This is a genomic window from Providencia sp. PROV201 (assembly GCF_028479545.1).
Lineage (GTDB): Bacteria > Pseudomonadota > Gammaproteobacteria > Enterobacterales > Enterobacteriaceae > Providencia > Providencia huaxiensis.
Genome location: NZ_JAMPNW010000002.1, coordinates 115,344 through 293,151 on the forward strand (window position 1 = coordinate 115,344; position 177,808 = coordinate 293,151).

The 177,808-nt window shown below is 38.8% G+C and carries 156 protein-coding genes and 3 pseudogenes (1 of these 159 running past the window's edge); 86 read left to right on the forward strand and 73 right to left on the reverse strand.

Translation table 11 applies throughout. The features are described 5' to 3' along the window. Positions 1 to 80 carry the 3' portion of a YnbE family lipoprotein gene (locus tag PR809_RS02495; RefSeq protein ID WP_102140371.1) on the forward strand. Its footprint begins 133 nt before the window's first position, so the window shows 80 of its 213 coding nt (coding positions 134-213); its start codon lies off the left edge, out of view; its stop codon occupies positions 78 to 80. Next, the gene (locus PR809_RS02500) at positions 77 to 406 is read left to right on the forward strand and encodes a YdbL family protein (protein ID WP_125894796.1); all 330 of its coding nucleotides are present in this window, start codon (positions 77 to 79) and stop codon (positions 404 to 406) included. Before PR809_RS02495 ends, PR809_RS02500 begins: the two co-directional genes overlap by 4 nt. A gap of 80 nt (positions 407 to 486) precedes the next feature. Here PR809_RS02500 and PR809_RS02505 read toward each other — a convergent pair whose 3' ends face one another. After that, positions 487 to 1,086 carry an FMN-dependent NADH-azoreductase gene (locus tag PR809_RS02505; protein ID WP_166267493.1) on the reverse strand — a complete coding sequence of 200 codons (600 nt, stop codon included), beginning with the start codon at positions 1,084 to 1,086 and terminating at the stop codon, positions 487 to 489. A gap of 214 nt (positions 1,087 to 1,300) precedes the next feature. On the opposite strand from PR809_RS02505, the gene hrpA reads away from it, so the two are divergent. Further along, positions 1,301 to 5,200: an ATP-dependent RNA helicase HrpA gene (gene hrpA / locus PR809_RS02510; protein WP_206276830.1), complete on the forward strand. Its 3,900-nt coding sequence runs from the start codon at positions 1,301 to 1,303 to the stop codon at positions 5,198 to 5,200. A 295-nt stretch (positions 5,201 to 5,495) separates the two neighbouring features. Here the strand turns inward: hrpA and PR809_RS02515 are convergent, their stop codons facing one another. Beyond that, entirely contained in the window at positions 5,496 to 6,836 is a 1,341-nt protein-coding gene (locus tag PR809_RS02515) for a basic amino acid/polyamine antiporter (RefSeq protein ID WP_395349643.1), read from the reverse strand. 352 nt (positions 6,837 to 7,188) lie between these two features. Then, entirely contained in the window at positions 7,189 to 8,139 is a 951-nt protein-coding gene (gene ydgH, locus PR809_RS02520) for a DUF1471 family protein YdgH (RefSeq protein ID WP_102140376.1), read from the reverse strand. 385 nt (positions 8,140 to 8,524) lie between these two features. Here ydgH and pntA point away from each other — a divergent pair, with 385 nt between their 5' ends. Beyond that, entirely contained in the window at positions 8,525 to 10,054 is a 1,530-nt protein-coding gene (gene pntA, locus PR809_RS02525) for a Re/Si-specific NAD(P)(+) transhydrogenase subunit alpha (RefSeq protein ID WP_102140377.1), read from the forward strand. Positions 10,055 to 10,067: 13 nt separating this feature from the next. Next, positions 10,068 to 11,456 (forward strand): Re/Si-specific NAD(P)(+) transhydrogenase subunit beta, encoded by a 1,389-nt coding sequence (pntB, locus tag PR809_RS02530; protein WP_102140391.1) that lies wholly within the window; start codon positions 10,068 to 10,070, stop codon positions 11,454 to 11,456. A 93-nt stretch (positions 11,457 to 11,549) separates the two neighbouring features. Here pntB and uspE read toward each other — a convergent pair whose 3' ends face one another. Beyond that, complete coding sequence (gene uspE / locus PR809_RS02535) at positions 11,550 to 12,497, reverse strand: universal stress protein UspE (protein ID WP_102140378.1); 948 nt, start codon at positions 12,495 to 12,497, stop codon at positions 11,550 to 11,552. A gap of 125 nt (positions 12,498 to 12,622) precedes the next feature. Then, positions 12,623 to 13,378, reverse strand: coding sequence for an FNR family transcription factor (locus PR809_RS02540; protein WP_068443675.1), 756 nt, complete (start codon positions 13,376 to 13,378; stop codon positions 12,623 to 12,625). A 364-nt stretch (positions 13,379 to 13,742) separates the two neighbouring features. On the opposite strand from PR809_RS02540, the gene PR809_RS02545 reads away from it, so the two are divergent. From PR809_RS02545 to PR809_RS02565, 5 genes are all read left to right on the forward strand, one after another. Further along, a complete protein-coding gene (locus tag PR809_RS02545) occupies positions 13,743 to 14,753 on the forward strand; it encodes an NAD(P)H-quinone oxidoreductase (protein WP_239979185.1) in 1,011 nt (336 codons plus the stop codon). 404 nt (positions 14,754 to 15,157) lie between these two features. Beyond that, entirely contained in the window at positions 15,158 to 17,098 is a 1,941-nt protein-coding gene (locus PR809_RS02550) for a pyridoxal phosphate-dependent decarboxylase family protein (RefSeq protein ID WP_166267508.1), read from the forward strand. Between the two features lie 20 nt (positions 17,099 to 17,118). Beyond that, positions 17,119 to 18,327, forward strand: a complete 1,209-nt coding sequence (gene tyrP, locus PR809_RS02555) for a tyrosine transporter TyrP (protein ID WP_102140380.1) — start codon at positions 17,119 to 17,121, stop codon at positions 18,325 to 18,327. A gap of 275 nt (positions 18,328 to 18,602) precedes the next feature. Continuing rightward, complete coding sequence (locus PR809_RS02560) at positions 18,603 to 19,145, forward strand: PadR family transcriptional regulator (protein WP_206276739.1); 543 nt, start codon at positions 18,603 to 18,605, stop codon at positions 19,143 to 19,145. 1 nt (position 19,146) lies between these two features. Beyond that, on the forward strand, positions 19,147 to 19,350 hold the full coding sequence (locus PR809_RS02565) for a DEAD/DEAH box helicase (protein ID WP_102140382.1): 204 nt from the start codon (positions 19,147 to 19,149) through the stop codon (positions 19,348 to 19,350). A gap of 223 nt (positions 19,351 to 19,573) precedes the next feature. Here the strand turns inward: PR809_RS02565 and PR809_RS02570 are convergent, their stop codons facing one another. After that, positions 19,574 to 21,319 carry an ABC-F family ATP-binding cassette domain-containing protein gene (locus PR809_RS02570; RefSeq protein ID WP_272524437.1) on the reverse strand — a complete coding sequence of 582 codons (1,746 nt, stop codon included), beginning with the start codon at positions 21,317 to 21,319 and terminating at the stop codon, positions 19,574 to 19,576. 413 nt (positions 21,320 to 21,732) lie between these two features. On the opposite strand from PR809_RS02570, the gene PR809_RS02575 reads away from it, so the two are divergent. The 6 genes from PR809_RS02575 (at position 21,733) to ahpF (ending at position 29,973) form a co-directional block, all read left to right on the forward strand. Next, the gene (locus PR809_RS02575) at positions 21,733 to 22,209 is read left to right on the forward strand and encodes a GNAT family N-acetyltransferase (protein WP_102140384.1); all 477 of its coding nucleotides are present in this window, start codon (positions 21,733 to 21,735) and stop codon (positions 22,207 to 22,209) included. A 366-nt stretch (positions 22,210 to 22,575) separates the two neighbouring features. After that, a complete protein-coding gene (locus PR809_RS02580) occupies positions 22,576 to 23,646 on the forward strand; it encodes an HlyD family secretion protein (protein WP_166267483.1) in 1,071 nt (356 codons plus the stop codon). Next, positions 23,643 to 26,399 carry a ribosome-associated ATPase/putative transporter RbbA gene (gene rbbA, locus PR809_RS02585; RefSeq protein WP_102140386.1) on the forward strand — a complete coding sequence of 919 codons (2,757 nt, stop codon included), beginning with the start codon at positions 23,643 to 23,645 and terminating at the stop codon, positions 26,397 to 26,399. Before PR809_RS02580 ends, rbbA begins: the two co-directional genes overlap by 4 nt. A gap of 5 nt (positions 26,400 to 26,404) precedes the next feature. Continuing rightward, positions 26,405 to 27,529: an ABC transporter permease gene (locus PR809_RS02590; protein WP_168222884.1), complete on the forward strand. Its 1,125-nt coding sequence runs from the start codon at positions 26,405 to 26,407 to the stop codon at positions 27,527 to 27,529. Between the two features lie 188 nt (positions 27,530 to 27,717). Then, positions 27,718 to 28,281: an alkyl hydroperoxide reductase subunit C gene (ahpC, locus tag PR809_RS02595; RefSeq protein ID WP_166267479.1), complete on the forward strand. Its 564-nt coding sequence runs from the start codon at positions 27,718 to 27,720 to the stop codon at positions 28,279 to 28,281. Positions 28,282 to 28,398: 117 nt separating this feature from the next. Further along, positions 28,399 to 29,973, forward strand: coding sequence for an alkyl hydroperoxide reductase subunit F (gene ahpF, locus PR809_RS02600; RefSeq protein ID WP_166267477.1), 1,575 nt, complete (start codon positions 28,399 to 28,401; stop codon positions 29,971 to 29,973). A 261-nt stretch (positions 29,974 to 30,234) separates the two neighbouring features. Here ahpF and PR809_RS02605 read toward each other — a convergent pair. Next, a pseudogene (locus PR809_RS02605) lies at positions 30,235 to 30,870 on the reverse strand (tyrosine-type recombinase/integrase); the annotation flags it as partial. A gap of 9 nt (positions 30,871 to 30,879) precedes the next feature. On the opposite strand from PR809_RS02605, the gene PR809_RS02610 reads away from it, so the two are divergent. Continuing rightward, positions 30,880 to 33,228 (forward strand): toprim domain-containing protein, encoded by a 2,349-nt coding sequence (locus tag PR809_RS02610; RefSeq protein WP_241098743.1) that lies wholly within the window; start codon positions 30,880 to 30,882, stop codon positions 33,226 to 33,228. Positions 33,229 to 33,767: 539 nt separating this feature from the next. Here the strand turns inward: PR809_RS02610 and PR809_RS02615 are convergent. The 4 genes and pseudogenes from PR809_RS02615 to PR809_RS02630 form a co-directional block, all read right to left on the reverse strand. Next, entirely contained in the window at positions 33,768 to 34,439 is a 672-nt protein-coding gene (locus PR809_RS02615; protein ID WP_206276741.1) for a hypothetical protein, read from the reverse strand. Then, entirely contained in the window at positions 34,426 to 35,511 is a 1,086-nt protein-coding gene (locus PR809_RS02620; protein WP_206276742.1) for a hypothetical protein, read from the reverse strand. The genes PR809_RS02615 and PR809_RS02620 overlap by 14 nt, the downstream gene beginning before the upstream one ends. Continuing rightward, positions 35,511 to 36,512: a hypothetical protein gene (locus PR809_RS02625; RefSeq protein ID WP_206276743.1), complete on the reverse strand. Its 1,002-nt coding sequence runs from the start codon at positions 36,510 to 36,512 to the stop codon at positions 35,511 to 35,513. The genes PR809_RS02620 and PR809_RS02625 overlap by 1 nt, the downstream gene beginning before the upstream one ends. Positions 36,513 to 37,076: 564 nt before the next feature. Then, positions 37,077 to 38,048: pseudogene (locus PR809_RS02630) on the reverse strand (phage portal protein); the annotation flags it as partial. Between the two features lie 93 nt (positions 38,049 to 38,141). Here PR809_RS02630 and PR809_RS02635 point away from each other — a divergent pair. After that, positions 38,142 to 39,150, forward strand: a pseudogene (locus PR809_RS02635) (phage late control D family protein). Positions 39,151 to 39,195: 45 nt separating this feature from the next. Then, positions 39,196 to 39,444: an ogr/Delta-like zinc finger family protein gene (locus PR809_RS02640; RefSeq protein WP_102140671.1), complete on the forward strand. Its 249-nt coding sequence runs from the start codon at positions 39,196 to 39,198 to the stop codon at positions 39,442 to 39,444. A gap of 4 nt (positions 39,445 to 39,448) precedes the next feature. Here the strand turns inward: PR809_RS02640 and PR809_RS02645 are convergent, their stop codons facing one another. Further along, the gene (locus tag PR809_RS02645; protein WP_102140672.1) at positions 39,449 to 40,732 is read right to left on the reverse strand and encodes a DUF6602 domain-containing protein; all 1,284 of its coding nucleotides are present in this window, start codon (positions 40,730 to 40,732) and stop codon (positions 39,449 to 39,451) included. 310 nt (positions 40,733 to 41,042) lie between these two features. On the opposite strand from PR809_RS02645, the gene PR809_RS02650 reads away from it, so the two are divergent. After that, on the forward strand, positions 41,043 to 42,503 hold the full coding sequence (locus tag PR809_RS02650; RefSeq protein WP_102140673.1) for an ATP-dependent nuclease: 1,461 nt from the start codon (positions 41,043 to 41,045) through the stop codon (positions 42,501 to 42,503). 331 nt (positions 42,504 to 42,834) lie between these two features. On the opposite strand, the gene PR809_RS02655 is transcribed toward PR809_RS02650, so the two are convergent. After that, positions 42,835 to 43,380: a TetR/AcrR family transcriptional regulator gene (locus tag PR809_RS02655; RefSeq protein WP_102140674.1), complete on the reverse strand. Its 546-nt coding sequence runs from the start codon at positions 43,378 to 43,380 to the stop codon at positions 42,835 to 42,837. A gap of 85 nt (positions 43,381 to 43,465) precedes the next feature. Between PR809_RS02655 and PR809_RS02660 the strand changes: the two genes are divergently transcribed. From PR809_RS02660 to yajD, 4 genes are all read left to right on the forward strand, one after another. Further along, positions 43,466 to 44,071, forward strand: a complete 606-nt coding sequence (locus PR809_RS02660; protein ID WP_102140675.1) for a DJ-1/PfpI family protein — start codon at positions 43,466 to 43,468, stop codon at positions 44,069 to 44,071. A 441-nt stretch (positions 44,072 to 44,512) separates the two neighbouring features. Beyond that, the gene (locus PR809_RS02665; protein WP_102140676.1) at positions 44,513 to 45,490 is read left to right on the forward strand and encodes a DUF1852 domain-containing protein; all 978 of its coding nucleotides are present in this window, start codon (positions 44,513 to 44,515) and stop codon (positions 45,488 to 45,490) included. 29 nt (positions 45,491 to 45,519) lie between these two features. Beyond that, complete coding sequence (locus PR809_RS02670; protein ID WP_206276375.1) at positions 45,520 to 46,551, forward strand: methionine synthase; 1,032 nt, start codon at positions 45,520 to 45,522, stop codon at positions 46,549 to 46,551. Between the two features lie 172 nt (positions 46,552 to 46,723). Next, positions 46,724 to 47,071 (forward strand): HNH nuclease YajD, encoded by a 348-nt coding sequence (gene yajD / locus PR809_RS02675; protein WP_102140678.1) that lies wholly within the window; start codon positions 46,724 to 46,726, stop codon positions 47,069 to 47,071. Between the two features lie 81 nt (positions 47,072 to 47,152). Here yajD and PR809_RS02680 read toward each other — a convergent pair whose 3' ends face one another. Together PR809_RS02680 and pdxR are read right to left on the reverse strand one after the other, a co-directional pair. Continuing rightward, positions 47,153 to 47,734, reverse strand: coding sequence for a YebB family permuted papain-like enzyme (locus PR809_RS02680; RefSeq protein ID WP_272524438.1), 582 nt, complete (start codon positions 47,732 to 47,734; stop codon positions 47,153 to 47,155). Between the two features lie 93 nt (positions 47,735 to 47,827). Continuing rightward, positions 47,828 to 49,315: a MocR-like pyridoxine biosynthesis transcription factor PdxR gene (pdxR, locus tag PR809_RS02685; protein WP_206276377.1), complete on the reverse strand. Its 1,488-nt coding sequence runs from the start codon at positions 49,313 to 49,315 to the stop codon at positions 47,828 to 47,830. A 103-nt stretch (positions 49,316 to 49,418) separates the two neighbouring features. Between pdxR and PR809_RS02690 the strand changes: the two genes are divergently transcribed. Next, positions 49,419 to 49,877 carry a GNAT family N-acetyltransferase gene (locus PR809_RS02690; protein WP_102140357.1) on the forward strand — a complete coding sequence of 153 codons (459 nt, stop codon included), beginning with the start codon at positions 49,419 to 49,421 and terminating at the stop codon, positions 49,875 to 49,877. 98 nt (positions 49,878 to 49,975) lie between these two features. Here PR809_RS02690 and PR809_RS02695 read toward each other — a convergent pair whose 3' ends face one another. The 4 genes from PR809_RS02695 to PR809_RS02710 form a co-directional block, all read right to left on the reverse strand. Continuing rightward, positions 49,976 to 50,524 carry an NADAR family protein gene (locus tag PR809_RS02695; protein WP_102140356.1) on the reverse strand — a complete coding sequence of 183 codons (549 nt, stop codon included), beginning with the start codon at positions 50,522 to 50,524 and terminating at the stop codon, positions 49,976 to 49,978. Between the two features lie 99 nt (positions 50,525 to 50,623). Continuing rightward, positions 50,624 to 51,346, reverse strand: a complete 723-nt coding sequence (locus PR809_RS02700; RefSeq protein WP_102140355.1) for an amino acid ABC transporter ATP-binding protein — start codon at positions 51,344 to 51,346, stop codon at positions 50,624 to 50,626. Further along, entirely contained in the window at positions 51,333 to 52,097 is a 765-nt protein-coding gene (locus PR809_RS02705; protein ID WP_102140354.1) for an amino acid ABC transporter permease, read from the reverse strand. The genes PR809_RS02700 and PR809_RS02705 overlap by 14 nt, the downstream gene beginning before the upstream one ends. 65 nt (positions 52,098 to 52,162) lie before the next feature. Then, positions 52,163 to 52,930, reverse strand: coding sequence for a basic amino acid ABC transporter substrate-binding protein (locus tag PR809_RS02710; protein WP_102140353.1), 768 nt, complete (start codon positions 52,928 to 52,930; stop codon positions 52,163 to 52,165). A 286-nt stretch (positions 52,931 to 53,216) separates the two neighbouring features. Here PR809_RS02710 and PR809_RS02715 point away from each other — a divergent pair, with 286 nt between their 5' ends. The 6 genes from PR809_RS02715 (at position 53,217) to PR809_RS02740 (ending at position 58,704) form a co-directional block, all read left to right on the forward strand. After that, on the forward strand, positions 53,217 to 54,125 hold the full coding sequence (locus tag PR809_RS02715; protein WP_166267467.1) for an AEC family transporter: 909 nt from the start codon (positions 53,217 to 53,219) through the stop codon (positions 54,123 to 54,125). A 125-nt stretch (positions 54,126 to 54,250) separates the two neighbouring features. After that, complete coding sequence (locus PR809_RS02720; protein ID WP_375373122.1) at positions 54,251 to 55,711, forward strand: AMP nucleosidase; 1,461 nt, start codon at positions 54,251 to 54,253, stop codon at positions 55,709 to 55,711. After that, entirely contained in the window at positions 55,692 to 56,255 is a 564-nt protein-coding gene (locus PR809_RS02725) for a GNAT family N-acetyltransferase (protein WP_102140350.1), read from the forward strand. The genes PR809_RS02720 and PR809_RS02725 overlap by 20 nt, the downstream gene beginning before the upstream one ends. 30 nt (positions 56,256 to 56,285) lie before the next feature. Further along, complete coding sequence (locus tag PR809_RS02730) at positions 56,286 to 56,708, forward strand: helix-turn-helix domain-containing protein (protein ID WP_102140349.1); 423 nt, start codon at positions 56,286 to 56,288, stop codon at positions 56,706 to 56,708. A 104-nt stretch (positions 56,709 to 56,812) separates the two neighbouring features. After that, positions 56,813 to 57,772 carry an acetyl-CoA carboxylase carboxyl transferase subunit alpha gene (gene accA, locus PR809_RS02735; protein WP_166267463.1) on the forward strand — a complete coding sequence of 320 codons (960 nt, stop codon included), beginning with the start codon at positions 56,813 to 56,815 and terminating at the stop codon, positions 57,770 to 57,772. Between the two features lie 41 nt (positions 57,773 to 57,813). Beyond that, a complete protein-coding gene (locus tag PR809_RS02740; RefSeq protein ID WP_206276378.1) occupies positions 57,814 to 58,704 on the forward strand; it encodes a LysR family transcriptional regulator in 891 nt (296 codons plus the stop codon). Here the strand turns inward: PR809_RS02740 and PR809_RS02745 are convergent, their stop codons facing one another. The 5 genes from PR809_RS02745 to PR809_RS02765 all read right to left on the reverse strand — a co-directional run bounded on the left by PR809_RS02745 (position 58,705) and on the right by PR809_RS02765 (position 61,375). Beyond that, positions 58,705 to 59,163 carry an RES family NAD+ phosphorylase gene (locus PR809_RS02745; RefSeq protein WP_206276379.1) on the reverse strand — a complete coding sequence of 153 codons (459 nt, stop codon included), beginning with the start codon at positions 59,161 to 59,163 and terminating at the stop codon, positions 58,705 to 58,707. After that, positions 59,160 to 59,621: a type II RES/Xre toxin-antitoxin system antitoxin gene (parS, locus tag PR809_RS02750; protein ID WP_206276380.1), complete on the reverse strand. Its 462-nt coding sequence runs from the start codon at positions 59,619 to 59,621 to the stop codon at positions 59,160 to 59,162. Before parS ends, PR809_RS02745 begins: the two co-directional genes overlap by 4 nt. Positions 59,622 to 59,707: 86 nt before the next feature. Next, positions 59,708 to 60,175, reverse strand: a complete 468-nt coding sequence (locus tag PR809_RS02755) for a DUF1456 family protein (RefSeq protein ID WP_102140344.1) — start codon at positions 60,173 to 60,175, stop codon at positions 59,708 to 59,710. Between the two features lie 187 nt (positions 60,176 to 60,362). Beyond that, positions 60,363 to 60,677 (reverse strand): AzlD domain-containing protein, encoded by a 315-nt coding sequence (locus PR809_RS02760; RefSeq protein WP_102140343.1) that lies wholly within the window; start codon positions 60,675 to 60,677, stop codon positions 60,363 to 60,365. After that, on the reverse strand, positions 60,674 to 61,375 hold the full coding sequence (locus tag PR809_RS02765) for an AzlC family ABC transporter permease (protein ID WP_102140342.1): 702 nt from the start codon (positions 61,373 to 61,375) through the stop codon (positions 60,674 to 60,676). The genes PR809_RS02760 and PR809_RS02765 overlap by 4 nt, the downstream gene beginning before the upstream one ends. Positions 61,376 to 61,849: 474 nt before the next feature. On the opposite strand from PR809_RS02765, the gene leuE reads away from it, so the two are divergent. From leuE to PR809_RS02785, 4 genes are all read left to right on the forward strand, one after another. Further along, entirely contained in the window at positions 61,850 to 62,491 is a 642-nt protein-coding gene (leuE, locus tag PR809_RS02770; RefSeq protein ID WP_102140341.1) for a leucine efflux protein LeuE, read from the forward strand. A 260-nt stretch (positions 62,492 to 62,751) separates the two neighbouring features. Continuing rightward, positions 62,752 to 63,018, forward strand: coding sequence for a GntR family transcriptional regulator (locus tag PR809_RS02775; protein WP_166267457.1), 267 nt, complete (start codon positions 62,752 to 62,754; stop codon positions 63,016 to 63,018). A gap of 35 nt (positions 63,019 to 63,053) precedes the next feature. After that, positions 63,054 to 63,440: a cytidine deaminase family protein gene (locus PR809_RS02780; RefSeq protein WP_202981455.1), complete on the forward strand. Its 387-nt coding sequence runs from the start codon at positions 63,054 to 63,056 to the stop codon at positions 63,438 to 63,440. Continuing rightward, the gene (locus PR809_RS02785) at positions 63,434 to 63,970 is read left to right on the forward strand and encodes an NUDIX hydrolase (protein WP_239978950.1); all 537 of its coding nucleotides are present in this window, start codon (positions 63,434 to 63,436) and stop codon (positions 63,968 to 63,970) included. The genes PR809_RS02780 and PR809_RS02785 overlap by 7 nt, the downstream gene beginning before the upstream one ends. Positions 63,971 to 63,993: 23 nt before the next feature. Here the strand turns inward: PR809_RS02785 and PR809_RS02790 are convergent, their stop codons facing one another. Then, on the reverse strand, positions 63,994 to 64,608 hold the full coding sequence (locus PR809_RS02790; RefSeq protein WP_206276381.1) for a LysE family translocator: 615 nt from the start codon (positions 64,606 to 64,608) through the stop codon (positions 63,994 to 63,996). Positions 64,609 to 64,757: 149 nt separating this feature from the next. Between PR809_RS02790 and PR809_RS02795 the strand changes: the two genes are divergently transcribed. Together PR809_RS02795 and ddlA are read left to right on the forward strand one after the other, a co-directional pair. Then, complete coding sequence (locus PR809_RS02795) at positions 64,758 to 65,642, forward strand: LysR substrate-binding domain-containing protein (RefSeq protein ID WP_102140336.1); 885 nt, start codon at positions 64,758 to 64,760, stop codon at positions 65,640 to 65,642. A 133-nt stretch (positions 65,643 to 65,775) separates the two neighbouring features. Next, the gene (gene ddlA / locus PR809_RS02800) at positions 65,776 to 66,879 is read left to right on the forward strand and encodes a D-alanine--D-alanine ligase (protein WP_206276382.1); all 1,104 of its coding nucleotides are present in this window, start codon (positions 65,776 to 65,778) and stop codon (positions 66,877 to 66,879) included. A 55-nt stretch (positions 66,880 to 66,934) separates the two neighbouring features. Here ddlA and PR809_RS02805 read toward each other — a convergent pair whose 3' ends face one another. The 5 genes from PR809_RS02805 to hisN all read right to left on the reverse strand — a co-directional run bounded on the left by PR809_RS02805 (position 66,935) and on the right by hisN (position 71,656). After that, complete coding sequence (locus PR809_RS02805; protein WP_206276383.1) at positions 66,935 to 67,483, reverse strand: adenylate kinase; 549 nt, start codon at positions 67,481 to 67,483, stop codon at positions 66,935 to 66,937. Between the two features lie 118 nt (positions 67,484 to 67,601). Continuing rightward, positions 67,602 to 68,375 carry a GNAT family N-acetyltransferase gene (locus PR809_RS02810; protein ID WP_206276384.1) on the reverse strand — a complete coding sequence of 258 codons (774 nt, stop codon included), beginning with the start codon at positions 68,373 to 68,375 and terminating at the stop codon, positions 67,602 to 67,604. A 3-nt stretch (positions 68,376 to 68,378) separates the two neighbouring features. Beyond that, positions 68,379 to 69,479 carry an NAD(P)/FAD-dependent oxidoreductase gene (locus PR809_RS02815; protein ID WP_166267447.1) on the reverse strand — a complete coding sequence of 367 codons (1,101 nt, stop codon included), beginning with the start codon at positions 69,477 to 69,479 and terminating at the stop codon, positions 68,379 to 68,381. Positions 69,480 to 69,668: 189 nt separating this feature from the next. Beyond that, positions 69,669 to 70,829, reverse strand: coding sequence for an MFS transporter (locus PR809_RS02820; RefSeq protein ID WP_206276385.1), 1,161 nt, complete (start codon positions 70,827 to 70,829; stop codon positions 69,669 to 69,671). Between the two features lie 26 nt (positions 70,830 to 70,855). Continuing rightward, on the reverse strand, positions 70,856 to 71,656 hold the full coding sequence (hisN, locus tag PR809_RS02825) for a histidinol-phosphatase (protein WP_206276386.1): 801 nt from the start codon (positions 71,654 to 71,656) through the stop codon (positions 70,856 to 70,858). A gap of 89 nt (positions 71,657 to 71,745) precedes the next feature. Here hisN and PR809_RS02830 point away from each other — a divergent pair, with 89 nt between their 5' ends. Both PR809_RS02830 and PR809_RS02835 read left to right on the forward strand, forming a co-directional pair. After that, entirely contained in the window at positions 71,746 to 72,516 is a 771-nt protein-coding gene (locus tag PR809_RS02830; RefSeq protein WP_206276387.1) for a DeoR/GlpR family DNA-binding transcription regulator, read from the forward strand. 110 nt (positions 72,517 to 72,626) lie between these two features. Next, a complete protein-coding gene (locus PR809_RS02835; RefSeq protein ID WP_241098689.1) occupies positions 72,627 to 73,550 on the forward strand; it encodes an alpha/beta hydrolase family protein in 924 nt (307 codons plus the stop codon). 86 nt (positions 73,551 to 73,636) lie between these two features. On the opposite strand, the gene PR809_RS02840 is transcribed toward PR809_RS02835, so the two are convergent. Further along, positions 73,637 to 74,419, reverse strand: coding sequence for a GNAT family N-acetyltransferase (locus tag PR809_RS02840; protein ID WP_166267437.1), 783 nt, complete (start codon positions 74,417 to 74,419; stop codon positions 73,637 to 73,639). A gap of 185 nt (positions 74,420 to 74,604) precedes the next feature. Here PR809_RS02840 and yqfB point away from each other — a divergent pair, with 185 nt between their 5' ends. Next, positions 74,605 to 74,934, forward strand: a complete 330-nt coding sequence (gene yqfB, locus PR809_RS02845; protein ID WP_102140326.1) for a N(4)-acetylcytidine aminohydrolase — start codon at positions 74,605 to 74,607, stop codon at positions 74,932 to 74,934. Here the strand turns inward: yqfB and PR809_RS02850 are convergent, their stop codons facing one another. Further along, on the reverse strand, positions 74,935 to 75,801 hold the full coding sequence (locus PR809_RS02850; RefSeq protein WP_102140325.1) for a LysR family transcriptional regulator: 867 nt from the start codon (positions 75,799 to 75,801) through the stop codon (positions 74,935 to 74,937). Between the two features lie 96 nt (positions 75,802 to 75,897). Here PR809_RS02850 and PR809_RS02855 point away from each other — a divergent pair, with 96 nt between their 5' ends. Beyond that, on the forward strand, positions 75,898 to 76,803 hold the full coding sequence (locus PR809_RS02855) for a DMT family transporter (protein ID WP_232368176.1): 906 nt from the start codon (positions 75,898 to 75,900) through the stop codon (positions 76,801 to 76,803). Positions 76,804 to 76,838: 35 nt separating this feature from the next. Here PR809_RS02855 and PR809_RS02860 read toward each other — a convergent pair whose 3' ends face one another. The 5 genes from PR809_RS02860 to PR809_RS02880 form a co-directional block, all read right to left on the reverse strand. After that, the gene (locus PR809_RS02860; protein WP_206276388.1) at positions 76,839 to 77,705 is read right to left on the reverse strand and encodes an SDR family oxidoreductase; all 867 of its coding nucleotides are present in this window, start codon (positions 77,703 to 77,705) and stop codon (positions 76,839 to 76,841) included. Between the two features lie 28 nt (positions 77,706 to 77,733). Next, positions 77,734 to 78,255: a GNAT family N-acetyltransferase gene (locus tag PR809_RS02865; protein ID WP_102140323.1), complete on the reverse strand. Its 522-nt coding sequence runs from the start codon at positions 78,253 to 78,255 to the stop codon at positions 77,734 to 77,736. A gap of 128 nt (positions 78,256 to 78,383) precedes the next feature. Continuing rightward, positions 78,384 to 79,373, reverse strand: a complete 990-nt coding sequence (locus PR809_RS02870) for a D-cysteine desulfhydrase (protein WP_102140322.1) — start codon at positions 79,371 to 79,373, stop codon at positions 78,384 to 78,386. Positions 79,374 to 79,388: 15 nt separating this feature from the next. Further along, on the reverse strand, positions 79,389 to 80,816 hold the full coding sequence (locus PR809_RS02875) for a Na+/H+ antiporter NhaC family protein (RefSeq protein WP_102140321.1): 1,428 nt from the start codon (positions 80,814 to 80,816) through the stop codon (positions 79,389 to 79,391). Between the two features lie 175 nt (positions 80,817 to 80,991). Continuing rightward, the gene (locus PR809_RS02880; RefSeq protein WP_166267431.1) at positions 80,992 to 81,534 is read right to left on the reverse strand and encodes a GNAT family N-acetyltransferase; all 543 of its coding nucleotides are present in this window, start codon (positions 81,532 to 81,534) and stop codon (positions 80,992 to 80,994) included. Between the two features lie 152 nt (positions 81,535 to 81,686). Here PR809_RS02880 and PR809_RS02885 point away from each other — a divergent pair, with 152 nt between their 5' ends. Next, entirely contained in the window at positions 81,687 to 82,541 is an 855-nt protein-coding gene (locus PR809_RS02885) for a helix-turn-helix domain-containing protein (protein WP_102140319.1), read from the forward strand. Between the two features lie 2 nt (positions 82,542 to 82,543). Here the strand turns inward: PR809_RS02885 and PR809_RS02890 are convergent, their stop codons facing one another. Continuing rightward, positions 82,544 to 83,443 carry a LysR family transcriptional regulator gene (locus PR809_RS02890; RefSeq protein WP_195698693.1) on the reverse strand — a complete coding sequence of 300 codons (900 nt, stop codon included), beginning with the start codon at positions 83,441 to 83,443 and terminating at the stop codon, positions 82,544 to 82,546. Positions 83,444 to 83,560: 117 nt separating this feature from the next. Between PR809_RS02890 and PR809_RS02895 the strand changes: the two genes are divergently transcribed. Further along, on the forward strand, positions 83,561 to 84,739 hold the full coding sequence (locus tag PR809_RS02895) for an MFS transporter (RefSeq protein ID WP_102140318.1): 1,179 nt from the start codon (positions 83,561 to 83,563) through the stop codon (positions 84,737 to 84,739). A 163-nt stretch (positions 84,740 to 84,902) separates the two neighbouring features. Then, complete coding sequence (ada, locus tag PR809_RS02900) at positions 84,903 to 85,982, forward strand: bifunctional DNA-binding transcriptional regulator/O6-methylguanine-DNA methyltransferase Ada (RefSeq protein ID WP_375373111.1); 1,080 nt, start codon at positions 84,903 to 84,905, stop codon at positions 85,980 to 85,982. Positions 85,983 to 86,241: 259 nt separating this feature from the next. Here the strand turns inward: ada and PR809_RS02905 are convergent, their stop codons facing one another. After that, positions 86,242 to 86,379 (reverse strand): hypothetical protein, encoded by a 138-nt coding sequence (locus PR809_RS02905; protein ID WP_168222838.1) that lies wholly within the window; start codon positions 86,377 to 86,379, stop codon positions 86,242 to 86,244. A gap of 152 nt (positions 86,380 to 86,531) precedes the next feature. Here PR809_RS02905 and PR809_RS02910 point away from each other — a divergent pair, with 152 nt between their 5' ends. Further along, positions 86,532 to 87,941 (forward strand): aminotransferase-like domain-containing protein, encoded by a 1,410-nt coding sequence (locus PR809_RS02910; protein ID WP_231068302.1) that lies wholly within the window; start codon positions 86,532 to 86,534, stop codon positions 87,939 to 87,941. A gap of 54 nt (positions 87,942 to 87,995) precedes the next feature. Here the strand turns inward: PR809_RS02910 and PR809_RS02915 are convergent, their stop codons facing one another. After that, entirely contained in the window at positions 87,996 to 89,240 is a 1,245-nt protein-coding gene (locus tag PR809_RS02915) for an MFS transporter (RefSeq protein ID WP_166267425.1), read from the reverse strand. A gap of 530 nt (positions 89,241 to 89,770) precedes the next feature. Between PR809_RS02915 and PR809_RS02920 the strand changes: the two genes are divergently transcribed. Beyond that, positions 89,771 to 90,922: an MFS transporter gene (locus PR809_RS02920; RefSeq protein WP_206277063.1), complete on the forward strand. Its 1,152-nt coding sequence runs from the start codon at positions 89,771 to 89,773 to the stop codon at positions 90,920 to 90,922. A gap of 53 nt (positions 90,923 to 90,975) precedes the next feature. Here the strand turns inward: PR809_RS02920 and ydeE are convergent, their stop codons facing one another. Both ydeE and PR809_RS02930 read right to left on the reverse strand, forming a co-directional pair. Continuing rightward, positions 90,976 to 92,163: an efflux MFS transporter YdeE gene (ydeE, locus tag PR809_RS02925; RefSeq protein WP_206277064.1), complete on the reverse strand. Its 1,188-nt coding sequence runs from the start codon at positions 92,161 to 92,163 to the stop codon at positions 90,976 to 90,978. Positions 92,164 to 92,444: 281 nt separating this feature from the next. After that, positions 92,445 to 93,242: a helix-turn-helix transcriptional regulator gene (locus PR809_RS02930; RefSeq protein ID WP_206277065.1), complete on the reverse strand. Its 798-nt coding sequence runs from the start codon at positions 93,240 to 93,242 to the stop codon at positions 92,445 to 92,447. Between the two features lie 98 nt (positions 93,243 to 93,340). Between PR809_RS02930 and PR809_RS02935 the strand changes: the two genes are divergently transcribed. Next, positions 93,341 to 94,750, forward strand: a complete 1,410-nt coding sequence (locus tag PR809_RS02935) for an MFS transporter (RefSeq protein WP_206277066.1) — start codon at positions 93,341 to 93,343, stop codon at positions 94,748 to 94,750. A 38-nt stretch (positions 94,751 to 94,788) separates the two neighbouring features. On the opposite strand, the gene PR809_RS02940 is transcribed toward PR809_RS02935, so the two are convergent. Continuing rightward, on the reverse strand, positions 94,789 to 95,946 hold the full coding sequence (locus tag PR809_RS02940) for an iron-containing alcohol dehydrogenase (protein ID WP_206277067.1): 1,158 nt from the start codon (positions 95,944 to 95,946) through the stop codon (positions 94,789 to 94,791). Positions 95,947 to 96,189: 243 nt separating this feature from the next. Between PR809_RS02940 and PR809_RS02945 the strand changes: the two genes are divergently transcribed. Both PR809_RS02945 and PR809_RS02950 read left to right on the forward strand, forming a co-directional pair. Next, positions 96,190 to 103,503 (forward strand): C80 family cysteine peptidase, encoded by a 7,314-nt coding sequence (locus PR809_RS02945; RefSeq protein ID WP_206276290.1) that lies wholly within the window; start codon positions 96,190 to 96,192, stop codon positions 103,501 to 103,503. Between the two features lie 195 nt (positions 103,504 to 103,698). Further along, the gene (locus PR809_RS02950) at positions 103,699 to 104,583 is read left to right on the forward strand and encodes a DUF362 domain-containing protein (protein WP_102138542.1); all 885 of its coding nucleotides are present in this window, start codon (positions 103,699 to 103,701) and stop codon (positions 104,581 to 104,583) included. Positions 104,584 to 104,626: 43 nt separating this feature from the next. On the opposite strand, the gene PR809_RS02955 is transcribed toward PR809_RS02950, so the two are convergent. Continuing rightward, the gene (locus PR809_RS02955; RefSeq protein WP_206276291.1) at positions 104,627 to 105,505 is read right to left on the reverse strand and encodes an alpha/beta fold hydrolase; all 879 of its coding nucleotides are present in this window, start codon (positions 105,503 to 105,505) and stop codon (positions 104,627 to 104,629) included. 242 nt (positions 105,506 to 105,747) lie between these two features. Between PR809_RS02955 and PR809_RS02960 the strand changes: the two genes are divergently transcribed. Further along, positions 105,748 to 106,284, forward strand: a complete 537-nt coding sequence (locus tag PR809_RS02960; protein WP_102138544.1) for a metallophosphoesterase family protein — start codon at positions 105,748 to 105,750, stop codon at positions 106,282 to 106,284. On the opposite strand, the gene PR809_RS02965 is transcribed toward PR809_RS02960, so the two are convergent. The 3 genes from PR809_RS02965 to PR809_RS02975 all read right to left on the reverse strand — a co-directional run bounded on the left by PR809_RS02965 (position 106,281) and on the right by PR809_RS02975 (position 108,406). Beyond that, positions 106,281 to 106,910, reverse strand: coding sequence for a helix-turn-helix transcriptional regulator (locus PR809_RS02965; protein ID WP_102138545.1), 630 nt, complete (start codon positions 106,908 to 106,910; stop codon positions 106,281 to 106,283). The two genes, PR809_RS02960 and PR809_RS02965, sit on opposite strands and share 4 nt — an antisense overlap. A 98-nt stretch (positions 106,911 to 107,008) precedes the next feature. Then, positions 107,009 to 107,974 (reverse strand): threo-3-hydroxy-L-aspartate ammonia-lyase, encoded by a 966-nt coding sequence (locus PR809_RS02970; RefSeq protein ID WP_102138546.1) that lies wholly within the window; start codon positions 107,972 to 107,974, stop codon positions 107,009 to 107,011. A gap of 27 nt (positions 107,975 to 108,001) precedes the next feature. Then, positions 108,002 to 108,406, reverse strand: a complete 405-nt coding sequence (locus PR809_RS02975; RefSeq protein ID WP_206276292.1) for a RidA family protein — start codon at positions 108,404 to 108,406, stop codon at positions 108,002 to 108,004. Positions 108,407 to 108,762: 356 nt separating this feature from the next. On the opposite strand from PR809_RS02975, the gene PR809_RS02980 reads away from it, so the two are divergent. The 5 genes from PR809_RS02980 (at position 108,763) to PR809_RS03000 (ending at position 119,477) form a co-directional block, all read left to right on the forward strand. Then, positions 108,763 to 112,497 carry a DUF4132 domain-containing protein gene (locus PR809_RS02980; RefSeq protein WP_206276293.1) on the forward strand — a complete coding sequence of 1,245 codons (3,735 nt, stop codon included), beginning with the start codon at positions 108,763 to 108,765 and terminating at the stop codon, positions 112,495 to 112,497. A gap of 24 nt (positions 112,498 to 112,521) precedes the next feature. Then, positions 112,522 to 113,625: an ATP-binding protein gene (locus PR809_RS02985; protein ID WP_206276294.1), complete on the forward strand. Its 1,104-nt coding sequence runs from the start codon at positions 112,522 to 112,524 to the stop codon at positions 113,623 to 113,625. Between the two features lie 112 nt (positions 113,626 to 113,737). Continuing rightward, positions 113,738 to 116,284 (forward strand): DUF5682 family protein, encoded by a 2,547-nt coding sequence (locus tag PR809_RS02990; RefSeq protein WP_206276295.1) that lies wholly within the window; start codon positions 113,738 to 113,740, stop codon positions 116,282 to 116,284. Continuing rightward, positions 116,284 to 117,438: a VWA domain-containing protein gene (locus PR809_RS02995; RefSeq protein WP_102138550.1), complete on the forward strand. Its 1,155-nt coding sequence runs from the start codon at positions 116,284 to 116,286 to the stop codon at positions 117,436 to 117,438. Before PR809_RS02990 ends, PR809_RS02995 begins: the two co-directional genes overlap by 1 nt. Further along, positions 117,435 to 119,477, forward strand: a complete 2,043-nt coding sequence (locus tag PR809_RS03000; RefSeq protein ID WP_206276296.1) for an SWIM zinc finger family protein — start codon at positions 117,435 to 117,437, stop codon at positions 119,475 to 119,477. The genes PR809_RS02995 and PR809_RS03000 overlap by 4 nt, the downstream gene beginning before the upstream one ends. Positions 119,478 to 119,523: 46 nt before the next feature. Here PR809_RS03000 and PR809_RS03005 read toward each other — a convergent pair whose 3' ends face one another. Further along, positions 119,524 to 120,018, reverse strand: coding sequence for a MarR family winged helix-turn-helix transcriptional regulator (locus PR809_RS03005; RefSeq protein WP_206276297.1), 495 nt, complete (start codon positions 120,016 to 120,018; stop codon positions 119,524 to 119,526). 84 nt (positions 120,019 to 120,102) lie between these two features. Between PR809_RS03005 and PR809_RS03010 the strand changes: the two genes are divergently transcribed. The 4 genes from PR809_RS03010 to PR809_RS03025 all read left to right on the forward strand — a co-directional run bounded on the left by PR809_RS03010 (position 120,103) and on the right by PR809_RS03025 (position 123,823). Continuing rightward, positions 120,103 to 120,975: an EamA family transporter gene (locus tag PR809_RS03010; protein WP_206276298.1), complete on the forward strand. Its 873-nt coding sequence runs from the start codon at positions 120,103 to 120,105 to the stop codon at positions 120,973 to 120,975. A gap of 134 nt (positions 120,976 to 121,109) precedes the next feature. Further along, positions 121,110 to 121,745, forward strand: coding sequence for a DNA oxidative demethylase AlkB (alkB, locus tag PR809_RS03015; RefSeq protein ID WP_206276299.1), 636 nt, complete (start codon positions 121,110 to 121,112; stop codon positions 121,743 to 121,745). Between the two features lie 194 nt (positions 121,746 to 121,939). Further along, positions 121,940 to 122,965, forward strand: a complete 1,026-nt coding sequence (locus PR809_RS03020; protein ID WP_195698709.1) for a threonine aldolase family protein — start codon at positions 121,940 to 121,942, stop codon at positions 122,963 to 122,965. 102 nt (positions 122,966 to 123,067) lie between these two features. After that, complete coding sequence (locus PR809_RS03025) at positions 123,068 to 123,823, forward strand: DUF4184 family protein (protein ID WP_102138556.1); 756 nt, start codon at positions 123,068 to 123,070, stop codon at positions 123,821 to 123,823. On the opposite strand, the gene PR809_RS03030 is transcribed toward PR809_RS03025, so the two are convergent. Further along, positions 123,820 to 124,407 carry a TetR/AcrR family transcriptional regulator gene (locus PR809_RS03030; protein ID WP_195698711.1) on the reverse strand — a complete coding sequence of 196 codons (588 nt, stop codon included), beginning with the start codon at positions 124,405 to 124,407 and terminating at the stop codon, positions 123,820 to 123,822. The genes PR809_RS03025 and PR809_RS03030 overlap by 4 nt on opposite strands. Positions 124,408 to 124,518: 111 nt before the next feature. Between PR809_RS03030 and PR809_RS03035 the strand changes: the two genes are divergently transcribed. The 4 genes from PR809_RS03035 to PR809_RS03050 all read left to right on the forward strand — a co-directional run bounded on the left by PR809_RS03035 (position 124,519) and on the right by PR809_RS03050 (position 127,595). Next, positions 124,519 to 125,736: an MFS transporter gene (locus PR809_RS03035; protein WP_206276300.1), complete on the forward strand. Its 1,218-nt coding sequence runs from the start codon at positions 124,519 to 124,521 to the stop codon at positions 125,734 to 125,736. Between the two features lie 64 nt (positions 125,737 to 125,800). Next, entirely contained in the window at positions 125,801 to 126,292 is a 492-nt protein-coding gene (locus tag PR809_RS03040) for a GNAT family N-acetyltransferase (protein ID WP_206276301.1), read from the forward strand. 78 nt (positions 126,293 to 126,370) lie between these two features. Further along, on the forward strand, positions 126,371 to 126,835 hold the full coding sequence (locus PR809_RS03045) for a YaiI/YqxD family protein (protein WP_102138560.1): 465 nt from the start codon (positions 126,371 to 126,373) through the stop codon (positions 126,833 to 126,835). 106 nt (positions 126,836 to 126,941) lie between these two features. Beyond that, positions 126,942 to 127,595: a LysE family transporter gene (locus tag PR809_RS03050; RefSeq protein WP_102138561.1), complete on the forward strand. Its 654-nt coding sequence runs from the start codon at positions 126,942 to 126,944 to the stop codon at positions 127,593 to 127,595. 83 nt (positions 127,596 to 127,678) lie between these two features. Here the strand turns inward: PR809_RS03050 and mnmH are convergent, their stop codons facing one another. Further along, complete coding sequence (gene mnmH / locus PR809_RS03055) at positions 127,679 to 128,767, reverse strand: tRNA 2-selenouridine(34) synthase MnmH (RefSeq protein WP_206276302.1); 1,089 nt, start codon at positions 128,765 to 128,767, stop codon at positions 127,679 to 127,681. Between the two features lie 156 nt (positions 128,768 to 128,923). On the opposite strand from mnmH, the gene PR809_RS03060 reads away from it, so the two are divergent. Both PR809_RS03060 and PR809_RS03065 read left to right on the forward strand, forming a co-directional pair. After that, a complete protein-coding gene (locus tag PR809_RS03060) occupies positions 128,924 to 129,187 on the forward strand; it encodes a DUF3811 domain-containing protein (protein WP_102138563.1) in 264 nt (87 codons plus the stop codon). Positions 129,188 to 129,269: 82 nt separating this feature from the next. Continuing rightward, positions 129,270 to 129,803 (forward strand): beta/gamma crystallin-related protein, encoded by a 534-nt coding sequence (locus PR809_RS03065; RefSeq protein WP_102138564.1) that lies wholly within the window; start codon positions 129,270 to 129,272, stop codon positions 129,801 to 129,803. A gap of 24 nt (positions 129,804 to 129,827) precedes the next feature. On the opposite strand, the gene PR809_RS03070 is transcribed toward PR809_RS03065, so the two are convergent. After that, the gene (locus PR809_RS03070; protein WP_102138565.1) at positions 129,828 to 130,556 is read right to left on the reverse strand and encodes a GntR family transcriptional regulator; all 729 of its coding nucleotides are present in this window, start codon (positions 130,554 to 130,556) and stop codon (positions 129,828 to 129,830) included. Between the two features lie 250 nt (positions 130,557 to 130,806). On the opposite strand from PR809_RS03070, the gene PR809_RS03075 reads away from it, so the two are divergent. From PR809_RS03075 to PR809_RS03085, 3 genes are all read left to right on the forward strand, one after another. Further along, a complete protein-coding gene (locus PR809_RS03075; RefSeq protein ID WP_102138566.1) occupies positions 130,807 to 131,967 on the forward strand; it encodes a mandelate racemase/muconate lactonizing enzyme family protein in 1,161 nt (386 codons plus the stop codon). A gap of 63 nt (positions 131,968 to 132,030) precedes the next feature. Then, positions 132,031 to 133,338 (forward strand): MFS transporter, encoded by a 1,308-nt coding sequence (locus PR809_RS03080; protein WP_102138567.1) that lies wholly within the window; start codon positions 132,031 to 132,033, stop codon positions 133,336 to 133,338. A gap of 34 nt (positions 133,339 to 133,372) precedes the next feature. Continuing rightward, complete coding sequence (locus PR809_RS03085) at positions 133,373 to 133,702, forward strand: cupin domain-containing protein (RefSeq protein WP_102138568.1); 330 nt, start codon at positions 133,373 to 133,375, stop codon at positions 133,700 to 133,702. Positions 133,703 to 133,762: 60 nt separating this feature from the next. Here PR809_RS03085 and PR809_RS03090 read toward each other — a convergent pair whose 3' ends face one another. From PR809_RS03090 to PR809_RS03125, 8 genes are all read right to left on the reverse strand, one after another. Continuing rightward, positions 133,763 to 134,617 carry an MrpH family fimbial adhesin gene (locus tag PR809_RS03090; protein ID WP_102138722.1) on the reverse strand — a complete coding sequence of 285 codons (855 nt, stop codon included), beginning with the start codon at positions 134,615 to 134,617 and terminating at the stop codon, positions 133,763 to 133,765. A gap of 19 nt (positions 134,618 to 134,636) precedes the next feature. Next, a complete protein-coding gene (locus tag PR809_RS03095) occupies positions 134,637 to 135,152 on the reverse strand; it encodes a fimbrial protein (RefSeq protein ID WP_166267390.1) in 516 nt (171 codons plus the stop codon). Further along, positions 135,149 to 135,652: a fimbrial protein gene (locus PR809_RS03100; protein WP_102138570.1), complete on the reverse strand. Its 504-nt coding sequence runs from the start codon at positions 135,650 to 135,652 to the stop codon at positions 135,149 to 135,151. The genes PR809_RS03095 and PR809_RS03100 overlap by 4 nt, the downstream gene beginning before the upstream one ends. 10 nt (positions 135,653 to 135,662) lie before the next feature. Beyond that, positions 135,663 to 136,145, reverse strand: coding sequence for a fimbrial protein (locus PR809_RS03105; protein ID WP_102138571.1), 483 nt, complete (start codon positions 136,143 to 136,145; stop codon positions 135,663 to 135,665). 27 nt (positions 136,146 to 136,172) lie between these two features. Further along, complete coding sequence (locus PR809_RS03110; RefSeq protein WP_336298711.1) at positions 136,173 to 136,907, reverse strand: fimbria/pilus periplasmic chaperone; 735 nt, start codon at positions 136,905 to 136,907, stop codon at positions 136,173 to 136,175. 26 nt (positions 136,908 to 136,933) lie between these two features. Continuing rightward, complete coding sequence (locus PR809_RS03115; RefSeq protein WP_232368171.1) at positions 136,934 to 139,408, reverse strand: fimbria/pilus outer membrane usher protein; 2,475 nt, start codon at positions 139,406 to 139,408, stop codon at positions 136,934 to 136,936. A gap of 130 nt (positions 139,409 to 139,538) precedes the next feature. After that, positions 139,539 to 140,105: a fimbrial protein gene (locus tag PR809_RS03120; protein ID WP_102138572.1), complete on the reverse strand. Its 567-nt coding sequence runs from the start codon at positions 140,103 to 140,105 to the stop codon at positions 139,539 to 139,541. 712 nt (positions 140,106 to 140,817) lie between these two features. Next, positions 140,818 to 141,096 (reverse strand): VF530 family DNA-binding protein, encoded by a 279-nt coding sequence (locus PR809_RS03125; protein ID WP_102138573.1) that lies wholly within the window; start codon positions 141,094 to 141,096, stop codon positions 140,818 to 140,820. A 409-nt stretch (positions 141,097 to 141,505) separates the two neighbouring features. Between PR809_RS03125 and PR809_RS03130 the strand changes: the two genes are divergently transcribed. From PR809_RS03130 to PR809_RS03150, 5 genes are all read left to right on the forward strand, one after another. Next, positions 141,506 to 142,627 (forward strand): ribosomal protein uL16 3-hydroxylase, encoded by a 1,122-nt coding sequence (locus PR809_RS03130; protein WP_102138585.1) that lies wholly within the window; start codon positions 141,506 to 141,508, stop codon positions 142,625 to 142,627. A gap of 248 nt (positions 142,628 to 142,875) precedes the next feature. Next, complete coding sequence (locus PR809_RS03135; RefSeq protein WP_206276059.1) at positions 142,876 to 144,501, forward strand: DUF4139 domain-containing protein; 1,626 nt, start codon at positions 142,876 to 142,878, stop codon at positions 144,499 to 144,501. 75 nt (positions 144,502 to 144,576) lie between these two features. Beyond that, positions 144,577 to 145,326: a bifunctional NADP-dependent 3-hydroxy acid dehydrogenase/3-hydroxypropionate dehydrogenase YdfG gene (ydfG, locus tag PR809_RS03140; RefSeq protein WP_166264987.1), complete on the forward strand. Its 750-nt coding sequence runs from the start codon at positions 144,577 to 144,579 to the stop codon at positions 145,324 to 145,326. An 82-nt stretch (positions 145,327 to 145,408) separates the two neighbouring features. Further along, on the forward strand, positions 145,409 to 145,780 hold the full coding sequence (locus PR809_RS03145; RefSeq protein WP_102138588.1) for a DUF1283 family protein: 372 nt from the start codon (positions 145,409 to 145,411) through the stop codon (positions 145,778 to 145,780). A gap of 42 nt (positions 145,781 to 145,822) precedes the next feature. Continuing rightward, positions 145,823 to 146,056 carry a DUF1161 domain-containing protein gene (locus PR809_RS03150; protein WP_102138589.1) on the forward strand — a complete coding sequence of 78 codons (234 nt, stop codon included), beginning with the start codon at positions 145,823 to 145,825 and terminating at the stop codon, positions 146,054 to 146,056. Between the two features lie 84 nt (positions 146,057 to 146,140). Here the strand turns inward: PR809_RS03150 and bioD are convergent, their stop codons facing one another. The 3 genes from bioD to PR809_RS03165 form a co-directional block, all read right to left on the reverse strand. After that, positions 146,141 to 146,815 carry a dethiobiotin synthase gene (bioD, locus tag PR809_RS03155; RefSeq protein WP_102138590.1) on the reverse strand — a complete coding sequence of 225 codons (675 nt, stop codon included), beginning with the start codon at positions 146,813 to 146,815 and terminating at the stop codon, positions 146,141 to 146,143. Between the two features lie 142 nt (positions 146,816 to 146,957). After that, a complete protein-coding gene (locus PR809_RS03160) occupies positions 146,958 to 148,169 on the reverse strand; it encodes an ROK family protein (RefSeq protein WP_206276060.1) in 1,212 nt (403 codons plus the stop codon). Between the two features lie 91 nt (positions 148,170 to 148,260). Beyond that, positions 148,261 to 149,172 carry a LysR family transcriptional regulator gene (locus tag PR809_RS03165; protein ID WP_102138592.1) on the reverse strand — a complete coding sequence of 304 codons (912 nt, stop codon included), beginning with the start codon at positions 149,170 to 149,172 and terminating at the stop codon, positions 148,261 to 148,263. Positions 149,173 to 149,296: 124 nt separating this feature from the next. Here PR809_RS03165 and PR809_RS03170 point away from each other — a divergent pair, with 124 nt between their 5' ends. Together PR809_RS03170 and PR809_RS03175 are read left to right on the forward strand one after the other, a co-directional pair. After that, the gene (locus PR809_RS03170; protein WP_195698718.1) at positions 149,297 to 150,568 is read left to right on the forward strand and encodes an MFS transporter; all 1,272 of its coding nucleotides are present in this window, start codon (positions 149,297 to 149,299) and stop codon (positions 150,566 to 150,568) included. Between the two features lie 84 nt (positions 150,569 to 150,652). After that, complete coding sequence (locus PR809_RS03175; protein WP_272524439.1) at positions 150,653 to 151,099, forward strand: lytic polysaccharide monooxygenase; 447 nt, start codon at positions 150,653 to 150,655, stop codon at positions 151,097 to 151,099. A gap of 44 nt (positions 151,100 to 151,143) precedes the next feature. On the opposite strand, the gene PR809_RS03180 is transcribed toward PR809_RS03175, so the two are convergent. Then, entirely contained in the window at positions 151,144 to 154,170 is a 3,027-nt protein-coding gene (locus PR809_RS03180) for a Tn3 family transposase (protein WP_042849110.1), read from the reverse strand. 176 nt (positions 154,171 to 154,346) lie between these two features. Between PR809_RS03180 and PR809_RS03185 the strand changes: the two genes are divergently transcribed. Continuing rightward, a complete protein-coding gene (locus PR809_RS03185) occupies positions 154,347 to 154,976 on the forward strand; it encodes a recombinase family protein (protein ID WP_172412315.1) in 630 nt (209 codons plus the stop codon). 183 nt (positions 154,977 to 155,159) lie between these two features. Next, on the forward strand, positions 155,160 to 157,154 hold the full coding sequence (locus PR809_RS03190) for a BCCT family transporter (RefSeq protein ID WP_042849111.1): 1,995 nt from the start codon (positions 155,160 to 155,162) through the stop codon (positions 157,152 to 157,154). Positions 157,155 to 157,225: 71 nt separating this feature from the next. Here PR809_RS03190 and PR809_RS03195 read toward each other — a convergent pair whose 3' ends face one another. The 7 genes from PR809_RS03195 to PR809_RS03225 all read right to left on the reverse strand — a co-directional run bounded on the left by PR809_RS03195 (position 157,226) and on the right by PR809_RS03225 (position 164,142). After that, positions 157,226 to 158,083 carry a universal stress protein gene (locus PR809_RS03195; protein WP_052219461.1) on the reverse strand — a complete coding sequence of 286 codons (858 nt, stop codon included), beginning with the start codon at positions 158,081 to 158,083 and terminating at the stop codon, positions 157,226 to 157,228. Between the two features lie 2 nt (positions 158,084 to 158,085). Then, positions 158,086 to 159,564 carry a SulP family inorganic anion transporter gene (locus PR809_RS03200; protein ID WP_042849112.1) on the reverse strand — a complete coding sequence of 493 codons (1,479 nt, stop codon included), beginning with the start codon at positions 159,562 to 159,564 and terminating at the stop codon, positions 158,086 to 158,088. Between the two features lie 283 nt (positions 159,565 to 159,847). Further along, a complete protein-coding gene (gene arsC / locus PR809_RS03205; protein ID WP_042849113.1) occupies positions 159,848 to 160,273 on the reverse strand; it encodes a glutaredoxin-dependent arsenate reductase in 426 nt (141 codons plus the stop codon). Positions 160,274 to 160,283: 10 nt separating this feature from the next. Then, entirely contained in the window at positions 160,284 to 161,573 is a 1,290-nt protein-coding gene (locus PR809_RS03210; RefSeq protein WP_042849114.1) for an arsenic transporter, read from the reverse strand. Between the two features lie 55 nt (positions 161,574 to 161,628). Continuing rightward, positions 161,629 to 163,380 (reverse strand): arsenical pump-driving ATPase, encoded by a 1,752-nt coding sequence (arsA, locus tag PR809_RS03215; RefSeq protein ID WP_102140129.1) that lies wholly within the window; start codon positions 163,378 to 163,380, stop codon positions 161,629 to 161,631. 13 nt (positions 163,381 to 163,393) lie between these two features. Further along, positions 163,394 to 163,759, reverse strand: coding sequence for an arsenite efflux transporter metallochaperone ArsD (arsD, locus tag PR809_RS03220; protein ID WP_042847034.1), 366 nt, complete (start codon positions 163,757 to 163,759; stop codon positions 163,394 to 163,396). A gap of 47 nt (positions 163,760 to 163,806) precedes the next feature. Beyond that, the gene (locus PR809_RS03225; protein WP_042847035.1) at positions 163,807 to 164,142 is read right to left on the reverse strand and encodes a metalloregulator ArsR/SmtB family transcription factor; all 336 of its coding nucleotides are present in this window, start codon (positions 164,140 to 164,142) and stop codon (positions 163,807 to 163,809) included. A 243-nt stretch (positions 164,143 to 164,385) separates the two neighbouring features. Here PR809_RS03225 and PR809_RS03230 point away from each other — a divergent pair, with 243 nt between their 5' ends. Then, the gene (locus PR809_RS03230; RefSeq protein ID WP_241098621.1) at positions 164,386 to 164,592 is read left to right on the forward strand and encodes a lytic polysaccharide monooxygenase; all 207 of its coding nucleotides are present in this window, start codon (positions 164,386 to 164,388) and stop codon (positions 164,590 to 164,592) included. Positions 164,593 to 164,728: 136 nt separating this feature from the next. After that, entirely contained in the window at positions 164,729 to 165,646 is a 918-nt protein-coding gene (tus, locus tag PR809_RS03235; protein WP_206276061.1) for a DNA replication terminus site-binding protein, read from the forward strand. A gap of 59 nt (positions 165,647 to 165,705) precedes the next feature. Here tus and fumC read toward each other — a convergent pair whose 3' ends face one another. Further along, on the reverse strand, positions 165,706 to 167,103 hold the full coding sequence (gene fumC / locus PR809_RS03240) for a class II fumarate hydratase (protein ID WP_102138595.1): 1,398 nt from the start codon (positions 167,101 to 167,103) through the stop codon (positions 165,706 to 165,708). A gap of 179 nt (positions 167,104 to 167,282) precedes the next feature. Here fumC and manA point away from each other — a divergent pair, with 179 nt between their 5' ends. The 3 genes from manA to add all read left to right on the forward strand — a co-directional run bounded on the left by manA (position 167,283) and on the right by add (position 171,404). Next, positions 167,283 to 168,458 (forward strand): mannose-6-phosphate isomerase, encoded by a 1,176-nt coding sequence (gene manA, locus PR809_RS03245; RefSeq protein ID WP_195698720.1) that lies wholly within the window; start codon positions 167,283 to 167,285, stop codon positions 168,456 to 168,458. A 106-nt stretch (positions 168,459 to 168,564) separates the two neighbouring features. Beyond that, a complete protein-coding gene (locus tag PR809_RS03250) occupies positions 168,565 to 170,208 on the forward strand; it encodes a YdgA family protein (RefSeq protein WP_195698721.1) in 1,644 nt (547 codons plus the stop codon). Between the two features lie 194 nt (positions 170,209 to 170,402). After that, positions 170,403 to 171,404: an adenosine deaminase gene (gene add, locus PR809_RS03255; RefSeq protein ID WP_206276062.1), complete on the forward strand. Its 1,002-nt coding sequence runs from the start codon at positions 170,403 to 170,405 to the stop codon at positions 171,402 to 171,404. A gap of 256 nt (positions 171,405 to 171,660) precedes the next feature. Here add and PR809_RS03260 read toward each other — a convergent pair whose 3' ends face one another. Together PR809_RS03260 and PR809_RS03265 are read right to left on the reverse strand one after the other, a co-directional pair. Next, entirely contained in the window at positions 171,661 to 172,638 is a 978-nt protein-coding gene (locus tag PR809_RS03260) for a bile acid:sodium symporter family protein (protein WP_102138598.1), read from the reverse strand. 60 nt (positions 172,639 to 172,698) lie between these two features. After that, positions 172,699 to 173,742 carry an oxidoreductase gene (locus PR809_RS03265; RefSeq protein WP_206276063.1) on the reverse strand — a complete coding sequence of 348 codons (1,044 nt, stop codon included), beginning with the start codon at positions 173,740 to 173,742 and terminating at the stop codon, positions 172,699 to 172,701. Between the two features lie 128 nt (positions 173,743 to 173,870). On the opposite strand from PR809_RS03265, the gene PR809_RS03270 reads away from it, so the two are divergent. From PR809_RS03270 to rsxC, 4 genes are all read left to right on the forward strand, one after another. Then, positions 173,871 to 174,311, forward strand: a complete 441-nt coding sequence (locus PR809_RS03270) for a DUF2569 domain-containing protein (RefSeq protein WP_102138600.1) — start codon at positions 173,871 to 173,873, stop codon at positions 174,309 to 174,311. A gap of 84 nt (positions 174,312 to 174,395) precedes the next feature. Continuing rightward, on the forward strand, positions 174,396 to 174,977 hold the full coding sequence (rsxA, locus tag PR809_RS03275) for an electron transport complex subunit RsxA (protein WP_004910983.1): 582 nt from the start codon (positions 174,396 to 174,398) through the stop codon (positions 174,975 to 174,977). Further along, on the forward strand, positions 174,977 to 175,591 hold the full coding sequence (gene rsxB, locus PR809_RS03280) for an electron transport complex subunit RsxB (RefSeq protein WP_102138601.1): 615 nt from the start codon (positions 174,977 to 174,979) through the stop codon (positions 175,589 to 175,591). The genes rsxA and rsxB overlap by 1 nt, the downstream gene beginning before the upstream one ends. Beyond that, positions 175,584 to 177,808 (forward strand): electron transport complex subunit RsxC (gene rsxC, locus PR809_RS03285; RefSeq protein WP_272524440.1); only part of this gene is annotated, 2,225 nt, incomplete at its 3' end. The genes rsxB and rsxC, both read left to right, overlap by 8 nt.

Consider the following 177,808-nt stretch of genomic DNA (forward strand, 5'->3'; position numbering starts at 1 on the left):
TCCAAATAAAAGCGGATAGGCAAGTAGAAGAATTATTAAAAGAAAATAGTGATTTGTTCGGAGAGGTAAATCCCAAATGAGTCGAATTATCAAAGTACTAGCGCTATGTTCATTATTGACTACTTTTCAGGCTGTAGCAATTACAGTGGATGAAGCCAAAGAAACAGGCCTATTGGGGGAAACATTGTCAGGGTATTTAGCTCCAATTAATACAAATAATCAGGAGGCCACCAAGCTAGCAGCGCAAATAAACCAAGAACGGGAAAAAAGATATAGCGAAATTGCTGCAAAAAATAACCTAAAAACTAATGACGTTGCAAGGATAGCAGGACAGAAGCTCGTAGAAAGGGCGAACTCTGGGGAATTTGTACGTGGAATTAATGGTCAATGGCTACAAAAGAAATAAAAAGCGCACTCAGAAAGTGCGCAAAATATAACAATGGTAGTTTTGGGTCTTAATAATATATTACTTAGAAAGTCTAGATCTTAAGCGATAATCGTATTGATATGGCTTTGTGCTTGTTGATGCGCTCGTTCGACTGACTCTTGGCCTAACGACGTGCCTTCAGCAAAAATAAACTCAACGTCGGTAATACCAATGAAATTTAGAAATAGTGTTAAATAAGGCACCATGGTGTCTGTTGGTGTGTCTTTGTAGATACCGCCTCGGCTCGTTAATATATAGGCACGTTTGTCTTTTAATAAGCCGACAGAACCTTGTTCTGTATATTTAAACGTGTGGCCTGAGCGAGCGATAAAGTCGAAGTAATGTTTTAAGTGGGAAGAAATCGTAAAGTTATACATTGGGGCTGCAATAACAATTATATCGTGAGCTTTAATTTCCTCAATTAACGTATTTGACAGGTCCAAATGTGCTTGTTGTTGTTCTGTTTTCGTGTCACTTGGGCCAAAAGCTGCTAAAATTTCACCGTCAATCGCTGGAATTGGTTCTTTGACTAAATCTCGTACAGTTACTGTATCTGCTGAGTGTTTTTCCTGCCATTGTTGAATAAAGTAATCTGCCATTTTATTGCTTTGTGAATAGTCAGCCAGAATACTTGATTTCAATAGTAATACTTTACTCATGTGTTCCTCTATGTTTAGGTGAAATTTTATTGGTAATGATACGTGAGGTGTAACTGATTGATAGGAAAAAAATTAGATAGCCTTCTTCAAAAAAATTGATGGTATTTTCATGTGATAACAACAATTAAAAATAAAAACAAAATTTAGCCCTCACAAATTGCGAAGTGGATTGGCTAGCGTGCATTGAAACTTATTAAAGATAAGGATTTAACAGGTGAAATCCATACTGACAGCATTAACCGCTGATATTGGACAAACTTCATTACGTGACCAATGGTTACTGAAAAAAAGAGTGCAAGGTATTGCAAAGATCCAGAACGAAAAATCGCGCTCTGCGGTACTTGACGCTATTAAAATAGATATTGAGAAAGCCAAACAAAGAGTTGAACTTAAACGATTAAACTCACCTAAAATTGTGTATCCAGATAATTTACCGGTTAGCCAGAAAAAAGACGTTATTTTAGATGCCATTAAAAAGCATCAAGTTGTTATTATTGCAGGTGAAACTGGGTCAGGTAAAACAACGCAGATCCCAAAAATTTGCCTGGAACTTGGCAGAGGGGTTCTAGGGTTTATTGGGCATACACAACCAAGACGGTTAGCTGCACGCTCAGTCGCAACACGTCTTGCTCAAGAGCTTGAATGTGAATTAGGTTCAAATGTTGGTTATAAAGTCCGTTTTAGTGACCAAGTGAGTGAAACGACTCAAGTCAAATTGATGACTGATGGTATCTTGCTTGCAGAATTACAAAATGACAAATTGCTGTTGCAATATGACACTATTATTATCGATGAGGCTCACGAAAGAAGCCTTAATATCGACTTTATTTTAGGTTACTTACGTCAATTATTACCGAGACGTCCTGATTTAAAAGTGATTATTACATCGGCAACCATTGACCCTGAGCGTTTTTCGAAGCACTTTAGTCACGCTCCGATTGTTGAAGTATCTGGGCGAACTTATCCCGTTGAAGTTCGTTATCGCCCTATTATTGGAGAGCAAAACGATAGTGACCGCGACCAAATTGATGGGATCATAGATGCGGTAAATGAACTGTCGGTTGAAGGTAATGGCGATATATTGATTTTTATGAGTGGTGAGCGGGAGATCCGTGATACTGCTGATGCGTTATCAAAACTTTCTTTACGTCACACTGAAATTTTACCTCTTTTCGCAAGGCTCTCTAATAGTGAGCAAAATCGCATCTTCCATCCTCATGGGGGGCGGCGGATCATTCTTGCAACAAACGTAGCAGAAACATCATTAACTGTACCGGGTATCAAATATGTCATTGATACCGGTTATGCGCGAATTAGTCGTTATAGTTACCGAACAAAAGTGCAACGCCTTCCTGTTGAAGCTATTTCTCAGGCTTCAGCTAACCAACGTAAAGGGCGCTGTGGCCGTGTTTCTGATGGGATTTGTATTCGTTTATACTCAGAAGATGACTTTCTATCACGTCCAGAATTCACGGATCCTGAAATTTTACGGACGAATTTGGCATCAGTTATATTACAAATGACTTCTATTGGTCTTGGTGATATCTCTGCATTTCCATTTGTGGAGGCTCCAGATAAACGTAACATCCAAGATGGTGTGAAATTACTGGAAGAGCTAGGTGCAATTAAGTCCCACAAACAAGCGGATAAAGGCTATCAATTAACGGATACAGGTAGGCAACTAGCCCAGCTTCCTGTTGACCCAAGGCTCGCTCGGATGGTGATTGAAGCTCGTAAACATGGTGCAGTACGTGAAACAATGGTGATTGTTTCTGCATTATCAATTCAAGACCCGAGAGAGAGACCGTTAGAAAAACAGCAAGCTGCTGATGAAAAACATCGGCGTTTCCATGATAAACAATCAGACTTCTTAGCCTTTTTAAACCTTTGGGATTATTTAAAAGAACAACAAACGCAGCTTTCTAACGCCCAATTTAGAAAAATGTGTCGCCAAGATTTTCTAAATTACTTACGTATTCGAGAATGGCAAGATTTGTATACCCAATTGAGGCAAGTGGTGAAAGAACAAGGTTTTGCCATTAATAGCTCTGAGGCTGATTTTCGGAGTATTCATGTTTCGCTATTGGCTGGTTTGCTTTCACATATTGGCCAAAAAGACGCGGATAAACACGAGTTCACTGGGGCTAGGAATGCACGTTTTACTATTTTTCCAGGGTCGGGTCTATTTAAAAAACCACCCAAATGGGCAATGGTAGCGGAACTTGTTGAGACATCGAAATTATGGGGAAGAATTGCCGCATCCATCGATGTTGAGTGGGTTGAACCCTTAGCTGAACATTTAACTAAACATAGTTATAGTGAACCTCATTGGTCAAAATCTGAAGGTGCGGTAATGGCATCAGAAAAAGTGACGCTATATGGGCTACCTATTGTTGCATCAAGGCAGGTTAATTATGGGAATATTGACCCATTACTGTGCCGTGAATTGTTTATTCGTCATGCATTAGTTGAAGGGGATTGGGCTACTCGTCACGCATTCTTTAAAGAAAATCTGAAGTTATTATCTGAAGTTGAAGATTTGGAGCATAAATCACGTCGGCGTGACATTTTAGTTGATGATGAAACATTATTTGCATTTTATGACCAACGGATCCCGAATGATGTGATTTCCTCCCGTCATTTTGATAATTGGTGGAAAACGGCATCTAAGCAACAATCTGACTTGTTAAGCTTTGAAAAGAGCATGCTGATTAAGGAGGACGCCAGTAATGTTTCGGCACTTGATTATCCTAACTATTGGCATCAAGGGGATTTAAAATTTCGGTTGAGTTACCAATTTGAACCTGGAACTGATGCTGATGGTGTGACGGTACATATACCTCTTGCTGTATTAAATCAGGTTCAGAATATTGGCTTTGATTGGCAAGTTCCTGGGCTGCGTCATGAGCTAATCGTTGCTTTAATTAAATCACTACCTAAACCTATTAGACGAAATTTTGTCCCTGCACCTAATTATGCTTCTGCATTTTTAGAACGAGTACCAGAGCCTGAAGGCAGTGTATTGGATAAACTTGAACGTGAATTACGCCGTATGACGGGTGTCACTGTTGAACGCGAATCATGGCAATTAGCGCAGCTTCCGGCCCATTTAAAAATGACGTATCGTGTTGTAGGTGACAAAAATGAAACTGTTGCAGAAGGGCAAAATCTTGATGAGCTAAAAAATAGCTTAAAAGAAAAAGTGCAAGAAACATTATCTGAAGTTGTGGATGACGGCATTGAGCAACACGGGTTACATATTTGGAGTTTTGGCGAGTTGCCTCAACGTTATGAGCAAAAAAGAGGCGGATATTCCGTTAAAGCTTATCCTGCGTTAGTCGATGAGAAAAATAGCGTTGGTATCAAGGTATTTGAAACCGAATTGGAGCAACAGCAAGCTATGTGGGCCGGAGTACGTCGGTTATTGCTGTTAAACATTCCATCGCCAATTAAATATCTACATGAAAAACTACCAAATAAATCAAAATTAGGTCTGTATTTTAACCCTTATGGTAAGGTATTAGAGTTAATTGATGACTGTATTGCTTGTGGCGTCGACCAAATAATTGCTGATTTTGGTGGCGCGGTATGGGATGAAGTGCAGTTTGAAAAACTGAAAGAGTTTGCACGTGCAGAATTAAATGATGTGGTTGTTAATATTGCTAAGCAAGTTGAACAAATATTAACAGCGGTGTTTGCTATCAATAAACGTCTAAAAGGGCGGGTTGATTTTTCGATGGCGATAGCGTTATCGGATATAAAAACACAAATGTCGAATTTGGTATTTAAAGGTTTTGTGACCACTCATGGTTGGAAGCGCTTACCTGATATTCTTCGTTATTTAAATGGGATAGAGCGGCGATTAGAAAAATTAGCGATTGACCCTAACCGAGATCGTGCTCAAATGAGTAAGGTAGAGCATGTTCAGAATATGTGGCAACAATGGCTAGTTAAATTATCTCCAATTCAGAAAAATATGCCAGAAGTTCAAGAAATTCGTTGGATGATTGAAGAACTGCGAGTTAGCTTGTTTGCCCAACAATTGGGAACTCCGTACCCAATATCGGATAAGCGGATTATACAGACGATGGAGCACTTGTCCCAACAACTGTAAGAATGATTATTTTACTCGTTGACGCTTCACATATTATTTATGTGAAGCGCTTTTCCTTTTTTAGTCAGCTTGGATTTTTAGTTACAACATACAAATAGATTGTAAAAATATAAGCATCTGAGATCGTACAACAGTAATTTTCACCAGTATAAGGGAAGTGAAATGGTAATAGAGGATTAATGCTAGAAGATTATTGAAGTATTGAGATCTTGAGGTTTTGAGTGTGTGGAAAATAGGAAATTACAGTAAATAGGGCTTAAATTTACGCATCAAAATTAAGCCCTTTGGTACAAAGCTAAACAACCAAATAATAGAGTGCTGGAATAGCAGCGATAGCAATTGCATAAGCCATGATTTTTTCAATCATCTTTAATGGTACTTGGTTGGTTTGTTGCTGACGAGCATAGAAAAATACCAAAATACCAGGGGCATACAAAACAACGGATAATAGTAAATTAATTAACCCTGAAGCATAAATCAGCCATAAACCATAAAGGCTAGCAATAGCTCCAACCGCAAATAATGCTTTATTATGACGCTCAAAAGCCACTTTGACTAAAAATGCACCGACAAGGAAATAGGGGACTAAAATCATTTCGGAAGCTATAGTAAGTAATGTATTGTAATTACTTCCACTAAGCCAAATAAGAACCAAAGAGAGTTGCACAGCACCATTAGTGAGCCATAAAGAAGAGGATGGTGCATCATTTTTATTTAGCTTGTTGAATATTTTAGGAAATGATTGATACTGCGCGGCGATATAAGGCACTTCAGCGGCCATAATGGTCCAACTTAGATAAGCTCCACAAACAGAGATAATGAGGCCAGCCGCAATAATAATATCACCACTCGAACCAATTAAATCTATCATGAGAGGAGCCATGGATGGATTTTTTATTTCTGCAAGTTCTGCTCTAGGCATGATACCAAGAGAAAGTAAGGTAACGAGTATATAGATAATTAAGGCGGAACTGACAGCAAAAATTGTTGCTAAGCCAACATCACGGCGGTTTTTAGCTCTAGCTGAAACGACAACAGCCCCTTCAATACCAATAAATACCCACAGGGTAATCAACATAGTATCTTTGACTTGCTCCCAAACAGGAACGCCAAATTCGATACCACTGAAATCTGCATTGAAAATATCAAGTCTAAATGCCAAAAAAGCTAATACAATAAATAAGCCAAGGGGAACTAATTTTGCCATTGTAGCGAGTTTATTAATTCCAGCGGCTGTTTGTACTCCACGAAGCACTAAATAGTGAACAAACCAGAGAAGTATTGATTCTCCGATTAGGGCTTGCCATGTGTTCCCATCACCAAAAATGATGTTATCAGGGGTATCAGTAAAAAAACTGATTGCTGCGAATACGATAACAAGATAAGACACATTGGCAACTACCGCACATAGCCAATAACCCCACGCAGAGCAAAAACCAATTAATTCCCCAAAGCCGACTTTGGCGTAAGTAAATATCCCACCATCAAGGTCAGGTCGTATACGAGAAAGCAACAATAAGGCAAATGCTAAAAAAAGGATGCCCACACCAGTAATTGACCAGCCGATTATTAATGCGAGAGGGCTAGCCACTTCAGCCATATTTTGAGGGAGACTAAAAACACCGGCACCAACCATCGAGCTAAGAACTAGCGCCGTTAGAGCGGTAAGACTCAAAGTATTTTTCAAAGTAAATCCTGAACGTTCAGAAATCAAAAGTTAAAATGACGTTAAAATGCCATTACAATAATTAGTTTAACTAGAAGCCATAAAAAAAGTAGACAGAATGACTGCATGTTTTCAGTGTGTGGATTCTACGAACGAAATGAGAGATATGCAATGGTAATGTATGCATTTTTTAAGGTGTTTTATGCACTTTCTTAAAAGAATGAAGATGGATAGTGTGTGAGATGTGATTTAACGTAAACGAAGTGAATAAAAACAAAAAAACCAGCCGAGAAGGCTGGTTTTAGTATCACAGAATATTGAACTATTTAAACAAGTCAGCACTGATGGTGACACTTCCACCATTAGATTGCCATTCTCTTGTAATATGGAAATATTTAGCCCCTTTTGCTTCCGCACGTTTTGCTATTTGGTAACGTACTTCAGGCGTATTGGTGTAATATCCAGAGAATGTTATAGAGTCAAATGGAACCATTTGAGCCGCGGCTGTTTTGTTGACTTCTTCGATAACATAACCACTTGGCAGGGTCACACTAGTACGACCCGGTTGACTGCTAGAGGTTTCAAAGAAGCGTCCGACTGCGGTTGTTGGTTCTTCAGAAGATGCAACACCAGGAATGCGAACTTTTTTAGCAGCTTCACCACCTTCAGCTAATAGAGCACGGCCAGCGTCTGAATCAGCAGGAACCACTGCGTCTTCATTCAGTACTTGTCGCTTCGGCGCATCTTTCTTATAGATATAAGCTGTCGCTAATGTGTTTCCACCATCATTCATTGCGATATTACGAACCACATAGAACGAAGCTGCATTTTTCTCAAGGGCTTTTTTTGCAATAGCCTCATACAGGTCTGGTTGAGAAGGGTAAAAACCACTTACCGTAACAGTATCAAAAGGTTCATATTCGGTTGCATCCGCTTTTGACATTTCCTCAACACCACCGAATACACGACGCTTCGGTGAATCAACTTCTGGTGCATCTTTTGCGTAGACGTCTGCAACAACACGCATGTTGCCACTATCACCTACATCATCAAGGCTTTGAATGTAAAAGGCATACGCCCCCATTTTATCAGCCCTACGGGAAACTGCATCAGATGCTTCATAAATAGCATTAAAGCGCCCGGTAACTGTTATACGCTCATAAGGTTTTAATTCAGTAGCCTGTTTTGGCGTCAATTCAACAGCCGCCTGAGTAGCAGTTATACTAGTTAATGACAGCACCGCGGCTGCGATGACCGTAGTTTTCAGCTTCATACAAAATCCTTCCGCCTTGCGCAATTTATTATAAACATGCTGAATCTTAGTTGTATCACATGTACGTGATTATTACACGTAACAGAACCTGTTGTCTCATGATTTTATTTTTATGAGAAATAAATAATTATTGACTAGTTAAATTTACCAGATTTTTTAAAGTATCCAGTATTTTATTGACCTAAAACTAAGATTTTCACTGCGAATTCCATTTACTGTCTAAGAATCGAGATCAATTATGGATCAAGACGCTTATTTTCAGTAGGTTATTAGAACATTAAAAATCTGTTTATGCACAAAATAAGACTTTTCTCTGTGATGATGGTCATTATTTTAGCAAACACCCTATTAACAACATTACTTCAGGCATTAAAAAGGGAACATTATGCGTATTGGTATACCAAGAGAACGACTTGCCAATGAAGCGCGTGTTGCAGCTACGCCATCAACAGTGACTCAACTACTTAAATTGGGTTTTTCTGTGTGTGTAGAGCAAAATGCGGGTCATTTAGCCAGTTTTGATGATGTAGCATATGAGCAAGTGGGTGCCGAAATCGTTGATCGTGATACTGCATTTGCTGCGGATATTGTTTTTAAAGTCAACGCACCTCTGGATGATGAAATTCCTTTGTTAAAAGAAGGAGCAACATTGGTGAGTTTCATTTGGCCAGCACAGAATGCTGAGCTAATGGAAGCTTTAAAGGCTAGAAATATTAACGTGATGGCGATGGATGCAGTACCACGTATTTCACGTGCTCAGTCACTTGATGCGCTTAGCTCAATGGCAAATATTGCAGGTTACCGTGCAATTGTTGAAGCTGCTCATGAATTTGGCCGTTTCTTTACGGGGCAAATCACCGCGGCAGGTAAGGTGCCACCAGCGAAAGTCATGATCATTGGTGCTGGGGTTGCTGGCCTTGCTGCAATTGGTGCTGCGGGTAGCTTGGGTGCCATTGTACGTGCCTTTGACACTCGCCCTGAGGTAAAAGAGCAAGTTCAGAGTATGGGTGCTGAATTCCTTGAGCTAGATTTCAAAGAAGAGGCTGGCAGTGGCGATGGTTACGCCAAAGTGATGTCAGAAGCATTTATAAAAGCGGAGATGGAACTGTTCGCTGCACAGGCGAAAGAAGTCGACATTATAGTGACCACGGCACTTATTCCAGGCAAACCAGCGCCTAAATTGATTACCAAGGAAATGGTTGAATCAATGAAGCCGGGAAGTGTGGTTGTCGACTTAGCGGCTCAAACGGGTGGTAACTGCGAATTAACCCAAGCTGACAAATTAGTCGTGACCGACAATGGTGTGAAAATTATTGGTTACACAGATTTGCCAAGCCGTTTGCCAACACAATCATCCCAGTTATACGGCACCAACCTTGTTAACTTGATGAAACTACTGTGTAAAGAAAAAGATGGCGAAATTAATATTGATTTCGACGATTTGGTTATTCGCGGTGTAACGGTGATTAAACAAGGTGAAATCACGTGGCCAGCGCCCCCAATTCAGGTATCTGCTCAGCCGCAGGCGAAACCGCAAGCGGTGGAAAAAGTTAAAGCACCTGAGAAAAAGATGTCACCAACGGTAAAATATGGCTTGATGGCATTAGCTATCATCTTGTTTGGTTGGTTCGCTAATTCAGCGCCAAAAGAGTTTTTATCGCACTTTACTGTATTTGCATTAGCTTGTGTGGTTGGTTATTACGTGGTGTGGAATGTGACTCATGCATTGCATACACCGCTAATGTCAGTCACTAATGCTATTTCAGGGATCATCGTCGTGGGCGCCTTGCTTCAGATTGGAAGCGGTGGCTGGGTAAGCTTCTTATCCTTTATCGCCATATTGATCGCGAGTATCAATATTTTCGGTGGGTTTACTGTAACTCAACGCATGTTAAAAATGTTTCGTAAAGGATAAGGGGTAACTTATGTTGTCGAGTGGAATTGTGACAGCAGCTTACATAGTTGCTGCTATCCTGTTTATTTTCAGCCTTGCGGGGCTATCACGTCATGAAAGCTCTCAACGAGGGAATACTTACGGCATCATCGGGATGGCTATTGCATTGATAGCCACCATTTTAGGTCCTCACAGTGCAAATGTGGGCTGGATGATCGTTGCGATGGTCATTGGTGCTGTCATTGGTATTCGCTTAGCGAAAAAAGTTGAAATGACAGAAATGCCTGAGCTGGTGGCTATTTTACATAGCTTTGTCGGTTTAGCTGCAGTTCTGGTTGGTTTTAACAGCTTTATTGCAAGTGAAGGGCACGCTGATGTTGTGATGGAAAACATTCATTTAACTGAAGTTTTCTTAGGTATTTTCATTGGTGCGGTGACCTTCACCGGTTCAGTAGTCGCTTATGGTAAATTATCAGGGAAAATGTCATCAAAACCGATGATGTTACCTAATCGCCATAAACTGAATTTAGCAGCGTTAGTTGTTTCATTTATTCTGTTAGTCATTTTCGTTAAAACAGAAAGTGTCGGCTTACAAGTCTTCTTGATGCTAGTCATGACCGCGATAGCTTTAGCTTTTGGCTGGCATTTAGTGGCATCAATTGGTGGAGCGGACATGCCAGTGGTTGTTTCAATGCTGAACTCGTATTCAGGTTGGGCTGCTGCAGCGGCAGGTTTCATGTTAAGTAATGACTTGCTGATCGTTACAGGGGCATTGGTCGGTTCTTCAGGTGCGATTCTGTCTTATATTATGTGTAAGGCGATGAACCGTTCATTCATCAGTGTTATTGCAGGAGGCTTCGGTACAGATGGCTCTTCAACAGGCACAGAAGAAGAAATGGGCGAATACCGTGAAAGCACTGCAGAAGAAGTCGCTGAAATGTTGAGAAATTCAACATCAGTGATTATCACTCCAGGCTATGGTATGGCAGTGGCACAAGCACAATACCCTGTTGCAGATATCACGACTAAATTACGTGAACGTGGCGTCAAAGTGCGTTTTGGTATTCACCCTGTCGCTGGTCGTTTGCCAGGGCATATGAACGTATTACTCGCAGAAGCTAAAGTGCCTTACGATGTCGTATTGGAAATGGATGAAATTAACGATGATTTCTCTGATACCGATACCGTTCTTGTCATTGGTGCTAACGATACGGTTAACCCAGCAGCTCAAGAAGATCCAAACAGCCCAATAGCGGGGATGCCAGTTCTTGAAGTTTGGAAAGCAAGCAATGTCATTGTATTTAAACGTTCAATGAATACAGGCTATGCAGGGGTGCAAAACCCGTTATTCTTCAAAGAGAATACACAGATGTTGTTTGGTGATGCGAAAGATAGCGTTGATGCGATCTTACGTGCATTGTAATTTAATGAATCACTAATTCATGTCAAAATGATATAAATAAGAATGGGTTACTGGTTAATATCAGTAACCCATTCTTGATTTTTAAGTCACTAGTTAATCATCATCAGCAGGAGTGATAGGGCAGACAAAACCGTCAGGTTTAATTGCTAATAAATCACATTTTAGTTTATCGATGACATGTTCCGCAGTATTCCCTAAAAAGGCGGCTGAAATGCCTGTACGGCCTAAAATACCGAGTACGACAACCCCCGCATGTAACTCTTCACACATATCAGGAATAATTTTCTCAGGTAGGCCCTCTCGGACATGGGTGTACTTTTCATCAATACTAAACTTTTGCCGTAACTCTTTCATGGCAATTAAATGTTGGCCGCGTAGTGCGTTGTTATATAGGCTCGGGTCGAAATCAGGTAACTCTATGGCAATATTCATAGGGGCAACAGGATACGCACTTACTAAATGGATTTCCTGCTCTTTAATAATACGTGTTGCTAAATCTTTTGTTTTTTCAACCAATTTGATATTGAGGTCATCATGATAAGATTCCTCATTCGATAGGTTAACAGCAACAACAACTGAACCATGGTCAGGCCATACTTTATCTTTTACCATCCAAACGGGAGCGGGGCATTTTCGGAGTAAGTGCCAGTCAAGTGGGGTAAAAATAATAGATTCAAAATTATCTGTTTGATGTGCCATTTTGAGTAATAAGTCATGTTCACCACTTATCACTTCTTGAATAATGGCTTCATATGGCTTGTTATGCCAAATAACTTTAATTTCAATATCAATGCCCGCTTCAAGATAGAAATGAGCTTGTTGTTTGATCCAAGCCGCTTTTTGGCTTATTACACCTTTGCGCATGGCATTACGTTCTTCAGGCGAAAGTAATGTTGTCATGTCATAGGAAAGGTCGTAAATAGGTAAAAACGCTTTTATCCGTCCACCATTACGCTGCACGATGTAGACAGCACGTCTTAATGCAGGTTGATCATCCTGATTTGGGTCAATTGCAACTAGCAGGTTTTTATAGTTTGCCATATTGAAATCCTCTTGATACACGGATGTTTCCATATAGATAAACTATGATATTGGGATTAAATAGGCAAGAAATCTGGGAAAAAAAATGAAAACGGATCACCGATAACGTGATCCGTTTAGGGATATTAACATGTAATAGCTGAAACTTTACCTGCAATATCAGTCAGTTTTGTCATATCTTCGATAGTGATATACTTACCTTTAACACTCAGCATGCCACTTTTCTGGAAACGGCCTAAAAGGCGGCTAATGGTTTCAACGGTTAATCCAAGATAGTTACCGATATCTCCACGCGTCATTGTTAATCTAAATTCTCTTGGTGAAAAACCACGCTCTGCAAAGCGATGAGATAGGTTAAGAATAAATGCAGCTAAACGTTCTTCAGCGTTTTTCTTGGATAATAAAAGGATCATTTCTTGATCGCCTTTAATTTCACCGCTCATTAAACGCATAATTTGCTGACGTAAATTAGGCATTTTGCCTGACAAATCATCTAAGGTCTCAAATGGTATTTCACAAACCATTGATGTTTCAAGGGCTTGTGCAAAACTCGGGTGCTGTGTATGAATGATAGCGTCAAAACCAACAAGGTCTCCGGCTAAGTGAAAACCGGTAATTTGCTCATCGCCTTCTTCGGTTATTGTATAGCTTTTTATTGTACCTGAGCGGATGGCATACAATGAACGCAATTCATCACCAGCTTTAAATAAAGCTTGGCCTTTTTGAATGGGTTTTTTGCGCTCGATGATATTATCAAGTTGATCCAGTTCATGTTCATTCAGCGTAAAAGGAATGCAAAGTTGGCTAATACTGCAGTCCTGGCAATGAATAGCACAACCACCAGACTGGATGCGACGAACAACTCTTTTTTCTGGGATCATATTTAAGGCTCAATCAAGTTAAAATTATTGATATGAGTCAATTTTAACATAAGATAATGCAACTGGTAAGTAGTAAAGTATGACAGAATCGACTTAATAAACAAAAAAGCCAATCAGAGAAACTGCAAGAGATTAGTGAATTTAGATGTTCATGCTAATTTAAAGAACATTACTAAATATAAAATTTGATATAGGTTAAATTTTGGTCTTTAAACGATAAAAAGCGATATGTACGACCCATTGTAATTAATACTTAAAATTATGCTAATTAAGCACGAAACATTAAACTAATTAGCATTAATTTAACACGAAAATAAATTTATGAATATCAATTTTTCAAATTAACCTCAAAAAGGAGAATATAATGACACTTACTCAACAGTCTTTACCCACTTCGATGACGGTTGTTGACATTATAGAACCTGGTGGACCAGAAAAACTGCGATTAATTGATAAACCGCTACCTAGAGTTTCTGCAGGATATTTGCTTGTTAAAGTGGAAGCCGCTGGAGTTAATCGTCCTGATATTTTTCAACGTAAGGGGTCTTACCCTCCACCGGCAGATGCATCACCGATTATGGGACTTGAAATCGCAGGAACGATTGTTGCCAAAGCGGATGATGTAGATGAATGGCAGATAGGCGACAAAATTTGTGGGCTGGTGGCTGGGGGAGGTTATGCAGAATATTGTTTAGTACATAAAAATATCGCATTACCATTAGGGAGCCTTTCTTTTATCGAAGGGGCTGCGATACCTGAAAACCTTTTTACTGTTTGGGCAAATGTTTTTCAAATAGGTAAGCTTAAGAAAGATGAAACGGTACTTATTCATGGTGGGACATCGGGTATTGGCAGTGTGGCGATTATGTTAGCGAAAGCCTTTGGTGCAAAAGTATTAACAACCGTTGGTTCTGAAGAAAAAGTGGATGCAGCAAAACGACTCGGTGCGGATTGTATTATTAACTATAAAAAAGATGATTTTGTTGAGGCGACGCTCAACTACACCTCTTCACTAGGTGTTGATATGGTTGTCGATATTATTGGTGGAGATTATGTCGCGAAAAATTATCAAGTTGCCGCTAAATTTGGGCGGATCATCCAAATTGGGATGATGAAAGGTAACCCTAAAGAGTTAAATATGATGCCTTTAATGGTAAAGAGATTGACTCATACAGGCTCAACCATGCGCTCTCGTACTATTGAAGAAAAAGCATTGATCGCTCAAGAACTGAAAGAACAAGTCTGGGATTTGTTACTAAACGGTAAAATGAAACCTATTATTAACAAAGTGTATCGTTTATCACAGGTAAAAGAAGCTCATGAGCATATGGAGTCTGGAGATCTTATCGGCAAAATTGTTTTGCTAAACAATTGATTAACTGTTATTTCTGTGGTTTTTACTATTCTGCTTTAGTCATTTTTGAATAGTAAAAATCGCATTCAATATAACAATTTTTTCACATATTCAAGCTTTTTTAGCGTAAAAATCTCTTTACAGTTGACTAAATTTTGATTTTTTGTGTTTGTCCACAAATCAGAACGAAATTAGACGGAGTTTGTTAATAATTTAATAGAGATCGATTATACCTATGAATAAGTTGGCCATTAACGGTTTGTTTATCAATAAATAATGTTTAAATGATATTTTTAAATGCATATCATTAATATATTGATATCTCTTATATAAACATAGCCCGTTATGCACTTTCCAATGATATTAAGTTAAGTGACTTAAGTGCAATTAGCACGCGTTAATTGTAGTTTGAAGGTGTAGTAATGATAAATAATTTTAAAAATTCAAAAATAAATGTTGATGCATTATTTTTAGGCCCTAAATCTGAAAATGCTGTCTTTTTCAAAGAAATGATGGAGTATTCAGTTAGTGAACATATGCATTGGCGCTCTAGCTACCATCCTGAAGATCCTGATCTTATCTCTACTGTTGACCGTTATGCTCCCGAGTACCGAGATACGCTTTATCGTACTGAAGGCATTCTTAATCAACTCTCTTCAAAATTAAAAACAACGTCGGTCCCCTGGTTCTCTCCCCGTTATATGGGGCATATGAATGCAGATACACTGATGATTTCTAATTTGGCTTATGTCATGGCAATGATGTACAACCCCAATAATTGTGCACAAGAATCTTCACCAACGACAACCGTTTTAGAAATAGAGGCTGGGTTAGATTTATGTGCCATGTTTGGTTATGACGTACAACATGCATGGGGGCATATTACATCTGGTGGAACAGTAGCTAACTACGAAGGATTATGGGTAGCTAGAAATATTAAAACACTACCGTTGGCGATTATGCAGCATCCACAATCCAAATATCTACTGCAGGGCAAAACCGAAAAAGAGTTACTCAATCTCTCTGTTTCTAAGGTGTTAGATTTAATTGATGAATTAAAGAAAATGCATATTTTCGAAGAAATTCGTGATTTGACCTGCCGTGGTGTTGGAATAAAGCAAGGAAAACTCGGTAAGTTATTGGTACCGCAGTCTAAACACTATTCATGGATGAAAGCGATGGATATTCTTGGTTTAGGCCAACAGAATATTGTGCAACTCCCCGTTGATGCAAGTTATCGAACGGATGTGCATAAAATGCGGGAAACTGTATTTGCATTAATTGAGCAAGGGGAGCCAATTTTAGCCGTAGTTGCTGTTGTTGGAACTACAGAAACTGGCGCGATAGACAATGTAAAAGAAGTCATTGAGCTACGACGTGAATGTGAGCAGCGTTTTGGGGTTTCCTTCTATGTGCATATTGATGCCGCTTATGCGGGATACGCTTGCGCGATGTTTCGTGATGAAGAAAATCAATTTATGGAGTATGAGAATTTACTCCAACGTTATCATAGTGAAGGCATTTTTCCTGAAAATATGGTGTGGCCAAAGCGCGATGTTTATGAAAGCTTTAAAGCATTAAGCCAAGCTGACTCTATTACTGTTGATCCTCATAAAGTGGGGTTTATTCCGTATGCCGCAGGTGCAATCTGTATGAAGGATAAGCGGATTGTGGATTTAGTTTCTTATCATGCCGCATATGTATTTGAAGAAGTACAAGAAAAACAGCGTACAACAGAAAAAGCGCAGAATGTGTTACTTGGCTCTTCTATTATGGAAGGATCAAAAGCAGGGGCAACTGCAGCAGCGGTATGGGCTGCACATCGTTTAGTCCCGTTAAATATTTTAGGGTATGGAAAAGTGATTGCGGCAGGGGTCACCACAGCGAATTGGATGATCGACAAGATAAATCAATGTGAGCCCTTTATTATTGAAGATCGCCAGTTTTCAATTATTGCGATGCCTACACCGGACTTTCACATGATTAATTTTATGTTTCGTGAAATCGGTAACACATCTTTAGAAAAACAAAATCAATTAAATAAACGGTTATATGAATTATGTTCTTATGCCGCAGGGCGAAGTTATTCTAATGATTTTCTCACCTCATCAACCTCACTAACACATGAAGAGTATGGCGATAACCCATTGAGCTTATGTCGAGATGCACAATTTTCTGATAATGAATGGCATAAAGTACGGTCAATTTATGTGCTACGGGCAGCGATAATGACGCATTGCTTGCGTGATAGGGCTCATTTTGAAACCTATTGGATGGAATTAAAAAATATCTTTGAAGACAAACTGCAACATCTCATTAATGAAGAAAATAAGTTAAATCATTCCAATTATAAAATTAAAATTTAATTACTTGTTAGGATCTCAATATGAAAAATCGCACACTTGGTAGTGTATTTATTGTTGCAGGTACTACGATTGGCGCAGGTATGTTAGCTATGCCTATCGCTGCCGCTGGTAATGGCTTTTTAGTTAGTTTGGCTATGTTATTAGTATTGTGGGCATTGATGTGTTACACAGCATTGCTTTTGGTTGAAGTTTATCAACATGAATCTCACGAAACTGGGATCGGTAGTGTTGCTCAACGGTATTTAGGGCCTAGCGGTAAATTTATTACGGGCTTTAGCATGATGTTCCTTATGTATGCATTGACAGCGGCTTATGTGAGTGGCGCAGGGGAAATTATTACTTCAAATTTAAAAAGTAGTTTTGCCATTGATATGGCTGATTGGATGGGAATTGTTGTATTTACCATCATTGGTGGGGGAGTTGTATGTTTTGGGACTTCATCAGTAGATTTCATCAACCGTATTTTATTTGCTGCAAAAATTGTTTTCTTAGTCATTATATTGGCGTTAATGATACCTCATGTTGAGCAACAGAATTTATTAGCAGCACCAACTGAAAAAGTCCTCATTTTATCGGCTATTCCCGTATTTTTTACCTCCTTTGGTTTTCATGGCAGCGTCCCTAGTATCGTCAAATACATGGGGGGAGATGTCAAAAAACTTCGTGTTATCTTTATCATCGGTAGTGCTATCCCGTTAGTTGCTTATATTTTATGGCAAATTGCAACATTAGGGAGTATTGGCACAACAACATTTGTTGGTATTCTGGCTGAAAACGCAGGGCTTAACGGGTTGCTCGATGCAATTAAGGATGTAGCTCAATCAGGAAAAACAGAGTTAATAGCACAGATGTTCATGAGTTTGGCTTTAGCAACCTCTTTCCTTGGGGTCGCTTTGGGGTTATTTGATTTTTTAGCCGATTTATTTAAACGCCAAGATAATGCTTCAGGGCGCATACAAACGGGTTTACTTACCTTTGGACCACCACTAGTTTTTGCTTTATTTTATCCTAAAGGGTTTGTAATGGCGTTAGGGTATGCCGCGATTGCACTTTCAATACTCGCCTTATTATTACCTAGCGCAATGGCATTCAAATCAAGAACATTGAATCAACGGAAATATCAAGTCCTAGGTGGTGGGTTAGGCCTATCATTGGTATTTATTTGTGGAATTATTGTTATTGGTGTTCAGTTAGGGATTGTCTTCAATATATTACCTAATATTGGTTAATAAAATACGTGTATACAAGCCAGCCGTATCTTGATGGCTGGCTTGCTCAATTCCTAAAAGCCTTTCCTAAATTTACTGCATAATTTACTCAGCTAGACAATTCACCGCACATTTTTACTGTTGTATCGACAGTTAGTCGGTATAATCCATATAAGAATGATTATCATTAGCACGTTATGCACAAAAACAGATATATCTAAAGCTAGCATTTTCTGTAAAAGTAACTATTATATTAGATATATCGGTTTTAGTACGAATAACCACTGAGAATTTTAATGGCAAGTGAACAACAACTAGACCCGTGTTTGTGTAACGGTAAAAGTGTTAGCCGTATGTTTAACCCTAAACAGTTAAGGATTTATATCCTGCATTTACTGACAGGGGGAATTAATTACGGTTATGAGCTAATAAAAAAAATTGCAGAAGAGACAGCGGGTTTTTATTGCCCGAGCCCTGGGGTGATATATCCGACTCTAACGTTGTTAGAGGAGCTAGGGTTTATTTCAGCGGGCAAAGATAATGGAAAAGGGCGAAAGTGTTATGTCATTACCCCCGAAGGTCGCTGTTTTTTATTACTAAAAGCTGAAATATTGGTAGAAGTTCAACTAAAATTAAAATATGCACAGGAATTAAAAGCAGGTAATCAATTTGCTAATGAAATTGAATGTGCTGTAGACAAATTTAAGTCATTGTTGAGACACCAAATAGTGATACAACAGTTGACGAAAGAAGAGACAACAAGAGTCGTTGAGATCATTAACCGAGCAGTAGAACGAATTGAGCAAGTCAATGCCGTGTTAGTGGCAGAGGAAAAATAAAATGGCTAAAACGAATGATATTATACAAGCAAAAGAGCGTTTATATATGAAAGAAACAAGCAAAATACCACAAACCGACGCCCCGGTTTCATCTGAAAATGAACCGCCTATAAATACGAATAAAGAGGTTAAGTTTAAAGAAGTTGTATGCCCAAGTGTCCCAACTTCATATTTTAAGCGGGCTAAGAAACAGAAAATAAAATAACAATTTGGATAGTTTACAAAATCTTTATTCACATAAAATGCATAAAGAATAAACTTTATTTATTTTCATTATTGATGAACAACGGTACTCATTTCTATTATGTCGTCAATAAGGTAAATTTTAGGGTGCATATAATTATTTTGTAAACTGTAACTATCATCCTATATTAATATACAGCTTCTTAAGAAAATCCCCTGATCACTAACGTTACCAGGGGTATCGGTTACAAGCCCAATTTAGCGTGTATTTGGGCTATTTCGTTGCTCCACTGTTGTTGTAACTGTGGTTTTTGGTGGCTTAGTTTGCGTTTTTGGTCCGCAAGTAATTTTTGCTCCAATATAAGCAATGTTTCTAACAACTCATCTTCATGGGTAGTTTCCTTACTGGGAATTTCAACCATCGATTTAACAGGGGCATTTCCCCCAATTGTAGACGCTAATAATGGTTGTGTTTGCTGTTCAATTTTATGATAGATATCATCAAGATTAAGGTATTCCTCTAACCGATTATCATCGATAAACCAGAATCGTTGGCAACTATTTTCAATGAGCCACCTATCATGGCTGACGACCAACAATGCTCCAGAAAATAAGCTAATTTGCTCGCAAAGTGCTTCCTTACCTTCTAGATCAAGGTGATTGGTTGGTTCATCCAACAAAATCAACTCGTACTGGGCCAAACCTAAACCAATAAACAATAATCTAGCGCGTTCGCCACCGCTCAGCGTAGCGACTTTTTGTTGATGACGAGTGTAGGTAAAACCCGCACCAATCAATGCCATTTTTCGTTGTTCATCGGTTAAAGGTGCAAAATGACGTAGTGCATCCAATAGACTATCATTATCATTTAGCTGCTCTAATTGTTGGTCATAATATCCAACACTAATTGCAGGATGAAACTTCAACTGTGCGCTATAGCGTAAGTCTTGCTGATAATGTTGCCAAAGTAGGCGCAGAAGTGTTGATTTACCACAGCCATTGGCCCCCATGATAGCGATACGCTCACCACTTTTGACTTGATGAAATGCCGTTTTAAATAACGAATTTCCATTCGGAGTTGAGACAACGGCGCCTTCCAATTCCAAAACTCTATCTGCAGGAATGGCTTTACCATTTAAGGCAAGCCGCCATTGATAGCCTTCAGTTAACTCTGTTTGGGCATCTTTAAGGCGGTCAATCTGTTTTTCCATTTGCTTAGCTTTGCGTGATAAGGCTTCATTGTCATACACATGCCCCCAAATGGCTAAGCGTTTGGCACTTGATGCAATACGGTCAATTTCTTTTTGCTCTGCTTGGTTACGGCGTGCGTCGGTGACGTCTTTTTCACTCAATGCTTGTCGTGCTGCACTGCAAGGTAACCGATAAAAATGCAGTGATTTATCTCGTAAGATCCAAGTGCAGTTACTGACTTTATCTAATAACGATTGGTCATGAGAAACTAGCACAAAACTGCCTTTCCATGATTGTAAGAAGTTACCTAACCAAATAAGTGTGGGTAAATCTAAATGATTACTAGGTTCATCGAGTAACAGTAAATCGGGTTGTTCAATTAAAGCACGGCCCAGAAGCAAACGTGTATGTTGTCCGCCACTGATTGCATTCGCTTTTTGTTCCCATTGTTCAGGTGTAAAACCTAATTCTGATAATATAACCTCAGCTCGCCAACGTTCAGTGACTTTATCTTGTTCAGGTAATTTTTGAACAAGTGCATCAAGCAGTGTCAAACTGGCAACATCATCGGGTAAGTGTTGTTCAATATAAGCAGTTACACAATGATTCGAATAAGTGATACTGCCACTATTGGGGGAGAGTTGTTGGGTTATTAGCTTCAACAATGTACTTTTGCCACTTCCGTTATGGCCAATTAAACCAATACGGTCACCTTGTTGAACAGTAAAAGAGATGTCATTCAATAAGGTAGAGGTTGAAGTATCGTAGTTTAATGATTTTACAGTTAATAAAGTGCTCATAGCTTACTCAAATTTTAGGCATAAAAATGCCAGGGCATAGTCGTAACGACAACCCAGTAAGCTGAGGGAAGGTTTTCTTTAGTAGCTTCGCTCAGGCAGGGTTATCGCAGTATAAAACTGTGAAAGCCTGAGCTTTGGCGATTACCAAAGAAGTGTGAATATTCAATAAGATCACACAACAACATAAATTAGCCTCCTTAATATTCATCTAGTTAATCGATGAGACAATTATAGCTAATATGTTATTTAACCAACAAGGTCCGAAAATGCGCTCTCTGATTATTATGGGAAAAAGCATATAAAGGTATAAATAATACTTATATCATGCACGAATAGATGAATAATATTGCTGCGAATTGGGTTCTTGTTATGTAACGTTTAAAATCATGATTCAAATAACAAGAGAGCCCCAAATGAATGTAGAAATAAAACCCGCAACCCGTGATGACGCTGCTTTGATATTAGATATGATCATTGAATTAGCAGATTATGAAAAAGCACGTCACGAAGTTAAAGCCTCGGTGGCTGATATAGAAAATTCCCTATTTGGAGCGAACTCAAGCACAGAAGCTTTAATCTGTTATGTGGATGGGAAGCCAGCAGGATATGCCGTATTCTTTACTAGCTATTCAACATGGTTAGGCAACAATGGTATTTATTTAGAAGATTTATATGTTTCCCCTGATTTTCGTGGCGCGGGAGCAGGAAAAAAATTATTAAAGCATATTGCCGTGTTAGCCGTAGAACGAAAATGCCAACGGTTGGAATGGAGCGTTTTAGATTGGAATCAGCCTGCAATTGATTTTTATAAAAGTATTGGTGCAGAGCCTCAGGATGAATGGGTTCGCTATCGAATGGATGAAAAAATAATTGCCGAATTCGCAAGCTAATATTTAGTCACTGTTCAAATATTGCTGAATAAAGCCAGTAAGTTAATTTGCTGGCTTTATTTTTTGAATTAAATATATACAAATGATGCCTTATCCTGATTTTTGTAAGTTTATTCTGTTTTTTTGTGACATAAGGCAACTAAACTTAAGCCAAACGTTGATAAACTATCATTAAATTAAATAGATAGCCAATTTAATGATAGTGGTAACACTTACTTGGCCGAGTTTATAATAAATAATATTATTTTTAGTTTTAATGGTATTTATTTCGTATAGAGACAGTTATGTCATTTTATTAATAATCACCAGGTTAATAATCAAAATAATTGTTGTTCCTTGTTTTCTCATTTAATGGAAAGGGATGGTATGAAAATAAATAAGCAAAAAATATCTTTTTACATCATTTTAATATTAATTATTGTTGCGGGTGGTCTTTATTACTGGAATGTTAATTCAGGTGGGCTACCTGCTGGGTTCGCGCAAAGTAATGGTCGTATAGAAGCAACAGAAATTGATATTGCCACTAAGACGGCAGGGCGTATTGAAACGATTAATGTAAAAGAAGGCGATTTTGTTAAAGAAGGGCAAGAACTTGCTCGTATGGATACGCGAGCACTCCAAGAGCAGCTACATGAAGTACAGGCTCAATTACGCCAAGCTATTAGTGCAGTGACGACGGCTGAATCAGCTTTAGCACAGCGTAAAAGCGAAAAAGTTGCAGCTCAAGCTGTCGTTCGTCAACGTGAAGCTGAGTTAGATGCTGCACAAAAACGACTAAATCGCTCTAGAGCTTTGGTAAGAACAAACGCCGTTTCTCAACAACAAGTGGATGACGATACCGCCCAGATGCAAGGTTCTCGCGCAGCCCTGGAAGCGTCGAAAGCCCAAGTGGCTGCAGCGACATCAGCGATTGATTCTGCCAGCGCTGGTATTGTTCAAGCTAAAAACCGTGTTGACGCAGCGACAGCAACGGAACGTCGTATTATAGCGGACTTAGATGACAGTATTCTAAAAGCGCCAAGAAATGGGCGTATTCAATATCGTGTAGCTGAGCCCGGTGAGGTACTTGGGGCAGGTGGACGGGTTTTGAATATGGTCGATTTAAGTGATGTATATATGACCTTTTTCTTACCAACTGAAGACGCAGGTAAAGTTGCCTTAGGTAGTGATGTTCACATTATACTCGATGCTGCACCAAACATCGTGATCCCAGCGAAAGCCACTTTTGTAGCAAGTGTCGCACAATTCACACCGAAAACCGTAGAAACACAAAATGAACGCTTAAAATTAATGTTCAGAGTACGTGCGCGTATTTCTCCAGAATTATTAGAGCAACACCTTGAATATGTGAAAACAGGGTTACCTGGAAAAGCATATGTACGTTTAGACCCTAACGGATCTTGGCCTGCAGAACTTGAGGTGAGATTACCACAATGACCAATAAACTGATGGATGATGTGATTATTGATATACAGCATGTCAGCCAGCATTATGGTGATAATTGTGCGTTGGATGACATTGTGCTTTCCATCCCAGCGAGAAAAATGGTTGGGTTGATTGGCCCCGATGGCGTAGGGAAATCAAGCCTGATCTCCCTGATTGCAGGAGCAAGAGTGATTCAACAAGGCCAAATAACGGTACTTGATGGTGACATGAATGATATTGAACACCGTAGAGCAGTTTGTCCTCGCATCGCTTACATGCCTCAAGGGTTAGGAAAGAACCTTTACCATACGTTATCTGTTTATGAAAACGTTGATTTTTTTGGTCGGTTATTTGGCCAATCAAAAGCTGAGCGTGAATATCGCATTCAAGATTTGCTTGAAAGTACCGGGCTTGCGCCATTTAAAGACCGTCCGGCTGGCAAATTATCAGGCGGTATGAAACAAAAACTTGGGTTATGTTGTGCGCTAATTCATGACCCTGACTTATTGATTTTAGATGAACCTACCACTGGGGTTGACCCGTTATCTCGCGCACAGTTTTGGGATTTGATTGATCGCATTCGTTTGCGACAAACCAATATGAGTGTTTTGGTCGCAACTGCGTATATGGAAGAGGCGGAGCGCTTTGATTGGCTAGTGGCAATGGATGATGGCAAGGTGCTCGCTACAGGCCATGCATCTGAATTAAAAGCCCAAACGCAATGTGATGACCTTGAAGCTGCATTTATTGAATTACTACCTGAAGAAAAACGCAGTGGGCACAAAAAAGTCGTGATCCCTCCGCGTGATACCTCGAAAGACAATATTATTGCCATTGAAGCCCAAGACCTCACCATGCGTTTCGGTAACTTTGTAGCAGTTGACCATGTGAATTTTAAGATCCCAAAAGGGGAGATTTTTGGTTTCTTAGGCTCCAATGGTTGTGGCAAGTCAACCACGATGAAAATGTTGACGGGTTTGTTACAAGCCAGTGAAGGGCAGGCATGGCTATTTGGCCAAGAAATAGACCCGAAGGATATTGAAACACGTAAGCGTGTCGGTTATATGTCACAAGCATTCTCATTATATAGTGAATTGAGTGTTGAGCAGAACCTTGTGCTTCATGCCAAGCTTTTTCATATATCTGAGGATAAAATCCCTCAGCGAGTTGACGAAATGTGCCAGCGTTTTGAACTTGATGATGTGCGAGACGTCATGCCAGACGACTTGCCTTTGGGGATCCGTCAAAGGCTATCTTTAGCTGTCGCGGTTATTCATGAACCTGAAATGTTAATCCTTGATGAACCCACTTCAGGTGTAGACCCCGTTGCCAGAGATATGTTTTGGAATTTAATGGTCGACTTATCAAGACGTGACGGTGTCACTATTTTTATTTCTACCCACTTTATGAATGAAGCAGAGCGCTGTGACCGCATTTCACTCATGCATGCAGGTAAAGTCTTAGATTGTGATACCCCTGTTAACTTGACCAAGAAAAGAGGGCTTGGCACGCTTGAAGAAACCTTTATCGCCTATTTACAGGATGCCGTGGGGGATGCAGGACAAGGACAAGAGACCGCGCCAGAGTTCCACGTTGACCCTGAACTAAAAGAACAAGCGACTGAAGCATTGAAAAAACGTTTTAGTTTGCGTCGGCTATTTAGCTATTCCATACGGGAAGGCATGGAGTTACGTCGTGACCCTGTACGTTCAACACTGGCATTATTAGGAACGGTAATTCTTATGTTTATCATGGGTTACGGCATTAGCATGGATGTGGAAAATTTACGTTTTTCAGTGCTAGATCGCGACCAAACAGGGCTAAGTCAAGGATATACACTGAACTTAGCTGGTTCACGTTACTTTATCGAACAACCTCCAATCAAAGATTATGATGATTTAGAGGCTGGTATGCGTAGCGGAAATATTACCGTTGCGATTGAGATCCCACCTAACTTTGCAAGAGATGTTGCTCGAGGGAGTAACGTTAAAATTGGTGTGTGGATTGATGGTGCGATGCCAAACCGCGCTGAAACTGTGCGTGGTTATGTACAAGCGATGCATTTAGCATGGCTGAGCACGATGGCTGCGCGCCAACCGGCTGGCGTTGCAGGGATACCGGCTATCGACATTGAGACTCGATATCGTTATAACCCAGATGTTCGTAGCTTACCGGCAATTGTTCCCGCGGTTATTCCATTATTATTAATGATGATCCCAGCCATGCTGAGCGCGTTGAGTGTTGTTCGGGAAAAAGAGCTCGGTTCGATTATCAATCTTTATGTTACTCCGATCACCAAATTAGAGTTTTTGCTTGGAAAACAGCTCCCTTATATTCTATTGGGTATGTTTAACTTTGTGCTACTTTGTATATTATCGGTATATATATTTGGTGTTGAATTTAAAGGCAGTTTTCTGACGTTAACGTTGGCTGCATTTTTGTATATCAGTATTGCAACAGGCATGGGGTTATTAATTTCATGCTTTATGAAAAGCCAAATTGCGGCAATTTTTGGTACTTCTATCATTACGTTGATACCCGCAACTCAATTTTCAGGAATGATTGACCCTGTCTCATCATTGGAAGGTATTGGCCGCTGGGTTGGGATGGTCTATCCAACATCACATTTTTTGACTATCACACGAGGAACTTTCTCTAAGGGATTAAATTTATTCGATTTACAGTCATCATTTATCCCATTACTGATCACCATACCTTTGGTTATTGGGCTAAGTGTTCTATTCCTGAAAAAGCAGGAGGCATAGCGATGATCCGTAAAATTCAGAATATTTTTAACCTAGGAGTCAAAGAATTACGCAGTTTAGGCCGCGATAAAGCGATGTTAGCTTTGATTGTTTTTGCTTTTACCGTGTCGATTTATTCGTCAGCAACGGTGACACCCGGATCTTTACATAATGCGCCTATTGCGATTGCGGACCAAGATAAATCACAGTTATCAAACCGAATAATCAATAGCTTTTATGCACCTTATTTCTTATCCCCTGTAGATATTACGCCAGACCAAATTGATGGTTTGTTAAACCGTGGTTCATATACGTTTGCATTAGATATTCCACCTAATTTTCAACGTGATGTGCTTGCAGGGCGGCACCCAGAAATTCAAGTCAATATTGATGCAACAAGGATGAGCCAAGCCTTCTTAGGAAATAGTTATATTCAAAATATTACCTTAGGGGAAGTGAATGAATTTTTAGCAAAATACCGTAGTAATGCGAGTTTGCCTGTCGACTTGGAAGTACGCATGCGCTTTAACCCCAATTTGACACAGTCATGGTTCGGTTCTGTCATGGCAATCATTAATAATATTACGATGTTATCGATTGTTTTAACGGGGGCGGCGCTGATCCGCGAGCGTGAACACGGTACAGTCGAGCATTTGATGGTTATGCCTTTAACACCATTTGAAATTATGATGTCGAAAATATGGTCAATGGGGCTGGTGGTACTGATCGCATCCGGTGTTTCCTTAATTTTGGTCGTAAAAACATTGCTACAAGTACCAATCGAAGGGTCTATCTTATTGTTTATGTGTGGGGTGGCCTTGAGTTTATTTGCGACAACGTCGATTGGTATTTTTATGGGGACGATTGCACGCTCCATGCCCCAGTTTGGTTTGTTGATGATCTTAGTGCTATTGCCATTAAATATGCTTTCTGGCGGGATGACTGCGCGAGAAAGTATGCCTCAGCTTGTTCAAGATATTATGTTAACCATGCCGACAACACACTTTGTTAGCCTTGCTCAAGCGATTTTATATCGCGGTGCTGGCTTCCAAATTGTTTGGCCTCAATTTGCAGTTCTTGTTGTGATTGGTGCTGTGTTCTTTTCTCTCGCACTCATTCGTTTTCGTAAAACGATTGCCACCATGGCATAACCTACTGTACATAAAACATCCATTAAAAATAAAACGCTTGCTGAATTGTTCAGTAAGCGTTCTAATGCTTTGCCTATTAATTATATGAACATGATTAGGTTGTGCCTATCAAATCGATAGTAGGTAATGATTGGATTAAGCTGCTGTAAAACAGTAACTTAATAGGCAACCAAACAGGAGAACATCATATGTCATTAATTAATACTCAAATCAAACCATTTACTAACCAAGCATTTAAAGATGGCCAATTCATCGAAGTTTCTGAAAAAGATGTTGCAGGTAAATGGAGCGTTTTCTTCTTCTATCCAGCTGACTTTACCTTTGTTTGCCCAACTGAACTGGGTGACATTGCTGACCATTATGAAGAATTCCAAAAATTAGGTGTTGAAATTTTCTCTGTTTCTACTGACACACATTTCACCCATAAAGCATGGCATGCAAGCTCAGACACTATCGGTAAAATCAAATATGCCATGATCGGTGACCCAACTGGTGCATTAACACGTAACTTTGAAAACATGCGTGAAAACGAAGGCTTAGCAGACCGCGGTACTTTCGTTGTTGACCCACAAGGTATCATTCAGGCAATCGAAATTACTGCTGAAGGTATTGGTCGTGATGCAGCTGACCTGTTACGTAAAGTTAAAGCAGCACAATATGTTGCTAGCCACCCAGGTGAAGTTTGCCCAGCTAAATGGAAAGAAGGTGATGCAACGCTGTCTCCATCTTTGGACTTAGTCGGCAAAATCTAATTAATCTATCTTAATTGATTAATACTGAATAATTCAGGTTGCAGGTGTTTAGGCCTGCAACTTGGATCATGACGGGTATATGTACCCGATTTTATGATAAAAATTAAAGGGGATTACATGCTCGACAATAATTTACAGGCACAGTTGAAAGCCTACTTAGAACGTTTAACTAAACCCGTTGAATTAGTTGCTAATATAGATGACAGCCAAAAATCAAATGAAATCAAACAGCTGTTAGAACAAATTGCATCACTGTCAGATAAAGTCACTGTACGTGAAGAGCGCAATAGCGCACTAAGAACACCGTCTTTTTTAATTACTAACCCAGGTACAGATAGTGGTTTGCGTTTTGCAGGTTCACCTCTGGGACATGAATTTACCTCTCTTGTGCTAGCATTATTGCAAATCGGTGGTCATCCATCGAAAGAAGCGCAAGAGTTATTAGAGCAAGTTAAAGGCCTTGAAGGCGAATTCCACTTTGAAACTTATTACTCTTTATCTTGCCATAACTGCCCAGATGTTGTTCAAGCTCTGAACTTAATGGCAGTTTTAAATCCAAATGTTAGTCATACCGCCATTGATGGCGCGCTTTTCCAAAACGAGATTGATGAACGTAATGTCATGGGCGTTCCAGCGGTTTACCTGAATGGAAAAGAGTTTGGTCAAGGGCGTATGACACTCAGTGAGATTGTGAGCAAAGTTGACACGAATGCCGATGCGCGTGCAGCGAAATCACTGACAGAGCGCGAGCCTTTTGAAGTCCTCGTGATTGGTAGTGGCCCAGCAGGGGCTTCAGCAGCAATCTATACTGCACGTAAAGGGATCCGCACAGGCGTGATAGGCGAGCGTTTTGGTGGCCAAGTCATGGATACGGTTGATATTGAAAACTATATTTCCGTTATCAAAACGGAAGGCGCTATTTTTGCAGGTGCGTTGAAGAACCATGTGGACAGCTATGATGTTGATGTTATTGATGGGCAGTCAGTGACAAAATTGATCCCAGCTGCGCAAGAAGGTGGTTTACACCAAATCGAAACAGCATCAGGCGGGATCTTAAAATCACGCAGTATTATTATTTCAACGGGTGCTCGCTGGAGAAATATGGGCGTTCCAGGGGAACAAGAATACCGGACGAAAGGTGTTACATTCTGCCCACACTGCGATGGCCCATTATTTAAAGGCAAGCGTGTTGCCGTGATTGGCGGTGGTAACTCAGGTATTGAAGCGGCTATTGACCTAGCGGGTGTCGTTGACCATGTGACTGTACTGGAGTTTGCACCAGAACTGAAAGCGGACTCAGTATTACAGCAAAAAGCACGTAGCATGAAAAATGTGGATATTATCGTTAATGCGCAAACCTTAGAAGTAAAAGGTGATGGCAGTAAAATGACCGGCCTTGAGTATAAAGACCGCACTGATGATAGCGTACATTTATTGGAAGTGGCGGGGGCATTCGTACAAATCGGTTTATTGCCTAATACCAATTGGTTAGGCGACACCGTTGCCAGAAACCGTATGGGCGAAATTGAAATTGACGCTCGTAACGAAACCAGTATTAAGGGTATTTTTGCTGCTGGTGACTGTACTACAGTACCTTATAAGCAAATTATTATTTCAGCCGGGGAAGGGGCCAAAGCCGCACTTAGCGCATTTGACTACCTCATCCGCACAAGTACCAGAACCGCTGAATAGGTATAATTTACTTTATATTCAGTGAGTTGTAGTCAAAAGGCACTCGGGGGCGAGTGCCTTTTTTTTGTACGTTATCTGTGCAAAAAAGGCTCAAAAGTGCCTAAAAGTGTTCAAGTGTGGACAACTTGTGGACGATCTAAACGCTGATTTAGTGGTACTTACAGCGGAGAAATACATCCCAGTGTGGACAATTTGTGGACATGCAAAAGTTAAATTTGCTTCGTTTTTCGTCGTCAAAATCATCCTAAAACGAACAATCTATTAAGCTAACTCTGTTCCTCCCTTTAATGGGTTGTACGTAATCGCATCTTGAAGAAAGTCCGGTGCAAAGTGTGCGTAGGTCAGGGTTTGCTGTAATGTCGAGTGACCTAGGATTCTCTGCAAAGTAATAATACTGCCGCCATTCATCATAAAATGGGTTGCGAAAGTATGCCGTAATGCGTGCGTGGCTTGGCCCTGCGGCATATCAGGCTTAATGGTCTTTATGTGCTTTCTAAACATATCGTAAGAGGTGTTTGGAAAAAGCAGACCGGATTTTCGCGTACACACAGCATCTGCGACTTCTTGGGAAATCGGCACAATGCGTGCTTTGCCCGTTTTGGTAAACGTGAAACGGATTTTATTTTGGATCACGTGCTCGCGTTTTAATTTAACCGCTTCCCCCCAACGCGCGCCGGTACTTAAACATAAAATCGCCACTTTTTTATTATCACCTTTTAATATATTCAGCAGCAGCCCAATTTCTTCATGCGTTAAATAGGACATCTCAGTCGCTTTTTGCTTTAACCGTGATAGCCCTCGTATTGGGTGTTTACCCATAAATAAATCCGTGCGCTTTAAGGCGGTAAATATGCCGCTTATCGCTGAAAAATCACGGTTTATCGTGGAGGGCTTGATATCGCCCCGTTGAAAGGGTTGTATTCCGAGTCTAGCTATCATGCCAATGGGTTAGGTGCTGCAACGGTTAAATTTGCTTTACCCGAGGGGGCATATTGGGAGCGCATTATTGATAGGCCCTCACGGTTTGATCGCAAAGCTAACTTTTTTGGTTCTTATAAAGGGCATTGGTGGACATTGCCACAACAGGATTTAACCCAAGCCAAAGAGATTTGGCTAACGGAAGGCATTTTTGATGCCCTTAGCTTGATTCAAAACGGTATTGCGGCTGTATCGTTAATGACTTGCCATAATTACCCTGAGGTCGCGTTGAATGCGTTGAGAGCTGCGCTAGGGAACAATAAAAAGCCGTTGTTGGTTTGGGCGCTAGATAACGGTTCAGCCGGCGAACGCGCAATGAAAAAGTTTGTTGCACGCAGTATCGATGATGGCTGGAAAGCCACAGCCGCGAGACCCGCTGAAAAAGAGTGTGGCAACGATTGGAATGACTTGCATATGAAAGGCAAGCTAATGGAGCGCGATATCGCCCGTTATCGCTATTACGGCAAGTTGTTGTTAGCCTCAACCGCGTTTGAAAAGGCGCGTTTAATGTTTAACTGGACGGAACGTTCAGAGTTCGATTTTCAGCACGATAACCGCTTGTATTGGTTTAAGTTGGATCTCGATAAAATGATGAAAACCATTGAACGTATTCATGATGCCGAACCCGATTTAGATGAAGATGAAGCCAGACAAAAAGCGGTAAAAGAGTCCGGTACGGTAGTCGAAATTGCCAATTGTTATCCCACACCATTATATTTCCAAAAGTCCGTTGAAACCGATGAATCATGGTATTACATGCGCGTCGATTTTCCTCGCCAACCGCAAGTTAAAGCCACGTTTACCGCCTCACAATTAACCAGTGCCAGTGAATTCAAAAAGCGTTTATTGCATGTGGCCAAAGGGGCGGTTTATACCGGCACAACTTTGCAATTAGACCGCATTTGCAAGCAAGCCTTGCCAGATATTAAAGAGGTGATCACGCAAAATTATGTGGGTTATAACAAAGAGTATGGTGTGTATGTGTTTAATGATGTTGCGGTGCAGGATGGTAAGTGTTTTACGTTAAATGAGGAGGACTATTTTTCCCTCAATAAGTTGGATATCAAGACGTTAAGTCTTAGCCCATCATTGGTCATTAATACCGATTTTAGCGAATTTGATACCAGTTGGTTAAGTTCCCTTTGGGATGCTTTTGGCGCAAAAGGTTATGTGGTGTTGGCGTTCTGGTTGGGTTCGTTCTTTGCGGAACAGATACGCAAGACCCATAAAAGCTACCCATTTTTAGAAATATGCGGTGAGCCTGGTTCAGGTAAAAGTACGTTGATTGAGTTTTTATGGCGCTTATGCGGTCGCGCAGATTATGAGGGGTTCGATGCATCAAAATCGAGTGTTGCCGCTCGAGGACGAAACTTTTCACAGATTAGTAATTTGCCGGTGTGTTTAATTGAAAGTGATCGCGTGCAAGATAATGCAAAGCTGAAAGCGTTTGATTGGGAAGAACTTAAGTCACTGTATAACGGCCGTGCCACACGTTCGTTAGGGGTGAAAAATAGCGGCAATGAGACCTATGAGCCATTATTTAAAGGCAGTATTGTGATTGCACAGAATGCAGAGATAAACGCCTCTCGTGCTGTTCTAGAACGGATTATTCATCTTTATACCGATAAAGCGGAGCAAAGTGTTGAAACCCGTTATGCCGCCATTGCCCTTGAACGTTATCCTATTGAAAAGTTATCTGGTTTTTTACCAACTGTATTGATGAAAGAAGCGGCAATATTAAAGCAATACAATGAGCGCGTAGACGGATTACAGGCGCAGCTATTTGCGGATAAGGCGATTAACCATGAGCGGATCGCTAAGAATCACGCACAGCTAATTGCATTGCTAGAAACGTTAGTGTTAGTTCTTCCTGTAAAAGCGGCTCATATTCGCCAAACCCGTGACTTTATTATTGAGTTGGCCAAACAACGTGTTCAAGCGATCCAACTCGACCAACCGCAAGTGATGGAGTTTTGGGAGCTGTTTGATTATTTACACGATAACGAGGCCTTTGGTGTGAATCACAGTAGTGAAAAGGGCGTTTATGCAGTGAATTTTAACCATATTGCACAGGTGGCTAGTGAGTACCGTCAGTCTATGCAATTGAATACTGATATTAAGAATTTATTGAAAGCGGGGCGTATGCGTAAGTTTGTAGGCGTTAAGACGGTGAGGAGTGTTGTGAACAGCCAGTTTAATAGCACGCTTGCGGTGGGGAGTACGCTTAAAAGACCTGAAGTGATTAAGTGCTGGGTGTTTCAGGAAAACAGTGAGTGATAGTTGATATTCATCCTCCTTTATTGGCTGCCATTGTGCAGCCTTTCTTTTATCTGTAGAAAGCCATCAAGTAAGTGCTATAAATACTCAGAATGACAAACAAGTGAAAGTATAATGGATTGTACAATAAATAAGCATTACTAAGGATCTTTTATATAAATAGAGAATTTGTGGGAGGGGTTCGGAAAGCGGTTACAATGGTTACAAAATTAAAATAGTCTTATATCTTATTGATAATATATAGAAATGTAGAAATGGCAAAAGGTTACAAATGGGTTACTTTGCGGTTACGTGTAACCATTTTTAGAGGTTACAAATTAAAAATATAACTTATTGTTTTATAAGGATGTAACTTTTTAACCCCTGTTTTGTAACCCGTTGTAACCAGTAAAAAGTTACAACGGAGTTGTTTATAATCAGTGGGTTAGAGGTGGTTTTGGTGGGGTGTAACCGTTGTAACCGGTTTCCGGAGGGGGGGGATTTGAATATGATATATGAACTCGAAAGTAAAACATTTGAGTTTGTAAACAATCGAGTAATCATAATTTCATCATCGCATCAAATAATATTTTAGATACCTCATTTTCATGTTTTGTTTCTACATGTGACATACCACTTCTAAAAAGTTTAATTTTTCCATTAAATGTTGGAGACAGAACAGAGCATATGATTCTATCAATGCGTGAGTGTTTAAATTCATTGTTTGCTTTAAAGTATTCATTTAAATCATGAGTACTATTAATTTGCATTTTAGCTAGAGCATACTCAGATACTTTAATTTGTGATAAATCGACTTGTATAATTTTTATATCAACAAATTTACTTATCTCTAAAGCCCAATAATATGGGTTAATTTCTATATCTTCAATACTAACACCTAAACCTAGATTTTTAGAAAAAGCTATAGAAAAAGGTTTAAGAGTTCTAGGCGGGTTTATTAACGAAACAATTGGTAAGTGTTCTTTATTAATCTCAAATTCAGTTACTCTATATTCAGTTCTCTCAATAATTTCTTCCTCACCAAAGAGTGATGGTAACTTATCTTGTATTATTAATTTTTCTACAAATTTTCCATGAGAGTATTCTTTCCTTATTTTATTAAAAATGAAGCCTTTTCCTTTGTCTTCAGTAAAGGGGTCTAGAGAAAGTTTCTCTATCAGCTGTTCTAGGGAGTAGTCTGTTTTTATAGAGATCCATTTATACTTTTTCATTTTGATTGTCTCCAGTGGATTTAATTATATTATAAGCATTCTCAGCTGCATCTTCAATTATTTTACTTATTTCTTTTCTTTCAATGTCAGTTGGTTTTCTTCCTGTTATATTATAATTCCCATCACCTTTTTTATTATTTATGCTTTTTATTTGATATGAGAAATCATTGCAATTATCTGCATTGTTAAAAAATACTTCTATATTTATTCTGTCTCCAATTCTGTTTATTGGAGTAGCTGACCATGCAACTCTGCTTATATAATAACCTTTGCTGTGTAAATCTGAAAAAATACTTGATGTGTTTACGCCTTCACCATTTAATACAGCCTTTTTAACAAACCCCGTTTCTATCTTTTCTTCTTCATCTTCTTCTGATTTTAAATTTTCACGGTTTAAAACTATATTAGTGACATCATCTATTTCATAGCCTTTAAGTCCATGCATTAAATCTTGAAAAAACTTACTTCTATATTTAGGTTCTGGAATAGCTTCTAAAGAAATTTCAAATCTAGACACATCTTTATCTTGTTGTTTTGACAGTCTTTGTTGGATTAGATCAATTGCGGCTTTTGCTTTTGCATTCTGAGGCATTCTTACATCAATAGCATCAGATTTGATTTCAAAATCAATATCGATACTTTTGTTCTCAATCTGTCTTAATTCTGTTTTGGATAGATCTATGTCTTGATAGTTTAATTCTAATGATAATTTGCCATCTTTGTTTGTTTTTATATTTATTGTACCATTTTTTTCTTTTGAGTAAATTTTCTTGACATCATCTATAACCTTTTTTAACTCAGTTTGGTCTGTTTCTGTTTTTAATGTTACTTTTGTAGTACTTTCTCTATTACTATCGTAAGATTGTACTTTTTCTTTTATTTCTTGAAGATCAAGATAACAATGAGGCAAACGACATACCTCACTTATCATTTCCTCTTTAGTTAGTTCCGAAGATACGATAATCCCTTTTCTTAATAAAATTTCATTTAGCATAGCAGTCGTTATTCTTTTATGATGTAGTGCATCATATATATTTTTATCTGTTGCAAAAAATAAGCTGTTGTTTCTCATTATCGTTGTTCCATTCCAATAGATTCTAAATTGAAATTCATAATTGTTTTGTTAATAAACTCGATCTTAACATTAGAAAAAATCCTTTCCTCTTCACCAGACAGCCAGTTATAACTATATTTCTTTTTAGCTTTTTCAAAGTGGTGTAGAGCATTTTCGCAAGCATTCATATGAGCTATTCTAATGTTTATTAATTTGTTCTCAGTTAGTATTTGATACTTTGATAGCATATCAAAGAAATAAACGAATTCGTCTTGACTATCACCAGGCTGATTATAGTAAATGGTATATCCAGATTCCTTTCTAGTATTTATCCATGTGAAACTTTCATGTTTTATTATTATATAAGGCGATGTTAATAGCTCTATTGTTGCTACTGTATTTTTATTAATAGGGTGTTTTATCCTAGTTAAGTCCATATCTGGATAATAGAAGGAAAATAAATCAGGTGGAGGGAGTTGCCCTGAGCCTATTAGTGTTTTCAAATCACTAGAAATATTAATGATGTCAGATATTTTATACGGATCTAAAAAATGGATTTTAGTATTTTTAGAACTTTTTATTTTATTTAAATCTAATTTGCTTGTTACGGCAGAATAAAAGTCTTTATCATAAAGATTGTCGTGGTTATATAAAAATAAAAGGCCTCTTACATTATAACCGTATGATTCATCAACAACATATTTAGTTCGCCATTCATCACTTGAGTTAGCACATTCGACTGCCAGAGCTAGTGACGTTAGTGCTACTTCAACAGTGGCTTTATCAATAGTACCTTTAGCATAGCTTTTTAAATCAGTATTTAAATAAACAGCTTCTTCTTCATATGGGTCAATATAATGAAAGACAACATCACTTGGATGTGTTTTTTTTGCATGAGCATCTAAACAACAAGTCCAATTCATATCCTCTCTAAGAGAACGTTTCCATTTAAATACATCAAAAATTTCATCAGAAACTTTATTAGCTACCCTTTGAATTGCTGAAGTTTCACCACCCATTATTTCCCTCTACTATTAAATTAGTTATATTAATACATTAATATAACTAATTTATGAAGGAACAGCTATAGGCAGAAATGTTTGCGTCCTCTCAAAAATGAATATTATTGAATTAGCTTTAAGATTTGAAGGCAACTTACTCTATAGAGTAATTCATGACTATTCTTTAGCTTATTTATATTCGATTGTGTGAAGTTGGGGCGTGTTTGAATTACATACAAACTAAGGGTTTTATAATTTGAATAAATTCGCACAATTTACAATCACTTTTATTTTTCACACAATCCAACACCTATCTTGTTTTCAACCCTCGCACAATAGCACAAAAACGCCCCCCTTTTGTGTGCGGGCGAGGCGGGGAAGCAAGCGCGCGCAAAGGGGTAAAGATGGGCCGCGCTGGCTATGGTGTGATTAGCTCGTTAATGGTGTTATTTGCAATTATTCAGGCTGTACAGCCTAGATGAGATATAAAATAGTTTCGGGTATGTGAAATAGGTAGAACGGCGCTAAGGCCGTTCTATTACGTTTGAAAGGGGGAATATCGGTTAATGTGAATTGAATGGTTTATTTATAATTCGGTTCTTTGTTCTTCGCCTGCGTCAAAAAATCCAGCAATGCATATTGTTTAAAGCGGATCACTTCAACACCTAGCATGTCGTTAATTGATTTCATGCTTTCCATCAGCGGTAGTAATTCATTGAACCAAAAAACCATTGCGGCTTTTTCGATATCGCCAAGGCTACCGGAGCCTTGCGGGATGATCCCCATCAGTTGTGGTGGTATCCGGTGCATAGCCAACAAATCATCGCGGGTGGTGTCCTTGATACCGACAAACTCGTCTTTCGCACTGATTTGTGAGAATGGCAGTATTTGAATTCCATCCTTGCCACCATTGGCGGCATACACAAAGATATTCTTAAACGCCTTACCTTTACGGGCTTCTGTGAGTGATTTCTTTAATGACTCAACAGCCTTGTCGTCAGCCAAAGCCGCGGAAAGATACACCATCACACCGGCGTGACTGCCATTCTCATAATAGTTTGTCCGAAATAGGGTAGCGGAATGATTCAAGTTAGCGGAAATAAGCCCCGCCAAATAATCAGGAACGCCGTATATCTCTTGGTGAATACACGGATTTTTCAAATGAATCACGCTATTTTTGCGGAACTCGTAGGCATCTTGGTAATTCTTCACTTGCCAGTATTGCCCCTCATTCACACCGGCGCGGGTGTACTTAGCCAATGAGGGTTTTAATGTCAGCATATCGCCGAGCCGGTTAATGCGTTTTTCAAGGTAACCATTACCAAAAACCACAAAATCCTGCGCTAAAGTGGTGAAATCAGGGCGTGATAAATACGGCGTTGGTTCAAAACAACTGGTGATCACATTACGTTTAAACACTAACGGTGATTGATGGTAGGCAGCTGACGAGGTAAACGAACGCGCAATACCAGTAAAATCAATCGGGGTTTCATACCAGCGGCCATTGTGGTTGCACTCCATGCAGTCCAGCAAATCACCGATGCCAGAGACAATTTTACGGATTGGACAGAGGGGAATTTAGTCAAAGTTCCTGCCTTTGATTTAACGGTCGGTGGCGTGCAGCTCTTGAGCGTCAATGACCGGCTTATGTCATTAACATTAACGGATAATCGGGGGGTTGAGGCTGACACACTCGAACTTACTATCGATGATACCGACGGCAAAATTGCGTTACCGGCGCGTGGGGCTGAGATTTCCGTCTCCCTTGGCTGGCAGGGGGAAGCCTTAATACATAAAGGGGTGTATACCGTTGATGAAATTAGCCATTCAGGCCCACCCGACCAAATCACGGTAACTGCCCGTAGCGCGGACTTTCGGCAAGACTTTAACGTCAAACGGGAATACAGCTGGCACGATATCAAAGTCCCTGATGTGGTGAGTGCAATAGCGGGGCGTTATAACCTAAAACCCGCAGTGAGCAAACAATTGATGCACATTGAAATTGACCACGCTGACCAGACCAACGAAAGCGATATTAGCTTTTTAACGCGCATGGCTGAAATGCTCGGCGCGATAGCCACCATTAAAAATGGCAGTCTGTTATTTATCGTGCCTAATCAGGGAGTCACGCAAAGCGGCAAGCCATTGCCGGTGATAACCATTATGCGGGAAAGTGGGGATAGGCATTATTTCAGGTTAGCAGACCGTCAAGCGTACACCGGCGTACAAGCTTATTGGTTAGATTTGAACTACGGCAAACAAAAGAAAACCAGTCTAAAACGCAAGCAAAAGCCCAAAAAAGAGAAGTCGAGCAAAAAAGAGGGCGATTATATCGAGGGTGCCGAGGGTAACGTTTTTGTGATGCGACAAACTCTTTAAAAACGAGCAATCCGCTAAACGTGCCGCCGCGGCCAAGTGGTCAAAATTACAAAGGGGCGTAGCAGAATTTAATATTACGTTGGCCGAGGGGCGCGCAGACCTTTACCCTGAAATGCCCGTCACGGTAACAGGCTTTAAACCGACTATTGATAGTCACCAGTGGGTGATTAGCCGAGTGTCACACACCATTGATGGGAACGGGTTTATCACCCATTTGGAACTGGAAATAAAAATCAAAGATATTGATATGACGGATGACGAGCAAAACGAAACATAATTGATTATAATAACGTCAGGCATACCCATAACCCAAGGTTATAAAATGGCGTTCAATTGTCCAAAGTGTGGCGCTGTGACTTATACCAAAACCAGTAAATCCATGAGTAGTGAAACCCGTAGAAGTTACCACCAATGTCAAAATATTTTGTGTGGTTGCTCTTTTACGACAATAACCTCAGTGGAAATTTATCTAACAAAGACAATCCCACAAGAGTTGCCAGAATGCTTTGAAATCCCGATGGATGAGCTACCGAGATCACATAGGGGAGAGAAACAGGTGGAGATGTTTTGATATATTATATTGAATGATTAAAATTTCTTTCGAGCCAAAGGTCGAAGAGCCCTAAACTATTCTCTGCTATAACATATTTACCATTAGGTAATATCGCAGTAATTAATTTATCGGAATGCAACGACAAAACATGACCATCAAATGAAACGAAAGTAGTTGAAATAATTTCATCGATACACTTATCCATATCTCCAAAGTCTTGTTTGACGAATGTTATAAAGTTAGGTTCAGTGACAGATATATCGCTTTTAATTAGATGTTGAAATATGGAATATACTGAGGATGTCACTTCAACTGGTTCCCATTTTTTTGATACTAGTCTTGATTCCAGAGTATCTTTTGAGAGTGTAGAATAATTAAATATCCAGCCACCTTTACCTTCTTTTATTATTGGCTTCGCGCCCAAAAACTCATTTAAATTTTCTACATTCAAGTCATCCCCCCAAGGCATACCTATATCAAACTCTAGTGATAATTTTGTCCAAATAAATTCAAGCATAAGTAATACAGGATTTGCCTTGCTTGATGTCATGAAATCCCAGTACCCATCACGCATAGGAGATGAGTATGGTCTACCATTATTTTTAACTAAGGAGTATTCCCCACAGATAATTAGCTGTGGGAAAGATGGAACACCATATCCTTCGCATTGTTCTTTTTCTGATATAAAATTTACAAGTCCTTCTCGTAAAGAAAACTCTGAAGAAAAACCATCATACCCAAGAACAATTTTAACAGGCATTAATTGCTCCATAAAAATAGAGGTATAGATCATCTCATTCTCTGGAGTAAGAGTTTCTCTACAATGATAAGGCGGTGCTGTGATTCCCGTTATCTGAGAAAAAGTTTTATATGACGGGGATAAGTCTACTTTCCTGCTTTTATCCTCAGTTCCTTCAAAAAGATATTTAAAGTAACTGTCCGAAATTTGTTTTAATTTATAAAATGAGTTAATGAGATCTTTTGAATATAAATTTTTCTTTACTTCAAACACAACGAGCACATTTTTCACATGCCATTTGTAAGAGCTAGTATATGGGATTTTTTCACCTTCACCACGAACTAGCATACAATCTATTTGCCCAGATAGTAATTCCTCACCATCAGTTATAAATCCTTCTACGATTTGTAGCTGAAGTTGCTGTGGGATTGCTCGACTCAATATGTCTTTTGATAATCCTTCATACATATCACCAATCGTTGGCCCATGACTTAATTCATACGCATCTAATTTGGCTTTTTCTTCATTTTTGAAAGCTTGTAACAGCTCGGAAATATTTTTTATCATTTTTTCTATCTTAATTAAAGTATATGGATTCTATAGTTTAACAGGGAATAAATTTCATTAATATTGTTGATTCCATGTTTAAAGTTGAATAACCACTAATAGTAAATGTTTGTTATTATAACGATATGGTTTAATTTATAATGGTTAACTTTTTTGTTTTAGATATTAAGAATATATTCGAAAAAAATTAAAATGTGAACTGAGTTAATAAATATAAAAATAAAGGTAAAAATTAATGAAATTAAATTGATAAAAAAAACCTTAGAGTTATATTTATGGATCAATCAGGTACCTTAAATAAGGATTAAGCATGTTTATAGATTCAGTGACGATTAAAAATTTCAAAGGCTATCATGGAACTCATGATATTGAATTTAATACTCCCAATGGAGTGGAAGGTAGTGGGCTTAATATTTTTGTTGGCGAAAATAACTCAGGTAAGTCGACTATTTTTGAAATACTTGATCTGGTAAAAGAAAGTACTAAAAAAGATCCCTCCTTACTAATTAACAAATCAGATCCTGCAGTGATTTTTGATGATTTTTCTGTCGAAGTTACATTCACGGGTAATATTTCAGCTAGCATTAATGCACACGTACAACAAAATAAAATAACTTCATTTATGAATGCGATATATAGAGATAATAATGGACGGGAATATTTCAAAGTTAAAAGGTCTTGGGATAAAAATTCTCCTGATGACATAAAGAAAATAAATTTTTGGGGTGAAGTAGAACAAATCTACTCTAACCCTGCAGGAATAGATGCGCCATTCAAAAAGTTTTATGACAATAATTTTATATGGGCAGACACAAATCCTAGTGATGAATCTAAGTTTGGTGCATCGACAATCTGTGGTTCTCTCTTAAAAGAAATAGCTCTTGGGCATGTCAATACACCAGAATATCAGAGATTTCAAGCTAGTTACCAAAATCTTTTTAATAATCCAACATCTAACTTGAGAAATAAAATATCTCAGATAGAAACTAAAATTCAGGATGTTTTTTCATCTCAATTTGGTGCGGCAAATATTTCATTTTCATTCGAAGAATTACAAATAGAGAGTTTTTTTAAAACTGCAAGTATCATTATTGATGATGGCGTTTCTGTTCCTATGAGTGAGAAAGGTCATGGAATGCAAAGAGCTGTGGCTCTATCTTTATTACAAGTTTATGCTGATCTAACCTCTAACGTGGCAAATGCCCCAGTGTATAAACCCTTTTATTTGTTCATTGATGAACCTGAGATATGTTTACATCCAACAGGACAAAAAAAATTATTGGATGCGTTGATGACCATTTCAAAAACGAAACAAATATTTATTTCTACTCACTCTCCTTTTATGCTTTCTTCCCCGTATTTAAGGAATGCGGGTCTTTTTATTTTCAAGAAAACAGATAATAAGAATACAATCACTCCTGCTACAACATCACCAATGTTTCCATGGAGTCCATCTTGGGGTGAAATTAGTTATAGAGCGTATGACTTGCCTACTGTTGATTTGCATAATGAACTATATGGATATTTACAAGAAAAAAATACATTAAAAAGTATTTCTGAAGTTGAACAGTGGCTAAATACTAATCATATTGCATTTAGTAAGCTATGGACGAAGGAAAGAAATGGGAACCCACAATCACCACAACCCTCAACATTACAGTCATTTATTCGGAATCATATTCACCACCCTGAAAATGTTACGATGCAAGCCAATAGGTATACTGAGTCGGAATTGAAACAATCTATTGATGAAATGATCAATCTTCTTTGAGCAAGATATATTTTTCTCTGTTATCGTAACCTTGATTAAATAATCACTCCCACCCATTGAAAAATAAGCAAAAACAAAGCCTCTTATCAAAAGAGGCTTTATAAGTGTGGTCAATATGTGGACATTGACTATTGACTAAATTCATTTAAATCAATTGGTTAAATCACTTTCAGAACGCCGCACTTAGCGCATTTGACTACCTGATCCATACAAGTACCAGAACCGCTGAATAGGTATAATTTACTTTATATTCAGTGTGTTGTAGTCAAGAAGCACTCGGGGTGAGTGCCTTTTTTATATAACTATGGGTTATGACTAAAAATAAGCAGGTTTAAAAGCGAAATAAAAGTTTTTTTAAACTAAGTGTATTAAGAATAAGTTGGTTAAATTCTTGAGCGTTGTGTCTATCGCCTGACATTTGGCCGCCAATTAAACATAAGTGAACCAATTTCCCGATTTTTTCGGCATATTCACGGGGAATAGAAAGCTGATTTAGTTTATTAATAACGAAGGACAAACGTTTTTCATCAACACGGTGTTGGTACTCTGCGACTAAAGAGTCGTTAAGTGCCCAAGCACGGATAGCTATCTCTCTTAGTGGGTGTTTTTGAGAGGCAACATTAAGGTATCTTTTTAAAATATCATCAAGAGTATGCCCCATGTTAGCTTGTACTAACATCAGCTCTGTATATTCTAGCTCCCAACGATAAAGCAGTGTGCGTACAAAGTCTTCGCGATTCTTAAAATGATGGTAAAAAGACCCTCGAGTTACATTTAATAGCCTAGCAATATTTTCACTGGAAAAACGAGTATGTCCTTCAGTGTCTAATATTTTAAATCCCGCGTTGACCCAACATTCTCTAGTTAATTTTTTCATTGTTCAATACAGACTGTGTATGGTGAAAACATTATTGTTACTGTTCAGCTCTAACTTGTCTTAATAAGAGTGTAAGGGAATTAATATGAAAGAAATAGCTATTATTGCTTTCGATGATTTTACAGATATCGATTTATTTTTGATGTGGGATATTTTGGGGCGTAATCAACAGGATTGGCGTGTGCGTATTTTAGGTGTGACACCAACAATTCGTTCGACGCATGGATTAACAATTACGGTCAATGGTGCAGTGAAAGATGCTAATACGGCTGATGCAGTTTTATTTAGTAGTGGCAAGATAGGAGTCCCAAATATTTTAACTAATCCTAATTTTTTACCTGAATTACATTTGGACCCAAAGCATCAATATATTGGTTCTATTTGCGCAGGCGCATTTATTTTAGATGAGTTGGGGCTATTACCAGAACGCAAAGCAACGACACATCAAGATGCGCGTGAAGGCCTTATATCTCGAAAAATAACACCTATAGATCAACCGCTAGTGTGCCATGGAAAAATTGCAACCGCGGGAGGTTGTTTGTCTTCTGTATATCTTGTTGGCTGGCTGATAGAGTCTCTATTTGGCAAACAGAAGCGCAAAGAAACTTTGTACCATGTTTTACCTGCTGGACAGCAACTAGAATTTGAAGATTTAATCCAATCAACACTAAACCAAAGTGAAATGTCATAAACTTTTTGAAGGTGGTACTCAAATGATACGCCACCTTTTATTATTGTAGCGAATGATTCTTACTGTATAACCCAAGTGTTTTCTTTATGTATCAATTAAATTCATTTCATTAACCAATGTTCAAACCTGCGCAACGATGATTCACTCCGCTCATAATGTGGGTACGTAAATACCCTAATATCATGATTTTTCACAAAAAATAATATTTATTTGTTTTCTGTCACATAATTAAAATAAGTCAAATTTATGATCATGAAAATCATTCACGTTTGAAATGAAATTAAGTCGCTTTCACTCAGTCAACAGCTCTGGCATAAATTAGATAACGCGAGCAAGTTAACGTATTTACAACATAAATATTGATGAATGAAAAACGAAAACTTCTAGAAAATCAAGAAGTAAATTTAGTTTCTATCTTAGAATTTAGGGTGTGGCGAGACGATGAACAAAAATTTCACATTTACGATTAAAAGTAGTCTTTTTGATGAAAATTATAATCCTTCTGAAAATACACGTATAACAACTAACTTTGCTAATTTAGCCAGAGGGAAAAATCGCCAAGAAAATTTGCGTAATACGCTTGTCATGATGAACAACCGTTTCAATACATTGGCCTATTGGGATAACCCTAAAAGTGACCGTTATTCAGTCGAGTTGGAAATTATTTCTGTCGAGATGAGTGTTGAAGGGAATGGTCATACTTTCCCCGTGATTGAAATATTAAAAACCAATATTGTTGATCATAAATCGGGCGAGCGAACTGAGGGCATTGTTGGAAATAATTTTTCGTCTTATGTGCGTGATTATGATTTCAGTGTTTTATTACTAGATCACAATAAAGACCAAGCCAACTTTAGTATCCCAGAAAACTTTGGTGACTTGCATGGGAATATCTTTAAATATTTTGTGAATTCGGACGAATACAAAGCGCATTTTAGTAAGGCGCCAGTGATATGTTTAAGTGTATCAAATAAAGATATTTACCACCAAACTGGAAATACCCATCCTATATTGGGTATTGAATATCAGCAAAATGGAGCTTCATTAACGGATCAATATTTTAAAAAAATGGGGTTACAGGTTCGTTATTTCATGCCTAAAAATAGTGTTGCACCGTTGGCATTTTATTTTACGGGAGACTTGCTGAGCGATTACAGCAATATTGAATTGATTAGCACAATCAGCACGATGGAAACATTCCAGAAGATTTATCGGCCAGAGATTTATAATGCGAACTCTGTGGCGGGGCCATGTTACCAACCGAGTTTGACGAACCAAGACTATTCATTAACAAAAATTGTTTATGACCGCGAAGAACGTAGCCGATTGGCTATTGAGCAGGGGAAATATACAGAAGAACACTTTATTGAACCCTATAAGCATATTCTAGAGCAATGGTCTGCTAACTACGCGCTTTGATTAATTATAAAAATTTAAGGTCAATTATTATGAAAACATTATTACCAACATCTACCGCTGGCAGCTTACCCAAACCTTCTTGGCTTGCTCAGCCTGAGACGCTTTGGTCTCCTTGGAAGTTGGAAAACGAAGAACTTGTAGAGGGAAAACAAGACGCACTGCGTTTATCCTTAGAAGATCAACTGCGCGCAGGAATTGATATTGTTAGTGATGGCGAACAAACGCGTCAGCACTTTGTGACGACATTTATTGAGCATCTCAGTGGCGTTGATTTTGAAAAGCGAGAAGTGGTTAAAATTCGCGATCGCTATGATGCGAGCGTGCCGACAGTGGTTGGAGCGGTTGAACGTCAAAAACCTGTTTTTGTGGAAGATGCTAAATTTTTACGTAAGTTAACGAACCAGCCGATAAAATGGGCGCTTCCTGGCCCGATGACAATGATTGATACACTGTATGATAACCATTACAAAAGTCGTGAAAAACTGGCATGGGAATTTGCTAAGATTTTGAACCAAGAGGCAAAAGAGCTTGAAGCAGCGGGGGTTGATATCATTCAATTTGACGAGCCTGCTTTTAATGTGTTTTTTGATGAAGTGAATGATTGGGGTGTAGCTGCATTAGAAAGAGCCATTGAAGGGCTAAAATGTGAAACCGCAGTTCATATTTGTTATGGATACGGCATCAAAGCCAATACTGATTGGAAGAAGACACTGGGTTCTGAGTGGCGGCAATATGAAGAGGCTTTCCCAAAACTACAAACCTCAAATATTGATATTATCTCTTTAGAATGTCATAACTCTCATGTTCCTATGGACTTAATTGAACTTATTCGTGGTAAAAAAGTGATGGTGGGGGCGATTGACGTAGCGAGCAATATCATCGAAACACCAGAGGAAGTCGCTAATACATTACGTAAAGCGCTCCAATTTGTCGACGCCGACAATCTTTATCCATCCACTAACTGTGGTATGGCACCGTTATCTCGTCGTGTTGCAACTGGTAAGCTTAATGCATTAAGTGCCGGTGCTGAGATTATCCGCAGAGAATTGTTGAATAAGTAATTTAAGTATAAATTAACGAATACAAGGACCCAGAGTTGATGGAGTGCCCTATAAAGTTGGGACTTCATGGTATCTGGGTTTTTTTGTTGTTTTGAGTTTCTTTTTTTGCTCTAAACTGAGGTATATTAGGCGTATTATCTCAAAATTACTATTTTCAACAGGAATATCGGCAATGGCTTTGATCCCTAAAAACTATGCGCGATTAGAAAGTGGCTATCGTGAAAAAGCACTTAAAATTTACCCATGGGTTTGTGGACGCTGTACCCGCGAGTTTGTGTATTCAAATTTGCGTGAATTAACCGTGCATCATATCGACCATGATCATACCAATAACCCAGAAGATGGCAGCAATTGGGAGCTGTTATGTCTATTTTGTCATGATCATGAACATTCTAAGTACACCGAAGCTGAAATGTATGGCACGAATGTCGTGGCAGGGGAAGATGCGCAAAATGACGTTGAGGCAGCAACTTATAACCCGTTTGCTGACTTGAAATCGATGTTAAATAAGAAAAAATAAGTCTCATTGTAAATTCAGTCGATTATATCAGAAAGCACTCTATTGAGTGCTTTCTTGTGCGAGTTTAAATCCGTATTGTTGTTAATGTATATCCTCATGACTGCGGTATATGAGCGATAATTCAGGGTGATGCCATAGACTTGCAGGAGTCACTGTTTTACGTTCCCACGGAATTTGTCCAATAAACCATAATTTCCAAAAATTTAATTTTGCATTCGGGTTTTTAGTTAATAATTCTTTGAAGGTTTCTAATTCCCCTATTTGAACTGATAACGCAGATTGATAAATATCGAAAACAAACTTTGAACAAAACTGCCTAGAAGACTCATAATTAAAGCCAGTGTGATAAAACTTATTTAAACGAGCAGGAACTTCGGAAACTAATGCAGATTTTTGTTCATTGGTTAATGTATGTGTAAATCGATGTACGCTGTAACGTTTATCAGATGAACGGGCAATAAAGCGAGATAAGGTCGTGGTTGTTGAAAGCGGAACGCGACTTTCTGCAATCAAGTAGTCTTCGCCATTATGGCCGACAATCATACCAACATGGTTACTCCAACATAAAGAAGCCGAGGCTATTTGCCTAAACAGCTCGGTTCCAATACTGGTAAAGACAACATCGCCAACTTCGTACTCATGGGGATAATTTATTTTTGTCATAAAAGTACCTCAATATAAACAATGCTATTAAGGTACAGTTATAAAGACTAGAAGAATTCTCGCTATCGGATAAACGCTGAAAATCATTCTTGTTTAACTAGGGTATATATTAGTCAATTGTTCACTAAGTAATTTTATATTGCTAATTATCTCGTCTTCGCAATGAGCAGCATAGCCAAATAGAATTGCATTTTGGTGAGAACTTTGAATACAGTAGCGCGATAACGGTTGTGCTCCAAAGCCTAACAGACGGCATTGGTTAAGGATCACGTTAGTATCATAACCGTCTTTAACCCAACAGACAGTATGAATGCCTGAATCCGTCATTTGTACATTAAATAGGTGAGGGAGATAGTGATTAATGGCATTGATAAACGTATTTTGCCTATCGTAGCATATCTTCCGTATTTTTCTGACATGGCGTGCATAGTGGCCTTCTTGGATAAACTGGGCTAAAGCGGCCTGTTCTAAATAACCACAATGGCTATCGCTATAATATTTCATCATGGTGAATGCTTCACTCAGAATTTCTGGCACAATTAAGAAACCTAAACGAAAGCCAGGATACATCATTTTAGAAAACGTCCCTGCATAAATAACACGTTGATGATTATCTAAGCCTTGTAGCGCTTGAATTGGCTTTGATAAAAAGCGAAATTCACTGTTGTAGTCATCTTCAAAAATCCATGCGTTGTTTTGTTGTGCCCAATCCAATAATGCTAAACGCCGCGGTAAGCTGAGGGTTGTGCCTAGCGGAAACTGGTGAGAAGGCGTGGTATAAATTAATTTTGCTGTTTCATGGTGTTTTGCACCGTAGGCAATATCCATTCCTTCTCTGTCAGATGAAATAGCAGCAATATCAGCACCTGCAGCGGTGAAAATAGCTCTGGCGCTATCATAACCAGGGTCATCTAACCATACTTTGTCCCCTTGCTGTAATAAGATTTTTGCTACTAAATTAATGGCTTGTTGCGTCCCATTAACAATAATAATTTGTTGTGGTTTGCAGTGAACCCCGCGAGTCGAACGGACGTAATCTACCAATAAGTTTTTTAGCGGTGTATATCCATCAGGATGATTAAAATGTGCAATAGTCTGTTTGGATTTACGCCAAACACGGCCTAGTAGTCTTCCCCATAATTCATGTGGAAATTGGTCAACACAGCCAATACCAATATTAAACATTTGGTACTTGTTGGTGTCCGGGCGCGATTTTTCCCATAAGTTCGTTAAAGTAGAAACTTTAGGATTCAGATTTAATGCAGGATATCTAGATTGGTCATTCTGCTTAGTACTATCTATGGTACCAACTAATTCATCAGGAATGTGGGGAGAAACATAAGTTCCCGAGCCTTTTTTTGAATAAATATATCCTTCATCAATTAATCGTTCAAACCCAGCAATGACCGAGTTTCGTGAGATCGACATCATTTCGGCTAATGCTCTAGAGGAGGGGAGTTTAATGCCGACAGCAATACGACCATCTAAAATAGCGTTACGTATTGTGTGATAAACATTTTCCTTAATATAGCCTTCTTCAAGTAAAAGTAATGGAAACTGTGCATGCTGTTGGCGTCGCATAAAGTGGATCCTAAATAAATAACAAAAGTGTCTCTTATACAGAGCCAGATTGCTATGTACTATAGCGCCATTATGTAATATGTCTATAAATGGAAGGGTTATTATGAATAAAATGGCATTACCAGTGACAGTCGAATTTGTTACTCCTGATCATTACTCAGCATGGTTAGTATATTGGTTGGAATACCAAAAATTTTATAAAGTCGATTTAAGTGAAGAAATTACCTTAAAAGCATGGGCGCGTTTTTTTGATGAGAATGAACCGATGTATTGTGCTGTTGCACTTGAAAATGGCAAAGTTGTTGGCTTTGTGAATTATTTATTTCACCGGTCAACATGGGCTGAAAATGATTTTTGCTACCTTGAAGATTTATATGTGACGCCAGAAATGAGAGGGCGGCATGTCGGGAAGCAATTAATTGAATTTGTGCATGCACAAGCACAAGAAAAACAATGTGGCCGCTTATATTGGCATACACAAGAAACCAATCTACGTGGGCAAAAACTGTATAACTGGGTGGCAGAAAAACCTGGTGTGATTGAATATAGGATGCCTTTGTAATAGAGCTCAGTAGTATATTCTATATTTTGATAAAATATTGGCAGGCCCGCGGTTTAACAACAACGGGCTTTTCTGTTTTATCAGAAAATAAGCAAAAATTAGAGTGTTAAATTGGCTAGTTGGCTTCTAACGTCCATTAATGCGAAACCGAGCAGATTTAACCCTTTCCATGTTAATGGGTTTTCAATATTTTCAGCATCCTCAGCAAGGCCTATTCCCCATATTTTATCGACAGGGCTAGCTTCAACGAGCACGCGCTCATTTGTGGAGAGTAAAAATTGTCCCAATTCTTTATTCTGAGAAAATTTTGCCATATTAGCCGCAACGACAATAGCAAAACGATTTTCATCCCAAACATCTTGCTTAAACCCACGAACTTCACGGCCAAATGCTTTAGCCGCTCCAGGATTTGGTGCATAAATAATTTTATCCAGCGTTTCTAAATCGCCAAATAAGCGTGCTTTCTCGGCCATCATAAAATGTTCTGCACTGGCAAAGCGGTGGTTATTGACAATAAATGGGGAAGGGTACCATTGGCTGAAACAGCTTTTTGTTATTTGATTTTGTTTGGCTTGGTGGCCCCAGAAGAAAACATATTTAAATTTTTTCCCTGAGCGATATTGTTTGCAGAGGCTTGTGATATCCATAAATTAAACTTTATTAAGTAATAATATTCTTAGCTTATCGATAATAAAAAGATTTGGATATCAGAAAAACCTGCTTAGCATGCTAAGCAGGTAATAAAACTAAAGTACTTTACTTAAAAATTCCGCAGTTCGTGGGTTTTTAGGTGCAGTAAAGAGTTGTTCTGGTGTGCCTTCTTCTTGAATAATACCTTGGTCAATGAACATGACTCGGTCAGCAACTTCACGCGCAAATCCCATTTCATGGGTGACGATGACCATCGTCATACCTTCATTTGCAAGAGTTTTCATCACGGAAAGTACTTCACCAACTAATTCGGGGTCAAGTGCAGATGTCGGCTCATCAAATAACAGAATAGATGGCTGCATGGCTAACGCTCGGGCAATCGCAACTCGTTGCTGCTGCCCTCCAGATAAACTGGCTGGCCATGCATCAATTTTATCTAACAGTCCTACTTTGATCAGGAGTTGCTCAGCTTGCTTAAGCGCCACTTCCTTTTTTATACCTTTCACTAAGGTAGGGGCCATCATCAAGTTTTCTAACACAGTCATATGAGGGAATAGGTTAAAACGCTGAAATACCATCCCCACATTTTCCCTCATCTTATTTAAATCAGTTTTAGGATCATGAACGTCAAAGCCATTGACTTTAATCTCACCGCCATCTGGACGTTCTAGTGCATTTAAACAGCGTAGAAAGGTGCTTTTTCCTGAACCGGAAGGGCCAATGACACAAATCACTTCTTGAGGTTTAACTTCGCAAGAAATGCCTCTGAGTACATGGGCATCACCAAATTTCTTTTGTAAATTATTAACGTAAATCACTTCTGCCCAACCTTCTTTCCATATATTGCACCAACTGAGCAAGTATAAATGTCAGCATCCAATAAATCACAGATATCGTTAAGTAGGGTTCCCAGTAAGTTGCATAAGCACCGGATACAGTTCTCGCTGCATAGGCGAGATCTGCCAAGCCGATAGCGGAAGCGAGGGAGGAATCTTTAACAATCGCGATGGCATTATTTCCCAGTGGGGGAAGAATGCGCCGGAAAGCTTGCGGAAGAATAACCTTACGCATTGTTTTTGCCCAACTCATGCCAAGAGCACGAGAAGCCTCCATTTGTCCTTTATCAATGGACTGAATACCCGCACGGAAAATTTCAGAGACATAAGCTCCTGAGTTTAAAGTAATTGCAATGACACAAGATAGAAATGCACCGTAATCTGAGCGGAGCATTTTAGCGGTGTCAACGGACATTATCCCAGATGTAACAAATAACCCATCACGAGGGTTAATAAACAGTGGCACTAAGGCAAAGTGAACAACCATTATTTGGACGAATAATGGAGTACCACGGAAGGCACTGACATAGAAGCGAACCGGCCACTGTACAAAATAATGTAAAATAGGTTTCCAAATTCCTTGTTCAGCTTTGGCCGTTCTTCCTAAGCCGAGGGTTAACCCCCATAGTGAGCCTAAAATAACGCAGATGATGGTCGCTTTTATCGTCATCATTGCGCCTTCAGCAAATAATGGAGCGTATTCTTCAATTATTTCCCAACGAAACGCAGACATCTTAATTTTCACCCTGATTTATAACGTGAAAAAGCCATCCAAGGATGGCCTTAAGTTAGATTAAATTATTGTTTTGGTAATTGAGGAACGTTTTCATCAAACCATTTTTGGTAAATTTTATTGTATGTACCGTCTTCGATGATCTTATTTAAGCCGTTATTTATCTTTTGCTGTAATTCACTATTTCCTTTAGCGACAGCAATACCAAAATATTGTTTTTCGAAATGGTTATCGTAGATCAGTTTAAATTTTTTCTCAGGGTGGGTTTTTATGTAGTATTTAATGACACCGACATCACCAACCGCAGCGTCAATGCCATCTTCGAACAGTTCTTGTAATAAAAGCGGAGTATTGTCAAAACGTTTGATTGCTGTGCTGTTTTTACCTATTACATCAGAAACAACAATATCACCAGTGCTGGAGTTCACGACGCCCACATTCAGGTCTTTTAAGCTATTTAAGTCTTTTACATCAGAGGTTTCGCTGATGACGATCGCTTGCTCAGCAGGGAAATAAGGGTTAGAGAAATCAACCATGTTTTTGCGTTTATCTGTAATCGTGATCCCTGAAATTAAGATGTCTCGATCACCAGACGACAAGGTCGCAAAAATCCCTTCCCAAGGTGTATTGACAAGCTTAACGTCAAAACCTTCTGCTTCTGCAACCGCTTTAATGATGTCAATATCAAAGCCTTCAAGCTGTTTCTGGCTATTTTCATATTCGAATGGACGGTAAGTCCCACCAGCACCAACGGTATAGCTTTCTTTTGCGTAAACATTCCCGGCGAAGGCTGCTAATGACATACAGCCAGCAAAAACTAATTTCTTAAACATACCAACCTCTTTAATTATGCATTTATAGTGAATAAAAATACATAATATTTCCGTTGCAGGCAAATGATTTTTATATAGCGAAGTGAGATAATTTTAGGGTTTAATTTTTTATGGGTGGAAAAATATTCATTTAAAGATAAATAAGTGAAAGTTGATTAAATCGAAAATAAATTGAGAAAAGTAAAATATAGGAATAGCGCTTTTTTTACCTATCAGTTACAAAAATTTAACGATAGACTGATTAACAAACTTACTCAATACTCGAATAAAAACAGATTACGCTCTCATGGATAAGATTCTATTAGTTTTGTGGCCATTATTTGCTCTCATTGCAATGGGATTTGTATTACGACGTTCGACAATATTCGCGACTGATTTTTGGCCGAGTGCGGAAAAATTAAACTACTTTATTTTGTTTCCCGCACTGTTAATTAACAGTTTAGCCACCGCGCCTTTGGATAATCCTAAATTACCCTATCTAGCGAGTGCTATCCTTTGTGTTCTAGCGATTAGCTCTGCGCTAACTCTAGGTTGTAAATATTTATTCAAAATACCTATCCCGAGGTTTGGTGCGTATATCCAAGGAATTACGCGGTTTAATACTTATTTAGGGTTGGCTATTGTTGCTGATTTATTTGGCAAAGAAGGGATCGCTATTGCTGCGGTAATTATGGCTGTTTTGGTGCCAAGCTGTAATGTCATTGCGGTACTTTCGTTATCTTCGGGACAAAAGGTTTCAGTTAAGCAAATTTTATTACCGATCATAAAAAATCCATTAATCATTTCCTGTGTCGTTGGTGTGTTATTAAATATATCACCTATCGGATTGCCATTTGGCTCTGACCAATTTTTAAAATTACTTGCAGCCGCCAGCTTGCCACTGGGGTTAATATGTATTGGGGCCGCATTACAAACAGCAACGCTAAGAAATGAATTTAAACCTATTATGGCATCGACATTGCTACGTTTATTTCTTATGCCTATTTTAGCGGTAACAGTGGCGGGGCTATTTTCGTTGCCAAATCTTGAAACCATCCTATTAGTACTATTTTTTGCTATCCCTACGGCGCCAACAGCCTATATTTTAACGCGTCAGTTAAATGGGGACAGCCAACTAATGGCAGGTATAATTACATTACAAACCGTGGCAGCGGTGTTCACATTACCAATTATTCTATCCTTTGTAGTGCATTGATCATGATAATAAATGCATTGCTGAAGATATAAGTACATTAATCGCAATATATTTTGCAACTGTCACATTGATACTCTATGTTATCGGAGATGATTTTATCTGATGATGAGGAGTTGTGTGTGTCTTTGGAAAAATGCCAGAAATATGAAAACTTATCTATTGACGATGTTTTAGATAAACTTTCGTTGTTATATAGCAATGCAATTGATTCATTAAGAGATGCTATCGCTATTTATGTAGAAGAAGGCCGCATACCAGATATTACTGAAAGGGATAATGGGTTATTTGCTTACCCTGAGCTGTGTGTTACATGGGAAGGGAAAGTCGACCACTGCGAAAAAACACGTGCTTATGCACGCTTTGTTAAACGCGGTAATTACACCATTACGGTGACTCAGCCAGAGCTATTTCGTGCTTATTTAGCTGAGCAACTGTCTATTTTGCAGCAAGATTATGATGTCACTTTTGCTGTTCGCCCTTCAAAAATTGAAATTCCTTATCCTTTTGTCATTGATGGTTCAGATTTAGTGTTGGATAGGAGTATAAGCAGTCATTTAGCTGCACATTTTCCGATAACCGATTTATCTCATATCAGCGATGATATTACAGATGGTTTGTACTCTGCTACGGATGAAATGCCACTGTCTCATTTTGATGCATTGCGTGTGGATTTTTCATTAGCGCGTTTGAAACACTATACAGGAACCCCTCCTGAACATGTCCAACCGTACATTTTATTCACCAATTATAATCGCTATGTCGATGAATTTGTGAATTGGGCATGTGAGCAGGTCCGTGATCCTGAAAGTCGTTATATTGCATTATCTTGTGTAGGACATAATTATTTAACTGCTGAGAATGCAGACCCACAAATTGCCACTTCTGATTTAACCTGGAAAAAATTTCAAATGCCTGCATATCATCTAATCGCTAGAGATGGTGCAGGAATTACTTTAGTGAATATTGGTGTTGGGCCTTCAAATGCAAAGAATATTTGTGATCATTTAGCCGTTTTACGACCACATGCTTGGTTGATGATTGGCCATTGTGGCGGGTTAAGAGAAAGCCAAAAAATTGGCGATTATGTTTTGGCCCATGCTTATTTGCGTGATGACCATATTCTTGATGATGTATTACCGCCAGATATTCCTATTCCAAGTATAGCGGAAGTCCAGCGCGCCTTATATGACGCAACAAAACAAGTTAGTAATATGCCTGGGGAATTGGTAAAACAACGTCTCAGAACAGGAACCGTTGTTACAACCGATGACAGAAATTGGGAATTACGTTTTTTTGCAACAGCTCGCCGTTTTAACTTAAGCCGCGCGGTCGCAGTGGATATGGAAAGTGCCACAATTGCAGCTCAGGGTTATCGTTTCAGGGTTCCCTATGGCACGCTGTTATGTGTTTCTGATAAACCATTGCATGGCGAGATTAAATTACCCGGTCAAGCCAACAGTTTTTATGAAGGTGCAATCTCAGAACACTTGCAAATAGGTATTCGTGCTATTGATTTATTAAGGCAAGAAGGGGATAAATTACACTCAAGGAAATTGAGAACATTTGATGAACCCCCATTTAGATAGCAAGGAGATGCAATCAATGGCTGTAATACCTGTGCTTGAAACAGAAAGACTGATATTAAATAAACACCAAGTGAGTGATTTTCCTGCACTTGCGAAATTATGGGCAACTGAGTCGATGGTTCGCTACATTGGTGGTATGCCATCTAGCGACCGCGAATCATGGATGCGCATGCTAGCTTATGGTGGTTTATGGCCGTTATTAGGATTTGGTTATTGGGCTGTCCGTGAAAAAGCAAGTGGCCAGTATATTGGTGATTTAGGGTTTGCTGATTTCCATCGCATGGTTGAACCCCAAGTTAAAGGTATTCCAGAAGCGGGTTGGGTCATTGCACCTGAATTTCAAGGAAAAGGTTACGCAACAGAAGCAATGCAGGCCGCATTGTCTTGGCTAGTAAAAGAAAATAAGTTCCGGCAATCTATTTGTTTTATTGAGCCGAGGAACTTAGCCTCTTTACGGGTGGCTGAAAAGTTGGGTTACGTAGTTGACCGTGAAATTTTTATGAATGGCGCAATCACGGTATTATTACGGCAACAATTAGCTTAAGTTGTGAATGTTAGAGCGGGTTATAATTTCATGCATGATGAACTGGATATTTCTCAAGTTAGCCAATTATCAGGTCTAGCGGCATCAACCTTACGTTATTATGAAGAAAAAGGGTTGATTAAACCGATTGGGCGCAAGGGGTTAAAACGGGTTTATCACGGGAAAGATGTTATCACCCGCTTATCTTTAATTGCATTAGGGCAAGAAGCTAAATTTACACTCGACGAAATTGCTATCATGCTCAATCATAAGGATGGCCCTAATATTGAACGTGCGAGCTTACTTGAAAAAGCTGAAGAAATTGAGCAAACCATACAGGGGTTATTAGCCTTAAAAAAGGGTATTTTGCATATTGCGAACTGCCCTGAAGAAAATCACTTTTTATGCCCTAATTTTCAAAAAATTATGGAAAACAGCTTAAAATTAAACTCACTAAAGAAAAGTCAGCGTTAAACATTATCCCACCATTGATAATAATCAATCCTATTTTAAAGCATAGAATGGGATTTATTCTCTGATTACACTCCTAAGATTACCGTCACCATTTTAGGAAAGTTATGACTAACCATTTTCTTGCATTTGAGAAACCCATCGTTGAACTCAATGACAAAATTGAAGCGCTTATTGCTTTCAAACAAAAAGGGCATCCTTCAGAAATAAAGTTAGAAGAAGAGATCATGCTCTTGAAAAAAAAGAGTCATTCGCTGACGAAAACGATATTTGCATCTCTTGGGGCATGGGAAATTGTCCAGTTAGCTAGACATCCACTAAGGCCTTATCCCCTTGATTATATTTCATTGATATTTACTGAATTTCAAGAGCTAGCAGGTGACCGCGCTTTTGCTGATGATAAGGCGCTGGTGGGAGGGCTTGCTCGTTTGGATGGTAGGTCTGTTATGGTGCTGGGGCAACAAAAAGGGCGTACAACAAAAGAGAAAGTTATGCGTAATTTTGGTATGCCGTCGCCAGAAGGCTACCGTAAAGCACTCCGTTTAATGAAAATGGCAGAACGTTTCCATTTACCTGTTTTGGTATTTATTGATTCTGCTGGGGCTTACCCCGGTGTTGGCGCTGAGGAGCGAGGGCAAGCAGAAGCAATTGCACGCAATATCATGGAAATGTCACATTTAAAAACCCCCATTATTTGTGTTATTACAGGTGAAGGTTGTTCTGGCGGTGCATTAGGAATTGGTGTTGGCGATCGTATTAATATGTTGGAATACAGCACGTATGCAGCGATATCCCCGGAAGGTTGCGCTTCTATTTTGTGGAAAGATCCCCAAAAGGCACAAATTGCAGCGGAAGCAATGGGTATGACCGCGCCACGGTTAAAAGAGCTTGGTATTATCGATACTATTATTTCTGAGCCCTTGGGGGGAGCACACCGCGACTATCAATTAGCTGCACAACAATTAAAACAACAGTTACTGACTGATTTAAATGAACTAACTCAATTAGATATGGAAGTATTGTTGGCGGAACGGTATCAAAAAATAATGGATTTTGGTTACTGCTAATGCTATTAGTTCAGGTTAATAGAAAACTGTAGGGGTTAAATATGGCTGTTGACCTGAATTTATTGAAAGTGTTTATTGCTGTTGCGACACAAGGGAGTTTTGCCAATGCAGCAAAGTTACTTTCAATGCCGACATCGAATGTGAGTCGTTATATTAAACAGCTGGAGCAACAACTTAATAGCCAATTAATTGAACGCACAACCCGGCAAATGCGGTTGACCGAGACGGGAAACATTTTATTTGAGCAAAGTCAAAAGCTAGTCAGTGAATTAGAACAGGTTGTGGTGCAAATTTGTTATCCACAGCAAATTACGGGAACGTTACGGCTAACTATTCCGAGTGAATCTGGTAGTTTATTGTTAGCTGATTTATTAGCAAAATTTGCATTGTCCCACCCACAATTGAATATTCATTGTGATACTCAATTAATCCCCCAAGATGTCATTAGTGATGATATAGATCTATTACTCACTTTTCATCGTGGTCATCTTGAAGACAGTAGTTATCATTCACGCCTGGTTAAATCATGGCAAAGCGTTGTGGTAGCAGCGCCTCAGTTAATTGAAAAAGTGGGAAAACCACGTTCATATACTGATTTAGCCAGTATGCCGTGCATTTCGAGTTTGAGTGCGTTACAGGGGCAACCGTGGATATTTATTGATTCATCTGGCTTGCAGAAAAAAGTGATAATTAACAGTAACTACCGAGTGAATAGTGGCGCACTGGCTTATGCTGCTGCAATGAATGGGATCGGTTATGCCATTCTGGCATTAGAAGCATGCGCAGAGCAGATTAAACAGAAGAAATTAGTGCGCATAGAATTCGATGAAGTATCGCCAGCGCCAATAGAACTTCGTGCAGTTTATGCGAGTCGTAGTGCATTATCGCCGAAGATAGACGCTTTTTTACAGTATTTGTTAGCAAATATTTAGTTATGCTAAGCGTGGATCAACGCTAAAATCCAGTGGTTTAACCGTCCGTATGGCTTTTTGAAATTGCGGATGCAACGGGTTGATTATTGCGTTGTATTCATAGGGAATAATACAAGAGGGAATTAACAATACTAAGCTATCTTGGTTATTAAGCCATGTAGTGCCAATATCCATTGTAGAGGTTGGCGCTGGGTCTTGCTGCCAATCCGTTGGAAGGTGGTCTAACGACAATTTCATTACGTACTTATCATTGATATCTATGGATAGTAAACTGAACTGGTTTAATAGTATGTCTTGATTGATGTGTACGAGTATTTCAAGGGTTGCTAATGAAATACTCGTCGATGTATAAACAGCGGGAGTCCCTTTATGATTCCAACGCCCACCATAGAGCATAGCCCCTTGGCCCGACCATGCATCGTGAGCAAAACTGGATTTAACCAACCGATATAGGATCATGAAAATACACCATGTTCAATACGGCCAATTAAATCAATCACTTCAATGGCTCCGCTTTCTGTTGCGATAAGCTCAATAGGGCGTAAATGACTCAAGCCTTTCACTGGGTGATTGAGCCAATCACTTGCTGCGTGTTTATCACCATTAAATAAACGCACTGCGGCATCAAATACCCTTACTAGACGTGCAATTCGTTCACTTTCATCAGCATTTAGGGGCTGGCCAGCATTTTTGCGACGAGCGATATTGCGTTCATTGATACCAGATATCCGCAATAGTTCTGCTTTGCTCACCCCTGACCACTCTTGGATATTGTCTAAGACAGAGACAGATAGGCCTTGACGTAAATAATGGGTTAATTCAATACCCCTTTCAGCGGGTAACCCGACATGGCGCCATAGTGGCTTAAAAGCAGAAACTGCGGGTTGAAGTGGCGTTGTGGGGATATAGTTTCTCATTTGAACCTCCTGACATTTGTCATCTTCATTATAGACAAATGTCAGGGCGATGTAAAATAAACGAATAAAAAATGAGCAGGATACGGTTACTTATCACCACGTAGGCGAATTGTCAGGCCTTTTAGGAAGTAACGCAGTAATTGGTCTCCACATTCGCGGTAGTTTTTATGACCTGGTTTGCGAAATACAGCGTTAAGTTCAGGCTTAGATACGCGAAAGTCAACAAGCTGATAAATTTCAATCATATCTGTATCTTTTAATTCAAAAGCCACGCGTAATTTTTTGAGCATAATATTGTTATTAAGGCGGCTATCAACTTCAGGTGCGGGATGATTTTCATCTTTTCCACGACGGTGATAAATTAAACCGTTTAGAAAATGCCCCATGACATTGTCGTTACATTCAACATATTCAGGCTCATTATCTTTTTTTAACCAAGCCACCATTTCTTCTTTTGTAACATCCAAATCTGCAAGTTTTACGATTTTAACCATTTGGGCGTCGCTTAAGTCCAACATATAGCGAACGCTGCGTAAAACATAATTATTAAGCATGGTATTGTATTATCCATTATCTATAAAAGTTAATTGGCTATTTATTGAGTAATGCCAATAAAGTATTCACTATGACAATCAATGACAGGGTGAAATTGAAAAGGAATGTATTTTGAGAGGGGTATATTATGAGGGATTAACCAAGATAAAGCAAAGTGCTAAACGATGCTTTATCCTGAATAATAAGTTAACCGATGAAATAAATAAGGGAATAGAAAAATATTAAGGTAAGACCGACAGTTAACAGCATATTTTTCAATACTGAGGCAACAACGACACAGAATAACGCCCCCCATAAATAAGGATTATCTGGGAAGGAACGTAGCTCATGGTTTTCCAATAAGATAACAGGAGCACAAATTGCGGTTAATAAGCAAGGTGCTGAGTACCCTAACGCTTGACGAACCACAAGTGGGAGGCGTATTGGCAACTGTGGTATTAGAAAAATATAACGTAGAGTAAAAACAACCGCTGTTAAGGTAATAATTAAAAGCCAAATCATTTTTCTTCCTTCAATATACGTGAAACAGCCACTGATACAAACATCCCACCCACACCTGCGATAACAATAGCACTGCTAAAGGAGTACATTGAAAGTACGATAGCGACAACGAGCGAAAAGATAACGCCACAAAGTGTGCTTATTTTTCTGGTTAATGGAACGACGATTGCGAGCAAAGTTGCAACCACAGAAAAGTCGAGATGTAAGCGGCTCAAATCGCCCACAATATTGGCCATGGCAATCCCACAAAGGCTAGTAATTAACCAAACAAGATAAAAACTAAACCCAGCACCAAAGAGATAGGGAAAACTTAAACTCTGGCGTTTAGCAGCGCTAATCGCAAATAGTTCATCAGTCAGCAAAAAGCCGATGCTAAGGCGCTGAGGTGTTGTAAAGTCTTTAACTTGGGGCCGCAAAGTCAGCCCATAGAGTAAGTGCTGGGAAGTAATAAAAAAAACAGAAATGACAATTGTGATATAGCCTGCACCCGAGTTAAGCAACCCAAGAGTGACTAACTGTGCTGCGCCTGCAAATACCATTGCAGACATCGCTACGCTTTGCCAGAAATCGAGACCAGTTTCGACTGCCATTGAACCCGCTAAAACTCCCCAAGGAATAACAGCGAGATTGAGAGGCGCGGTATGAACCGCGCCTGCCATCATCGCTTTTTGCCATTGATTATTTTGTTGTGACGCCATTTAAGCTAACCTTATTGTAGTTATGAGTACTTATATAATTTGATTGATTTTAAAGAGATAAAATATTAGTGGTGGGATATTTTAGTTTCATACAGGCTTTATCCGACTTTACTTCTAAATAGCACCGACTTTTATGTTATAACGCGAAACCTTAATCAAATCACTACTGCTATTTTTATTTATTCCATGGTATTAAATACCGTTTAAGATTTAAATTTTGGTGCTTATCTCTATTTGACTAGCTGTTTATAGCTAGCTTCTGATTAAGAGGTTTGTTTTGGCTTATTATTTCAATTTAATCCTCCGGTTCAATGTTGTTTGTCTAGTATTTTGCATTTAATTGGTTTTATATATCGTAATGCAATTATCAGGCAGTGATATCTTTTATAAGTCATATAAAGCCTGTATCATAATAACCATAAAGAAACAATGTGAATTTTTTGTTATAACTTTTATTGAGTTAGCGGGTTTCCTATGCTTGAAAATCTCGGTATTACAAATTTATGGACTTATCTTATCGGTGTTATTTTTATTACACTGGTACCAGGCCCTAATTCTTTATTTGTTTTAACTAGTAGTGCAAAATATGGCGTGAAAAATGGTTATAAAGCCGCATTAGGTGTCTTTACAGGAGATGCTATCCTCATTTTTCTCTCATTTTTAGGCGTTGCATCTTTAGTAAAAACATCACCTATCTTTTTTAGTGTTATAAAATACGCAGGGGCAGCTTATTTATTTTATTTAGGGATGAAAACCCTGTATAGCGTATTATATAAAAAAGAAAATACAGGTGATGTTGATTCAATTATCTTAGAAACCAAGGGTACCTATAAAAAAGCTGTTTTTTTAAGTTTACTAAATCCTAAGATGATCATTTTTTATGTTTCATTTTTTATCCAATTTATTGACCCAGCTTACCCAAGTGCAGGTGTGCCATTTTTCATTCTTGGCCTAATTTTAGAAACCTGCAGCATGATTTACTTATCACTGCTGATCTTTGGTGCGGTTGCTGTAACGAATATGGTCAAACATAATAAAAAACTGTCTAAGTTCTCTAATAGCTGTATTGGTGCCGTATTCTTGATGTTTGGAGCAAAACTTGCACTAACCGCATAATGGTTTTATCAGAAATTGAATATCCTTTGGCGTAGGTTTTCCGTTAACCCATGGGGTTTCATTTGGAGCCCCGTCCTCAGAATACATAACTTGTTGCTTATAATAATCAAATGAGTTTTCCAATTTAGTCCCCTAAAAGTTTACAGCTAGCCGTATCAACTAAGCATACGACAATTTATTTTGAAAGACCGCGCTTTGAATGCCCCATATTTTCAATAATTAACTCATCCTGCAAATCTTTTGGGCGCAGCAACAATCACATGGCTCAGGCTCGTTACCAAAAAAACGTTGATAAAATAGCAGAGCAGATTTCTCGTGGAGAATTGAAGCCCAGAGCTCGATTTACGATCCATAGAGCTTTTGCTAAGCAAGAGGGTATTTCATTAGTGACAGTGTCACAGGTGTATCGTGAGCTTACTGAAAAAGGCTTAGTGAGTGGTGAGAACAATAAAATCAGTCATTCTCTATATGGTGGACTTAGAATAAAGCACAAAAAATTTGATGTTTTTTATCGGATTAACGTCTAATAAGATGTATCAATAGAATAGTTAATGGAAAAATGATGTTAAAACACTTAATTGAAGTAGCAAAGCAATATGCTAAACCCGCCACCTTTAATGGTTATATAGAAACTGGCTATGTGGCTTCGGCATTAGAAACAGAAGATGGTGAGATCTATAGTGGTATCAGTATTGATTCTGCATGTTCACTTGGTTTTTGTGCGGAACATGCCGCTATTGCAGATATGCTTAAAAATGGCAAATCAGTCATTAAAGCCATTGTTGCCGTTGATGCTTCAGGTTGTATCGTGCCGCCTTGTGGGCGCTGCAGGGAGTTGCTAAGTCAGTTGTCGGATAAAAACCAGTCAACAGTCGTTGCTGTCAATGAAAACACGCAAGTGACATTAGCAGAGCTAATGCCATATGACTGGAAGGCAACAAGGTGTTAGGCTCGACACCAGAAATACAAGGTAAGAATGGCACAATAAAAAAGAGAAGTGGTGAGATGAGAGAGGAAATTAAACATTTTACGGCAACAGCAATGATCCGTAATGAGCATGGTGAGTTTTTATTACACGAACATCAAAAACTTGGTTTTTGGTTACCCCCAGGTGGCCACATTGAAGAGAATGAAGAACCACAACATGCTGTTTTTCGAGAAGTTCTTGAGGAAACAGGGCTAGAGTGCCGAGTGATTAGTTGCGGTTTGCCATTTGCCTCACAAGTGCATGATTCATCTCATACACAAGTACTACCGTTGCCCATTGCTATTTTGAAAGAATTTATTGCGGATAAAAAGAGAGGAAACCATTGGCATATTGATATGATTTACTTATGTGAGCTATTACCCTCATCACAACCGCCTTTTGCTCCATTTGAATGGGTGCCATTTGAGAAACTCACCAAACTCAATATTCCTGAAGATGTTATTGAGTTGGCGAAAGTGGTTAATGAATACTATCGGTTGCAGGGCAAATAGCGATCATTTGTGTGAATATAAGATTAATTTACATTAAAGAATAATAAAGATAATCCCAATAGAATGAGTAGAGTACCAATTGTTCTATCCATAACGAATTGGTAGTTAAGAATTTTGTTTCGTACTACAGGTGTTGCAAAGAAAATAGCAATTAGACTAAACCAAAGCCAATGAGTGAAAGAAATAAATAGGCCATAACTCAAATTTAACCAAATTGAGTTCTGTGTACTGATAACTTGGCTATACACAGAGACCACAAAAAACATGGTTTTTGGGTTTAACGCATTCGTTAAAAAACCATTTTTAAATGCATTTAAGGCCGATAATGGCTTTGAGGTGGTCTTGTCTGAGGATATTTTGACTTTATTAGTCAATGATTTAAACCCGATGTACACCAAATAAAATACACCAATAAGTTTAACGATTAAGAATAATGTTGGTGAACTCAAAATGACTAAAGTGATGCCGAAAACGGTATAAAACACATGAACTTGCACACCTATAGCGATACCTAGCGCACACAGTAAGCCTGTTTTAATTCCATAGGTATAACTATTACGAGTTACCATAGCAAAGTCCGGTCCCGGACTAATAACAGCTAAAATGGTTATAGTCGCTACTGCAATAATTTCATTCATATTAATTTCCTAAAAGGTAATAAAAACAGACCAAAAATGTATTTTTTTTGAAATCGCTTGTTTATTTATTGTTTTTATTATCAATAGATTGAATAAAACTAAAAAGCGATTTATCCTGACGCAAATCTGTCAGTTTTAGTTACCTATATATGAAACTACCACCATTAACGTCATTACGTTTTTTTGATACTGCTGCAAAAGCAGGCAGTTTTGTGCAAGCGGCACATGAGTTGAATGTGACTCATAGTGCGATTAGCCGACAAATTCGTTTATTAGAAGAATACCTTGGTGTTGAGTTATTCGAACGAAGGAACCGTGCTGTTTTTTTAACAGCGAACGGCCAAATATTGTTACAAACCACTAGTTCGATATTTGAACAGCTCAAAGATGGTATTGAAAAGATAAAAAACAGCACATTTCCTGATGTTGTTAGCTTGTCTTGTGAACCAACAATTGCAATGAAATGGTTAATACCTCGACTTACGCATTTTTATCAGCAATATCCTCATATTACAGTACATTTAGTCGCAGCTGGTGGTGTAATTGATTTCACAAAAACGAACGTTGATTTAGCATTGAGGCGTAATGATTTTAAATGGAATGACAATCTTTGCGCGGTAAAAGTGTGTTCAGAACGAATGGGAGTCGTGGTTCGGCCTGAACTTGATTTTAAAAAAAACGCTAGTCATATAGCACTGCTATCAACCACATCTAGACCCAATGCATGGGAAACTTGGCAAAATATAAAAGAAATAGCGCTTCAAAATAGTAAAACTATTACATACGAGCACTTTTACTTGTGTATTCAAGCGGCCTTAGCTGGGCAAGGGGCGGCTCTCGCGTCATTTTTGATGGTTGCCGACGAAATACAATCGAAACAATTAGCCGCGCCATATGGTTTTATTGAAGATAATTCAGCGTACTATTTATTGTCATCGAAACCTGTTGAGCAAGGTAGTGCAGCGGCTATTTTTACGCAGTGGCTAATTGAACAGGTGAATATCAGTATTGAAACTCTGATAGATAAAAGATAATTAGCTATCAAAAAAAGAAGGTTTGGTTATAAAGCCAGCGAGTCTTAATGAAAAATAAATAATTTATGCCATAACCTTTTCTTTGCATGCTATATTTCTCGGCTAGGTCTAGTGTTTTATGTCGGAGCAAATAATGAGCAAAATACGAGTCGGTGTTATTTTTGGTGGTCGATCAACAGAACATGAAGTTTCACTACAGTCCGCTAAAAATATTATCAATGGGTTAGATCGCAATAAATTTGATGTATGCCTTTTGGGGATTAATAAAGAAGGGCAATGGCATGAATATAACGAATCTGATTATTTATTGCATGGTGATGATCCCTCTCGTATTGCGTTAAATACGCCTAAGCGAGCCATCGCACTTGTTCCAGGTAAAACGAGCGAGCAATTTATTTCGTTAGAAGATGCCAAGCCATTGCCACAAATCGATGTTATTTTTCCTATTGTTCACGGTAACTTAGGCGAAGACGGCTCGTTGCAAGGGTTATTGCGCATGGCGAATTTGCCGTTTGTAGGCCCAGGTGTTTTAGGCTCCTCTGCCTGCATGGATAAAGACGTTACCAAAAGATTACTTAGAGACGCAGGCTTAAATATTGCTCCATTTATAACAGTGCTCAAAAATGAACGTGCAACAACTGAATATGAAGCGACCGTGGCGCAATTAGGCTTACCACTTTTTATTAAACCAGCAAATCAAGGTTCATCTGTCGGGATCAGTAAAGTCAGCACTGAATCGGAATTTAACGCGGCGCTGGATTTTGCCTTCTTATTTGATATGAAAGTCCTTATTGAAAGCGCAGTAAAAGGGCGTGAAATTGAGTGCGCCGTATTGGGTAATGAAGAACCTCTTGCCAGCCCTTGTGGTGAAATCGTATTACACGACAGTTTCTATGCGTACCACACTAAATATATTGATGAAAATGGTGCTTCTGTCGTGGCTCCTGCACAATTAGATGATGCAGTGAGTGATAAAATACGTGAGATTGCCTTATCTGCGTACCGCGCACTAAATTGCAGTGGAATGTCCCGTGTGGATGTTTTCTTAACGGAAAACAATGATGTAGTCATCAATGAAATCAACACATTGCCTGGCTTTACAAATATCAGTATGTATCCAAAATTGTGGCTGCAAGGTGGTATGACATACCCACAATTAATCAGCCGACTGATTGAGTTAGGAATTGAAAAATTCCAACAAACTGCGATGTTAAAAACGGCATGTGATGAGCTTTAATCGCTGAGTAAAATACTAACTATCTCGGTGGTTTTTATGACTACCGAGATGTTTCTTAACCCTGAACTTGAGCTTTCATCTGCTGTAAAAATAAATTTGTTTCTTTTGGAGAAGTGAGCCGAACAAACTGAATATGGCGTAAATTGAGATTTGCCATATGACTTAGGTTTCTTTTCTTATTTGGATAGTAGGTCTTTAGCAGCCACAAAATTATCGAATCGCGGCTGAAAAATGCATTTTTCCAACGTTCTTTATTGCCTGTATCTTCCCACAGCTCTTGCCCAGAACAAATGCGCGCTAATGTACGCGTAATAGACTGATAAAGGGTTCGAGGCAAGGAGTAATCCAACCAAACCACCATATCAACCTCTTTCCATTTAATGGGTTGAGTCCGTGTATAGTTTCCATCAAGGACCCATCCAGATCCCGCGTTATCTAATGCAGCGGTGAGTTTCTGGCTAAGCTCATCATCCGAAGAACCTTGCCAATTTGCTAGCCAATATAAGCTATCTAACTCAATAGAAGGGACATTTAACAACAAAGAAAGTTGCTGGCAAAGGGTACTTTTACCGCTGCCACTCGAGCCAATAATATTAATTTTCATATGTAAACATCAGACGGATTTTGTTATTAGGATTGATTTGGAATGGCTGAATCTGGAACCATTGCCTGAGCAATGATCCCAGATTAGATGCCTCTACAAGTAACTCAATTGTTGTAAATTATTTGCACCAGACATAATTGATATAGCGGAATAGTGGCTCAAAACCGAATTTTTTATATAGGTCAAAACCTGCTTCGGACGCATCTAGGAAGCAGTGCTCTACGCCTTGCTGGCGGCAAAATGCAAGTGCGTAATCAATGAGTTGTGAAGCGTAGCCATTACCTTGGTAGCTTGGCTCAGTACCAATATCATCAAAACGGGCTAACGTTCCTTCAATCGTCACAGTCATTGAGGTCGCAGGCTCGCCATTGACGAGTAACACAAGGTGAAACTGTGGAGCGCCTTGCTTTAGTGCATCTTCATGATAACGCACATATTCCTGAATAACCTGGTCGTGCTCTTCTGACAGATAAAATGCAGAAACCAGAGGCTTTGCCCACAAGGACAGATCGTGATTCGCTAAGACGATATCGACTTGGTTATCAGGCAGTTCAACTTCATTTTGCTTCGCTAAGGTTAATGCCATCGCAGTAGTGACGCTGTCACGTTTATACCCTAAAGATTCGGCTTCATTAACCACCTGCGGGAGCATCTCTTCGGGGATCACTAAGGTATGGTTTTTCTTCTGTGAAACAAACAGGTTGTGAGCCTGCATAAAGGCGTGACTGGTCGAGTCAGGCTGCAAATAAATGAAGTTAAACGCCGGCGAATTAAGGGGCGTTAAATAGCAAATTGTGTGTTGTGCAATCTGGATACTATGTTCACAAATAGATGTCCAAAACGTTTTTTCAATCGATTGATAATGTCTTAAATAGTACAACGGAATATTCATTTGTCAGTTACCTGATACAAAACGAGTTAATCGATATGGGCCAAGGGCAGCTTGTTCTATTCCATGCAAGATTTCATCTTGAGCCAATTGGCATATCAAAGGCGCTAGCGTGATCGCAGCGTGCATACTGATAATATATAAACCTTCGAAATCAGCAACTTTTCCGACAATTGGCATCTCATCTTTAGGCATAGGTCGCATTCCTATGAAAGCGTTTTCAAGATTTAACGTATGACTACCTATAAATGAATTTTTAATCGTTGTAAGGGCGTTTTGTGCGATAGCCACCGCATTGTGCTCAGGTTTTTCACTAATATAGTCTTCAGCACAGAGTATTTTACCTGAACCTGCTGGCCGTAGCTCCATTTGTGGTGTCGAAATGATATGTTGAACCAATGTTTGCTCGGTGGAGCCATTGATATGCACAATGATAGAGGGCGAGGCTATAACAGGTAATTCAACATGTAGCGATTGCATAAGTGCAGTCGCGTCTGTACCCGCAGTCACGATAACCTGTTCAGCCAAAAAAGTATCTGTTTGAGTCTTTACGCCAATGATGCGTCCACCTTCCTGCAAGATAGCTTGAACTTCCTGCTCAGGTAAGTAAATAACGCCTTGTTCAATAGCAAAGGATAATAGCGTTTTTGTTGCATGAATGGGGTCAACACTACCTTCATCTGGGCAAAATGCAGCGAGTTCAGGTAAAACAGATAAGCAAGGTTCCATCTTGTGAACGGTTGACTTGTCCAATAATTCGACATTAAATCCACTCTGTTGGTGGTGGTAGACATATTCTGCAGTTGCTGAATCTGTTTCTTGCCAGCTGAGAGCACCTGTCCACTGGATATTTAACTTTCCATCAGTGTGTTCATCGAGTTCATGCCATGCAACAAGCGCCTGTTGGCGCAGTTGACTATAGGCATCAGGCCTTCCATATGACACATTCAACCAAGCGAAAGCGTGCTGTGTGACACCTTGGCCTGCGTGTGCTTTATCAAGCAAAATGACCTGCTTATCAGATTGTTTTGATAAATACCAAGCTAATGTTGTACCAACAAAACCAGCTCCAATAATAATAATATTTTTTTTATGAGTCGGGTCCATTAAGCCTCAGTGTTTACAACGAAATCGATAGCAGGAAAATTAGAAAGGATTTTAATAGTTTAATGAATAATTATATAGATGAAACCTATAAATAAAGCACGATTACACCCATTTTTATCAGATACGAACAATTGATGACAGAAAACGGAGAATAGGGCTACAACCTAGTAGCCCAATGAGACTAAAAAATTAAACACGGATAAAACGAGTCACAAAAGCAATAATAACTAATAGTCCAGAGATTAATAATAATGCAGTCGCCAACGATAGTTGGAAGGCAACAAAACCAATAGCAGCTGGTCCCGCCAAAATACCTAAATAGCCTAAAGTAGAAATTGCGGGTACGGCAAGAGCCTCTGGCATCGTTTTTTGCTTCCCTACAGCAGAAAACATCACTGGTACTATATTAGATGAACCCGCACCGACTAATGCAAAACCCATGATGGCCAATATGAGATGAGGAGATAAAACAGCAATAACAAAACCGAGGCAAGCAAGTAAAGCACCTAAAAATACGACACGTGCGGAACCGACTCGCATAACAATTTTGTCGCCCAGTAATCGGCCAATAGTCATGGTTGTAGCAAAAGCAGCAAACCCTAAACCGCCTAAAGTCTCTTTTAATCCATGGTGTTCAATTAAGAATACAGCGCCCCAGTCAAGTACTGCGCCTTCAGCAAGAAAAACGGCAAAACAGACGATGCCAATCACCAAAACAACGCCTTTTGGGATAGCGATAAGCGGGCCAGTTGGGGCATTAGCGTAAGGGATTAAACCGTTATAGCAAATAGCTAACAAAACCACTGCAATAACTGAAATGATGATTGATGACATTGTTGCGGAAGCACCAAGTAGCAAAACTAAACTCATGGTACCTGCACCCGCGATGCCACCGACACTATAAAAACCATGAAAACCAGACATGATTGGTTTATCAGATGATTTTTCAACAATCACTGCTTGAATATTCATCGCGCAATCCGTTAAACCAATGAAAATCCCAAATAATAATAAGGCAATAATGATAAAGTTAACTTGCGATAAAGAGGATAAAACGGGGAATAACAAACTAAAGGCGATGGTGGAAAAAACCATTAAGCGGCGGCAGCCAAACTTGGCAGCTAATGCTCCAGTCACTGGCATCGCAATAAGTGCTCCTCCACCAAAACATAATAGCAGCATGCCAAGGGTAGCATCATTTGCTCCTGTGTTAAGTTTGACATAAGGAACAATGGCTGCCCAAGCCGCGGTAACAAAACCAGCAATAAAAAAAATAATTCGAGTAGAAATTTGCTCCCTTTTAGCGGGTATTAAAGATATATGGCTATTAACTTGTTGAGTAGATTGCATTTTATAGTACTTCTTAAAAAATAAAATTAACTACCTGTATTTAAGATAGTCAGAATTTGTTCATGAAGATATGGGCAGCCCGTTGCAACAACGGCACCGCCAGCTTCGGCTCGGTTGCCATCCAATGTAGTCACTATGCCACCCGCACGTTCTATAATAGGGATTAATGGAACAATATCATAAGGTTCCAGTGCGAATTCGACACAAATATCGATTCTACCCGCTGCTAACATTGCCATTGCATAGCATTCTCCTCCATAGCGAGTCATAAGTACCTGTTTCTCCAGCGCCATAAAATGAATGTCTGGGCGTGTGGCAATAGGTTCTGGTGATGTGGTATGCAAAATGGCTTGCTCGAGTTTGACTTGCTTGCGAGTAGATAAGCGATATTGCCCGTGAGAGCTACTGGTCCAGCTTCCGTGTTGGTCTGCCCAAAAGCGTTCGCCAATATAGGGTTGGCTCATCATCCCCATAACCGCTTTGCCATGCTCAGTTAGACCTATCAGGTTTGCCCATAAAGGAAGACCACAAAGGAAAGGGCGGGTTCCATCAATGGGGTCAAGCACCCATTGAATGGGACCAGTTCCCGTTATTCCATACTCTTCACCCATGATAGAATGCGTTGGGTAATGTTTGGATATCAGTTCTCGCATGGCTTTTTCTGCTAGCTTATCTGCTTGAGTGACCGGGTCGAAGCGATAGTTCTCTTTGGGTTTGTTTGCAATAACGCTGAGTTCATGTGTTCGATAGTATTCAAGGGAAATTTTACCGGCAGTATTTGCAAGCTCATGCAAGAAAAAGCTATCTGGTAACGGAGAGTGCGCCATTTAGTTGTCCTCGAGTGCTTGAACAAGATAGTGTTTGACATCTTTTCTTGCTCGATTATGATTGATAAAAATAGTTAATGAGGAATTCCATGCTCGATTATGTCGCTTTTCCAGAACAAAGGCAAAATAAAATTCGCCAGCTACTACAAGATGAAGGGCGAGTGGTTTGCACGACATTAGCCCGTAAAATGCAAGTTTCAGAGCATACCATTCGTAGGGATTTAAATGAACTAGCACAAGAAGGCGTTTGCCGCCGAGTCCATGGTGGAGCGGTTAGTATGCTTGAAGAAAAGGGCACATTCGAGCAGAGAACGGCACAAAACCAAGATGAAAAGATCAAAATAGCGAAGGCTTGCAACAAACTAGTCAAACAAAACACCTGTATTTTTATTGATTCAGGTTCAACTAACTTAGAAATCGCTCGTTATTTACCTTCAGAACTATCGTTGACGGTTGTGACTCACTCTCCATCAATAGCATTGGAATTAATGAAAAAACCACTATATGAAGTGATTTTAATTGGTGGGAAATTAAACCGCCAAGTTGGCGCGAGTATTGATATTTCTGCAGTAAATCAAATAAACCAAATTCATTTTGACCAATGCTTTATTGGTGGCTGTGCTTTAGATCCGCAAATGGGGGTCTCGATATTCGATTATGAAGAATCTAAATTTAAGAAAATCCTTTTTGAGCGCAGTAATCAAGTTATTATGGGAGTGACCGCGGACAAGTTACCCGGGGTCGCGAGGTATAAGATTGCCAATTGCGATCAAATTTCAATCTTAGTTATGACAACAGAATTGAATAAACAAACGGCTGACTTGTTTACTAATATGGCAATAAAGATCGCACAAGCATAGGCCATTATATCTAACGTTTATCTTATATCGTGAGGGCATTTTAGGTGCTATTTGTTATAAAAAACTCAATATAATATCTTCGAAAGATCCTTACAAAACATGATGAGTGTATGATGAAATTAAAAATTGCTGTTTTGTTATTTTCAACTTATTCGTTAAGTGTATTTGCTCAGGATTTACCTGTGAATATGCAAACTCTTCACCTAGCGGGCAAAGAAATAAACTATTACTTAATCCAAAAGCAAGCAGAAAAATCAAAGGATTTATTAGTTTTATTACAGGGTTCTGATTGTAAAAGTGTTATTAATAACCCAAATATGTTGAAAAACTTCGGTGTTGTATTTCCTGATAATGATATTTTATTAGTTGAAAAAACAGGGCTAAACAGTCATGTGGGGACTAAAGATGAAGAAGCTTCAGAAGAAGAATGCCCTGTTGACTATATGTCGAAAGACTCGCCATTAGAACGCGCCAATAATTATATAGTGGTATTAAAACAATTGAAAGATGATTACCAACACATCGTGCTATTAGGCGGAAGTGAAGGTGCGTTGGTGACTAATTTAATTGTTGCTCAAGAAAACTTTATTACCGCATCCGTTGCATTGAATGTTGGTGGTCAATATTTTATCAATGACGTATTGTACAGTATTGAAAATAATACACCTAAAGAAGAGGTTGCAAACTCAAAAGAAGGTTTTAAACAATTTGCAGAAGCAGTAAAACAAAAGCAATTAAATAACGACCAATTTGTCAGTGGACATGGTTCAAAATGGTGGTATGAGATGCTTACCATTGATAATTTAAAACTTATCCAGTCAGTTAAAACTCCACATTTAGTGATACAAACAATGGCGGATACCAATGTGGATGCTCATGGTACAGATAATATGATGCAACAAATCCGTAATCCCCATGTTAGTTATCGAGCATATCAAGATTTAGACCATTTTTTCAAAGATAAAAATGGGCAATTGCAGACAGAACAAATTGTGACAGATATTCAACATTGGTACCAAACGGTGACAAAATAAAGTGGATATATTAGTGGAATTACTCCCATTATTATGTCACCCCCGAACAATTAGGCACCTCGGTTATTAAGATGCATTTAATAAAATCACTCTGCAATATAGCTGTAGTAATTAAATATAGGTTCAAACCCCAGTCTTTTGTAGATAGATAACCCTTCACTGGATGACTCCAATACACACTGTTTAACCCCTTGCTGATGGCAAAGATATAGCGCATGTTTAATAAGTAAAGTCGCTAGCCCTTTACCTTGGTATTGAATATCAGTACCAATATCATCAAGTCGAGCTGTTTGATTATTAAATGTCATAGTTAAGGTTGAGACTGGTTGCTGATCTGCAAATAAGACTAAATGCACCATATTAGTTTGTTTATCAAGCGCTCTCTGGTGATAACGAATATACTCGTCGGTAACAGTTGAGTCACTTTCATCTGTATCAGAATCGACAGGGAATGCTGTAATTAAAGGCTGAGCCCAATCTTTCAGTTGATCATTGCTCAGTGCTACCTGAAAACCAGAATTAAGCTGTGGTGGTGAATTGTATTGTGATAAAGCCTCTTGCGGCAAAATCATTGCGGTTGATTCACCATCTGCGATTAATCCACGTGTCGCTATTTCCGTCTCAAATGCTGAAAGTACCTGTTCATGAACAACCAATACATAAGGTTTAGCTTGCTGTTTGAATAACGCTTCGGCCTTTTCGTAATCTGAAATGAGAGCGCCTTGGTGGAGATAAATATAATTAAATATAGGTAATGGCAGCTCAGAAAAATAAGCACTAGTTTGGTTGCTGATTTTCACCGCATTTGCACATATTGCAGCCCAAAAATAGTGTTCTTGTTGATAGAACAAATTTTCATTGTTATTCATTATGTGTACTCAATTTATTGTAGTAGATAATATTTTTATAGTTTGATTGTATATAAAACTGAATGATCACTATAGTGTTCGTAAAATTGGAAGCACAAAAAGAACCATTTTATTGCAATTTATTGGGTTTATAAGAAAATAGGGTCTCCTAACAAAGGCATTGCATAAGAAATAAGAGAAATATTATGAATAACGCCCCAGACACGATAACCTTTTTTGAGCGTTTACTTCCATTGGTGGTTTCCGGTAAAAAAATTATCACTATCCGTGATAAAAGCGAGAGCCATTATATCCCTGGGACTATTGTGAAGGTATACGCGTTGGAAACAGGCGAATATTATACTGATATTAAAATACTGTCGGTAGAGCCAATTTTTTATGATGACATTTCTGAATACCATGCTAAGCAAGAAGCCATGAGTCTAGAGACGTTGAAAGCGCTTATCAAAGAGATTTACCCAAACGAGCCATATTTATACGTAATTACTTACCAGTTGCGAAATAGCACTGACTGATCACGAATATAGTTTTTTTGCAATTTGTAAAAATGCCTTCGTTGCAGGTGATGCTTGGTTTTCGTTATTAACAGCAAAAGCAATACTACGCTTAACCGGTGGGTTAAGGGGTTTAATCACGATGTCTTGAAGATGAGCAGGAATTGCTAATTGTGCAACAATAGAAATTGCTTCTCCCCGAGCTACGAGTGTAAAAGTGCTTAGCAATTGCTTTGTCTTAAATTGAATTTTTGGCGTTAATTTCTGTGAATGAAATAAATCTAGAACGATTTTTCCAGAACCCGCTTGGGTTAAATTAAATGGGTAATCACAAAGCTGCTTCAAAGAAATAGAAGGTTCATTTGCCAGAGGATGGCCTAATGGCAGTATAGCAACCATTTGGTCATCTTTGACTTTAAACGTATCAAAGCGTTCATCGGGTAGAACGACAACACCAACGTCAATTCGCTTTTCTTGTAACCACTGTGTAACGGTTTCATCATCGCCTTCATCAACCATAATATTTATCAATGGATATTTTTGGCGAAACTTATCGAGTAATGGCGGTAGGAGCCCTAAAGATGACCCCGGACCAAAAGAACCAATTCGCAAAATACCCGCCTTCAGACCATTTGCAGCAAATGCTTCTTGCTTCATCGCCTCTTGAATATTGAGCATATTATGAGCTCTTAATAAGAGTTTTTTTCCTATCTCAGTTAACGTGGTTTGATTTTGCTCTCGAGTAAATAACACGACACCAAGATCTTTTTCAAGGGATTTTACCGCGTGTGAAATGGCCGATTGAGAGATGTTTAATTTCATTGCAGCAAGCGTAAAACTTTTGAGTTCGGCTACTATTGTGAATATTTCAAGTTGGCTTAATGTCATGAGTAAATGCTCATTAGGATATGACTCAGCATTAAGGTTAGCTTATCCATCATGTAAAGAGAAGCGAAATATGAGTTGATAACAGGGAATACGCGGATGAGCAATATAACAGAAATGAAAAGACGACCAAGTAATTTTATATTTTTCCAAATGGTATGTGTATCTGTCATTTGGGGAGGAACATTCATTGCAGGTAGGGTTATTCAACCTGAAATTCCACCGTTATTATCCGCGACGGTGCGTTTTCTTTTTGCCAGTATTTCGTTGGTTCTTGTCATTATACTCGGTCGATTAGGTTGGAAACGAATAAATAAAAGGCAGCTATGGCAGATTATGTTATTAGGGGCCAGTGGCGTGTTTATTTATCAAATTTTATTTTTTTATGGTTTACAAATTATTCCTGCGTCAAGAGCCGCATTATTAGTCGCCATTAACCCTGCCATGATAGCGTTCATTTCTTTTCTTCTTTGGCAAGAAAAGGTTTCATTGAAAAAAGGTGCTGGGATTACGTTATGTGTTGTTGGGGCAATAATCTTGTTATCAGATAAAGCGCCGAGCAGTGATGTTTTTATGGTTAGTAAAGGAGATCTAGCTATTCTAGGATGTGTAGTTAGTTGGGGGATTTATACTGTAACAGGTAAAAACGTTATTAAAGAAATAGGAGCATTACATACGGTAACTTACGCTGTGTTATTTGGGACTTTGTTATTGATAGTAACGTCGTTGTGTCTCGATATCACATTAGATACGGTATCATTATTTTCTCTAAAAGATTTAGTGAGTTTGGGCTATTTGGGTATTTTGGGATCAGCAATAGCTTACGTCTGGTATTATCAGGGGGTCTCACAATTAGGGGCTGCGGGTGCAGGGGCATTTATTGCACTAAATCCGCTGAGTGCGGTTATTGTGGGAACTCTATTTCTTAATGAGCAAATCAGCACAGTGATTTTTATTGGCGGAATATTAATTGTTTTCGGAATACTTATTGCGAATAAAAAATAATATAAAAATAGGCCAAGTAGAGGCCTATTTTACGTTTATTTAAATTGTTCTTGGTGCTTTAAAATAAATTCTTTAAGTGATGTCGGTGCTTTGCCTGTTATTGTTTGAAAATTATCGAAAACCATTCCTGAGCGGTCTAATTTTCCATTAGTAAAATCTACATAATGGTCATAGATACTTTTCATATAGGCGAGCTCTAAATTATTTTTAAGGGCATGTTGCCAAAATTCATCGGGATTTTCTGCCTGATAGCTGAAAGGGATCCCCAACTCTTCTGTTAATAACTCAGCTATTTGTGTGTAATTTCTATTTTCATAACCAAGGCGATAAATTTGGCCTGCGTGCTGTTGCGGGTTAAGTAAGCAATAAGCCGCAAGTTCAGCAACATCGGCGCAGTCTACCCAACTGAGTACCGCATTGCCAAAATAAGAGCGCAAGACGCCTTTTTGCAAGTTATCATCTCCTTGATAACCCAGTAAGTTTTGCATGTAAGATTCGGGGCGAAGGTGAGTAAATTGTATTCCTGACCATTCAATATAGCGTTCAATAAGTTGGTGCCATGCCCAATGTGCCACTTGCGCGTCATCGTCCCCACAGGCACCTAAATGCACGATATATTTCACGGCTGATTTTTTTGCGATATCAACAAAAACCTTACTTTGTACAAGCATATCAATGGTATAGCCTGTCATCATGAAAACAGAGTCGATATCTTGTAAAGCGGTTTCAATAGTATCTGGCTTATCGTAATCCATAACAACAGTTCGATAAGGTGTGTTCTTCAATTTAGCAGGATCTCTAACCGCTAAAACAATATCATGATAGCCTTTTTCCTGTAATGATTGAACGAGGTAGTGACCAACCTGGCCTGTTGCACCAGTGATAAGAATTGTATTTTTCATGAATATCCTATAGTGACAATATATTCAGTTAAAGTGTTTTGCTCATAATATATTCAAGAGATTGCTGAGTTTCGCTTGTAAATAAAATTTCTTTCATAATATGCATATCGTTTGACTGATAAAATGTCATTGCTCGAGTGTTACTTGCGAGAACATCTAGCCATAGCAAAGAGTCACCTTGCTGTTTTGCGAGCGCTTCAATTAATTTAAATACGATTTTTCCATAACCTTTACCTGTAGCGCCAGGAGAAAAGTAAAGTTTATTTAATAAAGTACCAGCTAAATCGGTTTCAGGTATACAGGAGTGATAGGTTAGTTTTACTAAACCGATTGGGCTAGTATTTTCAATAATATACCAATCAATATGCTGTTGATTAAGGTCTGCAGTGATTTTAGCTGTGCTGTATTCTTGACTTAAATATGTGTTAAGTTCATTTTGGTTATTCCATAATGTAGCAAAATGATGCAAATAACTTTCCGTACCTATTTTATGTAGCAATAATGCATCATGTTTCGTGGCTTTTCTTAGTATATGGGGAACTTGGTTCATAAATGTTTTCTCCTGTGCTTTATCAGTGTATAGCAATCAATTGATAAACGTCATAGAAGAAGAAAAGTAGAGCACTTTTGGTACTAAATAAGAAGAAAAAAGGGCAACTTAGCCCTTTTAACTGATAACTATTTAATTGTTTGGCTAATATCTGAGTAAGCAAATAATGCTTGAGCTCCACCAGTATGAATAAACAGAACGGGAGTTTTTTCTTCCGAGTTTTCTAAGTAGTCAATTAATCCAGCCATGGCTTTACCGGTATAAACTGGGTCTAATAAAATACCTTCTTGCCTCGCTAATAAATTGATTGCAGCGAGGCCTTTTTGGTTTGGCATTCCATACATCGGGGCAAAGAAATTATCCCATAATTGTACTTTTGGGGTTTTCGTTAGAGCCAGACATTGAGCCAACTCGGTTTGTAACTTCTCGACTTTAGGGGCTTGGTCTTGCTGCTTTCTTGAAACGGTTACGCCAATCACTTGGCTTTGTGGTAATAGTTCTTGCAAACCAATGGCAAGCCCTGCGTGTGTCCCAGCACTCCCAGATGCAACAATAACTTTATCAAATTCTATATGTTCTGGCTTCTGTTGAGCTATCTCAATAGCACATTGAATATAGCCTAAAGCACCTAATACATTTGACCCACCCACAGGAACAATATAGGCATCTTTAAGAGAAAGAGTTTCAATTAGTGCTTCCATTTGAGATTGTGGGTCAGTTAATTCATCACACATGACACAACGAGTGGCAAATAAGTCGGTTAATAATTTATTACCATTATGCAGAAAGTTAGGGTTATCACTTTGAATTGGATTTTCTAACAAAGCGACGCATTCAAGCCCATACATGGCAGCAACAGCCGCAGTTTGGCGGACATGGTTTGATTGAATTGCCCCCGCAGTAACAATAATCTTTGCTTTTTTGGCTAATGCATCGGCCATTAAAAATTCGAGTTTACGTAATTTATTCCCCCCCATGGCAAGAGGGGTCATATCATCACGTTTTATATAGATCTCACGGCCAAACTTATGCGATAAATTATTTAATCGATTAAGAGGAGTCGATGCGTTAAGTAAATCTATTTTTGCGAACTGTACTAATTGTTGTTGAAGAGACATCTAAACTCCCAATAATTAATAAGAGAAACCAAGGTAAAGGTAAATAGCAAGTACAACACTGGCCGTTACAAGTGCATAAGGCATTTGTGTTCGGATATGTTCAATATGTTCGCAGTCTGTCGCCATTGAGGCAACAATAGCATCCGCAGAGATTGGAGAGGTCATATCACCAAATATTGAGCCAGAAATTGCTGCACCTATCATATATTCAACAGGCATTCCTACAGACAGGCCTAATTGAACTCCGATAGGGATCATTATAGCGAAAGTTCCCCAAGAGGTACCTGTTGCTAAAGACATAATGGCGCTAATTATAAAGATAAAGCCAATAGAAAACCCTGGCGCCATAACGCCCTGAGTAACTTCAGCAATATAAGCACCTGTATTTAACTCAGCAGAAACATTTCCCATTAAGAATGCTAAAATCATAATTGAACTAATTTTTAGCATGTTGGCATAACCGATAAACAACTCTTTGAAGAACGCATCAATATTTAATAGGCGTCGGCCGACAAACCAACAGAAAGAAACCACTGTACCAAACATGACACCCCAATATACGGAAGTCGATCCACTTCCTTTGCTAAAGTCACCGTCGCCTGTAATATACAGAGCAATAGGTACCATTAACACCGTCGATAAAATAGGAATAAAAAAGTTTAATGAGGAATGAGCATTAGGATGGTCAATAATCTCTTCTTCGCTATCTTGGCTTTGTAATTGGGAAATATTCCCTGCAATGAAATTCTGTTGATATTTTTCTTCCGCTTTTTTCATGGGGCCCCATGAAACGTTAGTGAATACATAGAATAGAATAGTTATAATGGATAGCCATGCCATCAAGTTGTATCCAATCGAAGTAATTAAAATATCAAAAGGTTCACCTTGAATCAGCCCTTGGGATATTTGTACCCCGATTAACCCCATTATTACCGCTCCCCAGCCATTAATAATGGCGGAGGAACAAACAGAAACACACGCCGTTTGGATAATATAGGACATTTTTTCAGGGGCAACGCCATATTGTCGTGCGAGATTCTTAGTTGAAGCTCCGGCTACTAGCTGGTTAATAGAGCTTTCAATAAAAATAAGAGAGGTAATGATAATGGCGAGCAATTGAGTAGATTTACGGTTTTTAATCAGTTTTGTTTTATTTGTGAGTAACTGAACTAGAGCGCGAACTCCGCCTGTAACGACAACAAGTCTCATGATCCCACCAATCATGACCATAAAGACAATTGTTCGCGTATTCCCCGCCGATGAAAACGTATCAATAATACCATCAACGGTACCTTGCACACCTAATAGTAGATTGTGGTCATGAATAACAGTAAAACCAACGAGTATTCCTAACATTAATGAAAGCATGACTTGGCGAGTTAATATCGCCAAAATTATCGTCACAATGGGGGTAATAACGGTCCAAATACCATAGTCCTGCATGTGTTTACCTGTGATCCTAGTGAAAGTATGAATTTTATAATTATCGAAAAATCATAGCATTAATAGGAACACGGTAGAATAATTTTATTCAGCTTGAAATGAGTTGTGACAATAAATTAATAAGAAAAAGGCCAAACAGATAAATGCTGGCCATATGTATAGATGGAATCAAATATTACTGTCGAGCTTGCCACTCTTTAGCGGTTATTTTACTGACATCTTCTGTCTTAGTTTCACCAATTAATTCAATAAATTGAGGTTCAAGAGTTGCATAGTATTTGAAGCCACATTTTTCTTGGGCAATTTTAGATTGTTCGTTACCTTGAAAGTAACCGCACCATAAATTATCTAATTTTAAATTAGTGAATGCATGGTGCATGATGGCGTTAATTGATTCTGGTATAAGGCCTTTACCCCAGAAGGGTACACCAATCCAATAACTAACTTCTGCATCATTTTCCCCAATGGGGAAATTACTTTCATGGCTAAATGATAATCCAATCAGACCAATAGCTTGGTTTTCATTTTTTAACGTTACAGCGTAAATTTCATCACGCATAAAAATATTCTTGATGATAGAAAGACTCTCTTCTTCACTTTTATGAGCTGGCCAACCTGCGATTGGGCCAACTCTTTCATCTCTTGCATAGAAATATAAATCAGCGGCATCTGTTTCTTGCCAAGGACGCAATACTAACCTATTTGTTGTAAGTACCATTTTCTAGTCTCTTCGTAAGGTGTTTTTAAACTTGGAGACCATTTTAGGTATTTATGGAAATAAAATAAGGGCGTAACTTGTTCATTTTGGGTACTTATGGCAACTTTTTTGTTATGCTTGCGTCATATGAAGCAAATTAAAGCACAATAATCATGCAGCATTTAAAAAATTATCAGATTGATTTGCCTGAAGCCATTCGGATTGGTGAAAGCAATATGGATGAAATGCAATGTAAACCAATTAAGACATCTTATGTGACGGTTTGTATATGCAAGCAAGGACATGCAGTATTCAATATTAATTTTAAACGGCACCCGGTACGTAAAAACGATATTATCGTTTTATATGATGACTCCTTTGCAATGCTGCAAGCCAAATCACGTAATTTTCGTTTGGAATATTGGTTGATTGATAAAAAGTTAGCAACAGAAATTGCTTATGCATTACCACGTCAACTGTTTGCTTTTTTTAATGATTTTCCTGTTATTTCAACGCCATTAGGAAAAGTGGAGCTACTTGAAAACTGGAGGTATATTCTGCTAGCTATAGTACATAACTGGGGCGAACATGGGTTATTACAGTTAAAAAATCATTTGCAAAATTTATTTTTAGAAATTAATCATCATACTCAACACACATTTAGTAAACCAGAAAATAAAAGCCGCCAAGAGCAACTATGCTGGCGTTTTTGGGACTTAATTACAATTTACTGTAAACAATATAAAGAAGTAAAATTCTATGCTGAAAAATTGTCTATTACGCCATTTTACTTATCTAAGATTAGTCAAAGTTTCTTTAATGACCCGCCAAAAGTATTAATTGATAGGCAAGTTATTCTAGAAATAAAAGCATTATTAGAAGTTGGTAATCTGTCCATTAAGCAAATTGCTGATGAATTAAATTTTGAAGATACATCCTATTTATGCCGCTATTTTAAACGGCATACAGGAATGACATTAACGGGATTTAAAAAACGAGTTGCACAAAGAGAGCAGGGAAATAAATAACATTAGTATGGTTCAATTTTTGTTGAGTACTTTTTTATAAACTCAATAAAACAGCGCAGCCGTGGCGAAACAGCTTGGTTACGGTAATAAACTGCATTTATGGGCTGACGGATCTCAATGGTTTCTTTTGTTAACACTTGTACTAACTCCCCACTTGCGAAAGCGTCTTGCGTGACGAAATCAGCAGAACATAAAATTCCAGCACCTTGAATGGCAAGGTGAAATAAAACTTCACCGCTGGCGCCTGCAATATCGGGGGTAATTTTTAATAACTGTCCATCATGCGACGTAATAGGCCATGTATTTAAGGACTCTGGATGAGTAAAACCTAATAGGCAATGTTTTTTCAATTCATCAACGCTCTGTGGTACGCCATATTTTTCTAAATAGGAAGGACTAGCAACTAAACGTTTCTGGCTAAAGCCCAGTAAAGTAGCATTGAGCGATGAATCCTTGAGTGTGCCAATACGAAATGCAACATCAATTCGTTTTTCTAATAGATTAGTAATCCCTTCATAGTTATGGATTTCAAGTTCGATTTGCGGATAAAGTGCATAAAATTGTGGGATCAACGGGGCAATAACATGTGTAAGGAAGGGGGTTGATGCATCTATACGTAATTTACCTGAAGGAATAGCTTGCCGTATTGATAGCATATCTTCAGCTTCTTGAGCTAGTTCAACTATTTTTCGCGATTTCTGCAAAAATGCAGCACCTTCATCACTGAGTTTAATCGAACGAGTTGTTCGGTAGATTAACGTCGTATTTATTTTTTCTTCAAGCCTGAGTAATAAACGACTTACTGTCGATATCGTCATGTTTAATTGTTCTGCTGCTGCGGTGATAGAACCACAATCTACAACGCTAATAAAGGCTTGAAGCTCTTCAAAAGTTATTTTCATTATTGCATATCCGGCAAAAGTTATTTTCACCTTAACGCCTTTTTCATTGAGTATCAATGTGAAAAAATTCTGCTCATTAATAAAAATGTTAATAAATTATTTCAATAAGGTTTTTATATGAGAATTAACACGGCATTACTAGCATTAGCAATAGGGGCTTTTGCTATTGGAGCAACAGAGTTTTCGCCAATGGGAATGCTTCCTTATATTGCTGATAATATACAAGAAAGTATTCCATCTGTGGGTGTGATAGTGGTTATTTATGCCCTTGGTGTTATGGTTGGAGCTCCTATTATGACACTATTATTGGTAAAAAAGCGGCCTAAAGTAGCACTAGTATTTTTGATGTCGATCTTCACTGTTGGGAATGTATTATCGGCAATGTCACCTGATTTAGTGACGCTGTCACTTTCACGATTCGTGACGAGTTTGAATCATGGCGCATTTTTTGGATTAGGTGCAATTGTTGCGGCAAGTGTGGTTCCTCCGGGGAAACAAGCAAGTGCAATAGCGGCTATGTTTATGGGGCTAACAATAGCCAATATCGGAGGAGTACCTCTGATGACGAAATTAACACAAGTTGTGGGATGGAGGCAGGCATTTTATTTAATTTCAATTTTAGGCATTCTGACGATTATTAGTTTAATTTGGGCTTTACCAAGTAACCTAATGGGGACAAAAGTAAATGTAAAAAGTGAATTGCGTATTTTACGTCGCCCTCAAGTCCTGTTAGGCATGTTATCTACTGTCTTAGGTGCAAGTGCAATGTTTACGCTGTATACCTATATTACACCAATGTTAATGAGTTTTATTCAGGCTTCAGACCAAATGATCACGATGATGTTAGTGATTATTGGTGTAGGTTTTACTATTGGTAACTATATTGGTGGATTATTTGCAGATAAGTCGCTCTTTGGCACTTTAATAATATTTTTCATTATGTTGGCATTAAGTATGGCTATATTCCCATTTATTGCGATAAATGCTTTTGGTGCGGGTGTCGGCCTAATGATATGGAGTATTTTTAGTTTTGGTATTGTACCACCAATTCAAATGTTAGTTATGAATGCAGCTACAGGGGCTCAAGCCTTAGCTTCTTCCGTTAATATTGGGGCATTTAATTTAGGAAATGCTATAGGTGCAGCAATTGGAGGGGTAGTTTTATCCTACGGGTATAGCTATTCAATGATTAGTTTTATGGGAGCACTCGTTGCTGTTTTAGGTATTTTGGTTATTCTGGTTTCTTTTCGCAAAAAATCCGATATTAAAGTAGAAGCTGAAATTGCATATGACTAATTTAATTACATTTATTCAACTGATGATTATCATAAAGTTACAGTTCAATAAATTAAAAGGATTATCGCACTGGATAAATACAATCTGAATTAAAAAGCAATGTTCGGAGTTTTTTGGTACTGAAATTTGCCATAATTAATGTAATTATCTAGCGGAGGGTGGCATGATGACAGCTAAAAATTTGTGGAAAACACCGGAACAGAGATGGCAAGCGGTAATTGAACGAAATAAAGCCGCAGATGGTCATTTTATTTACGGTGTAAAAACATCAGCTATTTATTGCCATCCTTCTGCGGCTGGGCGTTTACCAAATAGAAATAACGTTGAATTTTTCGATAGTGAACAGCAAGCGATTAAACAAGGCTATCGTGCTGGAAAACGTTTTCGAGCAGAAAATTCACGATTAGCCCAATTTTACCAAGAACAAATTGAAAAAGCTTGCCGTTATATTGAACTGCAGGAGCAAGCGGTGAGTCTGGCAAGTTTAGCTGATTATATTGGTATGAGCCGTTACCATTTACATCGTTTATTTAAAGCACAAACCGGGTTAACCCCAAAGGCATACGGGGATGCTTTTCGCCACAAAGCATTGCAACGACAGCTCCAAGAAAAAAAACGAATAACTGACGCTATTTATGATGCGGGTTATCAATCAAATAGTCGCTTTTATGAAGCTTCATCTAAACGATTAGGTATGACACCAAGTGAATGGAAATCAGGTGGCGGTGGTAATAAAATTTATTTTGCTCTTGCAGTTTGCTCATTGGGGACACTACTCGTTGCACAAAGTCCGATAGGTGTTTGTGCTATTTTATTAGGGGATGACCCTGAGCAGTTATTGAATAATTTACAGGATAAATTCCCAAAAGCAGAGCTGATTGGAGGAGATGACGGTTTTGAACAACTGGTAGCTCAGATAGTGGGTTTTATCGAGGCACCTGAAATTGGTTTAAATTTACCATTAGACATTCAAGGTACTGCATTTCAACAGCGTGTCTGGCAAGCTTTACGAAATATTCCATTAGGAGAAACGGTAAGCTACAGAGATATTGCAGAGAAAATTGGCAAGCCTAGTGCAGTCAGAGCGGTAGCTAATGCCTGTGGTGCAAATATGTTAGCTGTCGCTATTCCGTGTCATCGAGTGGTTAGAAGTAATGGTGATCTTTCAGGCTATCGTTGGGGCATTGATCGAAAACAAGCGCTATTGCTAAAAGAAGCCCAGTATAAGGCAGATAATAGTTAATGATAGCTAAGAAAATCATGGGTGGCCATAGTTTTCATATCATTATGTCTAATAAATTACTTTAGCTAGAATATTTAAGATTAACAGCACCTATATTAATATATAATGGGTGCTGTATTAGTAAATACAATATGATATCTAAAACTAAAATATTATTTTTAGAAGTAGCTATTTTCATTTATTGATATGTGAAAAACCCATTACAAACCCATTAAAAACTATCCAGGTAATATGTTTTTTTATACGGTTGATAATAATGTTATATTTTTTGTCCTTTATATTTTTCACGTCTTTTTTCTCGAATAAAAGTATTTGCTTTCTTAAATATCCAAACAATAGGTTGTAATAAGATGAATTTAGGGTGTGGCTTTCCTCTTGTGTTTTTTTCATATTCCATAAATATTCCTAATAAAGTACGAATTTATATTTAGAATTGCATGGCGAACATTTTTAAAAAAGTGACAGATTTGTTTTTTTGCAAAATACAGATCAAATTCAGTCATTTTTGTATTACATTATCCTTATGGGAAAATGAGAAGGGTTTATAATGTGTTACTGTACAAACAAATAGCACAAGAACTACAGGAAAAAATTAAACAAGGTGAGTTTCTTAGCGGTGAAAAGATGCCGTCAGTGAGGGATATTGGGCGCACTCATCAAGTCAGCATCACTACTGCACAACTCGCGTACCGTGAGCTGGAACGTTTACAACTGATTTATGCAGTACCTAAATCAGGGTATTTTGTGATACCAGAAAAAACAGAAGCTCTTTTGCCTAAAGTGGCAAATTATATTCAAAAACCTGTCCAAGTTGCTCAATGGAATCCAACAATGGATTTTCTGCGTGTATCTGAGCGGCATGGTGTGACATCATTATCTTGTGCCGTCCCTAATATAGAAGATAAAAGTTTAGAGCCACTATGGCAAGAAATGACCATGGTTGCACGTCGTAAACTTTCCCTAACTCTGGAATATGATAGCTTGCAAGGGCTAGCGTCCTTAAGAGAACAAATTCATTTAATTTCCGATGATAGTCATCTGTTTACGCCTGATGATATTGTGACCACGACGAGTGGTCATCAATCATTATCAATCGCTTTGCAAGCGTGTACACAAGGTAATGATGTTATTGCAGTTGAATCGCCAACATTTCCAGGATTGTTACAAACGTTGTATGGCTTAGGTCGGAAAATTATTGAAATTCCTATTGACCCTGAAACTGGAATAGACCTCGATAGGCTAGAGGAAGCATTCGAACGCTGGGAAGTAAAAGCAGTTGTTGTGACGCCGAGTTGCAATAACCCAATGGGCTGTATCATGCCTGATAATAACAAACAACGTTTATTGAATATTGTTGAAAAATATCATGGAACAGTAATTGAAAATGATTGCCTCGCAGGGTTGGCGTATCAGTATCCAAGGCCTTCGACAATACAATCGCTAGATAACAATGGACATGTAATTTTATGTAGTTCTTTTTCAAAAACGGTTGCACCAGGTACTCGTACGGGGTGGATAATCCCCGGGAGATATAAAGAGAAAGTTCTGCATTTAAAATATTTATCTCACTGCTCTGGTGAGATTTTTATGCAGCAAGTTATGGCGAACTTCTTAAAGGAAGGGCATTATTTTTTGCATTTGCGCCGAATGAGACAGCATTATAGTGAACTACAATGCCAATATAAAGAGTTAGTTGAAACCCATTTTCCTGTTAATACTCGTATTTCGCGGCCACAAGGAGGATTTTCATTGTGGGTTGAACATCTACCGGTTGATAATCGTAAATTACTCGATATTCTACATCGTAATAAAGTCACTGTTCTAACCGGGGAACATTTCTCGACTGGTGGATGTTTCCTTAATCATTTACGAATAAATTACGCGCTTCCATTAATCGCAAGGCGACGCAATGCAATTAAAATATTAGGGGAAGCATTAAAAGTCACAAGTTTAAAATAATATAAAGCCCCTTATTCTGTAAATATGTCTAATGAATAAGAGGGCTATCAGTTGTTAAATAGTCGTTTTTGGTTGGCTATTTTTAGAATAAAACAAGTAAACCAAATAAATAAGAGTGAAGCTAGCCGTGTACCCCGTAAAAATCATCCAGAAAGTTTTCCAATCCACCACGCCATTGACCGTATTTAATTCGATAACCCAACCACATAATACAGCACCTAAAAAAGTACCAAAACCGTTAACTAATGTGGTGAATACACCTTGAGCTGTCGATCTAAATTCGGGAGCAATTTCTTTTTCCAAAAATAGTGCGCCAGCGATATTAAAGAAATCAAATGCGCAGCCGTATACAACCATGGACAAAAATAAAGCGATGGTACCAATTACAGTGAAATCACCATAGGCAAATAAACCTAATCGTAAAATCCACGCAATCATACTCATGAATAAGATGGTTTCAATTTTGAACTTTTTGAGTAGCAGAGGTAAAAGCAAAATGAAGATGATTTCAGAAAATTGCGATATTGATAAAAAGATAGTGGGATATTCAGAAAAAATAGAGCCTCTAGCTTCGGGCATTAATGCCATATCTTGTAAGAAGGGGACGCCAAAGGTATTGGTAATTTGTAAGACAGATCCCAATAGCATGGCAAAAAATAAGAATACCGCTACTCTTCCTTTTTTAAATAGTAAAATAATATTTTGGCAACTAAAGCTGGATTTTTCTCCTTTTTTCTCAATTTTACAGCTCTGCGTTGAAATAAAGAATACAGAAAAAATACTGAGCACAACCGATGCAATTGCGCCGACATATAATTGATAAAAACTCATTTCCAATTTTAATAAGCTAATTGTCCACATAGCGACAATAAAGCCTACAGTACCGTAAACTCGTATTTTGGGGAAATAGACATCAGAATCGAGTTTCTTGGCACTCAACATTTCAAAAACAATGCTATTACAAACAGAAATAGTTGGCATATAAAACATTAGATGAACTAATGTCATAATAAATAGCAGGGTTATTGAATGACTATGAGCCATAGCGATTAAAAATACAGCAGAAATAATATGTGATGCAACGTAAACAAGCTTTCGGTTATTAATTTTATCTGCAATAAATCCGATGATAATTGGCGAACATAAAGCTGAAATGCCTAATGTACTAAAAATCAGACCAATTTCACCGCCTTTGAAGTGCAATGTATTGAAGAGATAAGACGCGAAAGTAACTAGCCATGATCCCCAGATAAAAAATTGTAGAAATGAAACAAATTTCAACCGAGTCGTGATATTCATGTTTATACACCTTCCGTTAGCTTAAACATGCTTTAATTTAATTATTAAATAAACTGTTCTTTTCAATTCATTTAATAACCAAGTATGGAAGCATCTATCTTGTTATTGTTTGTGCATTATAAAATAGCTAGTGAGAGTTTTTTTTGATATGGAGGCGGATAATCATCGATTAATAGCTGGAGTTAGCCTATTTATATAGGAGATATTACGTATTCAAACACATAGAAATAATAAAATTAGCTATTAATTCTTGTTTCTGTATTCAAAATATCTGAACAATAGATAATATTTATTTAACTTTTTCATAAGTTAGTTGAATTTAATTAACGTTTAAGGTTTAATGGCTGTCTCTTCATGTTTGTCTTCCAGTTTACTGTCTCAACTAATTATCTCAATATTTCCAGTCGTTAAACATCACTTGCTCCCTAGCAACTCATTACCAAAAAACTCTCTCATTTTCTTAAAAAAACGCTATAACCTCAATCATAGCGATGATTGGGAAATTTAATGTATGTCAAAACGAGAATATTATGATCTCCACTCATTACTTACTGCTTTTATCTGCAGTAGCGGTATACCTTGTTGGCACCGCAGAATTCATGTTGTCGGCTATTATATCGCCGTTAGCAATTGTGTTTCATGTTCAGCCCGAACAGATTACTTGGCTGATATCGGCTTATGCTTTGGCCTATACCTTGGCTGCTCCTATTATTGGTTTCTTATCAGATAGAATTGACAGGCGTAAAATTGTGCTCACGGCTCTCTTGTTATTATCGCTCGACAGTTTAGCTATCATTTTTGCGCCTAATTTATTGATTGCTCTAGTTTTAAGGGGGCTCGGTGGATTGGCTTCTGCCGCACTTGTTCCCGTTATCTTTGCCCTTGTTGCTGATGTAATTAGTGAAAGTCAACAGGCTATAGCAATGGGGAGTATTATGATGGGAATGACAGTCGGTATTATTACAGGGCCTATCATTGCAGGGGTATTAGTTCAATATTTTGCTTGGTATGCTCCATTTGTATATACCGCAATAGGATGCTTATTGGTATTTATCATAGCGTTATTTACGCTACCGCACTCTCAAAAAACGATCGGAAGAAAATTATCTTTTAAAGCGATTAAGCACGTAGGTATTGTCAGATTCATATTAGCTAAAAGCATATGGAATGGCGTGTCGGTCTGTATGTTTTTGCTTGCAGGTGAAATATTAAGGCAACGATCCTACTTAGAAAGTGTGGAGGTCGGTAGCTTAATGGGATTATTTGGAATTGGGCTATTATGTGGTAATGGCTTAGTTACAAAAATTGAAAAAATTAAAGCATCAAATAATGCAAAACTCGTGGTTATTATTTTAATAATTATGGTTACGATTACCTTATTTCTCAGTGGGTGGCTTTCGTTAATTGGTTATGGATTATGCTTAACTGTTTTAGGGGGGATGTTGGGTCTAGCATCACCGATAAGTACAGCAATGTTAGCAAGAAAAAGCGCAGAGAATAAAGGTTTTATTTTGTCTATATCCGAAAGTGTTAACAACTTGATTTTATTATCTGCATTACCAATCTTTTCTTTACTCTTTGCAAAAAATTATCTTAACGTTTCTATAATCTTGACTATTGTATTATTGAGCGCGTCTATTGTTTTAGTTTTTCCTTCTAGAGAAAGGGCAAAGAAACTATAGATAGGGTATTTTCTCCACTGACAATAGTTTTTCGGTGGAGAAAATGCGAGGGGTCAGACAACTAATAATTGTTTTTTTCTTAGACGCATTCCATTTAACATGGATAGCCAGGCTAAAAATGTAATAAACATAAGAATAATGAAAATAAAATAGGGTGGAAGTTCAGTTAGTACAACTCCTGTTAACATCGGATTAAATGCACCACCAAGTAGCCCTAGAGATTGAGCCGAAAAATAACTGGCCTTCATTCCGTCAGGGGCAATACTATCAATTAACATATATTCTCCAGGGGCATAGATTAACTCACCTAGAGTGAAAATAAAGGCGCCAAGAGCCCAAAGGTATAAATTTTCATGAGAATACATAAAGGTTGCCAATCCTAAAATGAAAAATAGGCTACCTAATGTCATTAATTTTCTTAAATTATCTGGAGTGATCCGTTTGCCGACCGTATATTGCAAAGTTACAACGACAATTGCATTCACAGGTAAAATAACGCCAATAACCACTTGGGCAAAGTCGCTGTTAGCAACGGTAATGGCATACTGCGATATCCAAGTCGTAAAAGTACCGAAAACTAATGAGCCTAAGAAGGTGGATAAAATAAACCATGCTAGGACTTGATCTCTTAGCATAGCGACAGGGTTCCATTTACGGATCTGGCCTTCTTCTAAAGGTATTGGTTTTATGCTTTGCACAAACCTATGTATAAAGAATATAGGGAAAGCGGCAGAAATTGCAGCTAAATAGAATGGTAAGTTAATGCTATACATTAATAACCAAGTACCAATAGGTGGCCCAACGGTCCAACCTATATTAATGAATGTATAATTTAAGGAAAATATTTTTGCTTTTAATGCAACGGTAAGAGTATCTGCAAAATAGGCTTTTAGTACCGTTGAGAACACGGAATAAGAGCAATTTATTAGCGAAAAGAAAATAATGACGAGAATTGCATTATTAACGATAGGTATTGCAACAAACCCACAAATAAAGGCGATAACTGCAGATAACATGCAGCGTTTTTTGTCAACGCGGTCAGCTAGCATACCAAAGCCCATGCTAAATAAAACACCGACCACCATAGCCATTGACATTGCGACACCGACAATATCAATAGCCATTTTATATTCGCGGGTTAAGTAAATAGCCATAAAGGGCAATGTTGCACCACGCCCAATAGTTAAGAGCAGTGACGATGCAAGTAATGCACTGTTTGATATATTAAATTTAGATAACATGGCTCACAACCTAACTTATTAATTGTTGTTATATATTTGTTTCAAACTATCTGTAAGCTATAAAATACCTAAATTTACAGTGGTGAGATATGGTGATTAATGCTCAAAATTGAAAACGATATTTTGCTGATGCTAATGTACCATTTTCAATTAAATATCTGGAAATATGAAACACCGACAACCTAATTGAATGTTATATGCTAGTGAGTAATTCTACACAATAAAGGAAAAACTTTATTACTCAATTAGGTCAAAAAAGACTCTATCCTTAAAAAATAGCTTTAAAGTTTTTGCTTTTTTGGCATATAAACTAGAAGCCGATTTCCTTTGTCTATATCAAAAGTCAACGAAGTATAGTCATAGTGCTGAGTGCAGTTTTGGTAACTTATTTCACGAATTCCCGTACAAGGTTGATAAATTTCATGTTTATTCCATAAGGTATTAAAGTAATCTGATTTTGAGCTTAAGGTATTAACCAGTTTTTGAATGTGAGGGTTGTTTTTCGTCCGAGCATAGTCGCGTCGGAAACTGGCTAACAATTGTTGTGTGACAAGAGGCCAATTAGGAAAACGAGTTTGGTAGCGTTCATCCATAAACAGCAAATAGAGAAAATTACAATAGTAGGGCTCTGCGCTTGAAAAATGGAAGTATTTATCAGCCAATGCGTTAAAAGCAAGTACATCCCAGTGTAAGTTGAGAACATAACAAAGATAGTCTGAAGGAAAGTCATTTATCATTCGAGTTATTGCGGCAGGAACATGATGTTCAGTCTGGCCAGTGGCTGAGGGTTCTCTATTTTGTGTAAGTAAATAAAGGTGCTGTCGTTCAGCGCTATTTAATAGTAGAGCCTTCGAAAGGTTATCCAAAAATTGGTTAGAAACGCCAATATCTCTACCTTGTTCTAGCCATGTATACCAAGTTAGACCAACTCCAGCAAGAGCGGCGACTTCTTCACGCCGTAACCCCGAGGTTCTACGCCGAGTGCTTCTAGGTAAGCCGAGTTGTTCAGGTGAAACACTTTCACGTTTATTTTTAAGAAAATCAGCAAGTTCTGGACGAGTTCTTTGTCTATCTTTCATAGTCTATTGCTTTTAGTAATAGTATAAATGGTTAAATTGTATCAGGATAATTAAGCAATTATAGTCCTCGTTTCCTATATTGTCGAAATGAGAAACAGATGAACAAGCATCAAATTATTGCATTGGTGGTCTTATTACTAGCTGGTTTTGTGACAATTTTTGACTTATTTGTTGTTAATGTTGCAATTGTCAGTATTGAAAAATCATTAAATGCAAACTTAACGGAATTAACACTAATTATTGTTGGTTATGAACTAGCATTTGGTTTGTTATTGATAACAGGAGGGAGATTAGGAGACATATATGGCAAAAGAACATTGTATCGACTAGGTATGGTATTTTTTGTTATTTCATCTGCATTATGTGCGGTCGCTCCTACTGCGGGAATTCTAGTGCTCGCGCGTTGTGTTCAAGGGTTATCTGCTGCTTTATTATTTCCACAAGTTTATTCCAGTATTCATGTGAATTTTGAAGGAGCACAAGCTAAAAAAGCGTTTGGTTATCTAGGTATGACATTAGGTCTTGCTGCCATCGCTGGGCAGGCTTTAGGGGGCTGGCTGATTACTATGAATGTTCTAGAATTGGGCTGGCGAATGATATTTTTAATTAATATCCCGATTGGTGCTGTAGCTATAGGGCTGTCCCATTACTTATATGAGGGGAAAAAACTGAGTGTTAATTTAGATTGGTATGGCGTTGTACTATCCAGTATAGGAATTGCTATGGTTCTGTTTCCTTTACTGATGTTGCCAATTTGGGGATGGACATGGCTCTGTAGTGGTTTATTACTCATGGGCAGTTTAATTCTGTTACTGTTTATTGTTTGGGAACGAAAGCTGGAACGCGCAAATAAAGTGCCATTATTGAGTATCCAGCTACTTTTTAATAAAGCTTATGTGATTGGTCTATTTACCGTGTTATGTGTTTATGCGACATCATCTGCCTTTCCTTTATTAACATCCATACTATTACAACGTGGGTTTGGCTTAACGCCGTTAGACTCTGGATTGATCTTTGTGCCCGCAAGTATAGGCTTTGTACTATCTTCATTATTAACGCCCAAATGGACTAATTGTTTAGGGGATAAGGTTATTGTGGGCGGGGCAATTGGCTATGGTTTGAGCTATTTGCTATTCATTGGATTACTGTTCATTGTTACTCCAACAACCAATCTAAATATTATTACGCCGGCATTATTTCTTATTGGGTTTACCCAAGGAATGATTATGACCCCTATGTTGAACTTAATTTTATCACGGGTTAATTCAACATTTTCAGGAATGGCATCAGGCGTTATGGCGACATTACAACAAGTCGGGGCTGCTTTAGGGGCAACAGTGGCTTCTGTTATTATGCAATATAGCTTATTGGCTTCTTCATACGAAAATGCTTTTCTGCAGTTAAAAGCATCGGTGATTAATAGCCTGTATTTCAATATGGTTATGGCATCATGTGCAGGACTATTATTATGGTGCTTAGTTAATAATAACAAAAAATTAAAAGTGTAGGGGAAAGGAGCAGTATCAATTGCTCCTTTAATATCAGATTACAGTGCAGCCGTATATACGCGACGGCTAACCACTAGGTCAATATCTTGGTGCTCGCCTAATTTCACCATATCGTGTGCAGCCAAGCTGTTGATTAATGGTTCAATAACATCTTGAGTCAGCTGGTAGTCACTAAAACGTGTGCCTACTTGCATTTTTTCAAAGAATGCTCGAGTTAACTCGATAGATTTTAATGCTTTCTCTTGCTCTGAACCAGATGTAATTCCCCAAACTCGTTCAGCATATTGTGCTAACTTATCTTGTTTCTGTGGTAATCTTTCGGCCAACATAGATGGCAGAACAATAGCGAGTGTTTGTGCATGATCCAAACCATACAGCACAGTGATTTCATGGCCTAACATATGTGTAGACCAGTCTTGTGGAACACCAACACCGATTAAACCATTTAAAGCCAACGTAGCCGTCCACATTAAATTGGCACGAATATCATAATCTTTTGGTGTCTCAAGAGCTTTAGGGCCAATTTCTATTAATGTTTTTAATAAACCTTCTGCAAATGCATCTTGAACGTAGGCATTCACTGGATAAGTTAAATATTGTTCAATAACATGAACGAAAGCGTCAACAACGCCATTACTGATTTGGCGAGTCGGTAAAGTATAGGTTTTTACTGGGTCAAGAATAGAGAATTGAGGAAATACATGGTCGCTCATAAAAGCAAGTTTAGAATGCAGTTCTTCACGAGTGATCACAGAACCTTTGTTCATTTCAGAACCTGTAGCAGGTAATGTTAATACTGTACCAAAAGGCAGCGCAGTTTTTATGGTCGCACCTCTGTTTGTGACTACTTCCCATTTATCGCCTGGATAATTTACCGCAGCAGCGACAAATTTAACGCCATCAATGACGGAACCGCCACCCACAGCTAGTAAAAAATCAAAGCCTTCTTTTTCAATTTTATCGACAGCTTTGATCAAGGTTTCATAGCGAGGATTAGCCTCAATCCCACCAAAATGGTCGAATGTTCGAGACCCTAAAGCTTGCTCAACTTCGCTTAAGGTTCCTGTTTTTCTTGCACTTTCACCGCCAAATAAAATAAGAACCTTAGCATTTTTAGGGACAACTCGGTCAAGTTCGCTGATTTTACCTTCACCAAAAATGATACGAGTGGGGTTATAAAATTCGAAATTGTTCATATATGGCCCTCGTAGAAAGTAGAAGTGAATCTAAATAATTACATGCATATAATTACAAGTAAACATAATACAACCTAAATGATTGCATATCATATCGATTTAATGGTTTATATTTCAATAGAGAAATTATCTTGATCATTGTTAATTGTAGTTAATCTTAATTGTTTTTTTTTATATTTTACTGATGTGGCAATCTTGTTAAGTTGAAGGTGGGCTTTAATTTGACATGGACAGAAAATTCAGATGATAAATATAAATGATAAGAAAATTAATTATAAAATAATTAATAAAGATTTGATATTTTTAACGGAACATATAGATGGTAGGCCATTAGTAGGGGAACAATCTTCTGAACTTAACAATATATCTAATTGGTTTAATCCTATAGATGAATTTACAAGGCTTAAAATTGCTCATCATTCAATGAGTAAGCCAACAAATGACTCTACACATGATTATCACGTTTTGATTCAAATAGGAGGTGATGACACTGCGGCTAAATCAACGGGTCGATTATTAGCGAAATTTCCTAATAATTCACTTGTAATACAGTTTGATATTGCAAATGAACAATGGAAGGTACTACATGGTGACTTAGAAACTAAAATTAAAGGGAAAATACGTTGGGCGGTTATTGGCCATGGGCAGTATAAAGGACGTAACCAGCAAAGTTATTTTGAAGGGTACCAAGCATACCAACTTATTGCAGGGCTGAAGTATCTTAAAAGTCATGTGTTAAAAGCATACCCACCAAATAAGATTGTTTTAGCCGGCTGCCAATTAGGCCGTGGGGGTGTAAATGAAAATTTTGTTTTTAGGGCAAGTGTTGAACTAGCTAAACAGGGAATATATCTTCCAGTCGTGGGGTATAATAGGCCTATCGGTGTCACGAGTGGCAGTAAAAAAATAACGTGGCCATATGATTTAACTGGGGAAACGCAATCTACTAAGAATTGGCGGTTAGAAGTTAATATTAACCAAACTGACCAGCAAGCCTATATTAATGGCAAGCATGCTAGTTTATATTTTATCAATGAGTTAAGAAGTGGTGAGCTAGACGTTTGGCAGTTAATAAAAGATTACCACTCTACTGCAATGGATATTTTTAGGGATCCAAACAATGAGTATAAAATCGACATTGATTTGATTAAGAAAGTGGCTTTTAACCATGATGCATACGCTATTTTTAAAAATAAATTAAACACGAAAGGCATTCTATTTAATAGTGATTTTAGACGTGAAATACTTCGTGAATATGAGAATGTTGGAATATTAGAAGCACCATTATGGTTAATGATCAATAAAGACAATGTGAATGTTAACTCGCAAAAAAATAACGATAATATCAAAATCATTATTCGAACAGGAAGGGGGATTGTAGGGAAAAAATATACGGAAGATCTACTGAAGGATTTCCCGAATAGCACACTGTTGTTTCAGTTAAATCCGAATACAATGGAGTTTTTCTTAGAGCATGGTGACATAGAGCAGTTACTCAAGGCACCCAAACAACAGTGGATGTTAATAGATAATCTTCATCCTGAACCTGGTTATGTACAAAACTATGCTAACTCGTTAAATGTATTAAGATTAAGATATGGTTTTAAAATGCCAGAAAGTATTTCACTGTATTTAACCGATAAAAAATCATTATTAACTAAAGATGAGAAAATAAGTTTTTTTGAAGATTTAAATAGTAAACTAAAAACAAATGGAATATATTCAAAAGTCTTTTTAGAGAATAATTTTGAAACAAGACATAAAATAAGAGCATTACTTGAGGATATTAGCATAGGTAATTTGCTAATAGAAAACATTGATATAAGTAAAAACCTTTATTTAAAAGGACACTTTACATTCCAAGATGGGAGTATTGATAAAGATAAATTAAAAGTTGCAGCATATGACCCGATCATCAGCAAAAGAATTAACAAAATATGTGATGCTGAGAATGAAAACTATTTTTCCCAGATGTGGGATTCAATTTTTTCTGATGATGGCACTACTGGGATTAAGCAACAGGTTATTGAAGTAAAGGAAATTTTGGCATTTTTAAGTCACCAGCCTGAAAAAATAAATTACCTAAGTAAACAGTCTATAAGCCGTTTGTCTGAGTTATTCCCAAGTGGACAAGGTTATAATCATGCAGAAGTTTTGAAATTAGTTCAAGACCCAATAAAGTTAAAAGAATATAATCAACATATTGAAGACTTTTTAATTATCTATATAGATATTGAAATGCCATTTGCAGATAAAAAATCATTAAGAAAAGAGTTTGAATTAATTATTGATTTAAATGAAAAAATAAAATCCAATTATGCAGCACTCTCTCAGTTATCATTTAAAGACGGGTTCGGCATTACACTCAATAAATTACCAGTTGAGATACATTATTTTGAAGGACTCTATTTTTTACATCTTTTAAAATATAGTAATTTAACTAATGAACAACGTTTACAATTTAATGATAAATTAGAGGTTTTAACGAAACTAACACGTAAAAAAGAATTGGGTAATATTACCAGCAATGAGCTGAAATTACTCAATCGGTTTGATGAAATATATCAATTTAATTCTGATTTATTAGGCGCTGTTTCTAATGAAATAAACGAGCAATCTCACATAGTCTTATTTGAAAATATAGGGAACAATCAAATCATCACGTTTCAAAGTGATGAAGAAATATATACAATTACAAGCTACTCGTACAATGATAAGTACTTTCTGACTTTATCCGATACAACAGGTGTCGAGGTGATTATTAGTCATTCAGAATTTAGCCAAGCAAAGCAACACTTATTTAATATTTTCAATGAATATATTAACCAAGAAATAATCAAAGAGGATGGTACAGCGTCCACAAGAGGAAGTATTGCAGGATTTAAACATGAAGTAGGTGAAGCCCTGTTTGGCGAAGTGAAATCTATAAATACAAAGAGTGAAGCATACCAAAGTATGCAGAAAAATATAATGAGTGAGCTAGATGTCATTTTCAGGTTATCAGAAATATCAGTGACTGATAACTCGGAAATTATTTTTGGCGAGCAGGTCACCTCATTGAAAACGCTTAGAGATATTGGGGCTACGGTATATAACGAGCCATTAGATTTTAAACATACTAAGCTCGCAAACTGGGAGGATAATGTTAAATTTAATCCTGACAAATTAGTATTTCAGTTAGCCTTTTTAACTGGCAATGAAAAGGATATTAATTTAATTAAAATGCTTAATAAGAGCTTACAAAATGATCAAATAGCAAGACGAATTGATGGTAATTCAATGCTCCAACCAAGGGCCGTACTACAAGAACAATTCCAGATTATTCAGAAATTACAATTTGATGATTGGGCGAATATGGAGACAGCCATGGAAGATTTACGGCGTGTCGGTGCTAAATTACCAGTCTATGCCAGAATGGCTAATCATTTCGGACAAGGAGTTGGTTCTACAGGAATATTTTTGACGACCAATTCTGTCTATCAGTTGATAGATGAATTAGATAATCCTAATTTATCAGAGAAAGAAAAGCGAGAAATACAGAGAAATCTTGATCTAGCCTGTGCAAATGCATTTTTTAATTATGGAGATATGGTCTTACAACCTATTTTACTTAAGCTAGCTTATAAACAAGCTGGCTCATTTAATGTGTCATCGAAAATTACGGCTCGTATTACAATTATATTTAACTTAATTGGAATGGGTCTAGATGTATATCAAGCTTGTGAAGCATTCGAACAGCTAGATAAAGTTACAAATGATAAAGATCGGCAAGATTTAATTGTGAATGGTTCATTGTCAATTGCCAACATCGCTGTGGGTGGTGTAACTATGATTGGTATAATCATTGGTTCATCTGCAATACCCGTTGTTGGTTTAATTGTTGCGGGTTCCTTATTAATTGGAGGGATGGTATATACAGGTATTCGCGCAGTAGAAAAAATTGAAGAGGAACTCGGTGAGTCTCTAGACTGGGATGAAAAAGCTAGAGAAGGTATTCGTGCCGCACTTGGTTTTCCCCCTTCAGACAATATATTAAATCGATTTAGTTATAAACAGCATTTAACTTACTTTAAAAATATAAATTGGCAACAAGATTTAGATACTTTTAAGTCATCATTTTTATATCAGGGGTTTGATGAACACTTGCAACTGGTTGGTAAACCGATCCTTGAGGAACATATAAAGTATTATATTTATTATAGAGATAATTCAAAAGCAATTGATAGTATAGAGTTTTCTGATTCGGATAATAGTGTATTTCTTCGTCATATTGATAGTGATGAAATCGGGCCTTACTATACTATCGAGCAAATTAATTTTATTCGGGAAAATTATTATTATGATCCTCAAGATAATCGCTGGGTAAAAAGCACTCAACCTCAAAGCATTAATGAACTGAATTTTAATTATCGTTTTAGGCTTGTGAATAAAAAGGCCCCTATCGATTATAAAGACATTGGTGAGGAGGTTGCCAACGATATTATTGTGCTTAACCCTGAATATGATAGTTCATTATTAAAAGAGTTCTTACATAAAAATAACTTGGGTACGTCTTATAGACTAAAAAAAAGGCAGTCAGTTGCTACACAATTAAGTTCTTTATCGGCATCAGAATTACGGTTATTTCAAGCCAGAAATAATTACACCAATATTACTCATCCAGATATTAATAGCAATATTGCAGTACATAGGCTAGGGAGTGAATTTTTAAATCAACCTATTGATATTGCAAGGGAGTTGTTGAGTGAGAGCCCTAGGGTTATTTATGAAGGTATGCAAAATATTGGTTATCGATATGAAAAAGAAGCAAAGCAAAAAAACATTAGTTTTAACCCAGGAAATGGGACAGATATTATCGTTGGGAAAAAAAACTCAAGGAATTTGTTTAACATCAATACAGGGCATAAATTTCTAGTCGGAGGAGAAATGGATGACATTACAAACTTGTCCTTGTTATTTAAGTATGATGTTCAAGAAAACAAAGATATTTATTTTGATGGTAACGGCGGCAGTAATGGCATAATTATTAAAGATATTCCATCTAAGTGTAAAATTGATATCAATTTGAGCAATGAGACATCAGAAGTAGCGTTAATAAATCATGGCGTTAAGCGGATACATCTACGTAATGTTCATGATGTGATGCTAATTGGGGATAGAACTACGAAAGCAGAACTATTAGGCAATAAAGAATCCAACACATTGGATGCTGGGGCAACAATTGCCTTTATTCAAGGTCTGGAGGGAGATGACCAGTTAATATTTGAATCTGGAATAGTTAATGGTGGCGAAGGGGATGATAGTTATTTTCTACGTCGTGTTGATTGGTACAATGAGCAAGATGAATTAAATAATAACTTATTAGAGCTATCTGCTGTAATTATTGAAAATACCCAAAGCCAAAGCAGAGTAAACTTAGGGTATACATTAAACGAAATCAAGGGGGTGTGTATCTCTGGTAATGACCTCATCTTAGCTATTGAAATGAAATTAGCGGAGTCAGAAACCAAAAAATTAATATTGAATGTTACTTTAAAAAACATGTATAAACGCTATAGTAATGGTAGAGAGATTGTTCATCGCTATCAATTACATACACGGGACGGGTTTGTATTAAATACTAAATTAAATGATTTAGACTCAAGTACTTCACATATTATCAGTGAAAATATTTTCAACATTACTTATCAAAAGGGCGTTGCTACTACAATGAGTATTGATGAGAGTGAAAAAACGATTTCAGTTGATAATAAAATACACCATCAACCCCTATGGGGAGATTTTAAATTTCATGGGTTAGTAAGTAAGCTAGAATATGAGGGAAGCAGTAGTGGTGACTATCTATTAATGGTAAGTAGAAACAGCCATGTTATGATTACTAAAGGGAAAGATATTTATCAGGTTAGCCCAGATCAAATTTTTAAAGGTAAAATAACGTTTGATTTTTTAAATATTAAACCAGAAATGAAAGATGATTTTGATGTACTAATTTTGTTACCTTATGAGAATGGGTTTAATATTAAGGCATTAGGGACATCAATATTTTTATATGATAAGTTCAGTAATGAAAAACTTGAAATTAATCTTATTAATTTATCATTTCCAATGAGTAAAGACATTTACATTAAAGATGGTCATGGAAGTCTATTTAAAATAAAAGTGGGGCAAGAGTTTCATGATGTAGAGGCCGTTGAATGTTTGGAGTTACCCACGGAAAGGGATGATTATATGAAAATCCCTAAGGGATATAATTCCCGCTATCCTATTTTAGATACAAACAATGGTGATGACCTCATTGAAGATAATAGCATGACAGGAAATATCATAAATTCAGGTGATGGTAATGATATTGTGATTGTCAATGGAGGGGCGAATGTTTTGTATGGGGGAAACGGTAATGATTATGTATATGGTGGTGAAAAGAGCGATCTGATTCTATCTGATTTAGGTAATGATAAACTTGATGGACAAGGAGGTGGGGATCATTATTTAATCGATGGAAGTAAAGGCCTCGGTAATACAGAGATAGTAGACCAAGTTGGATTTAATCGTATTCATTTATTTAACTTTAGAACAGAGTATAAGGTCATAAATCAACGAGAAGAGACTTACCATCTTTATACATCGGAATCTAATTTGCGGACAGTCAAAGTAAAAATCCCCCAAGATAATAAAAATAACAATAATCAAGTTTATCACCACCAGCGATTACCCTCACATATGCCAATCCATATTCATAATGATGGTATGGCTCATTTAGTTCGCTACCTTGCTGAACAGCGCCAATATAAAACAGAATTAGCGCCCGAGCAGATTTGGCACCCTATGGATGAATTTAAACATTTTTCTAACGAGCTAAGTTTTTCATCAATTATTGATACAGAGGCAAAGAATATACATATTAGTGAGAATGCACCATTTAGGCGTTTGTTTATTCGGACAAGTGGTTCAGAGCAAAAAATTTGGGATAGAAGTGGAGTTGGACGAGTATTTAAAGGGCAAGCAGTCACAGGAGCTATTTCAATACCAGATGGTATTGAGGGGAATAATGTTCTTTATGCGTCAACAAGTGATACCAATTTATATGGTGGTGAAGGAAATGATGTTTTCATCTCCAATGGTTCAAATGGGTTGTTAACAGATGCCAGTGGGAAAAATAGCTTTATTATTAATGGTGAAATTGTCGGTTGGAATTCGCTGTATAGCCTTGGCGGTGAAAACACGATTTACCTCATTAATTTTAATAAGGACGTCACTCGAGAAGAACCTGATCACCGGAGTAATGCAACTCGATATATTTATACTTCAGAGCAGGGACGCAGCGTGAAAATATTTCAGTATCCGAATACGATAGCGCCTACTGTTGTTCATGTGCAATCTTTAGAGGGGTTAGATGCGCATTCAACCCAACAAAAATTGGATCATCTAGTGGAGTCGTTAGCTGCATTGCGTTTACAAGATGAAGAAAACGGTATTGGTATGCAGGATATTGAACATTTACAGGTGGATTGGGCCCCTGTTAACCTTGTGGATAATTACATGAAAAAAGTAAGTTAGAGAGGCGAGGTAAACCACAAAACTTAAAAATATAGGGAGTTTTGTGGTTTTTAAGTCATTATTTAGCCCAAATCATCTTTATCTACAAAGTGTTGTACTAAAATAGTTTTAAAATTGATGCTAGAATTTAACGATTAAATGTAGCAAGTTATTTAAAATATATTATTTTTTGTTGTAACGGGAGAGTATATAGCAATGAGACGTTTTATTAGTTTAGAGCTGCCTCCTGAACCCATAATTAATGGTCAGTGCGTAAGGAAACGCCTGAAAAATAGCATCTGTGATAATTGTGCCACCAGTTGTCCCGTCGGTGCGGTATCGTTTAGCCATATGAATGCAGAAATTAATAATGAACTGTGTTTCCAATGCGGTAATTGTTTATTTGCTTGCCCTGTAGATGCTATTGAAAATATCAACCCTCATGAACGTAGTTATCAAGGGGAGTTTCTGATAGTAAACCATGACGAGCCTATTGCGAATGCGGATGAACTGATTGTTTGGCACCGGCAATATGGTATTCGTGGGATGCAAATTGCTGAACCGTGGGTTGATAAATGGTTGCCAACGATAGCGGCATTAAACTTAAAACTCAAAGCATTACAAGAACCTATTTGGCAATTGCGTATTGTTCAGCCGGAACAAGTTGATAGCGGCCGCCGTATGATGCTATTTCGTCAAAAATTAGATTCGAAACCTTTGGATAAGGGACAGGTAAAAACTGGGCTTAATGCGAGAAAGCAATTTTACCCTGAAGATAGCTGGTTTAAAGTCGAGCTAGACACGGAAAAATGCATTCTTTGTGGTGCTTGTGCCAAAATGTGTGATGAACATGCGATAGAAATTGAAAATAACCAATTTTTGATAGATGAAAAACGCTGTACGGGTTGCATGAGCTGCCAAGTCGTTTGTTTTCCTAAATCTATTCATGTACAAACCTATACAGCTAAAAATAACGTGCCAAAAATTTTCCATTATTATGATGCGCAGTGCCATACTTGCCACTTACCCTTTTCTTCTTGGGAAGAAAATACCCATATTTGCCCAATTTGTGCACAGCATAAGAAACAAGGGTGGCTATAATGGTGACTAAGGCTCATTTTTAGAGCCTTATCATGCTAACCTATTAATTTAAATGATTAATTACCAGTTTTGCGATTAGTGGATTAATCATTGGTGGCGTTTCGTGGCCCATACCTTCAATAACTTCCAATTTTGCGTTAGGAATATTGTCAGCAATATCTTGCCCTGCGGTTAAAGGGAAGAGCGGGTCGATTGAACCATGAATAACCAACGTTGGTACGTTAATTTGCTGAATATAAGGACGCAGATCTCCGGTAACGGCAACCGCAACAATTTGGCGTTTAGTGCCTTCGGGTGAATGATTACGTGCGAGCGATTGCAGTATATATTCACGGTAATAACTTTCATCAAATGGACCGAATGTTGAGCTGATCCGGCGATAAAATGCGAGTTGTCCTGATAAATATCCTTCTAAATCCTCTTTTGGGTTAGCACTTGGGCTCATCAACATTTGCATTACATCGGGAGCACTTTGTGGCAGTGCTGGGTTCCCTGTTGATGACATGATTGTGCAAAGAGAGAGTGTACGTTCAGGGAATTTCGCTGCTACTATTTGCGCTATCATTCCGCCCATAGAACGTCCAATAAAGTGAGCTTTATCAATAGATAATGTATCCAATAGATGGATAATATCCTCAGCCATCTCGAATAAAGTATAAGGAATAGTGAAAGGCTCACCTTTTTGCATTTTTTCGACCAATTCCCCTAAATTAATAGATGGAAACTCATTGATATGATGAGATAAACCCGCATCACGGTTATCTATACGTAAGAGATAAAAACCGGCATCTGCAATCTCCTGACAAAAATCGGAGGTCCAGCTAATGTTATGGCCACCTAAACCAGGAATAAGGACAATTGCAGGGTTATCTGGTGTTCCAAATGAGTCATAAAAAAGTGGAGCTGAATTAGTTTTGGTCATTTTTCTTCCGGGATCGTTATTAATGAATAGTGCTATTTATATGCCGTAGTTTCGTTGTAATTGCGAGCCATAAAAATTGGCAATGATTATCTTTGATATAATTGAAATATACCATGGCAGCGCAATATAAGTCTGTTTTTCAGCCAATTCCGTAAAGCAATTAAAAATCATTGAGATATGATAAGTAGTAAGCAAATCGTTTGCTTGAGTAGAATAATTATTAATATATTTTTAGGTTTTATATGATTTACTTTATTTCAGATACCCATTTTTGTCATTCGAACATTATTAACCTATGTGATCGCCCATTTAAAAGCACCAGTCACATGAATGATACATTAATTCATAACTGGAATGCGTATGTTACTGATCATGATGAGATTTACATACTCGGTGATTTTTTATACAAGGGCAATGGTGCGGATGCCAATAAAATATTACGCCGTTTAGCAGGGAAAAAATATTTGATCCGCGGCAACCATGATAAATTTTTAGACGACCCCGAATTTGACCAATCGTTATTTGAATGGGTTAAAAGCTATCATGAGTTGGAATATCAAAAACAAAAATTAGTGTTATTCCATTACCCAATACTAGAATGGCAAGGTTTCTTCCGTGACGCGATTCACTTATATGGACATGTTCATAATTCAGGTAAAGACCCCGAGCAGTTTAAGCGTTTAGCGGTATTAGGGCCCCGGGCTATTAATGTTGGTGTGGATGTGAATAATTTTTTCCCTATTAGTATTAAGCAGATATTAAAAAAGGCAAATAGTTAACTTTCTTTTTTTGCATACAAATAAACTGAAGCTCTTGATACGCCTAAGTGTTGTGCCACTGTTTCCATAGATTTTTTGATATCTAACAGGCCTTCATTGCGCAGCACTTCAATTAAGTTTTTTCTTTCGTCTGCTTTCAATGTCCGAGGTGTCGCTGCTAAGGTTGCTGCATATTGGTCGATACGCATGCGAATGGCTTCCGCACCATTAGGCTCAATATGCTCTTTTATTGGGCTATTTCCCACATCTATAAACTGCGACAGCATACTTTGCATGCCTCTAAACAACGTCATATCCAGATTTAAACACAATGCTGCGATATATTGCCCTGACTCATCTTTAATGCCAATCGACGTACTTTTTACAGGGCGCCCATCAGAAAATTGGTTGGTATAATTGGCGATGATGTTCGGAAAATCTGCAGATTCAATTCTTGCATGACCGAGTTCAGTAGTCGGTTCACCAACTTGGCGACCAGATAAGTTATTATGAATCGAAAGGATTGAGTGTTCTGGGTTTTTAAGGTCGTGTACAACGACTTCACAAAAAGGCGCAAATGTTTCACTAAGGCCTTTTGCAATAATTTCAACTTGAGCCAGTAATGAATTATCTTTTTGATCTGACATGTCATTTCCCTTCATCTATCAAGCGGTAATAGTTAATTTTAACCTATTTTCAGTGTTGCTAATAGATGAAGGGCGGTGAACATTATGAAACCCATTCTCTATAATACTAATTGTGCAAAGTGCTGAATATCGACATTGCCTCCACTGACAATGATCCCCACACGCTTACCTTGAAACAACTCTTTGTGGGCAAGGGCGGCAGCATAGGACAAGCAACCTGTTGGCTCCACGATAATTTTCATTCGTTCAGCATAAAACTTCATGCGGTCAATAAGTTGTTCATCAGTTACAGTGAAAATATCATCAACCTTATTTTTGATAACTGCAAAGGTGTAGTTACCTAGATGTTGGGTTTGCGCACCGTCTGCGATGGTTTTCGGCGTATCAATGTGCACAATTTCCCCTCGACGAAATGATTGTTGTGCATCATTGCCCGCTAAAGGTTCAACTCCATAAATTTGGCAATTAGGGGATAACTCTCTGGTTGCAATGGCACACCCAGAAAGTAAGCCTCCGCCACCTAAGCAAACAAACAGGGCATCTAATTCACCCACTTCTTCAATCAGCTCTTTTGCTGCTGTGCCTTGGCCAGCGATGATATCAGGGTGGTCATAAGGAGGAATAATCGTTAACCCTTGTTCCGTTGCGAGTTGTTGGCAAAGTACTTCTCTGTCTTCTTTGTAGCGATCAAAACGGATAACGGTAGCACCGTAACCTTGCGTAGCGGCAACTTTCACGGCAGGTGCATCATTAGGCATTAGAATGGTGGCTGGAATGTGCAGAAGTTGTGCTGCTAAAGCGATGCCTTGCGCATGGTTACCAGAAGAAAATGCAATAACACCGGCTTTTTTCTGCTCAGGGCTTAATAAACTTAACGCATTAAAGGCCCCACGAAATTTAAAAGCCCCCATGCGTTGGAAGTTTTCGCATTTAAAAAACAGCTCACCACCAAATTCTTTATTTGCGGTTGTTGAAGTAAGAACAGGGGTTTTATGCGCAAACCCCGCAATACGTTGTGCTGCTGCTTTCACATCTTGATAAGTCGGTAGTATTAATTCTGACATGATATAACCCCAATGAATAATAAGTCGTTAAACAGAAACTGCAATCGCTTCAATTTCTAAGGCTGCGCCAAAATGAAGTTCAGAAACGCCTGCAACAGCACGGGCTGGGCGGTGCTCTCCTATCCACTTAGCATATATCTGGTTGAATAACGGCCAGTTTTCCATATTTGCTATATAAACTCGGACTTGAACCAAATACGTTTTATCGCAATTAACGGAACTTAAGCATGCTTGTAAATTAGCAAGTACAAGGGAGGCTTGTTCTTGGAATGACGCGTTCGTAATGGCATTACCGAGTTTATCAACGGGCAATTGCCCTGAGATAAAAACCAGTCCATTTGCAGTAACGCAGTGTGAATAATGCCCTTTTGGGGCAATGAGTGTTGGTGCATTGACACATTCAATATTCACACTCTCAATAAGTTGACTCATATCGACCTCTCGATAAAAAACCATTAACTGGATTTTTAGTCTAATTCTAGACTATCTGTTTAGTCAATGCTTTTTTAGAGAATAAATTTGGTGTAAATAGCAACAAATTGTTATTGGAGTGTCCATCAACATGGCAAAAAGAAAAATATAAATATAAGCGAGTTAATCAAATGATTTATTGGGGAAAAGGTAATTATTAAGCGTAAATTCATCACTATATTCCTATAGGCAGAATTTAAAGTGGCAAGGCGGACTAGGTGATATATCCTAATTGAAAATGATTAAGAATAATCAAATTGTGACGATATCATTTAAATGATAAGAAGTTGTTATATAAATACTTTTAGGGATATCAGATGGCAAAGTTCACATTTAATCTTCTTTCAATTTTTGGGAAAAAAGAATTACCCGTTGCAGAACAATATTTACAAGAAGCGCTTTTGCCTTTGTCAGTACTAGATGAAGCATTGCCTAAAACTGTTTTAGAGTATGTGTTAGATGGAAAATCGCCAGAAGTATTGGTTCAATTAAGCCAATTGGATAACGAAAAAGCCGTTATTTTACTCGATAAACCCGGTACCGTAGATTGGTGGTGGGGAGGAAATAGCTTTAACTCGAGTCAATATAATAAATTAATTCGCCAAGGGGCAAATGCAAGACATAAGTTATATTCAAAAGTGGGTGATGGGATTACTTCGTCGCAAATCGCTCGTTTTGCAAAAGTTTTAGCTGCAGCATGTCAAGATATTAATATCAAAGTATTAACGCCTGAATTACCGTCATGGGTGAGTTATTTAATGGGCGATGCCTTTGCAAAAACCTATGATAATTCGCGGGATACCAAGTTAGAACATCGAAAACATTGGCATTTTGACTTACTAACGGAAATTATCGAACAAGAGACAGATAAACCGGCTAACACCATTTTATATATCATTTTCGAACGGCACCATTTATCCGATTACCATTATGATAACTTAAGTCGGCTCTTTGCTATCCCTGGTTTCAAAGCGTATTTAACTGCAGAGCAAGCGTTTATTAAGCAGACATTAGTGAATCATTTATCTGCTGCTGGGCAAATTCAATTAGTCAATACGTTGAAGAAAGATGTTGACCTTTATACGCTTTTTGCTGACGTATTAGTTTCTTTTGCCACCAGCTCGTTAAAGACTGTGCGTGCAGCTGCGGAACCTACAATGGCAATTTTACCTGCACAATCGGTCACGCAACATTTAACCCAAATTTTAACAGAAGGGACGCCCAAACAGCGTACTCAAGCCGCAGATTTATTTGCTCGAATAGGTGAACATCGAGAGATATTAGAAGCTGCATTAACAACAGAAACGAATAAAACCGTCCTGAAAAGTATTGAAAGTGCGATTTCGAGATTTTCAGTGATGGATACAGCTAGCCAGGTTGAAGAAGCCGAGTTACCTGAATTCGTTGAATTAGAAGATACACCGCTGCCTGAAAGTGCAAAAGATATTTTAGTTAATAATTTCAATGAAATGCTGCAAAAAGCAAAAGAAAATGCAGAAAATGAAATTGAAGAAAATAAACAACAGAAGCACAGCTACAATTGGGCACAACGCCATTACAAAGAATTCCAAAAGCTTAATGCACAAGCTTGTTGCAAAGTGATTGATAAACTAAATTCAGGTAAGGAAATTATTACTGACCATGAATATAGCGTGGTGAAATTTAAAGAACGTATTACTAACTTGCCTGAATTTACGTTATTCCATGCATTACGTCTGATCAGCCATAACCGCACAAATGAAGAGCATCTATCCCATTACCATCTTACTCGAGAAGTTCCACCAAGAATTCTTGGGCAAATTGAATTGCGCCAATTAGAAAAAACGTTAACACAATGCCATTTTAAAAATGCAACACGGTTAATTGCAGACCTTTGCTTACGCTCATATGCCAATGGGTTAGCCATTTTTAACCAGCCAGCACAAGTTTGGCCGTTTTTTATTCAACACCCAGATTTTATTGCAGAAGCATTGGGTTTAATTCCTCAACAAGAAAAGCAACGTCATTACCAAGAATATGATGCGGCGAGTGGAATTGATGTACTTGCCATGCTGCCGACCATTCCCGCGCGATTCATTCCGCGTATTATGGAGTTGGCTCTTGGGGAAAATAAAACTCATCGTCTGAGTGCGCAGAAACTACTAGAGACATTACCGAATATTCACCTTAATGCGGCTGAGGGGTTAGATTCAGGTAAGCAAGAAATTCGTGTTACCGCAATTGAATGGTTGGCACGATTAAAAAGCCCTGATTCATTGAAACCACTTTATGCATTGTTAAAGAAAGAAAAACGCGAAGTGGTGCGGGCTGCCTTATTAACCGCTCTGGAACAATTTGGGGAAGATATTTCCGGTTACCTTGCGCCTAAAGTGTTATTAACAGAAGCGCAAAAAGGGCTAAAAGCGAAAGCGCCTGCCAGTATGGCGTGGTTTAACTTAGATACGTTGCCTGCATTAACTTGGCAAAATAATAAACCCGTAGAAGCCGATATTATTCGCTGGTGGGTGATCTTGGCCGTTAAATTAAAAATGCCAGCAGGTAATGGGTTATTGCAACGTTATATTGGCTTACTTTCAGTCGATAGCCAAAAGAAACTCGGCAGTTTTATTTTAAATAGTTTTATCGGGCAGGACATTGCTGGGCCGTCATTAGAAATGGCAATGGCGGAAGCAGAACGCGATGCGCCAAAGCGCTTAGCTAATTATCAAGATTGGGTGAAACGTTGGCCTGAATATTATAGCCAATATGAAAACTACACGTTAGAGCAGACGTTTAATGAGATAAAAAATGAAGTACTGCGCCGTTATTTAGGTTCCGCTATTAGTGATAAAGGGATGTTAGCACTGATTTGTGGTATTGAAGGGCACCTTGCCGTGACTACATTGCGTAATTATATGCGTGACCACTACCAACGGCGTGCACAAATTGAAGCTATGATTGATGCGGTGGCGACAAGCAATGACCCACTCATCATTCAATTATTATTGTCACTTTCTCGTCGTTATCGTACCGCGTCAGTTCAAGAAAAAGCGCGCGGATTGGTTGCTCAGATTGCCGAGCGTAATGGTTGGAGCGCAGATGAACTTGCGGATAGAACAATACCAACAGCGGGAATGGATGAAACCGGTATTTTGGCACTTGAATACGGTGACCGCACGTTTACTGCGAAACTGGATGCACAGCAAAAATTAGTTTTGTTTAATCCAGAAGGTAAAGAAATCAAAGCATTACCTGCTGCACGCAAAACAGACAATGAAGAGTTGGCTAAAGAGTCTAAAAAGTTATTCACTGCGAGTAAAAAAGAGCTCAAACAAGTGATTGAACTACAAACCGCACGTTTGTATGAAGCGATGTGTGCAGAGCGCCTTTGGACAACCGCAGACTGGCAGGAATATATTCAAGCACACCCGGTGATGCGTGGCCTTATTGAAAAACTAGTTTGGATAGAAACCAAAGACAACAATATTCTGAATGTATTTCGTCCATCGGACGATGGCAGTTTATTAAATTTAGATGATGATGAAGTCACTCTATCTACTGATTCTTATATCAAATTAGCCCATGCGGCATTGGTCAGTGAAGATGAACGGAAAGCGTGGGTAGCACATTTTAAAGATTACAAAGTTAAATTTTTATTCTCGCAAATGGAGCATAAAATCCCTGATTTGGATCTGAAATTAACCGAAATTGAAGACCGCAAAGGGTGGCTAACCGATACCTACACCTTGCGTGGCGTCTTGACAAAAATGGGTTACCAGCGCGGGCAGGCGGAAGATGGTGGGAGCTTTACCCACTATGCAAAACATTTCGCCAGTTTAGGTTTTTATGTCTATATCGAATTTAGTGGCAGTTATGTGCCAGAGGAAAATATCCCAGCCGTTTTGTATTCATTAAGCTTTGAGAAATCACAACAAAGCTCATGGAACCGTAGCTATATCGAGTTAAAAGATATCCCGCCTATTTTGTTAGCTGAAAGCTATGCGGATTATTTAAAAGTTGCGGATACGTGTGCAGGTTTTGATCCTGAGTGGGAAAAGAAAACACCTTGGTAAGCGGGTTTAACGTAGGATTTTGGAATGACTAAAAATAAAACAACACAAGGGAATGTTCTGCGTGAAAGCGCAGAAGTTCGTTTTGCCGATGAATTGGCACGTTTAACCGAAGCAGATAAACAGAACCCGAAACCACAAGGGTGGTTGCGATCGCCTCGTGCCGTTAGGCAATTTATCTTAGGTGATGGATCACTCAATATTTCTGCAAAATTTTTCGGTGATGATGCTTTAGTTGACCGCGCAATTGTGACGTTATTAGGAAAACAAGGACTAATGTTAGTGGGGGAACCCGGAACAGCGAAATCCATGTTATCGGAGTTATTAGCTGCTGCAATTAGTGGTGACTCAGGTTTAACCATTCAAGGAACCGCAGGTACAACTGAAGATCATATTAAATATTCGTGGAACTATGCTTTGCTACTAGCAGAAGGCCCGACGGAAAAGGCTCTGGTGAGTTCACCGTTATACCAAGGCATGCAAGAAGGTAAAATCGTTCGTTTTGAAGAGATAACCCGATGCCCACCTGAAATTCAAGATGTGCTGGTCAGTTTAATGTCAGAAAAGCAAATGATGATCCCGGAAATGAAAGACAATGCACGGATCAGCGCGAAGCAAGGTTTTAATTTGATTGGTACAGCGAACTTGCGTGATCGCGGTGTTCATGAAATGTCATCAGCACTAAAACGCCGATTTAATTTTGAAACTGTGCGGCCAATCCAAGACCCCGCCTTTGAAATTGAACTGATTAATAAGCAATTAACCACAGAGTTAGCCGACCTCAACGGCCTAGTGACTATCCCTAGCAACGTTATTGAACTGTTAGTCACCACCTTTCAAGAGTTGCGTTCAGGGAATACCAAAGATGGGGGCAATATTAAAACCCCAGATGCGGTGATGTCGACAGCTGAGGCCGTGAATATTGCTTATGCATGTGCGCTTGAAGCCCATTACTTAGGGGATGGTACGCTCAATGCAGGGGCCGTTGCACGGCAGCTTATTGGTGTGGTGTTAAAAGATAACCCTGATGATATCAAACGGATGCGTTATTACATTGATAATGTCGCGAGAGAAAGGGCAAAACACAGCCAAGAGTGGAAAGCCTTTTTTGATGCATCAAGGGCATTTTGACAATAAATTTTTTATCACAATGGCAGAGCCGTGAGGGCTCTGCTAATTCGTCTTCATGATAACTAAATCAGCAAAAGGCCATTTAAGGCGAATAACCCTTAGGGAAACAGCGGTGAGCTTGCTATCGATACCTTTACCAGAACGCATTGAAAAAGCATTACAAGATAGGCGACAACTTGAGTCAGTGGGTATTTATTTTGCGCCAATTCGTCATCATAGCCCTGCGTGTGCATACAGCACACTGTCTTTGATTGAGCACATAAAACCCGATTACGTTTTAATTGAAGGGCCTGATAGTTTTAATGGGCTACTGACCAGTTTGCTACATCATGATACTCAGCCACCTGTCGCTATTATGGCGCAAACAGAGTTAAAAACCACACAGGAGGATGATAAAAGTGACGCCGTCACTCGCTCTGCCTGTTTTCCTTTTTGTGAATATTCCCCTGAATGGCAAGCTTTGCACATAGGCCAGCAATACCAAGCCCAATTACGTTTTATTGATTTACCATGGACAGCACAAGTTAATGAAGATGAAGCCAATGATCTGCAATCTCAAAGTTTGCAGAAAGAGCGCTACTTAGCACATAGCTTGTTTATTAGCCAGCTTGCGAAAAAAAGTGGTTGCCGTGACCATGATGAATTATGGGAACAGATTTTTGAATTACGAGCAATTGAACAGCTCGCAGATTGGCCAGCCTTTTTTATGGATAGCTTTATCTGGTGTGCTCTGGCACGACTTGATTATGAACCCCAAGTCCTTGAGTCAGAAGGTTCCATACAGCGTGAGCAATATATGCAGTCGCATATCCAAACCATTAAAGCCCAACATCCGGAAGCTAAAATTGTCGTGGTAACGGGGGGATTCCATACCCTTGCGCTACTTAAAGGGTTGGAAGAAGTGCGCAAACAGCAGTTTAAGCTTTCTGCGGCACAACAAAAAGCGTTTACCCAACAGCAAAAACTGGGCGAACAAGACAAGGCTTGGTTTATTCGCTATAGCTATGACAAACTCGATGCATTGAATGGCTATGCATCAGGGATGCCTTCCCCCGCATTTTACCAGCAGTCGTGGTTGTCATTATTAGAGCAACGCCAAGCCCAGATGGCAGGCGACAATCAACCTACACAAGCTTATCGAAATCGTTTAGGTGTTGCCTATCTGTCTAAAGTTGCGCATGTCTTACGTGAAAAGCAATTTGAAGCCGCTCCTGGCTTTCTATCGGTTAAATTGGCCGCAGAGCAAAGCATTCGTCTTGCCGCCTTTCGTGGGCATGCAGGCCCTGGGCGCTATGATCTGTTAGATGGGTTACAAAGTGTTTTTATCAAAGGTAGCTTAGATGAAAGCCAAATTGAGCTTTGGCAGGAAATAAAAACCTGTTTCTCTGGCTTTTTACTCGGGAAAATCCCCAAAGGGACAGCAACGCCTCCGCTGGTCACTGAAACTTATGAAATCGCAAAAAGTTTTCGTTTCAAACTTGATGACACCTTAAGTAAGGTGAGTCGCTTAGATGTCTATCGTAATCAACAACATCGTGCGCGTAGCCGATTCCTGCATTTATTAGCATTTCTCGATATCCATTTTGCTAAGCATCTATCTGGGCCAAACTTTTTTTCTGGTAACCAAATGGATTTATTGTTTGAAGAATGGCAATACGCGTGGACGCCCAATGTTGAAGGGGAATTAATTGCCTTATCAGAACAAGGAACGCAATTAAAAGCTATTGCCCTAAACCGTTTGTTTGAAATGGAGAAAAATCTAGAACAGCAAGGTGTTAGTCGTTCAAGCCAAAGTGCGGTCGGGTTACTCATGCAAGCAGCATTGATTGGGTTGCATCAACGGATGCCGGCATTATTTTCCTTGTTAGATGGTTATATTCAACAGGATACAAAGTTTGCGTCATTGATTGCGTGTGGTCATAAACTTGTTCATCTGTGGCGGGGTCGCCAATTCTTTGATATTGACGATGGTTTTGCTATCGAAGCACGTTTAGATGCCTTGTTGCAACAAGCGTTTTATTGCTTTGCACAAATTACGCAGGGGGATGAACAGCAGCAAGAACCCCATTTCTCAGCCTTGCTTTCTTGCCGTGAATTAGTCACTTTCATGCCTGAAATCAATAAAAATCATGATTATGCCATTGATTTTTATCAGGAATTAGACCGCTGTCAAGGTCAATTAAACCATACGCCACTTTTAAAAGGTGCGGTGGATGCTTTGCGCTATCTCGGGGCAAAAATAGATGAATCCGTTCTAACAGAAGAGATTAAGCGTGCGTTCAGCTCCGGTAGTGATCCTGAAATGGCCATTGGCTATTTTATTGGTGTGATGCGAACCGCACCCGAGTTAGTCTTACGCATACCATTACTCATTGATATGTTAAATCAGTTACTTAGTGAATGGGATGAAGGGCGTTTTATTCAAGTATTACCCGATTTACGGTTTGCATTTAGCCAATTAACGCCTAAACAAAATGCACAAATGGCACAATATGTGGCACAAGACTTAGCGATTGAGGCAAAAGAACTCACACTGCACCAAACAGAGTTTAATGAGCAACAAATGATGCAAGTTATTCAACTCGAACAACAATTACAAAGCCAGCTCACTGAATTAGGGTTACAAAGTTGGTTTGCTCGCGCTCAGGAAGGTAAATAATGAGTCAAAAAAATGTCACATTAACCCCTGAACAACTTCTACTGGCTAAGCGCTGGCGTTTAATACTCGGGCAATATGCCGATAACGCACTTGGCCAAGCTACCTTCAGTGCTGAAGAGTTGAAAATAGAACGTTCTTTGGACTTTTTGTATCGAAGAGAATACCAACGTCGAGGCTTAAAGCAAGAAACTGGACGTCATGGTTCTTTAGATGCTTCCCAATTGACCGCGGTTAATTGGTTAAACCAAGCCCGTAAATTGTTTCCTAATAGTACCTTTGAGCGGATGCAATCTCAGGCTTTAGAACGTTATGAGATCAGTAGTTTGTTAAAGGACCCACAAGCGCTAAATGCCATGGAGCCGACAAAGTCCCTCGCAAAAGCGTTGTTAAGCCTACGCGGGAAGATGAATGAAGAAACCCGTGATGCCGTTAAAAATATTATACGCAAAGTCGTGGATGATATTCTAAGTCAAATACGTAACCAATTTCGCCACGCACTAACAGGACGACGTAACCGCTTTCAACGTTCACTGGTCCCAAACAGCCGTAATTTTGATTGGCGAGGGACGATTGCCGCTAATTTGAAAAATTACGATAAACAAAATCAACGGTTAGTGATAAAAACACCTCATTTTAATTCTCGTCAACAACAACATTTACCGTGGGATGTGATCCTGTGTGTTGACCAAAGTGGCTCGATGGCGAGTTCTATTATGTATGCGGCCGTGTGCGCGAGTATCTTAGCGGCATTACCGACTGTACGCGTGTCTTTGGTCGTTTTTGATACTCAAGTTGTTGATTTAAGCCACCTTGCACAAGATCCTGTTGAAGTGTTAATGACCGTGCAATTGGGTGGCGGAACGGATATCGCTAAAGCGATGCAATATTGTGAAAGTTTGATACGTAACCCAAAACGCACTGTGATTAGCTTAATCAGCGATTTTGAAGAGGGTGGCGCGCTGAATCATTTGCTCAATTGCACACAACGTTTGCATAGCCAACAAGTGAAGTTGTTAGGTTTAGCCGCGTTGGATGATGAAGCACTTCCCGTTTATGATCCTGAAATTGCCCAAAAACTCGCTGATAGAGGGATGCATGTTGCTGCATTAACCCCGGAACATTTTGCTCAATGGTTAGCTGAGGTCATGCAATGAGTTGGAAAAACAGTTATTTACAGTATGACGACGATGCATTAGCCGTATTTGCGAATGTGGGGTTACTGAGACGTGCCCGCAAAGATGTTGAAAACCAAAAGGTTAACCCAACAGACTTAGACGCTGGAACATTTACGAGTGATGGTCAAAGCGTTTCTTTAGATGCGCAAGGGATCCAAAAAGCCACTTGTGATTGCCCCGCAACAGGGTGTTGTAAACACATTTTGGCGGCAGTTTTGTGGGTACAGTCGAATGCAACTACAGAAATTGATCCAGCGGAACCGATAGCCAGTGAAACGGTACTAAGCGAATTATTCGCACTGCAACCAGAGAGCTTAATCAAACAAGCAACTAAGCCTGAACTTCGTTTAGCGCTGAAATTTATAGCGCAATGGCAAGACGACAAACTGGTTTATGAAGCGCAATCGAACCAGTTAAAAATTAGTCTGCCAGAATATGATGAGCCAATTATTTATATGCGTAATAGTGGCTTACAGGGCATGATTTCATCTCTACCCGAAAAACAAAAAAATGCGGTTCATCTCGCTATTATTGCAAAATTGAAGCTTCAGCATGGCCAAGATTGGCATTGGCCAGAAGAGCTAACCGCAGGTCAAGTGCATCAACAGGGACTTAGCCAAGACGATAAAGTGGTGATGGGTTCCATCGAACAATTTATTCAGGATATGTTACGGCAAGGACTGTCACATATTAGCCAAAGCAGTGCTAGCCAGTTGCAATTACTGAATATGTCAGCACGAGCAGAAGGGCTGCCTCGCTTAGCTAATGATATGAGACGCCTTAGCCAACAAGTTAAGCGCTTAGCCGACAAACATTTTACGATGGATGAAGGGCAAGTTTTGCGGTTAATTGCCGAGATATCAGCTTATTTGTACCAATTATCAGTAGCAAATGAACATCAGCTTATTGAACTCAAAGGGTTACAAAGACGGCAGTATAGCGATCAATCCATAGAATTTGATTTATTGCCTATTGATGCAAACTGGTGGAAAACCGAGAGTGGTGCGATTGGGGCTACATTGAGTTTCTGGGATCGGCAAAATAAAAAAATCATTCAATGCACGCAAGGTCGTAGTAATAGCCTTGACCCAACGTTTAATCGACAAAATGTTTGGCAAACACTGGCGTTATGGAAACATACAGCCGAAAGTTTGATGAAAACCCCCTTTAAATTGCATTCACCGCGGTTATCAGAGGAAGGTAAATTATCAGCCACTGGCGAAAGCTATGCGGTTAGCACTAAAGAAAAGGGGGTAACAACCAATGATTACCTTAACATTAAAGCTGAATTTGGTTATACCGATTGGCAGCTGGCGGCTAATGAATTGCCAACACTCACACAAGACAATCGGTTTTCCCCGGTTTTATTGCATATTGATGACTATGAGCCGCTCTATTGGGATGAAACAGAACAATGTGTCTTATGGGCGGTGACTGACGCACAACAAAATCGGGCATTTTTACGGTTAAACTGGCAAGGGAGTGATGACCATAAAATTGAAGAATTGCGGTTTATTACGAAACAGCAATGGCCAATTTGTGCTGTGACGGTGCAGGTAAGTCATTCGCAAGAGGCGATTCAGTTGGTACCCAAAACGCTATGGTTAAAAAAGGAACAGGGTATTGAGCTGTTCTACTTAGACTTTGAAAGTACACCACGTAAGAAACAACGTTCAGGCTTTTTTAATAAAATTATCGAATATATGGCGAAAAAGCAGCAAAAAAGCCAAGTTTTTGTGCCTGAATTAACGTTGGCTAGCCAGCTTGTTCGGCCAATACTTTCAGTATTGGAAACGCAAGCGTGCACAGGAAGGCAATGTTTATCCCAAACCCAACAAAATGAAATTGCGTATGTTATTAGAACGCTAGAGGATTTGGGGGCTCTTTGGCTGGCTAATCAATTCAAACCATTGATTGCCTCCAGTGACTTACAACCTGAAGTACTATTACAGTTAGTCTATTTATGTGGCCGTTTTGAAAGGTTACAAATGCCATTGCCTTTTCAATTTAATCAATAATATAAGAGGGAGTAAGATCACTCCCTCATTATGTATCAACAGTGTGTTACTTCTCATTAGACTCAAATGACGCTAAGAATGTCCGCAGTAACTGATCTAATGCTTGTTGTTCTTTTTGCGATAATTTAGCAACGAGGCGGGCTTGGTTTTGTGTATGTGCTTCAATAAGTTGGTTGATTAGCGTTAAGCCTTCGGTTGTTAGTGAAACCAAAAAACCGCGGCCGTCATCAGGGTTGGCATGGCGGCTGACTAACCCCGCTTTTTCTAATTGGTCTATTCGGTTGGTCATTGTCCCCGATGTGACCATCAACGTCGATAGCATTTCCCCCGGGCTCAGTGTATAAGGGGCTCCTGCTCGGCGTAATGTCGCAAGCACATCGAAGCTTGAACGGTTAAGGCCAAACTGAGCGAAGACCTTTTCCATTTCACGAGTTAAGTGAAACGCGACGTTACCCAACCGGCCAATTAACCCCATTGGGCTAATATCGAGGTCAGGGCGTTCTCTTTCCCACTGTTGAGTGATTTTATCTATTCTATCCATAGGCAAATAATGGCGGTTATTTATCTTGACGTCAAGGTAAAATGCACATATCTTGACGTCAAGATAAACTGAAAGAGCAGAAATATGAATCGACTAACGGTTTTAGGGTTGACGGCATTAGCACCGATTGTGTGGGGAAGTACATACTTAGTGACAACAGAAATGTTACCCGCAAGGATACCATTAACATTGGCGGTATTGCGCGCTTTACCTGCAGGGTTGCTATTGATACTCGTGCTACGAAAACTACCCGAGGGTATTTGGTGGTTACGTGTGGTGGTATTAGGTGTTTTAAATTTTTCTCTATTTTGGTGGTTATTGTTTATTGCTGCGTATCGCTTACCTGGTGGTGTGGCTGCAACGGTTGGCGCTGTACAGCCATTAATTGTTTTATTTTTAAGTCGTTGGTTGTTAAATAACCGTTTATCACCAGTTTCTATTATGGCATCAATTGCAGGGGTATTCGGGGTGGCGATATTGCTTTTAACACCGAATGCGGCTTTAGATCCGCTAGGCATTATTGCAGGGTTAGCTGGCGCATTTTCAATGGCGGCGGGAACGGTATTAAGCCGCCGCTGGCAGCCACCCGTCAGTGCTTTAACCTTTACTTCATGGCAATTAACTGCGGGAGGGTTAGTTTTATTACCCTTTGCCATTGTGTTTGAGCCAGCTTTACCAGCGTTGAGCTCATTAAATTTAATTGGATTGGGGTATCTAACGCTTATTGGTGGAGCATTAACTTATGCCTTATGGTTCCGTGGGCTTGCAATACTAGGCCCAAGTTCAGTTGCGTCTCTTGGGTTTTTAAGCCCTGTGAGTGCAGTAGTTTTGGGGTGGTTTTATCTCAACCAACAACTTAGCACTTTGCAATTTATTGGTATGATTGTCATTTTACTCAGCGTGTGGGCGAGCCAACGAGCTGAAACAAGAAAAGTGACTTTAGCTTATCAACGTTAAAGTAAGCTCTGTAGGTTCCTCATTGCCTATAAGTTGTTCATTGCCTGTAAGTTGTTAACTAGATGCAATGAGCAACTTTTCCCTGTGTTAATATTCATTAGAGTATTCATGCGGTCTATAAATAAGTGGCTAATATGTTATTTCCTGATGAAGATAATACGGTGCAAATTGCACCCGAAGCTTTTTTACTCAAAGGGTTTTTACTGGGGCAAAGTGATGCACTATTGCAGTCATTAAGCAACGTTATTGCTGCTAACCCATTAAGGCACATGGCAACCCCAAATGGCTATCAAATGTCTGCAGCAATGACTAACTGTGGTGAGTGGGGCTGGGTAAGCGATGAGAAGGGATACCGCTATAGTAGGCGTGACCCTGTCACTAATGAACTATGGCAACCTATGCCTATTCCATTTGTTCAATTGGCAATTTCTGCAGCGAGCACCGCTGGCTTCGATCATTTTATCCCTGATGCCTGCTTAATTAACCAATATGCAGTTAGCGCTGCAATGTCATTGCACCAAGACAAAGACGAAGCCGATTTCACTCAGCCGATTGTCTCTTTTTCTTTAGGATTACCAGCCACCTTTGATTTTGGTGGGGCAACACGAGATGCGCCTAAAGTCGCTGTTTATTTAGAACATGGGGATGTCTTGGTATGGGGCGGTCGGTCACGGTTAAATTATCATGGAGTACGTCGTATTAAATCAGGTGTACACCCGTTGTTAGGGCCTTACCGCTATAACTTGACGTTTAGGCGTTCTCAACCCTAAATTCACCTTTTACAGTATGCCGATTTATCAATTAAATAGACCATGAATGACTTAATATTTCATTTCAGTAGATTAAATAATATTAATCGTTAAATTTGGTATTTATATAGAAAAAATATCATTGAATAATAAATTGGATACACCTATAAATGATGATTATAAATTAATATAACTAGGTATTGGTAGGTAAGTGAATGTATAGCTTTTTAAATGATTATAATGAGATAGCTCACCCTGCAGTTATGCAGACTTTAAATGATTTATCAGGGAAACGTTTCAAAGGTTATGGCACTGATGAGGTTTGTAGCAGGGTCGCGGCTCAAATTAGATTAAGGATTGGCCAACCTAGTGCTGATGTTCATTTCTTTAATGGCGGTACAATTACTAACCTGACAACGATTTCCCATGTATTACGACCTCACCAAGCGGTGATCACCGTGGAGAGTGGCCATATCGCAGTCCACGAAACGGGGGCAATTGAAGCGACAGGCCATAAAGTCATTACCATTGACTCACCATCAGGTAAATTAACCCCCGCACATATTACTAAAGTGTTATCTGAGCATGGTGATGAACATACTGTCCAGCCTAAGCTTGTTTATATCAGTAATTCAACCGAAATTGGCACTGTTTACCGTAAACAAGAGCTAGTTGCGCTACGCGAGATTTGTGACGCTCATAACTTACTGTTATTTATGGATGGTGCTCGCTTGTCTTCTGGTTTAATGTCGAAATATAGTGATTTAACCATTGAAGATGTCGCGAAATTGACCGACATTTTTTATATCGGTGGAACGAAAATAGGCGCATTAACTGGGGAGATCTTAGTGATTGTAAACCCCGCATTGCAATCAGATTTCCGTTTTAGTATTAAGCAAAAAGGTGGGTTACAAGCAAAAGGTTGGCTACTCGCTGCCCAGTTCGAGCCACTGTTTAATGATGATTTGTATTTTAAGTTGGGAAGCCACCTTAATGAGATGGCATCACAATTAGCTTCATTTTTTACCGAAAAGGGCTTCCAGTTTCTTGCGCCTGTAGAATCAAACCAAGTTTTTGTTATTTTTCCCAATGCATTGGCGAATAAATTATTAACGCACTACCAGTTAAGCTTAATTTGTAAGCCGACACCGGAAACCACCTGTATTCGCTTTTGTACCTCATGGTCAACAACTCAGCAAGATGTAGACAAATTAAAGCAGACTTTCCAAGCTTTACTTTAGGTAATTATCATCCCAATAAATATTTCCGATATTTCGCCTATATTTATTGGGTTTTATTTATCATGATGGCGGGATATTGATGACGTTAATGAGCAATTTGCCATGCCTTGGACTTTTTCCCATCCTGCGGTTGTTTTTCCGATTAAACAAAGTCGATTTGGGCGCTTTTTAAGCTTGCCTGCTTTAATTTTAGGCAGCTTAAGCCCAGATCTATTTTATTCAATGATGTGGTACTCGGCAGCGACTACGGCTCATGACTTGATAGGCTGGTTATATACTGGCTTACCATTATGTTTACTCATCACTATTTTTGTACAAAAAAGTGCTTTTTTTCTCCACTATGCTGTCCCATTTCCCCTAAAAAGCAGAAGTGTAAGCTCACTTCGACAATTCTGTATTGTCGTGCTTTCTTTTTATATTGGTGCCGCAAGCCATATTATCTGGGATGCTTTTACTCATCAGTCGGGGGCTTTTGTTCGGCACGCCGAATTCTTGCAGATTGTCGTATTTAACATGACAGATAGCCAAGAAATTGCTATTTATAAATTACTGCAACACCTTGGCTCTTTATTGGGGGCGTTGTACTTGTTGATAAAATACAAGCAGTTCTACCGCCGGCAATCTGCAGTTCAGCAGCTACGGTATGCGAAAAAGTTAATGGTATTGCTCAAGATTGCCATTATTTCAGCGTGTGTTTCCTTACCATTTGCTTATAATTTAGCCATGAAAGGGGATGTGCTTAGTTTTAATCGCTTTGTATATTTAGAACTGACACTGCTAGTGCCTGTTTTTTTTACAGCAAGTATATTGTTTGCACTGATAAAATATCAGCGCCAGCGAAAGGCAATGCAGAGTTAGCCTTTCGTGAGTAATAGCCCTGATAACATGATATCGATGGCAGCGATACTTTTCTTTAATCGCTGTTGGCTATCACCTTGTGAAATCCAATAGGCCGCTTCAGCGAGACCTCCATTAATCAAAAAAGCCAATGCGTGGGTATCAATATCTTTAATAATGTCTTTTTTGGCGAGCTCATAGAGTAAACGTTCAATCTGTTCGGTACATTGCAAGTTTGATTTAGCTAAGAAATCGCCTAATACGGCTTTTGCGTCACGCAAAATAATTTGTTGATATTCGGGCTCTAATGCCATTTCTAAGTAAGCATGACAGCGCTGACAAAAACTGTTCCATAGGTCTTCAGTATGGTGAGTAATTGCTTGTAAACGTGCATTCATTTGTGAGTCGATTTGCTCAACAACGGCAGTAAATAAGCCTTGTTTGTCGCCAAAGTGGTGGTAAAGGGCACCACGTGTGAGATTGACACTTGCTGCAACTTCATCCATTGAAGTTTCTGCATAACCAAGCCGGCTAAAGTGCTCTCGCGCTGTAGTTAGCAAATTCGCACGTGTTTCTGCCATTTGCGCTTGTGTTCTTCTTGCCATAAAAACTCTCTTACATACAGGGCGTATAATTATTTACATTCAATGTGTATGATTATATCATGATTATACATACACAAAGTATGTATAATTAAATTTCATATTGGAGCTCATGTGATAGGTCGCTATCAGCAGTTATTTCAGGCAAAAGAAAACCAACGCTTTGTGATAGCAGGGTTACTGGCGCGTTTATCGTTACCGATGATGGGGATCGGGATCATTACCTTGTTAGCACAGCTAAAAGGGAGTTACACCTTGGCAGGGCTTGTTTCTGCAACTTTTGTATTAACGTATGCGTTGCTATCTCCACAAATTTCCCGTTTAGTGGATAAATATGGCCAATTTCGCGTCTTGCCAGTGGTGACTGTTATCAGTGTGCTCGGTGTGTTTATTATCATCATAACAACGTGGTTATCGTTACCTGATATCGGTTTATTTATCGGTGCATTGCTAACGGGTGCAATGCCTAGTATGTCGGCGATGGTCAGGGCAAGGTGGACTGCGCTGTACAAAAATCAGCCTATATTACAAACGGCATATTCATTAGAAACTGTATTTGATGATGCCACTTTTATTGTTGGCCCTCCGTTGTCTGTCGGGATCACTGTCGCTTTATTTCCTCAAGCAGGCTTGCTGGTGGCAGCAGTTTTATTAGCCGTGGGAATGGCTTTGTTTATTTCACAACGCAGTACTGAACCCAAAGTCGTAGCATCTGATCATCTTGTAATGCCGAATAAATCAATTATTTCAATGGTTGGGTTGCAGTTACTGATTGCATTGATGATTGCTTTAGGTGTGATTGTCGGCAGTGTGGATATTTTGAGTGTTACTTTGGCTCAATTACAACAGCAACCGGCGATGGCCAGTTTAGTGTTATCGGCCTATGCAGTCGGTTCATGTGCAATGGGGATTGTTTTTGGGGGGTTAACCTTTAACACGCCTTTGCCTCGCTTACTATTCCTCAGCGGCTTAATGACGTTTCTTTCTATTGTGCCGATGTGGTGGGTCGTCGGGGTTTATTCTCTATCTGTGGTGGTGTTCATTTCCGGGTTGTTCTTTGCCCCGACGATGATCATTGCGATGACATTAGTTGAGAAAATTGTTCCGCAAAATAAATTGACAGAAGGAATGACCTGGTTACTCGCTGGGTTAAATATTGGCGTTGCTATTGGCGCGATGTTAACGGGTAAAATGGTGGATACTTATGGCCCTTATGCCGGTTATGCTGTTGCGATATCTGGTGGTATTTTCGTTTTAATTTCAACATGGTTGAGTTACTTACGCGATAAAACCCAACAAAAAATAGCAGTTGAATGCGAAAATGGCCATTAAAAACAACGAAAAAATAAACCATGTAGTGATAAAATCATAAAAAATAATGTAATGAGGTAATCTAATGCATTCTCCTGTCTTTCGTGCCGCTACACTTGATGATGTCGACCGTTGTTATGCGATTGAAGTCGGATCCTATGAAGGGGATGAAGCCGCAACAAAAGAAAAGATAGCAACGCGGATCCAACAATATCCAGACGGTTTTTTATGTATGGAATTAGCAGGGGAAGTGATTGGCTTTATTAATTCAGGTTGTGCATGGGACGTTGTGATGTCCGATGAAGAATTTAAAGAGCTTATTGGACATGACCCACAAGCTCCAAATGTCGTCATTATGTCAGTGGTAGTACATCCCAAATACCAAGGTAAAGGGTATTCATCTTTACTGATGAAAGTGTTTATCAATTCTATGAGAGAAATGAATAAAGAAACAATTCATCTAATGTGCAAAGAACGTCATATCGATCTGTATAAGCATTTTGGCTACCAATATGTTAAACCGTCAGAATCTGACCATGGCGGAATGACGTGGCATGAAATGGTGATGAAACTGTAAAATCTATTTTCTTAAGCCTGTGATTTTGTTATCTGGTATCATATTTCATTATATATAATCACTATTTGGGAAGTCATAATGATAATTTGGGTTGATGCGGATGCATGTCCAAAAGTAATTAAAGAGGTTTTATACCGTGCGGCAGATAGAGAAAAAGTGCAAATAACATTTGTTGCAAACCAGCGTTTAACGGTACCACCATCACCTTTTTTAAAAACTTTGCAGGTGCCCGCGGGCTTTGATGTCGCGGATAATGAAATTGTATTGCGAGCTCAAAAAGATGACTTAGTGATCACAGCCGATATCCCTTTAGCCGCAGAGGTTATGGAAAAAGGCGCGAATGCATTAAATCCTCGAGGGGAACGTTATAGCGAAGCGACTATTCGTGAGCGTCTTAATATTCGTGACTTTATGGATACGATGAGAGCCAGTGGCATCCAAACGGGAGGGCCCGCAAGTTTAAACCAGAAAGACAGGCAGCAATTTGCCAATGAGTTAGATAAGTGGCTGTTACAACGTAAAAAAGCATTAGCGTCATCATAGGTCGGCACATTTTCTGATTTAAGCTCAGAAAATGTGCATAGCAAAACAGAATTACACTCTATACCGTGTCTATAATGGGTAACCTTAAATTTTTTGAAGAAAAATGATGGACCCATTACACAGCATTATCATCACACTTTTCTTATTTATACTGACCTTTTTTAATCCTGGGGCAAATTTGTTTATTGTGGTACAAACCACATTGAGCTCAGGTAAAAAAGCGGGGTTAACTTGTGGTTATGGCGTGGTGTTAGGCAATGCCATTTATTCAGGGCTCGGCTTATTTGGTCTGGTCACATTAATGGCGGAGTTCGGCTCATTATTTTCAATCATTAAGATCCTTGGTGGCTTATATTTACTTTATTATGCAGTAAGTGTGTTCACTAATAAAACGCAACTCAATCTGTCCACCGAAAATACCATGGAACGTTTTCCTTCAGGTGTCTATTTTAGGCGGGGCTTGATTTCTGATTTATCAAACCCACAAACGGTTTTATTTTTTATGAGTATTTTCTCGACGACTATTTCGCCTTCAACACCACTATGGGCCAAGTTAGTCATTTGGATGGGTATTGTTATTGCGTCATTAATTTGGCGAATTATTTTATGCCAAACATTTTCTTTAACTTCTGTGCGTAGAACTTATTCACGGGTTCATAAAGTTGTCGGTAAAGGCGTTGGGGTAATTTTAGGGGCATTGGCAACAAGGCTGATTTACCAAGGTGTCAGCGAACTGGTTATAAAAAAATCACCGTTCTAAATTGATTAATGATAGATCCATTAATCAATAAAATAGCCTCAAACCCAATAAAATGAAGCTATTCACAGTAGAAAAATGACTGATTATTGATGGGTTAACCAATGTTCAACTTCTTGATAATTACCGCGAAAGACGATGCGCTGCTGTTTTTTACTCAACTGATAGCGATACATTGGGTCGTAATACTCATTCAACAATGGGACTAACCACGAAAAATGTGTTCGGGTATCGCCAGTTATTTTCTGGTCCGCTAAAGCAAGCTCAAGTAAATGAGTCAATTCGATTGTACGTTGTGATCCTAAACGTTTACGAATGGCAGACAAACCATGGTGCAGGTAGTCGCTATATTCCTGCCAACCGCGTTCAAAACCAAAAGCCGCTAAAAAGTCTTGAGTCATACGGTCAAAGTATTCATATTTTAAACGCTCAAGACGTAGTTCAAAAGGGTCGTCAATAATAGCGATGGGTGATTTTTCCATTTGTGTACGTAGTTCAAGAGGCAGGCTATTTGCCCCAATGGCACGTCCTTCATCCTCCAGTACCCAGCGTTGGCAATGTTGAGCTTTTTTCAATAAGCTGACCGCTAAATAATTTTCAAAAGTGGCTTGGGAATACTGCTGCTGTAACGTACGGCCAAACGAAGAACCCCGATGATGCGCAAGACCTTCTAAATCAATTCCGTTTGCTAAGTGATGAACTAGGGTGGTTTTACCATTACCAGTACAGCCGCCCACTAAAATGATAGGGCGTTGCACCAATTCATTGACAGCATCAATTGCTGTTTGTCGTAATGTCTTATAACCACCGTTGATGAGAGGATATTCAATATCCACCTCTTTTAACCACGATTGCACGATATGTGACCGCATTCCTCCACGCGCACAGCAAATATAGCCATGGGTATTTTTTTTACAGGCCTCTTTCCACGCAGTGACCCGAGCCATTTTAATGTCTCCACCGACAAGCTGGTGGCCTAGTTCAACGGCTTTCGCTGAACCTTGTTGTTTATAGCATGTACCGACTGCAGCGCGCTCATCATCATTCATCAAAGGCAGGTTAATGGCATTAGGCATTGACCCTTGCTGAAATTCGATAGGCGCTCTGACATCGATGAGTAGTGTGTCAGTGATTAAAATTTGGCGAATATTTTGCGAAGAAGTGGTTAATTCCATAATAACAGCGAGATTCTTTAAAGTTGCAATAGGATTACTATACTCTTAATCCCATTGCTTAGCATTAATGTTAGGTTTAAAAGGATGGTTAGTATTTTACTACTTAATGATGATATATTGTTGGTAGGTATTTTAATGTGAGTAAGGGGTAATACTATGAAGATGCTAACGATTCAAGAGATGACCGAAACTCAAAAAATCCAAGTACGTACTAGGCTCGCACAAGAAAGGAAAAAACTTGGCCGTGAATTAACAAATTCCGAGCAGAGCAAGGTAAGAAAACAAATTATTACCGAAATATCTCAAGAAGTCGAAAAACAAGCGAAAAAATTACGCGCAGAAAAGAAAAAAGATAAATTAGTTCCTAGTGATGCAAGTTACAGTTGGTCTTCTCAAAATCACAAAAGAGGGTATCGCTAATTTTTAATCAGAGTGTTCCGCTAGTGATTTGTATTAAGGAATTGTAATTTTATGCCATTCAAATCATTTAAAGACCTCAAAAATGAAAAAGATTGCGTTATTATTATTGTTATTCAGTAGCTTAACTGTCGCAAAATCCAATTATCATGGGAAACCATCCCGTAATGATTCTGTTGTTGTGCATGTTTGCGCTTTATCTCCTTTTTCTAACTTTTATGCAGAAGCTGCAATGTCTGAACAAACTGCGCGACACAAAACCTCTCGGCGTTGTGAATTAGGACAAGGGCAAGGCAGTATTTTCTGTAAAGCTCAAGATGCAAAATGCAGTACCAGCAAATTATCGTTTGGTGATCAATATATTGAAGAAAGTCTGATTGTCTACGCTAAATCGTGGCAAAAGGGCGATTATATTGAAGTATTTGATGATATTCCGTATCTTTCCCGCCACCATTTCGCAGATAAAATAGCTTCTTATACTATCCCTGATGGCTGGATGGTACGTTTTTACGAAGGCGATAATTATACTGGCAAATACCATACCGAAATGGGTGGTTCGCACAATACATTGGGCTATAGCCAAAAAACCCGCTCAATTAAAATTATTAAACGGCAATAACGTCAAAGGCCAGTGTGTCTGGCCTTATTGCTCTCTTTTTTTATCGACGGCCTGATTGAAATTAACTTTTTTATTTTGATTGCGGATATGCTCTTTAATTTCTTTTTCTAAAAGTGGTAAATCACCCGTACAAATTTTATCCAGCAACACATGGTGTTCTTGGGTAATTTCTTCCATTGGCTTAGTGAATGTTGATATGCCAATAATAATAGTGAGCTGTTTTGCTACATTTTCCCATAACGACGTTAATGTTTTATTGCCGCTTAGTTCACACAATGTACGGTGAAAATGGACATCACTGAGGGAGAAAAGATAGTTATCCTCGAGTGTCGCAGCTTTGGTCATTTGGTTAATACATTCGGTTAGTTCATCAATGCATTGCTTATCTAAATGCTTTTTCTGAGAAATAAACCTTCTAATAGCATGTAATTCTAATAAGACCCGTACTTCGATAAGCTCATCAAGGCGTTCTTCCGAAACTGGAGCCATACGAATACCTTTAAAAGGCTCATTGATAACAATACCTTGGCTTTCGAGAACTCGAAGGGCTTCCCTAACAGGAACTCGACTTACGTTCATTTTTTCCGCAATTTCTTTCTCGACAATACGATCACCAGGCAAAATATAGCCACGTGTGGCGGCTTCAACTAACCTGTCAACCACATCGTCAGTCAGTGTTCTTGCTTTAATAGGCTGCCAGTAATCATTTTTTGCCGTCCCACCTAAAAAAAGGTTTTTTTTACTATCAGTCATCGTAAATGCCTATAAAATTTTTATTAATCAAATAGTAATGATTTTAGATATTCAAATTTTGTTCTAATAAAATTATCACATCATCAAATCATAGACCACAAAAAACATAGAAATAACAGTCATACGTTATTTAGACCAAACTCGATACAGATCACAATTAGAACGATTGAATATTGTATACAATCTTACAATCTAGTTTAATGCACCCAATTGATAAGCCGTTATTGAAAGAAAAGTGAAGGAAAAAATGATGGATAAACGATTGGAAGACATAAAAATTACTGAGATTGTTGCAGTTCCACTATTTGGAGAAAGCCCTAAGGGGGGCTGGTCAAATGAAATAAAACCAGAAGATCCTATTCATGCCATCATTGCGGTTCATACTGACGCAGGTATTACAGGCTATGGCAGTGTATTTACTGATGGTCGCTTGGTTGAGGCGGCTATCCCAGTGCTAGCTTCTTTATGTATTGGTGAAAGCGCGTTACAACCAGAGCGAGTATCTGAAAAGTTAAGACAGAATACTTTTTGGATGGGTCGTGGAGGAACTCTTACACACACAATTAGTGGGATCGACATTGCACTGTGGGATATTTTAGGTAAAGCAACAGGGCTGCCGGTGAGTACGCTATTAGGTGGTAACTATAGGTCAAAAGTCCAACCTTACTGTTCGTTGCTGATGGAAAAACCAGATGTTATGCACAAGGTGATCCTAGAATATAAATCATTAGGATTTAAAGCATTTAAAATAGGTTGGGGACCTTTTGGCCGCTGTAATGATCAACAATTAGACCGTGCAATTGTCGAAGCTGCAAGGGATGCTGCAGGGCAAGATTCCCAACTATTTGTTGATGCAGGAGCGAGCGATGCATATTGGCCGAATGGCTTAAAATGGGCAATCCAAACCTCACATATGTTAGCTGAATATCAGGTGGGTTGGTTTGAAGAAGCTTTGCGGCCTGATGATATTGAAGATTTCAAAGTACTGCGTAAAGAGAGCCCTGTAGCCATTGCTGGTGGTGAAGTATTGACTCGCCGTCAGGCTTTTTTGCCATGGTTATCGCAAGGAGCGTTTGATATTGTTCAGCCGGATGTGACTAAGGTAGGCGGAATTTCTGAACAGCGCCGAATCGCGTGGCTAGCGGATGAGTTTGGCGTGAAATATGTTGGCCATGGCTGGAATACCGCAATGGGGCTTGCTGCTGATTTACAAATGGCGGCCGCTTTCCCACAAGTGGATTATGTCGAATTTATTGGCGGTAGCCAATATATTGATGGCATCGTTAAAACGCCTTTCAAAGTTGATGAACAAGGGTACCTCACAATACCTAATACACCAGGTCTGGGTATTGAGTTGGATATCGAGAAACTCGCTAAATTCACGATAAATCCTGAACGTTTATTTAAGTAACTAAAGTTATTAGCCAGAAAGAAACCTCTTTCTGGCCTCCATTTATATAAAGGTCTGGTTACTATGAAATATAAAAATAAAGGTACAAAAGTCAGATTTTCGATAGCAATTTTAATGACACTCGCAATTGTTATTAATTATCTTGATAGAACGGTGATGTCAGCAGCAGCACCAACGATCTCTGCAGAGTTACAAATATCCCCAGAAATGATGGGGTGGATTATGTCTGCCTTTTTTCTTAGTTATGCTCTTTGCCAAATTCCGGCTGGCTTTATTGCAGATAAATATGGACAAAGAAGAACATTGGCAGGGTCTGTATTATGGTGGTCACTAGCTACCGCAGCAACAGCATTAGCTAAAACACCGTTGAGTTTTATTTCAACGCGTATTTTAATGGGAATGGGAGAGGCAGGGGCTTATCCGTGTAATAGTGGTATTGCAGCAAAATGGTTCCCGGATAGAGAACGCGGTAGGATCACGGCATTATTTGATAGTGGCTCAAAATTTGGTACTGCTTTTGCTATGCCATTAGTGGTGTGGATTATTGCTAAATGGGGTTGGGAAGCGGCATTTATTATTTGTGGAGCCCTCGGTATTATTTGGGTATTTGCTTGGCTTAAGGTTTATCACGATCCTGAACAACACCCTAAAATTAGTGCTGAAGAACTTGCTTATATTAGAGAAGGACAAGTTAAAAAAGAGGGTATCGATAATATCCAACCAATGAAATGGTACCAATTAATTCGCTATCGTAATGTTCAAGCAATGTGTATTGGTTTTTTCATGTTGGATTATGCTATCTATTTCTTTATTACTTGGTTTCCCGCTTATTTAATGATGGAGCGGGGGATGAGCCTTGAAGAAATGGGTTTTGCAGCAATGCTTCCACCATTATGTGGTATTGCAGGGCAATGGTTGGGCGGTTGGGTTACTGACTATTTATTTATCAAATATAATAATGTCAGTCTTGCACGTAAAATTCCGATTGTAGGGGGAATGTTAATTGCCACGAGTATTGCATTTTCAGGTTTAGTTGAATCAGTTACGCTAATGATGACATTATTATGTTTATCTTACGCAGCTCTTGCATTTGCCGCATCTGCCATTTGGTCTTTACCAGGAGATGTTGCCCCACGCAATATGACTTCAGTATTAGGTGGCATGCAAAGTGCCGTATCTAATTGCGGTGGAATATTAGGCCCAATAGTGACAGGGTATATTATTGCAGCTACGGGATCATTTATATGGGCCTTAATTGTTTCTGGGATTGCTTGTGCTATCGGAGCTTTGGTTTATTTAATTATGTTAAGAGATATTAAGCCTATTGTTCCCATCGAAAGCAATGAAGAAAAGTGCATTAATATAAAATAAATAACCGCAGAACAAAAACGTTGGAATTCAAGTAATGTTTATTTTCGATAAGACTATAAATGCCAAGAATATTTCGCTTGGAACATCACGGAAAATATTTCTTGGTAGTGAAAACATGATGATAGCAAAGGTATTGCTAACAACAGGAACAGTTGGTGAACTACATGAACATCCTCACGAACAGATGAGTTATATCGTATCTGGCTCATTTAATTACCGTGTTGGTTTAATAGAAAATAGAGTCAATAGTGGTGATGTTATTTATATTCCATCTAATGAAAAACACCAATGTGAATGTTTAGAGAGCGGGGAAATATTAGATATATTTGTCCCGATGAGAAAGGACTTTCTTATAGAGAATTAAAATTTTTCACTGTATTATCAAGCGGCAACGTTCTGTTAGCCGCTTTTCTTCATTTATTGATTATGGTATTTCAACAGATAAAAGGAATATTCCTGAATATTCATTTGGTGGAATATCTTTTGTTTTAATTAATTGGCTAGAAACCTGAAACTGTTTTTGGCTAAATGCATCAACATGTAGCGTTGTTTCAGGAGAACCATCAATATTAATTTCTGATTCCAGGCCATCGGCAATAAATATAACATTATCGCCATCAAGCCCAGCTATCGCTGTAATTTTTACATCTGTTGTTTCTGTACAGCTCACTCGAAAATCAGTAGATACCTTATTACCATTTAGTGAGCTATTAGATAATGTGCCATGATCTAAATAATCAGGCCCTTCAATGTTACAGTTAATATTAGTTGGAGTTAATGGAGAGCACAAGATAATTGGATTGTTCGCTGTTTGTGCTATTTGCATCTTTTGTCGATATAAGATCCCTAAATTAAAACAGAAGCCTACTCCTGGCTTTCTTGGGTAAAACTGCCAACGGCCTTGTATTTTTCTATTCAATAGATTGCCTTTTTCTAGCGCTCTGGCAACCTCGCTAAAGGTGACGGGTTTTTCATCCCAGGAATTTCTTTCAGTCAATCTAACGGAATGGGTATCAAAACTGACAATGTGCGAGTTTCCTGCACCATAGCTACCATCAGCATAGGTTCCCCATGAACCGAGTTCAATGTCACAAGGGCAGGAACCAGAAGCCTGCATGGCCATTGGACGATTATCATGTTCTAGATCACCACGTAGAATATACCTAGCTTCGATCCATGCACCATAATCAGCAACGAACTCACCTTGAGCAGCAAATTCGGCATGAGCACCTTTTAAAGGTGAAACAAGCAGTAAAATAGCAAAAATAAATTTTTTCATAATATTCTTATAAAATGTGTTATTCATAATAAATATTAAAAGTTGTTGTAGCTGTGAAGTCACCAAGCTGAATACTTTTATTATTAATAGCGTCCTCTTCAGCTAAAATATAGGCTTTAAAGGCAATGATGGTGGGAAAACCATTTTTAGTATCTATTTGTAATGGATAATGTTCATTTAATTGTACTTCACCATGCTCATTCATTAATTTGATGCCATAGCCTGCACTTCCGTTATCGCTATCAATTGCTACAGCACCTTTGATATTAGAGTTTTCGATTCCAGTGAAAGCCATCGAGTAGGAGAAGTCAGGTAAATATTCACAATCAGAGAGAGTGATATCAAATGGTTGCATGACATCTTTTTTTTTGTAGAGATCTTTATCACTGATTTCATTAAAAGGTACAATTAAATCGGAGTCACTATTAATATTGCAGGGTATGGCATTCCTCAGTACACCTGAAAAATTAACTTGGTCGGCTGATACGATATTTGCCGTTAAAAAACACAGTAGGGTAAATACTTGTTTTTTCATTGGTATGCTACCGTTAGTGTGGCATTTGCAGTAAATGCTCCTGCGTGTACACGTGCTGAGCTTGAACTGCTCTTCACTAAGCTGGCTTTTAGGTCTGGCGTATCGTGATCTGAATGATAAGTATATGAAAAATCTGAATTTATCTTTAATGAATTAGAACCTTGATAAAGTTGTAATGCGATATCATCTTGCTCATTAATTGCCAATAGGTCTTTGTCAAAATCAGAGGGAGCCCCATCAAAGCTAAAAATGACATCAGTTCCAGACGAAATTCCATTGCATTCCCATTCAAAATCAATGTCTTGAATGTAGGTTTTCCCATCTTTTGTGGGCACGAGAGCTACAACTAAGTCATCCCCAAAATCAATATCAATAGGGCGGTTATTGTTGATAACACAAGGCACGCCCTCAATTAAACGCCCACTAAAATTAACGGGTACTGCCGATGCCGTATTTATTACGATGATAAATAACGGTAATAAAAAGTGTCTTGTTCTCATAATAAATATCCTAGTGGTATCCCACAGTAAGTGTCGCGGCCGTAGAAAACTCGCCACCAACAGGTCGAATTCCATTTGCTAATGCTAATTCAGCAGTTAAGGCAGGTAAGTTTGAGTCATTATCTATGTAATAACGACTTCCTATCACCATAGGTTTATTATCAATAAATAATTTGATATTAAGCCCAGGTGTATCTGCGACATCAAGGCTGTTTGCTGTTTCACCTTGAACACCATCAAAAATGAGATATAGTTCATCAAAATTAGAATCGCAATATAAGTCATAATCAATGACTTCTATGTACTTCCCAGAATCTATTTGAGATATGACAATATCATCACCAAAATCCACAAAAATTGCTTCATTATCGTTTAAAACACAACCACCGGATAACACATTCACTTTTACTGTTACAAATTTGCCATCAGCCCATGCATAGAGCGATATAAATAACAATAAACTGAAGCATAGAAACTTTGATATTTTAAACATTATGTTACCCATCTTTTGTAAAGAATATTACTTTATTTGTTGTGTTTGGCATTGGGTTGCTGAACAGTTATAGGGTAAATAGACTTGGCCACCATAGTCGTTGATATAATTAATAATAGGGGCTGTTCCGAGTTGTTCGGCACTAATTGATAATTTTTTCTCTGCAAAAGGTTCGACATCGGTTACTGTAAAACCCGCTAATTTTTCTGCCGATTGGTTCTTTTTAATGCTATTTAAAATAATAAAGTAGGGTGTTGGGTTTTTTGCATAAACACCATCACTTTTTTTAATCAAGATAAGCTTGTTTTGCCATGGAGAATTTCTCATTTCGGTTGAATCCATGACTAGTGAAGCAGGGCGATAAAATAATTTGACTCGTGTTTGAAGTGCAATTTGTAATACATTACTTTTTTTACTTGTTGGTGGAATTTCTCGTAAATTAAAGAAAAATAAACTTTCTCTATCCTGAGGTAATTTGCCTATATCAGGTAAAGATTCAATACGTAGTTGACTTGTTTGTCCTGCGTTTATACGTTGGATGGGTGGTAATATAGTGAAGTAAGATGTGAGTTTGTCACCTTTAGCATCCTGTAGCCACCCTTGGGCTAAATAAGGTAACTGAGGGTTTTTGTTACTTACAGTTAATGACACTGAGTTATTATTTCCATCAAAAATAATTCTGGTTCTGTCCATTGAAATAGCTGAATACGCCTGAGCTGCCATTAAACTACTTAATAAAAAAACGGATATTTTTTTCATCATGATTGATTACCTTCAATGAGTTTTTATTAATTACAGGATAATAATAATTTGTCATAAACATTGTGTTCTTCAATATTTTCTGGAAATTGAATTACACACTCAGAACCTTGCCATGAAACATTCATTGTCTCTCCAGCACGGATCCCTCCAATATATGCCTCACCTTGGTCACCAATAATACCAGTAACCTTTCCATCTTTATTCTTAATATCTGAGGCAAAAGGTGGATAGCTACCATCTTTTAGTCGTACTACCGTCATTAATTTTAAACCATATATGACATCAAAGTTGCGGTAACCAATTGCACCCTCTGTTAACGTCGATTGTGTTACTGATTCAGCAACTTCAACATTCTTAGGGAGTTGGTTAATATCGATAACTAAATTACTTTTATAGTAGCTATTTAAATCAGGCACAATTGCTGTGCCAAAATAATTGGAACGTATATGGCTACCATTATATTTAATAGGAACGTCTTTAACACCGTTTGTATCAACAATAATACGGGTTCCGCCTAATGCAGTGATAGGGTGGAAACCAGATCCATAACTTGTTAATGTCATTCCACCTTGCAATGTCGATGAAACATTTATTGAACTATTACTAATATAGTTAAAACTTGAATTAAAATCAGTATTGTTCCCTTTATGGGAATAATATCCACTAAGTAAAGCACTATGCCTGTTGTTACCGACACTGAGAGAAGCGTTATTTTTTGTATCAATTCGGGTATTTGCGGTCAGTTTATTTGTATTGTCATTCTTTCCGTTATACGTTGAGTAGTTAATGTTTGTTCCACTGGAGAAAGGAACTGAAATACTCATGTATGCACCGTTATCACGGTAACTCTGCATTTTACTGCTAAAAATATTAATGGATAGGCCGACATTACTAAACATATCGGTATCTGAGTACTTTGAAAATGTTAGGTTATATCGATGACTATTTGGCCTATTCCAATAAGTCTGGTGGTTATAGCTTAAATTCATCGATGAACGCCAATCAGTAAAATTTTTACTCATTGAAGCGGTATACAAGTTTTTATTAAAGCCAGTGTAAATAAATTCGTGGTCATTATTATAATTAATGAAGTCTGCCATGGTCATAAACTCACGGTCAATGACTCTCTGTGTCGATAACATCAACTGGCTATTTTGTTCTTGAATGCTTTTATAATAATCGATTTTAATCGATTTCCCTTTATGTGTTGATTCAGAATTTATTGATGAAATAGATTGAGTTAAAGAGGTTGATACTGCACCAAATTGAGATAAGTCGCGACCAATACCAATAGAAAAAGCATTGTAGTCATGACTATTTATTGCTCCCCCAAAAAGAGACCAACCATTATTTACCCCCAAAGATATTTCACTCTGCGCAAATAGGTCGCCATCAACATGGTGCCTTAAATCTGTTGGTCTACCTGTACTTATTTTATAACGAATCGTTCCGGGGCGAGACAAAAAGGGGACATTTGTCGCTTCAACTTCGAATTCCGAGATGCGCCCATCACTTTCTTCAACTACTACTTGTAAGGTTCCTGAAATACCACTATTCAGGCTTTGAATTCTAAATGGCCCTGCGGGTACTAGACTTTCATAAATAATGCGCCCATCTTGGCTGATTTTAACAATCGCATTTGTTTCTGCAAAGCCAGTGACTTCTGGAGCATAAGAGCGTAGATTGGGTGGAAGCATATTGTCATCAGATCGCAGAGCTATACCTGTATATTTAAAGCTATCAAACAAATCGGACTGTAAATAATCTTCACCAACAATTAGTTTTGCTTTTAAGCCTCTTACTGCACGGTATGCATAAATATTATTCCACTTTAGCTCTTTTAAATCATCAGCTTTATTGGTTTGAATATGGTTATAGGTTCCTTGCCAGTGCCCACGAATTCGCCAACTATTTAAATTAGCGCCAATAACACCTAACCCTGAAAGATATATTGCATCGTTTGTATAGTTGTTGCCAAGGCTATGATTATATTGCGATGTCAAGCTGTAATCCGAAATAACGCCAGTGATACCATCTTCCCAGCGTGAGGCAGGCTCCCAATCAAATGTTGAATACTCTTGGTACATTTTGGGAATATTGATTGTTAATGAGTTATTTGATAGCTCAGGTTTTGCAGTCATTCCCGATAAGCTCGCTATGGATAAGCAGGTTAGCTCATCGACTTTTTGCCATTCCAATGAACTTAATGCTGATTTATTGAGGTTGAATTTTTCAACAATATCAGGGGTTAAGCAAGCTTCTGATTTTTCACCATCTAAGCTTACAATATGGATTTTTTCTTCGGGCAAGTGTGTGTTATTGATATAAATTTTTAACGGATAAACGCCAGGAACAATATATAAATCACGAGAGAATACCGCTAAGTTGATGTTTTCTCTATCTTCGGCATTCAAAATATTAATGTTGAATTGAATATCATCTTCATCTGCAAATGAGATGAAACTGTGTAATATGATAAATGACAAAATTACTTTTTTCATAATAGCAGCGTAATTTTTTTCAAAAAGCACAGAAAATATCATGTTATTTTTCTTCATTCTAATGCCTTTATCTTATTAAGCTGAGGCAACGAGTTGTCATTACCTCAGCTTATTGCTATCGATAATTAAATTAATTATATGAAAGCACGAAATCTGTTACTGCTTGGAACTCGCCAGGTACAATTTCCACTGGACCTTGTTGACCCGTTGGAGTACCTAAACCTTTAACGTATGCCGCAAACTGCAATGTGTTCGTTTGCTCTTGTAATTTATGACTAGAATTAGTGGTTTCATTTAAAACGATAGGTGAGTTATTGCTATCTACTATTTGAATTCCTGCACCTGAAGCCGTTCCAGTAATTGCTAATAATGACTTTGGATCATTTGTTGCAGCGGCACCGCTAAAAGTGACATTAACGGATTGCTCAGTTTCTAACGTACAATCAATTAATTTAATATCAAACATTACTGGTGAAGATTGACCATCTGATTTGCCATTATTACTTAATACAGAATCAGCAACCTGGCCTAAATCTACTGTTTGGTCTAATGATGCTGGATCAATAGAGCAGGGGGCACTAATAATACTTCCGGTGAATGTAACTTTACCACTACCATGATTAATAGGAGCAGAAAAAGCACTAAAGCTTATTAAACTTGTCAATGCTATACTTATAACTGACTTTGTAAGTTTCATAGGTAATTCCTCTAGTAAATATAAAAAATGGATTTTAATAAAATATAGAATCATCTCTTTAATCAGGGAAAGAATAGAATTAATAACTATCATTTGGCTAATCGGTATGTATAAATAGTATACATACACCAATGCTAAGTAAAGGCAGTGCCTCCTATTAAAATTGTATTTTTTGATAGGTTATTATTCATTTCTTCTAAAAAACATCCAGCATGAATTGAAATTATCTTTTAAATCAAATTGTTAATTATTTTTATAAATGTTTTAAAATTTAAATTTTTTAATAGTGAAAAGTACTTACTTTCATTTTGTTACAGTTTTAATATGAAATTTATATTTATTACTGCAATTTTGAGTAATGCAATTGCTGGAAATGAAATCGATAAAGGTAATTGTGTTGAGTAGTAGGAATGATTAATACGCGAAGAATAGGTATTAAGTGTAGGTGATTTTTTTGAAGGGAATTAATTCATATTTCCGGTACAGCTTTCATTCCTAAATATAAGACATTTCTTAATGATAGAGAAATCGAAGCCTATGGTTATAACTTAATTTTCAATTAATTTGAAATTATAATAAGTATTATTACCTAATTGCATGTGAGCATCATCATAAATAACCAAAAAAATTTATTAGTGAAGATCACCTTGATGAGGCGAGGTCACTAATATCCCGTTTGGAGTGAGACTCCTTGGTATAATTATCTTTGCTTTTAACGTCGCGAATTACACCATGGGTCATTAGAATATGCTCCCGTATTATCAATCGAGTTGTTTTCTATCATATCCAAATAGAGTAACTCAACTTCAGTTCTTGCCCATGGTGTGCGACGAAGAAACTTTAAGCTAGATTTAATACTTGGATCTTTGTTAAAACAGTTTATTTTTATAATGCGTCCAAGTTGGCTCCAACCGTATCTATCAACCAATGCATTAACTTGCATTTCTAGTGTAACCCCATGTAAAGGGTCTTTTGATTTATATTCACTCATTACGGCACATCCGAAGCATAGGCAGGTTATTATTAAGCGCATATAAATAAGCTGAATACCAATCTAAGTCAATAGGGTGTTAGCAATGACTGAACGAGCAAGGCCTATTTTTGCTCTGACATACTATTTAACATAATATGCATTATGCGAACTTAAGTGTGAAATGAAGAAAACCAGCGTTCTGGCTGGTTAATCGTGTTGGTTCTTTTTGGGTTCTAAACTCAGTTTGACTTCATAAATCTTTCGTTTTTCAATGAATTCTATGAGCCATAAGATAGCCAATGAATTCTGGTAATATGCTACAGGTATTCCCACAAAAGTTATTGACCGACGTTTGATACCAAACAAGAACATGACGGTGTATTGCTTCTATAATTACAGGCTAATTTACTCATATAGATGTGGTCACATGGCTTACAAACTGAATCTTAACTGGCCTGAATTTTTAGAAAAATACTGGCAGAAAAAACCCGTTGTATTGAAAAATGCATTTCCTGATTTTGTCGACCCTATCACACCGGATGAACTGGCTGGCTTGGCCATGGAGTCGGAAGTTGACAGCCGCCTAGTCAGCTTTATTGATAATAAATGGGAAGCGAGTCACGGCCCGTTTGAAGATTTCAGCGAACTAGGCGAAAAAGGATGGTCACTATTGGTGCAAGCGGTCAACCATTGGCATATACCAGCAGCCGAACTAGTGAAACCGTTTCGTGTACTGCCCGAGTGGCGTCTTGATGATTTGATGATCTCCTATTCAGTGCCTGAAGGTGGTGTTGGGCCTCATATTGATAACTATGATGTTTTTATCATACAAGGTATGGGACGCCGCCGCTGGCGTGTGGGCGATGCCCTACCGATGCGTCAGTTCTGCTCACATCCGGCATTATTACATGTCGACCCATTTGAACCGATTATTGACGTGGAAATGGCACCAGGAGATATTTTGTATATTCCGCCGGGATTCCCTCACGATGGTTTCACTTTCGAAGATACCATGAACTATTCTGTCGGCTTTCGCGGGCCGACTGGTCGTGATCTGCTGAGCAGTTTTGCAGACTATGCGCTGGAACAGGATTTGGGTGGCATAAATTATGGCGATCCTGACCTCACGGTGACTGAAAATACAGGTACCATGGAACCTCATGAGGTTGAACGTCTACGAGCCATGATGATTGAAATGATCAACAAGCCGGATGATTTTGAACAGTGGTTAGGCCGTTTTGCAACGACTCTACGTCATGAGCTGGATATTGCACCCTCAGATCCGCCATATCAACCGGAAGAAGTGCTAAGTGTGTTAAATGACGGTCAAAAATTGATCCGACTGAGCGGCTTGCGAGTGATGCGTATCAATGAGCACTTTTTTGTGAATTCGGAAGGCTGGATTACCACAGAAACAAAGGGTGCAGATGCATTGTGCCAGCTTACGGAAGTCGGCATCAATGAACTCGGTGAAGCACTGGAGAGCCCTGCTTTTATCGCGCAATTAACCGAATTTATCAATCAAGGATATTGGTATTTCGAAGAATAAGTCGCACCTGCCCAACAAGATAAAACACCTGCTAATGGGTGTTTTGTCTCGGCCCACCTAGAAAAATATCTCTTTCAGATTTCAGAAATTTCTACAGGTAAAAAGAAAGAAAAACCCATTAACCAAGTTTATCCCTTCGGTCCTTGTGCTTTTGCCAGTTTTTAGGTTTTATCTGTTATCTAATAAAAGTCAAATAGGCTAGTTTTAGTCATTATCTTACTTAGTGGTACTAATGTTCGGAGTTAAAAATGACAGTTTCTACTCGGCTAGTCAGCGGCTTATTATTCGCAACACTTTTGGCTTCTCAACACGTGCGTGCTGATGCTGAAACTAAACTAAATAAAGATGTTAAGCTAAATCACGCAACCGTATTTTTACGTGGTGCTGAATTAGATAACACCGTGACACTGTCACTTAATAAGGGGGCGAACTCGGTCATCCTCACCAATATCGCAAGTAATATTGACCCGCGTACGCTATCGATTGATCTTGAACAGGATGATGTGGTTATTCGCTCCGTTAATATCCAAAATATAGCAACAGAAGCTAATTATCCAATGGCTATTGCTGAACTTTTGGATCAGAAAAAACAATTAAGCCAGCAGATAGAGACATTGAATATTGCAATTAAAGTCGGTGAAGAACAATTAAATTTATTGAAAGATCACCGCTTTTTTGGGGAAAATACAGCGAAAACCCTAGAAGAATCAGCCCAGAAATTAAATTTTATTCGTCAGCAGATGTCTAATATTTTACAAGAGCAACAAAAAAACCAGTTGGAATTAGTTGAACTACAAGAAAAAGCTACGTTATTGCAGGCAAAAATTGATGAAAAAATGCCCTTTTCAATTGGTGAACAGACCCAAATTGTCTTGTCTATCGATGCGCAAAAACCGGTGACAGCAGAGTTGCAAATTTCTTATTTAACACCTGATGCGGCTTGGTCTCCAAGTTACGATATCCGCAGCCTGAATTCGCAATCCCCTATTGTTTTAACGTACAAAGCGGACATAGTGCAAAATACAGGCATTGATTGGGATAAAGTTAATTTAACACTTTCAACGATTAACCCGTCTAAAAATATCACGCCTTCTGTCTTACAGCCTTGGCGCTTGTCCGTTTATGATAATAACGCTCAAATAGCACGCCAGGCTCGAATGAAAATGCCAGCAGCGCCAATAGCAATGTATGAAGAAAGCAGTGTCAGTGAGAAAAAAACAATAAATTCAGGTGTTTCAGATTTTGTAACTACATCTAACAATGGTGTCAATTTAAATTACCAAATTGCCCTGCCTTACTCCCTGAAAAGCACGATCAAACCGAATTCGCTCACCATTAAACAACAAAATATTGATGTAAAATACAAGTATACTGCCACGCCAAAATTGACTGAAGAAGTATTCTTACAAGCGAATATTGAAGATTGGCAATCACTTAACTTATTGAATGGAAATGCTAATGTATATTATGGAAATACGTATGTAGGCAATTTTATAGTCAATGCCAATCAATTGGTTGACACATTGAGCGTTCCTTTTGGTGTTGATAAGAGTATTCAAGTCTCTCGTGAATCAAATGAAAAGATGAAGAAAAAACCGAGTTTTATGGGGTCGACTATTCAACAAACAGAAAGTTACTTGGTCAAAGTAAAAAACATGCATACGAAACCCATTGAATTGACTGTTTATGACCAAATTCCAGTGAGTGAGGACAGCGATATAAAAGTGTCTGCAATAGAGGATAAAAATGCGGTTACCAATAAAAGCACTGGTGAAATAACATGGGATATTGCCTTAGAACCGAATGAAGAAAAGCAAATTTCATTTAGTTATTCGTTGAGCTACCCAAAAGATAAACAGATATTAGGGTTGTAACAATTTTTGTAGTTCTTTTTCGATGGCGTTAGAATAAACCCACACTGACACGACAATTATAACTATGAGGTTTCCATGATTATTTTAGTAACAGGTGCTTCTTCTGGTTTTGGTGAATCAATTGCCCGCAGATTTATCAAACATAATTACACCGTTATTGGAACAGGACGTAGAACTGAGCGTTTAGATGCTCTCCATCAAGAGTTAGGTGATAAATTTTACCCTTTAACATTGGATATCCAAGATAGAACAGCCATCCAAGATGCGATTGCAAATTTACCTGCACACCTCAAACATATTGATATTTTAGTTAATAATGCCGGTTTGGCTTTAGGCTTAGAACCGGCGTTTGATGCCAATCCTGACGATTGGGATGTGATGATTAATACGAATACCAAAGGTTTAGTTAATATGACTTACGAGGTATTGCAAGGCATGGTTGCTAATAACCACGGTCATATTATTAATATTGGCTCAACTGCAGCGAGCTGGCCTTACAAAGGTGGTAATGTTTATGGTGCAACCAAAGCCTTTGTGAAACAATTTTCACTTGGCTTGCGTGCTGATTTACAAGGGAAAAAAATTCGAGTTACCGATATCGAGCCGGGCCTCGTTGGTGGTACAGAGTTCTCAAATATTCGCTTTAAAGGGGATGACGATAAAGCAGCTAGCACTTATCAAGGTGCAGATGCTCTGACCCCTGAAGATATTGCTGAAACAGTCTATTGGGTTGCTACTCTACCGGCTCACATGAATGTAAATACATTAGAATTGATGCCTGTTTGCCAAACTTTTGCTGGTTTAACCGTATATAAACAACTTTAATTTTTAGTACTATTCTATACAGACGTACTGATACACTTTTAGCTATACTGGGATTATCGGTCCTGTTTGGTAAGGAATTTACATGAATTCACATAAAATGTTGAAAACTGGCTTAACTGCAATATGTTTCTGTCTCCCTTTACTTTGGGCTACATCATCTTCCGCTGCACAATCAACGACATCATGTACTGCAGGCAGTACGTGTGTTTCAGTAGGTCAAGGTGATGACTCTCTTAATAAAGAGCAAGCGCGCCAAGAAAAGGAACAATGGGATGATACCCGTATGTTGCGCAAAAAGGTTAATACTCGTACCGAAAAAGAGTTTGATAAAGTAGATCAGGCTTTTGATGCAAAAGATAAATGCGAGAAAAGCCTCAATCTAAATGCTTACTGGGAACCGAGCACTAAACGTTGCCTTGACGTAAGTAATGGCCGTCCAATTAATAATCCATAACCTTATAGGTTGTTTTATGGAGCTGTTGATCAAGGAGAGAAGATGAAAAAGAAATTATTGTTACCCTTATTTGCACTGGTGCTAGCACCAGCTTTCGCGCAAGCTTCATGTGAAAGCGTAATTGAGGAAATCAAACAAAAGATTATCAATAATGGTGTTCCTGCAGATAACTTTAGTTTGGTTGCAGTGCCTAATGATGAAGTTGACGCGTCTAAAGGCCAAGTCGTCGGCCACTGCCAAAATGATTCTTATAAAATCATTTATACCCGTCATTAATTATAAGTTATAAGTAAAAAACAGGGCGCTACTCATGATGGCGCCCTATTTTTTGATTAATAACTTACTTAGTTCGTAACGTGCTTAGTTAGGAATGGTAATAAGTTCTTGTAGTTTATCTGTATTAAGGTAATGCCCTAACTCTCTTTCTTCTGGCCGCAATAAATACGGGATCTCCCCAATTAATGGTGCCTTAATATGATGTTGTAACCGTTCAATGATTTGTGCGTAGTGCGCCAATCCTGGATTGATGCGGTTTGCCATCCAACCAATTAATGGTAAGCCATCAGCTCGAATTGCATCCGCTGTTAGTAATGCGTGATTAACACAACCATGTTGAATGCCGACGACTAAGATCACACCAACAGGTTGACCTTTTAACCAGTCTGCATAAAAAGTATTGTCATCAAGTAGATAGCGCCATCCCCCATTACCCTCGATAACAACCATGTCACATTGATGATGTAAATGGTCTAGACCATGCTTTATTTTATTAAAATCAATGCTATTTTCATGGCTGTAATTGTCTGTAATACGCACAGGGTTAACTTCATCATAAGAAACAAGGTCTTTAGAAACACTGTGGATGAGTAATGCATCTTTATTTCTGATTCCTTCAGGGGTATCAATGCATTGATCTGCAATAGGCTTATAGCCCACTGCTTTAATTCCTTGGTTATTTAGTGCTTGCAAGATGGCAAGCGTCGATACTGTCTTCCCGACATCTGTATCTGTCCCGGTAACAAATAGATTGATCATGGTCTTTTTCTATCCTGAAGTGACAGACTTATACAGCAATAAGCTGCAAAAATGATATGGATTCAGTTTATTGGAATGGGTAAGTGAGAAGTTTGCGTTAGCTCAATTTTGTGTACGATAGTATAAATATTATCGAATTGTTTTAACCTTGTAATAGTTGTAGTAGCAGTGAACCATCATATAATGCTCTCTGTATTAATGATGTTTCACTCTCCTTTACTGTAAATAAAGATTTTTCTATCGATAAATTGGATGAATACAGAGGAACTGCGTATTTATTTATATGGTCATGTAAACATTTTAAAAACAGCTCAGAACCTTGATTCAAAGGTGAATTGACTAAAATTAACTCACTACCAAATAAATTCACCATCAGTGCTAATGGTTTAGCTAATTGCTGGGCAACTTGATTAATAAGGTAAACACAAAGTCTGTCGTTTAATGTTGCTCCAGCGCAAATTTTTTCAATTGAAATGTCGTGTTGATGCAAAAAAGAATCAGGGTAGTTTATTAGGAAATTATTAGCTTGCCGCAATATCGCAGGAATGGACGTTTTTGTTTCTAAGCAATCGTTGCTACCGCAATAGCAAAAGTTATGTTGGTATGGCTCACATTGGGTATGGCCAAACAAAATAGGTCGACGGGTATTCGCATCTAAGGCTGTTCCATGGTTTAACACCATGACATTAACAACATCTTGTAGCTGTAAGTAAATGATGTTTTTTGCTTTTCTTTTCTCCTGATGAGAAAAGTGGTCCATTAACGCCAACGCATCCACTGGCGGATGTAAATAGGTGGGTAAACCCGTTTGCTTGGTAAGGTGTTCCGCAATGGCCAATTGATGGATTTTAAAAGAAGGATGCTGATAAATAACACCGGTATGGGGATCTAAAATACCATCAATAAGAATGCTAATGGCGGTGACTCTTTCTAATATGTTTTGATGACTAGCAAAAAATTGACTAATTAATTCAGAAAGTGAATCCATAAATTCGCTATTCCCTAGCGGTGTAAATGGATATTCTGTTTGCGCTAAGGTAACCGCATTAATTTCTTTCAGGGAAATGGTAAGTTTCTGCTCTTCAATACGGATCGCTAGAAATTGCCACCCTTCACTTTCAATCACTAGCCCTATCGCTGGGCGTCCACGTAAACCGAGTACAGGAAACTCTAATTCTTTGATTAAGTGGGCATCCATAAGCTCGCGTGTAATTTTAGTGATACTTGCAGGCGCAAGCTGTGCTTGTTTTGATAAGGCAATACGCGAAATTGGACCATGCTGATCAATGATACGATATACAATCCCCGTATTTAATTGTTTGATTTGGTCAATATGGCCTGTTTGATTCACCATGGTAATAATTCAATTCCTTTATAAAGCAATGAGTTATTATGCCTTAATCTGTGTATGAATGATTTCGTTTGCATTGAAAGTGTGAGCTTACTCACTTTTGTTGACCAACAATATTGGCCATCAAAAGATTTGTTAATTTTTTGGCGACAGCAGGTAATGCTCTACGCGTATTGTAGACTAACCAGACTTCAGATGAAGCATTAATATTTGTGAGTTTTAAGTATTTCACACCATCAATTTTCATACGTGTGAATGATTCTGTAATTACGGAAATTCCCATACCTGCGGCAACTAACCCCAAGATAGTCATTGCTTCCCCTGCTTCTTGAGAAATGGTCGGTACCACCCCCGCAGATGTTAACAATTGGTTTATTTCATCATATAACGCAGTACCGACATCACGTTCAAAGAAAATAAAAGGATAATCAGCAAGCTGTTGAATATCGACACCAACATCAATAAATTCTAACAATGGGTGCCCTTCATAGACAGCGACCATAAATGGCTCTTTAAATAATAGCTGGTAATCCAATTGCTCTGGTAACACCGTATTTCTCATAATGCCAAAATCAATTCGCCCCGTAATTAATGGTGCAATCTGTTGTTTCGTATTCATTTGGTGCATATGAATAGAAACCTCTGGGTATGTTTCCCGATATTGCCGTAAACTCATTGTGACCTTATGCATAAACGGCGTAGTTGAAGTAAATCCAATGGACAACTCCCCAAGTTCGCCTTTTTCCATGCGAGCCGCTTTTGTCGCAGCTGCATCGACTTGCGCTAAAATTTGATACGCTTCTTTTAAAAACATCGTGCCTGCTGGCGTTAAGGCAACATTTCGGTTATTCCTTTCTAACAGTTTTGCATTAATTTTCTCTTCAAGTATTTGTATTTGTTGGCTTAACGGGGGCTGTGAAATATGTAAACGTTCAGCAGCCTTGCCAAAATGGAGCTCTTCAGCGACAGCAATAAAGTACCGCAGGTGCCTAAGTTCTATACTCATCGTTTTCTCGATATTATTGATATGTTTAAAATATCATTGTTAATGATTAATATATTAGACAAAAAAATAGAAAGTTTCTATTCTTTGATCGAAATCAAACGTGTTGGTATGACAAGGAATATACATGGAACACTCACAGAATAGTCTTACATCTGAGCAACCTAACGAAGGAATAAGGGCACCCCAGCAAGGAAATACCACACCAAAAAAACATTACATACAAAGAGATGATGCGCTGTATTTACGTGTGACTTTATCTTTTTTTACGGTGGGTTTTGCCACATTTGCATTACTGTATTTTGTGCAGCCAATTTTGCCTATGCTGTCAGAGGATTTTAATATTTCCCCTGCCACTGCAAGCTTATCATTATCACTGAGTACTGGCTTGATGGCATTAGGTTTATTAATTACAGGGCCAATTTCAGATGCAATAGGTCGAAAAAATGTGATGGTGATTGCATTGACCTGTGCCGCATTATTTACGCTACTTAGTTCCGTCATGCAGAGTTGGCAAGGGATCTTAATTGCGAGAGCATTAGTTGGTTTGTCGCTAAGTGGTGTTGCCGCGGTTGCGATGACCTATTTAAGCGAAGAGATCCATCCAAGCTATGTTGCACTATCCATGGGCTTATATATTAGTGGTAATTCATTGGGTGGAATGAGCGGCCGTTTGGTGACGGGAGTGATCGCTGATTTTTATTCATGGCGTGTTGCCGTGGTGATTTTAGGTTCGTTAGCTTTGATCGCGGCTATTGGCTTTTGGCGCTTATTGCCCCCTTCTCAGCACTTCCGGGCGAGTTCTTTAAAACCTAAGAATCTGTGGGTTAATTTGCATCTACACTTTAGAGACAAAGGCTTACCTTTTCTATTTATTGAAGGCTTTGTTTTGATGGGGGGCTTTGTCACAATGTACAACTACATTGGATATCGCTTACTTGAAGCGCCTTACTCTTTTTCTCAGTCTACTGTCGGCTTGTTATCCGTTATTTATTTAACAGGGACTTACAGTGCGACTAAAACAGGAAGCCTAATTCACAAATATGGACTTGGACAAGTACTCATAGCGTCCATCAGTATGATGTTAGTTGGTATTTTAGTCACATTACATTCAAATGTTTGGTTAGTTTTACTTGGAATGACAATACTGACAACGGGTTTTTTTGCAGCACACTCTGTAGCTAGTAGCTGGGTGGGACGCAGAGCTAAACGAGCACGTGGCCAAGCGTCTTCCTTGTATTTATTTAGTTATTACGCAGGGTCAAGTATTGCAGGTACGGTTGGTGGCTTATTTTGGCAACACTTCGGTTGGAATGGAGTTGCTTTATTTATCGCTGGAATATTATTTATCGGCATTATCATTGCTTGCCGTTTGAAATCAATTTGTTATAACCAATAGGTTAGGAACTAATAAAGGTTAAGCTACCGCTCCTCCTCGTGATTAGTAGATGATGAAAATGTCTATTAATTACGAGGAAACTCAATGAAACCATTCTCACTAAAACTATTTTTATTTGCATCATTGCTCTTTTGTTGTAGTTCTTTTGTTTGGTCCCATGGCTATGTCGAATCCCCTGAAAGTCGCTCATATTACTGCAAACAAGGTATAAATACTCACTGTGGGCCAGTGCAATATGAGCCGCAATCGATTGAAGGCCAAAAAGGCTTCCCCCAATACGGCCCAGCTGATGGAAAAATTGCTAGCGCTGGTATTGGTGCTTTTTCTCCCTTAGACATACAAACTACGAACCGATGGAAACGGGTTATTTTAAATTCACCTAATGTTAAGTTTAAATGGCGCATCACGGCAAAACATAAAACGACAAAATGGGAATATTTCATAACTAAGCCTGACTGGCAGCCAAATGCCCTATTAGGGGTTGTGTGCCCATTTCATCGAAAAGTCCAAAGTTTGCTTGTAGCCCTTTGATATCAAGGACTACAGCCGATATATAGTTTAATAATATTAATAGACTATGCCGCTAAGCTTAACGACTCTTCTGAAATAAGAGGATCTAAATTCTCCAGTAATCTTTCCAGTACAATATTATCTTTTTTAAGGCCAAAGGTGTAATTACCGGCCAGCTGTATATGCTGCCATGCGACAGGTGATAACTCAGCTATCATATTCACCGCTTCTTGATTATTTTCACGCGCAAATTTTTCAATCAAACTGGATAATAATGCAGAATTATAATAAATAATGCAGTTAGCAATGATACGAGCACAATCATTCCATTGTTCTATCTGGTAATCATCGCCACCTCTGAATTGATTACCATTAATTGACGCAATTGCACGCCGTAATTGATGGTAAGCCTCACCCCGATTAAGTGCTTGTTGGACAAACTGCCTGAGCATTTTGTCATCAACATAATCGAGAACGTATAAACACTTAATTATTCGGTCATATTCACGAAGAGCCGCTAAGGTGCGATTGTTTTTCTTACTGTTAGAAAGCTTAGTAATCACCGTGCTTTGTGTCGTCGTTTTACGGCTTAATGAACAAATTATCCATTGAATATTTTCCCACTCTTCTTGAATGAGTGATAAGTTGAGCGATTTTTTAAGTTTCAGGGAAAGGATTTCATCATACTCGATCTCAAACAATTCATTAAAAACGTGTTTAAATTTTGCATATCGCGGGGCAAACTGATACCCAAAGAGATCAAGGATAGCAAAGTTTACATTGTTAACGCCATGCGTGTCTGTTGCTAATGTTTTGGGCTGAATATGGCTGGTATTATTATAGAGTAAATCGAATGCGTGGTGAGCCTCATATTCATTGGCTGAAATCACTTTCGTATTTATTGGTACATGATTTGAAACTAATGTGAGTGCTGATACGCCTTTCCCTTTTCGGAAATATTTAGCAGAAAAACGGGCTTTAAATGTATTGATTCGGCAACCATGTTTTTGGCCATCAATACTACCAAATGGGGCACTTTCGTTAATCGTATAATATTTGAAAATGGGGAGTTTTGCTAAAGCATCAGCTATCATATCATTAGCTTCACTCGTTGTTTCAGGCCTAATATAACCATCATTGACGGCTCTAAGCACACCGATGGCTCTATCTGATATTGATGACATATGATGAACACCATAGTTTGAGCCATTTCCAAATATGCAAGCGAGTAAATCGCCCTCTTTGGCCTTAGTGTTTTTCTTTTTTGATGCGATATTTTTAAATGCATCTAAGTAACCCGTTTTTTGATGAACATAGTCCATAATTTCAATGATCCCCATATGTTGGAGCTGGTTATATATGGGATTATCAATGTCATCTTTCCAGCGTTTATTCGCCAGTTTCCATGTTAACTGATTTGAACGCGGTTGAAGTGTCACGAAATCATTGGCTCCATCATGGATATTGCGACCAATTCGCTCCATTTGGTCTCTCAGTTTTTGCGTTAATTCCGAAAGCGTTTGTTGTATCGGTGTATTGAGCCGAGTTAATCCTGTTTTTTGAATGATGACATGGCTTTTTTTCCACTCGGTGGCTGAAATCAGATCATCGTCTAAACGCTTGTTGCTGGCGCTTTCATTGATGTAAATATTGTTACTCTCAATCATCCGAGCCACTTTTTGGTATAAATAGTATTCAAATCGTTGAGTATTAACCTGTTCATCTATCAGGATAAAAGGTTTATCGTTTTTTAACAGTAACCGCTGATCGACGGTAGAAATGTGCTTATCTTTTTGAAGTTCTGATTTTGCTGTTAATAATTGGGAAGATAGTAGTTGTAATCCTGGTTCGCACTCGATATCAATCGCGAGAAAGAGTGACCTCATTGTATTCGCAATTTTTCTGTATTGTGTATCAATGTATAGCCACTCATAATGGGTTTTATCAAAACTATTCTTATTAAGATGTTGACTTATTAACTGAATTTCATCTTTAGACATCATTGCAAATGCATTTTGGCGAATATCACCAAATTGCGTATTGTCACTGACGTTTTCATCAACAAAGAGGTGTAAAATATTACCCGCATGCATTAACTTTTCACGAATAATTTCCAGTTCTTCTGCAATGCGTAACTTAGCTAAAGCACTCGCAGCTTCCCTTTGCTTTCTCGTCACATATAAAAAAGCTGTTACCAATTTATCATTAGTTTCTTGGTAGCGAAAAAATAGATAACAAACCAGATATAACATGCCTTGCCATTCGGGAAATCGACGAATTTTATAAATCGATTGATGTTGAATAATCGATGCATAATAGCTTAAATTACCTAATGATAATCCCAATTCACCAACAAGACGTTTTACGTCGGGATAAACACTTTTTATGGCATTATGCGTTTCAATTTCACTTGCGAGCTCTGTCGGTGTAAAATCTTTAGCTGCGCCTTGTTGGCCAGATAGACTATTTAAAACCCCTTTTGTATGCAGTATCTTCTTTAATTTTTTATGTATTATTGGTGGCACGCTATTTGAAAGGATCAACTCGGTACGATGCCTCTCATTAGCTAAAACCGTGGTGATCATATTTTGCAAAGTGGAATAACCCACTAATCCAATTCTGTTTTGACCTAAAAAAGCGAGGCATTCATCAAAAATATATTTGGGGTATGTACAGATTGTTGCGACATCACCCAAACGCTCTATCAAGGCTTGTTTATCTTGTCTTAATAACCGCGAAAAACCCAGTATTTCATGCATTTTAGCGATCAATGTTGCTCGAGTACTTTTAGCAATAAAGGGGTATTTCGGCTTTCTATTTGGAAAATGTGTCGCATAAATATAGTCGACATCTTGTTTAACCTCTCGTAGTTTAAATTGAGCGACAACAGGCTTCGCGCGAAAATAACCAATCAGAAGAATTAAATATATTTTCGTTTCAATTTTTCCCATTTTAGTGAGGATTTTTTTTATACTCGGATCTAATGAAAAATATTCTTCACGCTCAATTTGATTAAATATTGGACGAGAATAGAGCTCATGAATCTCCTGTTCTGTCAAAATTTGAATACGGCCTGATTTAATCTCTTTCATTGTGGTTATGTTCTATCCTCTAAAAATAAACAACATCATATAATGGACGCGCGCGTAATCGATATAAAAGTGCAATTTAAGTCTACCTTAACTACACTAGGTAAACTCTAGTGTAATAAGTATAAAAAATAGATGTATAATGCACTACTATAACAACACCAATGTATAGTGCACCGATGAAGACAAATATACGAATTTATGGATATCTACGTGCTTCTACGCATGAACAGGATGCGTCAAGAGCAAAAAATGAACTGTTGAAATTTGCTGAAGGAATGGGGCTACAAATTGCCTGCTGGTTTGAAGAAAATGAGTCAGGCGCTCAGCTTCACAGACCTGAACTCTTTCGCTTACTCAATGTGGCCATGCCCGGTGATATTATTTTAGTTGAACAGGTAGATAGAATTAGCCGCTTGAATGCCGATGACTGGGAAAAATTAAAATATCTCATTGGACACAAAGGGTTAAAGGTCGTTTCTTTAGACCTCCCAACCAGTTACCAGTTTATGAGTCGCACCGATGAATTTACAGAACGAATGCTTGCTGCCCTTAACAGTATGATGTTAGACATGCTGGCAGCGGTTGCAAGAAAGGATTACGAAGATAGACGGCGTCGTCAAGCGCAAGGAGTGCAAAAAGCCAAACAAGAAGGGAAGTATAAAGGCCGTCCGATCAACAAAATATTACACCAAAAAATTGAAGGCCTTCTGATGGAGAAAAAAAGCTATAGCCAAATAGAAAACCTGATAGGTTGTTCGCGGCATACTATTTCGAAAGTATCAAAATCGATGAAAATAGCGCAATAAATGTCCCTCTATTCGTTTATCAAGTTTATGTTACTCAACAATGAGTCATACCGCGTGGAATGACATGAGAGAGATATTTAAGTATAAACAAGTGATTGGATACTTTTTAATTAAATAACTTATATTTATCACAATAAACCGAGCTTCATGACAATCATGAGCACGCATTAAAAGGGAGATTGAATGTCATTATCACCACAAAAGTCTCAAACGTGGGGGAAGATAAATCCGCCCGTTTTCTTTGTTTCCGCTTTTATTATTATATGTGTCGTTGCAATAGCCGCTATTTTTCCTCAACGTTCTGAAATTTTGCTCAAAGCTCTACAGGCACAACTTTTTGAGAATGCCAGCTGGTTTTATATTCTGGCTGTTGCCTTAATTTTATTGACTGTCGCCTATTTAGGCCTCTCTCGATTTGGTGAAATTAAATTGGGTCCTGACCATTCCCAGCCCCAATTCAGTTATCTTTCCTGGTTTGCTATGTTGTTTTCTGCTGGAATGGGAATTGGGCTTATGTTTTTTGGGGTCGCAGAACCCGTGATGCATTATCTTGCTCCTCCCATTGGAGACCCACAGACAGTTCAAGCTGCAAGAGAAGCGATGGAAATTACGTTTTTCCATTGGGGACTACATGCTTGGGCGATTTATGCGATTGTCGCCTTAATTCTCGCTTTTTTTAGTTATCGACATGGCTTACCGCTCACCTTACGTTCAGCACTTTACCCGATCATTGGTGAACGGATTTATGGACCTATTGGTCATGCTGTCGATATTTTTGCTGTTGTCGGCACCGTTTTCGGGGTGGCGACATCATTAGGCTTTGGTGTTTTGCAAGTGAATGCAGGATTAGCACACCTCTTTGGTTTTCCCGTTAGTCCAACGATGCAAGTGATTTTGATTGTGGTGATCACGGGATTAGCCACGTTATCGGTGGTCAGTGGTTTAGATAAAGGGATACGAATTCTCTCTGAGATCAATCTCAGTTTAGCCGGATTGTTACTGCTATTGATTGGGATTTTAGGCCCGACCGTATTGTTACTCAAATCTTTTGTCCAAAATACAGGCGCTTATCTTTCAGATATTATCAATAAAACCTTCAATCTTTATGCTTATGAACCGCAATCCAGTGAATGGTTGGGGGGATGGACATTATTGTATTGGGGATGGTGGCTTTCATGGTCGCCTTTTGTCGGGATGTTTATCGCCAGAATTTCTCGAGGGCGTACCATTCGCGAGTTTGTCACTGGCGTTCTGTTTGTCCCTGCCGGGTTTACGCTACTTTGGATGACTTTTTTTGGCAATAGTGCCATCCATCTGATCCGCGATAATGGGGCAGAAATGTTGGCGCAAGTGGTTCAAAAAGACGTTGCTCTCGCTTTATTTGAATTTTTAAATTACTTTCCGTTTTCATCTGCCCTTTCTTTTGTCGCGATGCTGATGGTCATTGTTTTTTTTGTGACATCCGCGGATTCCGGTGCGATGGTTGTCGATACGTTAGCCTCCGGTGGTGAAATTCACACGCCAGTATGGCAACGTATTTTTTGGGCCTTTTTGATGGGGGCCGTTGCAATCACACTTTTACTGGCCGGAGGATTAACGGCATTACAAACCATGACAATTGCTACCGCGCTACCCTTTGCGATTATTTTATTGACTGCTATCGTCGGATTGCTAAAAGCCTTACGTATTGATGTTTACAAAAAAGACAGTCAACAGCTTGCCACTTTAGCACCGAATACAGGACGTGGGGGGTTATCATGGGAGCGTCGATTACGTAAAATAGCCTTCTTCCCTAAACGTAATCAGGTTAAACGTTTCATGACAGAAGTGATTGAGCCCGCTATGCAATCTGTCATCACTGAGTTGGAAAAGCAGAGCACAGAGGCCGCTATCCATAATAAGGACGATAGGGTGACTCTGGAAGTGCAATTTGGTGAGAGTCTCAATTTTCTCTATGAAATACGATTACGGGACTACCTGACGCCGTCTTTTGCATTAGTGGGGATGGATGATGATGAAAATAATGAACCTCAGAAATATTACCGCGCTGAAGTCTATTTAAAGGAAGGTGGGCAGGACTACGATATTATGGGATGGAGTGAAGCGCAGATTATTCATGATATCCTCGATCAATATGAAAAACACATTCACTTTATTCATATTGTGGATAAATCGTAGCCACTTATTATGATAGAGAGGTGACGAAAGTGAGTCACCTCTCTTGGTAATAATGACAATAGACGAAAAAACTAACGAATGATGAGTAATGACACGGGCGTTTTATGTATCATCTCTGTCGTATGACTTCCGGTAAAAAATTGCTTCACTCGCGAATGACCAAAAGCCCCCATGATGATCAAATCAATATGGTGTTGTACTGCAAAGTTACACAATTCATCAACGATGCTATCGGCACCCTCAAGTAAATTGGCTTTCACCTTAATGTCGGCTTGATGAAGTCGGTTTTGTGCTTTTTTGAGTTGACTGTCTTGGTTACCGTGCATTACCAGATAGCAATCACTACCGGCTAATAATTTCACTTGTGTTAACCGATGAATGACGCGTTCACCTTCCTCACTTCCATCAAACGCAATCATCATCTTTTTTGGTGGGGTAAAATTTTGCTTACAGATAAGCACTGAGTTTTTTTGAAGACGAATAATGCCTTCGAGTTGACGGCCAATATGCCCCGTTAATTCAGATTGCTCGCCTCGACGACCGAGTACAACAATATGCGTATCATCTTGATTTAGCACTTCGGCTAAAGCTCCTTGCCGCTGAAGTGTATTAACATCAAGAAGACCTAAATCTTGAGTGATTTCTTTTGCACTCATCAATAATTGTCGGCCTTCCTCACGGGTTAAACGCGCCCGCTTTTCCTCAATATCCACGAGTTCATTCAATAAAGTTTCTCGGGTATCAAATCCAATGACCCCACTTAAATCATGGTGTGCTGATGTCGAGATTTTTTCATTCATGTGTAACAGTGTCAGCGGAAGTTTGAGTGTTTGAGCTATCCAAGTACTTGCGTGACAAACGGCAATCGCCGAGGGCGAACGGTCAATACACCCAATTACGCAAGTTTTTTGAATGATATCTGCTGTCATAATTAATGACCTCCCATGAATTTTTCAATTTTTTCCGGGTCGTCATGAATACCAAACTTATCAACCAACGTTGCAGTGGCTTCATTCATCCCCTTAATTTCAATATCAATGCCTTCACGTCGAAACTTAATCACCACTTTATCTAACGCGCTGACGGAAGTGATATCCCAAAAATGAGCATGATTCACATCAATAATCGCTTTATCAATGTCTTCTTTAAAATCAAAGACATTAACAAAGCGTTCCGATGTGGCAAAGAAAATTTGTCCCCGAACTTCATAATGACGTACCTTTCTGTCTAGTCTTGATGTAACTGTCATGTATCTCGCGACTTTATTGGCAAAATTAAGCGCTGCGATGAGCACCCCGACAAGTACCCCGTAAGCCAGATTATGGGTCCAAACGACAACAATGACGGTGGCTATCATAACGATGCTGGTCGATAGCGGATGGACTCGTATATCGGCAAGGGATTGCCAAGAAAAGGTCCCAATTGACACCATAATCATCACAGCAACTAACGCCGCCATAGGGATTTTTGATACCCAATCATTAAGAAAAACCACCATTAGTAATAAAACAACACCCGCAACCAGTGTCGATAATCGACCTCGGCCACCCGATTTTATATTGATAATGGATTGACCGATCATCGCACATCCTGCCATCCCGCCAATAAATGCAGTGGCTATATTGGCAATGCCTTGCCCTTTACATTCTCGATTTTTATCACTGGTTGTATCCGTCAAATCATCCACAATCGTTGCAGTCATCATTGATTCCAATAAGCCAACAACAGCAAGCGCTAATGAGTAGGGTAATATGATAAGTAGCGTTTCAATATTCAAGGGAATATCGGGCAAAAGAAAGATAGGCAAACTGTCAGGCAGAACGCCCATATCACCAACCGTTCGGATATCAAGACCAAGCCATATTGAAATTATCGTTAATACAACAATACACACTAATGGAGACGGAATGGTTTTATTGACTAATGGAAACAGATAGATAATCCCTAAGCCTGCCGCGGTCATTGCATAAACATGCCAACTCACATTGGTTAATTCAGGGAGTTGCGCTAAAAAAATCAAGATAGCCAGCGCATTAACAAATCCCGTTACCACCGAACGTGAAACAAATCGCATTAAATTACCGAGCTTTAAATATCCTGCGATAACTTGAAATATCCCGGTTAATACCGTCGCAGCTAATAGGTACTGAAGGCCATGTTCTTTCACCAGAACGACCATTAAAAGTGCCATTGCACCAGTTGCCGATGAAATCATGCCGGGGCGCCCCCCGATAAAAGCGATAATTACCGCAATAGAAAATGCGGCGTATAACCCAACTTTGGGGTCGACGCCTGCAATAATTGAAAATGCGATGGCTTCAGGAATTAACGCTAAAGCAACAACAATACCGGCTAGGACATCCCCACGGATGTTACCCAGCCAGTCCTGACGAGAGGAGGACAAAAGCATATTAGACTACCTTGTAATCTATCAATCCCAAGATGGGAGAGTATATTTTAAATAAACGAAATTATCCCAAAGAAGGGATGTGGAAATTGGCTGATTTAGTATCAACCTAAAAGGAAGGGGGTATCTCAGGGTGGAGTAAGGCGCATAATATGATCAGCTGTTCCTATGAATAGTATATTTTTTTAAAATACCAATATCAACGACCTTAAGCAAGTACCGGATTAACATGAGCGTACTGATGCCATACATCGGTACGCTCATCATGATAAATATCGTCAGTGATTTACTTTACTCTAATGCCTTGTTTATCAACAATAACCTCACCATCTTCTTTGATAAATTCACGTTGTTGCGGATGAGGTAATATATCCAATACGACTTCTGAAGGTCGGCAAAGTTTAGTTCCTATTGGCGTAACAACAATGGGTCTATTAATCAGTATTGGGTACTGCAACATAAAATCAATCAGTTGGTCATCGGTATAAATATCATTTTCTAAAGCTAATTGTTCATACGGTTCAACATTTTTTCGTAGTAACGCCCTTACCGTGATATTCATATCAGCAATAAGTTGTACTAACATATCTTTAGTCGGCGGTGTTTCTAAATAATAAATAATCGTTGGCTCAACGCCGCTATTGCGGATCATAGCAAGCGTATTGCGTGAAGTGCCACAATTTGGATTGTGATAAATGGTAATTTCATTCATTCGGTTAGCCTTAATTTAACAGTGAAAGTCGAAGCACTAAAGCAACGAGAGTGACGGTAAGTACAGGGAGTGTCATGATGATCCCTGTTTTAAAATAGTATCCCCATGTAATGCTCATGTTCTTTTGTGATAAAACATGCAGCCACAGCAACGTCGCCAAACTCCCTATAGGTGTAATCTTAGGCCCCAAATCGGCACCAATCACATTGGCATAAACCATTGCTTGTTGAATTAGCCCTGACGCTTCACTCCCTTCAATGGATAAAGCACCAATTAATACCGTTGGCATATTATTCATTATTGAGGATAAAAATGCAGTTATAAATCCCGTACCAATTGTTGCTGCCCATAACCCTTTGTCTGCAAGGTAATTGAGCGTTTCAGAAAGATAATCGGTTAACCCTGCATTTCTTAAACCATAAACAACCAAGTACATACCTAAAGAGAAAATGACGATTTGCCACGGTGCGCCACGTAATACTTTTTGGGTATTAATCGTATGGCCTCTGGCTGCAATCACCCAAAGAATTAAGGCGCCAATAGCCGCAATTGCACTCACTGGAAGACCTAATGGTTCTAAGACAAAGAAACCAATAAGTAGCAGTACCAATACCAGCCAACCTGCTTTAAACGTTGTCATGTCCTTAATGGCTAAAGTCGGTTCACTCAGTTTGGTAACATCATATTGTTTAGGAATATCTTTGCGGAAAAACCAATGCAGCATCGCTAATGTTGCAATAATTGCTGCAATATCCACTGGGACCATAATCGATGCATATTCAGTAAATCCAATATTAAAGAAGTCCGCAGAAACGATATTCACGAGGTTCGAAACAATCAGCGGCAAGCTCGCCGTATCTGCAATAAACCCGGCAGCCATGACAAAGGCTAATGTCGTGCCTTTGTTGAAACCAAGTGCCAATAACATCGCAATCACAATGGGCGTTAATATCAATGCTGCGCCATCATTGGCAAATAAGGCCGCAACCGTTGCACCAAGTAACACGATATAACTGAATAACAGTTTTCCTTTACCCCCGCCCCACTTGGCAACATGTAATGCCGCCCATTCAAAGAAACCACTTTCATCTAAAAGTAGGCTAATGATAATTACGGCGACAAATGTCGCCGTGGCATTCCAAACAATGTTCCAAACAATCGGGATGTCTTGAAAACTGATCACACCAAAGATCAGTGCCAATACAGCCCCTGCTGTAGCACTCCAGCCAATACCCAGTCCTTTGGGCTGCCAAATAACAAAGGTGATCGTTAAAATAAAAATGAATGCGGCAATAAACATAACAACCTCATTTAAAAGGTGCTTTTCCGCACCTTTTATTTTTAGAAAATAAAACTTATTCTGCGAGCTGACTTAATGCAGATATCCCCACAGGCTCTGTTTCAAGCAAAGGAACAATAGCAACACGTTTTGCCAATGTTGATGTCACCTTTTCAATCTGAGCGACTTCCTGTTCTGCTCTTGAAAGTAACAATGGTGAGGTTGTTTCCGTGATAGATAGACTGTTATTGATTACCCACGCCCACGGATGTATGTCTGCCCGTATTAAATCATTTTGCAAATTTTCCGCCTCAAGCACAGGCGTTGTTTCAGCGAGTGTCGTAATAATGACTTTGGTGCGTTCAGGATCTTGTAATTGCATCATCGGCGTTAAATAGTGGCCTTTTTCACCCATATTCTTAGCAATTTCTTTATGGTATGCCCCTGTTGCATCCAGAAGTAATAATGTATGCCCAGTCGGCGCAGTATCCATGACGACAAAACGTTTACCCGCGTCTCTAATGATGCGAGAAAAAGCCTGGAATACCGCAATTTCTTCAGTACAAGGAGAGCGCAAATCTTCCTCAAGTAATGCGCGCCCCTCTGCATCTAAATCTTTCCCTTTTGTTTCTAAGACATAATGACGATAACGTTCAGTTTCAGCGATAGGGTCAATTCGGCTAACTTGAAGATTCGGTAAAACACCATCGAGGGTTGATTCAATATGCGCGGCTGGATCGGATGTAGTCAGATGTACATCAAGCCCTTTTTCTGCCAATTTAACCGCGATTGATGCCGCAATCGTTGTTTTCCCTACACCACCTTTGCCCATTAACATAATCAGCCCATGCTGTTGCTGAGATATTTCGCCAACCAGTTCTGACAAGGTGGGTAAAGAAATAGGTTGTTTTGTCGGGGTAATAGTTGGAATTTGTGGCATCTCATTAGATAACAACTGCTTCAGTGCATCGACACCCACCATATTGATATTTTGTAAATAAATAATATCGACAGGTAACGAGCGTAGTGCTTCAGGCATAGATGCTAATGCCGCTTGTTCACGAGAGTAGAGCGCATGGGATAACTTATCATTTTCAGTCACCGCCGTTTCAGGGAAAACACCATTGACAATTAATTGCTGATTTCTGATACCCAGAGATGACAACTCGCTATAGGTTCTCGCAACCTCTCTCAATGCCGCTGATTGAGGTCGTGCAACTAATACTAACCTTGTTAGTGATTTATCACTCAACGCTTCCACCGCCATGCTGTACTGTTCACGTTGTTTATCAAGACCAGACATTGGCCCTAAACATGACGCACCATCAGGATTATCAGTAATAAAATCACTCCATGCACTCGGGAGTTGTAATAAACGGATGGTATGCCCCGTTGGTGCGGTATCAAAAATGATATAGTCAAATTGCTTTGTAATTTCGGTATTGGTTAACAACCCAGTAAATTCATCGAAAGCTGCAATCTCTGTGGTACAGGCACCTGATAGCTGTTCCGTAATACTTTGAATTACCGCTTCAGGTAAACTTTCTTTGATTGGATTAATAATTTTGTTTCGATATTCTTCAGCGGCAGCTTGAGGGTCTATTTCAATAGCAAATAAATTTGGAACCCATGTTATTGGCTTAATATTGTTGCCTATCGATTGAGAGAATACTTGCCCAACGTTAGAAGCTGGATCAGTGCTCACCAGTAAGACTTTTTTCCCTTTTTCAGCCAACTTAATTGCGGTCGCACAAGAAATAGAAGTTTTACCCACACCACCTTTTCCAGTAAAAAATAAATAATTAGGTGTGTTATCTAAAAATTTCATTTTATTGCTCCTGTTAACAACACGTTTTACCATTACCACAACACGATTTAACAATTTCGGCTTTTTCAATATTCGGCCGAATACCAAACCATCTTGCTAGCTCATGTCGTTTTGGGTATCGACCAGTCAGCACAATCTCACCATCAAGAATCAATAGTGGAAGTGACTCGGCGCCTGCGGTTTCCAAAAATGTTTTTGCTTTTGTGTTGTTAACGAACTCCATAGGCTCTTGCGCTAAATTAAAACGCCTTATACTTGCCCCTTGTTTTTTTAACCAATCCACATCTGTTGCGAAGTCTACCAATGCTTGATCGACTTCGGTTCCGCAAACACCAGTGCTACAGCATAATGCGGGATCAAATACTTCTAATTTTTTCATATCTCAACCTTATATATGTTTTTTCGAATATGTTAACTTAAAAATTTTTATATAGAACAGCTACTCGCAGGTTCTTTTGTCTCTAAGCTTTTGAGTAAATCTGCAACTCTATTTTTCTCTGTGGCATAGGTGACATCAATGATACTTTTCACCCACGGTAGTAATGCTGGAGATAATCGATAATGAACCCATTTACCATGTTTTGAATCGAGCAAAAGACCCGACTCTCTAAGCATTGCTAGATGTCGAGAAGTCTTTGGTTGCGATAAATTCAAGGCCGTATAGATGTCGCAAACACACAGTTCACCAGATGCTTTTAGCAGTAGCACGATATCCAGTCTGGTTTGGTCGGCTAAAATTTTAAACAGCAGTAGTGGTTCCATACTTTCTCCTATATTTAATGTGTGTAAGATATACCAAGGAAATACATTCGTCAAAACATATATATTGGCCTATGAATTATCTAAACGAACGCTATCTTTATTTATTGATAATTCCTTACTGAGGAAATTAGAACCTTTAATTTTTCAATGTAATAGTATCAAGTGTTAATACTGTCGTATAACACACTATCTGTAGCCCTTGATATTACAGGGCTAGGAGCAAACTTTGGACTTTTCGATGAAATGGGCACACAACCCCTATTATCGCGTAATCAATTTACACTAACCCCATTTTGTAAATTTGAACGTGTAGAAACTCCAGGGGAAATTGTGGAACACAACTGTGTATTACCGAAAAATCAAAAAGGTTACCATGTAATCTTAGCCATTTGGACGATATATGATACACCAAATGCATTTTACCAAGTCATTGATACAGAAATAAATTAACGTAAAAGTAAAGTTATATACAAGAAAAGGACAAGTGTTAAAATACCCACTTGCCCTTTTAAGCTTCGTTTTATTATTGATAAGCTCGATAGTTAATGGTAATTATAGTTATCACCCACTTGAATGTTGTAACTAAATGACTATAAAACAAGATTTGATTGATACGTTCAATGAATTGGAGTCACGGATAAACCAATTTAGCCTCTTGCTGCTGGAACAATCAAAACAGGTTCCATTTACAGCCCATGTATTTCAGTTACCTTCAGTTATTAAAGGTGAGGAAAATAATGAAATAGAACAAATTTCAGTACATACACTAACGGGTCATGATGCTGTTAGTGAAGCAATAAAGTTAATTAACTTATTATTTTTGCAGAATAAATCCGAAAAAATTAGCAATAAAGCCGCTATCCGCTTACCTGGCGTTATATGCATACAAACTCATTTACAGACATATCGTGACTTTAATTTGTTAATATTAAAGATTAATGAGTTAAAGATGCATATAAAGGCAATTGTCACACAAGTGAATGAACCTCATCGATTCGACTTTATCCGTGACAGTTTACACGGACTGCTGACATTAAATACCTATCGTACCCTCACCTCATTGGTTGATATCGATACAGTTAATTTTGGCTGGGCGAATAAAAAAGTTATCAATAAAGTGACCAAAGATACAGTACTAGACCGTTTACAAGCAAGTATAGATAGTGGCCGTTGCCCTCTTCATTTACCTAAAGAACATTGGCTTTTACAACTGGAAAATGAAATTCGGCTAATTGATTCCCTACCTCATAATGCGGTTTTGAAAACTCAACGCCCTGTCAAAGTTCAGCCAATAGCTCGAGTGTGGGATAAAGAGCAACAGAAACAAACGCAGTTTGCCTGTGCAACACCTTTATTCGTTTTTGCGCTCGAAAAAACAGTAGCAGAAATTAAAATCGGTGAGCTCCCCGATTACCATGCAAATAACATTGCTATTCGTAATCGACCTAAAGCAAAACAGGTTGAATTATTAATTCCTCGATTAAATTTGTATATTGAACGCTAAAAAAACACCCATCTGTAAAACAGTATGGGTGTTATATAAAGCCAGTTTAATAAGCTAGCTTAAGATTTCATGCTGCCAACCATATCTTCTGGACGAACCCAATCATTGAACTGTTCTTCAGTTAAATAGTTTAGTTTCAGTGCAGATTCTTTCAGCGTCAGCCCTTCTTTGTGTGCTTTTTTAGCAATTTCTGCCGCTTTATCGTACCCGATGTGGGTATTTAAAGCAGTTACTAACATTAACGATTCATGAAGTAATTTCTCAATGCGCTCACGATTTGGTTCAATTCCAATCGCACAGTGCTCATTAAAGCTACGCATACCATCAGCTAACAAGCGAACAGATTGTAAGAAATTATCAATTAACATTGGGCGGAATACATTCAACTCAAAATTACCTGAAGCCCCACCAATGTTCACAGCAACATCGTTCCCCATCACTTGAGCACATAACATTGTCAATGCTTCACACTGTGTCGGGTTAACTTTACCTGGCATGATTGAACTGCCTGGCTCATTTTCTGGGATAGATATTTCACCAATACCGCAGCGAGGGCCAGATGCTAACCACCTTACATCATTCGCAATTTTCATTAGAGAAGCGGCTAAACCTTTTAAAGCTCCGTGTGCGTGCACAAGGCTATCACAGGTTGCTAATGCTTCAAATTTGTTCGGAGCTGTAATAAATGGCTGGCCGGTTAATTCTGCAATTTTTTTCGCAACACGAACGGCATACTCTGGATGAGTATTTAAACCGGTCCCTACTGCTGTACCACCTAACGCTAATTCACACACATGTGGAACTGCGTTTTCAATGTGTTTTTCACTATGCGCTAACATTGCAGCCCAACCAGAAATTTCTTGGCCTAGCGTCAGCGGAGTTGCATCTTGTAAGTGAGTACGACCGATTTTTACGATATCTTTAAATTCTTTCGCTTTTGCATCTAACGTTTGATGCAAAATTTTCAGTTCAGGGAGAAGATGTTCGCGGATTGCGACGACCGCAGCAACGTGCATTGCCGTTGGGAAAACATCATTTGAACTTTGACTTTTATTCACATCATCATTAGGGTGAATAAGACGATCGTTACCACGTTGGCCACCGAGAATTTCGCTACCACGGTTAGCTAAAACCTCGTTCATGTTCATGTTACTTTGCGTACCAGAACCTGTTTGCCAAATAGCAAGAGGAAATTCCGTTGGATGTTTACCAGCTAAAACTTCGTCAGCGGCAGCAATGATTGCATCACCGCGCTCTTTAGCTAATAATCCGAGATCCATATTGACACTAGCAGCGGCTTTTTTTGTGATAGCGAGTGCGTGAATCAACGCAACAGGCATTTTTTCTACAGATATACGGAAATGTTCTAAAGAACGCTGCGTTTGCGCGCCCCACAATTGGTCAGCAGGTACTTCAATTGGTCCCATTGAGTCTTTTTCAATGCGAGTGGCTGCCATTACTATCTCCTTAGGTACATACACAGAATAATTGATTTTAGAATCATCTGCTTGCAGGTAAGCAAATAACCGAGCAGTATAATGCCACAAATTGAATTTCATTTATGAGACTTGGTCGAGCTTATTGTATTGTAGTGAAAAGGAAATCAGTTGATTTTTATGAAAAAGAGAATTTTGCTATGCTGAAAATGATAAACAAAGTCCAAAACTATGATTGGGGCAGTAAAACGGCCCTGACTAAGTTATATGGGATTTCAAACCCCGATAACTTACCAATGGCTGAACTTTGGATGGGGGCTCATCCAAAAGCAAGCTCCGAAGTTCTCGATACGGAAAAAAATCAAAGTATTCCACTTAATGTCTTAATTGATAGCGATCCTGAAGCTTATTTAGGTCAACATGTTGCACAGACGTATCATCGTTTACCTTATTTATTTAAGGTGTTATGTGCTGCTCAACCGTTGTCTGTTCAGGTGCATCCAAACAAAACTTATGCTGAAGTTGGTTTCGCCAAAGAAAATTCAGCAGGGATCCCTTTAGATTCCCCAATACGTAATTATAAAGATGATAACCACAAACCTGAACTGATCTTCGCATTAACACCTTTTAAAGCGATGAATGCCTTTCGCCCACTAAATGAAATCGCTCAGCTTCTGGATTTTGTTTCTGCTGCCCATCCTGATATTCAGTTATTTGTTCAGGACCCCACTGAAGAAAAATTATCACGTTTATTTGCACAAATTCTTAACCTAACGGGTGAACAAAAAGATTTAGCACTTGGTGTATTGAAAGCAGCATTGAACAGCCGACAAGGTGAACCATGGAACTCAATAAAGCAAATGGTTAGTCTGTATCCTGAAGATAATGGGTTATTTACCCCTCTTCTTCTTAACATCGTTGAATTAGAACCTGGTGAAGCGATGTTTTTATATGCCAGAACGCCACATGCTTATCTAGAAGGTGTCGGGTTAGAGGTTATGGCAAATTCAGATAATGTACTGCGTGCAGGGTTAACAAATAAGCATATAGATATTCCAGAGTTGATTGCGAATATTGACTTTAAGCCTACGTTTGCAAAGGATTTATTGAACACCCCCGAAAAATCTGGAAATATCTGGAAATATAATATTCCAGTAGAAGATTTTGCATTTAATATATATTCTATAAGCCACTCGGAAGTTGTGCTATCTAATAATAGTGCCTCAATTTTGTTCTGTATTGAAGGCCAGTTAGTTCTGCATTCAAGTAATGATGAAATATGCGTTAATTCAGGTGAGTCTGTATTCTTACCTGCTTATGAGAAAAGCATAACCATTAATGGCAGTGGTAAACTAGCCCGAGTATTTAACAAATAGTGTCATATTCTGTATTTAACCGTCTTTATTGCATGAAGATGGTTACTTAAAACTTTTATAAATTTATAAGTACGGCAATAACGTACTGAAAGGATGGATGTTTATAATGAAAAAGTCATTAGTCGCGGTTGGTGTTATTGTTGCTCTAGGTGCAGTGTGGACCGGTGCTTCATGGTATACAGGTTCTAAAGTAAAAGATGAACTTGATAGAGTAATCCTCAAAACCAACGATTTTTTTGCTGTAAATGTGCCTGAGTCGGGTTTGAACTTTAAAGTAGAAAATTATGAAAAAGGCGTATTTTCATCTAAAGCAGATATTGTAATCACCTCTGCAGACTCAGTCTCACCAGACGACTCCATTGTATTCAAAACGAATATTGATCATGGCCCATTCCCATTATCACAAGTTGCTAAGTTTAATTTATTACCTAAATTAGCAGCAACACAAATTGAATTAGCTAATAACGCAACCACAAAAGAATTGTTTGAAGCAACACAAGGTAAACCTTTTATTCATGGTTCCGCTGTTATTGGCTATAGCAAAAGTATTGATACCAGCTTAGAACTGATCCCTATCGAATATAAGAAAGATGATGTTTCATTATCATTCAGTGGTTCGAAGTTCGATGTATCAACAACCTCTGACCTTGCTGCTGTAGATGCAACTTTAGTGACGGATAATTTAGTTATTGGTAAAAAAGATAACTCTGAATCCATGACTTTAAAAGGTTTAAAATTAGTCTCTAATGTAGAAAAGTCACAATATGGCTTCTACACTGGAACCCAGTCATTTGTTATTGCGGATACAGATTTCAACATCCCTGAAACCAAATTCTCTTTTAAAGATTTCAAAATTTCAAGTGATACCTCTATTACTGGCGAAGATGTAAAAGGAAATATTTCTTATAGCATCGCTGATTTAAAAGCATTAGAGCAAAACTTAGGTTCTGGCGAATTAACTGTTGCTATTGAAAAATTAGATGCTAAAGCATTAGGTAAATTCGTTGAACAATATAATGAAGCTTTAGCGCAAGGTTTAGCTAGCGGAGATCCTACTGAAGCTACAGAGCGTTTAGCAATGGAGATGATGTCTACAACATTACCAGAGCTAATGAAAAGCAAGCCTGTATTTACGGTTAGCCCTTTCTACTGGAAAAATGAAGCTGGCCAAAGCTCAGTTGACCTAAACATCACATTCAATAAATGGAACCAAGACGAAATGACTGCGTTAGCAATGTCTAACAAAGTTGATGAAGCTATCAAGCAACTCATTACGTCTTTCGATTTCAATTTAAAACTGAATAAACCAATGATGATCGAATCAATGACTCAAGCAATGATTATTGATCAAGGTGTACCAGTTGATGCAGAAGCTAAAAAAGAAATGAAAGGCATGATCACCTCTGAGTTTGAAGGTGTTCAGCAAATGCTTACTTCAGATATGTTCTCTTCTCCATTTGAAGAAATGTTTATGACTGATGAAGAACGTGCTGAAAAAGCTAAGCAGAAAAAATCACCATGGATGATTGATAGCGAAAATGACTTAACTATGACTATCAAATTTGCAGGTAATGACCTGACATTCAATAATGATAAATATACCTTAGCTGAATTCCTCACTAAGATGAAAATGATGTCTAGCCCAGAAGATGCATTAGAATATGAAGCTGTACCTGCTCCAGACGCAGAGCCAGCACCAGAAATGGAAGTTGAGCCTGAGTTAGCTCCACAAGAAGCACCAGCTAACTAATTTGACTCAATACCATCTAATGACGAAAGCCAGTTAATATTAGCTGGCTTTTTTATTACATCACGAAATAAACGTGATATATATCGCAATATGAATGTAATAATTAATCTCGTTTCACATTTTTCGTGATTCGTAATTGCCTTTAATGAAATAAAAGTCAAAATAAGGATAGAAAATAGATAAAGGATCATTCCGTGATTAATACACATTTACCTTTAACCGATTTACACCGCCACCTCGATGGCAATATTCGTCCAGAAACGATCCTCTCCTTAGCAGAACAGCATCATATTCAATTACCTGCTACAGAGATTGAAGCATTGCGCCCTCACGTCCAGATTATAGGACAAGAAGCTGACTTAGTTGGTTTCTTAGCAAAACTTGATTGGGGGGTCGCTGTTTTAGCAAACTTAGATGCCTGTCGCCGCGTGGCATTTGAAAATGTTGAAGATGCCTTTAATGCAGGTATCGATTACGCAGAGCTACGTTTCTCTCCTTACTATATGGCGATGAAGCACCAATTGCCTGTTGAAGGTGTAGTTGAAGCCATTGTTGATGGTGTACGTGCAGGGTGCCAACAATTTGATATTAAAATTAATTTAATTGGTATTTTAAGCCGCACTTTTGGCCAACAAGCCTGTACAGCTGAGCTGCAAGGATTATTAGCGCATCGAGATCATTTATGCGCATTAGATTTAGCAGGAGATGAGCTCGGATTCCCTGGAGAGCTCTTTGAGTCACATTTTATTAAAGCTAGAGATACTGGGTTAAATATTACTGTTCATGCAGGTGAAGCGGCTGGAGCAGACAGTATTTGGCATGCCATTAAGGTATTAGGCGCACAACGAATTGGTCATGGCGTTAAAGCAATAGAAGACCCTGCTCTAATTGAGTATTTAGTAAAACATCAAATTGGCATGGAAAGCTGTTTAACGTCGAATATTCAAACAAGCACAGTTCCATCCTTAGCTCAACACCCATTGAAAACCTTTTTGCAACACGGTGTTTTGGCTTCAATTAATACAGATGACCCTGCAGTTCAAGGGATTGAGCTACGCCATGAATATGAAGTGGCTGCCCCACAAGCTGGTTTAACGGCAGCAGAAATAGAACAAGCACAACGAAATGGTCTGAGTATGGCATTTTTATCGGATAGTGAGAAAAAAGTGCTCTTACATAAAGCTGCTACTCGTTAATTTAAATTTCTTAAGGGCATTTGTTAGAATGCCCTTTTTAATTTTCAAGCCACTTTCCTATATTATTGTATTTCTACGTTTATACACAGACACACGACTCTCCTTTTACTAGCTCACCTTCTGTATTCAATGTACAAGTACAGTTGTTAATTTAGCGATTATTAAACCCACTGTATGTTGTAACTAAATATAGCTAATCCTATAAATCAATAGCAAAAATATGAGGGGTTACTAATCCCCCTCAATCTTAGAATACTTATTTCATCGATAACCGTTTAGCATAGCGCTGAGCAAGTACAGCGCTGACCATCAGTTGTATTTGGTGAAAGATCATCAATGGCAATAAAATAACCCCCACTGTTGCAGCAGGAAACAACACATTCGCCATTGGGACTCCATTAGCTAAACTCTTTTTCGAACCACAAAACACAATGGTAATTTCATCTTCTTTGCTAAAACCTAACAACCGTGCAGCCAACGTATTAAATACAATGATAATAAATAAGATAACGCAAGTGACAACCACAATCATAAATAGTGAAAATGCGTCTATTTTCTGCCAAATCCCCTCTACCACCGCTTCACTGAATGCCACATAAACGACCAATAATATTGAAGACCGGTCAGTCATATTAACTAATTTGCGATTACGGTTTATCCAATTGGCAATCAGCGGCCGAGATAAATGCCCCACAATAAATGGCAGCATCAATTGCATTAGAATGGAGCCTATCGCATTAAGCGTATCCATGGCTTGGCTGCCATCAGCATCCATCAATAAGCCCACTAAGATTGGCGAAAGAAAAACCCCAAGAATACTCGACGCCGATGCACTACAAATAGCTGCAGCAATATTCCCCCCCGCTACCGATGTGAATGCAATGGCTGACTGTACAGTTGCAGGTAAAGCACATAGGTATAAAAAGCCCATATATACAGTGGGTGACATCCATTTCGGAACAATCACGGCAAGTCCTAGGCCTACGATAGGAAATACAATGAATGTACTCGCAAAAACCAAGAGGTGTAGGCGCCAATGCCCTATTCCTGCCATGATTGATTCACGAGATAATTTAGCCCCATGCATAAAGAATAATAATGCAATTGCAGCAGTCGTTAAATATTGAAACGCCGTTTTTATATCGCCTTCACAAGGAAAAAGACTGGCTAGAATGACAACGCCAATCATGATAAGTAAAAATGGGTCTATTCTCAGTTTAGCTAGCAAATTCATTCGATTATCCATAATAAAAGCCAGTTATATTAACTGGCCTTATAGTGAGCGTTGATGACATTAAAAGATTGCTTCAATTGTCCGTTTTTCTTTTGCCGAACGTATACCTGCTTCAATAAGTTTCATAATATCTATCGCTTCGCTCGGAGTGACTGGGTTTGGTTTACCATGGCGAATCGCATCATATATCCCTTGATAATAACCACCATAATTTCCGCGTTGGTTTGGCCAAGATTGAGTTATAAGCTCATCACCTTGTGACAGCGTCACATTACCCATGTTGGTATCAGTTCCCCAATCAGCCCCTTCTGGACGTTGGCCGCTCTTTAAGCAGTCTTCTTGGGTGTCTAAACCATATTTAACATAGCTACCATTCATACCATGAATAACATATATCGGCGTTGGTGCAGCGGCTAATGTTGTTGCATGTAATACCACTTTTTTATCTGCATACTGCAAAACAGCATGAAAGTAATCCACTGCCTGTGCATTAGGGCGGATCATGGCAAGATCAACGTTGATCCCTAAAGGCCTACCAAAATATTGCAAGACTTGGTCTAACAAATGTGGCCCTAAGTCGTACCAAATACCGGCTCCGGGTATATCGGCTTCACGCCAACGTTGCCTAACTAGCGGCCGATAACGGTCAAAATGGGATTCATAGTATTTAATATCCCCTAGCTTACCTTCTTCTAAGATCTTTTTAACGGTTAAAAAACCTGAATCCCATCGACGGTTATGATAAACCGACAGTAGTTTTCCAACTTGCTCCGCTTGTTGTTTTAATTGCTCTGCCTGTGAGACATCTAACGTAAAGGGTTTATCAACAACTACATGTTTTCCAGCTGCCAATGCCGCTTGTGCAAGGGGGAAGTGAGTATCATTAGGTGTAGGAATGACAACTAATTCGATATCTTTATCCGCAAAAACAGCTTCTGGAGATGCAGCAACATGAATATTTGGCCAATCTGCCTTAACCTTATTGGGGTCACTGCTAGAAATCGTTGCCAAATCATACCCTTCTAAAATACCAAGGAAAGGTGCATGAAATGTTTTGCTTGCATAGCCATATCCGATGATCGCGACTTTAATTGGTTTAGACATTTAGACCTCATACAACGATAAACACAAGTGGAGATAAAAAGTACCATCAGAAGGAATGAAATGGCAAATAAATCTATGATAGGATTGTAAATTGTCCAGCGATTTTGCCAAAATGGGTTTTATTAATTATGACTTCAGTTTATGACGCTAACCGCATCACTGGCTGGCTATTAGTTCCAGCGATCTATTTGTTATTAACCTTTTTAGCTGTTTGCAGTATGACTGTCATGTATTGCATTAAATTTTATGAGATTGTCACGACTGTTGACCATTGGACACGTTTTATTCCTGCCGCTTGGTATTTGTCATTCGCCATTGCTATTGGGATGACTATTTTCAGTATCCATGTGTTGCAACTGATGTTTTCTCGTTCAAAACATTTCCCTCGCCGTTTTATTATTTGGCTGCTTATTTTATTATTATTAGGCATAAAAACCTTCGCTTTTTCACCTATTGACGATGAAACTGCTTTGCAAGTCCTTGCATGGCCTTTAATTGGCGCCGGTTTCTTTGTCCCTTATTTCAAGCGTTCCCAACGTGTAAAAATGACTTTCACACAAGATCGATAAGCATCATATAAATTGCTTGATATCATAATGATAGTTTAACTGGCTGCGGCCAGTTTTTGTTCTTTTTTCATTTCAGGCAATAGCATGACTGATTATTTATTACTCTTTGTTGGAACAGTGTTGGTTAACAACTTCGTCCTCGTTAAATTCCTTGGCTTATGCCCTTTTATGGGCGTCTCAAAAAAACTCGAACCGGCCATTGGGATGGGCTTAGCAACGACGTTTGTTATGACATTGGCGTCAATCAGTTCTTGGTTGATTGACACACTTATCCTCATTCCTCTCGACCTCATCTATTTGCGGACGCTAAGCTTTATTTTAGCGATTGCTGTCGTTGTACAGTTCACTGAAATGGTGGTCAGGAAAACGAGCCCAACGCTCTACCGTTTACTCGGCATTTTTCTGCCTTTAATTACCACCAACTGTGCAGTTCTTGGTGTTGCCTTATTAAATATTAATATGTCTCATACTTTTATGCAGTCTGCCGTATACGGTTTTGGCGCTGCTGTGGGTTTCTCATTAGTGATGGTTTTATTTGCCGCTATTCGCGAACGTCTAGCTGTTGCCAATGTTCCAGCCCCTTTTAAGGGCTCGTCAATTGGCTTGATTACCGCTGGCTTGATGTCTCTCGCGTTTATGGGCTTTAGTGGTTTGGTGAAATTCTAATGATGTCTGTATGGATTGCTATCGGTATATTAGCCGTTTTTGGCCTAGTATTTGGGCTGATGTTAGGGTATGCCTCATTACGCTTCAAAGTTGAAGCTGACCCGATTGTCGAACAAGTTGAAGCAATATTACCTCAAAGCCAGTGCGGTCAATGCAGTTACCCTGGTTGCCGTCCTTACGCTGAAGCGGTTGCCAATAATGGGGAAATGATCAACAAATGCGCCCCAGGTGGCGAACAGGTCATGCTGAAAATCGCTGAATTGCTTAATGTCGACCCTCAACCGATTGATGGCGATGAAGCCGCGCAAAACCCCGTCCGTAAAGTTGCTATTATCGACGAAGAAAACTGCATTGGTTGTACTAAATGCATCCAAGCTTGCCCTGTTGATGCCATTGTGGGTGCAACCCGCGCCATGCACACTGTGATTGAAGACTTGTGTACCGGCTGTGACTTATGCGTCGCCCCTTGCCCTACAGACTGTATTGAACTTGTTCCTGTGAAAACGACTACAGCCAATTGGAAATGGGATTTAAACACCATCCCTGTAAAAAATATTAGTGTTGAACCCAATGAACAGCTTGTCTCTAAAGTAAGAGGTGAAACTCATGCTTAAGCTCTTTAATTGGTTGAAAAAAGATAATATATGGGATTTCAAAGGTGGGATCCATCCGCCTGAAATGAAGCTACAATCTAGCCAGACACCGATGCGTATTGCATCAGTGCCCGATGAGTTGTTTATTCCATTACAACAACATTTGGGCCCTGAGGGAGAACTAATTGTTCAGGTTGGTGACTCAGTATTAAAAGGCCAGCCATTAACTAAAGGGCTTGGGCGTACTGTTCCTGTTCATGCATCAACTTCAGGGGTGATCACTGCAATTGAACCTATGGTAACGGCACACCCTTCTGGTTTAAAAGAATTGTGTGTGCGTATTGCAGCCGATGGCCATGATACATGGTGTACTTTGTCCCCAGAGCCTAATTACGTTCAACTAACCCGTGCTGAATTACTGCAAAAAATTGAACAAGCTGGGATAGCCGGCCTCGGTGGTGCAGGTTTCCCAACCGCATCAAAATTGGCCGGAGGTCAAGATGCGATTAAAACATTAATCATTAATGCAGCTGAATGTGAGCCTTATATCACAGCTGATGATAGGTTAATGCAAGAACATGCACAGGAAGTCATTGAAGGCTGTCGTGTTTTACAGCATTTATTGAACCCTGACCAAATATTAATTGGTATTGAAGACAATAAACCTGAGGCTATTCAGGCACTCAAAGATGCGATAACGCCACAAGATAAACAGGTATTCATTAGGGTTATACCAACTAAATATCCATCTGGTGGTGCTAAACAACTGACAAAAATTTTGACAGGAAAAGAAGTGCCGTCTGGTGCGCGTTCTTCACAAATTGGTGTGTTGATGCAAAACGTCGGTACTGTGGTCGCCATTAAACGCGCGGTTGTTGATGGCCAGCCATTGATTGAACGAGTGGTAACTGTCACCGGAGAAGCAATCAGTAAACCGGGTAATTTTTGGACTCGTTTAGGGACTCCAGTTAAACATCTATTACAGCAATCCGGTTTTAACCCAGAGCCAGAACAAATGGTTATTATGGGGGGGCCTTTAATGGGCTTTACCCTACCCGACCTGAATGTCCCTGTCGTAAAAATTTGCAACTGCTTACTGGTCCCCACAATGGAAGAAATGGGACCTAAAGCACTAGAAGAAGCGTGTATTCGTTGTGGGTTATGTGTCGATGCCTGCCCAGCCGCGTTACTTCCTCAGCAACTTTATTGGTTCAGTAAAGGGGATGAACACGAAAAAGCGCAAAAACATAATTTATTTGACTGCATAGAGTGCGGTGCATGTGCTTATGTATGCCCAAGTAATATTCCGTTAGTGCAATATTATCGCCAAGAAAAAGCGGAAATTCGTGAAATTGCTCAAGAAGAGCGCCGAGCTGCTGAAGCTAAATTACGTTTTGAAGCAAAACAGTTGCGTATGGAACGTGATAAACAAGCACGAGAAGAACGCCATAAAAAAGCCGCGGTACAAGTTGATAGCGCGGATAAAGATGCAGTTAATGCAGCCTTGGCTCGAGTTAAAACCAAACAAGCAGCGACCGCGGAACCCATTAAGATTATTTCGGGTGAACTGCCAGACAATAGTGCGGTGATTGCTGCTCGCGAAGCCCGTAAAGCTCAAGCCCGTGCAAAACAAGCTGAAAAACTGGCTAATGCACAAACAGAGCCCGTTGACACAGCGGCCACGGATGATCCTCGTAAAGATGCTGTCGCAGCCGCCATTGCCCGTGCGAAAGCCAAAAAAGCGGCGCAAGCGCAACCTGCAAATGAGCCAGTTGCTGAAGCAGTCACTGACGCAGACGTTGACCCGCGCAAAGCCGCTGTCGCAGCCGCCATTGCCCGTGCGAAAGCTAAAAAAGCGGCGCAAGCGAAACCTGTAACTGAGCCAGTTGCTGAAGCAGTCACTGATGCAGACGTGGACCCACGCAAAGCTGCTGTCGCAGCCGCCATTGCGCGTGCGAAAGCCAAAAAAGCGGCGCAAGCGCAACCTGCAATTGAGCCGGTTGCCGAAGCAGTCACTGATGCAGACGTTGACCCGCGCAAAGCCGCTGTCGCAGCCGCCATTGCCCGTGCGAAAGCCAAAAAAACGGCGCAAGCGGAACCTGCAATTGATCCAGTCGCCGAAGCAGTCACTGACGCAGACGTTGACCCGCGCAAAGCCGCTGTCGCAGCTGCCATTGCACGTGCGAAAGCCAAAAAAGCGGCGCAAGTAGAACCTGTAACTGAGCCGGTTGCCGAAGC

Coding starts and splice junctions, on each gene's coding strand:
- PR809_RS02500 (WP_125894796.1), top strand. CDS start 77: ATGAGTCGAATTATCAAAGTACTAGCGCTATGTTCATTATTGACTACT.
- PR809_RS02505 (WP_166267493.1), bottom strand. CDS start 1,086: ATGAGTAAAGTATTACTATTGAAATCAAGTATTCTGGCTGACTATTCA.
- PR809_RS02515 (WP_395349643.1), bottom strand. CDS start 6,836: ATGGTTGGTGCCGGTGTTTTTAGTCTCCCTCAAAATATGGCTGAAGTG.
- ydgH (WP_102140376.1), bottom strand. CDS start 8,139: ATGAAGCTGAAAACTACGGTCATCGCAGCCGCGGTGCTGTCATTAACT.
- pntA (WP_102140377.1), top strand. CDS start 8,525: ATGCGTATTGGTATACCAAGAGAACGACTTGCCAATGAAGCGCGTGTT.
- uspE (WP_102140378.1), bottom strand. CDS start 12,497: ATGGCAAACTATAAAAACCTGCTAGTTGCAATTGACCCAAATCAGGAT.
- PR809_RS02540 (WP_068443675.1), bottom strand. CDS start 13,378: ATGATCCCAGAAAAAAGAGTTGTTCGTCGCATCCAGTCTGGTGGTTGT.
- PR809_RS02545 (WP_239979185.1), top strand. CDS start 13,743: ATGACACTTACTCAACAGTCTTTACCCACTTCGATGACGGTTGTTGAC.
- tyrP (WP_102140380.1), top strand. CDS start 17,119: ATGAAAAATCGCACACTTGGTAGTGTATTTATTGTTGCAGGTACTACG.
- PR809_RS02560 (WP_206276739.1), top strand. CDS start 18,603: ATGGCAAGTGAACAACAACTAGACCCGTGTTTGTGTAACGGTAAAAGT.
- PR809_RS02565 (WP_102140382.1), top strand. CDS start 19,147: ATGGCTAAAACGAATGATATTATACAAGCAAAAGAGCGTTTATATATG.
- PR809_RS02570 (WP_272524437.1), bottom strand. CDS start 21,319: ATGAGCACTTTATTAACTGTAAAATCATTAAACTACGATACTTCAACC.
- PR809_RS02575 (WP_102140384.1), top strand. CDS start 21,733: ATGAATGTAGAAATAAAACCCGCAACCCGTGATGACGCTGCTTTGATA.
- PR809_RS02580 (WP_166267483.1), top strand. CDS start 22,576: ATGAAAATAAATAAGCAAAAAATATCTTTTTACATCATTTTAATATTA.
- rbbA (WP_102140386.1), top strand. CDS start 23,643: ATGACCAATAAACTGATGGATGATGTGATTATTGATATACAGCATGTC.
- ahpC (WP_166267479.1), top strand. CDS start 27,718: ATGTCATTAATTAATACTCAAATCAAACCATTTACTAACCAAGCATTT.
- ahpF (WP_166267477.1), top strand. CDS start 28,399: ATGCTCGACAATAATTTACAGGCACAGTTGAAAGCCTACTTAGAACGT.
- PR809_RS02615 (WP_206276741.1), bottom strand. CDS start 34,439: ATGAAAAAGTATAAATGGATCTCTATAAAAACAGACTACTCCCTAGAA.
- PR809_RS02620 (WP_206276742.1), bottom strand. CDS start 35,511: ATGAGAAACAACAGCTTATTTTTTGCAACAGATAAAAATATATATGAT.
- PR809_RS02625 (WP_206276743.1), bottom strand. CDS start 36,512: ATGGGTGGTGAAACTTCAGCAATTCAAAGGGTAGCTAATAAAGTTTCT.
- PR809_RS02640 (WP_102140671.1), top strand. CDS start 39,196: ATGGCGTTCAATTGTCCAAAGTGTGGCGCTGTGACTTATACCAAAACC.
- PR809_RS02645 (WP_102140672.1), bottom strand. CDS start 40,732: ATGATAAAAAATATTTCCGAGCTGTTACAAGCTTTCAAAAATGAAGAA.
- PR809_RS02650 (WP_102140673.1), top strand. CDS start 41,043: ATGTTTATAGATTCAGTGACGATTAAAAATTTCAAAGGCTATCATGGA.
- PR809_RS02655 (WP_102140674.1), bottom strand. CDS start 43,380: ATGAAAAAATTAACTAGAGAATGTTGGGTCAACGCGGGATTTAAAATA.
- PR809_RS02660 (WP_102140675.1), top strand. CDS start 43,466: ATGAAAGAAATAGCTATTATTGCTTTCGATGATTTTACAGATATCGAT.
- PR809_RS02665 (WP_102140676.1), top strand. CDS start 44,513: ATGAACAAAAATTTCACATTTACGATTAAAAGTAGTCTTTTTGATGAA.
- PR809_RS02670 (WP_206276375.1), top strand. CDS start 45,520: ATGAAAACATTATTACCAACATCTACCGCTGGCAGCTTACCCAAACCT.
- yajD (WP_102140678.1), top strand. CDS start 46,724: ATGGCTTTGATCCCTAAAAACTATGCGCGATTAGAAAGTGGCTATCGT.
- PR809_RS02680 (WP_272524438.1), bottom strand. CDS start 47,734: ATGACAAAAATAAATTATCCCCATGAGTACGAAGTTGGCGATGTTGTC.
- pdxR (WP_206276377.1), bottom strand. CDS start 49,315: ATGCGACGCCAACAGCATGCACAGTTTCCATTACTTTTACTTGAAGAA.
- PR809_RS02690 (WP_102140357.1), top strand. CDS start 49,419: ATGAATAAAATGGCATTACCAGTGACAGTCGAATTTGTTACTCCTGAT.
- PR809_RS02695 (WP_102140356.1), bottom strand. CDS start 50,524: ATGGATATCACAAGCCTCTGCAAACAATATCGCTCAGGGAAAAAATTT.
- PR809_RS02705 (WP_102140354.1), bottom strand. CDS start 52,097: ATGTCTGCGTTTCGTTGGGAAATAATTGAAGAATACGCTCCATTATTT.
- PR809_RS02710 (WP_102140353.1), bottom strand. CDS start 52,930: ATGTTTAAGAAATTAGTTTTTGCTGGCTGTATGTCATTAGCAGCCTTC.
- PR809_RS02715 (WP_166267467.1), top strand. CDS start 53,217: ATGGATAAGATTCTATTAGTTTTGTGGCCATTATTTGCTCTCATTGCA.
- PR809_RS02725 (WP_102140350.1), top strand. CDS start 55,692: ATGAACCCCCATTTAGATAGCAAGGAGATGCAATCAATGGCTGTAATA.
- PR809_RS02730 (WP_102140349.1), top strand. CDS start 56,286: ATGCATGATGAACTGGATATTTCTCAAGTTAGCCAATTATCAGGTCTA.
- accA (WP_166267463.1), top strand. CDS start 56,813: ATGACTAACCATTTTCTTGCATTTGAGAAACCCATCGTTGAACTCAAT.
- PR809_RS02740 (WP_206276378.1), top strand. CDS start 57,814: ATGGCTGTTGACCTGAATTTATTGAAAGTGTTTATTGCTGTTGCGACA.
- PR809_RS02745 (WP_206276379.1), bottom strand. CDS start 59,163: ATGATCCTATATCGGTTGGTTAAATCCAGTTTTGCTCACGATGCATGG.
- parS (WP_206276380.1), bottom strand. CDS start 59,621: ATGAGAAACTATATCCCCACAACGCCACTTCAACCCGCAGTTTCTGCT.
- PR809_RS02755 (WP_102140344.1), bottom strand. CDS start 60,175: ATGCTTAATAATTATGTTTTACGCAGCGTTCGCTATATGTTGGACTTA.
- PR809_RS02760 (WP_102140343.1), bottom strand. CDS start 60,677: ATGATTTGGCTTTTAATTATTACCTTAACAGCGGTTGTTTTTACTCTA.
- PR809_RS02765 (WP_102140342.1), bottom strand. CDS start 61,375: ATGGCGTCACAACAAAATAATCAATGGCAAAAAGCGATGATGGCAGGC.
- leuE (WP_102140341.1), top strand. CDS start 61,850: ATGCTTGAAAATCTCGGTATTACAAATTTATGGACTTATCTTATCGGT.
- PR809_RS02775 (WP_166267457.1), top strand. CDS start 62,752: ATGGCTCAGGCTCGTTACCAAAAAAACGTTGATAAAATAGCAGAGCAG.
- PR809_RS02780 (WP_202981455.1), top strand. CDS start 63,054: ATGTTAAAACACTTAATTGAAGTAGCAAAGCAATATGCTAAACCCGCC.
- PR809_RS02790 (WP_206276381.1), bottom strand. CDS start 64,608: ATGAATGAAATTATTGCAGTAGCGACTATAACCATTTTAGCTGTTATT.
- PR809_RS02795 (WP_102140336.1), top strand. CDS start 64,758: ATGAAACTACCACCATTAACGTCATTACGTTTTTTTGATACTGCTGCA.
- ddlA (WP_206276382.1), top strand. CDS start 65,776: ATGAGCAAAATACGAGTCGGTGTTATTTTTGGTGGTCGATCAACAGAA.
- PR809_RS02805 (WP_206276383.1), bottom strand. CDS start 67,483: ATGAAAATTAATATTATTGGCTCGAGTGGCAGCGGTAAAAGTACCCTT.
- PR809_RS02810 (WP_206276384.1), bottom strand. CDS start 68,375: ATGAATATTCCGTTGTACTATTTAAGACATTATCAATCGATTGAAAAA.
- PR809_RS02815 (WP_166267447.1), bottom strand. CDS start 69,479: ATGGACCCGACTCATAAAAAAAATATTATTATTATTGGAGCTGGTTTT.
- PR809_RS02820 (WP_206276385.1), bottom strand. CDS start 70,829: ATGCAATCTACTCAACAAGTTAATAGCCATATATCTTTAATACCCGCT.
- hisN (WP_206276386.1), bottom strand. CDS start 71,656: ATGGCGCACTCTCCGTTACCAGATAGCTTTTTCTTGCATGAGCTTGCA.
- PR809_RS02830 (WP_206276387.1), top strand. CDS start 71,746: ATGCTCGATTATGTCGCTTTTCCAGAACAAAGGCAAAATAAAATTCGC.
- PR809_RS02835 (WP_241098689.1), top strand. CDS start 72,627: ATGATGAAATTAAAAATTGCTGTTTTGTTATTTTCAACTTATTCGTTA.
- PR809_RS02840 (WP_166267437.1), bottom strand. CDS start 74,419: ATGAATAACAATGAAAATTTGTTCTATCAACAAGAACACTATTTTTGG.
- yqfB (WP_102140326.1), top strand. CDS start 74,605: ATGAATAACGCCCCAGACACGATAACCTTTTTTGAGCGTTTACTTCCA.
- PR809_RS02850 (WP_102140325.1), bottom strand. CDS start 75,801: ATGACATTAAGCCAACTTGAAATATTCACAATAGTAGCCGAACTCAAA.
- PR809_RS02855 (WP_232368176.1), top strand. CDS start 75,898: ATGAGCAATATAACAGAAATGAAAAGACGACCAAGTAATTTTATATTT.
- PR809_RS02860 (WP_206276388.1), bottom strand. CDS start 77,705: ATGAAAAATACAATTCTTATCACTGGTGCAACAGGCCAGGTTGGTCAC.
- PR809_RS02865 (WP_102140323.1), bottom strand. CDS start 78,255: ATGAACCAAGTTCCCCATATACTAAGAAAAGCCACGAAACATGATGCA.
- PR809_RS02870 (WP_102140322.1), bottom strand. CDS start 79,373: ATGTCTCTTCAACAACAATTAGTACAGTTCGCAAAAATAGATTTACTT.
- PR809_RS02875 (WP_102140321.1), bottom strand. CDS start 80,816: ATGCAGGACTATGGTATTTGGACCGTTATTACCCCCATTGTGACGATA.
- PR809_RS02880 (WP_166267431.1), bottom strand. CDS start 81,534: ATGGTACTTACAACAAATAGGTTAGTATTGCGTCCTTGGCAAGAAACA.
- PR809_RS02885 (WP_102140319.1), top strand. CDS start 81,687: ATGCAGCATTTAAAAAATTATCAGATTGATTTGCCTGAAGCCATTCGG.
- PR809_RS02890 (WP_195698693.1), bottom strand. CDS start 83,443: ATGAAAATAACTTTTGAAGAGCTTCAAGCCTTTATTAGCGTTGTAGAT.
- PR809_RS02895 (WP_102140318.1), top strand. CDS start 83,561: ATGAGAATTAACACGGCATTACTAGCATTAGCAATAGGGGCTTTTGCT.
- ada (WP_375373111.1), top strand. CDS start 84,903: ATGATGACAGCTAAAAATTTGTGGAAAACACCGGAACAGAGATGGCAA.
- PR809_RS02905 (WP_168222838.1), bottom strand. CDS start 86,379: ATGGAATATGAAAAAAACACAAGAGGAAAGCCACACCCTAAATTCATC.
- PR809_RS02915 (WP_166267425.1), bottom strand. CDS start 89,240: ATGAATATCACGACTCGGTTGAAATTTGTTTCATTTCTACAATTTTTT.
- PR809_RS02920 (WP_206277063.1), top strand. CDS start 89,771: ATGATCTCCACTCATTACTTACTGCTTTTATCTGCAGTAGCGGTATAC.
- ydeE (WP_206277064.1), bottom strand. CDS start 92,163: ATGTTATCTAAATTTAATATATCAAACAGTGCATTACTTGCATCGTCA.
- PR809_RS02930 (WP_206277065.1), bottom strand. CDS start 93,242: ATGAAAGATAGACAAAGAACTCGTCCAGAACTTGCTGATTTTCTTAAA.
- PR809_RS02935 (WP_206277066.1), top strand. CDS start 93,341: ATGAACAAGCATCAAATTATTGCATTGGTGGTCTTATTACTAGCTGGT.
- PR809_RS02940 (WP_206277067.1), bottom strand. CDS start 95,946: ATGAACAATTTCGAATTTTATAACCCCACTCGTATCATTTTTGGTGAA.
- PR809_RS02945 (WP_206276290.1), top strand. CDS start 96,190: ATGATAAATATAAATGATAAGAAAATTAATTATAAAATAATTAATAAA.
- PR809_RS02950 (WP_102138542.1), top strand. CDS start 103,699: ATGAGACGTTTTATTAGTTTAGAGCTGCCTCCTGAACCCATAATTAAT.
- PR809_RS02955 (WP_206276291.1), bottom strand. CDS start 105,505: ATGACCAAAACTAATTCAGCTCCACTTTTTTATGACTCATTTGGAACA.
- PR809_RS02960 (WP_102138544.1), top strand. CDS start 105,748: ATGATTTACTTTATTTCAGATACCCATTTTTGTCATTCGAACATTATT.
- PR809_RS02965 (WP_102138545.1), bottom strand. CDS start 106,910: ATGTCAGATCAAAAAGATAATTCATTACTGGCTCAAGTTGAAATTATT.
- PR809_RS02970 (WP_102138546.1), bottom strand. CDS start 107,974: ATGTCAGAATTAATACTACCGACTTATCAAGATGTGAAAGCAGCAGCA.
- PR809_RS02975 (WP_206276292.1), bottom strand. CDS start 108,406: ATGAGTCAACTTATTGAGAGTGTGAATATTGAATGTGTCAATGCACCA.
- PR809_RS02980 (WP_206276293.1), top strand. CDS start 108,763: ATGGCAAAGTTCACATTTAATCTTCTTTCAATTTTTGGGAAAAAAGAA.
- PR809_RS02985 (WP_206276294.1), top strand. CDS start 112,522: ATGACTAAAAATAAAACAACACAAGGGAATGTTCTGCGTGAAAGCGCA.
- PR809_RS02995 (WP_102138550.1), top strand. CDS start 116,284: ATGAGTCAAAAAAATGTCACATTAACCCCTGAACAACTTCTACTGGCT.
- PR809_RS03000 (WP_206276296.1), top strand. CDS start 117,435: ATGAGTTGGAAAAACAGTTATTTACAGTATGACGACGATGCATTAGCC.
- PR809_RS03005 (WP_206276297.1), bottom strand. CDS start 120,018: ATGGATAGAATAGATAAAATCACTCAACAGTGGGAAAGAGAACGCCCT.
- PR809_RS03010 (WP_206276298.1), top strand. CDS start 120,103: ATGAATCGACTAACGGTTTTAGGGTTGACGGCATTAGCACCGATTGTG.
- alkB (WP_206276299.1), top strand. CDS start 121,110: ATGTTATTTCCTGATGAAGATAATACGGTGCAAATTGCACCCGAAGCT.
- PR809_RS03020 (WP_195698709.1), top strand. CDS start 121,940: ATGTATAGCTTTTTAAATGATTATAATGAGATAGCTCACCCTGCAGTT.
- PR809_RS03025 (WP_102138556.1), top strand. CDS start 123,068: ATGCCTTGGACTTTTTCCCATCCTGCGGTTGTTTTTCCGATTAAACAA.
- PR809_RS03030 (WP_195698711.1), bottom strand. CDS start 124,407: ATGGCAAGAAGAACACAAGCGCAAATGGCAGAAACACGTGCGAATTTG.
- PR809_RS03040 (WP_206276301.1), top strand. CDS start 125,801: ATGCATTCTCCTGTCTTTCGTGCCGCTACACTTGATGATGTCGACCGT.
- PR809_RS03045 (WP_102138560.1), top strand. CDS start 126,371: ATGATAATTTGGGTTGATGCGGATGCATGTCCAAAAGTAATTAAAGAG.
- PR809_RS03050 (WP_102138561.1), top strand. CDS start 126,942: ATGGACCCATTACACAGCATTATCATCACACTTTTCTTATTTATACTG.
- mnmH (WP_206276302.1), bottom strand. CDS start 128,767: ATGGAATTAACCACTTCTTCGCAAAATATTCGCCAAATTTTAATCACT.
- PR809_RS03060 (WP_102138563.1), top strand. CDS start 128,924: ATGAAGATGCTAACGATTCAAGAGATGACCGAAACTCAAAAAATCCAA.
- PR809_RS03065 (WP_102138564.1), top strand. CDS start 129,270: ATGAAAAAGATTGCGTTATTATTATTGTTATTCAGTAGCTTAACTGTC.
- PR809_RS03070 (WP_102138565.1), bottom strand. CDS start 130,556: ATGACTGATAGTAAAAAAAACCTTTTTTTAGGTGGGACGGCAAAAAAT.
- PR809_RS03075 (WP_102138566.1), top strand. CDS start 130,807: ATGGATAAACGATTGGAAGACATAAAAATTACTGAGATTGTTGCAGTT.
- PR809_RS03080 (WP_102138567.1), top strand. CDS start 132,031: ATGAAATATAAAAATAAAGGTACAAAAGTCAGATTTTCGATAGCAATT.
- PR809_RS03085 (WP_102138568.1), top strand. CDS start 133,373: ATGTTTATTTTCGATAAGACTATAAATGCCAAGAATATTTCGCTTGGA.
- PR809_RS03090 (WP_102138722.1), bottom strand. CDS start 134,617: ATGAAAAAATTTATTTTTGCTATTTTACTGCTTGTTTCACCTTTAAAA.
- PR809_RS03095 (WP_166267390.1), bottom strand. CDS start 135,152: ATGAAAAAACAAGTATTTACCCTACTGTGTTTTTTAACGGCAAATATC.
- PR809_RS03100 (WP_102138570.1), bottom strand. CDS start 135,652: ATGAGAACAAGACACTTTTTATTACCGTTATTTATCATCGTAATAAAT.
- PR809_RS03105 (WP_102138571.1), bottom strand. CDS start 136,145: ATGTTTAAAATATCAAAGTTTCTATGCTTCAGTTTATTGTTATTTATA.
- PR809_RS03110 (WP_336298711.1), bottom strand. CDS start 136,907: ATGATGAAAAAAATATCCGTTTTTTTATTAAGTAGTTTAATGGCAGCT.
- PR809_RS03115 (WP_232368171.1), bottom strand. CDS start 139,408: ATGAAAAAAGTAATTTTGTCATTTATCATATTACACAGTTTCATCTCA.
- PR809_RS03120 (WP_102138572.1), bottom strand. CDS start 140,105: ATGAAACTTACAAAGTCAGTTATAAGTATAGCATTGACAAGTTTAATA.
- PR809_RS03125 (WP_102138573.1), bottom strand. CDS start 141,096: ATGAGTGAATATAAATCAAAAGACCCTTTACATGGGGTTACACTAGAA.
- PR809_RS03130 (WP_102138585.1), top strand. CDS start 141,506: ATGGCTTACAAACTGAATCTTAACTGGCCTGAATTTTTAGAAAAATAC.
- PR809_RS03135 (WP_206276059.1), top strand. CDS start 142,876: ATGACAGTTTCTACTCGGCTAGTCAGCGGCTTATTATTCGCAACACTT.
- ydfG (WP_166264987.1), top strand. CDS start 144,577: ATGATTATTTTAGTAACAGGTGCTTCTTCTGGTTTTGGTGAATCAATT.
- PR809_RS03145 (WP_102138588.1), top strand. CDS start 145,409: ATGAATTCACATAAAATGTTGAAAACTGGCTTAACTGCAATATGTTTC.
- PR809_RS03150 (WP_102138589.1), top strand. CDS start 145,823: ATGAAAAAGAAATTATTGTTACCCTTATTTGCACTGGTGCTAGCACCA.
- bioD (WP_102138590.1), bottom strand. CDS start 146,815: ATGATCAATCTATTTGTTACCGGGACAGATACAGATGTCGGGAAGACA.
- PR809_RS03160 (WP_206276060.1), bottom strand. CDS start 148,169: ATGGTGAATCAAACAGGCCATATTGACCAAATCAAACAATTAAATACG.
- PR809_RS03165 (WP_102138592.1), bottom strand. CDS start 149,172: ATGAGTATAGAACTTAGGCACCTGCGGTACTTTATTGCTGTCGCTGAA.
- PR809_RS03170 (WP_195698718.1), top strand. CDS start 149,297: ATGGAACACTCACAGAATAGTCTTACATCTGAGCAACCTAACGAAGGA.
- PR809_RS03175 (WP_272524439.1), top strand. CDS start 150,653: ATGAAACCATTCTCACTAAAACTATTTTTATTTGCATCATTGCTCTTT.
- PR809_RS03180 (WP_042849110.1), bottom strand. CDS start 154,170: ATGAAAGAGATTAAATCAGGCCGTATTCAAATTTTGACAGAACAGGAG.
- PR809_RS03185 (WP_172412315.1), top strand. CDS start 154,347: ATGAAGACAAATATACGAATTTATGGATATCTACGTGCTTCTACGCAT.
- PR809_RS03190 (WP_042849111.1), top strand. CDS start 155,160: ATGTCATTATCACCACAAAAGTCTCAAACGTGGGGGAAGATAAATCCG.
- PR809_RS03195 (WP_052219461.1), bottom strand. CDS start 158,083: ATGACAGCAGATATCATTCAAAAAACTTGCGTAATTGGGTGTATTGAC.
- PR809_RS03200 (WP_042849112.1), bottom strand. CDS start 159,564: ATGCTTTTGTCCTCCTCTCGTCAGGACTGGCTGGGTAACATCCGTGGG.
- arsC (WP_042849113.1), bottom strand. CDS start 160,273: ATGAATGAAATTACCATTTATCACAATCCAAATTGTGGCACTTCACGC.
- PR809_RS03210 (WP_042849114.1), bottom strand. CDS start 161,573: ATGTTTATTGCCGCATTCATTTTTATTTTAACGATCACCTTTGTTATT.
- arsA (WP_102140129.1), bottom strand. CDS start 163,380: ATGAAATTTTTAGATAACACACCTAATTATTTATTTTTTACTGGAAAA.
- arsD (WP_042847034.1), bottom strand. CDS start 163,759: ATGAAAAAATTAGAAGTATTTGATCCCGCATTATGCTGTAGCACTGGT.
- PR809_RS03225 (WP_042847035.1), bottom strand. CDS start 164,142: ATGGAACCACTACTGCTGTTTAAAATTTTAGCCGACCAAACCAGACTG.
- PR809_RS03230 (WP_241098621.1), top strand. CDS start 164,386: ATGGGCACACAACCCCTATTATCGCGTAATCAATTTACACTAACCCCA.
- tus (WP_206276061.1), top strand. CDS start 164,729: ATGACTATAAAACAAGATTTGATTGATACGTTCAATGAATTGGAGTCA.
- fumC (WP_102138595.1), bottom strand. CDS start 167,103: ATGGCAGCCACTCGCATTGAAAAAGACTCAATGGGACCAATTGAAGTA.
- manA (WP_195698720.1), top strand. CDS start 167,283: ATGCTGAAAATGATAAACAAAGTCCAAAACTATGATTGGGGCAGTAAA.
- PR809_RS03250 (WP_195698721.1), top strand. CDS start 168,565: ATGAAAAAGTCATTAGTCGCGGTTGGTGTTATTGTTGCTCTAGGTGCA.
- PR809_RS03260 (WP_102138598.1), bottom strand. CDS start 172,638: ATGAATTTGCTAGCTAAACTGAGAATAGACCCATTTTTACTTATCATG.
- PR809_RS03265 (WP_206276063.1), bottom strand. CDS start 173,742: ATGTCTAAACCAATTAAAGTCGCGATCATCGGATATGGCTATGCAAGC.
- PR809_RS03270 (WP_102138600.1), top strand. CDS start 173,871: ATGACTTCAGTTTATGACGCTAACCGCATCACTGGCTGGCTATTAGTT.
- rsxA (WP_004910983.1), top strand. CDS start 174,396: ATGACTGATTATTTATTACTCTTTGTTGGAACAGTGTTGGTTAACAAC.
- rsxB (WP_102138601.1), top strand. CDS start 174,977: ATGATGTCTGTATGGATTGCTATCGGTATATTAGCCGTTTTTGGCCTA.